The sequence below is a fragment of the Lachnoanaerobaculum gingivalis genome (assembly GCF_003862475.1).
GTDB classification, from domain to species: Bacteria; Bacillota; Clostridia; order Lachnospirales; family Lachnospiraceae; genus Lachnoanaerobaculum; species Lachnoanaerobaculum gingivalis.
On the sequence record NZ_RRCO01000001.1, the window covers coordinates 346028 to 576713 of the forward strand.

The 230686-nt window shown below is 35.1% G+C and carries 197 protein-coding genes, 1 tRNA gene and 12 pseudogenes (2 of these 210 cut by a window edge); 32 read left to right on the top strand and 178 right to left on the bottom strand.

The annotated features are described in order from the left end of the window. Positions 1 to 82, bottom strand: the beginning of a protein-coding gene (locus EHV10_RS01615; protein WP_128673122.1) for a TraX family protein. The gene continues 671 nt to the left of window position 1, outside the view; the window shows 82 of its 753 coding nt (coding positions 1–82); it begins with the start codon at positions 80 to 82; its stop codon lies off the left edge, out of view. 205 nt (positions 83 to 287) lie between these two features. Between EHV10_RS01615 and EHV10_RS01620 the strand changes: the two genes are divergently transcribed. The 3 genes from EHV10_RS01620 to EHV10_RS01630 all read left to right on the top strand — a co-directional run bounded on the left by EHV10_RS01620 (position 288) and on the right by EHV10_RS01630 (position 4123). Beyond that, the gene (locus EHV10_RS01620) at positions 288 to 623 is read left to right on the top strand and encodes a nitrous oxide-stimulated promoter family protein (RefSeq protein WP_128673123.1); all 336 of its coding nucleotides are present in this window, start codon (positions 288 to 290) and stop codon (positions 621 to 623) included. 69 nt (positions 624 to 692) lie between these two features. After that, a complete protein-coding gene (locus tag EHV10_RS01625; protein ID WP_128673124.1) occupies positions 693 to 2435 on the top strand; it encodes an ABC transporter ATP-binding protein/permease in 1743 nt (580 codons plus the stop codon). Continuing rightward, positions 2435 to 4123, top strand: a complete 1689-nt coding sequence (locus EHV10_RS01630; RefSeq protein WP_128673125.1) for an amino acid ABC transporter ATP-binding/permease protein — start codon at positions 2435 to 2437, stop codon at positions 4121 to 4123. The genes EHV10_RS01625 and EHV10_RS01630 overlap by 1 nt, the downstream gene beginning before the upstream one ends. 50 nt (positions 4124 to 4173) lie before the next feature. On the opposite strand, the gene EHV10_RS01635 is transcribed toward EHV10_RS01630, so the two are convergent. From EHV10_RS01635 to EHV10_RS01670, 8 genes are read right to left on the bottom strand one after another with little or no spacing between them, the layout of a single operon-like run. Continuing rightward, positions 4174 to 4602, bottom strand: a complete 429-nt coding sequence (locus tag EHV10_RS01635; protein WP_128673126.1) for a hypothetical protein — start codon at positions 4600 to 4602, stop codon at positions 4174 to 4176. Between the two features lie 29 nt (positions 4603 to 4631). Then, entirely contained in the window at positions 4632 to 5000 is a 369-nt protein-coding gene (crcB, locus tag EHV10_RS01640; protein ID WP_128673127.1) for a fluoride efflux transporter CrcB, read from the bottom strand. 27 nt (positions 5001 to 5027) lie between these two features. After that, positions 5028 to 5288: a hypothetical protein gene (locus EHV10_RS01645; protein WP_128673576.1), complete on the bottom strand. Its 261-nt coding sequence runs from the start codon at positions 5286 to 5288 to the stop codon at positions 5028 to 5030. A 57-nt stretch (positions 5289 to 5345) separates the two neighbouring features. Beyond that, positions 5346 to 5855 (bottom strand): HEPN domain-containing protein, encoded by a 510-nt coding sequence (locus EHV10_RS01650; protein WP_128673128.1) that lies wholly within the window; start codon positions 5853 to 5855, stop codon positions 5346 to 5348. A 35-nt stretch (positions 5856 to 5890) separates the two neighbouring features. Continuing rightward, complete coding sequence (locus EHV10_RS01655; protein ID WP_128673129.1) at positions 5891 to 6397, bottom strand: YfbM family protein; 507 nt, start codon at positions 6395 to 6397, stop codon at positions 5891 to 5893. Between the two features lie 28 nt (positions 6398 to 6425). After that, positions 6426 to 6839, bottom strand: a complete 414-nt coding sequence (locus tag EHV10_RS01660) for a hypothetical protein (RefSeq protein ID WP_128673130.1) — start codon at positions 6837 to 6839, stop codon at positions 6426 to 6428. Between the two features lie 42 nt (positions 6840 to 6881). Continuing rightward, positions 6882 to 7451, bottom strand: coding sequence for a hypothetical protein (locus tag EHV10_RS01665; RefSeq protein ID WP_128673131.1), 570 nt, complete (start codon positions 7449 to 7451; stop codon positions 6882 to 6884). Positions 7452 to 7495: 44 nt separating this feature from the next. Then, positions 7496 to 8143: a DUF4304 domain-containing protein gene (locus tag EHV10_RS01670; RefSeq protein ID WP_128673132.1), complete on the bottom strand. Its 648-nt coding sequence runs from the start codon at positions 8141 to 8143 to the stop codon at positions 7496 to 7498. Between the two features lie 20 nt (positions 8144 to 8163). Here EHV10_RS01670 and EHV10_RS01675 point away from each other — a divergent pair. Continuing rightward, positions 8164 to 8907: pseudogene (locus EHV10_RS01675) on the top strand (IS1380 family transposase); the annotation flags it as partial. A gap of 96 nt (positions 8908 to 9003) precedes the next feature. Here EHV10_RS01675 and EHV10_RS01680 read toward each other — a convergent pair. The 3 genes and pseudogenes from EHV10_RS01680 to EHV10_RS01690 form a co-directional block, all read right to left on the bottom strand. Continuing rightward, positions 9004 to 9888, bottom strand: a complete 885-nt coding sequence (locus tag EHV10_RS01680) for an ORF6N domain-containing protein (RefSeq protein ID WP_128673133.1) — start codon at positions 9886 to 9888, stop codon at positions 9004 to 9006. A 3-nt stretch (positions 9889 to 9891) separates the two neighbouring features. Beyond that, entirely contained in the window at positions 9892 to 10095 is a 204-nt protein-coding gene (locus EHV10_RS01685) for a helix-turn-helix domain-containing protein (protein ID WP_128673134.1), read from the bottom strand. A gap of 185 nt (positions 10096 to 10280) precedes the next feature. Continuing rightward, positions 10281 to 10540, bottom strand: a pseudogene (locus EHV10_RS01690) (plasmid mobilization relaxosome protein MobC); the annotation flags it as partial. 93 nt (positions 10541 to 10633) lie between these two features. On the opposite strand from EHV10_RS01690, the gene EHV10_RS14670 reads away from it, so the two are divergent. Both EHV10_RS14670 and EHV10_RS14675 read left to right on the top strand, forming a co-directional pair. Next, positions 10634 to 10867 (top strand): hypothetical protein, encoded by a 234-nt coding sequence (locus tag EHV10_RS14670; RefSeq protein WP_207667113.1) that lies wholly within the window; start codon positions 10634 to 10636, stop codon positions 10865 to 10867. 42 nt (positions 10868 to 10909) lie between these two features. Then, positions 10910 to 11089 (top strand): hypothetical protein, encoded by a 180-nt coding sequence (locus tag EHV10_RS14675; RefSeq protein WP_207667114.1) that lies wholly within the window; start codon positions 10910 to 10912, stop codon positions 11087 to 11089. A gap of 152 nt (positions 11090 to 11241) precedes the next feature. Here the strand turns inward: EHV10_RS14675 and guaA are convergent, their stop codons facing one another. Together guaA and EHV10_RS01705 are read right to left on the bottom strand one after the other, a co-directional pair. After that, entirely contained in the window at positions 11242 to 12795 is a 1554-nt protein-coding gene (gene guaA / locus EHV10_RS01700) for a glutamine-hydrolyzing GMP synthase (RefSeq protein WP_128673135.1), read from the bottom strand. Between the two features lie 98 nt (positions 12796 to 12893). Beyond that, the gene (locus tag EHV10_RS01705) at positions 12894 to 13907 is read right to left on the bottom strand and encodes a hypothetical protein (protein ID WP_128673136.1); all 1014 of its coding nucleotides are present in this window, start codon (positions 13905 to 13907) and stop codon (positions 12894 to 12896) included. Between the two features lie 318 nt (positions 13908 to 14225). On the opposite strand from EHV10_RS01705, the gene glmS reads away from it, so the two are divergent. Continuing rightward, the gene (gene glmS / locus EHV10_RS01710; protein WP_128673137.1) at positions 14226 to 16067 is read left to right on the top strand and encodes a glutamine--fructose-6-phosphate transaminase (isomerizing); all 1842 of its coding nucleotides are present in this window, start codon (positions 14226 to 14228) and stop codon (positions 16065 to 16067) included. Positions 16068 to 16138: 71 nt separating this feature from the next. On the opposite strand, the gene rpsI is transcribed toward glmS, so the two are convergent. The 7 genes from rpsI to EHV10_RS01745 form a co-directional block, all read right to left on the bottom strand. Further along, on the bottom strand, positions 16139 to 16531 hold the full coding sequence (gene rpsI, locus EHV10_RS01715; protein WP_007590784.1) for a 30S ribosomal protein S9: 393 nt from the start codon (positions 16529 to 16531) through the stop codon (positions 16139 to 16141). 23 nt (positions 16532 to 16554) lie between these two features. Further along, on the bottom strand, positions 16555 to 16989 hold the full coding sequence (rplM, locus tag EHV10_RS01720) for a 50S ribosomal protein L13 (protein ID WP_007590782.1): 435 nt from the start codon (positions 16987 to 16989) through the stop codon (positions 16555 to 16557). Between the two features lie 172 nt (positions 16990 to 17161). Next, positions 17162 to 17686, bottom strand: coding sequence for an adenine phosphoribosyltransferase (locus tag EHV10_RS01725; RefSeq protein WP_128673138.1), 525 nt, complete (start codon positions 17684 to 17686; stop codon positions 17162 to 17164). Between the two features lie 61 nt (positions 17687 to 17747). Continuing rightward, entirely contained in the window at positions 17748 to 18995 is a 1248-nt protein-coding gene (gene glyA, locus EHV10_RS01730; protein ID WP_128673139.1) for a serine hydroxymethyltransferase, read from the bottom strand. Between the two features lie 79 nt (positions 18996 to 19074). Further along, positions 19075 to 20796: a single-stranded-DNA-specific exonuclease RecJ gene (gene recJ, locus EHV10_RS01735; protein ID WP_128673140.1), complete on the bottom strand. Its 1722-nt coding sequence runs from the start codon at positions 20794 to 20796 to the stop codon at positions 19075 to 19077. Positions 20797 to 20827: 31 nt separating this feature from the next. Continuing rightward, positions 20828 to 21106, bottom strand: coding sequence for a barstar family protein (locus tag EHV10_RS01740; RefSeq protein ID WP_128673141.1), 279 nt, complete (start codon positions 21104 to 21106; stop codon positions 20828 to 20830). Positions 21107 to 21116: 10 nt separating this feature from the next. After that, positions 21117 to 21743, bottom strand: coding sequence for a ribonuclease domain-containing protein (locus EHV10_RS01745; RefSeq protein WP_128673142.1), 627 nt, complete (start codon positions 21741 to 21743; stop codon positions 21117 to 21119). Between the two features lie 144 nt (positions 21744 to 21887). Here EHV10_RS01745 and EHV10_RS01750 point away from each other — a divergent pair, with 144 nt between their 5' ends. Continuing rightward, a complete protein-coding gene (locus EHV10_RS01750; RefSeq protein ID WP_128673143.1) occupies positions 21888 to 22718 on the top strand; it encodes an MBL fold metallo-hydrolase in 831 nt (276 codons plus the stop codon). Between the two features lie 42 nt (positions 22719 to 22760). Here the strand turns inward: EHV10_RS01750 and brnQ are convergent, their stop codons facing one another. From brnQ to EHV10_RS01780, 6 genes are all read right to left on the bottom strand, one after another. Then, entirely contained in the window at positions 22761 to 24077 is a 1317-nt protein-coding gene (brnQ, locus tag EHV10_RS01755; protein WP_128673144.1) for a branched-chain amino acid transport system II carrier protein, read from the bottom strand. Beyond that, positions 24074 to 24526, bottom strand: a complete 453-nt coding sequence (locus EHV10_RS01760) for a YhcH/YjgK/YiaL family protein (RefSeq protein WP_128673145.1) — start codon at positions 24524 to 24526, stop codon at positions 24074 to 24076. The genes brnQ and EHV10_RS01760 overlap by 4 nt, the downstream gene beginning before the upstream one ends. 12 nt (positions 24527 to 24538) lie before the next feature. After that, positions 24539 to 25834 carry a DUF4026 domain-containing protein gene (locus EHV10_RS01765; RefSeq protein WP_128673146.1) on the bottom strand — a complete coding sequence of 432 codons (1296 nt, stop codon included), beginning with the start codon at positions 25832 to 25834 and terminating at the stop codon, positions 24539 to 24541. Beyond that, positions 25834 to 27342 (bottom strand): tetratricopeptide repeat protein, encoded by a 1509-nt coding sequence (locus EHV10_RS01770; protein WP_128673147.1) that lies wholly within the window; start codon positions 27340 to 27342, stop codon positions 25834 to 25836. The genes EHV10_RS01765 and EHV10_RS01770 overlap by 1 nt, the downstream gene beginning before the upstream one ends. A 213-nt stretch (positions 27343 to 27555) precedes the next feature. Then, the gene (locus EHV10_RS01775; RefSeq protein WP_128673148.1) at positions 27556 to 28947 is read right to left on the bottom strand and encodes a GntP family permease; all 1392 of its coding nucleotides are present in this window, start codon (positions 28945 to 28947) and stop codon (positions 27556 to 27558) included. A 228-nt stretch (positions 28948 to 29175) separates the two neighbouring features. Then, positions 29176 to 29616: an RbsD/FucU family protein gene (locus EHV10_RS01780; RefSeq protein WP_128673149.1), complete on the bottom strand. Its 441-nt coding sequence runs from the start codon at positions 29614 to 29616 to the stop codon at positions 29176 to 29178. A 303-nt stretch (positions 29617 to 29919) separates the two neighbouring features. On the opposite strand from EHV10_RS01780, the gene EHV10_RS01785 reads away from it, so the two are divergent. Continuing rightward, positions 29920 to 30786 (top strand): nitroreductase family protein, encoded by an 867-nt coding sequence (locus EHV10_RS01785; RefSeq protein ID WP_128673150.1) that lies wholly within the window; start codon positions 29920 to 29922, stop codon positions 30784 to 30786. A 51-nt stretch (positions 30787 to 30837) separates the two neighbouring features. Here EHV10_RS01785 and EHV10_RS01790 read toward each other — a convergent pair whose 3' ends face one another. The 6 genes and pseudogenes from EHV10_RS01790 to EHV10_RS01815 all read right to left on the bottom strand — a co-directional run. Beyond that, on the bottom strand, positions 30838 to 31281 hold the full coding sequence (locus EHV10_RS01790) for a Dps family protein (RefSeq protein WP_009663748.1): 444 nt from the start codon (positions 31279 to 31281) through the stop codon (positions 30838 to 30840). Positions 31282 to 31488: 207 nt separating this feature from the next. Beyond that, a complete protein-coding gene (gene uvrA / locus EHV10_RS01795) occupies positions 31489 to 34311 on the bottom strand; it encodes an excinuclease ABC subunit UvrA (RefSeq protein ID WP_167456716.1) in 2823 nt (940 codons plus the stop codon). 63 nt (positions 34312 to 34374) lie between these two features. Then, the gene (locus EHV10_RS01800) at positions 34375 to 34884 is read right to left on the bottom strand and encodes a shikimate kinase (RefSeq protein WP_128673152.1); all 510 of its coding nucleotides are present in this window, start codon (positions 34882 to 34884) and stop codon (positions 34375 to 34377) included. Between the two features lie 68 nt (positions 34885 to 34952). Continuing rightward, on the bottom strand, positions 34953 to 36041 hold the full coding sequence (locus EHV10_RS01805; RefSeq protein WP_128673153.1) for a phosphotransferase enzyme family protein: 1089 nt from the start codon (positions 36039 to 36041) through the stop codon (positions 34953 to 34955). Beyond that, on the bottom strand, positions 36038 to 38188 hold the full coding sequence (gene gnpA, locus EHV10_RS01810) for a 1,3-beta-galactosyl-N-acetylhexosamine phosphorylase (RefSeq protein WP_128673154.1): 2151 nt from the start codon (positions 38186 to 38188) through the stop codon (positions 36038 to 36040). Before gnpA ends, EHV10_RS01805 begins: the two co-directional genes overlap by 4 nt. A 217-nt stretch (positions 38189 to 38405) precedes the next feature. Further along, a pseudogene (locus EHV10_RS01815) lies at positions 38406 to 38567 on the bottom strand (sodium/glutamate symporter); the annotation flags it as partial. 193 nt (positions 38568 to 38760) lie between these two features. On the opposite strand from EHV10_RS01815, the gene EHV10_RS01820 reads away from it, so the two are divergent. Next, a complete protein-coding gene (locus tag EHV10_RS01820; RefSeq protein ID WP_128673155.1) occupies positions 38761 to 40518 on the top strand; it encodes an IS1634 family transposase in 1758 nt (585 codons plus the stop codon). A 164-nt stretch (positions 40519 to 40682) separates the two neighbouring features. Here EHV10_RS01820 and gltS read toward each other — a convergent pair whose 3' ends face one another. The 23 genes and pseudogenes from gltS to EHV10_RS01925 form a co-directional block, all read right to left on the bottom strand. Beyond that, complete coding sequence (gene gltS, locus EHV10_RS15600; protein ID WP_456298607.1) at positions 40683 to 41855, bottom strand: sodium/glutamate symporter; 1173 nt, start codon at positions 41853 to 41855, stop codon at positions 40683 to 40685. 126 nt (positions 41856 to 41981) lie between these two features. Beyond that, positions 41982 to 42830: pseudogene (locus EHV10_RS15605) on the bottom strand (TAXI family TRAP transporter solute-binding subunit); the annotation flags it as partial. A 223-nt stretch (positions 42831 to 43053) separates the two neighbouring features. Next, positions 43054 to 43770 (bottom strand): HEAT repeat domain-containing protein, encoded by a 717-nt coding sequence (locus EHV10_RS01830; protein WP_128673157.1) that lies wholly within the window; start codon positions 43768 to 43770, stop codon positions 43054 to 43056. Positions 43771 to 43907: 137 nt separating this feature from the next. Beyond that, positions 43908 to 44195, bottom strand: a complete 288-nt coding sequence (locus EHV10_RS01835; RefSeq protein ID WP_243116040.1) for a Fic family protein — start codon at positions 44193 to 44195, stop codon at positions 43908 to 43910. A 646-nt stretch (positions 44196 to 44841) separates the two neighbouring features. Then, a complete protein-coding gene (locus EHV10_RS01840; RefSeq protein WP_128673158.1) occupies positions 44842 to 45168 on the bottom strand; it encodes a hypothetical protein in 327 nt (108 codons plus the stop codon). An 81-nt stretch (positions 45169 to 45249) separates the two neighbouring features. Then, entirely contained in the window at positions 45250 to 45915 is a 666-nt protein-coding gene (locus EHV10_RS01845) for a CPBP family intramembrane glutamic endopeptidase (protein ID WP_128673159.1), read from the bottom strand. A gap of 76 nt (positions 45916 to 45991) precedes the next feature. Next, on the bottom strand, positions 45992 to 46132 hold the full coding sequence (locus EHV10_RS14680) for a hypothetical protein (RefSeq protein ID WP_207667115.1): 141 nt from the start codon (positions 46130 to 46132) through the stop codon (positions 45992 to 45994). Positions 46133 to 46318: 186 nt separating this feature from the next. Further along, on the bottom strand, positions 46319 to 46510 hold the full coding sequence (locus tag EHV10_RS15490) for a DUF4368 domain-containing protein (RefSeq protein WP_207667116.1): 192 nt from the start codon (positions 46508 to 46510) through the stop codon (positions 46319 to 46321). A gap of 4 nt (positions 46511 to 46514) precedes the next feature. Next, a pseudogene (locus EHV10_RS15495) lies at positions 46515 to 46877 on the bottom strand (recombinase family protein); the annotation flags it as partial. After that, positions 46878 to 47499 (bottom strand): annotated as a pseudogene (locus EHV10_RS15325) (radical SAM protein); the annotation flags it as partial. A 13-nt stretch (positions 47500 to 47512) separates the two neighbouring features. Further along, entirely contained in the window at positions 47513 to 48055 is a 543-nt protein-coding gene (locus EHV10_RS01860; RefSeq protein WP_128673160.1) for a ClbS/DfsB family four-helix bundle protein, read from the bottom strand. Between the two features lie 12 nt (positions 48056 to 48067). Beyond that, a complete protein-coding gene (locus EHV10_RS01865) occupies positions 48068 to 48682 on the bottom strand; it encodes a GyrI-like domain-containing protein (RefSeq protein ID WP_128673161.1) in 615 nt (204 codons plus the stop codon). Between the two features lie 63 nt (positions 48683 to 48745). After that, positions 48746 to 48859, bottom strand: a complete 114-nt coding sequence (locus EHV10_RS15500; protein ID WP_128673577.1) for a WCX domain-containing protein — start codon at positions 48857 to 48859, stop codon at positions 48746 to 48748. Further along, positions 48828 to 49166, bottom strand: a pseudogene (locus EHV10_RS01875) (helix-turn-helix transcriptional regulator); the annotation flags it as partial. The pseudogene EHV10_RS01875 and the gene EHV10_RS15500, both read right to left, overlap by 32 nt. 343 nt (positions 49167 to 49509) lie before the next feature. After that, positions 49510 to 51264 carry an IS1182 family transposase gene (locus tag EHV10_RS01880; RefSeq protein WP_128673162.1) on the bottom strand — a complete coding sequence of 585 codons (1755 nt, stop codon included), beginning with the start codon at positions 51262 to 51264 and terminating at the stop codon, positions 49510 to 49512. Between the two features lie 286 nt (positions 51265 to 51550). Then, positions 51551 to 51727, bottom strand: coding sequence for a hypothetical protein (locus EHV10_RS14690; RefSeq protein ID WP_207667117.1), 177 nt, complete (start codon positions 51725 to 51727; stop codon positions 51551 to 51553). 42 nt (positions 51728 to 51769) lie between these two features. Further along, a complete protein-coding gene (locus EHV10_RS01890) occupies positions 51770 to 52231 on the bottom strand; it encodes a flavodoxin (protein ID WP_128673163.1) in 462 nt (153 codons plus the stop codon). A gap of 36 nt (positions 52232 to 52267) precedes the next feature. Next, positions 52268 to 53110 carry an AraC family transcriptional regulator gene (locus EHV10_RS01895; RefSeq protein WP_128673164.1) on the bottom strand — a complete coding sequence of 281 codons (843 nt, stop codon included), beginning with the start codon at positions 53108 to 53110 and terminating at the stop codon, positions 52268 to 52270. A gap of 262 nt (positions 53111 to 53372) precedes the next feature. After that, positions 53373 to 54245, bottom strand: coding sequence for a ketopantoate reductase family protein (locus tag EHV10_RS01900; RefSeq protein ID WP_128673165.1), 873 nt, complete (start codon positions 54243 to 54245; stop codon positions 53373 to 53375). Between the two features lie 618 nt (positions 54246 to 54863). Beyond that, positions 54864 to 56531, bottom strand: a complete 1668-nt coding sequence (locus EHV10_RS01910; protein WP_330508385.1) for a recombinase family protein — start codon at positions 56529 to 56531, stop codon at positions 54864 to 54866. Between the two features lie 37 nt (positions 56532 to 56568). Beyond that, entirely contained in the window at positions 56569 to 56727 is a 159-nt protein-coding gene (locus tag EHV10_RS14610) for a hypothetical protein (RefSeq protein WP_009219925.1), read from the bottom strand. A 560-nt stretch (positions 56728 to 57287) separates the two neighbouring features. Further along, entirely contained in the window at positions 57288 to 57686 is a 399-nt protein-coding gene (locus EHV10_RS01915; protein ID WP_040457782.1) for a sigma-70 RNA polymerase sigma factor region 4 domain-containing protein, read from the bottom strand. Between the two features lie 794 nt (positions 57687 to 58480). After that, positions 58481 to 59098: pseudogene (locus tag EHV10_RS01925) on the bottom strand (transposase); the annotation flags it as partial. A 12-nt stretch (positions 59099 to 59110) separates the two neighbouring features. Between EHV10_RS01925 and EHV10_RS15330 the strand changes: the two are divergent. Continuing rightward, positions 59111 to 59356: pseudogene (locus tag EHV10_RS15330) on the top strand (IS1634 family transposase); the annotation flags it as partial. 158 nt (positions 59357 to 59514) lie between these two features. On the opposite strand, the gene EHV10_RS01935 reads toward EHV10_RS15330, so the two are convergent. From EHV10_RS01935 to EHV10_RS02020, 18 genes are all read right to left on the bottom strand, one after another. Further along, positions 59515 to 61257 carry an ABC transporter ATP-binding protein gene (locus EHV10_RS01935; protein ID WP_128673167.1) on the bottom strand — a complete coding sequence of 581 codons (1743 nt, stop codon included), beginning with the start codon at positions 61255 to 61257 and terminating at the stop codon, positions 59515 to 59517. Then, the gene (locus tag EHV10_RS01940; RefSeq protein WP_128673168.1) at positions 61254 to 62972 is read right to left on the bottom strand and encodes an ABC transporter ATP-binding protein; all 1719 of its coding nucleotides are present in this window, start codon (positions 62970 to 62972) and stop codon (positions 61254 to 61256) included. Before EHV10_RS01940 ends, EHV10_RS01935 begins: the two co-directional genes overlap by 4 nt. Further along, complete coding sequence (locus tag EHV10_RS01945; protein ID WP_128673580.1) at positions 62969 to 64390, bottom strand: ABC transporter ATP-binding protein; 1422 nt, start codon at positions 64388 to 64390, stop codon at positions 62969 to 62971. Before EHV10_RS01945 ends, EHV10_RS01940 begins: the two co-directional genes overlap by 4 nt. An 8-nt stretch (positions 64391 to 64398) precedes the next feature. After that, a complete protein-coding gene (locus EHV10_RS01950) occupies positions 64399 to 65067 on the bottom strand; it encodes an energy-coupling factor transporter transmembrane component T family protein (RefSeq protein WP_128673169.1) in 669 nt (222 codons plus the stop codon). Then, positions 65068 to 65676 (bottom strand): MptD family putative ECF transporter S component, encoded by a 609-nt coding sequence (locus EHV10_RS01955; RefSeq protein ID WP_128673170.1) that lies wholly within the window; start codon positions 65674 to 65676, stop codon positions 65068 to 65070. It abuts the gene before it with no gap. 19 nt (positions 65677 to 65695) lie between these two features. Next, positions 65696 to 66385, bottom strand: a complete 690-nt coding sequence (locus tag EHV10_RS01960) for an aspartate/glutamate racemase family protein (protein ID WP_128673171.1) — start codon at positions 66383 to 66385, stop codon at positions 65696 to 65698. Positions 66386 to 66404: 19 nt separating this feature from the next. After that, positions 66405 to 67139 (bottom strand): cyclase family protein, encoded by a 735-nt coding sequence (locus EHV10_RS01965; protein ID WP_128673172.1) that lies wholly within the window; start codon positions 67137 to 67139, stop codon positions 66405 to 66407. Positions 67140 to 67164: 25 nt separating this feature from the next. Then, complete coding sequence (locus EHV10_RS01970; RefSeq protein WP_128673173.1) at positions 67165 to 71481, bottom strand: amino acid adenylation domain-containing protein; 4317 nt, start codon at positions 71479 to 71481, stop codon at positions 67165 to 67167. Between the two features lies 1 nt (position 71482). Then, positions 71483 to 72208 carry a VOC family protein gene (locus tag EHV10_RS01975; RefSeq protein WP_128673174.1) on the bottom strand — a complete coding sequence of 242 codons (726 nt, stop codon included), beginning with the start codon at positions 72206 to 72208 and terminating at the stop codon, positions 71483 to 71485. Positions 72209 to 72210: 2 nt separating this feature from the next. Next, a complete protein-coding gene (locus EHV10_RS01980; RefSeq protein ID WP_128673175.1) occupies positions 72211 to 74334 on the bottom strand; it encodes a bifunctional Gfo/Idh/MocA family oxidoreductase/class I SAM-dependent methyltransferase in 2124 nt (707 codons plus the stop codon). Beyond that, positions 74334 to 78842, bottom strand: coding sequence for a non-ribosomal peptide synthetase (locus EHV10_RS01985; protein WP_128673176.1), 4509 nt, complete (start codon positions 78840 to 78842; stop codon positions 74334 to 74336). The genes EHV10_RS01980 and EHV10_RS01985 overlap by 1 nt, the downstream gene beginning before the upstream one ends. Positions 78843 to 78855: 13 nt before the next feature. Next, positions 78856 to 80439: a (2,3-dihydroxybenzoyl)adenylate synthase gene (locus tag EHV10_RS01990; protein ID WP_128673177.1), complete on the bottom strand. Its 1584-nt coding sequence runs from the start codon at positions 80437 to 80439 to the stop codon at positions 78856 to 78858. A gap of 8 nt (positions 80440 to 80447) precedes the next feature. Next, entirely contained in the window at positions 80448 to 81137 is a 690-nt protein-coding gene (locus tag EHV10_RS01995; RefSeq protein ID WP_128673178.1) for a 4'-phosphopantetheinyl transferase family protein, read from the bottom strand. After that, positions 81124 to 81876, bottom strand: a complete 753-nt coding sequence (locus EHV10_RS02000) for a thioesterase II family protein (protein WP_243116041.1) — start codon at positions 81874 to 81876, stop codon at positions 81124 to 81126. The genes EHV10_RS01995 and EHV10_RS02000 overlap by 14 nt, the downstream gene beginning before the upstream one ends. A gap of 80 nt (positions 81877 to 81956) precedes the next feature. Then, positions 81957 to 82961 (bottom strand): 3-deoxy-7-phosphoheptulonate synthase, encoded by a 1005-nt coding sequence (aroF, locus tag EHV10_RS02005; RefSeq protein ID WP_128673179.1) that lies wholly within the window; start codon positions 82959 to 82961, stop codon positions 81957 to 81959. Between the two features lie 16 nt (positions 82962 to 82977). Continuing rightward, positions 82978 to 83103 (bottom strand): type II 3-dehydroquinate dehydratase, encoded by a 126-nt coding sequence (locus EHV10_RS02010; protein WP_207667118.1) that lies wholly within the window; start codon positions 83101 to 83103, stop codon positions 82978 to 82980. Positions 83104 to 83193: 90 nt separating this feature from the next. Beyond that, a complete protein-coding gene (locus EHV10_RS02015) occupies positions 83194 to 84564 on the bottom strand; it encodes a salicylate synthase (RefSeq protein WP_128673181.1) in 1371 nt (456 codons plus the stop codon). 219 nt (positions 84565 to 84783) lie between these two features. After that, on the bottom strand, positions 84784 to 85146 hold the full coding sequence (locus EHV10_RS02020; RefSeq protein WP_128673182.1) for a metal-dependent transcriptional regulator: 363 nt from the start codon (positions 85144 to 85146) through the stop codon (positions 84784 to 84786). A gap of 417 nt (positions 85147 to 85563) precedes the next feature. Here EHV10_RS02020 and EHV10_RS02025 point away from each other — a divergent pair, with 417 nt between their 5' ends. Next, entirely contained in the window at positions 85564 to 85932 is a 369-nt protein-coding gene (locus EHV10_RS02025; RefSeq protein WP_128673183.1) for a plasmid mobilization protein, read from the top strand. Then, a complete protein-coding gene (locus tag EHV10_RS02030; protein WP_128673184.1) occupies positions 85932 to 87302 on the top strand; it encodes a relaxase/mobilization nuclease domain-containing protein in 1371 nt (456 codons plus the stop codon). The genes EHV10_RS02025 and EHV10_RS02030 overlap by 1 nt, the downstream gene beginning before the upstream one ends. Before the next feature lie 183 nt (positions 87303 to 87485). Here the strand turns inward: EHV10_RS02030 and EHV10_RS02035 are convergent, their stop codons facing one another. Beyond that, positions 87486 to 87962 carry a conjugal transfer protein gene (locus EHV10_RS02035; protein WP_128673185.1) on the bottom strand — a complete coding sequence of 159 codons (477 nt, stop codon included), beginning with the start codon at positions 87960 to 87962 and terminating at the stop codon, positions 87486 to 87488. 317 nt (positions 87963 to 88279) lie between these two features. Here EHV10_RS02035 and EHV10_RS02040 point away from each other — a divergent pair, with 317 nt between their 5' ends. Further along, positions 88280 to 90055: an IS1634 family transposase gene (locus EHV10_RS02040; RefSeq protein ID WP_034211103.1), complete on the top strand. Its 1776-nt coding sequence runs from the start codon at positions 88280 to 88282 to the stop codon at positions 90053 to 90055. A gap of 188 nt (positions 90056 to 90243) precedes the next feature. Here the strand turns inward: EHV10_RS02040 and EHV10_RS02045 are convergent, their stop codons facing one another. From EHV10_RS02045 to ppdK, 28 genes and pseudogenes are all read right to left on the bottom strand, one after another. Continuing rightward, positions 90244 to 91200, bottom strand: a complete 957-nt coding sequence (locus EHV10_RS02045; RefSeq protein ID WP_128673186.1) for a single-stranded DNA-binding protein — start codon at positions 91198 to 91200, stop codon at positions 90244 to 90246. Positions 91201 to 91312: 112 nt separating this feature from the next. Further along, the gene (locus EHV10_RS02050; RefSeq protein WP_408610083.1) at positions 91313 to 98416 is read right to left on the bottom strand and encodes a helicase-related protein; all 7104 of its coding nucleotides are present in this window, start codon (positions 98414 to 98416) and stop codon (positions 91313 to 91315) included. A 338-nt stretch (positions 98417 to 98754) separates the two neighbouring features. After that, entirely contained in the window at positions 98755 to 99213 is a 459-nt protein-coding gene (locus EHV10_RS15505; protein WP_408610084.1) for a TnpV protein, read from the bottom strand. Positions 99214 to 101064: 1851 nt separating this feature from the next. Beyond that, entirely contained in the window at positions 101065 to 101868 is an 804-nt protein-coding gene (locus EHV10_RS02055; protein ID WP_124953083.1) for a conjugal transfer protein, read from the bottom strand. 33 nt (positions 101869 to 101901) lie between these two features. Then, positions 101902 to 102261 carry a hypothetical protein gene (locus tag EHV10_RS02060; RefSeq protein ID WP_330508386.1) on the bottom strand — a complete coding sequence of 120 codons (360 nt, stop codon included), beginning with the start codon at positions 102259 to 102261 and terminating at the stop codon, positions 101902 to 101904. Next, positions 102198 to 102452: a hypothetical protein gene (locus EHV10_RS15180; RefSeq protein ID WP_330508387.1), complete on the bottom strand. Its 255-nt coding sequence runs from the start codon at positions 102450 to 102452 to the stop codon at positions 102198 to 102200. Before EHV10_RS15180 ends, EHV10_RS02060 begins: the two co-directional genes overlap by 64 nt. Positions 102453 to 102455: 3 nt before the next feature. Continuing rightward, a complete protein-coding gene (locus EHV10_RS02065) occupies positions 102456 to 104177 on the bottom strand; it encodes a DNA topoisomerase 3 (RefSeq protein WP_128673188.1) in 1722 nt (573 codons plus the stop codon). 143 nt (positions 104178 to 104320) lie between these two features. After that, complete coding sequence (locus EHV10_RS02070) at positions 104321 to 106825, bottom strand: DEAD/DEAH box helicase family protein (RefSeq protein WP_128673189.1); 2505 nt, start codon at positions 106823 to 106825, stop codon at positions 104321 to 104323. A 110-nt stretch (positions 106826 to 106935) separates the two neighbouring features. Beyond that, on the bottom strand, positions 106936 to 107586 hold the full coding sequence (locus EHV10_RS02075) for a hypothetical protein (protein WP_128673190.1): 651 nt from the start codon (positions 107584 to 107586) through the stop codon (positions 106936 to 106938). Positions 107587 to 107944: 358 nt separating this feature from the next. Continuing rightward, complete coding sequence (locus EHV10_RS02080) at positions 107945 to 108820, bottom strand: CD1107 family mobile element protein (RefSeq protein WP_128673191.1); 876 nt, start codon at positions 108818 to 108820, stop codon at positions 107945 to 107947. Beyond that, positions 108801 to 109097, bottom strand: coding sequence for a conjugal transfer protein (locus tag EHV10_RS02085; RefSeq protein ID WP_124953090.1), 297 nt, complete (start codon positions 109095 to 109097; stop codon positions 108801 to 108803). The genes EHV10_RS02080 and EHV10_RS02085 overlap by 20 nt, the downstream gene beginning before the upstream one ends. Positions 109098 to 109110: 13 nt before the next feature. Continuing rightward, positions 109111 to 111438 carry a C40 family peptidase gene (locus EHV10_RS02090; protein ID WP_128673192.1) on the bottom strand — a complete coding sequence of 776 codons (2328 nt, stop codon included), beginning with the start codon at positions 111436 to 111438 and terminating at the stop codon, positions 109111 to 109113. Positions 111439 to 111512: 74 nt separating this feature from the next. Continuing rightward, on the bottom strand, positions 111513 to 113939 hold the full coding sequence (locus EHV10_RS02095; protein WP_330508454.1) for a VirB4-like conjugal transfer ATPase, CD1110 family: 2427 nt from the start codon (positions 113937 to 113939) through the stop codon (positions 111513 to 111515). Between the two features lie 43 nt (positions 113940 to 113982). Further along, positions 113983 to 114372, bottom strand: coding sequence for a PrgI family protein (locus EHV10_RS02100; protein WP_128673194.1), 390 nt, complete (start codon positions 114370 to 114372; stop codon positions 113983 to 113985). Next, a complete protein-coding gene (locus tag EHV10_RS02105; RefSeq protein ID WP_128673195.1) occupies positions 114360 to 114653 on the bottom strand; it encodes a hypothetical protein in 294 nt (97 codons plus the stop codon). Before EHV10_RS02105 ends, EHV10_RS02100 begins: the two co-directional genes overlap by 13 nt. 88 nt (positions 114654 to 114741) lie before the next feature. After that, the gene (locus EHV10_RS02110; RefSeq protein WP_034215282.1) at positions 114742 to 115605 is read right to left on the bottom strand and encodes a VirB6/TrbL-like conjugal transfer protein, CD1112 family; all 864 of its coding nucleotides are present in this window, start codon (positions 115603 to 115605) and stop codon (positions 114742 to 114744) included. Position 115606: 1 nt separating this feature from the next. Then, positions 115607 to 115822 (bottom strand): Maff2 family mobile element protein, encoded by a 216-nt coding sequence (locus EHV10_RS02115; protein ID WP_005541812.1) that lies wholly within the window; start codon positions 115820 to 115822, stop codon positions 115607 to 115609. Next, positions 115822 to 116154, bottom strand: coding sequence for a single-stranded DNA-binding protein (locus EHV10_RS02120; RefSeq protein WP_128673196.1), 333 nt, complete (start codon positions 116152 to 116154; stop codon positions 115822 to 115824). Before EHV10_RS02120 ends, EHV10_RS02115 begins: the two co-directional genes overlap by 1 nt. A 185-nt stretch (positions 116155 to 116339) precedes the next feature. Next, on the bottom strand, positions 116340 to 116501 hold the full coding sequence (locus EHV10_RS14615) for a hypothetical protein (RefSeq protein WP_167456717.1): 162 nt from the start codon (positions 116499 to 116501) through the stop codon (positions 116340 to 116342). Positions 116502 to 116570: 69 nt separating this feature from the next. After that, positions 116571 to 118100 (bottom strand): annotated as a pseudogene (locus EHV10_RS02125) (VirD4-like conjugal transfer protein, CD1115 family); the annotation flags it as partial. Between the two features lie 284 nt (positions 118101 to 118384). Beyond that, positions 118385 to 118870 carry a PcfB family protein gene (locus EHV10_RS02130; RefSeq protein WP_128673198.1) on the bottom strand — a complete coding sequence of 162 codons (486 nt, stop codon included), beginning with the start codon at positions 118868 to 118870 and terminating at the stop codon, positions 118385 to 118387. Between the two features lie 88 nt (positions 118871 to 118958). After that, on the bottom strand, positions 118959 to 119762 hold the full coding sequence (locus EHV10_RS02135; protein ID WP_128673199.1) for a KilA-N domain-containing protein: 804 nt from the start codon (positions 119760 to 119762) through the stop codon (positions 118959 to 118961). Between the two features lie 221 nt (positions 119763 to 119983). Further along, a complete protein-coding gene (locus EHV10_RS02140; RefSeq protein WP_128673200.1) occupies positions 119984 to 121042 on the bottom strand; it encodes a DUF6017 domain-containing protein in 1059 nt (352 codons plus the stop codon). A 16-nt stretch (positions 121043 to 121058) separates the two neighbouring features. Next, a complete protein-coding gene (locus tag EHV10_RS02145) occupies positions 121059 to 121937 on the bottom strand; it encodes a ParB/RepB/Spo0J family partition protein (protein WP_128673201.1) in 879 nt (292 codons plus the stop codon). Beyond that, on the bottom strand, positions 121930 to 122712 hold the full coding sequence (locus EHV10_RS02150; RefSeq protein WP_128673202.1) for a ParA family protein: 783 nt from the start codon (positions 122710 to 122712) through the stop codon (positions 121930 to 121932). The genes EHV10_RS02145 and EHV10_RS02150 overlap by 8 nt, the downstream gene beginning before the upstream one ends. A 28-nt stretch (positions 122713 to 122740) precedes the next feature. After that, on the bottom strand, positions 122741 to 122920 hold the full coding sequence (locus EHV10_RS02155; RefSeq protein ID WP_128673203.1) for a hypothetical protein: 180 nt from the start codon (positions 122918 to 122920) through the stop codon (positions 122741 to 122743). 22 nt (positions 122921 to 122942) lie between these two features. Further along, positions 122943 to 123241, bottom strand: a pseudogene (locus EHV10_RS15335) (DUF6075 family protein). A 232-nt stretch (positions 123242 to 123473) separates the two neighbouring features. Then, entirely contained in the window at positions 123474 to 126107 is a 2634-nt protein-coding gene (ppdK, locus tag EHV10_RS02165; protein WP_128673204.1) for a pyruvate, phosphate dikinase, read from the bottom strand. A gap of 383 nt (positions 126108 to 126490) precedes the next feature. On the opposite strand from ppdK, the gene EHV10_RS02170 reads away from it, so the two are divergent. The 4 genes from EHV10_RS02170 (at position 126491) to EHV10_RS02185 (ending at position 130171) form a co-directional block, all read left to right on the top strand. Further along, the gene (locus EHV10_RS02170) at positions 126491 to 127702 is read left to right on the top strand and encodes an FprA family A-type flavoprotein (protein ID WP_128673205.1); all 1212 of its coding nucleotides are present in this window, start codon (positions 126491 to 126493) and stop codon (positions 127700 to 127702) included. 107 nt (positions 127703 to 127809) lie between these two features. Next, positions 127810 to 128511 (top strand): AzlC family ABC transporter permease, encoded by a 702-nt coding sequence (locus tag EHV10_RS02175; RefSeq protein WP_128673206.1) that lies wholly within the window; start codon positions 127810 to 127812, stop codon positions 128509 to 128511. Continuing rightward, positions 128504 to 128833, top strand: coding sequence for a branched-chain amino acid transporter permease (locus EHV10_RS02180; protein ID WP_128673207.1), 330 nt, complete (start codon positions 128504 to 128506; stop codon positions 128831 to 128833). Before EHV10_RS02175 ends, EHV10_RS02180 begins: the two co-directional genes overlap by 8 nt. Before the next feature lie 63 nt (positions 128834 to 128896). Then, positions 128897 to 130171: a glutamate-5-semialdehyde dehydrogenase gene (locus EHV10_RS02185; RefSeq protein WP_128673208.1), complete on the top strand. Its 1275-nt coding sequence runs from the start codon at positions 128897 to 128899 to the stop codon at positions 130169 to 130171. A gap of 31 nt (positions 130172 to 130202) precedes the next feature. Here the strand turns inward: EHV10_RS02185 and EHV10_RS02190 are convergent, their stop codons facing one another. The 4 genes from EHV10_RS02190 to EHV10_RS02205 all read right to left on the bottom strand — a co-directional run bounded on the left by EHV10_RS02190 (position 130203) and on the right by EHV10_RS02205 (position 133314). Next, positions 130203 to 131399: an N-acetylmuramoyl-L-alanine amidase family protein gene (locus EHV10_RS02190; RefSeq protein WP_128673209.1), complete on the bottom strand. Its 1197-nt coding sequence runs from the start codon at positions 131397 to 131399 to the stop codon at positions 130203 to 130205. Between the two features lie 121 nt (positions 131400 to 131520). Beyond that, a complete protein-coding gene (locus EHV10_RS02195; RefSeq protein ID WP_128673210.1) occupies positions 131521 to 132093 on the bottom strand; it encodes a DUF1836 domain-containing protein in 573 nt (190 codons plus the stop codon). A gap of 220 nt (positions 132094 to 132313) precedes the next feature. Further along, on the bottom strand, positions 132314 to 132562 hold the full coding sequence (locus EHV10_RS02200; RefSeq protein WP_128673211.1) for a hypothetical protein: 249 nt from the start codon (positions 132560 to 132562) through the stop codon (positions 132314 to 132316). Between the two features lie 26 nt (positions 132563 to 132588). After that, a complete protein-coding gene (locus EHV10_RS02205; RefSeq protein WP_128673212.1) occupies positions 132589 to 133314 on the bottom strand; it encodes a hypothetical protein in 726 nt (241 codons plus the stop codon). A gap of 344 nt (positions 133315 to 133658) precedes the next feature. Here EHV10_RS02205 and EHV10_RS02210 point away from each other — a divergent pair, with 344 nt between their 5' ends. Next, positions 133659 to 135521: an IS1634 family transposase gene (locus tag EHV10_RS02210; protein WP_128673213.1), complete on the top strand. Its 1863-nt coding sequence runs from the start codon at positions 133659 to 133661 to the stop codon at positions 135519 to 135521. A gap of 371 nt (positions 135522 to 135892) precedes the next feature. Here EHV10_RS02210 and EHV10_RS02215 read toward each other — a convergent pair whose 3' ends face one another. The 8 genes from EHV10_RS02215 to EHV10_RS02250 all read right to left on the bottom strand — a co-directional run bounded on the left by EHV10_RS02215 (position 135893) and on the right by EHV10_RS02250 (position 144597). Next, positions 135893 to 137095 (bottom strand): cofactor-independent phosphoglycerate mutase, encoded by a 1203-nt coding sequence (locus EHV10_RS02215; protein WP_128673214.1) that lies wholly within the window; start codon positions 137093 to 137095, stop codon positions 135893 to 135895. A 17-nt stretch (positions 137096 to 137112) separates the two neighbouring features. Beyond that, on the bottom strand, positions 137113 to 137868 hold the full coding sequence (locus EHV10_RS02220; RefSeq protein WP_128673215.1) for an amino acid ABC transporter ATP-binding protein: 756 nt from the start codon (positions 137866 to 137868) through the stop codon (positions 137113 to 137115). 6 nt (positions 137869 to 137874) lie between these two features. Next, positions 137875 to 138525 carry an amino acid ABC transporter permease gene (locus EHV10_RS02225; protein WP_128673216.1) on the bottom strand — a complete coding sequence of 217 codons (651 nt, stop codon included), beginning with the start codon at positions 138523 to 138525 and terminating at the stop codon, positions 137875 to 137877. A 155-nt stretch (positions 138526 to 138680) separates the two neighbouring features. Next, complete coding sequence (locus tag EHV10_RS02230) at positions 138681 to 139526, bottom strand: amino acid ABC transporter substrate-binding protein (RefSeq protein ID WP_128673217.1); 846 nt, start codon at positions 139524 to 139526, stop codon at positions 138681 to 138683. A 159-nt stretch (positions 139527 to 139685) separates the two neighbouring features. Next, positions 139686 to 140528 (bottom strand): amino acid ABC transporter substrate-binding protein, encoded by an 843-nt coding sequence (locus EHV10_RS02235; RefSeq protein ID WP_128673218.1) that lies wholly within the window; start codon positions 140526 to 140528, stop codon positions 139686 to 139688. A 271-nt stretch (positions 140529 to 140799) separates the two neighbouring features. Next, on the bottom strand, positions 140800 to 141714 hold the full coding sequence (locus EHV10_RS02240) for a mechanosensitive ion channel family protein (RefSeq protein ID WP_128673582.1): 915 nt from the start codon (positions 141712 to 141714) through the stop codon (positions 140800 to 140802). A gap of 41 nt (positions 141715 to 141755) precedes the next feature. Further along, entirely contained in the window at positions 141756 to 143999 is a 2244-nt protein-coding gene (glgB, locus tag EHV10_RS02245; protein ID WP_128673219.1) for a 1,4-alpha-glucan branching protein GlgB, read from the bottom strand. Positions 144000 to 144162: 163 nt separating this feature from the next. After that, the gene (locus tag EHV10_RS02250; protein ID WP_128673220.1) at positions 144163 to 144597 is read right to left on the bottom strand and encodes a hypothetical protein; all 435 of its coding nucleotides are present in this window, start codon (positions 144595 to 144597) and stop codon (positions 144163 to 144165) included. A gap of 201 nt (positions 144598 to 144798) precedes the next feature. Between EHV10_RS02250 and lepB the strand changes: the two genes are divergently transcribed. Further along, positions 144799 to 145338 carry a signal peptidase I gene (lepB, locus tag EHV10_RS02255; RefSeq protein ID WP_009662907.1) on the top strand — a complete coding sequence of 180 codons (540 nt, stop codon included), beginning with the start codon at positions 144799 to 144801 and terminating at the stop codon, positions 145336 to 145338. 62 nt (positions 145339 to 145400) lie between these two features. On the opposite strand, the gene EHV10_RS02260 is transcribed toward lepB, so the two are convergent. Genes EHV10_RS02260 through EHV10_RS02295 form a run of 8 tightly spaced genes read right to left on the bottom strand, consistent with a single transcriptional unit; the run spans position 145401 to position 153181 of the window. After that, entirely contained in the window at positions 145401 to 146765 is a 1365-nt protein-coding gene (locus EHV10_RS02260; RefSeq protein ID WP_128673221.1) for a PFL family protein, read from the bottom strand. Positions 146766 to 146773: 8 nt separating this feature from the next. Beyond that, positions 146774 to 147046 carry an ACT domain-containing protein gene (locus EHV10_RS02265; protein ID WP_167456718.1) on the bottom strand — a complete coding sequence of 91 codons (273 nt, stop codon included), beginning with the start codon at positions 147044 to 147046 and terminating at the stop codon, positions 146774 to 146776. A 20-nt stretch (positions 147047 to 147066) separates the two neighbouring features. Next, a complete protein-coding gene (locus tag EHV10_RS02270) occupies positions 147067 to 147861 on the bottom strand; it encodes an MBL fold metallo-hydrolase (RefSeq protein WP_128673223.1) in 795 nt (264 codons plus the stop codon). Positions 147862 to 147865: 4 nt separating this feature from the next. Further along, positions 147866 to 148426: a dephospho-CoA kinase gene (gene coaE, locus EHV10_RS02275; RefSeq protein WP_128673224.1), complete on the bottom strand. Its 561-nt coding sequence runs from the start codon at positions 148424 to 148426 to the stop codon at positions 147866 to 147868. Next, entirely contained in the window at positions 148426 to 151068 is a 2643-nt protein-coding gene (gene polA / locus EHV10_RS02280) for a DNA polymerase I (protein ID WP_128673225.1), read from the bottom strand. The genes coaE and polA overlap by 1 nt, the downstream gene beginning before the upstream one ends. Positions 151069 to 151078: 10 nt before the next feature. Continuing rightward, positions 151079 to 151414 (bottom strand): zf-HC2 domain-containing protein, encoded by a 336-nt coding sequence (locus tag EHV10_RS02285; protein ID WP_128673226.1) that lies wholly within the window; start codon positions 151412 to 151414, stop codon positions 151079 to 151081. A 1-nt stretch (position 151415) separates the two neighbouring features. Continuing rightward, on the bottom strand, positions 151416 to 151892 hold the full coding sequence (locus EHV10_RS02290; protein ID WP_128673227.1) for a methylglyoxal synthase: 477 nt from the start codon (positions 151890 to 151892) through the stop codon (positions 151416 to 151418). A gap of 14 nt (positions 151893 to 151906) precedes the next feature. Beyond that, positions 151907 to 153181: an SPFH domain-containing protein gene (locus EHV10_RS02295; protein WP_128673228.1), complete on the bottom strand. Its 1275-nt coding sequence runs from the start codon at positions 153179 to 153181 to the stop codon at positions 151907 to 151909. Positions 153182 to 153373: 192 nt separating this feature from the next. Between EHV10_RS02295 and EHV10_RS02300 the strand changes: the two genes are divergently transcribed. Both EHV10_RS02300 and EHV10_RS02305 read left to right on the top strand, forming a co-directional pair. Then, positions 153374 to 153742 (top strand): RidA family protein, encoded by a 369-nt coding sequence (locus tag EHV10_RS02300; RefSeq protein ID WP_007596054.1) that lies wholly within the window; start codon positions 153374 to 153376, stop codon positions 153740 to 153742. Between the two features lie 203 nt (positions 153743 to 153945). Then, positions 153946 to 154827, top strand: coding sequence for an SH3 domain-containing protein (locus tag EHV10_RS02305; RefSeq protein WP_128673229.1), 882 nt, complete (start codon positions 153946 to 153948; stop codon positions 154825 to 154827). A 72-nt stretch (positions 154828 to 154899) separates the two neighbouring features. Here the strand turns inward: EHV10_RS02305 and moaC are convergent, their stop codons facing one another. From moaC to ssnA, 11 genes are all read right to left on the bottom strand, one after another. Next, positions 154900 to 155364, bottom strand: a complete 465-nt coding sequence (moaC, locus tag EHV10_RS02310; RefSeq protein ID WP_128673230.1) for a cyclic pyranopterin monophosphate synthase MoaC — start codon at positions 155362 to 155364, stop codon at positions 154900 to 154902. A 12-nt stretch (positions 155365 to 155376) separates the two neighbouring features. Further along, positions 155377 to 156408 carry a sulfate/molybdate ABC transporter ATP-binding protein gene (locus EHV10_RS02315; RefSeq protein WP_128673231.1) on the bottom strand — a complete coding sequence of 344 codons (1032 nt, stop codon included), beginning with the start codon at positions 156406 to 156408 and terminating at the stop codon, positions 155377 to 155379. Position 156409: 1 nt separating this feature from the next. Beyond that, the gene (modB, locus tag EHV10_RS02320; protein ID WP_128673583.1) at positions 156410 to 157078 is read right to left on the bottom strand and encodes a molybdate ABC transporter permease subunit; all 669 of its coding nucleotides are present in this window, start codon (positions 157076 to 157078) and stop codon (positions 156410 to 156412) included. Beyond that, a complete protein-coding gene (gene modA / locus EHV10_RS02325; RefSeq protein ID WP_128673232.1) occupies positions 157071 to 157976 on the bottom strand; it encodes a molybdate ABC transporter substrate-binding protein in 906 nt (301 codons plus the stop codon). Before modA ends, modB begins: the two co-directional genes overlap by 8 nt. An 18-nt stretch (positions 157977 to 157994) precedes the next feature. Beyond that, positions 157995 to 158924, bottom strand: a complete 930-nt coding sequence (gene mog / locus EHV10_RS02330; protein WP_128673233.1) for a molybdopterin adenylyltransferase — start codon at positions 158922 to 158924, stop codon at positions 157995 to 157997. Further along, a complete protein-coding gene (moaA, locus tag EHV10_RS02335) occupies positions 158924 to 159895 on the bottom strand; it encodes a GTP 3',8-cyclase MoaA (RefSeq protein ID WP_128673234.1) in 972 nt (323 codons plus the stop codon). The genes mog and moaA overlap by 1 nt, the downstream gene beginning before the upstream one ends. Before the next feature lie 8 nt (positions 159896 to 159903). Further along, on the bottom strand, positions 159904 to 160932 hold the full coding sequence (locus EHV10_RS02340) for an XdhC family protein (protein WP_128673235.1): 1029 nt from the start codon (positions 160930 to 160932) through the stop codon (positions 159904 to 159906). 20 nt (positions 160933 to 160952) lie between these two features. Next, positions 160953 to 161984, bottom strand: coding sequence for a molybdopterin-binding protein (locus EHV10_RS02345; protein WP_128673236.1), 1032 nt, complete (start codon positions 161982 to 161984; stop codon positions 160953 to 160955). Between the two features lie 145 nt (positions 161985 to 162129). Then, entirely contained in the window at positions 162130 to 163521 is a 1392-nt protein-coding gene (hydA, locus tag EHV10_RS02350) for a dihydropyrimidinase (protein WP_128673237.1), read from the bottom strand. 79 nt (positions 163522 to 163600) lie between these two features. After that, positions 163601 to 166585, bottom strand: a complete 2985-nt coding sequence (gene ygfK, locus EHV10_RS02355) for a putative selenate reductase subunit YgfK (RefSeq protein ID WP_128673238.1) — start codon at positions 166583 to 166585, stop codon at positions 163601 to 163603. Then, positions 166585 to 167928, bottom strand: a complete 1344-nt coding sequence (gene ssnA, locus EHV10_RS02360; protein WP_128673239.1) for a putative aminohydrolase SsnA — start codon at positions 167926 to 167928, stop codon at positions 166585 to 166587. Before ssnA ends, ygfK begins: the two co-directional genes overlap by 1 nt. A gap of 236 nt (positions 167929 to 168164) precedes the next feature. Here ssnA and EHV10_RS02365 point away from each other — a divergent pair. The 3 genes from EHV10_RS02365 (at position 168165) to pckA (ending at position 170844) form a co-directional block, all read left to right on the top strand. Further along, positions 168165 to 168235 (top strand) — tRNA-Gly (locus EHV10_RS02365). Between the two features lie 96 nt (positions 168236 to 168331). After that, positions 168332 to 169009, top strand: coding sequence for an adaptor protein MecA (locus tag EHV10_RS02370; protein WP_128673240.1), 678 nt, complete (start codon positions 168332 to 168334; stop codon positions 169007 to 169009). Between the two features lie 227 nt (positions 169010 to 169236). Continuing rightward, positions 169237 to 170844 carry a phosphoenolpyruvate carboxykinase (ATP) gene (gene pckA / locus EHV10_RS02375; RefSeq protein WP_007596025.1) on the top strand — a complete coding sequence of 536 codons (1608 nt, stop codon included), beginning with the start codon at positions 169237 to 169239 and terminating at the stop codon, positions 170842 to 170844. 58 nt (positions 170845 to 170902) lie between these two features. Here the strand turns inward: pckA and EHV10_RS02380 are convergent, their stop codons facing one another. Genes EHV10_RS02380 through EHV10_RS02400 form a run of 5 tightly spaced genes read right to left on the bottom strand, consistent with a single transcriptional unit; the run spans position 170903 to position 176116 of the window. Continuing rightward, a complete protein-coding gene (locus EHV10_RS02380; protein ID WP_128673241.1) occupies positions 170903 to 171712 on the bottom strand; it encodes a sugar phosphate isomerase/epimerase family protein in 810 nt (269 codons plus the stop codon). A 23-nt stretch (positions 171713 to 171735) separates the two neighbouring features. Then, positions 171736 to 173505, bottom strand: coding sequence for a metal ABC transporter permease (locus EHV10_RS02385; RefSeq protein WP_128673242.1), 1770 nt, complete (start codon positions 173503 to 173505; stop codon positions 171736 to 171738). Next, positions 173502 to 174389, bottom strand: coding sequence for a metal ABC transporter permease (locus EHV10_RS02390; protein ID WP_128673243.1), 888 nt, complete (start codon positions 174387 to 174389; stop codon positions 173502 to 173504). The genes EHV10_RS02385 and EHV10_RS02390 overlap by 4 nt, the downstream gene beginning before the upstream one ends. Positions 174390 to 174392: 3 nt before the next feature. After that, positions 174393 to 175103, bottom strand: coding sequence for a metal ABC transporter ATP-binding protein (locus tag EHV10_RS02395; RefSeq protein ID WP_128673244.1), 711 nt, complete (start codon positions 175101 to 175103; stop codon positions 174393 to 174395). 17 nt (positions 175104 to 175120) lie between these two features. Next, positions 175121 to 176116 (bottom strand): metal ABC transporter solute-binding protein, Zn/Mn family, encoded by a 996-nt coding sequence (locus EHV10_RS02400; RefSeq protein ID WP_128673245.1) that lies wholly within the window; start codon positions 176114 to 176116, stop codon positions 175121 to 175123. 350 nt (positions 176117 to 176466) lie between these two features. Between EHV10_RS02400 and EHV10_RS02405 the strand changes: the two genes are divergently transcribed. Beyond that, the gene (locus EHV10_RS02405) at positions 176467 to 177510 is read left to right on the top strand and encodes a cell wall-binding protein (RefSeq protein WP_128673246.1); all 1044 of its coding nucleotides are present in this window, start codon (positions 176467 to 176469) and stop codon (positions 177508 to 177510) included. 268 nt (positions 177511 to 177778) lie between these two features. After that, complete coding sequence (locus EHV10_RS02415) at positions 177779 to 179104, top strand: IS1380 family transposase (RefSeq protein ID WP_128673247.1); 1326 nt, start codon at positions 177779 to 177781, stop codon at positions 179102 to 179104. A 390-nt stretch (positions 179105 to 179494) separates the two neighbouring features. On the opposite strand, the gene EHV10_RS02420 is transcribed toward EHV10_RS02415, so the two are convergent. The 26 genes from EHV10_RS02420 to EHV10_RS02545 form a co-directional block, all read right to left on the bottom strand. Next, positions 179495 to 180043 carry a GNAT family N-acetyltransferase gene (locus EHV10_RS02420; RefSeq protein ID WP_128673248.1) on the bottom strand — a complete coding sequence of 183 codons (549 nt, stop codon included), beginning with the start codon at positions 180041 to 180043 and terminating at the stop codon, positions 179495 to 179497. A 21-nt stretch (positions 180044 to 180064) separates the two neighbouring features. Further along, entirely contained in the window at positions 180065 to 180433 is a 369-nt protein-coding gene (locus tag EHV10_RS02425) for a TIGR02328 family protein (protein ID WP_128673249.1), read from the bottom strand. Then, entirely contained in the window at positions 180417 to 180821 is a 405-nt protein-coding gene (locus tag EHV10_RS02430) for a YbgA family protein (protein WP_128673250.1), read from the bottom strand. Before EHV10_RS02430 ends, EHV10_RS02425 begins: the two co-directional genes overlap by 17 nt. Positions 180822 to 180853: 32 nt before the next feature. After that, entirely contained in the window at positions 180854 to 182302 is a 1449-nt protein-coding gene (locus EHV10_RS02435; RefSeq protein WP_128673251.1) for a DUF92 domain-containing protein, read from the bottom strand. 14 nt (positions 182303 to 182316) lie between these two features. Further along, a complete protein-coding gene (locus EHV10_RS02440) occupies positions 182317 to 183312 on the bottom strand; it encodes a phytoene/squalene synthase family protein (protein ID WP_128673252.1) in 996 nt (331 codons plus the stop codon). After that, positions 183309 to 184817 carry a phytoene desaturase family protein gene (locus tag EHV10_RS02445; protein ID WP_128673253.1) on the bottom strand — a complete coding sequence of 503 codons (1509 nt, stop codon included), beginning with the start codon at positions 184815 to 184817 and terminating at the stop codon, positions 183309 to 183311. Before EHV10_RS02445 ends, EHV10_RS02440 begins: the two co-directional genes overlap by 4 nt. Before the next feature lie 271 nt (positions 184818 to 185088). Beyond that, a complete protein-coding gene (locus EHV10_RS02450) occupies positions 185089 to 185544 on the bottom strand; it encodes a GNAT family N-acetyltransferase (protein WP_128673254.1) in 456 nt (151 codons plus the stop codon). A 179-nt stretch (positions 185545 to 185723) separates the two neighbouring features. Beyond that, positions 185724 to 185987, bottom strand: a complete 264-nt coding sequence (locus EHV10_RS02455; protein WP_243116042.1) for a GNAT family N-acetyltransferase — start codon at positions 185985 to 185987, stop codon at positions 185724 to 185726. Positions 185988 to 186095: 108 nt separating this feature from the next. Next, positions 186096 to 186470: a hypothetical protein gene (locus EHV10_RS02460; RefSeq protein WP_128673255.1), complete on the bottom strand. Its 375-nt coding sequence runs from the start codon at positions 186468 to 186470 to the stop codon at positions 186096 to 186098. Positions 186471 to 186537: 67 nt separating this feature from the next. Next, positions 186538 to 186705 carry a hypothetical protein gene (locus EHV10_RS14485; RefSeq protein ID WP_158609899.1) on the bottom strand — a complete coding sequence of 56 codons (168 nt, stop codon included), beginning with the start codon at positions 186703 to 186705 and terminating at the stop codon, positions 186538 to 186540. 188 nt (positions 186706 to 186893) lie between these two features. Beyond that, positions 186894 to 187109, bottom strand: a complete 216-nt coding sequence (locus EHV10_RS02470) for a hypothetical protein (RefSeq protein ID WP_207667119.1) — start codon at positions 187107 to 187109, stop codon at positions 186894 to 186896. Between the two features lie 425 nt (positions 187110 to 187534). Further along, positions 187535 to 188185 carry a hypothetical protein gene (locus tag EHV10_RS02475; RefSeq protein ID WP_128673256.1) on the bottom strand — a complete coding sequence of 217 codons (651 nt, stop codon included), beginning with the start codon at positions 188183 to 188185 and terminating at the stop codon, positions 187535 to 187537. A gap of 169 nt (positions 188186 to 188354) precedes the next feature. After that, a complete protein-coding gene (locus EHV10_RS02480) occupies positions 188355 to 188858 on the bottom strand; it encodes a hypothetical protein (RefSeq protein WP_128673257.1) in 504 nt (167 codons plus the stop codon). Between the two features lie 292 nt (positions 188859 to 189150). Next, a complete protein-coding gene (locus tag EHV10_RS02485) occupies positions 189151 to 189714 on the bottom strand; it encodes a hemerythrin domain-containing protein (RefSeq protein WP_128673258.1) in 564 nt (187 codons plus the stop codon). A 1-nt stretch (position 189715) separates the two neighbouring features. Next, positions 189716 to 190324: a hypothetical protein gene (locus tag EHV10_RS02490; protein WP_128673259.1), complete on the bottom strand. Its 609-nt coding sequence runs from the start codon at positions 190322 to 190324 to the stop codon at positions 189716 to 189718. A gap of 223 nt (positions 190325 to 190547) precedes the next feature. Beyond that, complete coding sequence (gene pcp, locus EHV10_RS02495; RefSeq protein ID WP_128673260.1) at positions 190548 to 191195, bottom strand: pyroglutamyl-peptidase I; 648 nt, start codon at positions 191193 to 191195, stop codon at positions 190548 to 190550. Positions 191196 to 191214: 19 nt separating this feature from the next. Then, positions 191215 to 192177 (bottom strand): DUF979 domain-containing protein, encoded by a 963-nt coding sequence (locus EHV10_RS02500; protein ID WP_128673261.1) that lies wholly within the window; start codon positions 192175 to 192177, stop codon positions 191215 to 191217. Next, positions 192177 to 192851 (bottom strand): DUF969 domain-containing protein, encoded by a 675-nt coding sequence (locus EHV10_RS02505; protein WP_128673262.1) that lies wholly within the window; start codon positions 192849 to 192851, stop codon positions 192177 to 192179. Before EHV10_RS02505 ends, EHV10_RS02500 begins: the two co-directional genes overlap by 1 nt. 257 nt (positions 192852 to 193108) lie before the next feature. Then, positions 193109 to 194098, bottom strand: coding sequence for a M29 family metallopeptidase (locus EHV10_RS02510; RefSeq protein WP_128673263.1), 990 nt, complete (start codon positions 194096 to 194098; stop codon positions 193109 to 193111). A gap of 30 nt (positions 194099 to 194128) precedes the next feature. Then, complete coding sequence (locus EHV10_RS02515; protein ID WP_128673264.1) at positions 194129 to 195154, bottom strand: pectinesterase family protein; 1026 nt, start codon at positions 195152 to 195154, stop codon at positions 194129 to 194131. Next, on the bottom strand, positions 195151 to 196731 hold the full coding sequence (locus tag EHV10_RS02520; RefSeq protein WP_128673265.1) for a glycoside hydrolase family 28 protein: 1581 nt from the start codon (positions 196729 to 196731) through the stop codon (positions 195151 to 195153). The genes EHV10_RS02515 and EHV10_RS02520 overlap by 4 nt, the downstream gene beginning before the upstream one ends. Then, a complete protein-coding gene (locus tag EHV10_RS02525) occupies positions 196724 to 197875 on the bottom strand; it encodes a glycoside hydrolase family 88/105 protein (protein WP_128673266.1) in 1152 nt (383 codons plus the stop codon). Before EHV10_RS02525 ends, EHV10_RS02520 begins: the two co-directional genes overlap by 8 nt. A 1-nt stretch (position 197876) precedes the next feature. Continuing rightward, positions 197877 to 198734: a carbohydrate ABC transporter permease gene (locus tag EHV10_RS02530; protein ID WP_128673267.1), complete on the bottom strand. Its 858-nt coding sequence runs from the start codon at positions 198732 to 198734 to the stop codon at positions 197877 to 197879. Between the two features lie 2 nt (positions 198735 to 198736). After that, complete coding sequence (locus EHV10_RS02535; RefSeq protein ID WP_128673268.1) at positions 198737 to 199633, bottom strand: carbohydrate ABC transporter permease; 897 nt, start codon at positions 199631 to 199633, stop codon at positions 198737 to 198739. 74 nt (positions 199634 to 199707) lie between these two features. Beyond that, entirely contained in the window at positions 199708 to 201057 is a 1350-nt protein-coding gene (locus EHV10_RS02540) for an ABC transporter substrate-binding protein (protein WP_128673269.1), read from the bottom strand. Positions 201058 to 201071: 14 nt separating this feature from the next. Further along, positions 201072 to 202451 carry an MATE family efflux transporter gene (locus EHV10_RS02545; protein WP_128673270.1) on the bottom strand — a complete coding sequence of 460 codons (1380 nt, stop codon included), beginning with the start codon at positions 202449 to 202451 and terminating at the stop codon, positions 201072 to 201074. 152 nt (positions 202452 to 202603) lie between these two features. Here EHV10_RS02545 and EHV10_RS02550 point away from each other — a divergent pair, with 152 nt between their 5' ends. Both EHV10_RS02550 and EHV10_RS02555 read left to right on the top strand, forming a co-directional pair. Further along, positions 202604 to 203455, top strand: a complete 852-nt coding sequence (locus EHV10_RS02550) for an AraC family transcriptional regulator (protein WP_128673271.1) — start codon at positions 202604 to 202606, stop codon at positions 203453 to 203455. A gap of 115 nt (positions 203456 to 203570) precedes the next feature. Next, the gene (locus EHV10_RS02555) at positions 203571 to 205148 is read left to right on the top strand and encodes a vWA domain-containing protein (RefSeq protein ID WP_128673272.1); all 1578 of its coding nucleotides are present in this window, start codon (positions 203571 to 203573) and stop codon (positions 205146 to 205148) included. 65 nt (positions 205149 to 205213) lie between these two features. Here the strand turns inward: EHV10_RS02555 and EHV10_RS02560 are convergent, their stop codons facing one another. From EHV10_RS02560 to EHV10_RS02575, 4 genes are read right to left on the bottom strand one after another with little or no spacing between them, the layout of a single operon-like run. After that, a complete protein-coding gene (locus tag EHV10_RS02560) occupies positions 205214 to 206266 on the bottom strand; it encodes a uroporphyrinogen decarboxylase family protein (RefSeq protein WP_128673273.1) in 1053 nt (350 codons plus the stop codon). 16 nt (positions 206267 to 206282) lie between these two features. Further along, a complete protein-coding gene (locus EHV10_RS02565) occupies positions 206283 to 207809 on the bottom strand; it encodes an ASKHA domain-containing protein (protein ID WP_128673274.1) in 1527 nt (508 codons plus the stop codon). A gap of 2 nt (positions 207810 to 207811) precedes the next feature. Further along, on the bottom strand, positions 207812 to 208402 hold the full coding sequence (locus EHV10_RS02570) for a hypothetical protein (protein WP_128673275.1): 591 nt from the start codon (positions 208400 to 208402) through the stop codon (positions 207812 to 207814). A 4-nt stretch (positions 208403 to 208406) separates the two neighbouring features. Then, on the bottom strand, positions 208407 to 209054 hold the full coding sequence (locus tag EHV10_RS02575) for a corrinoid protein (protein WP_128673276.1): 648 nt from the start codon (positions 209052 to 209054) through the stop codon (positions 208407 to 208409). A 202-nt stretch (positions 209055 to 209256) separates the two neighbouring features. On the opposite strand from EHV10_RS02575, the gene EHV10_RS02580 reads away from it, so the two are divergent. Genes EHV10_RS02580 through EHV10_RS02590 form a run of 3 tightly spaced genes read left to right on the top strand, consistent with a single transcriptional unit; the run spans position 209257 to position 212252 of the window. Then, positions 209257 to 210528, top strand: coding sequence for an ABC transporter substrate-binding protein (locus EHV10_RS02580; RefSeq protein ID WP_128673277.1), 1272 nt, complete (start codon positions 209257 to 209259; stop codon positions 210526 to 210528). Beyond that, positions 210500 to 211414: a carbohydrate ABC transporter permease gene (locus EHV10_RS02585; protein ID WP_128673278.1), complete on the top strand. Its 915-nt coding sequence runs from the start codon at positions 210500 to 210502 to the stop codon at positions 211412 to 211414. The genes EHV10_RS02580 and EHV10_RS02585 overlap by 29 nt, the downstream gene beginning before the upstream one ends. 1 nt (position 211415) lies before the next feature. After that, positions 211416 to 212252 carry a carbohydrate ABC transporter permease gene (locus tag EHV10_RS02590; RefSeq protein ID WP_128673279.1) on the top strand — a complete coding sequence of 279 codons (837 nt, stop codon included), beginning with the start codon at positions 211416 to 211418 and terminating at the stop codon, positions 212250 to 212252. Positions 212253 to 212429: 177 nt separating this feature from the next. On the opposite strand, the gene EHV10_RS02595 is transcribed toward EHV10_RS02590, so the two are convergent. From EHV10_RS02595 to EHV10_RS02640, 9 genes and pseudogenes are all read right to left on the bottom strand, one after another. Further along, positions 212430 to 214184 (bottom strand): IS1182 family transposase, encoded by a 1755-nt coding sequence (locus EHV10_RS02595; RefSeq protein ID WP_128673280.1) that lies wholly within the window; start codon positions 214182 to 214184, stop codon positions 212430 to 212432. A 140-nt stretch (positions 214185 to 214324) separates the two neighbouring features. After that, entirely contained in the window at positions 214325 to 216034 is a 1710-nt protein-coding gene (locus tag EHV10_RS02600; RefSeq protein WP_128673281.1) for an alpha-amylase family protein, read from the bottom strand. 10 nt (positions 216035 to 216044) lie between these two features. After that, positions 216045 to 216968, bottom strand: coding sequence for a nucleoside/nucleotide kinase family protein (locus EHV10_RS02605; RefSeq protein ID WP_128673282.1), 924 nt, complete (start codon positions 216966 to 216968; stop codon positions 216045 to 216047). Positions 216969 to 217104: 136 nt separating this feature from the next. Then, on the bottom strand, positions 217105 to 217992 hold the full coding sequence (locus EHV10_RS02610; RefSeq protein WP_128673283.1) for an Rpn family recombination-promoting nuclease/putative transposase: 888 nt from the start codon (positions 217990 to 217992) through the stop codon (positions 217105 to 217107). Between the two features lie 126 nt (positions 217993 to 218118). Then, a complete protein-coding gene (gene ltrA, locus EHV10_RS02615) occupies positions 218119 to 219513 on the bottom strand; it encodes a group II intron reverse transcriptase/maturase (RefSeq protein WP_128673284.1) in 1395 nt (464 codons plus the stop codon). Positions 219514 to 220087: 574 nt separating this feature from the next. Then, positions 220088 to 221661: pseudogene (locus EHV10_RS02625) on the bottom strand (IS1182 family transposase). Between the two features lie 199 nt (positions 221662 to 221860). Next, on the bottom strand, positions 221861 to 225601 hold the full coding sequence (rpoC, locus tag EHV10_RS02630; protein ID WP_128673287.1) for a DNA-directed RNA polymerase subunit beta': 3741 nt from the start codon (positions 225599 to 225601) through the stop codon (positions 221861 to 221863). 101 nt (positions 225602 to 225702) lie between these two features. Beyond that, positions 225703 to 229608 carry a DNA-directed RNA polymerase subunit beta gene (gene rpoB, locus EHV10_RS02635; protein ID WP_128673288.1) on the bottom strand — a complete coding sequence of 1302 codons (3906 nt, stop codon included), beginning with the start codon at positions 229606 to 229608 and terminating at the stop codon, positions 225703 to 225705. Between the two features lie 321 nt (positions 229609 to 229929). After that, positions 229930 to 230686, bottom strand: partial view of a hemoblobin-interacting domain-containing protein gene (locus EHV10_RS02640; RefSeq protein ID WP_128673289.1) — the end only. Its footprint extends 3662 nt past the window's final position; 757 of the gene's 4419 nt are visible here — the last part of the coding sequence; its start codon lies beyond the right edge, outside the window; the stop codon is at positions 229930 to 229932.

A 230686-nucleotide genomic window follows, 5' to 3' on the forward strand; every position in this document is an offset into this window, starting at 1 on the left:
AATGATCTATTGTCATTGCCACAATAGCAATTAACTTTAAATCACTTGTATTTAAGCCTCTTTCTTTTATTTTTGAAAACATTTATATATTCCTTTCAAGATTTATCATGTTTTTATTCTATCATTTTAACTTTTTCATTTCCAGCCAAAATACAACTAATATTTTAGGTGCCCCTAACCTTTTATCATAGAAAAACACCTTAAATCATGCTATATTTATATATACATAATCTACGTTTATTATTGAATCTTTAATTTCATTTTTCTACATTGAAAGGATAAATTATATGAATTCAGAAAAAGCAGAAAAGAAAAGGCAGGATGAATTACAGGCCGTAACTCGGATGATAGAAATATACTGTCATGGGAAGCATGGCCATAATACCGCTCTATGTAAAGATTGTCAGAAGCTTATGGACTATGCACGCTCAAGAATTGAGCATTGCCCATTTATGGAAAGCAAAAGTTTTTGCAGTAATTGTAAGGTTCACTGTTATTCTCCTGATATGAAAGTAAAAATCAAAGAGGTAATGCGTTATTCAGGACCACGTATCATGTTTTACCACCCAATTATGTGTATAAAGCATGCTCTTACATCTTTAAAAGCTAAATTAAAAATATAGCCCTGAGTTAGGTATTCCAAATATGCTATATTTATTGATATTACTAAATAATATGGAGGTCTTTAATTTATGATCAAGATGAGACTTATTCGTCTTTTGAAAGGCTCCGGAAAGTATATCCTCTACCAAGTTCTTTGGCAATGGATATCTCTTATTATGCAAATAATCATTGCAATAAATATTACCGGACTTATTCAAGAAGTTTTCTTAGATACAGCCTTTGAATCTCATATTCCAAGAGTTGTTATTGTCGTAATTGTAGGTGTTTTGATAAGAGCAGTATGTGATAAACTCTACACTAAAGCAAGTTTTCATGCAGGTGCAAATGTAAAGAGAATCTTGCGCAACCGTATCTATGAAAAGGTACTTCACTTAGGTCCTGCCTATAGAGAACAGGTACATACCTCTGAAATAGTGCAAATGGCAGGTGAGGGGGTGGAACAGCTTGAAGTATATTTCAGCAGATATTTGAGTCAATTTTTCTACTCATTACTTGCTCCATTGACTCTATTCATAGTTGTAATGAGAATCAGTATGAAATCTGCCGTTATTCTTCTTGTAGCAGTACCTCTTATACCCATTGTTATAATGCTTGTAATGTTAGTAGCTAAAAAGCTGCTCAGTCGTTACTTTGACATATATTACAGTCTTGGTGACATCTTCCTTGAAAAGTTACAAGGTATGACAACTCTTAAGATATATCAGGCGGATAAAGCTGCTGCAGATGATATGGATAGAGAGTCGGAACAATTTAGAAAAATAACAATGAAAGTTTTGATGATGCAGCTTAACAGTACTTCTGTTATGGATATAGTGGCATATGGCGGTGCCGCTGTAGGAATTATCAGTGCACTTTCACAGTTTTACAAAGGTGAAGTTTCTCTTTATGGAATGCTTATGATCTTATTCCTTGCCGCTGAATTTTTCCTTCCAATGAGAATCTTAGGAAGTTTTTTTCATATAGGTATGAACGGAATGAAGGCAAGCGATCGTATATTTGCATTCCTCGATCTTCCTGAACAGCAAAGAGGAAATAAAGAAATAAGTGATAATGAAATTAAAATATCACTTGAAGATCTTTCTTTCTCATATGATTTAAGTAAGACCATATTAAATAAAATAAATATGACTATTGATCCAAAATCATTTGTTTCAATAGTAGGTGTATCAGGCTCAGGTAAATCTACCATAGCAGGCATACTTATGGGTAAAAATCCAAAGTACAGCGGAAGTCTGAAGATAAACAATGATGAGCATAATGAGCTCACAAGTGAAACCATACTTAGTCATTTTACTTTGGTAGGCCATAGCAGCTGGATATTTGCAGGTACTGTAAGAGATAATCTTTTGATGGGCAATCCGAATGCTACAGAAAAAGAAATGAATGATGTTCTTGAGAAAGTCAACCTTCTTGCCTTTATCAATTCTCAAGACGGACTTGATACAAAGCTTACTTCAAATGCAAGCAATCTCTCTGGAGGGCAAAAGCAAAGACTCTCACTTGCAAGGGCCCTTCTTCACAATACTCCGGTATATATATTTGATGAAGCTACTTCAAATGTTGATGCAGGCAGTGAAGAGATAATAATGAATGTAATACATAAGTTATCAAAAGCCAAAACCGTTATACTTATATCACATAGACTGGCAAATGTAGTTGACAGTGATAAGATATTTATGCTTAAAAACGGAAGTATCGTTGAATCAGGACCTCACTCTGAGCTAATGAACAATAAAGGTGCTTATGAGAAACTGTTTACAGAGCAGATGAATCTTGAGAATTTCTCAAAAAGAAAGGAGGTAGTAGGATAATGAAACAAACTACAAGAAGATCAGGACTTTCCATTATGAGAAGTCTTATCGTTTTGGTAAAGCCCTTAACAGGTGTTATGTTACTTGGAATTTTCCTTGGAATCCTTGGCTTTTTATGTGCTATCTTCCTTACCATAACAGGCGGATATGGTATTCTTTACGGACTTTATACTCTGTTAAATAAAGGATTTACTTCTGCTCCCGACATTTCAAAAACAATATTCATATCACTTATTGTAATAGCTGTTGCAAGGGGTATTCTTCACTATGGAGAGCAATACTGTAATCACTATATCGCATTCCGAATACTTGCAATAATAAGGCATAAGATTTTTGCTGTACTTAGAAAGCTATGTCCTGCCAAGCTTGAGGGAAAGGAAAAGGGAAATCTTATTACAATTATCACAAGCGATATCGAACTTTTAGAGGTGTTCTTTGCACATACCATATCACCTATAGCTATAGCTTTTATCACCTCTCTTATAATGGTGATATTTATATGGGCTCAGCACCATATTGCAGGTATCATTTCATTACTTGCATATATGACTGTAGGAATTGCTCTTCCACTTTGGAATGGAAGTCGCAGTGCAGATGCCGGAATGAAATTTAGAAATAATGTAGGCGAACTAAACAACTTTGTTATCAACAGTATGTATGGAGTAGACGAAATACTTCAGTACAATCAGGGTGAGGTGCGCTTAAATGAGATGGACTTAAAGTCTTTAGAACTGTCTGATAATCAAAGAAAGCTCAGCTTTTTCGAGGGTTCTCAAAGAGCTGCGACAAACCTTGTTATCCAGCTTTTCTCATGGTTAATGTTCTTTTGTATGCTGATGCTTTATAAGAATGAAAGCATAGGATTTTCACAGATGCTTATTGCAACATTGGCTATGATGAGTTCATTCGGACCTACTGTTGCACTGTCTTCTTTGTCAAACAATCTCAATCAGACTCTTGCCTGTGGTGAGCGTGTACTTTCATTGCTTGAGGAAGAACCGGTAGTTGAAGAAGTATCAGGTAAAGAAAATACTGTATTTGAAGGTGCAGATGTTGAGTGTGTAAACTTCTCATATGGAGATGAAACTATACTTGATAATGTTTCTCTTGATATAAAGAAGGGTCAAGTACTCGGAATACATGGTGTGAGCGGTTCCGGTAAATCTACACTATTGAAACTGCTCATGAGATTTTGGGATGTAAAAACAGGTGAAGTGCATATTTCAGGAAAGAATATTAAGAATGTTAACACCGAGGATCTTCGTGAAATGACAGGCTATGTTACTCAGGAAACTGTAATGTTCCAAGGAACTATTGCCGATAATATAAGAGTTGCAAAGCAAAATGCAAGTCTTGAAGAGATTCAAAATGCAGCTAAGAAAGCAAGTATACATGACTTTATAATAAGTCTTCCAAATGACTATGATACGTGTGTCGGCGAGCTGGGTGATTCGCTATCAGATGGTGAAAAGCAGCGTATAGGGCTTGCAAGAGCATTCTTACATGACGGTGACTTCCTGCTTTTGGATGAGCCTACCAGCAATCTGGATGTTTTAAATGAGGGCATTATATTAAAATCACTTTCAGAAGAAAGTGCCGGAAAGACCATTGTTCTGGTTTCACATAGAAAATCTACAATGTCACTTTCGGATAAAACCTATGAGATGGCTAACGGCAGATTCTCATAAACTAAATAAGCACATAGCAAAAGAATTTCTCAAAGCTATGTGCCTTTGTTTTATTTTCTTGACTTATAGAACTCCTTATACTTAGGATCGTCATTATCAAAGTATCTATAGCTTACCGCCTTTATCTTTACAAGTTTTCGCCATATTTCAAAGGCTTTATCAAGCTCACCGTTTTCATATGCATACTTTGCCTTCATATGTTCAAGCTCTTCATCAAATAAATGTAAGTTATCATTATTTTCCGTCATTCTCTCAAGCCATATTTTGGCATTCACCAAATCATTATTTTCTAGAGCTTTTTTAAAGAAGTTCTTTGCATATCCATAGCCCTGATTCCAGTTAGCTCCCGACTCAGGAAATGCATCCCAGCCTTTATCTGCAATTTCAAATCCCTCTTTTAAATTACCTTCGTTAATTTTAATTACCGCATCCTTACCGTATTCGATAACACTAGCATATCTTTCTTCATCTAAAAGCATATCTTATTCCTCTCGGCATTTTCTACTTTTTATAATTTTACCACTGTTGCCAGCTTCTCTCCGCATAATATGCCTAATATACAGCATGTAACACTTAGTACAATATATAATCCGCCTAATGTGTATTGCTTATTATCAAGCAAGTTAAACGCTTCCAGTGAAAATGTTGAAAATGTAGTGAATCCGCCACATACACCTGTCTTCCAAAACAGTACTGTATTACCTGATATATTGTCTTTGTTACTTGTAAACCCTACAATAAAACCGATTATTATTGCACCTGCTATATTTGTAATAAGTGTAAGTATTGGAAATCCTGTTTTAACCGGGATAAGACTTATAGCATATCTTGCCATTGCCCCAATCGCTCCACCAAGTGCTACAAATAAAAAGTTCATAATTCTCCTTTGTTCAAACTTAATTTATTATTCAAAAGACCCTCCACCTCTATATGTATTTACAATGCAGGTGAATTTTTTACCGCATTTCGGACATTTAATGATATGGTAAATAATATCATCAATCCAATGTCCGTCTTTCATATGTTCACCTAATTTACAGTTGCCTTCAACAATTATAAAACCTCTTTTTTCAACAAGATCCTTAATATACTCTATAGTATCTTCATATAGTTTGGGCGAAGAAAAGTCTTCTGTTTTTTTGATATCTGAACAATAATCACACATATTTATTACCATGCCTAACTATAAAACTGTTTTCTGTTATTTCCATCTCTTAGTTCACTATAAATCGGTATACCTCTCCAAATCCTTTAAATACAGCTTAAGTCCCTTAAGCATTTTTGCAAGCTCCACACAATCTATCTTGCCCATCTCTATTATAGCATACTTTTTCTTATTCTCATCAAAATCCGGATATCTGGTTTTATTGTGCAGTGCCGAGAATTTGATATCTTTTAGAACCTTTGTAAGCAGTTGTTCTCTTAGCCTGTCCTCCACCATAGCATCGCCTTTACCGTATATCTGGACCAATATCTCAATTGACTTATCAAGTGAATGCCCTATGGTCTTTTTTATCATTTCCTTATAATAAGAATTTGTCACATCCACAATCCTGGCAATTTTTGCTTTAATTTGCTTTTCCATAGCCTGCACATAAAAGTACACAGCCTGATTATAAAGTTCCCTGCTCTCAAGTATAACCGCAGATTTTTCATCCTGCATAGCCGCTTTAAGATACTCATGTGCCACTTCCAAAGAATCCTTCAAAAACTTTCGATTACCTAAATACATATATTCTCCTATTTCCGATCTCCCCTTCTATTATACTAGCAAATAATAATCACTACATTTCCGTTCACTTCAAGTATTTTCTTATAAAAATCTCTTAGTCTTTGGAAGTATGTCATTAATTCTTCTCTTATTTTATCAGCATCTTCTTCATAATCCCAGGTATTCGGGTATATATTTGCTTTTTTAAACCGGCTCATATTTAAGTTATCCAAGGCTTTCTCTATATCAAAATCTTCAAGTGCAAGTACTATATCCTTAACCTTCGACTTTTGTGTATAAGCTATATACTCCTCTGAGTTTTTAATAGAATTTACTCCAAAAACAGCCTCACTAAGAGGATTATTTTCCATAGCATCATCCTTACCCACTCCTGTCAGTACAAAGTGCATAGCATCCCACATCTTATCCATGCCAAATTGTATTTCTATATCATCATTACCATCTTTAACATCTTCAATATCCTCAACTGCTTCATTATAAAAGAGCTTCATTTCTTTTAAGTTTCTATTGCTTAAATATTGATAATTTGCTATTATTCCCATTTTCAATTCTCCAAAAAATATTTTAAAACTACAATTTACTATTACTGCAAAGTAAGCTTTCTATCATAAGCAAAACCATATTTTGTGGATTTATTTCAAACTCATTCGATACTATACGCTTATTAAAATACTTAACCGACTTATCATGATTAAGAAATTTATTTATGCAAAGATACTGCTCAATTTCATCAAGTATAAATGCACTTTGCTTTAAGTCCAAATCACTAAAGCCGTTTGCATAATGAACGCTTTTCATAATTTTTTTCAATTTTGTATTTGGATATTTTTCTTTGAGTGTATCTCTCAGTAAAATAACCGACTCTTCAAATGTTTGACTATCTAAATCATTGGCACTTACACCTGTAATAATATTTTCATTGCTTAAATGTTCAAACAGCTTAATCATTTGTTGTTTCAAATCCATAAGTTCATTTTCACTCATTAAAACCTCCCCCACCTCGGTAAGATTTATCTTTATTAATATTTACCCTTTTACAAATGACTGTTTTAATTCAGCCAGCTCTTTTAGCTTTCTGTCAAATACTGATTCACTCATACCTTTCCCGGTAGCAATCTCATAATAAATATTAAATTCAGGATGATTATTTTCTTTTACAACCGCCAAAAGCTCTGCAAAATATCCCCATGCATTATTATAACTTTTTGTTGAACTATAATCTTCTCTTTTTGGCATCCACTGCAGCTTTATAAAGAATTTATTCAGTATTTTGTTCCAGGTTCCTACATCGTCATCATAACAAAAGAACTTTGTTTCAAACAAACTGCCAAATCTCCTGTCCCAAAATTTTACATTGTCAGGCAAATACCAGGTATCACGAGGATTGCGGCATATCAATTCTATCGTTATCATTTCAAGTATTGCAGCCGGATCTCCATCGACACAGCTATAACTTCCCGGAACTGAAGTTTGTGCACCCTCCACTTTTAACTCTTCATAAGCTGTTTTGCTATCAAGTAATACTAAAGCAATTTTAGCCCTATCTCCAAAAGCTTTCCCTTCGCTTAATAATTTGTACTTGTTAAATTCGTTCATTTAGCCTCCTTATTCTTATCGGAAAAAGGTATCCTTAACCGTAATTATTTTTCAATCCTTAGTCCATTTAGATATGCAAACTGTATCAATCTGGCACCATTAAACTCATTACACACCTGAGAAATCTCTTCCTTAGGCATTTCTTTTAACTTATTATAAAAACTGATGTACTTATTCTTAAGCTTATCTTCTTTAAGTATCTTATTAAAATACTTTTCAGCCTTATCTTTTCCCCCAAAGTAATAGATATAGTACAGTAGGTTGTGGATAGCCGGCTTATCGTTCATAATTTTTTCAACATTGGTTTCTGTATCTTCAAAATCGTCAAATATAGGTATTATATGATCTCTGATAAGTCCGCTAATTTCTTCCACAGTATATTTATAGCTTGCACCCGACAACTGCCACCATTTAAATGGAGTTCTTCCTAGCAGAGATCCCATCTCACCACCAAATACAAAACCATTATTAATATTTGCTTTTTTCATGCCTTTTGAATATATGGCAATATGCGGTATGAATTCTACGCTACACTCATAGTTGTTTCTATTGGCTTGAAAGTGAATTTCATAGGTAAGGTCCTTATTTTTAGATGTTTTCTTTAGTGTCTGTCCTTTGCTTATTATCTTAAAATCAGTGAAATTTCCCGCTATTTCCTTCCAGGCTTTTTCACATAATTCTCTAGGTTTCATTTTTCAAATACTCCTTAGCTGATTCTTCAGATGAACTTACAAATGTTCCTGTGTTTAAAGCAGTGCTAAATAAAGGCACTTTAATCACAACCAACCATTTCAAGATTTCATAATTGAATGGATGAGGATTCGCTGAATCAGTTCCTTTCAATAAATCAAATTCTTCGAAAGAAAGTTTATAGTATTCAGATGCCGGAAGCTATCATTTTAGATTTGGACTCAACACTTCTTAATGCCTATGGCAAGCAGGAAGGCAAAGTATTTAACTTCCACTGTCAAAGTAACGGTTACCATCCACTTGTTTGCTATGATGAAATCACAGGAGTTTTGATTAAAATTCAGCTTCGCAACAGGACTCAGTATTCAAGCACAGGAGTTGTGGACTTTCTGCAGCCTATACTTGATGAATATCTTGAAGATTTTCCGGAAATTAAACTTATCCTTCGTGGAGATAGTGGCTTTGCAACACCCGATTTGTATAAACAGTGTGAAGAAAACGGTATCGGCTATGTAATTCGTTTGAAAGAAAATGCTATACTTCGTGATAAGGCATCATCTCTTGTAGATGAACTTGATGAAATTACAAAAACAGCAAAGTAGATTATGCTGTAGTTTATGGTGAATTAATGTATCAGGCAGGTCCTTGGCCTTATGAAAGACGTGTTGTCTGTAAAGTTGAAAAACCTGAAAACCAAATGACTTACATATATACATTCATTGTTACAAACATGGAGTCATCCCCTGAATATCTTATCAAGTTCTATTGAAAAATAGGCTTGATGGAAAACTTCATAAAGGAAAGTAAAACAGGTTTTGCACTCTCACTATATAAGATATTATCCTTAATCACTAAACTCCTCCTACTTAACTTTATTGATCAAATCCTGAACCAATTTTCCATCTTCAATCTTTGTTATCGCAAAACTCTTCTTGCCGGCGTCTTTTATAGATGCACCGATAAAGTATCCTTCTTTGTCATCAATAATCAAAAAACGATCATGAAAATCTTTGGTCGTTTTCACGCTCAAACTCGGGTACTGAGCATTAAACTTGTTCATGTCTTTTGTTGTTAAGTTTCCTTTTCCAGATGTTGCAATCAATACGTCAACTTCTGAATTCTTCTTACAAAGTATATTAAGCGTATTTACATCCACATAATTATCAATCAAGATCAGTTTGCTCTGTGCTTTTCCAATTAGATCTGCAATAAACCTGAAGGCATCATAGATTTGTCCGTCAAAAAAGATCTTTTGTTTTACCTCTGTATTGCTCGCAATGTAGTTGAATACTTCTTCAAGTTTCTTATCTGTTTCTAACTGTTTTAACTCCACTCTATCCAGCCTCGAAAAAAGTTGTTGATTTGAAAGCAGGAATTTTCTCATCTCCACAAAACTATTCATAATCCTTATGCTTACTTCTACTGCAATATCACTTTTAAGGACAGCGGAAAGCATAGCAATGCCTTGTTCCGTAAAAGCATATGGATTCGATGATGAATGTTTCATGGTAGTGAACCGGTCGCAATTTGCGACCAGTTCATTCTTTTCTTCTGTACTGAGTCTAAAGCAAAACTCTTCAGGAAATCTAGCCGAGTTTCTTTTGACTTGCTCATTCAATCTTTTGGTTTGAACCTGATATAAGTCAGCTAAGTCCCTATCAATCATTACCTGCTTCCCACGAATGGTGTAGATTAGATTTGTGATGCTTGTTTCCTCTATCGGTATCAAAGTGTTATCATCTTTCATGTGCTAATCCTCCACAAATTCCAAGATATCGCTTGGAGTAAGATTCATTGCTTTACATATTCTTTCTAAGTTTTTCATTGATATATATTCGTCTTTACCCATATTAGCTAAGGTGTTTGAAGTAATTCCTGTTAGCTTGATTAAGTCGGTTCTTTTCATATTCTTTTCTATTAAATGAATCCATAATTTTTTATAAGAAACACTCATAAAACACCTCCAAATTATTTTAATTATACCATATAAAATAGCGAAAACACAATCTGAAGTTACTTGAAAAAATAGGGACGATTTATAAAAAAACTTCCGTCTCATACCTCACAATTTTTTTACCTAAGTTAAATTTCATTTTTGTACGAAAAAGGAGATGTCTCTTCAGCACCTCCTGGTACTCTTTAATCCTCACTGACTTCCTTCGTCCTTTTTAGCAGCAGCGAGTGAATATCCCACAGCTCCTTCGAAAATTTCTCTATGAATTTCTTCATATCTTCAATATCATCTCGATAGATAATTCCCGTTTGATTCACTCTTTTGTCAATCTGATTCAGGCTATTCGTTACATTGGACAATAAGCCTTGCAAATCTCTGAAAGGTTCTAAATCCACTTCGTAAATCTCTTTTCCATCACACACTTGCAGATGAAATATAGGTGGTTTTAATACGACAGATAAGATATCTCTACAATCAACAATACCATGATTATAGTCGTGGTGCATTCAAAATTGGTACTGTTAATGGCGGATTATTAATGGCTTCAGCAGTATATTTAATCTCATCACTCTTTGGGATACTATTAAATCTTTCAGGTAACTATCTGATATCTATTTTATGTACAGTTTCCCTGGCATTATTCTTAGCTTTCAAGCTTGATGAATTCATTGCTAAAGTTTCTTGGCTTAATGAAAATATTGTTGCTACAGTGCTTATAATCGTTTCAATACTTTGTATTGTTAAGGATTTCTTTATTATCAAGCCTAAATAAGTTACCAATAATACCATCACAAATGATTCTATAAAAGCCGGTATGTCTTTATATGAAACCAACCCTAACAAAGCTATGCGAGATAGTATAAAATTCGACTCTCAATCAGTATTTAATCTTTCAAATATGCTTGAAGAGCAATGGGGCCGTAAACCCACTTATGAAGAAATTATGGACTATATAGACCATTTAGTTATTCCGGAAGATGAAGAATATCAATAATGTATTTAAGGATTATAGATACATGTACTATATTATTAAACTATCAATATATTAAAATATTTCGCTATCTTTCCTGTACTCATTTTGTACTCAAACCACATACAAAAACGCCACAAACCCTTGTATTTAAAGGATTTGTGGCGTTATTTTATTTATTCCAGCTCAATAGTTCCTGGTGGCTTGCTAGTGATATCATAGAGTACCCTGTTTACATGGTCTACCTCATTGATAATCCTGTTGGTCACCTTTTCAAGTACTTCCCATGGAAGTCTCGCAGCCTCTGCCGTCATAAAGTCTATTGTCTTTACTGCACGAAGTGCTATAGCATAGTCATAAGTTCTGTAATCTCCCATTACTCCTACGCTTCTCATATTTGTGAGAGCTGCAAAGTATTGATTGATTTCCTGTGAAAGTCCTGCTTTATCTATCTCCTCACGGTATATAGCATCGGCATCCTGAACTATCTTTACCTTTTCAGCTGTAACTTCACCGATAATTCTGATTCCAAGGCCCGGGCCCGGGAATGGCTGACGGAATACAAGATGCTTTGGAATACCAAGCTCAAGTCCCGCCTTTCTTACCTCATCCTTGAAAAGATCTCTAAGAGGCTCTATGATTTCCTTGAAATCAACATAGTCAGGGAGTCCTCCTACATTGTGATGTGACTTGATTACTACACTCTCACCACCAAGTCCCGACTCTACTACATCAGGATAAATAGTTCCCTGTACAAGGAAATCTACCTTACCGATTTTCTTAGCTTCTTCCTCAAATACTCTGATGAATTCTTCACCTATTATCTTACGCTTTTTTTCAGGCTCGCTTACACCTGCAAGTTTTGAGTAGAATCTGTCTGCCGCATTTACTCTGATAAAGTTCAGCTTATAGTTGCCGTTCGGTCCGAATACAGCCTCAACCTCATCACCTTCATTTTTTCTGAGAAGTCCATGGTCAACAAATACACAGGTAAGATTTTCACCTACCGCCTTGCTGAGCATTACTGCTGCAACTGATGAGTCAACACCACCTGAAAGTGCACAAAGCACCTTACCGTTGCCTACCTTTTCTTTAATTGCCTTTATACTGTTTTCTACAAAGGCATCCATCTTCCAGTTACATTCACATTTGCAGACATTTTTTATAAAGTTTCCAAGCATTACATGTCCATACTCTGAATGCAAAACTTCAGGGTGGAACTGTATTCCGTAGAGATTCTTTGCTGCATTCTCATATGAGGCTACAGGACAGTCATCACTATGTGATGTAATCTCAAATCCTTCACCAAGTTTACTTATATAGTCTGTATGGCTCATCCACACAATGCTTTCCTTCGGCACATTCTCAAACACTGCACTGTCAGCCTTATCCACTGTCAATTTGATTTTACCATACTCTCTTACACTTGCTCTTTCTACCTTTCCACCAAGTAGATGCTGCATAAGCTGTGCACCGTAGCATAGTCCAAGTACAGGAACTCCAAGTTCAAAAAGCTCTTTTGAATATGTGGCTGAATCAGGCAGATAGCAACTGTCCGGTCCTCCTGTAAGTATGATTCCCTTCGGATTTTTCTTCTTGATCTCTTCTAAGGGGGTTTTATATGAATAGATCTCACAATATACATTGTTCTCTCTTACTCTTCTTGCAACTAACTGGTTGTACTGGCCTCCAAAGTCCAAAACAATTATAAGTTCCTGCTTTAATTCCATCTGTATCTCCTATACTTGATAAATTAATTTGTACATACAATAATATATCCTAAATAGAAAAAAAACGCAAATATTCTATTGTTCTTAAACGTATAATTTTACTTTTCAGGTTTGTCCTTAGCAACGCTTGTTGAAACTATAAAATTTCTCATACTTTTATTTTCATCAATTCGTATATAAGCATAATACTCATTCCAGAATATAGAATCACTGTTGGTACGCCATGATATCCCATATACAGAGTCTGTAGGCTCCAATTCATTCGGTATTAGCCAAAGTTTCTTTTTAAAAATGTTTTTTACATTATCTGTATCAAAAGTATCTAACAGATTCAGATCTTCAAGTTTAATATCTATACCGGTATTTTTCACTGCACTCTCACAGTCTTCATCCATATAGAAATTCACGACCTTGGCATCCTTTATATCCACATCTTTATCAAGACTTCCATACAAATCTATTGCACCTATAAGTGTATCATCTTTTGCCAATAAATATGGTGCTCCCCTTAGAGTCTCTCCGGTACTTCTATATCCCTTCTCCACAGCAATATCCTGATTTCCGTCATACTTAGTGTAAGAACCGCTTGTCAGCATTTCACTGTACTCATATGTATTCTCGTCATTCATGATATATATGTCAAAGCCTTTATCTAAAAGGTCTTCAACACTTGTCTTACTAATTGTTACCTTCATACTTCCTACAGTAATTACAGGCGGCTTCACCGGTAAACCTATAAGAATATATCCGAAGCATAAAAAAACAAACAACAATGATAATACTGCAAGAGAAAATATAAAATTATATGTACGCCTTCTTGCATTAAAAAAAGCTCTCACAGGTATTGCTATGATCATTCCTCCAAGAGCAGCAGCCCCTGATCCCATAACGCTCATTAACTTCAACACTATCAGTACAGTGATAACTATACTTAGAATATAGAAAAATATCTCACCGATTTTCATTTTACTTGTATCGGTTTGATTATTTGCCGCTCCACGCATACCGTATACTGAACTTTTCTTCAGCATAGTTCTAATCCAAAGTGCTATAGCAGTAAAGCAAACACCTAAGAATACCATTAATCCTATAAATAATAATCTGGCGCTCATACTTACCCCTCCTATTTACGTATTTGCATATGATTATTCTACCATATTTTATATAAAATTTTTTAATTTTTGCAAAAAAGCATTCCAAATTTCTTTTTCATATGTTATCATAACACAAATTTTTCTTTACTGAGGAATAAGGGAAAATTAGCGCCAGGGCTTCGGGAATTCACCTAGCTGACGAGGTAAACAGTTATCGAAAGATTCGGCGGATGCTGTTTCGGAGTAGTGCATCGTAAGAGAAAGAAAAAAAGCGAAATCAAGATCGTAACAAAAGCTTTCTTCGCACAATAAACAATTAAATAGGAGAAAAATACGATGTGCGGTATTGTTGGTTTTGTAGGGCAGGGGAATACGAAGGATATTCTACTGTCCGGTCTTTCGCGTCTTGAATACAGAGGCTATGATTCTGCCGGAATAGCCCTATATTCTCATCCTTTTACTATAGTAAAATCTGTAGGTAAATTGGAGGAATTGAAAAAAAAGGTTGTTGCTTCCAAAGAATGTGAGTTTCCCTGCTCTATGGGAATCGGTCACACACGTTGGGCAACTCATGGTAAGGCTGATGAAAAGAATTCTCATCCACACTTATCTATGAATAAAGAAGTAGTACTGGTTCATAACGGTATTATTGAAAACTTTGCGGATTTAAAGAACTTTTTACAAGAAAAAGGGTACAATTTCTACTCGGAAACTGATACCGAGGTTGCTGTAAACCTGATTGAATATTTTTACTTGAAAGAAAAGAATATTTTAAAGACTCTCTTCTTAGTGCAAAAAGAGTTGAAAGGTTCTTACGCCTTTGCAATTATGTTCAAAGGTGATGCAAATACTCTTTATGCAATGAGAAAGGACAGTCCTTTGATTGTAGGAAAAGGGGACAATTCTTTTTATATTGCCTCTGATATTTCCGCATTTTTGGACTATACAAATGAAATATATGCCTTGGAAAACAAGGAGATTTTAACACTTTCTGAAAATGAAATACATATTTATAACAAAAATAAGGAAGAGGTAAAACGCTCTTACGGTATATCCGACCTTGATCAAAGCCGAATTCATAAAGGAGAATATCTGCATTTTATGGAGAAGGAAATCTTTGAGCAACCACAGGCTGTAAAAGATACTCTGCTTTATGCCTGCAATCAGGACAATGATGACTTTTCCTATGAAGCCTTCTCTATGAGTGAAAGTGATTTTCAAGATATTTCAAGAGTCAGAATAATTGCATGCGGATCTGCATACCATGTAGGCTATGTATTAAAGTCAGTTTGTGAAAGTCTGGCAAGAGTTCCGGTACAGGTGGAGCTTGCAAGTGAGTTTCGCTACAATCATCCGATTTTAGAAGATGGCGAACTGGTTATCAGCATAAGCCAGTCAGGAGAAACTGCGGATACTTTAGCTGCCCTAAAAGAAGCAAAGAAATTGGGGGCAAAAACTCTTTCCATTGTAAATGTCAAGGGATCTGCAATTGCAGTGGAATCCGACTTTGTCTTTTATACACAGGCAGGACCTGAAATCGCAGTCGCCACTACAAAGGCTTACAGCTGTCAGCTTGTTGCAGGTTATATTTTCTCCCTGCTTTTAGCTAAAGCAAAGGGGAAAATTAAAGATGAAGAAGCTTGTATCCTCAGAGATGAACTTTTCCTTCTACCCGGTAAGATTCAACAATGTCTTTCCCTAGATGATGAAATCCTACCTATGGCAAAGAATCTGAAGGACTCTGACAATATTTTCTTCCTTGGAAGAGGCCTTGACTGGGCCATCTCCATGGAAGGAGCTTTGAAGCTTAAGGAAATCAGCTATATTCACTGTGAAAGCTACAGCAGCGGTGAGCTGAAGCATGGTACAATAAGTCTGATAGAAAAAGACAGTCCTGTAATCGCTCTTTTTTCTCAGGAGGAACTCGCCGGAAAAAGTATTTCAAATATTCACGAGGTAAAAAGTCGTGGGGCAAAATGCTTTTCTCTCACAATGGAAAATATTTCTATAGATGAGGATGACTTTGTACAAAATCTTAGTGTACCAAGTACCAATCCTCTCTTTGCCGGAAGCCTTTTAGTAGTTCCACTGCAGTTTCTATCCTATCAGGTCAGCGTCTTAAAGGGCTTAGATCCAGATAAACCAAGAAATCTGGCAAAGTCTGTTACGGTAGAATAAATAAAATTAGTTTTATTAAGACACAAAAAACTCCGGAACATCGTTCCGGAGTGTAATATTGCAATATATAATTATCTCTTTGAGAACTGTGGTGCTCTTCTTGCTGATTTAAGACCGTATTTCTTACGCTCTTTCATTCTTGGATCTCTTGTAAGGAATCCTGCCTTCTTTAAAGTTGGTCTATACTCCTCATCTGCGTGAAGAAGTGCTCTTGAAATACCATGTCTGATAGCTCCGGCCTGGCCTGTGAAACCACCACCGCAAACATTTACAAGTACATCAAACTTATTTACATTGTCTGTAGCCACTAAAGGCTGACGAACAACAACCTTCAATGTCTCAAGACCAAAATACTCATCAATATCTCTTTTATTTATTGTTATCTTACCTGTTCCAGGTACAAGATATACTCTGGCGATAGAACTTTTTCTTCTACCTGTTCCGTAAAACTTATCGTTAGTCATACCATTCTCCTTCTTAAAGATTATTAGCCTTTAATTTCCAATACTACCGGCTTCTGTGCCTGATGTCCATGAGTCTCGCCTGCATAAACATGAAGCTTTCTGTACATATCTCTACCAAGTGGTCCCTTTGGAAGCATGCCCTTGATGGCAAGCTCTACTACTCTCTCAGGCTTCTTTGCAAGAAGTTCACGAAGAGTTGTCTCTCTCATACCGCCAACATACTCTGAATGGTTGTAATAAATCTTCTGATCTAACTTTTTACCTGTAACCTTTACCTCAGCAGCATTGATTACGATAACATAGTCTCCACAATCAACATGTGGTGTAAATTCCGGTTTGTTCTTTCCTCTTAATACACTTGCAACTTCTGAAGCAAGTCGTCCCAATGTAGCTCCCTTTGCATCGACAACATACCATTTTCTGTCGATCTTATCCGGATTAGCCATAAAAGTTTTCATTGACTGACCTCCATTAATCTTTTAACTTCGCTTTATATGGATAAATGCTCTCCGGGGCATTGGAATAAGCATTAATCTCTAATGTCACAATTAATAATTATACTTAATCGTAGCTTAAATGTCAATATCATTTATGTCATTTATTTTTATTTTTTTATTTTTTTTGGCTTTTTTATTTCCCCTCATACTTTATCAGGCTGGCAATATTGTATTTTGAAAGCTTTTCTCTTCCCTTAAGACCTTCAAGCTCCATTACAAATACAATCTTTACAATCTCGCCGCCAAGGCTTTCAACAAGCTTTGTGATGGCCTCAATTGTACCTCCTGTAGCGATTAAATCATCGATTATAACTACTTTGTCGCCCGGCTTTATAGCATCCTTATGAATTTCTATTGTAGCCTTGCCGTATTCCAGATCGTAATCCATACTTACGGTCTCACATGGAAGCTTGCCTTTTTTTCTTACAGGGATAAAAGCTTTATGCTCTGCATAAGCCACAGGTACACCGAAGATGAAGCCTCTTGATTCAGGTCCTAAGATAAGGTCATAATTAAGGCCTTTAAGTTCGGCTCTTAAGCCGTCTATACTGAGAACAAGTCCATCAGGGTCCTGTAATATAGTGGTAACATCTCTAAAGATGATTCCCGGCTCAGGAAAATCAGGTATACTTCTTACATAGTCCTTTAATTCTTTCATAATACACACCAAATCGGCCCAAAATATTTATTGGGCCGGCCTTTCTGAAATATTTACAATATTATTTATAGATAGGATACTTATCCATAAGCTTTGTAACTTCAGCTCTTATCGCGTCTGCCTTTGTATCAAACTCAAATGCGGCCATTTTGATAAGTCTTGCTATAGTCTTCATATCCTCTTCCACAAGTCCTCTGCTTGTTACGGCAGGAGTACCTATTCTTACTCCACTTGTTGTAAAAGGACTCTCAGGATCGTTTGGAACAGTATTCTTATTCAAAGTAATATATACTTCATCACATTTATTTTGAAGTTCCTTTCCGGTAACTCCTGTGCCTCTAAGGTCAAGCAACATCAAATGATTGTCTGTGCCTCCTGTAAGGATATTAAATCCCTCAGCTATCAAAGCATCCGCCAATGCCTTGGCATTCTTTACTATCTGCTCCTGATATGTCTTAAACTCAGGCTTTAAAGCCTCACCGAAGCATACTGCCTTTGATGCTATTACATGCTCAAGCGGACCGCCCTGTATTCCCGGGAATACAGCCTTATTAAAGTTGAACTTCTCAGCAGCTTCCTTGTTTGCCAAAATAAGTCCACCTCTCGGTCCTCTGAGTGTCTTATGTGTTGTTGTAGTTACAACATCCGCAATTCCGATAGGTGAAGGATGAAGTCCGGCAGCTACAAGTCCGGCAATGTGCGCCATATCAACCATCAGATATGCGCCCACCTTATCGGCAACTTCTCTGAATCTCTTAAAGTCGATAGTTCTTGCATATGCACTTGCACCTGCTATTATCATTTTAGGCTTACACTCAACGGCAATCCTTTCAAGCTCATCATAATCTATAAAGCCTTCATCATTTACACCGTACGGAACTATATTAAAGTATTTTCCTGAGAAATTTACTGCTGAACCATGTGTTAAATGTCCTCCATGGTTTAGATTCATTCCAAGAACCGTATCTCCTGCCTCAAGCATTGCAAGGAATACAGCCATATTTGCCTGTGCACCTGAATGAGGCTGAACATTTGCATAATCACAACCGAATAATTTCTTTGCTCTTTCGATTGCAATACTTTCTACAATATCTACATCTTCACAACCGCCGTAATATCTCTTTCCCGGATATCCTTCGGCATATTTATTTGTAAGGACTGTTCCCATTGCCATCATTACAGCTTCGGATACAATGTTTTCTGATGCAATAAGCTCAAGATTTCTTCTCTGTCTGTTTGCCTCTTTTTCTACTGCAACGCCAACCTCAGGGTCAAGTTCCTTTAAAAAGTTCATCACTTCATTAACCATATCTTTATCTCCTAACTACAACCATATTGCTGTTGTCTATGAAAGTATACAATAAATCAAATCTCTTTGCTATATGTTTTTACCTATAATTACTTATAACTATCTGCAGACTTTCTCTTCCGTTGTACTCATTAATATCCGGATAATATATAATATCTATCTCTTTTCTTTCCTTTATGTCTTCAAAGAACTCTTCACCGTCACCGAAATAGATTCCCTCCACTACAGTCCCGTCTGTGTCTTCCAAAAGCATCTTTACAACATTTTTGTTCTTTCCAAGTACCTTTTTTGAAAGTATCTTTATATCTTTTCTTGCAAACTTAGGTTTTTCATTCTTATTTCCAAAAGGCTCCAGTTTTTCAAGTTCTCTCACGAAATCAAGATTCAAATATGAAAACGGAAGCGCAATATCTATCCAAACCTTTTGCACAAAATCCTCTCCACAAAGTTTTGAATTCATATTAAGCCTGTTTCTAAACTCATCAAGCCTGTTTTTTTCAAGACTCATTCCGGCAGCCATATGATGTCCGCCAAATTTTACAAATACATCTTTGACTTCATACAGTGCTTCAAACATGTTGTAGCTTTCTATAGACCTGCCGGATCCCTTTATCATGTCTTCCTCACCGAAGGCTTCCGTAAGTATAATAGTCGGTTTTCCAAGAGCTTCTCTTACTCTTCCGGCTATTATTCCGGCTATTGATTCATGACAATCATCTAAATGTATTACAAGAATATCATCATCCTTATATTCATTTTCTGCAATCTCTATAGCTCTTTTTACATTCTTTAATGTAAGGTCTTTTCGCTCATCATTTAATTCCTTTAGATGCTCGGCATATTCATCAGCTTCTTCTTTACTTTCAGCCATAAACATATTAAGTGCAATAAGAGCATTTTCAAGCCTTCCTCCGGCATTTAGGCATGGTCCGAGTACAAATCCGATACTGTATGCACTGAGTTTTTTACCCTCCATACCTGTAGCCTTTATAAGAGCCTGAAGTCCAAGATTATTTGTATTCATCAGGCTTTTCAGCCCGTTTTTTACCAATATCCTGTTTTCATCAATTAAAGGCATTACATCTCCGACAGTAGCTATAGCCGCTACTTCCAAGAGATCTTTAAGTTCCGGATCATCATAAATCTTTTTTCCGTTGTTTCGCTTCTCATAAATATATTCCATAAGCTTATATGCCACCAGACCTCCGCATATACTCTTAAAAGGATATTCACAATCACTTCTTTTCGGATTTATTACTACATTTGCAACAGGTAAAAGATCCCTTTCATTCTCCTGATACACCTCATGATGATCGGTAATAATCACCTTAATTCCAAGTTTTCTTGCAAGCTCCATCTGAGAATGTGCAGCAATACCGTTATCACAGGTTATTATCATATCTACGCCATCACTTGCCGCATCTTTTATTATATTATCATTGATTCCGTAACCGTCCTTTATACGGTCCGGTATCCTCACATCTACATTTGCTCCGAAATATTTTAATGCTTTTACCAAAATATAAGACGAACATACTCCGTCTATATCATAGTCGCCTACTACTCTGATCTTCTTTCCGGCATTTATTTCTTCCGTTATGATATCATAAGCTTCATTTATACCGGTCAGGTATTTCGGATCATGCATCAGGCTCATATCATTTTGAAGGAATATAGGAAAATCTTCTTCCTTTATATCTCTGTTTATTATAATCCTTGCCAATACCGGTGAAATATTAAAACGGGCTGATATTTTTTCAAACTCAGCCCGCTTTGTATAAAGCATCCACTTTGACTCCATCTATTCTCCAATCTAAAATTTCAAAACGAACTTACAATTGCTTTTTCTTATTTACCTTTGTCTTTATTATAGCCAAATGCGTATTTGCGGTCACTGCATCACTGAACACTTCAAGCACGGCTCTTTGCATATCATTTTCAGCATCATATCTTATATCTATAGCTGTATCCGAGCTTATATCAGTCAAACAATCATAAAGTGCGTCAAGATTTCCCCCGTAATAATCAGGAAATTTCATTTTCTTTTTCAAATAATTATGTATCTCATTTTTATCGCTGAATTTATCTAATTTCAAAGTTATGTTATTCATTTAATTTTCCCTAATATATTTGTTCAAAAGTATTGTAGTGATCCTCTGTGTAGAATACCAATCCGTCATTTGAATAAACAAGCCTTTTGGCACCTCTGTATCCACCGTCATAATCAATATCACATTCAAAATATCTTCTTCCGTTTGCTCTTGGCAGTGCACCCTCATAATTTCCGAATGCACTTCCTCCTATGCTCATTCCCGGCAGTATATCTGAGAGATTTCCCTTTGAAGGATCCCATCCCATATCCTGTGCCTCTTTTTTTGTAATATAGTTTACCGGAAGTTTTCCATAAGTATGAATGTATAGTGCAACTTCTTCCTTGGAAGTATAATTTCCGTTTTCTTCTACCTGTACTTCTTTTTCCGTTGCGCTTTCTTGAAGCGTTTCTTCTTCAGACTCTGTAATCGTGGTAGTTTCTTCTTCGCTCGTCGAATATTTACTTTGATTTTTTCCGTCTTTGACGCTTTCCGTTTTGGAACTTTCTATCTTAGCGCTTTCTGTTTTCGCACTCTCTTTCTTTGCTTCCTGCCTTGTGCATGCACCCAGAGCAAACATTAAGCCAAGTATTATTATCGGAAGCCACCAAAGCAGTTTTTTCAGCAAACTTCCACCGTCTTTTTTCTTTTTTGTCATTTCTCTCTTACCTCACATTTTTATAATTATACGTAATGAGATAGGTCTTAGCAACCAAAAATTATATTAAGTTTGACCTCGGGTATTATGTTTTGTATAATAGTATTTGAAACAACTAAAAATAAATTTAAGGTATGGTTATTTATGAAAATACATATATTACAAACTGGAGAAGTGATGGTAGCTCCTTCTCTCGCATATAATGGAAATACCGGCTTCAATCCGCAGACACATGGTTTATTACTTAAAAGTGAAGCTAGAGTAAATATTCCGGTACTTTCATTCCTTATACAAACAGGTAACAAAAATATTCTGGTAGATACAGGTATAAGAAAGGATCTGGAATCGGAAGAGCCTCTCAGTCTTGATAAGCAATTAAAAGCTATAAAGGCGCCTCTAACCTTTGCTTCCACACATTTCCATTTAAAAAAAGATTCATCCCTTTTGTCAAGACTTGAGGAGATTAATATTTCACCACAGGATATTGACTATGTGCTTCTTACACATCTTGATTTTGAGAATGTCAGCGGTGTTGCAGATATTTCTTCTGAAACCAAAGTTCTTGTTTCAAGAGATGAAGCAAAAGCTGCTGTGAAAAACCCTTTAAGGTATTCAAGGAGCTGGTGGAAGGATGCAAACATTTCTGTTTTTGACTGGAACGGCAAGGAAGGTCCTTTTGAAAAGTCTTTGGATCTCTTAGGTGACGGATCCATTATACTTATGAAGCTTTACGGGCATTCTGCCGGAATGTTTGGAGTAAAGGTTACATCTGAAAACAACAAATTTACTTTATTATACTCCGATGCGGGATATGGAGAACTTGCATGGAAAGAGCTTGCTCCTCCTGCTGTCACAGTTGATAAAGAAGCAACCATGCGTTCCCTTGAATGGGTGAGAATGGAATCCCTTGATAAGAACTGTGCTTACAGTCTTGCATCACATGAAGCAACATCTATGAAAGTTTTAAGATTCTAAAAAAATGAGCTGTTATAAGGTCTCCCCTATAACAGCTTATTTTTATATTTCAAAGCTATCGCCCTTTATTTTATCTTTCATTAAAAGTGATAATACTATTCCAAGAACCGCAATATTCATCCAGAAAAATCCGGAATCTCCTCCTATGAACAGAGTCATAACAGAGTTTATTGACTTAACTTTTAAAACACTGCCCATTACTTCTATTCCGGAAAAAACAGTTGTTAAAATCACTGCAATTGCCATTCCGGACTTTGAAAGTCTTACAAATTTATTTAAGATAATTATTGCAACTATAACTATTGTAATAGGATATAAAATTCTAAGTACAGGCACCGATATCTTAATTATAGTATTCAGTCCGAAGTTTGACATAGCAAAGCCTATAAGAGTAAATATGTTCACATATGTTTTATATTTAAATTTTGGAAATGTTTCCACAAAATACTCGGAAACTACTACTATAAGACCTGCAGTAGTCGTAAAGCAGGTAAGTATAGTCATTGCACCCAAGAACACCTGTCCGAAGCTGCCAAAGAGCTCATATGAGCTTTTTGACAAAATATAAGTTCCTATATTTATGTCAGGATCTGCCAATACATCTGCAGGTATACTGAATTTATTTCCCAATGCTCCAAGACCTATATAAAGTGTACTGAAGAATATAGCTGTTACTATACCCACTACCGTCATTATCTTTATATATTCCTTCTTTGAAGAAAATCCGAAGGTCTTTATGCTTGAAGTGGCAATCAGACAAAAACTTACGGCAGCCAGCGCATCCAAAGTATTATATCCTTCCAAAAAACCCGTCTTAAGAGCCGACATTGCAGTACTCATTTCACCCTGATTTAGCACATGGAAATTCATATTTCCAATCACTATAAGAATAACTATAAGCATTGCAAACATAGGTGTAAGTATCTTGCCGACTCTATCCATCAGCTTTGACGGATTAATGGCTATAAGGTATGCAAACAAGAAATAAATTGCACTGAATATAAATAGCGGCAATCTTCCGTTGCCGGTCACAGGTGCAATTCCTATGGAAAATGAAGTTCCTGCAGTTCTCGGTATTGCAAAGAAAGGTCCTATGGCAAGATATAGCATTGTCAAATATGATGTAGCAAATTTAGGATCCACCTTTATGCTGATTTCATTTTTATATCCGCCTTTTACCATAGTTCCAAGAACCAAGGTAATTATTGCAATGCCTACACCTGATAATACAAAACCAAGTATTGCCGGATAGAAATTCTCTCCTGCTCTAAACCCGAGTTCTGCCGGAAAAATAAGATTTCCCGCTCCGAAAAATATACCGAAAAGCAAAAGCCCGATTAAAAAACCCTTTTTTATCATACTCTTACTTTTACAACCACCTTTTTGGCAGCTGCAGTAACAGTAAGTGCACATCCGGGCATATGTGCGTCTTCCGGTGCTACTACTATAAAGTCTCCCGGATAGAGTATAACATGTCCATATACCTCAGGTTTTTCATATAGTACTATATCATTTTCAGGTCTTGACTCACTTACAATTAAACCTTCTCTGTTACACACTCCGAAGAACTCAACACCCTCCACAAGACATTGAATATCAAAGAATTTATCATGTGCTTCAAATTTCTTTTCTTCAACGGGTAATGTATTGTACTCATGTACATTTGCAAACACATCATCACCCATTATTTCATACTTCCCCGGCTCCAAAGCCTTTAAATCATTGTTTCTTAACCAGTCATATGCGGCCAAAAACTTTTCATTTAAATAATTGTATTTTTCAGCAAGCTTTATGTTTGTAAAAAACATACCCCCACCCCCTTATAATAAATATGCAGTATTCGGATCTATACTCATTTCATCTGTATAAATAATCCAATCTGTTACATCATTGACGGTATATTCACCCTCATCGCCCTCTTTCATGGAGGCAACTCTATACGGGGCCTGTGTGAGCACCGCCTTAAATCCCTCCTCTGTAAACTCTATAAGTTCAAACCAGATGTGCTCAAGATTTTCATAATCAGGCTTTCCATCCTCACCGTCTGTAGGCAATCCGACCTTTATCAATGCTCTGTAGCTTGGATTCTCCAAAATTGCATTTCTCAAAAGTTCGTATCTGTCTCTTGCCATAAACTTCATATGATCAGTCTGCTCATTTGTATAATAATAGAGCGGATTTTCAATAAGTTTATCCTCTACCTCTGAAGGCTTTGTATATTTACCGTTATTTGCATCCTCCTCCGACAAAAACAGGAAAATAACCTGACTGTTTGTATTATGACTGTCAACTCTGTCTGCAGGACCTCCAAGTATATTTGAAGGATACTTTTCAATAGCAACATTCCAAGGAAGTGGTGCCACAACTATCTCATTTCCGTCTATAAACTCTCCTAGGAAAATGTAATCTTCTATAGCCTCATTTTGATACAGTACTCTGCAAGCAACGGTATTTAACAAATAATAAACATCATTTGCATTGTCCTGACTTACATCTAAAAGTTCAAACTCTGAAAAGCCTGTTCTGCAAATACCATGTGTATGAAGCCAAACTTTCTTTGTTTCATCATCAAATACCGCCTGTACTGTAAATAAACTTTCAGCATTAGGTGTAACACTTGACTCTGCCGCAAGCTTTACCCATCTTCCACTTAAAAGCCTCTCTGCACTTTCATCAACTACAGCGAGTGCATCAGGGAAAAACGCCATTATAAGCTTCAACTGCAAATGATATGAATCAAAATAATTTTTATTAAAATTCATATGAATAACAAATGAAGTGTCCTTTTCCTGTATTTCTAAAAAGTCTTCATCATGAATCTTTTGGTTCTGCAAAGAATACAAGCTTTCCAATGTGAATTCCTCAAAATAAAATCCTACACCATACTCTTCACCCTTGTATTCCAATGTAAGATTACCTGAACCGTCATCTCTTTCGTTAAACTCTGTAAGTTTTACACCTTCAATTGCTTCTATTCTTTCTCTTGCACCGTCAATATTCTCATCATCTACAAGATTTGAAAGTACATGCATATAGGAGTTCTCCTCCCATGCAGCCATAGGTTGTACCTGTGGTATCTCTACTTCATTTTGCTTTTTCTTAAAAAAATTAAACATTATTCCTCCACAAAAGTTATTATTTTTGATATTTTCCTAAAAGTTTTATAGCCTGCAAAAGGTATTTTGTTCTTTTCAAAGAAATCACATGCTGTATTCATTATAAGCATAAAACTTCCAAATATTAAAAAATCAAGATATCCGTATTTTTTGCCGGTTGCACCTTCAAGGAATGCGATATCATGTTCTCTGTTTTTTTCTCTCAACCTCTTCATGATATATTCAATAAGTTGATTCCTTAAGTTCATTATTTCAAACTCATATTCAAGCATATCATCTGAGTATTTTTTTTGGTCAATACTGAAGCAGAAAAATCCGGCCGCAACTCCGTTTCTGTATAACTCATCCATTATCGGCATTTTATCAAACAGATTTGAGGACATATACTCACTTATAAGAGAAGGTAAACAGGTGGTTCCTGTATATATATCCTCTCTTATCTCATCCTCTGCTACAGAAGGCAACTGATATCCCGAATACATTTTCAAATAATCTTTTGCCTTTATTCCAAGTCTTGCCCCCTTACTCTCAGCACATGCTCTAAGTCCTCTGTAGTCAACACATTCTTTTAAAAATTCTTCTCTGCTTTTAAACTTAAGCACTATTTCACATGTCTCATCATTTGGAGAATCAAAGTCCTCTATATCGGCAAAGTCGAATTCAAAGTCATTTGCCATCAAATCTATTTCACCGAATATATCAATAAAGAGCTTTTCAAACACCTCCAAAGGCATATCAAATTCATCCGCATATATCACTATCTGCCTGTCGTCACTGACAAAAAATCTAAGTCCTGTTATATCATACTCTCTGTCATTAAAAAAAGATGTACTCGGAATATCCGATTTCGGTGATATACCTATTTTTATATCAACAAGCTCTCTTAAGTCTTTCGGCATCCTATCCAGTATATATTGAAGCATGAAAATATCGGATTTATCATCACCTGCCTCAAGTTCCATTGCTCTATCCCCTATTATATGAGCATCGGTTTTTTGGGATATTTCCTTAATACCGTTTGCAATGACGGACAAAGCATTTGAATGAAAATCTTTATCAAGTTTATTGTACTTATTTATATCTTTACTTACATCTTCCCACATTGAACTTACTCTGTCTGACATTTTTATTCTTAAATCCGATTCCGACAGCATATCGGCACAGGAAGTCATCATTTCTATAGTATCACTGTCTCCCGGCTTTGAATCCAAAGCTTTTTTGAAGTAGTGTAGGGCAAGTCCGTCTTCATCCAAATAATAGTATGAATATGCCAACCTGAAATAATACTTATGATTTCCTCTGAAGTACTCCTCATGAGGCTTTAAAAGTTCAAGTGCCTGCGCAAACAACTTATATTCCCCCGGCTCTCCAAGGTTGTTATAAGCTCTTGCAAGTTCCGAATCCATCTCAGGTGTTCTGGCATTCTCAGGCAATATCTCAAGTGCATCAACCACACTCTCATACTCACCGTCATCATTCCAGGTTTTACATTGTTCAAGTAATTCCATGTTATTTTCCTATAAAATTTATATTTTATCTTACCGAACTTATATCGGTAAACTTAGGAATCCATCCTTAAAACGCCTTAAGCGCAATCAATATAAATATACCATATATAAAAATTACTGTCAGCAGATTTCATAATATAATATTTTTCAATAAAAATAAGGCACAAATCTTACAGAAATAAAATTTGTGCCTCTTAATAAAAGTCTGTTTAATTAATGTAAAAATAAGCTGAGAAGCATTATTTCAACAATACCTGCAATACCTAAAAGTAATGTACACACTGTCTGTGTCTTATATCCCTTTTCAGGTGACATTGCACCGAAGTTTGTAACAACCCAGAAATATGAGTCATTAGCATGTGAAACTGTCATTGCACCTGCACCGATTGCCATAGTTACAAGTGTAGCACTCATAGGACTTGCAAATCCAAGAGCCGGCAACAGTGGGGCAACAATACCTGCAGTAGTTGTAAGAGCTACTGTAGATGAACCCTGTGCACTCTTTAAAATAGCGGATAATAAGAACGGGAAAAGCATACCCATTGTGCTGAGAACCACTGCATGATCCTTTATAAAGTTAACCATATCAGATGATGCTATAACCTTACCAAGTACACCACCTGCCGCAGTCACGAACAATATAGGTCCTACAGTCTTTAATGTCTCATTTGTAATGCTGTAGAAGTCCTTCATCTTGCCTGCACCTTGAAGCTGTAATACGCCGAAAACTGTACCAACTGCAAGAGCTATAATAGGTGTTCCGAGGAACTTTAAAACATCCGCACCTGTACCGCTCATCTTCATCATTGCAACTATTGATGCAATAGCCATAAGTAATACAGGAACTAAAATAGGTGCTAAAGACAGCCATCCGCTTGGAAGCTTTCCATATTCTGCCACAAGCTCTTCATATGTCTTTGTAACTTCACCTGAGTCAGCCTCATCATCAGCCTTTACTCTCTTTCCGATGAATTTAGCATAGAATAAACCTGCTAAAAGAGGGAATATAGAACATACTGCACCCATACCCATTACAAGTAAGAGGTTATCACCGATACCGAGTGTAGAAGCTGCCGCTATAGGTCCCGGTGTAGGCGGTATAAATACATGTGAAATGTAAAGACCTGCAGAAAGTCCTACTGTCATAGCTACAGATGACTGAGCGGTTCTCTTTACTAAAGCTTTTCTAATAGGGTTTAAGATAACAAATCCTGAATCACAGAATACAGGAATTGAAACTACCCAACCCATAAGCTCTACTGCCAAAACAGGATTGTTTCTTCCAACCAGCTTTATAACCATATCTGCCAGTTTAAAAGCCGCACCTGTTTTCTCCAAAATTGTTCCGATCAGAGCACCAAGTATGATAACAATACCTATACTTGAAAAAGTACCTGCAAATCCTGCTCCGATAACACTTGCAAGACCTTGTATCTTTGTTCCGTCTTCCAATGTCTTATCTACAAGCGGTATTCCTGCTACAAGTCCCAAAATAAGTGATATACACATAATCGATATAAACGGATGTACACCAAACTTTGAGATGGCAACTATCATCACGATAACCGCCAAAATAAACACGAATATAAGTGGTAAACCTGTCATATAAATCCTCCTTGTCTAGACATATGGGTATAAAATCACTTAATAATTATTAATATTTATCCCCTACTCCACTTAATAATATTGTAAACTTATTATATCATAATATCTAATAAATGCAATTCTAACAACAAATTTTATATAAAGAATAATTTTTTAACAATTGTTTTCTAATAAAAACGCCAAGCAACAAGACTTGACGTTTTTATTAGTGATATCGGTATTTTATTTTCACATTACTCCCTTTTGGAGTATTATACAGCCATATGGCTGTCTTTCACTTGTACATACAGTGACAAATGCCCTTCCAGCTTTTTCATAAAACTTTGTTCTCTCAATAGTTCCTACAGCATCTTTATACCCATATTTTTTTGCCACAGCTTTTATATCTTCCCATACTTTATTATTGTCCATAACAACACCGGAATCAGCATCAGGAACCATATATTCAACAGGATGAACGGCATAGTCCGTATCTATAGGCAACAGCTGTAGTATCGCCTCCAACATCTCGGCTGCACTGTTGCCTTTTGCCTGTATACTTATCGCATTTGGACTTTTACTGTAAGGAGGGTAAAAATCATCTGCAATTACCATCAGATCTCCATGCCCCATATCTGCCATTGCTTTCAACAAATCAGATCCTATTCTTTCAGGAATACCCTTTAACATAATTTTTCTCCTTTTAAATTAATACGACTCTGTCCCATATAAATACGATAATATCATTTAATGTCTTTTTGTATATAGGCATATTCACTATTCTTTAGCATAATAATTATGCATATTGTATATTGCTTTAATTTACATATAATTTCAACCCTATATGTACTGCTTAATATTCATTCTTTCTTCCTTTAGTATTCCTCATATTTTTCAAATAAAACCATATATAAAATTGACCTTACAGGCTTTTTTTTGTATAATATATATAATTTAATCTTTTGGAATTTGTACTGTGGAGGGAATAAATGTATGAATTATTTAGAACTTATTGAAAAGAGAAATTCTATCAGAGATTTTCTCAAAAAGCCTGTTGAGCAAGCTAAATTAGATGAGATAACAGGATTTTTTAATTCAGCTCAAAAGCTTTTCGATGTAAATACAAAAGTGCTTATAGCCGCAAAAGAAGATACCGCTCAAAGACTTTCAGGTGTGGCAGGATATCGTGGAAATGCTTTTAATGCTCCTGCTTACCTTGTTATTTTATCTGAGAATAAAGATAATTATCTTGTAAATGCAGGATTTATGGCTGAACATATTATTTTAAAACTTGAAGAAATGGGATTGTCGTCATGTTTTTTGACTTGTGATGACAGTGAAATGGTAAAAAAGGTCTTACTTATCGAATCCGACATGGATATAGCCGCTATGGTTGCATTCGGATATGGTAAAAAAGAAAAGGATACTACAAAACTCAACATACACTCACCTTCTAATGTAAGTATCAGCAGCAAATCAGGGCATATTGCTCCAAAGATTGCAGTTACCGCTTTGGCATTTGATTCCGATTTTGATACTCCTTATAATTTTGATGATGAATATGCGGATCCTGTTATTGCCGATGCACTTTATGCAGCCAGCCTTTCACCAAGCTTTTTGAATCATCAAAATTATCGCTTCGTTATAAACGGAACTCATGTTTATTTATTTAATAAATTTGACGAAGTGGTTACAAAGAATGACAATCTGTTGGGACTCGGTGCCGCAATGCTCAATTTCCATATGATATTGTCATCAAAGTATTCGGGAATCGGAAACTGGAGCCTTGATGTTTCAAATATCAAACATGATTTTAAAAATCCAATTGACTATACTTTGGTAGCTGCTCTGGATATTTAAATTTTTAAAAGGCACAGCCGGTTTCGACTGTGCCTTGAGCTTTTTTAGTGTTTAGTTTTGTGCAAATGCCTTAAGCATCCACAATGTCTTCTCATATTCTTTTACATAGCCTGTAAAGATATCTGCGGTAACAACATCGCCTTCCTTATCAGCCAATTCCACGATTTCCTTTGAATCGTTTACCCAGTATTCAACATCAATAGTTAGTATGCGAATAGCCTCGTCAATGTTGATGGCTTTGTCGGGAAGTTCCTTTACCTTGCTAATTTCCAACGCTTCTTTTAAGTTAGCTATCGGTAGAGCATCCTTAGCAAGTATTCTCTCAGCTACCTCGTCGATAATATCGGCTGTCTGATCGTAATATTCCTCCAGTTTGGAATGAAGAGTGAAAAATCCGTGTCCCTTCAGATTCCAGTGCATATTATGTAGTTTGATGTACATAATCTCCTGATTTGCCAAATAAGCATTCATTTTTGCAAGCAATTCCTGTTTCATAAAATATTCCTTTCTGCAAAATAATACCATTTATGCAATCCATTTCTATCACCTCCAACTTTTCATAAGAAACTGTATTTAAACTTTTATAATTCTCATACAATCCCTTTTGAAATGATAGTCTCTATCAAGAGGCAATTCTATTCTATCATTTTATACTACAAAATCAACACTTCCTACAAATGTATACAGTATACTTGTATAACTTTAGTCTAAGTATCTCTTCACATATTTTCCTGTATATGACTTTTCTATATTTGCTATCTCCTCAGGTGTACCTGTGGCTACCACTTCGCCACCTCCTGCACCGCCTTCGGGACCTATATCTATTATATAATCGGCACATTTTATAACATCCAGATTATGCTCTATTACAAGCACCGTATTTCCACTGTCTGAGAGTCTTCTAAGTATCTCCACAAGCTTATGTACATCCGCAAAATGCAGTCCTGTCGTAGGCTCGTCCAGAATATAAATAGTCTTTCCTGTAGCCCTCTTTGAAAGCTCTGTTGCAAGCTTTATTCTCTGTGCCTCTCCACCGCTTAGCTCTGTAGACGGTTGACCAAGTTTGATATAAGAAAGACCTACATCATACAAAGTCTGTATTTTTCTTGCTATAGTAGGCACATTTTCAAAAAAGGTCAATGCTTCTTCCACAGTCATATCAAGCACGTCATATATGGATTTTCCCTTGTACTTTACTTCCAAAGTCTCTCTGTTGTATCTCTTTCCGCCACATACTTCACATGGTACATACACATCAGGTAGGAAATGCATCTCTATCTTTATAATGCCGTCACCTGAGCAGCTTTCACATCTTCCGCCCTTTACATTAAAGCTGAATCTGCCTTTCTTATAGCCTCTCATCTTGGCATCCTGAGTTGCTGCAAACAGATCTCTGATCATATCAAATACACCGGTATATGTAGCCGGATTTGATCTAGGAGTCCTTCCTATTGGTGACTGATCTATTGCTATTACCTTATCAAGCTGCTCTGTACCTTCTATAGATTTATATTTACCGGGAATAGTATGAGCACGGTTTAGCTTCTTAGCCAACGCCTTATATACTATCTCATTTACCAGTGATGACTTGCCCGATCCTGACACGCCTGTAACACAGGTCATCACTCCGGTAGGTATATCTACATTTATATTTTTCAGATTGTTTTGAGCTGCACCCTTGACTTTGAGCCATCCGGTAGGTGTTCTTCTGCTTTTTGGTACATCTATCTTTATCTCACCTGAAAGATACTTACCGGTAATGGAATTTGGATTTGCCATTATTTCCTTGGCAGTACCTGTAGCTACCACCTCACCGCCGTGACTTCCGGCTCCCGGTCCTATGTCCACTATATAGTCCGCTTCCATCATAGTGTCTTCATCATGCTCCACCACCAAAACTGAGTTTCCTAAATCTCTTAGATGTTTCAAAGTAGCAAGCAACTTGTCATTATCCCTTTGATGAAGTCCGATACTTGGCTCATCCAGTATGTATGCCACGCCTACAAGACCTGAGCCTATCTGAGTAGCAAGTCTTATTCTTTGGGCTTCACCACCGCTAAGTGTACCTGTAGCTCTGGTAAGGCTTAGATAGTCAAGACCTACATCTATAAGGAAAGTAACTCTAGCTCTGATTTCCTTTAAAATCAACGCACCTATAGCTTCCTGCATCTTTGTAAGCTCCAAAGAATCTATAAAGTTTCTAAAATCCGTAATAGACGCATCTGTAGCATCATAGATATTCTTTCCGCCAAGAGTCACTGCGAGAGCCTCTTTTTTAAGTCTTCTTCCGCCACATGACTTACATGGTGCAATTCTCATATACTGCTCATATTCTTCCTTGGCACTTTGAGAAAAGGTCTCTCTGTAACGCTTTTCCATGTTTTTTATAAGACCTTCAAATATAACAGGATATACTCCGCTTCCTCTCTGGCCTGTATAGGCTACATCCACCTGCTCTGTGGTACCGTAAATCAATATATCATGTATTTCCTTCGGATAATCCTCAAAAGGTGTATCCAGACTGAAGTTAAACTTTTCCGCCAAGGCTCTAAGCATAGCATTACTGAAGCTTTTTTTATCATTGCTGCTCTGCCAACCGAGCACTATTATAGCTCCCTGATTTATAGAAAGTGATTTATCCGGAATCATAAGATCTTCATCAAATTCCATAGTATATCCCAGTCCCGCACAGTCAGGGCAGGCTCCGAAGGGATTATTAAATGAAAATGTTCTCGGCTCCACCTCATCAATCGAAATACCGCAATCAGGACATGCAAAGTTTTGTGAAAACTTCATAGGCTCACCGTCTATCACATCAATGGTTGCATAGCCGCCTCCAAGATTTAGAGCGGCTTCCAATGAATCTGTAAGCCTTTTTTCTATATTTTCCTTTACTGAAAGTCTGTCTATTACAATATCAATGCTGTGCTTGATATTCTTTTCCAGTGTAATCTCCTCGCTGAGTTCATACATGTTTCCATCTATCATAGCACGTACATAGCCTGATTTTTTTGCACTTTCAAGTACCTTCTCATGTCTACCTTTTTTGCCCTTTACCACAGGTGCAAGTATCATAAACTTGGTCTTTTCTGGAAGAGTGAGCACTCTGTCGACCATCTGATCAATACTCTGTCTATGTATCTCCTTACCGCAACAAGGGCAATGAGGAATACCTATTCTTGCATACAAAAGTCTGAGGTAATCATAAATCTCCGTAACAGTACCTACTGTAGACCTCGGGTTTCTGTTTGTAGACTTTTGGTCTATTGAAATCGCAGGGGACAGCCCCTCTATACTTTCCACATCAGGCTTTTCCATCTGTCCAAGAAACATTCTGGCATATGAAGACATTGACTCCATATATCTTCTTTGTCCCTCGGCATATATGGTATCGAACGCCAAAGAGGACTTTCCGGAACCGGAAAGCCCTGTTAAAACAACCAATTCTCCTCTTGGTATGTCCACTGATATATTTTTTAAATTGTGCTCGTTGGCACCTCTTATTTTTATATACTTTGTATCCATTATTATCTCCATTATAATGTTCGAACAGTTCGAACATACTTTCGTAACAGTATATAATTTATTTTAATTTACGTCAATAATGGATATTATCTTTTTTACACAGTCCTCCACGCTGCCGTTATTCTCAACAGTATAGTCTGCATGCTTTTGATATTTTGAAATCCTCATATCATACATCTTTTTAAGTTCTTCCTTTGACTTATCTCTTGCAAGTGGTCTGTTCGTATCTGAGAGCAGGTCTTCATATATCCTGTTAAAATCCCTTACAAGACATATGATAATGCCTCCACTTTTTAAAACCTCACCGTTTCTGTCAAATGTAAGCATTCCTCCGCCTGTGGAAATAACTCCGGACGTCATTTTGGAAACCTTTTTAGCTATATCATGCTCCAAATCTCTAAAATGATTCTCACCATGTTTTTCAAATATAGTAGGTATATCCATTTCATAGGTCTCTATCAAGAACTCATCGGTATCTATATAATTGGTAGAAATCTCCTTAGCCAACGCTCTTCCTACAGTTGTCTTTCCGCTCGCCATAAAGCCGCATAGTATAATTTTTTTATTTAACATATATCAGTATCCGTTTCTATAAACAGCCACAAATGTTTTTGTTACACTTGTGGCTTCCAACTCATAAACTAAATATACTTTTCTACAATCTTTTTCATCTCTTCAATATGTTCTTCCATATCCGAAATAAGCTTTATTTGAGTTCTTGCACGGTCAAGATTATGATTTTCCCTTGCTATCTTAAAATACTTATCACCTGCAATATAATCTCCCAAAAATCTTATACCACATTCATAGGTCATTACTATGGCTCCCATATGCAAAATTTCAATCTCTCTTTTATTTAAACTCTTACCGCAAGCTTCCAAAAATCCCCTTGTAAAAGCTTCAAACAGCTCAATATCAAGACCTACCTTTGACAGATCCGGTTCATCCTCAAGCCCTTTATTTGCACCGAAACGAATGGAATCACCAAAGTCAAAAGCTGCAACTCCGGGCATTATAGTGTCAAGGTCTATTACACATAAAGCCTTCTTTGTATCTTTATCAAATAAAATATTGTTAAGCTTGGTATCATTATGTGTAACCTTCAAAGAGATTTCATTATTTGCAAGTGCTCTGTTAAATATATGGGTATATTCCTCTCTGTTTAAGAAAAAGTCTATCTCCTCTTTGACATCCTTTACTCTGCCCAAAGGATCTTCATTTATCTGTGCTTTAAATGTAACAAATCTGTCCTCTGTATTGTGGAAGTTTTTGATAACTTCACTAAGTTTATTTACCGGAAAGTCTGCCAAAAGATTTTGGAAATTTCCGAAAGCAAAGCCTGACTCATAAAACTCTTTAGCATTTGTAACCTGCTCATAGCATATAGTATCCGATATAAAATTATAGGCTCTCCAAATATCTCCTTTACTGTCTTCGTAAAAGCTTTGACCGTCTTTAGTCTTTATAAGATTTAGAGTCTCTCGGTCCGGATCTCCGCCGTTTTTTTCAATCTTATCTCTTAAAAATGAGGTTACCAATGCAATATTTTCCATAAGCTTCTTCGGCTCTTTAAATATTGATTTATTTATCTTTTGTAAAATAATCTTACCGATACCCTCATAATCCAGAAGATATGTATCATTTATATGACCGTTACCATACTCCGAGAACTCTTTTAGTTCGGCAAAATTATCATATTGCTGCAATACTTCTATTATACTTGATTTCATACTTTCCCCTCTATTTCAAACCATTTTATTTCATTAGGCTCAAGTTTAAGTTCAAATGAACTTCCATCTCCCTTATATATATTTGTAACCTGAGCTTCATAGGTATTGTTTACCACACAGAATTTATTATTTTCCACATATGCATTTACCTCTACATTCAAGTTGGTGCTGAACCATCTGTGAATACCCTCTTCATCATGTGAAGCCCAAAGTATCGCTCTATAAAGTAATCTGTTATTTTCAAGACTGTAAGGTAAACCGCTGATATAAACAGTTCTGCCCTTACCATTCTCCTTACATGCAAGCTGTACGGAGTCTCCATCTAAAGCAAGAATTTCTGTACCCTCAAGTGCATAAATGAAGTCCTTACCTTCACCAAAGTATATTTCATCACAGGATTCCTCTGTAATAAAATGTGATTTTACTTCTTTATAATACTTGCCTCTTGCCAAAGTAAAGCCGTTTTCAAGCTCTACTCCAAGCTGAGTTGCAAGCTGCAGCATTCTTCCCTGATAAGCATATCCGCTCGGTTCACCAACACCTATAAAGCCTCCGCCATTATATATGAAGTCCCTTATTGCTGTAAGTATTCTCTCATCACTCCAATACTGTCCACCGGTTTGTCCTGTGTTTGCATCACCGATATTCATTACTATATCAAATCTGTTTAAAATATCCTTATCCTTTAAAATATCTTCAAAGCTGATAAAGTCAATATCGAATGGAGAACCGCTAAGCGCCTCTATTACTCCTGCATATGAATAGTTCTTCTTGTAGTATATAGCATGGTGTACCATATGATTCCCCCATGCCTTATATCTTCCCCAACCGCTGAGCACGGCAATCTTCTTTATACAATGAGCCTTACAACCTTCTGCATTTGCATACAGTTCTCTAAACTCATCACATACCTGCTTTGTATAGTCAATAAACTCAGGAAAATCAAGTGTAAGCTTCAAATAACCGCCATAGCCTATTCTGTCTACAGGCTTTCTAAGTATTGCCCTTCTGGCTGTTATCCAGTTTCTCTTTGCCTCCCCAAGGGGATCACCTCCCTTATGGAATGTATCCGGGAAGAAATAAGGCAAAAGTCTGCCCTCTGTATATTTTACCCCTTCAATATCACTGATAAGTCTAAGTGTCTGTCCGTTTCCGACACTTCCAACCACTGCATCCAGACCTATATTTTTGAACTCTTCCATATACGGCTCCATACCGATCCAGTGATCACCCAAAAACATCATTGCTTCCTTACCGTATTCATGAACTATATCCACCATCTCTTTGGCAAGCTTTGCAACTTCTCTTCTTTGGAAATCCACGAATGCGAAATATTCCTTACATGGAACTCTGTAAGTATTGTTCATATATCCCTGGTCTATAATATATTCAGGTCTGAACTTAATACCGGTTTCCTTTTCAAATTGGTCTAAAATATATGGACTTACAGAAGCTGTATATCCATACCAATCCACATACTTTTGTCTTGCAAGTTCATCAAATATCAATGTGAACTGATGGAAGAATGTGGTAAATCTTATTACATCAACCTTAGGATGTTCCTCCAAAAACTTTCTGAGTCTCTTCATAGAGTAGACTTTTGTTTTTGGCTGACGTACATCGAAAGTTATCTGCTTTTCAAAATTTGTCCAACCGTTTGTCACCGCATTGTACATATGTACAGGATCCCAAATTATATAAGCCAAGAAGCTCACTGTATACTCATGATATTTCTTTGCATTTATAATTACTTCACCATTTTCATAACTCCAGTCACTCACAGGCTCTCCGATAGTCCTGTCCATGACTTCCCACCATCTTTTTATATCATCATAATCATTGACCTTCAAAAGATCCGGATGTAAGCCTTCCATCAATCTGATTCTAAGAGTATCCTCTGTTGCCGTATGGAAGTCAGTCATTATATACATCTGCTGCACTTCATCAGGATTTGCCTTTGCCCACTCATTATCCTTTCTGGTGGTATAATAAGTAGCATAGATCTTTGCATCCAGTTCCTCTATTTCCTTAGGCATATCTGTTCCGTCACAATCTCTGATGGCGTCAGCACCCCAAAGCTCCATTATTTCCTTTGTCTCTTCAATGATATCAACATCTGTAGGTATAGTTACCCTTCCTTTTAACATTTGTCCCCCTAGGTATTATTTTTATATATTTTCAGTCAAAAAGTCATTTACTCTCCAACAAATTTTCTTCTATTTCATACAGAACTTTTATTATTCCGCATAATATAGAATATAATATTTTATTACAAAAACTTCAACTAAAATCTTAATCAAAATATACTATTCCAATAAAAAACTCACCTCTTATAAGGTGAGCTTTTAAATAAGGTTAATTTTTTTAACCTAAAAAGTTTATAAAAAATGTTATTGTCAAGCTGTTTAGGAAATCCGCAAACATACTTCCGACTATCGGAACAAGTAAGAATGCCTTTACTGAAGGAAGATATTTTTCTGTAACAGCCTGCATATTTGCCATGGCATTAGGTGTTGCACCCATACCCGTCTTCCGTCGAAGTACTATGAAAGTTCCGACGTTTTAAATTCCTGATAAACTATTTGATTTTACACAATTCTTTTAAGTCCCTTATTTTAAAGGCTTTTCTGCCATAAAAAATATTTAAAAAAAGTTGAAAAATTTTTTTGAGTATGTTATAATCATAGTACTTCATAGTACTTTACTTTTAGAGGTGTTTATGGCTTATTTTTTGAGAAAAGAAAAGAAGAAAAAAGGTACTTATCTTCAGATGTATGAATCATTTTGGGATAAGGATAAAAAGCAACCAAGAACAAAAAATGTAAAATCTTTTGGTTATGTTGAGGATTTGATTTCAGGTGAGATTCCTGATCCTGTTAAATTTTACAGTGACTATGTAAAAGAGCAAAATGAGAATAGAACAAAGATTCTTTCTGAAGAATCCCGTCCTCGTGCATTTTCCACCCCTGTTGAACTTAATATAGGGCACTTCTTACTTTACTCATTAATTGATGAGCTTGATGTTAAAGAAACTATTGATATACTTGCTTCTCAAATGCGTTTTCAGTTCTCTGTATTTGACTTAATTACACAACTTATTTATGCAAGGGTTATATCTCCATGCTCTAAGTCAAAGACAGCCTCTCATGTCTTTCCATACCTTTATGGCAGCTCTACAATCTCTGAAGACCAGGTATATGACGGGTGTTCTTTCATAGGAGAGTCTTATAAAAAGTATATTGATTTATTTAATCACTCTTATGAAAAGTATTTTAAAAGGGATCTTAGCAGTGTATTTTTTGATTGCACTAATTATTACTTTGAAATTGATATCCCTAGTGATGACAAGCAAAAGGGACCTTCAAAAGAGAATAGGCACTCCCCGATAATAGGGCAAGCTTTACTTTTAGATGCCGATCTCGTACCTGTCTCCATGCAAATGTATCCCGGAAATGAATCGGAAAAGCCATATATTAGAAAAGTTATTGAAGAAATGAAGCAACGACACAACATATCAGGCAAGACTATTCAGGTGGCTGATAAAGGACTTAATTGTGCAAGAAATATTTATGCTGCAGTTAAAGAAGCTAATGACGGCTATATATTTTCAAAATCAATACATGGTAAGAATCTAAGCGAAAAGGAAAAGAAATGGGTTCTACTTGAGAATGATACAAATGTCTTTTCTAATTACACTGATGAAAGAGGTAATATATCTTTTCGTCTTAAATCATGTATTGACAGCTTTGACTACAGCTTTAAAGAGATTGATTCGGAAACAGGAAAAGAGAGTGTTACAAAGTTCTCTGTAAAAGAAAAGCGTATCGTCTCTTATAATCCTAACCTTGCAAAGAAACAAAGGCTTGAAATAATGAAAATGGTCGATAAAGCTTCAAAGTTTTCTACATACAAAAATATCGCTAAAGATGAACTTGGAGATTGTGCTAAATATTTAGACATCATAACTAAAGATAGCACAGGCAAGACAATAAAGCCTATAATAGACTTAAATAAATCTAAGATTGATGAAGATCTTAAATATGCAGGATATAACCTTTTAGTGACATCTGAGATAGACATGGAGCCATTACAGGTATATAAGACATACCATAGCCTATGGAAAATCGAAGAATCTTTTAGACTTACAAAATCATACCTGGATGCCAGGCCTGTTTATTTACAGAAAAAAGAAACAATCTACGGGCATTTTTTGATATGCTACCTTAGCTTGTTTCTTTTAAGAGTATTAGAAATCAAGTGCTTCAAGAATAAAATAAACTCTTATGACTTGATTAACTTTATGCGTGATTTTAGGGTGGTAAATAAAGGTGATAATACATATATCAATATATCAAGAGACCAGTCCGTTAACGAAAAGGTTAAAAAACTGGTTGGTTTTAGTAACCTTGATGCCCTCTATTTAACTAAAGCTGAAGTCGACAATTTCTTTCAAAACTGCATGCTCTTGGATACCTAGAGTACTAGGTTTTGAGAGAAACGACGGAAGTCAGGTATTATTCCGCATAATATAGAATATAATATTTTATTACAAAAACTTCAACTAAAATCTTAATCAAAATATACTATTCCAATAAAAAACTCACCTCTTATAAGGTGAGCTTTTAAATAAGGTTAATTTTTTTAACCTAAAAAGTTTATAAAAAATGTTATTGTCAAGCTGTTTAGGAAATCCGCAAACATACTTCCGACTATCGGAACAAGTAAGAATGCCTTTACTGAAGGAAGATATTTTTCTGTAACAGCCTGCATATTTGCCATGGCATTAGGTGTTGCACCCATACCGAAACCACATGTACCGGCTGCCAAAACAGCCGCATCATAATCACTTCCCATACATTTGAATGTAATAAATCTTGCAAAGATATACATAAGAGCTACTTGACCTGCCAATAGTATAAACAGAGGAAGAGCAAGTGCAGCCAACTGCCAGAGCTTTAATGTAATCATTGCCACTCCAAGGAAAAGCGAAAGACAGATACTTCCAAGGTCGTTTATTTCACCCATATGTATTCTGAAGCCGTCCGTATATTCACTGATATTTCTCATTACAGCCGCAACTATCATAGAACCTATATAAACCGGGAATGTCATACCCGTCTTTGAAAGTACAAAAGATACAATAGTTCCTATACCCATTGCCAATGTAAGCTGGTATACTGCCGGTGCATACATAGAAACCTCTCTTCTATGCTTTATTTCCTCTTCCACAAGCATACTGTCATCTTCATATACTGCAGTATCCATAAGGCTCTTCTTTTTTATAAGACTGTTTGCCAAAGGTCCGCCCATCAGTGAACCTGCTACAAGTCCGAAAGTAGCCGCCGCTGTAGCAAGGGTTGTTGCACCGTCAACATTCATATCCTCAAGCAAAGGACCGAAGGCTCCGGCAGTACCATGCCCTCCAATCATAGGTATGGAACCTGTACACATACCTATAAGTGGATTTATACCAAGAAGTTTTGAAAGGCCCACCGCTACAAAGTTTTGAGATATTATAAGTAACAATACCAATATAAGGAATATAAATGTACCCTTACCACCGCTCTTTAGCACCTTCATATTTGCCTGAAATCCTACAGATGTAAAGAACATAACCATGCATACATTTCTAAGAGTCTCATCAAAATTTATCTCAAGAATGCCAAGTGCATACAATGCACAGAATATAACGGCAAAAATCATACCACCTACCACAGGAGCAGGAATACAAAATGTTGTTAAAAACTTTATTCTTTCCTTTAAAAGTACTCCAATAAAGAGTGCAAGTACCGCAACCGCAACCGTCTGATACATATCCAGGTTCAAAGTTTTTCTTGAAACATTATCAGCCTTAACCTCAGCCTTCAACCCGGTTATTCCGTTTGCACTGTACCATTCACTTGCCGCTTTGTGGAAAGGTACCACAATACTGTTTAAAGTTGCTTCATCAAAAAAATTTACAGTATTACCTGATATCTTATTGAAGCTGTCTTGATGTGCTTTTATAAGATTTAATACAGTTTCAATATTTCTTGAACTCATATTGTTGTTTGCCACAAGCACAGCCATTACTCCAACTGTGGTAATATCCTTATTTATACCCTTATACGTACCTTTTTTAATTGTAGTAACGCTATATCCGTTATAGCTGTCCTGTAGAAATCTTATTGCTCTGTCATCCAATGAAAGAATATCAATAGGTACATTTGAATCGGCTAAATCCGAAATTGCCTTTGTAGGTGCCGACGCCGTTACAAAGAATGCATCTATCTCGCCGTTTTTTAAGGCATTTGCTGCATCTTCAAACGACAGATATCTCACATCAATATCATCTACAGTCATACCATAGGCTCTCAGGATATTCTTTGCATTTTTCAAAACACCTGAGCCCTCTTCACCTACCGAAACTCTAAGTCCTGCCAAATCCTCCACAGAATTCAATTTCAGCTTTTTATTTACGACTATTTGATAGCTCTCTGTATAAAGCCCTGCAACAGCCTTAGTTATTTTTAAAGGATTCCCCTCAAACTCACCTTTTCCGTTGTAGGCATCTGTAAGAGTATCATTTTGAACTATTGCCATACCGACGATATTGTTTTCAAGCAATCTGAGATTTGCCGCAGAACCGGCACTCATCTGTATGCTCATATCAATATCACTTTCCTGCTCGGCTACCTCCTTTAAGGCATTTCCATATGCAAAATATGTACCGCCTGTCCCGCCTGTTCCGATATGAATATTATTGTTTTCACTTTGCTTTGCACAGCCTGAAACCAACAGTGCAAACATCAATATAATAAATACAAAACTTAAATTCTTTCTTATACCTTTAATACGCTATACCTCCTTAACTGAATAATAAAAGGGTAGCAAATTATGCTCCCCTTTAAGTCTACGCCACCTTTTGACGTGAAGTATTATACAGAAAATCGGGCTGTTCGTCAAATTGATTTGAAAATATTTAATGACACATATCTACAAACATAAATATTAATCAAAGATATTTTTCTTCCTACTTATTCAAAAATCTTACCGCCGATTTTCTTGCCTTTTCTATTTTCTCAGCATCCACATCTTCTACAGCCGATGAGCTTATCCATTTCTTTCCAAATAAAATCTGAGCGGACTCTATCATAATACCGCAGGCATATAAATCGGTCTCCGATGCAATAGCAGAAGCAAAATATGCCTTCGTCTTTTCCTGAAGCAACTTTTTACCAACTCCATGAAACGACATTTGCATAAGGCTTGATGCTGACCATGCCCTGCAAAGACTGTCTTTATCCTCCGAAATTTTCTTTGTAAAAATATCGATTTCATTTGAAGATCCTATCCATCCAAGAGATATAATAATCTTTTGTCGAAGTATAGCATCTTTTGTCTCTATAAGTGAGGTCATAACCGGAATAAGCTTATTACAAAATTCTACGTAAAAATCTCTATGTCTTAGTTTTGAAAGAGTTTCTGCCATAAGGTATGCTATAAATACTTTTAAATTTTCATTATCTTCATTATCCAAAACTTCAAACAGAAACTCTAAACCTTTTTTATCATGTTTATAAAAACTGCCGGACAGATTTAAGTTAGTACCTTCATCTCGGTCTGTGCAGATTAATTGATAATGATATTCTATCTCTTCGCTTGCTCCCAAATCTGCAATAAATTTTATTCTTTCGCTGTCGGGGAAGTTTTGTTTTTTTAGTTCTTCATATCTTTTTTTAAAATCCATTATAGTACTCCATGCTATTATTATTTAGTATATCTTATTATAGAGCTTTTATGATATAATATTATCATGTAATTCCTTTAAAGCACGTTCCATCGTCCTTTGCAATATATCAGGATAGAATATCATAATATCTTTTTTTAAAGCGGATCTAATGACTTTTGAACAACAGATAATGCTCTTTCATGTAATGTCAATTTCTCATTTCCTATTAAGTTAAATCTGTCATCACATTCTTTATACGCTTTTAATAAAACTCCCAGCATATATCTTATAAATGGAATTTCATCATTTTCTCCTGTATGCCACTTTTCATTTGATCTTTGTAAATCTTCATAATAGGACTCTTTACTTTCTTCAATCAGCATCTCTATACTTATATATCTTCCAACAAAGTAACCTAACTTATAAAGTAAAAGTAATGTCAATACATCACCTCTTTTTCTCGCCATTATAGCATATTTGGCTATGAAAAAGAAATAATGGCGAGAAAAATATCGTCATCATTTGGATTTTGGCTTAGAAAAATATGATCGGCAAGATAATAAAATATACTCGATTTAAGATTTTCAGTCACTTCCCAATATTATAATAAAAGAATCAAAATAAATTCACTCTATTCACGATACATTTTTTAATATATTCAAACACAATACTCGGCGATCTGATAAAGTCCTCCTTTGGTTTTCTTATTTTTTCCTTACCGGAATCATAAACACGTATATAAGAATCATCATTATAAACTGATATGTAATCATCAATCTTTACGAATAATTCCTTAGCATTATCCTGAACTTTTAAATTATCTTGAATTCTACGTAATTCATATACTAATCTGTAATCTGCCTCTGACCTGATATTAAATAGTTCAAAAGTTGATTTGCTATTATGTAGTAGGAATGAATTGCTATATCTTGGACGGTACACCCAATCTCTCTCAATTTCTTCAGTATGATAATACTCATGTATCTTGCTATATGTGTACTTAGCTTGACGCTTACTTTTAAGCAATAAAAAAGGAAGCATCGGCCATTTGCTTTACCTTCCTCTTTTTATAACTCACTTTTAAAAAATTTATTTTTTTACTAAGCGAACTGAACAACTGTATATTAAAGACAGCAGTACTGTAATCAATATACGAATTATAATATGAGGCAATTGTAAATTTCCAACTATATAACCGGTAAAAATTACCAATGGAATCATTAACACTAAGGAAAGATATACAAGCCATGGTAAGTTCGTGACTGTAGCCGAAATCAACAAAATAGCTCCGATAAAATATAGCACGTGAATGCTTTGAAAACCTGTCTCTTTCATTTCCGCAATCACTGCAATAATAGTCAGAATTGCATACAATGCGATAAATGCTCTAGAAAAAATATTAAGTACAATTTTCAATTTTCTTCCTCCTTTTGAATAAAATTATAAGCAAAACTTTTATATCTTAACAATTCGATTGTAATTAAACTAAGTTATTTGTTATGATTTATATATAGGTAACATTATCATCATATATGAAATTGAATTATATCCTATATGAGCAAGGATACAAGAAAATATAGAATCAGTATAAAAATAAAGCAAACCTAAAATTATGCCACATATAAATGAAGGTACTATTTGAGCGATATTAAAATGAAGTATTGAAAAAAGTGTGGCAGATATAAGTAGGGCAACAATTTTCCCATAGTTTGTGGAAAGACCATCAAGCAAGAATCCTCTCATTAAAACTTCCTCAAAAATAGGTGCAAAGATACAAAAATCGAGAAAACTGACAATCGGCGATATCTTTATTAAACGTATAATTTGTTGATAGTTTTCTTTACTTGATGGAAATAAATCTTCAAATATGGGATCTAATCCCTTATCTAAAAGGAAATAAAATAATACAGAACACCCTAACGCTAATGTTATTCCTATAAAGGAAATATTTGAAAACAATTGTATTTTGAAATTTGTTTTTGTCATAAGTAAATTAAGAAATATCGCCATACATAGAACAACAGTGATTAAGTTTAAAACTCTACTTTGTTCAGGTGCAATCTTCCTCCATATTGAAATATCAAGAATTGTATACAGAACCATAAAACCAAACCAAATAAGTACCCAGAGAACGCCTTTTCCAATAGATATTCTATTACTCATATAATCACTTCTCCTAGTATCAAACAAAAATAAAATTCTGATTTCATATTCATTCACTATCCTTTTTGTCATACAATCAACTTACTCGCAAGTTGGCAATTCTTTCAATGGCGTAATTAGGAACTTTAGTAATAACTTCTTCTTTTTCATATTCGATTTTCAAATCCAGTCTAAGTACGCCCATTACATTAAACTGATGCTCTATTAAACAGTTCAATAGTTCCAATTGCTTTTAATGAAACCTTATCAATGATAACCCAACGAACGAACCATTTTGTCTGATATTTTATCACTATAAACTTCAAGTAAATCATCTACATCAGCTTTATCTACAAATCGAAGTGAAAATTAGTCCTCCCAGCTAATATATCTTACCTTAAATCTGTTATATATTATAACATTTTTAAGTCATTTTTTCTATATCAACTTTATGTGGAACTTGACAGTTACCTATAAAATTAAAGTACACATCAACTTGTTGTTTTCTGTATTTTCCTTGTCTTCCCCCTATTGCTTCATGGACTACTACTTTTTCTATATACTCATTTATCGTTGGTACTGTCAGTTCCTCAATAACGATATATTTTTCTATCATTTCTATAAATGTGTTTTACGACCTTTGCGCTCTCTTTATCGACAAGTAGCTCCTGTTTGTTCTTTGGTTTTCTAAAATAGCCGTATGTAACGCTTGGCGATACTCTTTTGCCCTCTTCCATTCTTGCTCTAAAGATGGATTGTATTTTTCTTGAGGTAATCTCTGCCAAACCTACTCATATCTTTAACTATCACAGTAGATACTTTGTTTTCTTCTACTGCTTTTATAATATTTTGAAATCCCTCCCTATCAAAGGTTGTTCCGCTTACTCCGTCATCGGTATAGTGATAGATATTTACAAGGCTATTTCTTCATAGCTTTCAAGCAGTTGATTTCGATTGGTAATGGAATTGCTTTTTCCTTGCATTTCATTATCATGAACGATACCGTTCTTCTCACAGAATTCATGAAACAAACTCATTAGCTTTTTATTGTTTATGTTGTTCGCTACATAATTGTTTTCATATTATCTGATGTATCTTTCTTTCAGCTTTGGAAATTTTTCATCCAACTGCAAATAATAATATTCTCTATTTCCCTCTCTGAGTGTAAGTCCCATTCCAAAGCATATTATTCCAAACACTTTTGCTTCCTTGCAATAATTTAAAATACCAATTATATTTTCCTCCGTATCGTTAATACATGGCAGTATCGGAGTTAGCAAAACAACTGTTGGTATTCCCTCATCACGCAATATTTTTAAAGCTTCAACCCTTTCTTTTGTTGTTGAAACATTAGGCTCTATTTTTTCACAAAGTTCTTCATCATAAGTTGTTAATGTCATTTGAATTATACATTTTTCGCTTTCGTTTTAGGCTCTCTTCCAAAAGACTGATTCCATTTTCTTTTACTTCTACATCTTCAAATTTATGATTCATCTGATAGCATTTACTTCTTGAGTAGCAATAAATACAGTCATAAGTGCAACCTCTAAACAAATTCATTCCATTTTTTGAAGAAAGTATTCCTTTTGCTTTTGTAAAATGCACTTTACTACCCCAATTATTTTGACTTACAGTTTTTCTGATGAGCCTTTAGCTTTTTCATTGCCCAATCATAATGACTTGCAGTCGCACTCACAAAATAGGAACCCAGCGTACTCCCTCCAACCCATTTATATACACCTTTTGAAAAAAGTTCTTCGTTTGTAAAGGTTTCAGCCAACTGTAAAACATCGCTATGGGATTTATGAAACATTTTAGTTGCATTTTCAAGAGAAGTATTTTGATGTTTTTTCCAAAACTCCACATTCATATCACCATAAGTTTTCCAGTTATATGGTTCAGGCAAAAATGGTTTTTCTTCGCCCTTTTGATTGGAATGTACCCAATTCAAAATAAGCTGATGCCATTCATAGAGATGTATTAAAACATCTCTTAGATTTTTATCTCTTTTCCAATGGGCTTCTTTTTTCTTTTCCTCTTTTGAAAAATCAAATGGTGTATTTAACTCTTCCTCAGTCATCTTTGAAATAAGTAAATCTAACTTTTCATAGTTTTCTTTAGCAGCAATCATTAAATCCTTTTTTGTCGTCGGTCTTGACATAACAAATTCCTCCTATTTCACTGAATATCTTAATATAGTTTTTTGTTTTTCTTCTGATGTCCTGTTTTTATTACTTAGGTATATTTCTTTATGAAAACCACCTATTCTTGTAAGATCAAGTTTTCTTGCAAATTCATTCATCAGTTCAAATGATTTTGGCTCATCATCATAACTTCCAACATGCAAAATATGGATAGATTTACCCTCTTCTATTTCTCTAAAACTTATCTCATCATACAATGCGTTGGGCTTTTTCTTTTTTATATTCTCAAGTGCCTTTGTGAATATCTCTTGTGTAATAAAATCAGGTTGCCTAATCATCAATGTGTATTCCAATTTGTTTTTATCAAGCTCTTCTTCATTTACTTTTTTCCAAAAGCCTTCTAATGGATATACCGTAAAATCTGTAATCTCGTTATCAGTTTTATTTTTCATTACATTTTTAAACAACATTTTAATGGCATAGGCAAGAGAATATAATGCGGATATTCTGTCTGAGAAATCCACTTCATTCGGATTTCCTCTACCTTTTAGCAAAATAAATTTTTGCTTTGGCACTTCTACAATGATAGGTGTTTGCTTTACACCATAAAGATCTTTTTCTTGTTTTCTCCATTCATATTTCATTATCCGGTCCTCCCTTTACATTTGGTTAATTTTATTATACAAGAATGTACTTGACACCATTTGTCAAGTTATATATTTTTCTGCCATTTTATTTATCATTTCTTTAATCTGCCTCCGTATCTCTTTCGGCTCTAATACTTCTGCCCCATCTCCGAAAGAAAAAATATAAGAGTGCAGAAAGTTTTGTCAGAACTTTATTTTCATATTGTTTTGTTGCATTATCCAAGCCTTGAATAGCTAACATAATTTGCTGTTTCTCATTTTCAGAAAGCAGTGATTTACTAAGAACAAAATCTTTGTCAATTTCTATTCCACCGCCCTTTCCCTGCAACGCATAGATAGGAATACCGGCACTGCTGATGGAGTCAATATCTCTATAAATTGTTCTGACCGATACTTCAAATTTATCTGCAAGTTCACTTGCTGTAACTTTTCCTTTTTCTAAAATATAATATAGTATCCTAAATAGCCTATTATCTTTCATTTTTTAATATCTCCTACATTTATTATACTACAATAACTTGACATCTATTGTCATCTTGTAAGATGTTTTTTCAAATCATGACAATACTACTCATATCTCTTATTTATATTTATAAAATTAATCAAATTCCACTTCTCACAAAGCTCTCTCATGTAATTTTTTCTAATAAAGGGGCTGTCGGGAAATACTGAATTTTAATCCCTACAGAACTAAATAGAAATATCCTGACAAATACAAGGCATTTTGGCTTTGTGACTTTGTCAGGATATTTTGTTTTTCTATTATACTGTCTATTTTTGGGCATAAAAACCCCTTGGCTGAAATTTTACTTTTGCATTTTTTACTATGCTGTTTTCTCCTGTGCTTTCCCTTCAAATTTCTTTAGTTTTGCGTAGAGAAAACGATGATATTTATTTATATTTCTTCCTATTGCAAAAAGCATAAATTCTTTATATACCTTATCTGAAGAACGATAGTTAAAGCGTCGGAAATCTTCATTTTCTTTAATATCTCCAAAATGACCTTCTGTTTGAATAGAGCGTGTCTGTCGTTTCAGAATACCTTTTTCACTCTGTATGTTAGCATGTGACTTCTCTCGAAGCTCTTCCCATACTTCATTGATCTTCATCACTTTGTTCTTATCAACATCTTTATCAGGATTATATTTGTATAAGCATTTAGACTTATGTTCACATCCACTACAGTCTGAACATCCATATACTTCATATGTTTGTGTATAACCATTCTGTTCTTTCTTTTCAGTGTTGATATGTCTCAGTTCACGACCGTCATGACAGATATAGACTTGTTCATCCTCAAATACCATTGTCTTCATGTTGTAGTATTTACCTATATCTTTACTGTATGCTCTTGTTTTTCTTTTCTCATGATCCTGCAGTTTTATATAACTGTCTATCTTATTTTCTTTTAGATATAAGAGATTTTTCTCACTACAATAACCGCTGTCTGCTGTCACTTCTTCAAGTACTTCTCCAAATGCTTCCTTATGCTTTTCAAGGACCGGAATTAATGTATTATAATCTGTACGATCATTACTTACATAACTATGTACAATAAAATAATTCTCTACTGCTATCTGTACATTGTATGCCGGCTTTAGCTGCCCATTCAGCATATGATCTTCCTTCATTCGCATAAAGGTTGCTTCCAAATCAGTTTTGGAATAGCTGTTTCTATCTTTCCCCATAATCTCAAAGCATTCTTTATAGTGCATTAATCGCTGTCCACAATGTTCAAGTTCTTCATAGAGTTGTTGAAGTTTTGGCTTTCTCTTGCCCTTTCCGTTAACAAATACAATACCTTCTCCGTCAGCAATAGTCATAAGATTTTTCTGAAGCTTAAGTATTTCAATAGGCGAGCAGTTATCAATCTCTATAATACGGTTATTGGATAACTTTTTATGTTTTGTAATCTTTCTTTTTCTGTTCTTTTCAATAATATCTCTAACTCTATCAATCCCGTCAATCACAAACATTTGTGCATTTCCAAGCTCGTACTTTTCGCCAAATCCATTATCTTTTATAAAAGAATTATAGCTTGAATAAAGCTTATCAATAGAATCTAGAAGACCTGCAAGATGATAATTAATGCTTCCACGCCATACAAAAGTATAACGATTAGCATTAGCTTCTATTTTCGTTCCATCAATAAACAATTCTTTTAATGTTACAAATCCTTCTTTTTGTAATCGTCTCATAAACTGATAGTTTAAGTCATCCAGGATATCTGAAGTAAGTTTCTTACTTTTAAAATCATAAAAAGCATCTCTTTTAGGCTTCCTCCCTTGAGTAAGCCAGATAAAAGCAATATCTCTTTCACATAAATCCACAATACGATCAATAGAGCGTATTCCTCGCATATTTGCATAAGTAATAACTGCATACATCATGATCGGGTTGTACCCTGTTCTTCCCTTGTCCGAACAATTGGCTAACAGTCCGGAAAAATCTAAATCCTCCATAACTTTTTTTAGGGTATAGACTGGATCGTCATTGGGTAAACTCAATTCATATAAGCTAAAGTTGATTTTCTGTTGACCTATTTCAAAAAAGTCGTTATAATAATTAACTGTGAGCATAGTTACATTATAACATGTAACGGAGAAAGATGGTTGTCGTTAGCCATCTTTTTTTATGTAAAAATTTAGGGAGGAGTGACTCATCATGAGTTACTCCTCCCTCTTTTATGGCTGTCATTTCCCGACAGCCCCCATATCTTCAGTATTTAGTTTTGCTCAATAGGAAAACGTAAGTTATTAAATTTCCTTTGCTTTTGCGTAGCGTTCTTTTCCCCACCAATTAGGCATCAATTATATTAAGAGCTGCCACCCTTTCTGCACATAGATTCAGTACTCCACTACAACTCTAAATGCAAAGTTCAACAAAGATTTCTCCATTCTCTGCTTCCGGAGCACATACCACATGGTAAGCATATACAAAGGGAGAAGTGTCTTCGGAATGATACTGCTCCTTTGCCTTTTCATACATTTTTTTCCAAAGCCCCTTCTGTTGCAGCAGTGTTGCCCTTTTTTCATCATACATATATAAAACCTGTACTTTGCTTTCCGCAATGCAAACCGGTATTTACACATTATTTTTCAACCATGTTTGTAGTTCATCAAAACTGTAATCGCCTTTTAATGCTATTCCATCTTTAATTATTGAATTTTTACATTCCTTTTTATAATCTTCAATCATTCTCCCAAAACCGCCTCCACCATGCGTACAAAACGGAATGATTGTCTTTCCGCTCAGATCAACCTTTCTTAAAAACGATAACACGGGTGGGGCAAAAGTCTTGAGCCAATTTGGAGAACCGATAAAAATCACTTCAACATTTTCAATATCTTCCACTCCTTGAATAAGAGTAGGACAGTATCCTTTTTCTATTTCTTCTCTTACTTCTTTTACAGCTGTATTATATGAAAATGAATAGGGCTTTTGTGGCTTCAGTTCTCTCAAATCTCCATCAGTAATCAAGGCAATATCTTCCGCTAATCTTCTTGTTATTCCCGAGTATGAATAATATACAATTAAATGATGCAAGAAATCACCTCCCTTTTTATAATTATATAATTTAAATCAAGCTTTTGTTATTGGAATCCAAAGTTCCATTTTGTAATCTTTGCTATACATATCACCCTTGTAATAATATTCAAAGTCAGGGCTTCCTGAATGTATATAACCATGTTCTGGAAAGAATACTTCCATAACATATTTCCATCCTTTATGTATACAATCAGGAACTTCTCCATTAAGCTCCACAATGGCGTACTCTGCTTCATTAACTTCCAAAACATATAGCCCCATGTTTTTTGCCCTATCTACATCTGTAATAATGTAGCCTGCAATATAATTGATAGTACCGGGACTTTCTACATCATAACAAACACCTACAGTTTGTCCTCTTCCCAGACTTGCAAGCTCATCATGGCTATATTTTTCGTATAGCTTATCCCAGACACTCGAACATAATGATGAATTAATGTTTTGTTCATTTACACCTGCGACTATAAATGCTTTTTTCTTTTGAATTGTAATATTCATGCTTCTTCCTCCTTTTACACTTAGTGCCAACTGCACTCGTGAAACTAATTTAAACGGTTTTCCATTTCTTACCTCGGAAGGAGTAAATCCATGAAAATTCTTGAATGCAGTCCCAAATGAATCAGATGATTCATATCCGAATTTGAATGCAATATCAATTATCTTTTTATCCGTATCTCTTAATATAATCGCAGCTTCCGTCAGTCTTCTACTCCTTAAATATTCTGAGAGTGTTGTTTCCGTTAGAATAGAAAACAAACGACTGAACATAGAGTAAGAATATCCCGATAACATATTTACTTTCTTTTCATCAATTCCATCATCAAGAACCGTTTCAAGGTAATCAATCGTATTGTTAAACGATTTTATGATATTCACTTCTTTTTTCTCCTATCTCTTGGTTTATCTTAGTATATAGGAATATGCATTTTCCCACCCTACAATATTCGTACAGAATTTATAGATTTAATTCGATTGAATTTTTTGTAAAAGCTTATCCTATATGTTTTCATGAAAGCTCGGATATCCTTATATGTATGTGCCATTGCTCCTGAAACTCTGAGCCCGGTTTATTGGACCAATGACATAAAAGTTCAATATTGTTTTTATTGATAAGGTGTTTTTTCCACTGTAAGATAAATCATCCCAACACATACCCATAAAACTCCCTATGCAGCCTTATCATCTCATCCCTTGCCTTCATCGAATGCCGGTACATAAATTTATCTCCGAAACTGCTTTCAAATAAAAATCTTAGCGCAAAAGCCAATATCTTGACAGGTACTGCTATAAAGACATTAAGTTTCCAAGGTGAAATCTCTCCCAAATCTTTTTTCAAAAAGATATAATTCCTTTTTAATCTTTTTGCGGTTCTATGCATTATATCTTTTTCAAGTCCTACATTTTTTGCACATCTTGCTTCATAATATGCATCTGCAATAGGTATTACCATTGCCAAATGACAAAGTTGCCATTTATGCATATCTCTTGTTTCCTGATAGGGGATTTTTGATTTTTTAAATATTTGGGCAAGATATTTGCTTCTTTTGGTCTTTACACCTGTGATTTCTCCAAATGTTGTTGACTGTATAAATCTTGGAGTAAGTGAAGCATCCAATATATCATCCGTGATGCTGCCCCCTGCTCCCGGAAATGCCGGAATTATCCTGCCCTTACCTGCTATTTTCTCAAGTTCTTTATAGTCAAAGAAGTTGTTTACCATAGTAACTATACATTTACTTTTATTTGTTCTTAGTTCCCTCAATGCTTTTTTTAGCTGATTGTTTCTGACTGTCAGAAAAATAAAATCATAAATATCAGTATATGAAAGCTTTGAACATAGCTTAACTCTCGCCTTTTTGATCCTTTTATTTTCTAAATATAGCAGCCCATTTTCTCTTAGCTTTTCCAATCTGTAACCTCTTGCATAGATACTGACATCATAGCCTGCATTGGAAAATAGTACCGCATATAATGAACCTATTACACCTGCCCCATATATTAATATTCTCATATTGCTTTGACGTCCTCTCCTCCATAAAATATCTGATTCATATGCCATATAATTACTGTTATTCATAGCTCTTTAATTTAAAAATATTTTACCACTAATCTTGCTTGAATAAAATCTAATAAATGGTAAACCAACGTTAGAATGAAATTGTTATAGATCTTGGACTTTCCAAAGGTAATAAGCCGGATATTATTAAAAGATTGCTATATACTTTGTCTTTATCTGTTTACCCTAAACAGTATATAAATATACTGCAAATTGAAATTAATAACATATTTTTATCTACATAAAAAGGGGATGTCGGGAAATAACAGCCGTAAAATGGGTGGCATAACTCAAAATGAATCATACCACCCTAAGTTTTCACACAAAAAAGATGGCTAACGGTAACCATCTTTCTCCGTTACATGTTATAATGTAACTATGCTTACAGTTACTTATTATAACGACTTTTTTTGAAATAGGGCAACAAAAATCAACTTTAGCTTCTATGAATATAAACCGTAGCTTCAAGGATTTAGTCCTAATCGAGAGATAAGAAAGGGGCCTCACACTAATCACTTAGTGCGACAGCCCCTAAAAATTATATTTCTATATATATTTATTACTTTCTCTCAGCTATAGCTGCCTGTGCTGCTGTGTCATATCAGAGGAAAGTTCTGTTTGGGTTACTGTATAATTGTTTGTTCTTCCGTCCACTTGCATCTTTAACTCGTCATCTGGAGTTAAATTCAATTTCCATATAAATCCATCTTGGCATACGATAATTTCCTTTATAAATGCATCAATAACTTCTTCCGGAATATGTCTCGTTGAAAAATTAAAATTCTGTTCTAAGCCATATTTAAGAATTTCAACTTTGTCCATATATATGTCATCTGATAAACCGGTTTCTCCACCTATTATTTCTAACTGCTTTTTCAGATGTTGCTGTTCTTTAAGAATTTGTTCACGCTTTTCGTCGTACCTGTCTTTTTCAATTTCTCCAGCCATTCGCATGTCTAAAAGATTGTTATACTTTCGATTCCATAGTTCCATTTTATCTTCTAAATCACGCTTACGATCTAACACCTCGTTATCATGTTCGTTTTCATAGCAATTGTCCAGCATTTCGTTCGCAATTGCAAGGACTCCTTCTCTATCATTCCAAAATTTTTGAAATATTATATCAGCCATAACTTCTAATTTCCATCTTGGAACCATTTTAGTTACACAAATCCCTTCAGTACTAAGTCCTTTTCTCTCACGAGTTTTAAATGATCCTGTCCTTATCTGGCTATAACATTGGTATGCATATTGAGGTCCTTCGGACGATTTGTGCCATGTAACACGATTGTAGGAACTACCACATTCACATTTCATTTTACGACACCAAACATCTTTGGAGATTTTTTTTCCTCTACAGCCTTTATTATGCACATACTCTGACTTGCTACTAAGTATTTGCTGAACTTTTTCAAACTGTTCTTTTGTAACAATTGGGGTATGTCTACCTTCAACAATGACTTTATCAACCTCACCAAAATTATTTATTTTTTTCTGTTCTAAAAAATCCGGAACAAATTGCTTACGATAAACTATTGTACCACAATAAAAGGAGTTCCTTAATATTCTGCTGATATTCCCAGGTTGCCATTTTGTAAGTCCTGTAGCTGTTAAATGTCCTTCTTTTTCCAGTACAAATTGAATTTTTCTAACACCATTTCCATCTAAGTATAAATCAAAAATTCTACGCACCGTTCTTGCTTGCAATTCATTAACCACATACTCTTTACCAATTCTGTCATACCCTAGTATATTACCGTTTCCATATAGAACACCATTTTTAAATGAAATCATTTGTCCTGCTTTTACTCTGACGGATGTTTTCTTACTTTCATTTTGTGCAAGTGTCGCCATAATTGTCAGTCTTAATTCACCATCTTCATCATTCATTGTCCATATGTTATCTTCTGTAAAATATACTTCTACACCTTCTCGCCTTAATATACGAGTTTGCTGTAGTGTATCAACTGTATTTCTTGCAAACCTAGATACCTCTCTTGTTACAATAAGATCAAATTTATTTTTTGATGCATCTTGCATCATTCTCATAAAATTTTTTCTCTTTTTAACAGAAGTACCTGTTATTCCTTCATCTATATAGCGATCATATAGTTCCCACTCAGGATGTTTTTCAAATAAATCATCATAATACTGAATTTGATTACCCAATGCAGAAATTTGAGCCTCATGCTCAGTCGATACTCTCGCATATATAGCCACTACTCTTTTCTTTACCATCATTTCATCTTTTTTGTACTCCTCGTTTTGTTATTTTATATTAACATAATTTACTCTCTTTGGCAATCAATACCTTTCCATACTTTTGTAAGATTTTTCGATAAACCTTTTCTGATATTTCTCTTTTTCTGTATAAATATCTCATCAATGCTAAAGCTATAATTGTATTAATCTGTAATTTTGTTATATCGCTTTTCATAAATCTCCTTGTATTTATATTATAAGTATGTTTACCCTGATTTTTAAAATTCAAATGTCTTTAAGTTTTCTGACATTAACAGGTGTCTTGGCAGACAACATAGGAATTTCACCTCCGCCTCTTTTCAAGATGAGCCGGCTTTCACTAAAGAAGTATCATTATCCCCATTTACATCATCGCAAATAGGCTGCCACGCCTATTTTTTGTCTTACAAATTTGTCGCTCACTTTCTTCTATCCTTTATATTTGCAAATATGTGTTTAAACCGAGGTTACCGGAGGGTACATGGTTATCCCCTCAAATCCTAATCTTCTCAGCAGAAAGGTCTTAGCGTTTGTTGACAGATGCTCCATAAATGGTTAATGTCCTGTTTTGGTCTATTTAGCTTTCAAGGTACAAGATTCTTATATTTTCAAAAATATATTCAATTTTCCAAAGGTAAAATTTCCCCCTCTATATATAAACCTTACGTTCAGATGCTTTTGTTTCCACTTTTTTTATTTTTTTTTTAAATATAGGGAACAAACTGCAAATCCGGTCTGTTCCCTACTCATTAGTCGCTATTTAAGCATCTCTCTTAGCTTTTTTAAAATCTTATTTCTAAAGCTAAAAATCTTCTTAGAAGATACCTGTTGCTCTTTTGCTAAATCACGGATGGTCATTTTTTTAAAATACAAAGAATCTATTACCTTTAGCTCTTCATCATTTAGCTTTCGCAGTGCCTGATATAGATCCTTGATTCTCATTTTAGTTTCAATGATTTTTTCAATATCCACATCTTCATCTACAACAGAATTCAAATCAATCTTGTAATCCTCATACCCGTAAACCTTATGTTTTTTATCTGATTTATTTAAATAAGCCTCATGATTGACTTGCTTCTTATATGCTTTATATATTTCATCGGATACATATATCTTTTCACCTTTTACATAGATATATTTTCTATCATCTGTCATTTGTGAAATCCTCCTTTTTATCCAAAATTTCAAATCCGATTTTTTGAACAAAAAAAGGAGGACTCCTGCATTTTGGCATGCGAAATCCTCTATGAAATATAAAATATGGTTTAGATATATGTAATTTAAACACCGGAATAAAACTTATAACAGCAAACTTCTTCTATCCTTAAATTAGACATATCCGATTTCCTTTTAGTGCTAAAATGTCCTAATATCAAAATAGTTCCATCAATATTTATCTATCCAAGCCCTATAATATAATTATACAATATTTAATTGATTTATGTGAATAGTCCCCGAAGATAGATCTAACTGTCCGGCTTATTTTCCCATTAAGCACGAAGTGAATTTCTCTTTATTTTTCCTTTGACTTATCTCCTTCTCATAACTTAACTTCACAGCACGCAACACTAATTTACAGTACCTATGAGACTTATGCATGACTGTCTTTTAATTTATGGAAGAGGATTGCCCCATTAGAGTTCACCTCCTTCAGTTCTTAGACAAATATATCCCATTTCACCTATATACCATCTAAACACATAAAAAATTTGAATATCTAAAAATCTTAATAAACAAAAACACCTAGAAAGTCCCCATACTTTCCAAGTGCTTTTCTAAACTTTGGTTCTTTGTCAAATGTTGGGGTGGGTTGATTTTTTCAACCCACTCTTTTTGTGATTTTTCATAGTTTTATATTACTAATATAAGGGATTTGCTATACATATAGTGATCTGATATTTTTTTGCACAACAAATAAACCTCGTCCCCAGTTCTTTTTAAGCCATTGCCATTAAAATTCTATTCCTAAAGTATTTAAAGTTTCGTACGCCATAAGATATTCTTTTAAGTACTTTTATCTTATTATTAAAGCCTTCTGTTGGTCAATTTGAGATATGTCTGTATTTAAGACCATTTAAGATATACGAATAGTTGTTTCTGAATGCTGTTATTGCCGCTTTAAATTCTTTAATACCGGAACTTTCTACCTCAAGTAGCCATTCTCTTAATAATTGTCTTTGCTTAGAATAAGAGTTCTCTTCAAGTATATTAACAAATAACTCTTTAATAAAATGTGCCTTTCGTAGATCTTCTGAGTATTCTAACATTAATTCAAGGGCAGATTTGCTATCATTAGGTAGTTTTGATTTTCTCTTAGTAATTAAGCTCTTACTACGTTTGTAATACTTCCTAAGGGGAGCAGCCATGTTCTTTTGAATTCTCTTTCTAACGTTTTCAAGAGCCCAGTATACTTGCCTTATGAAGTAATATCTATCAATAACGATCTTAGCATTAGGAAAATACACCTTAGCCATATCTATGAACGTTTTATTCATATCACAAGAGAAATATTTAACTTTCATGCGTCTAGACTTATTAAGTGATTTAAAATATTCAACCAGACAAGTACTTTTTCTTGATTTTTAGCCTTGATTATTTACAGATATCTTGAAAAATTTTTATACCACAAGTATACATGTGAAGAGATTCTAAAGACCTTAAAGGATTTTAATTTTGCATATGTGAAAGAGCAAGGTTTTATACCGTTATATAAAAGAACGGAGCTTACAGATAAGCTACATGAGATTTGTCATTTTAATACAGATTTTGAATTTATAACAAAGAGTCAAATGAGAACAATTAAAAAACAAAGTAAGGGAAAATAAAATACTATTTTTTTAGTTTCAAAACGAAATGTAAATACCCTCCAAAGCCAAACATGGGGTTTGAAGGGTGTTTTATATTTCAAAACTGTCAAAGACGGGATTATTTATAACAGAATATAAGGTATTATATTATAAGGCGCTTACACATCTACAAAAAATTATGCATTCATTTTAAACCCCCATTTTTCCGACATCATTTTTGCATTTACAAGATTTCTATAAAGTCCGCCTTTGTTCATTAACTCATCATGCGTGCCTCTTTGTTCAATTTTCCCTTTATTTAAAACCAATATCTGCTCTGCATTTCTAATTGTCTTTAATCTATGGGCAATCATAATAACTGTTTTATTTTCTGTCAGGCTCTCAATAGCAAGTCTTAGTTTATCTTCATTTTCAGGATCAATATTTGCTGTAGCTTCATCAAAAATTATAATAGGTGCATTTTTCAATATTGCTCTTGCAATAGATATTCTCTGTTTTTCTCCGCCTGAGAGACTTGCACCGCCTTCACCTACAATTGTTTTGTATCCATTTGGAAGTTTACTAATAAACTCATGACACTGTGCTTTCTTTGATGCAGCAATTACAGCTTCTAAATTCACATCTGGTTGTCCAAACTTAATATTATTTTCTATAGTATCTTCAAATAAATACACTTTTTGAAACACCATTGAAATATTTGACATTAAATCATTGATTGTGTAATTTTTAATACTTTTATTGCCAATTAGAATTTGACCTTCATCAACATCCCAAAATCTTGCAATCAAATTACAAATGCTAGTTTTTCCTGAACCACTAGGTCCGACTATGGCTGTCATTTCCTTTTCTTTAATCAAACAGTTAATGTCCTCTAATACTTTTTTACCATCATAAGAAAAATTGACATGCTTAATCTCAATATTATGATTTAACATAATAGAGCTAACATCTGCCTCATTCATATTTGGCATTTGAGTAACATATTCATATGAATCAATGGCATTTTCTGCAATTCGCAAAATAGCCATATTAGACCCTGCTCCAATTAATCCATCAAATATCGTAAAACTTGCTATCATTAGCATCACTGCATCTGTAATTATCAAATTACCAGAAATATTAAATCTAATACTTACAAATAGCATTGCAACTATTGTTAAACCTATTACAATTCTTTGAACCACAGTATAAGGAATAATCATCTTCTCAAGTGCCAATGTAGTCTTATAGCTATTATCTATTGCATCATTTAAATTTTCATTATTTTCTCCTCCTAAGTTATATGATTTGATAACTTGCATTCCTTGAATAGTAGATAGTACATTCTTAGTTAAACATGTTTGAATATTAGCCATATCCGCAGCATTTTTTCTTGAACGTTTTTCCATTAAAGACGTAACCATCAAAAAAACTGTCATACCTACTAATGCTGTTAGACCTATGTGGATATTAATTAGAAATATAACTAAAACAAACACACAAGTATTTAAAAAGCCGCCTAGAACATTGACAAGCAATACTGGAATCCAAGATTCAATTTGAGTGAGGTTTGTGGTTGCTAAACTAGTCAGTTTACCTAAACTAAAACTATTAAAAAATCCCATAGGAACTTTTTTTATTTTTTCACCCAATTCAATTCTTTTATCAGCTGCCATAAAATAGCCTGCATGAGTTTGTTTCATTTGAGAAATGTTTTGTGTTACAATTTTTCCCAATAAACTAATCATTAATATCACAAATGCTATGATAATATTTTTTGTTGAAATCTGGCTAATAAACAAGTATTCTAACATATAATAAATTGCCACAAATTGAAAAGAGTTAAATATAGCATGAAAAAATGCTGCAATTATAGACTTTTTTAAATTACCTTTTTCCTCCCCGGAGAAAAGCCAAATTTTTCTAAATACATTTATCATGCTCTCCCCTCCTTATTTGATGCTTTCCACATAGATTGATACATTTCAGAGTTCATAAGTAGTTCTTCATGGGTTCCACTATCTTCGATTCTTCCTTTATTAACAATAAATATTTTATCAACATCTTTAATAGTATTCAGTCTGTGAGCAATAATAATTAATGTCTTTCCTTTTACCAATTTTGAAATCGCTCTCTGAATAATAACTTCATTCTCAGGATCTATATATGATGTTGCCTCATCTAAAATAATGATAGGCGAATCTTTAAGCATGGCTCTAGCAATAGATATTCTCTGTTTTTCTCCGCCTGATAAATGTCCGCCACCTTCCCCAATAACAGTATCATATCCATTTGGAAGGTCTTTTATAAATTCATCACATCCTGCCTTAATTGCAATTTGCTCAACCTCACTATCTGTTGCATTGGGGTTTGCAATCCTAATATTGTCTTTTATAGAAAGATCAAAAAGAAAATTATCTTGTGATACATAGGATATTAACTGAGAAAGTTGGCTTAATGGGATTGTATTTATATTTATGTCCCCAATTTTAATACAACCACTTTCAACATTCCAAAATCCAGCTAAAAGCTTTGCTATGGTTGATTTTCCACTTCCGGATTCTCCCACTAGAGCATTGACTGTTCCTTCTTCAAATTTTAAATCCAAATGATTGATTATTTTCTTATCTTCGTCATATGAAAAGTTTACATCTTTGTATTCAATATCATAATGCTCAATTTTTTGATTGCTTATGCCTTGTTTTAAGGATTTTGAATTTAATACCTTTTCCACTTCACCTGATATAGTACTAATTCTAGCTAAATCATCTGTATAGTTTAGAGCTTTAAGCAAATTAGAAACTGTAGCAAAAGACAATACAACGATACTTATAAGTGTATCAATTTCTATACTTCCATTTTTATAAAAAATCATTCCAAACGGTATGACCGTTAATATTCCCATTGGTGACAGAAGTCTACCAACAGAAATTCTATTCATACATCTGCCCATCCAATCATAATAAAACTGTGCATTATCTCTAACAACATCACTATATTTTTTATAGGAAGATGTGCCTTGATTAAATGCTTTAATAACTTCTATCCCTCCGATATACTCTACCAAAGCATTGTTCATTTTTTGTCCTAACAAAACAGATTCTTTATAGCTTTTCATGTACTCTTTATTCATTACAGACTTCATGACGCCCATTCCAATAATAAATGGTAGTAGCGACAATATACCTAGACGCCAATCCAATATAAGCATATATACAATAAGCAACATTGGTCCGATTATATTTGCTGTCATTTCAGGTAATATATGAGATAATGTAGTTTCCATACTGTCAACTTTATCCACAATAATGTCTTTAAAGGTACCAGAGCTAACGCTTGTAATATCCCCTAAAGGCATTTCAAATAATTTCTCTGAAATTTCCTTTCTGATCTCTCTTAATGACCGAAAAGTCGCAGTATGAGAAATAGTTGTTGATATACCTGCCGATATTTCTTTTATTAAAAATAACCCAACTATTATCAATAATTGCTTCAAATAGAAGCTCCAATCTGAATTATTGCTAATTAACTCAGCAATAATTCTTGCAAGAAATATATACGATATTAGACTGGCTAATACACCTAAAATTGCGAACAGTATAGAAAAGGAAAATTGGCTTAAATTTATTCTTACATATTTTTTAATTATGCTCATATTATATTCCTCCCCTCTTTTACTTGCTCTCCTTCTTCTAAGTAAATAAATTTATTGCTAGTTGCTTCAGCTAAAAGCAAATCATGTGTAATAATGATGACTATTTTCCCTTTCTCAGCAAGGAGTTTTACCCACCTTATAATTGCACACAGCCCATCTCCATCCATTCCACTTGTCGGTTCATCTAATATATAAATATCAGCCTCTGAACAATAGGCAGCTGCCAATGTAACTCTCTGTTTTTCTCCACCTGACAAAGAAGCTGGATGCCTATCTTTTAGTTCCATTAACTTAAAAGTATTTAAACTTTCTATCAGTTTTTCTTTTACTTTTTCTGTTACTTTCTTACCAAATGCTATTTCACCTGAAACAGAATCTGAATACAATTGATAATCTGCATCTTGCATAACAAAATAACAAAATTTATTTCTTAAATTGCAATTTGATATCTTCCCTTTATATTTTATCGTTCCTGTTTTTTCCCTAAGAAGTCCGCTGATAACTCTACATAATGTAGTTTTTCCTGCACCATTATTACCTAACAGCGAAACAACTTCTCCTTTATATAATTTTAAATTTATGTTATCAATTCCTGAATTTGTCTTTTTATAGCGAAATGAAAGCGATCGAATGTCTAAAAGCGGCTCCTTATCATTTTCGATATCATTATTTGCTTTTTTTTCTACTGTTTTAGGTCTTAATCCAAGACTTAATAATTTTTCATCGCTAAGATTTTCAAATTCTTTTCTTGTCCAAATTTCATCTAACTTGCCTTTATTTATATATAAAAACCTATCCGCTACTTCCTTGAATGAGTCAAGCCTATGCTCACTTATGACAACAGATATTCCTTTGTCTTTAATTTTTTTTATTATTTCTATCAATACTTTAGACCCTTGAATGTCTAAATTAGATGTTGGTTCATCCAATATCAAAACTTTTGGTTGCAATATCAAAGAAGATGCAATTGCAACTTTTTGCTTTTGACCGCTAGATAGTTCATCAATATTTCTTGAAAGCAGATCTCTAATTCCAATAAATTCCGAAACTTCATAGAGCATTTCCTTTATTTTATTCGGTGAAGCTCCAATGTTTTCCGCTGCGAAACAAATCTCATCTTGAACTGTATTCATAAAAAATTGACTTCTTGGGTCTTGGAAAACAACACCAAATAACTTTGCACGCTCTTCTGATTCCAATCCAGCAGGAACTAGTTTATCCACTTCAACTTTTCCTTGTAAAATTCCCTCATAAAAAACAGGAGCTAAGCCACTCACTGTACGTAAAATCGTACTCTTTCCTGAACCCGACTTCCCACAAAGAATGGTACATTCTCCCGGTTTTATCAAAAAACTAATATCCTTTATGGATGAATCACCTTCCTTATAAGAAAAATATACTTTTTGAAATTCTATCATCACTATACCTACGCTCCAAAATATATTAATCCTATTACAGTTCCATACACTATAACTGCAAATACATCTTTTAGACCAAATCTCACATCATATATACATGTTCTATTCTTATCTGCATTTAAGCCTCTTAGCTCCGCCGTGGCACCAAGTTCATCTGATAATTTTATGCATCTAATTATAAGCGGAATTATAAAACATTCGTATGCCAAGAATGGATGTTTAACATAGTCTTGCCAGCCACTAAATATACCTCTAGCTTTCATGCCATTTCTAATAGCTACACTTTCTTTGCTCAAAACCGGAAAAAATCTTATCATAATACAAATCATCACTATGATAGGTTTAGGAATTTTTAATTTCTGCAAACTCGACATAAGTTCACTAGAATTACCCGAAACTATACATGTAACTACCATTATAATAGGAATACTTCGAGCTAGCATATTTAAAACAATATACATCAAGGCTATCTTACCCGCAAACAAACACGCCAATAGAATCATCATTATATATGTAATTGCGAATTTGATAGCCTTTTTATATTCTCTTATATATATTAAAAGAAGTGCGTTTAATACAACACTTAAATGTATTTGATTGTTTTTATAAAACAAAAACCAAAATACTGTTGATACTGCTAATAAGATAATATATGTTCTATTATCTAATTTTCTCATCTACACCAACTTTGCCTTTTCTATATGTTTTTTCATAAGCTTTTGTCCTACAATAAATCCTATAGCAGACAACACAATTGTTATCACTACAATCAATAAAAGCATGTCCCAAGAACCATAAAATCTAACCAATGTCTTTATGCCCTCTTCTGTATAACTATCTTTTAGGCTATTTAAATATTGTTCTTTAAAGAAAAACATAGGAATTGCACTACCAAGAGCATACAACGCCCAATATACCGAGTATGCGATACCATTTCTCTTTGGATTTCTATAAATGTCTTCTCCCATCATAATAATTTCGCATACAATACCTATTACAATCATTACCGGAAGAAACCATGGAGAACCCATTACAGTTATAAACAATCCACCAAAAATTCCAGTAATTAAATACGTTCCTCTTTTTGCAACCTTATTTGACATTACCACAAAAATAGGTGCGCATAGTAATCCCATAATTCCTACATAAAATAAGTAATCAAATGCAGGTGTTGTCAACATCATTGTGCATATTTTTGTAACAAGCATTATTACAATCATCGCTATGTTAAATATAGATAACGTAATAACATCTTTCATTTTTAACTTATCATTTATCATATTCATATCTTTTCTCCTTTTACATTTATTCTTCTATACTCTTTTTAGCAATTTCTTCAGCATGAATCTCTGTAGTATCAAAAACAGGTATATTAGTATCCTTTTGTTTTACTAATAAGCCTATCTCTGTACACCCCAAAATAACTCCCATATCATATGTACAATACTTATTTATTATTTTCAGATAAATATCTCTAGATGATTCTTTAATTATACCTCTACAAAGTTCTTTAAAAATTATATCGTGCACAATTTGTCTGTCTTCAATCTCAGGAATTATTATTTCTATATTATTTTCTAGATACTTTTCAATATTGAAACTTTCTTCCATTGTGAATCTCGTTCCCAATAGTAATGCTTTGGCAATACCTTTAGAATGCATTCTCTTTGATGTTGCATCTACGATATGAAAAATTGGAACATCAACACATTTTTTAATTTCTGGAATGCATTTATGCATTGTATTAGAACAAATAGCTATCATATCAACTCCAGCATCTTCTAATTGTTTTGCCGCATTAGACAATAAACGATTCGATATATCCCAATTCCCCTTCAAAATAGTAGATTCAATTTCATGAAAATTAATACTATGCAATATGCAGTCCACAGAATAATATCCACCTTTTTTTTCAGCAATGGTTTCATTTATTATTTTATAATATGGTAATGTACTTTCCCAACTTAAACCACCTATTAAACCGATTTTCTTCATACTAATCACCCCTATCTATTTATTTTGAATATATTGCAAAACATCTTACAGGAAATCCTGTTCCACCTTCTTGCTTCGGAAAAATACAAAAAATTGCACTTCCTCTAGCGGGAACCTTATCTAAATTTGCCAGTAATTCAATTTGATATATATCATTTTTCAAAACACAAACTTCCGCTTTAAATGGATATTGTTCTTTCTTTTGTGGCGGATCTGTGTCAAAAGTTTCATGCCCAATTCCTAATATTTTACGTTCTTTAATCAAAAACTCAACTGCTTTTATATCCCAACCAGGATAATGAGATTCACCATTTATATCCATATTAAGAAACTTTTCTTGATCTGGCCAGTTTTTATACCAGTCGCTCCTCATTGCCACAAATGAACCTTCTGGAATCTTACCATAATTAATTTCGTAATTATTAATATCTTCTACTTTCAAGGCATAATCAGGATTCTCAAGTACTTTTTGAGAACAATCTATCACACAAAGTGGTAAAACGCACTCCTTTAAATCTATTTTATCTAATGTCCTTCCACTTTCACTTGCATGGGCAGGAGCATCAATATGCGTTCCATACTGTCCTGGAAAAGTATATAAATGTGTTTTAACCGGATATTTATCAAAATCTAGAATGATTTTTTTCGATAACTGATTAAATCCTGGCCACCTTGGTGTCAGTTCACCAAATGAGTGAGTTAAATCAATCCATTCATTCTTTTTTAATTCTGCAATAATGTTTTCAATTTTCATCGCATTCACCTCTCAATATTTAAATTTACATTTCCTTTAATAGATCTATAATTTTTTTCGATAAAACTGCAGCATTATCTACATTTTCAGCACATGTAACATGATCACCAGGTATTTTAGAGACATTAACTTCTCCTAAACACAGTTTTTCCCAAAAATCTATTGTAAGCAAATCCTCGTCAGGTATAAAACTACTACTAGTATCAGCTAACAAGAAATTAATATCTCCCACATAGTAATTTGGCACGTATGTTGCTGCTTTTAAGCTATGTTTAAATGATTTGTATAATTCTAAATGCATTTCTATAGGTTGGGCGTTTCCAATAACCTCTTTTACTTTTTCAGAATAGAATTCAAATCTTTTCATTGTGCCTAAATCTTCTAATTTAGATAAAGCTTCTGATAACTTCGAATACTTTTTTTCTAAATATTTATAAGACATTTTAGGTATATGTTTATTAAATTTATTATATAAACTATACATAGCTTCAAATAATTCTTTACCTGATATTCCTTCAAATCCGAGGTTATCAAAATTTATTCCCAAACTCGGCAAAAATAATATTTCTGTCAATATATCATCGTCCAACTTATATTTCATGGGATGACTATCTATTAATACAATGGAACAAACTATATCTTCATGTTGCTTCAATTTTTTTGCTATTTCTACTGCAATTAAACCACTTATACAATAACCAATAATTTGAATCTTCTTTTTGCCTAGTTTTTCTATTTTTGGGGAGTATTCTTCAGCTAAACGTGAAATCAACTTTTCACTGTCTATTGAACAATATTTTTCACTATTTTTTATAGTGAATCCAACTATACTTGACATATTTTCCTTCTTCATATCCTCTAACACATATCTATAACAGTTTAATGTTCCAAAACCAGCATGCAAAAAAACTTGCAAATATTCATTATCTTTGTCTAAAATATAGTTCATCTGCCCAATGGAGTCATCCTCTTCAAAGCTCTGAATATTATCTTTTATGTTGAAAATTTTATATTTTTCAATAAACGACCTAAGATTATATATTTCAGGCTTATTTATTAATTCTCTCAATAACTTATCAAATTCAATATATTCATAGATCCCTAAGTCGTTAATATAGTCTCTTATATTACTAGCAATTTGTGCTATTATTAAAGAATCCGCACCTAAATTATATAAATTATCATTTGCAGTTATCTGTTTAGTTTTTAGATTTGATTTGCAAATCTCAACTAAAGCATTTGTTATCTTATCATCAATAAAACTTTTATCTTTTCCTTGTATTTCTTTTTCTAATATAGATAAATCCTTTTTTAGGGATTTATAATCTACTTTTCCATTACTTGTCAAAGGCATTTTAGCTTTTATAATTATAATCTTAGGAATCATGTATTCTGGTAAATATTGTCTTAAATATTCTTTTATTTCAAATTCACAAATTTCTTCAAATTTATCACTAACGATTAAACAAGATAAAACCCCATTATCATTCAATAATGCTACAGAAGATTTCACTAAATCAAATTTATTTAATACAACCTCTATTTCCCCAAGCTCAACACGAAATCCATTTATTTTAACCTGCCTATCTTTTCTACCTAAAAATTCAATTTCTCCTGAAGTTAAAATTTTAGCAATATCTCCAGTTTTATAAAGTCTCATCCCATTAACATAAATAAAAGAAGCAGAAGTTAATTCTTCATTATTTATATATCCTTTAGCTAAACCATCTCCTCCTATATATAGATCTCCTTCTACATTAACCGGACAATGTTCACCTCTATAATCCAATACATACATACTTTGATTAGATAATGTGACCCCGTATGGAATACTTCTTTCATATATATCATTTTCTTTGCATATATGATAATTGGACCATATAGAAGCTTCTGTAGCTCCACCCATAGCAACTATCGTGCTTTCATTTGAAATTTTTCTTATTTTATCTGGCAAATCTGTCGGTATCCAATCTCCCGAAAGAAGTATCTTTCTCAAATTCACCTTTTCTTCATTTTCGAGCATATAATTTACAAATAGTTGCATTATTGCTGGCACTGTGTTCCAAACAGAAACCTTGTTTTTCTTTATCAAATCACACCAGTATTCTGGATCTATTGAGTCACTATTAGGAATAATTAAAGTTGCGCCTAAACTCAAACTAGAAAAAATATCATATACAGATAAATCAAAACTTAGCTTTGAAATACCAATAAAAACATCATTTTCTGATATACTGAATTTATTATTTATATCCATTATAGTGTTCATGGCTGCTCTATGGCTAACTTCTACTCCTTTAGGTAACCCTGTTGATCCAGAAGTAAAAATTACATAAGCAGTATCGTCTAAATCATTTTCATCTATCATATTTTGATCTTCATCATGATTAATATCAGAATCTTCAAAAATACAAGCAAGGTTATAATTCTTCACATTAGTAACATTATCACTAATATTCATATTGAGAATAAAATCAACATCTGCCTGCCTTGCCATCTCTTCTTTTCTTTTGTCTGGCAAATCAATTTCAATTGGAACATATGAAGAACCACTTAATAACACTCCAACAACTGTTGCAATTTGAAAAACAGACTTTTTCATACATATTCCAATATTAGGTTTCCTTTTTGTCTTATTGTTCCCAACAAACTTTTTTATTTTATACGCATAAGATAACAACTTACTATATGTTAAAGTATTATTATCATCTACCAATGCTATTTTATCCATATTTTTTAAACAACTATCGTAAATAGCTCTATCAATTCTTTTTAATTCTAACTTTTCATTCACCTCATTTATAGAATTAATTACATTTATATGCCACTCAGGCAAACTGACGAACACATCTCTATCCCATGTTTCATCTTCTGATAACAAATGTAAATATCTTAAAAAGGAATCTTTAATATCATCAACAATCCTATTATCGAAAATGCCATTTCTTACATCAAAGAATACTCTTAAACAATCTTTATCATCCATACACTGACAATCAATAAACACCTGTGGAGTTTGACTTCTAATCTTATCATTCATTCTACCAACATAGTTGTAATTCAAATCTTTGGAAAATCCAATTCCACTGGTAAAAACATATGGCATAATTATATTATTTGTATTTCTACTACTCGATATCGCTCTAATTACTTCTATGCCAGAAAATGCACTATGCTCTAAATTTTCTATCAATGTTTCTTGTAATTCTTTTGCATAATTAAAAAAAGTCAGTCCATAGTCGTCCTTGCAGTCCAGTAAAGTAATCCCCGTAAAATCGCCTACTACTTTGTCAATATCGTATTTACTATACTCTCTATTCAACATAGTTAAGTTAAGTGTAAAATCTTTGTTGTTACTCCATTTTCTAAGGATTAATGAGTATACAGATAAGAGAACTGTAGTGGTAGTTACCCCTCTTGATTTAGCTATAGCTACAATTTTATGCCATACCTTGTTATTCAATGAAAATGAGTAGTGAGTAAAACCTAACTTTTCTGTGTTGCTGTTTAAATTGACTGGTAATTGTGGTGCATCTTGAAGATTTGGAATTTTATTAATCCAATATTCTTTGTCTCTAAAATATTTAAAACTTTTTTTCATCATAGAAGAGCTAAGTACATGATCTTTAAATTTCATATTTATCTCTTCTAGTGTATTATTGTGAAAATATATTTGCTCAAATTCAAAGATTAATCTCCAAATACTTCTCCAATCAGCAATCATTAAATCAAATGACAAGAATAAAATACTCTTGCACTTCATGTTAATAATTCCTATATCAAACAATGGGGCACTTTTTAAATCATAGTTTTTTTGATAATATTGTTCTCTTATATTGTCAACATTGTTTTCATCAACTTCATACTCTTGAATAATGTCGTATGGTATATATTTTGCGATAATTTGTTTATGATTTTTTCCGATATACATTCTAAGCATTTCGTGTCTTTTAAATAATGTATCCCAAGTTTTTCTAACCTTATCTAAATTTAACACGGAATCATACTCTATCTCCATATATAAATGACAACTTACTCCACCGTATTGAAAAACTTCTTCTCTACCTAACATATATGCCTGCTGTACATCTGTCAAATCAAAACAGTCATTGTCATCATCTCTTTTTAAAATCACTTTCTTTAAATTAAAATTATAATCTGAGCATGATAAAAAATCTATGATATCATTTTTGTTATCTTTCAAATATATCATATCATTATCATTTAATGCATCGGAACTAGTTTTATAATTTAATTTACCTTCATGAACAAATAATTCTATGTCAGATGCTCTTAGCTCTTTTATTTTCTCATACATCTGTTCCAATTCATTATTTTTCATATTAAATCACCTCCGCAGGAACGAATTTCACATCACAGAAACAACATTCTTTTTCTAGTCCATAAATTTCTATTTCTTTCATTGTTGTAGAATTCCCCTCCTCTATAATCACATTGTTTACGTCTTTCATTAAAATATTCATGTCTCTATACTCACTTTTTTTTGCACAAAGTCTTATATTTTTTATAAATTTTGCACCATTAGGGTGTGTATTTTTTTGAGGTTTTTGTGAAGGTTCATATTTTGAAACAATAAACGGCAAGTTTTCATTATAAGGAACAAAATAACTATAATTAGCTTTAACCCCTTCTTTATTCTTTCTTTTCCAGTGCATAGTTTTAGAAAAATCAATCTTACTTTCTTTCAAATTTTCCTTAATAAGCTCAATATCCACCATAATTTTGTTTTTATAATTTCTTATAATGGTTTTATTTTCATCAGAATCTTCTAGTGCGAAGTCAACAAATTTATTTTTTGTTGAAAACCATTTCCACCAACGCTTAGCCACAACTTTCCCATAAATTATATAAATTACAAAAAGCAATGGCATATATCTTCTTTTTATAGAAAACACTTCCAAAAAAGCATTCTCACCAAACCATATGAAAAAATTATTTTCTTTTCCCTTCATACCTCCCCATTCTATTTTAAATCCCATATTTTCTATTTCCTTAGCAGCGCTATGCAAATCACTCACACTGAAAGATATATGACTAATCTCTAACATATTTACTCCTTTCTTGATATAAATAATTTTTGTTTCAATTTATTCATCACATCATTTTCTTTTGGAAAAGCATCTATAACTTTATATCCAGCGTCATTCAATAAATTTAACCAATCATTTTCTCTAAAAAAAGTAATATTTTCCTTGTATCTATCATCATTAGGAATATTCATTATAAAAAGTTGAGATATTTGCAACTCTAATAAGTCATCCACCGGTTCAGCTATAAGTAATACTCCTCCTTTTTTCATTACTTTATTAATATAACTCAAGGTTTTCTTAGTATTTATTGCATTATTTATAGCACCAGCTATAATTACTATATCTATACTTTCTTTAGCTATCCCTTGTTCCATTAAATCATGATTCATATCAAGTATTTCATATCTAATATTATCAAAATTTTTTAGCTTTTCTTTTGCTGCATCTAAAAAATAATCAGATACATCCGTGAATACATATTCAGAATATTTTGTTCTTATATTTGATAAAACATTATAAGATGTGGCCCCCGTACCTGCACCTATTTCCAATATATTTGTTTTATAATCAGTAATTCCAGATATATATTGGCTAATTTTGTTGTTTAGATATTTACCCATTAGTGAATTATTATAGAAATTTTCAGCTAACTCAATGTTTCCTTCTGGAAAAAGTAAATATGTAGGGTTTATCTCTTCATTAAATATGTTATATAAATTGACAGCATGCGAATAATAGTATTCCAACATACTATTATCTATTAAAACACCACTCCATTGATCTCTAACGATGTCCCATTGTTTTTCAAAATCAAGTTCATTCAAAAACTCATTAATATAATACATGCTTTCATATGGTTTTATATATTTTTTTCTCTCAAAAATATAAACCCATCTGTTGATAATATATCTATATTTGTAATACCGAACATCTAAATTCTGAATACTAATGTATCTTTCGTTATTGATTATTCCAATCTTTTTAAACAATACTAATACGGACAATACACACGCTATATCCATATTCTCAATCATTTTATCAATATGTTCATTTGTTAATGTTTCTATCATTAAATTAAAATCATTTCCATTCAGTCTATTATTAAAAAGAATATTTCTTACTTGTCTTTCTCGATTAACAACACTAAATGAATTTTCCCTCGGATAACCTATCAGTTTAATTATTTCACTGACTATAATAAGTTGATCTAATTCTTTTTGCATAAAACCTTCAAAATTTTCACCCTTTAATACTATATCTCTAAATGATTTTAATTGTTCTGATATTGCATTTTTCCATTCTCTCCAAATTATATCGGAATAATTATTACCATTTCCAAAAATAATATTATTTTTCTTTATAAGATTTTCACTACTACTATCCCCATATTCAAAATTTTTATTCATATGAAATCTGGAATACCAATATATAGGTCCGCTTGGATCAGTCAAAACAATATCTCCACTTCCAAATCCAACCTTAAAATTATAAAACAAATAAAAATTATTATCAGTGTCTTTGTAATTAAACTCGTTATGAATACGTATATTGCAATATATTCCATCTATATTTACACCAATAGTAACAAAACCACCTGATCTCAACACATTAGAATCAAGTTCATAGTTTCTAACATCTAGCAGATCACATAAAATAGCAACTGTAGGGTGTAGCAATTGATAGCTACATTCTATATTTATATATCTAACATCTTCAATTTTAGAAAATTCTTTTATGAAATCAATATATTCCTTAGTTGAGTCAATATATCTATAAAAATTACTTACAGCAATATATCTTTTATTTTTTATTGCTAATTTAACCATTTCTAAATATTCTTTATAGTGAACAGGTTGTTCTACCATAACATGCATTCCATTTTCAATGAAATTAGAAACTATATTATTTCCATCACCACCTGAGCTTACAAATTTCAATACCACACACGCAATATCTGCATCAGGCACCTTATTATCACAAGAAAACAATGGTATTTTTCTCTTTTTCGCATAATTTTCTGTATACAAACTTTTATTCTTAGATACTATTCCTACTAGTTCAAAATCAGCTTTTAAATCCAGTATAGCTTCAATATACATTTTTCCAAATCTAGTCCCGCATGATATTATTCTCTTTTTTTCCACTATATTTCTCCGATTGTAAAATTTTTACATTTATTAGACTCTATAGCACCTAAAAGTTCTCCGATATTATCGGAATTAAATATGCTCGACATAGAAACATCAACAGAAAATACTTCCTTAATTTTCTTTGTCAATTTCAATGCTATTAGCGAATCTCCTCCCAATCCAAAAAAATTATCATTTAAATACACCTCTTCAATGTTTAAAATATCTTTCAACACTCCCACCAACATTAATTCACTCGGAGTAGACGCTGTTACACCTTTTCTGTTGTAATTAAATTTATCATTTATATAGGTTGAAATCTTATTTCGATCTATTTTTCCATTATTATTAACTGGAAAATAGTCGATCTCAATAAACCTATTTGGAATCATATACTTAGGCAAACTATTTGCCAATTCATATGCTATTTCACTTTCAGAAATATTATTATTTTTATTCCTTAGCACAAAAGATGTTTTTTCATCAAAGCTCTCAAACCTCTTTATTTCTTCAAAACAATAATTTTTGCAAGAAATCTTACTAATTATTTTTGAAAAACTATAAAATAACTCTCGTTCTTTTTTTCTTTCATCACAATATAAATCAAATTTATTTTCAAGAAAACCAACAGAAAAATATATTAATGGATTCGTTTTTGTCGGTTCAACTAAAATAAATAATCCATTCTTTAAGAGTACTTTCCCAATATTAGTAAGCATTAAATCAATATTATTTACTCTGTGTAAAGAATCTAATGCTATAACTAAATCAAACTTCTTTATTCCACACGATAAAGAGAATATAAAATCATTTAAATTCATTTTTTTGTACATAATATTGTTAATTTCTCTGTATTTTATTTTTTCCACAAATTCCATACTCTCATCAATATATGTGTAAGAATCAATATATTTCGCTATTTTATCATCAAAACAAATTCCAGAACTCCCTCTGCCTCCAATCTCCAATATATTAATTTTTCTTGATTTTTCTTTAAAAATTTTTTCTATATTCTCATAAATCGTATTTCTAATTTTTTCTTCTATTATAGAAGCATTAGATAAACCATAATTTATTTTTTTAGGGGTCAACTTAAAGTCATTATTAGCAATTAATTCAACCTTCTCCATTTTACCAGTTATAACGCTTATTACTGATTTGCACGAAGAATTTATATCATCAATAGATATTACTTTTTCTATCTCTATTAAATATCTTCTTTGAATATCGTGTATCGCCATACTTATCTTTTCAAAAAAATCAGATATTTTTTCATTTTCATTTAAAATTTTATATCTATACAATTGCTTTATCCAAATTTCAAGCAAGCAGGCATATTCTTTTTTTATATTTACATTTTTCGCAAATAATTTAATATTAAAATCTTCTATCAATTCTTTTTCAAATTTTAGCATCGCAAATACTTTAAGAATACATAAAATGCCAATATATTCGACAATCTTATTATCTACTTTTCTATCAATAAATATTTCATCTACATTATATTTTTCTATAGTTTTATTAGCTTTAGAACTTTCTTTCAATTTATACGCAACGATAATTTCATTGTCTTTTGCATACACTATAGCATTATCTATATATTCTAAATCATCTACACTAGATTCAATCTCCCCCAACTCTATTCTATAACCTTTTATTTTTATTTGGCTATCTTTTCTACCCATAAATTCAATAGTTCCATCATTCCATGTTCTACCATTATCCCCAGTTCTATACCACCTTATTCCATCTTGCTCAAAATACTTTTTATTCGTTAATTCTTTGTCACCATGATAGCATTTAGCAACACCCACTCCACCAATAAGAAGTTCGCCTTTAACATAATTAGGACAAATTCTACAAAACTCATCCACAACTCTATACACTTGATTTTTTAAAGGTCTACCATACGGAATAGAAATCCAATCTTTCGGTATTTCTCTCGGTACATTCAAATAGTTTGACCAAATAGACGCTTCCGTGGCTCCACCCATAGCGACAACAATAGAATTTATATTTTTACTACTAATATTATAAAATCTTTCCGGTAAATTTATAGCAATCCAATCCCCTGAGAGCATCACAATTCTAAAAGGTAATTTTCTATTTTTACCTTCAGCCATAGTAACAATCATATCAAACAAAATCGGCACAGAGTCCCATATTGTAACCTTATATTCATCGACTAAATTTAACCATTCATCAGGATTTCTGTAATTCTCCTTACTTGTTGTAACTATTGTTCCGCCGGCACGAAGTATTCCAAAAATATCATAGACCGATAAATCAAAGTCTATTGCAGATACCATAAGTATTGTATCCTTAGCATTTACTTTATATTTTTCATTTAAATCAATACAAGTATTGATAGCACTCGTATGCATAATCTCAACACCCTTAGGAACACCAGTTGTTCCGGATGTCATAATAATATACGCACTATCATAAGGACTAATCTCAATCGGTTGTTCTAATTTAGATTCATTTGCCATAGCCTCATCTAAATCAATAATCTTGACTTCACTTTTATTTAATCCACAATCTTTTATTGTTTTTTCATCACTTATAATATACTTTATTCCGATTTGATCATAAATTTTAGTTCTTCTGTCATTTGGTTGAGCAATACCTATTGATACATATGCTGCACCGGCAAATAAAACCCCAAAAATTGCATAGAGTTGTCTGCTGTCTCTTGGAAGTGTTATCCCTACATAATCTCCCTTTTTAACACCATTTTTATTTAAACAATCTGCAACTTTTAAAGAAATCTCATAAAGTTTATAATATGTTATCTGTTCTTTCGTCTCAGAATCTATGATCGCAACTTTATCTGGATTTAATTTTACATTTTTGATGAATCCATCGTACAATGTTTCATTTGGATATTGAATCGGCAAAATCTCTTCGACATCCTGTTTTCTAATAGATTTTTGCTTTTCCGGCAAAACATCTACTTTCTTTTCCCATTCTCCCTTCTGTGTTAAAGATATAATCAATTCATATAAAGAATCCATCATGTCATCTAACATTCCTGTCGGGAAGAGTTCATCCACACTATCCCAGCAAAGAATTAAATTATCATCTACAATATATGTTTGGAAATCAAGCCAAACTCCCGGTGTTTGTGAAATCATATAGGATATTTCACCTAAGTTTTCTCTTGAAATTCTAGTTTCTAACGGATAATCTATATTGCACGCAAAAACCACAGGTGCTATATTCACACTTGTACCTTGATTTTTTGATATGTTTCTTTGAACCTGAACTCCGCTATACGCACTGTGAGATACATTTTCCAAAAACGTCTTGTTTATTCTTCTTAAAGTATCCAAAAATCGTGAATCATCTGTTACCTCATGCTCTACTAATAAAATATTCGTAAAATCAGCCACCATATCTTTTAGATACTCATTTTCTAAATCTCTATTAAATAGCGGTATATTGATAAAAAACTTGCTCTGATTACACCATCTTTCAAGAACAAGTGCATAAGCAGTCAAAAGAACCATAGAGGGTGTACTTTGATACGATGCTGCTATATCTTTTATAGTTTCCCATTCTTCCTTTTTAATAATTCTCTTTCTTCTTTTAAATTTCGTTTCCTTAATTTGTTCCGGCTGTTTCCTTAATGGTAAATTCGGTCTTTCTATTTCAAAGGAATTTATTTTTTGTTCCCAAAACTCCTTATCTGCATCATTGATTAATTCGCTGATTCCGTTTTGCATATAATCCTTAAACGTATACTCATTCAAATTATCAAGTTCGACTCCTGAATAAATTTCAGCTAATTCTTTGATCATAATACTCATGCTCATTACATCGGACACAAGCAAATCCACATCAAAAAATATCCTTGACTTCCCATCTGAAAATTTTGCCAGTGCTACTCCTGCAACTTGACCTTGATTTACATTTAATTTTCTATGAGATTTCTGTTCTCTAATTTCTACTAATTTTAAATGTAATGTCTCTTCATCAAAATCAGCTAAATCAATAACTTCTATTTCTTCACTGTACGGCTTGTCCAATATCTCCTGATGCCCATCTTTCGTGAATTTTACTCTAAGCATAGGATGTCTGTATTGAAGCTTATTCCAAGCAGCTTTTAATCTATCAGCTTCAATGTTTTTTCCGTCTATTTCAAGATATGCATGGCAACCCACACCACCTAAAATCTGGTCATCTTCTCTTCCGATTAAATAAGAATACTGGACATCCGTTAAATCAAACTTAATTTCATCACTTTGGATAATTGATGACTCTATGTTCTTATCACTTTTCACTTTGGATTTATCAATAAGTTCAAACCACTTGGATAAAACAGGTTTCTCCATAAGCTTTGCAAATGAAATTTTTACCCCTGTTTTCTTTAATTTTCCAGACAGTTGCATAACTTGAATGGAGCTTAAGCCTTTTTCTACTAAATTTTCATTTTCTAAAATTTCCATTTTTGCAAATATATTTTCTAACCAATCTTTTACTAATAATTTAGCATTTTCCTTTATATTATTAAGTTCCATTGCAAATACTCCTCTAAAAATTTTCTTTTAATTTATTTCTATCTATTTTCCCCAAAGCTGTTAGTGGCCATACGTCTATATATTTAACAATATCCGGTAATTTGAAATCCGCCACATTGTTGGAAATTAAGAATTTTCTAACCTCTTCAAGCGTAAGTTTCTTATCACCATTTAATATAAATACGGCAATTGCTTCTCCATTCAAGTTATCTGGTACGCCTACAACTTGTACTGAGTTGATATTTTCATGAGTAAGCAAAATTTCTTCTAATTCAAGAGGTGTTATCTTTTCACCCGCTCTATTGATTATTTCTTTAATTCTTCCTACAATTTGATAATTTCCATTTTTTAGTTTTCTTGCTTTATCTCCTGTTTTAAAATAACAATCTTGTGTTATACATATTTCATTTACTTCGGGAAGGTTGTAATAGCCATAAATTGTATAAGCACCTCTGGTTATAAGCTCTCCATATTCTTCACCACCTACTTCCTCCCCTTGTTCATCCACAATTAGTATTTCATCATGCTCACTTATCGGTTTGCCTTGTGTTTGCCATCTTGTTTTGTCATCATCTTCTTTATTTGTTGTTAAAATAAGTCCTTCGGCTATTCCGAATATCTGTTGTAGTTTAACGTCAAAAATCCTCTCAATTTTTTCTGCCAACCAAGGTTCCAGGACCGAACCCCCGACTTGTACAATCTTTAAAGAGGAAAGATCATAATCTTCATATTGCAAATAATCCATACAAATATTGGCAATTGCAGGCACAAAGCCTGTTATTGTAACTTTTTCATCTTCTATTAAAGGTAAAATTTCATCAGGACTTGTTACATTACACAAAACCACTTTCCCACCTTTTGCAAAGGTTCCTACTATTCCGGGACAACCTAAAGGAAAATTATGTGCTATAGGCAAAGAGGCAAGATATACAGTTTCTTGATTTAAATCACATCGTTCTCCTGTTTTATTTGCAACATAGATATAATCACAATGTCTTCTTGGAATCAGTTTTGGTATCCCCGTTGTACCACCGGACAATAGCAATAATCCAATTCCTTTATAATCAACATCAGAATGTTTATATTGATTATTATTCTCAATAAGATTTGAAAATCTTTTATATTCTTGATTTTCTCCAAGAATATAAACCTCTAATTGTTTGTTTAATTCAGATTTTATATCACGAATCATGTCTACGTATGAAAATCCTAAATATTTATCCTTTGAAATATATGCTACCGCTTCAGATTTTTCTATAATACCTTTTAATTCATTTTTTCTATGTGCCGGTAAACTCATAATCGGAATAATTCCTGTTTTAAACATCGCAAAAGATATTACTATAAATTCATAACAATTTGGAAGTTGTAGTACAATCTTATCTCCTTTTTTAAAACCTGCTTTAAGTAGTCCATTGGCATATTGGTTAGAAAGTTCGTCAAGATCGTTATATGACAACCTCATATCTCCATCTACAATCGCTATTTTATCTTTATAAGTTTTAGCACAATTAGTAATAAACTCTCCCAATGTCATATGTTCCCAAACATTTTCATCATAAAATTTTTCCAATTTTTCTTTTATTTCTATATTCATACTTCCTCCTATATGCATATCGCTACAAAATATTTACCTGATGATAAATTTAACGTTATCAAATCTTTATTTGTTCTCTTTATCTTATCTTCAATTTTTATTATCTGATGATCATCCATATGAATGACTTCTATCTCTTTAGGACTTCTTATAAGACCGCAACCCTCATATTTTAAGTAAGCCTCTTTTGCTGTCCAATATTTATAAAACATGGATGCATCAAATCCTATATTATTAATTTCTCTGAATGTAAAGCAATTTTCAAGTATATCTTCAAACTCGAAATCATAATTTACTTTTTCAATGTCTATCCCAAGTTCTCTCTTTGAAAAACCAATCACTACATATCCATCTGTATGTGAAATGTTAAATTTAATCCCATTTTGGTTTTTAATATATGGCTTGTGATATTTATCCCTCAAAACAATTACATCTGCAAAAGGAATATCTAATATTGTTTCAAAGCTTTTATTTAAAATGCTTCTCGAAACTGCAAAATTCATCTTTGAAACCTCTGATTTATATGCATCAAGTTTTTCTATTTCCTCATACTTTAAAAAATTTTCTAAATCTTTTATCATAAATGCACTTGTATTAGTTGCCACTAACCCTATGTCAAAAAAATTAAGCGCCTCACTTATTGCAGTTAGATTTTTAAATTCTTTTATGTTTGAAATTTCCAATCTATATATCTTCATCTGAACCAACAAATTCTTTAATTGCCTTTATTACACTTTCAGAAGATGTATTTACAAACATATGCTTACCTTCGATATATTTGTAAGAAAAATCTTTCGTTGTGTAATCTTGCCATTTTAAAAGTTCTTCAAGTTTCATTTCTTCATCAATATCACCCATCAAACCAAGAATACTACTGTCCAGTTTCTTACCCTCTATATCTTGATAATCTTCATCAATAATAAAGTCAGCTCTCAAAGTCGGTAAAAATATACTGATTAAATCCTTGTTATCTAATATCTCATTAGGAGTTCCGTCATATCTTCTTAATCCCTCAATAAATCCTTCATCGTCTAAATGGTAAATGGGGTTTGGTTCTTTATAACAAGGCGCCCTACCTGCTGAAATAATTAAGCCCACAGGGGTTGGAAGTCCACTCTCTTTTAGTTTCAGTGATAGTTCATAAACTATTTTAGTTCCCATACTATGTCCGAAAAAATAATAGGGTAATTTGAAGTCAAAAACTATTTTCATATCTTCAAATATTTCTTCTACAAGTTCCTTTATGTTGCTAATTGCTTTTTCGGAAAACCTGTTTTCTCTTCCCGGATATTGAGCAAAATAAACTTTATTAGGCATAAATTGTTCTCCCCAATTTTTAAAAGAAGATACACCGCCTCCTGCATAAGGAAACATAAATATAACGCCTTTACTCTCATTAACTTCCAAATCATTCCCTGATACAAAATATCTATTCAAATTATCCCCTCCATTCACATTTTTTAATAATTAGCTTTACCTAACTCACAATAAAACATTTTGATAACTATTTTCAATATCTATCGAGGTGTTGTATTATCCATGACTTCATCAGTATAATACAACGTCCTTATTATATCCCTTAATATAGGAATGTTAATTGTTTGTTTCCCATCGCTCCATGCCGAATCCGGCTTAATATGTGCCTCAATTAATACTCCATCCGCTCCGGCAGCAACAGCAGTCTTTGATAATGTTTCTATTAACGATCTTTTCCCCGTAGCATGACTGGGATCAGCAATAATCGGTAAATGGGTCATCTCTTTTAAAAGAGCAATTGATGCAATATCCATTGTATTTCTCATGTAATTCTCATATGTTCTTATTCCTCTTTCACAAAGAATTACTTTTTCATTCCCTTCAAGCATGATATATTCCGCACTTAACAAAAATTCTTTTATCGTTGCACTTAGTCCTCTTTTTAATAGTACAGGTTTATCTATTCTTCCAAGTTCCTTGAGCAATGGATAATTGTACATATTTCTTGAACCGACCTGTAATATATCAACCTTATCTATCATATATTCTAGTTCTCTAACATCCATAATCTCTGTTATAACCGGTATGTCCATCTCATTTCCAATTTTACAAAGAATATCAATACCTACTCTTCCTAATCCTTGAAAGTCATATGGTGAAGTACGTGGCTTAAATGCTCCTCCTCTTAAAATATCAACTCCCGACTCTTTCATATCCAAAGCAATTTTTCTCAATATATCTTCTGATTCAATCGAACATGGACCGGATATGACTACCGATTTATTTCCACCTATTTCTAATTCTTTTATAGAAATTATGGTTTTATCTTTATGCTGTTTAGTTACTAAATATCCATTTTCTAAAGATAAATTTTCCGTTTCTAAAAAAGCTCTTTCATCACTTTCAATCTTTTCTTTTAAGCTATTATCAAATACATTTATAATATGATATTTTTTAACATCATATACATCATGTTCTATTCCTCTTGAAATTAAATAATTGCTACATTTTTTATGACAATCTTTATTGCTGAATACATAATGCATTTCACATCACCATCCTTTAGTTTGAAACAATCCACTTCATCGCCTCACTATATCCATCAAACCCTTTTCCTAAAATTGTCTTCTCTGCAAACTCAGATATAAAAGATTTTTTTCTATAAAATTCTCTCTTGGATATATCCATTAAATGAACCTCCACCATTCTTATCTTGTATATTATCTACAAGGGATATCTCATATTCTAAACTTGATGATAAATCAAATTTTCTCATTTTCAATCCTCTATATAAACAAGCCGATTTATAATACTCCCAACTTTCTCTTTTGTTTCTTCCAACTCTCTTTCCGGATTAGATAATTTCACAATTCCGGCACCAACTCTGACCCAAGTTTCTTTTTCATCCTGAAAAGCTGTTCTCAACACTAAAGCTACATCTAGTGTGCCATTTTGATCATAAGTCAATACCCCACCGCTATATAAGCCTCTTTCATCTTTCTCTAATCTGTCAATAGCTTCTATACACTCTTTTTTAGGAATTCCAGATGCAGTTACCGCCGGGAATAATGCCGTAAGAGCATGCCATTCATTAAATTCGTCTTTAATTTTCCCTCTTAATCTTGAGGCTAAATGTTGAACTGTCCCTCTTTCTAAAACATCCATAAACTGAATTACCGAAACACTATCCTTATCGCAAACTTTTTCTAGTTCCTCATATGCTAATTTTACTGAAACGGCATGTTCCGCAATTTCTTTTGGATCTTTCAAAAGTTCATCTTTTAATTTTTTATTAATCTCTTTATCTTCCGTCAACGCCCTTGTCCCGGCTAATGGAAAAGTATATACGGTTTTATCTCTATCAACCTCAACTACTGTTTCCGGACTAAATCCGACCACTTCTAAATCATCTATTTTCATACAATAAGATCTAGCTGGATTGTTATACTTCCTTCCTTCCAAGTAACTATCCATGAATGAAATTCTTTTTTCTAAATTTATCTTTCTGGATAAAATAACTTTTTCATATTTATTATTTTTAATTTCTTCTATTGCTTTTGATACAATATTTTTGTAGTAATTTTCATCTACAGATTTAATGAGTTCTAATTTTGATTTATCATTTTCCGTTATAATTTCTTTTAATTCTTTCAAATTTGATAAACAATCTTCAACCATAGAAACTATACACTCAAATTCTTCCATATATCTAATTAAAATTCTATTTTTTTCAATTCTAATATCTATATTAGGAATAAATAAGTCCATTAATTTTTCGTTAATTTTTTCATCTAAAAAAGAATTTTTAGCATAACTGAAATTTGCAATTCCATATGCTCTCCAGTCATTCATATGCACTTTTTTAAATATATTAAAAATATCATTGTTTAAAGCATTAACAATAAATTCTTCCATATTTTCATTTCTTACAACTTGAATTTTATCTGAAAAAAATGAAAATCCTATATACTTACCTAGCCCTAACGAAAGTTCATCTTTATGTTTGTTTTCATATATAATATATGAATCATTATGTTGTTTTAAAAAAGATTTTACAATATTAACCGCCATTATGTGCTTATCTAACTTTCTTTCTAATGTATCTATAATATATTCTTTATAGCTTTCTAATTTTTGAAAAAATAGCATATTGTTTCTTTCCCCCTTAATTCAATGATATATATTCCATTTTTATCGTGTTGTATCAGTATGTATTTTGTTCTTCTTATAGAACTCATCTTAAGTATACTGCTAAATAATAACAAATGTCAATATAATATCTCTTGAGTTTTAGGAAATTTTTATGAAAAAAATTTCAAAAAAAATTAGTCATGAATAGATTTCATATCTAATTCATAACTATTTGAATTATTTTTCTATATATTTTGTTAACTTTTCAAAACTGTCATCTGATAAAACATGCTCAATATCACAGGCTTCCTTTTCAGCTGTATCAGTATCAATACCAACTTTTAGTAAAAGTTTCTTTAAATACACATGCTTCTGATAAACTTTTTCTGCTATATGTAGCCCCTCATCTGTTAAGCGTACAATCTTATCTTCACCATATGTTAAATACCTCTTCTCAACAAGAATATGAATAGCTTTAGTAACCACCGACTTTGCCCGCTTCATCTTTTCCATTATGTCTTTATGTTTCACCTTTTCTTTTTCTAAATATAATATATAAATATTCTCTAAATAATTTTCTTCTAAATAATTTTTATGCATTCCTACCCTCTCACATTCCATCTAATTTCTTTTATGTTCACTTTATTATATCTATTCTTCTCATTTTTAGCAAGCACAGTAAGTGCATATGCACTTACGAAAAATTGTCTTAATCCTCGCTTTCGCATCGGACTCTTTCAGTCAATTTTTGCTTGTTGGGGAATATCCCCAAACCCCTGCATAAGTTACTTCTTTAATTTCATCACCTAAGTAGTTTTTGAAAAAGTTTTCACTTCTTTCATTGAAGCTTACTTTCAAAAATGTTATAATCTTCTTGTAACTTATATAACTATTTTATCTCTCTACAGGAGATTTCTGATTTGGAAATATACTATAAAGCAAAACCTGTAAATCAAGCTTAGCACTTGATTCTACAGGTTTTTTCTTTTGCTATTTTTAGGATTTGGAGGTTTTGACATGGCAAACAGAGTAAGAACTCATGGTATTTATTTAATGCTTTCAGATGATGAACTGAAGGTTTTGGAGAAAAAATATAGGCTCTCCGGTTGTAAAACTTTGCGTCAGTTTATTGTGAAATGTATCTTAGGCAAGGATATTTTTGTATTGGATATGACCGCTTTTAGGGAACTTTCCGCAAGTATAGGTAGAATAACCGGCAGCATAAATCAGATTGCAAAGCGGGTAAATTCTACTGCAGCTATCTATAAAGATGACATCCTTGATATACAAGAGCTGCTAAAAAAGCAGGGGAAAGATATTTATTCTCTGCGAAAGAAACTATATGACCTGGGAAATTTAGAAACTATAAATACGGAGGAGAGCTGATGGCTGTTACAAAGATTCATCCAATAGAAAAAACTTTGCACTTAGCCCTAAACTACATCATGAATGCTGATAAGACCGATGAAAAAATCCTTATTTCCTCTTTTAACTGCAATCCTAAGCTTGCTCATCTCGAGTTTGAGCAGACAAAAAGAGAATGTAATTCCAAGGCAAAAATATTGGCAAGGCATTTAATTCAATCTTTCGCTCCCGGAGAAACCACACCAGAGCAGGCACACAAAATAGGACTGGAACTATGCGAAAAAGTCTTTCAAGGAAAGTATGAGTATGTACTCACTACCCATATAGATAAGGGGCATCTTCATAATCATATTTTATTTAATAATGTAAGTTTTGTAACTGGTAAGGCGTATCAAAGCAACAAAAGAAGTTATCATCAAATCAGAACTGTCAGTGATGAGATTTGTAAAGAAAACGGTTTATCTGTCATTGATGAAAACTATAAAAAATTCAAGAACAGATATTCCACAAACGGTAAAAGCTATATTGAATATATGGAATTTAAGAAAGGCGGTTCTTGGAAAAACAGGCTTCACCTTGCTATTGACAAAGCAATTCTAAGGTCCGGTACTTACGAAGAGTTTTTAAAAGCAATGGAAGATTTAGGATATGAAATTAAGATTGGAAAGTATCTTTCATTCCGCCATAAAGACAAAAAAGATACAGGAAGATTTACAAGAACAAAGGCAAATGTGCTTGGAGAAGATTATACCAAAGAACGAATTAAAGAAAGAATTGAAGATCCGACCAAACAGCAGATTTATAATAAAGAACTGCTTTATGACAAAGTCTCTTATAAAAATCCGGATACTATTGTAAATATAAAGAACAATGAAAAGGTAAAAACCTCAAAAGGTTATGAAGTATGGGCAGGCAAGCACAACATGAAAACAATGGCTTCCTCCTTAAATGAAATGAGAAGATATGGCATAAACACCTATGAAGAACTGGAATTAAAATTAAAGAAGGCAGCTTCAGACAGGCAACAATTATTAGATCGGATAAAGCAAGCTGAAAAGGAAATGAAATCCATATATTCTGTGATAGAGAATAAAAACACCCTTTCTAAAAATCAGCTGATCCATGACATATATATTGAAGATAAGGAAAATAAAGCATTTTATGAAGAATACAAGCCACAGATTGTTGCCTATGAAATCGCCTTAAAAGAACTTGCAAAATCAGGATACCGTACATTAAGTATTTCGGAACTGTCAGATAAATACGCTGTTTTGGAACAGAAAAAAATTAACCTTATGGAAGAATATGCCTATCAAAACTTCATGCTCCACGATCTTCAACAAGCAAAGAAAAATACGGATATATACCTTAACAACCATCTGGAAAAATAAAAGAAGGAGATAGCTCCTACCTGATTTTTGGTAGAAAGCAACCTCCTTCTTTATAAGTAATAAAAATATATAGACTCAGGGACAGACATTTTCTTATAGGCTCAAATAGGCTAAGTCAAAACAGTATGATTACCCCGGTGCTAAATTTTTCTGCAAGCTCTGCTTTTTAATAATACTGTTTTCTTATACCTTGTCCATTTCTATAAGATAATCTTCTCTTCTTTTCCATACAACTAAAGAGATTATACCTATTATGATATAGTTTACCACCTGATTGGCTAAATCATTGTTTAAAAGGGGTAGAAAATAAGATTTTTCATTTGTAATAAATCCATGTACTAAAATACAATATACCGTCATTGAGCTGAAAAACGATATAGCTAAATTAAGGATCTTTCCAATCAATCCAAATTTATCATGAATAAGCTTAAATAAGACAGAATATAGCACTACTGCCACTATTGCCGCTAATATATCCCAAAAATATACGGCATATCCGGATGAAAACTTGACAGAAAAATAATGGTGAGTATAATACCAACTTGCTATAAATACCGCAAGTTTATCCATTGCAAATAAGCTTATTTTTACAAATGTCGTTCCTACAAACAGGATAACTCCCAAATATAATATAATTAAGGCTATAAAAATACCAATCATGTCATTTCGTCCTTTCTACTAAAAAATCCTATTTTTCTTATACTATAACGCCCCTCTCCTTTTTTAGCAAACCCTTATTTTAAGTTTAAAAGAGAATCAAAAAAACAGGGGAAAGCAGCTTATCAGGCTGCTAATCCACACACTTTTATCGTTCTACCCCTTTTTCACGGGAGTTTGACAGCTAACTACTCCCTCTATAAACCTCAAACCCTTATAAAGACTGGATTTCAGTCTTATTTTTTTGTCAATTTATTCGTTATTTTATGTAGCTATTTGTAGCTATTTATGGTATAATATGAGCATGGAGGTTGAATGCTATGAAACTTACTGTAAGTAAATCAAAAAACTCTGCTACATTTTATGTTCAGAAATCTATACGCAAATCCAATGGTTCTGTCACTACAGTTACTATTGAAAAACTTGGAAATCTTGATATGGTTAAGACTAGAGCTAATGGAAAAGACCCTTACATTTGGGCTCAGGAATATGTTGATGAACTTAATCGTAAGGAATATGAGGAACAAAAAGAAATTTTAATAAAATGTTCTCCTTCAAAGCTCCTGAAACCTGATGAAAAACATTTGTTTAACTGTGGATATCTATTTCTTCAGAGTATTTACTATTCACTTAAGCTGGATAAAATCTGTTCTAAAATTTCAAAGAAGTATAGCTTTGAATATGATTTGAACGATATTTTATCTCGACTAATTTTTACTCGTATCCTTTATCCATCTTCTAAGTTGGCATCAAATCGTTCTTCCAAAATGTTTATTGAGCAGCCGACCTTTAATTTACATGATATATATCGTTCACTTTCTGTTTTATCTAAAGAAAGTGACTTTATTCAATCTGAGCTTTATAAAAATAGCCAAAGAATACTTCCTCGCAGGAATGACATTCTTTACTATGATTGCACAAACTATTACTTTGAAATCGAGCAGGAAGACGAACTTAGGAAATATGGAAAATCAAAACAACATCAACCACTACCTATTGTCGGAATGGGAATGTTTATGGATCATGACGGTATTCCTCTTGCTTTTGATATTTTCCCCGGAAATAAGAATGAGCAGCCAACACTAAAGCCTCTGGAACAAAAGGTAATCGATGATTATGGTATTGATAGTATTATTATCTGTACAGACGCAGGTCTGTCCTCAAATGCCAATAGAAAGTTTAACGACAAAACTTTATTTGGTGAAAAAATAAGAAGTTTTATAACAACACAATCTATAAAACAACTCCCAAAATATTTAAAGGAGTTTGCTCTAGACCCTGAAGGCTGGTCACTACAAGGTGAAACAGGATTATTTAATCTGAATAACCTTGATGAACAGACAGACTATAATAAAGTCTTTTATAAGGAAAGGTGGATTAAAGAAGATTTATCAGATAAAAAAGTCAAAGAAGGTAATAAAGCTCTAGAGCAACATCTTATAGTATCATTCTCCTTAAAGTACAAAAAATATCATCAGAAAATCAGGCAAAGCCAGATTGACCGTGCTAATAAGCTTATTGAAAAAGGGGAATATAAAAGAAATCAAAAAAATCAAAATGATCCACGCCGTTTTATTGCTACCGAAGCAATGACATCTTCAGGAGAAGTCTGTGACAGAGAAATCCCTTATATAGATTCGAACCTCATAGCTGAAGAGGAAAAATATGACGGTTTCTATGCCGTTTGTACTAATTTGGAGACAACAAGTGCCGAAGAAATAGTTCGTATAAACAAGAAGAGATGGGAAATCGAAGAATGTTTCAGAATCATGAAAACCGAGTTCAGTGCACGCCCCATTTATCTTCAAAGAGAGGATCGCATAAAGGCACACTTCATAACTTGTTTTGCTTCATTGGTAGTCTTTAGGATACTTGAGAAAAAACTTGGTGAACAATATACATGCGATGAGATTATTAACGTATTACGCTCTATGATGATGTATCGTCCGGGAGAAAAGTTAGGATATCTACCCGCTTATACAAGAACAGCCTTAACAGATGCACTTCATGAAGTATTCGGATTTCGTACCGATTACGAAATTTTAACCGATTTGAGTATGAAAAAAGTCTTTCGGGAAAGCAAAAAAAGTAGGTAGTTCTAGCTACACTTTTGTGAATTAAAAAAGGTCTGAAACCCTTGATATATATGGCTTTCAGACCTTTTAGCTGTCAAAGACAGGACTATAACGCCCCTCTCCTTTTTTAGCAAACCCTTATTTTAAGTTTAAAAGAGAATCAAAAAAACAGGGGAAAGCAGCTTATCAGGCTGCTAATCCACACACTTTTATCGTTCTACCCCTTTTTCACTTTTCATATTCACTTGTTCTTTTAATCTGTCATCCGTTTTTTCCTTATAATCATTTAGTTTTTTGAGTGCTGAAGGCTTCTCTTTTGTATCTTGAGATTGTCCTCTGGCTTTTAACAGCTTGGCGGAATATACCTTAAAGTTTGTATATTGCTTTCCATTCTTTCCAATACTAAGCTTTTCTTTTCCTGAAAGTGAAACAAAATCCCCTTTTTTAAAGTCCTTTACTGCTTGAACCTGCTCATTATAAGCAAAGCAATTCATAAACTTTACATTCCCCATTCCGTCATTTTGAGCGATAGAAAAACTTGCAACTCTGAAATCCTGTCCCTCATTTGACCTTAGATCCTTTATTTCAACATCTGCGGTAAGATTGCCTTTGATATACTGCTTTCCTTGGTCATTATTATCTTTCAGACTTGTATTTTCCTGTGTTTGGTATTGCTCGTTTTCACTTATTTCTTCTTTGCTTTTTTCCTGAATGTCTGCATCTTTTTCTATCTCTTCCTGCTTTATATCTTTCGCTGTCTTGAGGTCTTCATCAATAAAGTCCATAAACCTTTCATCAATCAACCCCATATAAGAGTCATTCATATAGTTTTCATAAGCATTATCAAGTATATCTTCATTGTTTATATCTGTTTCCAGTGATATTATTCCCTTGATAAAATCACTATGATTGTATTCCGCCAAGAATGATAGCGTTTCTTTCATACTTTCAAAGCTGTTATTTTGCATATTTGAAATGCTTTTTAAATCATTTGCATATCTTCCGTTTACCCACTCAAACTTGCCGTTTTCTTTATTTTCTTTAATTCCTGATGCTATAACAAATTGTTCACCTGTAAATAATACTGCCTGATTTTTCTTTACATCTAATACCGTTGTATGTTCTCCCAGTGCCGTTTTAATAATATCCCCTTTTTTTAGGTTCATAAATTCCTCCATTTCTGTCTTTACACTTTATTTTTCTATTAAGATCAAGAAAAGAGTACACATAAAAGATACTCTCTTCACATATTTATATATGATATTTTTTATCCGTATCCTACCTTGCCTCCTCAAAGTATTCCAACTGATTTTCCCTTGCACCTGTTTGACTGATTTGTTCCTTATACCCGTTTAACTTCTCTACTACAGAGTTTCTTTCTCTTCTATCCAGATCTCCGATACTTTGTACCTTGCTATCTCTAAAGTCTGCATCGTACCTGTCCGCTACACCGTCCAAGTCCGTATCTTTTTCTAACGGATCATAGAAATTTCCCTCATCATCAATTTCAAGCCCCATCACCTCTTTTAACTTTTCTTCATCCACATAGATAAGCTCATTAAAATCCCAAATACCTATGTTTGCCTTTATCTGCACAAGCTCTCTTCTATCGCTTGCATCAAGAGGATCATAGGTGTACTGAAAGCTGTTAACTAAAGTATTATCAACATAAGTGTTTAATTTATAATTGATTAAATCAAGGCTTGTCTGTATTTCATGCTTTTCATCCGGCGTAGTCGTATAAGCAAGCCTTATATCGCTTAAATCAGGAAACAAAGTATAAAAATCCTCTACACTATGATTTTCCTCATACTCTTTATTTAAGAAATGAATTAATTCTTCTTTTACTTCTTCAAGTAATGAATTTTTTTCCTCTGTTACTGCTTCTTTTTGCCCCATGTCAAGTAGATTATTTACCTCTGCAAGTCTTAGTGTCTTTTCTTTTAGAAGTTCATCCTGTGGAAATTTCTTCCCGATTTCAAGTTTTGCGGTTTCTAGTTGACTTTCGGTATCTCTAAGCTTACCTATAGTTTGCTCCAGTCTCTCAGGTATTTTATCAAGGACATTATCCATTCTCGTTATATTTCCGATACCGTCCGTTCCAAATTCACCATAATGATTCTCTTCGCCTTTTAGATTAAATTTATACTGATTGGAAAAGCTGTCATAGTATACAAATAAATCAAAGTTTCTGTACTCTCCGATTTTTACTTCTTCCGACTTAAAATCATCCGTCTTTCTTATGCTTTTTATCTTGCTTATCAAAAATTCTCCGGCTTGTCTTTTATCCGTATATTTTTTGCCGTCAAGAATAAGAGAGGTGAATTTTGATACTGCTTCTTTATCCGACTTTTTCTCTATCTCCATTAAATTTTCTCCTACATTCTCCAAACTTGACTGAACATATACTGTCTTATCTGTATTTTCTTCTCTATATGGCTCTATACTTCCTATATCTTTTTTCAAGTTTTCTATTTTATTTTTTAAATTTTCTATTTCTTTAGGGTAAACCTTTACTACCTTATCCTCAAGTTTATACAGGTTTGATTTGAAGTTGGACTCAAGCATTTTTAGCTTGGATACCTCCACATCAAGATCCATCTTCTCACGAATTAAAGGATTACCTGTCGCAAGTGCCTTTATTTCAGCATAATTTAATGTAGCCTCATCCACATCCTCTGCAACTCTTACCGGTGTTTTACTTGTCATTATCTGCGAAATATACTTTTGTTTGTTCTCAAGTGTTTGGAAAAGATAAGCATCAAAGGTATTTTCAGTTACATATCTGAAGATATAAACATCCTTATTTTCATTTCCCTGTCTTACGATCCTTCCGGCTCTTTGAGAGAGATCCGCAGGTCTCCATGGTATATCAAGATCGTGAATGGCAATGAGTTTATCTTGTGCATTGGTTCCTGCTCCCATTTTCTGTGTAGAGCCTAAAAGCACACGAATTTCTCCTTTCCTTACCTTATCAAAGATAGCATCCTTTTCCCTGTTGTTATTTGCATTATGGATAAATTCAATTTCTTCTTTTGGAATTCCCAACATAATGAGTTTGTTCCTAATATCATCATAAATATTAAACTCGCTTGATGGTGTGGACATATCACAAAAGACAAGCTGTACCGATTTTTTATCTGTATATTTATCCCATATACTGAAGATATTTTTTACACAAGTATTCACCTTACTGTTCTCATCATCAGGAAGTAGGGGATTTATAAGCCTCTGATCAAGTGCCATCTTCTTTCCGTCATTTGTAATAAGCAGCATATTATCGACAGAGGAATCCACCTGTTTTGCTCGAACCTTATCCGCTCTTTCAGAAAAAGTTTCAAGTATTTGCTTTTGCTCCTCGCTAGGCTTTGTCTTTATATTCTCATAGTGTGCATTTGGAACAGGAAGATTTAATACATCCGCTGTTTTTATATCCATAAACTGCTTAACCATGTTCATCAGTTCCGGGAGATTATAAAACTTTGAAAATCTTGTCTTACTTCTATATCCGTTTCCTTCGGGATTAAGTTCTATTGCCGTAACTGTTTCTCCAAAGGTTGATGCCCAAGAGTCAAAGTGCTGAAGGTGCATTTTTTTAAGTTCGTCATACTGAAGATACCTTTGCATGGTGTAAAGTTCAGCCATACTGTTGCTAACAGGAGTTCCTGTTGCAAAAACAACTCCCTTACCGTCTGTTATCTCATCCATATATCTGCATTTCATAAGCATATCGGACGACTTTTGTGAATCTGTTGCACTGATTCCTGAAACATTTCTCATTTTTGAAAACAGGTACAGATTTTTATATGAATGGGCTTCATCCACAAAAAGCTTATCAATTCCCAGTTCCTCAAAAGTTACCACATCATCTTTTTTATAATCATCATTAAGTTTCTTTAACTTTGCCTCCAGACTTTTCTTTGTCTTTTCAAGCTGCTTTACACTAAATCTTTGATCCCTGTCTCTTTTATATTCTCCGATAAATTCCACAATCTCATCGATCTGACTTTTAAGTTCATACTCCTGTCTTTCCTTTGAAATCGGAATTTTCTCAAATTGACTATGACCTATAATAACCGCATCATAGTCTCCTGTTGCAATCCTACTGCAAAATCTTTTCCGCTTGTCCGGTGTAAAGTCCTTTTCTGTAGCACAAAGTATATTGGCTGCCGGATAAAGCTCGTTAAATTCACGCCCGAACTGTTCCACGATATGATTTGGAACTACAAACATGGCTTTTGAACTCATTCCAAGCCTTTTAGACTCCATCGCAATTCCTATCATCTCAAAGGTCTTACCTGCTCCTACTTCATGTGCAAGCAGTGTATTTCCTCCAAAAAGCCCTCTTGCTATTGCATCTTTTTGATGAGGTCTAAGCTTAATTTCAGGGTTTATCCCGTCAAAGGGCAAATGACTTCCGTCATACTCCCTCAATCGAATGGAATTAAATCTTTCATTATATTTTTTCACCAGCCGGTTTCTTCTGTCCACATCCTCAAAGATCCAATTTTTAAATTCTTCTTTTATAATTTCCTGTTTACTTCTTGCAAGCATGGTTTCTTTCTGATTTAAAACAGATGTTTTCTTTCCGTCCGAATCAATGATCTGGTCATATACTTTTGTATCTCTAAGATTTAGACTATCCTCTATAAGCTTATATGCACTCACTCTGCTTGTTCCATAGGTGAAATTAGCCAGGTCGTTATTTTTATCTGTGCTTTTTCCCTCTACCCTATACTCTCCCGTAAAATCATTATATTTAATATCTATATTCCATCTGTTTGATGCGGAGGTCTTTAACAGATTAAACATAAAGCTCTTATAGTCTTTTTCAGGTATCCATGTAGAACCCATCTTGACAGTTATATCACTTGCTTCAAGATTTTTTGGCATTACTTCTTCCAGTCTTTTTTTCTGATAATTAAGAGCGGATAATTCCTGTTTTAATACCGAAATTTTTTCTGTTATTTCCGATTTATATGATAATTCTTCCTGATTGGATCTTCTTGCTTCAAATCCCGATTGTAATTCATGAGGCTTATCTAACTCCTCTTCATTCCTTTTGACTTCATAATCTATATTTTTTATATATGCGTCTACTACTTCAATTTTCTCTCTGATATTACCTGATAAGTATTCATCTGCACTGACATATTCTCTTGAAAAATCCACTAAATCCAAAGCTGATGAAAAAGGCGTAATATCACTTGGTTCAAAACTGTCAAGATTTAAGAATATCTCTCCTTTTAGCCCTTCTATCAGCTCTTTTCTTATATTTCCTGTAAGCTCCTCCATATACTCAAAGTTTACATTTCCCTTTTGAGATATAGAAAGGATTAATGCCTCTGTTAAGCTATCCGTATGTTCAATTACCATAGCTTTTTTAATGGTTCTTTTTGTAAAAATATCGGACTTACCGATAAAGTTACCTTCTTTATTAAGGTTTTCCAAGGTGGACACTAAAGAGTAGTTGGCATCCTCCTGGAGTAGTCTTTTATTTGCCCTTGAATTAATAAGTCCGTATTTACCTGAAAAATCATCATAAAGCTTATTTAATCTCCCCTGTAAGGCTTTTATTTCCTCATCCGGATAATCTTCCTTTTGATAGGTAATTACTTCTCTTAACGCTTTTTCTATTTCAAGATATGCCCCTATCTTCTCCTCGTCAGCTTTATTTAAAAGTACCCTTTGCATAATCGAGTTTTCCCTAAAGTACACCTTATCTTCAATCACTACATAGGAATAATTTTTAACATTGTCATCAGCCGGAAGTATTTCTGTTTCAAGTTCCTCATTTGACTTCGCCTTTTCATAAGTGCCTTTGATATTTTTAATTGCATCCTCAAGCTGTTCTTTTATCGGTTTACTTTCATCTGCAATGCAAGAAAGAGTAGTGCCAAACCTCCCCGATATTTCCTGCATATTTCCAAGTACCATATGTGGATTATCTACAAAGTATTTATTATAGCTTAGTCCCTGCCTGTCCTTATCAAGCTTAACCCAGTCCTCATCTATCTTTAATAGCCTGTCTCTTTTCTTTAAGAAAATAATATCACTTGTAACCTCTGTACCGGCTTCACCTTTAAATGTATTATTCGGCAGTCTTATAGCTCCCAGAAACTCCGCACGCTCACTTATATATCTTCTTATATCCTCATTTCTTTTATCCATTGTGCCTGATGAAGTTATAAAAGCAATCACTCCTTTGCTACGCACCTTATCCAGTGTTTTAGCAAAAAAATAATCGTGAATAAGAAAGTTGTTTTTTTCATACTCACGATCGGATACCCTATAATCTCCAAAAGGTACATTTCCTACAGCTATGTCAAAAAGATTATTTGAAAAAGCAGTCTTTTCAAAGCCTTTTACCTGAATGTTTGAATTGGGATAAAGCTTTTTAGCAATCTGTCCGCTGGTACTGTCAAGTTCTATGCCGTAAAACTTTGAGTTTTGCATTGACAAAGGAAGATTTCCGATAAATCTTCCTATTCCCATACTTGGCTCTAAGATATTTCCACTCTCAAATCCCATATCGTATAAAGTCTTATAAATTGCATCTATTACTACCTTTGGAGTATAAAAGGCGGTAAGTGTACTCCCCTTAGCAGCTTCATACTCTGATGGTGATAGGTTTTCTTTTAAGAACATCCTTGCTTCCTGCCACTGACCTCCCCGCTCTTCATCAAAGACATCTGAAAGCCCACCCCAACCTACATACTTGCTTAAAATATCCTGTTCTTCTTTACTTGCATTTCTGTTTTCTTTATCAAGCTGCTTTAGTACTCTTATTGCTTCAACGTTATTTTTTAATCGCTCTGACGGTACTAAGACTTCATCTTCTCTTGTTATCCTATAATTGACTGGAGAAATATTTTTCACATATTCTCCGCTTGTATAGGTTTCTTCTTGTCTTGGTACTTCAATTAAAGCCTCTTTATTTAAGGCAAGTAAATCTTCTTTATTCAGATTCTCCTTTAATGATTTTTCTGCTGTGGAAAGTATCTCAAAGTCAAGTTCGTTTTCATTTCTGAATGCAATAATCTCACTTCCTGTAATAAAGCCGGTAAGATACCCTTCATTATCATCCAATTTTATTGTCTTATAGTTTCCATAATCCTCTATTTCCGAAATCAGGTATTCCTTTCCTTGATATCTTACCTGCATACCTTCTTTAAAAATCGGCTCATTTACATTTTCTTGTTCATTTGCCTTTTTAATCTGTTCATTTATATAACCTATAAGGAGTACATTTCTGTGGTTATCATCAAGTAAATATGAAAAATTTTGCAGCATCTTTTTGTAACTGTCATAAGATATTGCTACATTACTATTTAATAAATATCCGTTATACCTTAAAAGCTGCTTTAATTCTCGGTTTTTCATGTCTAAGACAAGTTCAGCTTCATACCCGGTTTTCCCGTCTATGCTGTTTCTTATATGCTCCGGTACTTTTAAGTTTCCTTCATCTACAGTCTTTTTAAGCAAAGTAAATTCTTCATTTTGTGGGTTGAATTGATATTCATCCTCTTTCTTTACTTCCTTAAAAGTCAGAGCAGATATAATCTCATTTTTAGCTCTAAGCTCTGATGCCTTTTTATTTTCTTCTTTTGATTTTGGCTGTTTTTGTACATCGGACACAATATCCTTATTTTCATATCGATCATTCTTTATTAAGTCTTTAATCCTTACTGCCACTTGACTCCAGCTAAGCATAACTTCCGGAGAGTTTCCCTTTTTAAGCCCGATTCCCTTAGCATCATGCCATTCACTGCTTTCCATATTTCCTGATAAAGCATGAGTTCTTCCACCTGTGCCGTACTCATTTTTTAAAAACTCCGCCTGTTCTGAAAGTGTATGATTTTCTCTAAAAAAGTCGGCAATCCGTTTTTCACCTCCTGAAATACCGCTTCCTCTTCTTAAATTTTCATCTATCTCATCTTCTGTGATAAATTCTTTTATCTTTGGTAGTTCAATAAGACCTGAACTAAATTCCTTCCTTGGTATCTCCAAATCATTCAGACTTTTTAAAATCTCTTCCACCTTGTGAAAATGAAATCTTAATATCCCCTTATTTTCCATATAGTCCTGTAAAAATATGCTATATTCTTCTCTAAGCTTATTTCTAAATTCAGGACTTCTAAGCTTTTCTGAAAGTTCTTCGGTTTCGTCAGGAAATCCGTTTTTTTCTGTTCGGTCAAGAACCTGTAGGTAAGCTTCTTTTACATCATCTGCAAAATCTCTTTTTAAGTACCACAATTTTTCTACAAGTTTTTTTCTTTCATAGTAAAAGGCTTCCGCCACCTCTACATTGGTTGCATATTCACCGCTTTCAATAAGTTCTCCTATACGTTTCGCTGCATTACTCCATGATAAAATCTGCATCGGATTTGTTTTTGATGAAATATCATTGGATAAGTAAACTCCTTCTTTATCATACCATGCACAAACCTTATTCCCGGCTACCTCATAACCGTTTCCACCTCTAAAGCTGCTTTGAAGGAAATCAGCTAATTCTTCTATACTTTTTCCCTTAGAATACTCAGCCAAAATCTTTAATCTTAGGTCTTCTTCATTTCCTCCATAAATTAAAACCGTATCTACTTCTTTTTGCTGTAAGGGCAAGTTAAATCGCACCTGACCGCCCTCATTCCCGGCAAAAGAAAAGGAAGTCTTTTCAACTTCCCTTTCAATATTTCTGATATTTAGTCGTGAATCACTTTCTATGCCCAGACTATCTGTTCCAATACCATCCTTGTAAGTGTCATATCGAGATTTTTCTTCAGTCCCATATATTTCAGAAAATCCTCCGACTTCAGTTCGTTTGTCAGCCCCCAGATTTGCATCATTTTCGGCTCTTCCTTCTCCAAAAACTCCTGTGCCTGTTCCTCTATATTTAGAAGATGCTCCATCAGTGTCTCTTTGTAATACATACTCTGATACTGATTCTCCCTGTTCTCCTTCAGGAATTTGAGCCTCTCCCTGCCAAATCTGTTCAGTCTGCTCTGATCTACTATCTTTGGCATCTTTATATTCGGTATCAAAACTTCCTCTCCATCTTCCATCTTCTCCAAACTGTATGTTCCCCCCTGTTTCTCGAACAGATTCTCTTTGACTATCGGGGTGTAGGTTTCTTCCTCCAAAAGATATTCCCTGTTCGCCAGTATTACTGTTTCTCTCATCAGCCAAGCCTCCTTTATTTTCTTCTATCTCATTATTTATTGCTCCGGTATTTTCACTGCTATCATTTACATTATAATGCTCCTTGTCGGTCTTTGTCTGCTCTTTTATCTCTATTTCTTTAAGTTTTTCTCTCTCACCTATCCTCCCTATTTCTCTTCCGATAGCTATAAGCATTTCTTTAGAAATTAAAGATATTTCTCCAAGAAGGCTGTCAATATCCTGTCCATGCTTAATACCTGATACGGTTTCCAGTTTGCCCTCATCAACAGGAATACCTATATCCATTCTTTGTGCAAGTGAAACCTTTATGGATTCTGTGATAAATTGCATCAGTTCTACTTTGGTATAACTTTTAAGTGTATCATCCGTCAGCATATCAAATATGGTATATAGTTTTTTCCTAACATATAAATCTATAAGTGCGGTTATCTTTTCTTCCTGTGAAAAAAGTAGCCTGCTGTTTCTTTCTTTAAAGCTGTCAATCAGTGAATCTACAGCTAAAGTATGCTTCTCAGGTTCATATTTCCACAGTTTTACTTCATTGATCTTATTTCCTATACTGACTGTTTGACTGACATCAAATACATACTTTACCTTTGGTATGCTTCTACTTAAATCAAGAATCGGTATTCCCTTTTCTCCTCTTTTTACACTTCTTCCAAGCTTTTTCCAAAAATCATACTCCGCACAGGCAGTTGCTCTCTTGTAGGTACTGTAAATACTTAACTGGTGCATATATGAGTATTTATAGTTATTTCCCATTGTCTTTAGAAAATCTTTGTAGGCACTTACATCCCTTCTGATTTCCTCTAAAGAGTGAGATAAAATATCACTGATTTTTTCAGTTGAATATCTTGGCATCTTTCCCTCCTTCTTATTTTCAGTCTCTTCTTGTTTTACATTATTTATAATATCGGCCTTTTCTTTATTCCAATCATAAAACTTTCTTATGCCGTTCATTGCCCTGTCTGCAATATAGTGTATATAGTCCGTACTTCCTCGCCTTTTATACCACTTATTTCTTTTAAGCCCGCTATTTTCCATAAGGCTGATTGACGCTTCCACATCTGAGGTGTAATAAAGCAACCTCCCAAGCATAAAAAAATCAGCCTCAGACCGGCTGTTAAAATAGTTTTGATAATTCCCGTTATATATTTGTCTTAGATCTTCTCCGCTATAGTTAAAGTATCTCCTATTAAAAAGTATGTTTAGAATATCATCTTGTGAAAATCTGTTTTTATCAGCCAAACTGCTTGGACTTAAATTAATCCTACCGACTTTGGATTCCCCATAATCTATCCTTGGCATATATGTTTTATAAAGTGGCAACAGCTCCTGATTGATATTTACTATTTTACTTCTGTCTTTATCCTTTAATATATTCCCGGTTATCGTAAAAAATCTGTCCCTGTCATAAATTTCAAGGTTTTTATATCGCTTCCTTTCTCCCGGTACTTTACCCTTTCCTATAAAATGCAGTCCTGTTTTTGACGGAGAGATTTCCGCATAGGTGGAAATCCCTCTTAGAAAATCTGCTGTCATGGAAGCGGCATTTAAGTCCATACTGTATTCCATTATCTCATCACTTACCTTATCTATATCAATTCCTATATACCCGTCCCCTAAGAAAAATCCCAAGCCGGTTCCTTGATTTTTACATAAAGTATCCATGCAATCATCAAAACTGTGCCAAGTTTTTCTATCATTTGACTTGGCAGGTTTTCCATTTGGCATAATAGGCATTTTTGTGTTTTTTCCGTCTCTTACAATGATTTTATAAAGGCACCATCTTTTCTCTTGCTTTAATTCATCAGGAATATTTTTATATTTGATAAGGTCGGCTTCTTTCATTATATTTCCATTCTCTTATCCTTTTTTACTGTCTTTTCTCCTTTCCCATTTTCTTCCTGCCTGATCTTTTGCTGATTTTCTTTAAGTGTTTTTAATACGGAAGGTTTTCTTTCCATACTTTTAGGCTTTTTCTCATTGCTTTTTTGAATGTTTGTACCTTGCCTTTCACCTCCATTTCTCACAGCTGTTTTTTCACTTGTCTTAATGTCTTTATTTTCATTATCCGATTGACTAATCTCTTCCTTATTTCCCTTATTTAACTTTTCCTCATCCTTTTGTATCTCTTTAGATAAGGTATCCAGTTTTTCAAGGCAGTTATTAAGCTTCTTTTGCTGCTCTTTTATGAAACTTTGCATTGAGTTTACAAGTCCCTTTACAATTCCTATTTTCATCTCAACAAACTTTTCCTGTGCCTTCGTAAGGTTATAGGTAAGCTGATGTTTCATACTGTCATAAAGGTGCTTAATACTTCCTACCGCCTTTTCCTGAAGATTAATAAGAGATTTCCCTACTGCCCTAATATCCTTGGCAATAAGGGAGCTAAGGCTTATATTATCCATTTCATTAAGTCTTTTGATCTCCGCCTTAAGACCTGTTATTTCATCTTTAAGTGCCTTTAACTCTTCAATATTTACATCAAAGTCATTATTTTTTAGCTCTTCTTTAAGCTCCCCGGCAATTTTAAGCTGTGTATCCGTATTATCTTCTAAAAAGTCGGCTGTTTTTGTATATTCTTTTTTGATCTCATTTATAACTTCCTTGGTCTGTTCTTCCTGTCTTTGAATGTTTTTATTATCGTTCATTTCGTCCTCCTTAAATTCTGTTCTTTATTGTTTTTATAAGATCCATTGTAGTTGCGTAATTCCTGTATAACCTACTTCCCATATAAACCATGCAAATGCAATGGCATTGCTTTTATACTTTTCAAACTCGGCATTTTTAGCACAGTTAAGTCTTTTGGAAAATACATATACCTTTTTTATAGGATATTTTTTAAATAACTCATATCTTTTTTGTCCCTCCAAAAATGCTAAGCGAAAAAGCATTGCTATTTTTACTTTCGGGGCAGATATTTCAAGGGCGTGTTTTAGAAATTTATCCGCACAAAAATAAGGCGGATTGGTTACTATGTCTAAGGTATTTTCCTTAATCGTAAAAAATCCACCTCTCTTTTGCTTCCATATCCTCTGTAACAAATATCCTCCGCTTTTACCCTGTATCCATGCTCTACCAGTACTTTTCCAATATGCCCCTGACCGCAGGCAGGCTCATATATTGTTTCTCTGAAATTTTCTCTTATTAAAAGCTCCTTTGTTGCTCTTTTATCTGTGGCATAAAAATCCAAGACCTCTCTGTCTTTACCAAGTTTCATCAATGTATCAAACATAGATTATCTTCCCTGATACTTGGCAATAGTTTCTTTTATCTCGGTTTCAACACACGATAAAAATGCTTCATTTGATGCTTTACCCAGTGCTATATCAGACAAGTTCATTTCCCACTTGGCTGTTGTTTTAGCTGACTTAAAGTTATCCTCCACTATCTCTATAAGAGCTTTTCCTTTTTTGGTTGCAATAAGATTTTTCTTATCTCTTTCTATGAAATCCTTGGAAATTAAATTTTCTATAATACCTGCTCTTGTTGCCGGTGTTCCAAGTCCCCTTCGCTCAACCTCAATTCCCTTTTGCAGTGCATCATTACCTGCAATCTCCATAGCCTTAAGAAGAGTATCCTCTGTAAAATGCTTTGGTGGTATCGTATATTTTTCTTTTATCTCTTTATCCTTGATTTTAAGTACATCTCCCACATTTATATCAGGTAATACAACATCTTCATTTTTCTTTGAACCGTACTGTTTAAGATATTTGGTAAAACCTTCATCTGTAATGACCTTACCGCTTACCTTAAATTCAAATATATCACCCTGACTTTCATATACCGCAACAATCTTTGTTATATTTTCAATTAAGGGATAGCCTGTACTTGCATGGAGTTTATTTAAGATAAGGTTATATATTTTTCTTTCACTTTCAGGAATTGTGGACATATCTTCCTCTAAAGAACTTACTGTAGGTATGATTGCATGGTGATCCGTTACCTTAGCTGAGTTAAAAATAACTTTAATTCTCTCCGTATCAAAGTCATTTTTACCAAGTATGTTATTTATCGTATTTATAATCATATCTTCCGAAAGATATCGGCTGTCCGTCCTGGGATATGTAATCATTTTCTTTTCATAAAGGCTTTGTGCATAGTCAAGTGTCTGTTTTGCACTGTATCCGAAGTACTTGTTACATTCTCTTTGAAGTGTTGTAAGATCAAACGGCAAGTCAGGTTTTGTAAGCTTTTCCTTTTTCTCCACATTTCTTACTGTGATTGTATTTCCTACCACATTTACTAAATCTTCTACAATTTCAAGGCTGTCTATTCTGTCTGTTGAAAGAGTAAAACCGGTAAAATAAAGCTCACCTATATAATATTTTTCTTTCTTAAAAGCTGTTATTTCATCATCTCTTTTTACTATCATGGCAAGCGTGGGTGTTTGTACTCTTCCAACAGAATAATTTTGATTGTAAATAAGGGAATACAGCCTGCTCATGTTCATGCCGACAAGCCAATCCGCCTTACTTCTGGCAAGAGCTGATTGGTATAGATCTTCATACTCTTTTCCCTCTTTTAGCTGCTTAAAGCCTTCTTTAATTGCCACATCTTCAATTGATGAGATCCAAAGTCTTTTGATATTCTTTTTACAACCTGCCTGCTCATACACAAGCCTAAAGATCAACTCTCCCTCACGCCCTGCATCACAGGCATTAATAACAGCCTCAATCTCTTTAGAGTTCATCAGCTTTTTAAGAGTGTTAAACTGCCCCCTAGTTGCCTTTAAAACCTCATACTTATACTCACCCGGAATAATCGGTAAATCCTCCAAGCTCCACTTGCCATACTTTTCATCATAAGCTGAAGGACTTGCCATCTGTATTAAATGTCCCACACACCAACTTACAATATATCCACCTCCTTCATAGTATCCGTCCTGTCTGCCGGTTGCACCGATTACCTTTGCAATACTCATTGCGACACTCGGCTTTTCACATATCACTAAATTCATTTATAAATCCTCCTTTTTTTGCATGAAAAAAGGCAATCCGAGTTTTTCCTTCTGATTGCCTTTTGGTTTTTGGTGTTTAATTGTTCAAAAATATAATTTTGGCTTAAATCTATTACGGTTTACTTTCATGTGATTTTACCCCTTTAACTCTTTCTCTCAAACTTAACTGTATACATATTAACAATATCATCTTTTCTAAGCTTATATATATGCAGCAATTCATTAATTTTATTTATATCATTGATATTCCCGTTATGACACAAAGTACTATAAAAATCACGTAGATTCTTTCTAAAAAATGTCAGTTCTTTCTCAGTCATAACTCTCATATTTTCATTTGGAGAAGCAACTATATCAACAAATTTAGATGGGTGAACAATTATTGGTATACATTCATTTGGGTATACATAATTCTCCTTAAACCAATGAACCGATCCTGATAATTGATTACAATAATCTTTCTTTATTGTTTGAGTAGTAGCCTCCGTCTTACATTCAATTACCAAATACTTACTTGAATCAATAGCCCATAAATTATCTGGTCCATATCCTCCAGTTTCTTTGTCTGGTCTCGAACATACAAAACCAAGAGATACCCCAACTTGATTTAGTGCTTCCTCAAATTTCTCATATTCACTCTCCATACATAAATTTGACAAAATTCCGTCTATATATACTAATAATTCATTTAACCCAAGCTTTCTTGCAGATATATTTGTGCTAATAGCTTGTGCTTGCGGAATTGTATTAATTGTTCTTTTATACTGTATACCTCTAATAGGTGAAAGAATAGCTGCACTTAAATTCTTTCCAACTGTTAATATTTCTTGAGCAAGAACAGGGTCTGTTTTATTTGTATATTCAGCCTGAATCTGACATAAATATCCTTTTGTTCTTTTGTCATCCTCTTTATCCTTAACCATTTTAATAGTTTCTGCAGCATCAATCCATTGCATATTTATGGATTTTTCAAAAGCTTTTCTTTGAGCAACTATCCTTTCATCTACCCTCGCCTCATTTGAATACTTAACCGTGGCTAAACTCTCCTTGCAAGTTTTTATCCATTCTGGATTTTTTTCTAAAGAATAATTTGCAAGTTCAAATATCTGATCAATTGTTGGCTTTGAACCTGTTTCACTCACTAATAAATCCCATAATTGTTTTGAAAGATCATATTGACATTTCGTAGCCGCACTAAAATAATCTATTCCCTTACCTCTTGATAACACATCTGAAAGTTCATCCCCCATAAGAACAACACAACATTCATCATCATTAAAACGCACTCCTCGTCCCATACCTTGTTCAATTCTTTGAACTTGCTCTCGTAGCAGAATAGTACTTTGAGGAGCTACACTTTGAATATATCTATCTTTAATACTATTTAAAGGCGGAAGTCCATCAATGACCAACATTCTACAAGCATCACCTGGCAAATCAATCCCATCATATCTATTAACAAAAATCACTTTTCCTAAATGAACACCGCTTTTTAATTTATTAACTACTTTATCTATATTATCTTTTGTCGCTGTTCGTTCCCTTTGTTCATCCCAAAATTCCGCTCTAGAAAAAGAAGGCACAAGTATCACTACATTATATTTTTTAGCTATTTCCTCAACTTTTTTCTTTATCTCAACTTCTGATATCTCGCTGTTTATATGCTTAGGAAAGATAACTAATCTATCTCCAATATCATTAGCATTTTCTGGTGTGATAATATTTTTCATATCCCCTATATCTAATCCAAGTGCAGAAATAAACACACTATCATCGGCTAGTGTTGCACTCATATATATACGTCTACTTGCATCTTCAAGACTAGATATATTATATAAATCAATTCCTTTAGGAGATATTTCAATCGTAGAAGCTGTAATTATACAATCACATGTATCCAAACTTCTCTCTAGCAATGGTAGTCCAAAGTATATTTCGCTATTATCCTTATTATTATATTTCTTTAATATTCTATAAACATTGTCTTGCTGTCTTTGCCATTCCCAATATGGAACCAGTATATTTTTTCGACAATCTTTCATTTCAACAACATCAATGTAACTCTTTGGATTATAATCTCTTAATGACGAACTAAATATAGCTATTAGTTCCCTATATGCATCCGTTCCAGCATTAATTCTTATCATAAATTGGTCAGTAATTTTATCCATACATGCATGAACATCATCAATAATAATACTTCCTATTGGATAATTCCCACACTCTCTCATCCCAAAATAACTATGACCATTTACAATAGTCTGAATAGAGGTAACAAGAATTGCTTTTGAGTTTGAATAGTTATAATCATCTTTGTCCGCTGTTACAAAAATTCCTAATCTCTTAGCTTCATCAATAACCTGCATAACCAAGTAATTATCAGGTACCACATATATAGCTGGTCCTTTTCCCTCGTTTAAACAACTCTGAAGCATAATTAACCCAACTACTGTTTTTCCACTACCCGTATTCATTTTCAAAATTACATTTTTTTCATTTCTAACATCAAACCATTTTTTCCATACCTCACTTTGAACATCCCGAGGATACCCGTACCCCATTGCTTTTGAAGGTAATGTCATAAAAATCTCTCTAGGCTCAATCGTTTTTGTCTTTGAACTAGAATTAAGTTTTGATAAAAGATTCATTGTATACTCCTTGAATTTTAAATTATAGTATATTTACAATTATTGTACCTCAAATACTAAGTATAGTATTTTTTTATTTACTTAAAATCTTTAGCTCTAGTTTCTTCTCTTCACATAAGCTTACAACACTCATTATACGACATCAAAATTTCGGAAATATTTTCTTTAGAACAGAGTATAACCTCTGTATCTACCTGAAGAAAATAGTATACAGCTTTACATTTATTGAAGAATTTTCTATCTACAGTAAATAACTTATCTGCTTTTGTTGCATATATTGCATGTGAAACATCATGAATTCCTGAAATCGTTGTATCCTCTTTTTTTTCTGCATTATAGCCATTTATATTTAGTATACGAAATAGTATCTCTATTATAAATTCTAATACCTTATGAGAATCCTTTATTTTAGAATACATCCCTGAGTATATCTTTAAATCTTCCGGTAAATCTTTATCTACACCGCACAATTTAAAAACCGAATTTTCATACCTGTTATTATGTTTTTTTATAATATCTTTCATATTAGTATTTAATTGACTTATTGCATTAACCATATCCTCATACTCCCAAATTTTGTCAAATTCAATATTAGAGATATTTTGATATTTTTTCTCTTTATCACAAAGTTCTTTGTAATGCTCTTTGTCTACTTTATACTTATGTTTACCATCAATCTCTATCCTTTGAGTTGTATCATATTTTACTATACGTTCATAGCAAATAAAAGGCGATTCTTTTTTAATTATTATACTTGTCATAGATGGCAAATACTCCATATCATTAGTAAATTTAGAAATTTGCGAAAGAATATTTTTTTTATTTTCTAAATAATTACTATCCCCTTTTTTTAATGCCTTATAAACTTCTTCAATATGGGCTGGGCTATAAAAAGTTCACAGACTTTTTTAATAAGTCTACTGCTGAAACTATTGATTTATCTATTAATGAGTAAATATAAATATTATGATCCAGATAAAAATCCATAATAAATCTCCTTTTAATTTGATGTTTCTTATAGATAATAGCTTATCTATGATTAGTAAATACTTTTATATTTGTATCTATAAATATCATACTATATATGAATAAAAAATGCACTATATTCTTTATCCTTTTCTACTCATCATCATCTTCCTCATAAGCATCTATTGCCATATCATCAACTTCTTCCTGCTCCGTTTCCTCTTGTATTTCTTCCGGTTCTTCTATATTATCCTCGCTTTCATAATCATCCTCAAGTTCATTATAGTCTTCATCCTCACTTTCTTCCTGTTTTTTCTTATAAATCTTAAAATAATATCCTGCTCCGGCAACTGCCATAACAAGCAATCCTAAAAATATATAAAGTCCTCCTCCTTTACCTTCTTCCTTCTTTTTAGGCTCTTCCTTTACCGGTTCTTCTTTTGTTACTTTTGTTGGTGGCGGTACCTCTTCTATCTTTTTTACTTCCTCTTTAGGTTTTTCTTTTGCTTCAACCATATTTAATAAATCATCTTCGCTTACTTCTGTAAGCAGCATGACATTTTGTCCTTCTTCATCATAATTAATGATTAGATGAAAGGTCTTTCCGGACTTTGTTTTAAATGTAATGAACTGTCTGGCATCGGCAAAATATTTACCACTTTCATCCCCCGTATTTTCTCCATGATAAATAGGATAGCTTTGATTAGCATTATTTACATTTTCTATAAGATCCGCCTTGGCACTGCCCTCTGCTGTAGGAATACCTTTATTTATACCATCACTTTGGCTACCTAACTGATTATCACTTGGAAGCTCTTTTGCATCCAGTTTATTCGGAAAGCGTACTTCCCTTTCTTCTTTATTATCTTTACTTGCTGTTTCCTTAATTGCCTCAGTTTCTATTTCACTTTCATTAACCTGTGCAAAAATATATGTAGGGTAAACATTCCCTATAATAAACATCACAAGTAGGCAAATAACTCCTACCAATCTTTTCACCCTGTTCTTTTTAGATTTCATTTCCTTCATTTGTATCCTCCATGATTTTTTCTCTGTTTTCCTCTACTCCTTTAGAATTTTCCGGCTCTTTCATTTTCTTTTCACTTTGCCTTTCCTTTTTGTAATTTCTCATCATTTCTAAAAACTCATCAAGTGAAATATCAATGCTTCTATATTCTTTTAGAACCTCGACTTGCTCCATTTCCTCCTGCTCTTCTTTAAGTATTTCCTGCCTCAGCCTAAGTTCTTCTATTTTTTCTTCTATTGCCTTTTGATTTTCGATATTCTTTTGATACTTTTTATTCAACTTCTTCCTCCTGTTATTTAACTCTACCGAAACCATAGAAATGTTCTATCCAGTAAGGTGTATTTATACTTACAAAACGAATAGGATTGCCTGCATGTATCATCATTCCGTCTCCTGCATAGATACCTACATGGGATATCGGACTATTGCTGTTATAAGTGTTTTTAAAGAAGATAATATCCCCCGCCTTTGCTTCACTTGGAGATACAGGATTACAATAAGTTTTATAAATCCCCCAAGCAGTGGTTCTTGGCATATTTTTAACTCCTGAATGCGTGAAACTCCAGCATACAAAGGACGAACAATCAAAGTTATTCGGTCCGTTTGCTCCAAACACATATTTTTTACCTATATGTTTCTCCGCTTCGTTAAACAATGCCTTAACCGTTACATCATCAAAGGCGATTCCCGGATTTGAAAAGTCGGAATTGTTTACAATCTCCGATAAATCCCCATTATCGCTCCCAAAAACAAGCTCCATATTGCCTTTACTTGAAAGCAGTGCTTCATAGTGGGCTAAATTGTTGGGATTGGAATTAAATACTTCTCTGATGATATCGTCCATTTCTCTTTTTTCTAAGTTTACAATAAGTTTTTTATATTCATAAGCTTCTTCATGGCTTTCTGTCTGCTCATTCCCTGCTTCATCAATATAGCTTGATGTAACGGTTTTGTATCTGATTTCAACTTCTTCATCATAGGTCAATGTATACATTTGATTAAACAGCTGTTGTATTTCTCCGGCTATTTCAGATACTTCCTTTACCACACCATATCGAGATGTAATATAGGATAGCAACTCATGGACATTATGACCGATTTTTTCTTTTCCGTTTATTATATATTCATCATATCCCGAATGAGTTTCTTCTACGCTTTCCATTTCTTCTTGCAGTCCCTGTTCTAAAGAAGAAAATTCCTGATTGATATTCCTTAAGGTCTCTTCTGAGGAAAGATAGGTTGTAGAAACAGTATCACTGATTGTTCCTGTTCCTATATTCATCACCATGCTTCCTGCCTGAAAGAGCATAAAAAATGTTCCTACCACCAAAAGTATTAGGAACATTATCTTTTTACTTCTTTCTTTTATAAATTCTGCAAACTTTTTGCTTCCCTTTGCTAAGGATTTTTTAAGCCCGTTCTTTATCCTTTCTTTGTATTTCTTTTGAAGTTGCTTTTTATACTGCCTCCTTTTAAAAAACTGTCTTAACCTTGAAGTGTTTTGATACTCGCTACTTTTCTTAAACTCTTCCATGTTTTTCTTAAAAAACAACTTTTTTCCCTGTTTTTCAATATCTTTTTCAAGCCTTACTACCCTTTTTTGTCTTTTTAATGCCCTACCTTTTCCATGATTGTGGGCTTTTCTTGCAAGATTTTCTATACCGTCTGTGGTCTTATGGGTAGCACTGACACCGGCATTGTCCTCTTGTCCACTTTCAAGATGCCTGTTTGCCGCTCCTACCACAACTACTGCACTTTTAGAAGATATGCCGTCTTTACCTTTATTTTTAAGCTGCTTTTCAAAGCTTTGCTTTTTATGCTGAAGCTTTAAAATCTTCTTTTCCTGCTTTCTAAATTTATCATTGGCTTTTTTTGAATATTCTTTAGGCTTAGGCTTTGAGTTATCCGGTCTTTCTCCTTTATTATCATTTTTTTCTTTTACTCCATCCTTTGTGTTTAGAGGATTTTTCTTATTCTTAGTCCTTGTAAATTCTTCATCTTCAAAGTTACTTTTAAAATACTTCTTTGAACGTTTCTTTAAGCTTAAATCTTCTTTGTCACGATTTTCTTTTAAGATTTTCTTATATCGTTTCCTATTTGCTTTTACTTTATTTTTAGACTTATCAGTTGGTATGGTTGTAGCATTTTCTTTATGCCTTTGCTCCTTGGCTGATACCTTTTGTAAAGCTTTATCATTCCTAAAGCCCATATCATACTGATTAGAAGCTATATTTTTATCCGTATCTTTAGATAAATCTTCATAGGTTTCTTTTTCTTTCTGATGAAATCTGCCTATCTGCTTTTGCCTGACCTTTTTATTCTTTTTTGGCTCAAGAAAAGATTTGCCCTGATTTATATTTCCCTTACCAGGTATCTCATAAGAATCACTGCCTTTATTTAAATCCTTATATTTATCCTCTATATCCGGATGATTTATAAATGTTTTCTTAGATGAGGATGTCTTTACTTCAGCCGGCATATCATCTTCAATAAGAACATCCTGATTTTGAACATCTTCTTTTTTATAACCTGTTTGATTTTCAGATGGAAAAGGCTTTATCTCTTGATTTAACGGTTTTTCTCTACTGTTTTTATACCTTACGTTCTTTTTCTCTCTCAATTTCTTTCACCTCACTAGTCTTTCTTGCAAACCCTATATATTCTGTATTTATCTTGGATTCTGCATACTGCTTCTCACTTTTTATCTTTTCCTGTCTCACTTAATTTTGTTGTAATCAGTGAGTACAGTTTTGTATTTTTAGGGAACTGGTCTATAAAGGGGACAATGGTATTTCCATAAAAGATTAAACCTTCTCCCTCATTACTGTTTGTTACATAGGAAAGCTGGTGCTTTGAAATATTAAGCTTCTTAGCCAGTGTATCTCTATCTGTTCCCGCCTGATTAAGCATTAAAATAAAGTCGGTATTATCAAAGATATTTTCAATCTCCGGACTTGCAAGAAGATCTTTGATATTCTGCGTTAGCCCCGTTGGCATACCTCCCCATTTTCTGAATCTTTTCCAAATCTCTATAGAATAGTTGGCTGTTTGCGGCTCTTTTAAAAGAAGGTGAAATTCATCAACGAAATATCTTGTTGCTTTTTTACTTGTCCTATTTATTGTTACTCTGTTCCAAACCTGATCTTGTATTATTAACATTCCTATTTTTTTAAGCTGTTTTCCAAGTTCTTTAATGTCATAGCAAACCACCCTGTTGTTTGTATCTACATTCGTTCTGTGATTAAATACATTAAGGCTTCCCTTTACATAAATCTCCATCTCTACCGCAAGTTTCTTTCCTATTTTCTCCTCCTGTTTTCTAAGAAGATTATATAAATCTTCCAGTATAGGCATATTTTCAGGTATCGGATTTTCAAAATAGGCTTTATAAAGAATTGGCAAGCACCTGTCAATAACTGAGATTTCTTCCGCACTTAGCTTTTTCTCTCCAACTACAAGTTCAAAAAGGGACAGTATAAAATCAGATTTTAATGACAACGGATTATCTTCATCCGCATAGTCGGTGTTGATATCAAGGGGATTTATATAGTCTTTTGAAATCGGTGATATTTTAATAACCTGCCCCTTTAGGGCATTAACAAGCGGAGAATATTCAGCCTCAGGATCTGCAATAATGATATCATCATCCGTAATCAAGAAAGCATTGGTAATCTCTCTCTTTGCCGCAAAAGATTTTCCGCTACCCGGTGTTCCAAGTATCAGCCCGTTCGGATTTTTAAGTTTCTTTCTGTCAGCCATGATAATATTTCGACTTAAAGCATTTAAACCGTAATACAAACTTTCACCCTTAATAAAGAGTTCCTCCGTTGTAAAGGGAATAAATACAGCCACCGAACTTGTGGTGAGTCCTCTTTCTATTTCCACCTCATTTATTCCAAGCGGAAGGCTTGCAACAAGCCCCTGTTCCTGCCTGTAGTTTAAGTTTTTAATGTTACAGTTGTGCCTGTTCGCAATGGATTTTAGTGTAAATACGGTATTTTCAAGCTTAGTTCTACTTTTACCTGTACTCATAATAAGGATCGTTACTAAAAACATCTTTTCATCATGATTTTGAAGTTCAGAAAGTAGGCTTTTTGCCTCCGCTCCATAAGTAACAAGATCACTTGGCAGGATATCTATATCATATCCTGCTCTGATTGCTTTTTTATTTTCCTCAAGTTTCATCTTATCAAGGTCGGTTATTTTTCTTTTTATATTTTTAATCGCTTCCATCCTGTCAACAGCTTTGATATGAAAGGTAACGATCATATTTTCTTCCACCTCTAAAAATTCTGAAAGCATTTCATCCTTTATATCCGATGCTAAAATCTGTAGAAAGTTTACCTCTGCAAATACTTCTCCCATCTTAAAATAGGTAGGCTTTGAAAAATTAAAGGAAGTCGGTACAATATATTCCTTTGTTGTAAGTCCGCTGTATTTCAAATCTTCAAAGTTAAAAATAAACCTGTCCTCAGGATTTAATATATCGTGAATGACTTTTAACCTTTCTTCTCCGTCAAGTACATAGCCCTTTACACCCATCTGCCTAAAGTTATTTAATATATCCGATTCTATTCTCTCTAATCTGCTTTTTGCCTGCTTTAAATCCTCAGCTTTTATGGTAAAGGTTAAATACATATTTTTTGACAGTCCGTTATTTCCCTTGCTACTTTGATTTAGGAGCATTTGTCTATATTCATTTCTTATCTCATTGAAATCATCCTCGGTTTCTTTGATATTAATAAGCTCTTTCCTTTCTTCATTCTCACCTATGCTGTTAATATAGTTAAACTCCACTTCCACACTTGAATCAAAGAAATTAAGAAAAGAAGAAAAGTCGGCAAATATCCCCTCCTGATCATCTTCTTCCATAAGTCTATAATTAATATCAAAAAAGCGAATAGTTTTATTGTATTTATCCTTTTCAACCTGACAGATCCCGTCCTTTAACATTCTTTTATAGGGAATTGTATCCTGTACGGTTTCCTTTTTCTTAGACTTTATCAGAAAAGGAAACCATCCCTTTTTTATGAATGATTTCCCGTCTTTTTTATTGCCTGTATTCTTCCTGCTTAACTTTTTTAACTCGGATAATTCCTTACTGTTTTTCCTAAGCTCCATTTCATCCCTTTGTATTCTTTGCTCCTGTTTTTTCTTCTTCTCCTTATTCAATTCTTCTCCTCCCATTACTCTTTAAGCCGGACTTATTTATAATTATTTTCTCTTTTATTTTGTCTTTCTTATCAGTGTTATAAATGCTTTCCATCTTATATATCCTTATCTTTTCAGCTTTATGAAACCTTACTATATATGCCAAATGCTTTTCAAATGGCAGATTATCTTTTTCATAAAGCGTTGCAAACAAAATCGGTAATACGACTATGCTCATCAGTATCATTGAAATATCCGTACTTAAAAAGTTTTTACATAACAGATAAACAGGAAAGCCTAATAGTCCTGCTATACTAAAGCCGATCAGCTGTCTTTTAGTAAGGTTAAGGGCTACCTTTGTTTTTACTTTGCTAAGATCCTTCGGTACTTTTACATATGCCATGCTCTTTTCTCCCTCTGTTCTTCACTATTTGAAAGTGCTTCTATATGTTCCCAAAGTGAGATGATTTCCTCTTTTACCTTCTCTAATTCTTCTACAAGTTCAAAATCAGCTTTATATAAGATATTTTTACCATCTTTTATTTTTACAAAGTCAAAATCTTTATCTAAAGGTACTGATGTATCCTGCCTTTTCCTGCTTACAATCTTTCCAAGCAAAACTCCTATAAAAAGTATTACTCCTGCTCCTGATATTATTCTCATTATTTTATTTAATATTTTCATTGCTACCTCCCGGTAATTATATTTTTACTTAAACCTGCTATTTTGATCTTCTTGTCTTTTACTTTTGCTCATTTTGAACAAAAGTCATCTAATGACTGTTAAGAATAGCCTTTGCTATACTTCCCGACTTCATCATCATTACTCCAAGTATCAATCCGTATGCCAGCACCTTTAAAATACTTACATGAATATCCGTAAAGTTTACGGTTTTTACAAGTACCGCATAGATCCCGAAAAAGATTAAAATAAACAGTCCTTGAAGTCCAAGTGCAAACAAACTTTTTATATAATTTGTTCCTATACTGCTCCATTCCTTATTTCCCATTGTGGCAAAAGGGATAGCGGCTACGGAACAGTAAATATAAATTTCAATCATTCTTCCGTATAAGATTACTGTAATCAAAACAGAAAGTATTGTTAAAGAGATTTTAACAAGTCCTGTCTCAAGTGAAATTCCGATGAGTGTTCCAACACTTTTTTCTTTTAGGGCATCAACCATAGCATCAAAATCTCCCGGTGCAATATTCGCACTGCTTCCCACAACCCCGGCTGCCTTTCCTACCATGTCCTGTGCAACATCAAAGACCGCCATGGAAAACTCAAAGGCGTGGGATACAAGCCATACAGCTACCCACATCTTTATGATGTATTTGAAAAACTCAAATGTATCCGTATCATGCATGGAATTTTTTTGCATTACCACTTGAATTAATTCAATACAACAGATTGCTGTAAGGATTATTACTGCTATGGGTAAAACGACATTCTCATTGATTGATTTTATGAAGGCAAATACCTCCGAGTTCCATGAACTCGGAGTTTTGCCAACCTCTCCGGCAACTGTTCCCACTTTCTCATTAATATCTAAAAGCATTGCCGAGAGATTATCCTTAATTACATCAATCATGATATTCTTGAAAAACTCATCTATTTTTCCAAATAAATCCAACATCTTAATTAAGTACAGTGGCAAGTAGCGGAATCAGTTTTAGCCCTATTAAAACTATTCCTCCCCCTGCCATAAGCTGCTTTATTCCCTGTGATTTCGCTCCGGGGTTGTCATTTCCATAACCTTCAAGCAGGTTTATGACTCCCCATGCTCCAAGTCCTGCCCCTATTGCTGTTACCAAAATCTTTAATACATCTACCGCCTGTGTAAAAAATGCCATTATTCTTCCTCCTCATTTTCTATTTCTTCTGTCTTATCTGCCTTGTTAAGATGTTTTACAATAAAGTTTCTATAACTTTTATCTTCCTTTTTAACCTCTTTAAAATAGCCGAAAACATGAATAAAATCCCCTTTTTCAAAGTCCTTTGTAAGTTCGACTTTTTCACCGTAAACATTACAATTTATATATTCCTTCTTTTTCTCCCCTACCTTTCCCATCTTTCTAAAGAGAGTAAAATTAGCAGCTTTAACTTCGCCGTCCTTACCCTTAATAACTTTTATCTCCACTTCATTAATCAGATTTCCATTGATGTTAAGCATTTCTTTTTGCATATAATTTCTCCATTTTCTATTTGATTTAATCAAAAAAAACCATAGTATTTTCAAGTTACCATGGACTTATTTATATTTTTTATTCCGACTTCTGCTCATTTTGAACTAAAGTCGGAGGGCTTCTTACCTTTGCTTTCACTTAACCATTTCTCCTTTTCTTCAACAAAAAAAGACTAAGATTTGATTTATCTTAATCCTTTACTTTGGCTGCTATATGCTTTATGAAATTCATTCTTCGTTTTTATATATTTAAGCTTTTGATTTAATATGTTTATTTTGTATTTTATCTGCCCCAACCTCTTCCCTGCTTTTTTAATTCTCATTTCTATCTTTTCCCATTCATCCATTTACTAATCCTTTCAAAAATTCGGTTTGATATTAACTTCTGCTCATTTTGAACTAAAGTTATTCCGAGTTTACCAATTAACCTCCACCACTTTTACCATCATTTCTTCTTTTAAGTTGACCTTATCTCTTCTTTTTAAATATTTTTCTATATCAAAGGCATTTTTCTTGTTGTAGTCTGAAAGCAGCTTATAATTTTTATGCTTTGTAATATCGAATTTATCTGAATAAAAAGGTCTTGCTCCCCTTATCTCCAGTATGCACTTCCCACCGTCCATCACTTTAAGTTCATCCCTGCTCATAAGTTCTTTTCCAAGTTTTTGATAGTTCAGTCCGAAAGATTTTTGATTTGACCTTGTTTCCGATGTGTTATACAGGTCTATGGTTTCTTTTCCTAAGTTCTCTGACAACTCCTTTATGGTTGTTCCTTCCTTTCCACCCAAAAATAATTCACTATCACAATTGCCTGTAATCGTATCGGCATTATCTTTATATATAGCTTTAAGTTGTGATTTTGCCTGAAGGATTATGCTTGCAGATATTTCTCTTGAACGAATGGTTGCTATTAACTTTTCAAACTTTGGAATCTGACCGATGTTACTGAACTCATCCAATAAACACCTTACATGAACTGGAAGTCTACCACCATAGACATCATCCGCCTTATCACAAAGTAGATTAAATAGCTGAGTATACATCATTGCCACTACAAAGTTAAATGTGTCATCGGTATCGGATATGATAATAAATAAGGCTGTTTTTTTATCTCCTATAGTATCTAAGCCCATCTCATCATACTCCATAAGGTTTTTAAGTTCCTCAATATCAAAGGGAGCAAGTCTTGCACCGCAAGAAATCAATATGCTCTTCGCAGTTTTTCCTGCAGCAAGCTTGTATTTACGGTATTGCTTTACCGCAAAGTGATTCGGTTTTTCTTTTTCCAGTGCATCAAAGATATAGTCAACTGCATTTTTAAAGTTTTCATCTTCTTCTCTTACCTCACTGGCATCAATAAAAGCAAGAAGTGTTTCAAAGTTTTGCTCTTCCTCCGGTGCTTCATAGTAAAGATATCCAATTAGTGCGGTGTAATAAAGGCGTTCTGCTTTCACCCAAAAATCCTCACTGGATTTTTCTCCTTCGCCTTTCGTATTAGCTATAATGGTTTGTACAAGCTTTAGAATATCTTTCTCACTTCTTAGATATGCAAATGGATTGTAGTGCATGGATTTTTTGAAATTTATAGTATTTAGCACTTTAATATCATATCCGTTTTTCTCAAGCATCTTTCCACACTCTACAAGAACAGTACCCTTAGGATCTGTTACAACATAGGATGAGTGCATTTGCATAAGATTGGGCTTTAAAAAAAATCTGGTCTTTCCGCTTCCTGAGCCTCCCACCACAAGTATATTTTTATTCCTTGCATATTTAGGATTTTTAGGTCTACCATTCATGGTAAGTCTTTCCGTATCAGTTAAAAGTATGTTGTTTTCAAACTTCTCATCTACATACGGCTCTATATCTTTTGAGTTCCCCCATCTTGCTGATCCATACTCTTTACCTTGCCTAAACTTCTTGGCATTTTTTCCTTTGGTATAGACAATTACTTTGATTAGGGCTGCTACTATTATTCCCACCATTATATCTATTAAATGAATACTTGGAATAAAACTTATTTTGCCAATTTCTAAAATCGCCTTAAAAATCTTATCCAAAATATCTCCACCTATATAACTTCTAACATGAGCTGATAGGATGTTTCCCGGATAAAATAAAAAGAGATAAGGTAAGTTTTGAATTACAAACTTTTTCTTATCTCTTATATGAAATATATTTTTTATATCTTTCAGTATTGCTTCTAATATCTTCGTATTTACCCCTCCTTCTACAAACTCTGTTCTTTAAGCTTTTCTTTGATTTTATCTTTCTTAGGTGCGTTTTTTACCTTTTCTTTGAATTGATTTAGGTTGACCATTACCGATTCTCTTTTTTTATTCTTTCCGGCAAATTTTTCTACTGCTTCCTTAAACGCCTGCTCCATAACCTTTTCATCCTTTGCATGAAAGAAGATGATATTATTTCCTGTAGTAAGATCTTTTTTTATACTGAATTTTACTCCGTTTTTATTTAGCTCTCTTTTTAAGCTCTCAAAATCAAGGTCATTTAGTTCTAAGGTTTCAACCTTACCTTTCTTCACCAACTCTTTTACGGTTGTAGGTTTCTTTTCTTCTATAAACTCCTTTAAACTTTTCCCTTTTTTGGCTGCCATATTTAACATTTTTTTCATAAGGTCTATTATCATTTTGGCAGATTTTATATTTCCACTTTTTACTATAGCAATAACTTGTCTGTTTACTTCTTCATTGATCAATAGTTTACCTCCCTTCATCTATTACAAGAAAAAAGGTAGTTAGATTTTACTCTAATTACCTCTTTACAGGATTCTTTTAAGATTCATTTTACTTCAGCTTTTTTACACTTTCAGCTTCAGATAATATTTTCATCTGCTCAATTGCAATAGAATTCAATTTTTCCAATCTGTCCGACTGTTTCATCCCTTCATTTATAAATACTGCATTTAGGTTTTCGAGATTAGAAAGGCAAACAAGTTGAGATATATCCGCATAATCTCTGATATTTCCCTTTAAATTTGGATTTTCATCTCTCCATTCCTTTGCAGTCATTCCAAACAAAGCCATATTCAAAATATCAGCCTCATTTGCATAAATAAAGTTGATTTTTTCCTTTGGCAGTTTTTCAGGTATAAGATTATTCTTTATAGCATCAGTATGAATCCTATAATTGATTTTTGCCAAATTTCTTTTTATATCCCAACCGAGCTTCTTTTGTTCTTCTTCTTTTAAGCGTTCAAATTCTTTTATTAAATACAGCTTAAAGTATGGGGATACCCAAGAAGCAAACTCAAAAGCAATATCTTTATGTGCGTAAGTTCCTCCGTATCTTCCTGCTTTTGCAACAATACCGATAGAATTGGTTTTTTCTACCCACTGTTTTACCGATAAAACAAAGCGATTCAGTCCGGCTTCATTTTTAATTCCCTCGAATTCGAGGGAATTAAAATCAGGATTATACATTTCCTCCCAAATACCTAAAAACTCTATTGTATTTTTATTTCTTAGCCACTTCTCGATTAAAGCTAAACCGTTTTCAATATTTCTTACCATATCAGTTAAAGAAATATAATCTTTATCATCTATGGCTATAATGCTGATTTCAGATCCTTCAACATTTATTTTAGACACAAAATCACCTCTCAATTCTTAAATAAATTATAACTATTATACCTTTTTCCCACTGCAACCATTATGTCGTCATACCTTATAATCTTCACTTACCTGCATCATTTTTTTCCTTCCCACTTCTGGACATTATGACCAGAAGTTATAAAAAAGCAGATACACAGTTTCTTTATATACCTTGTATTTTATTCTACACTACAATCAAAAGCAATAACAGCATTACCTTAAATAATATCCTTTTTACACCAGCCTCCTCCATACATATCGTGATTTACTTCCTGCTGATAAAAATGATTTATTGTAGTGGTTGCATTATAAAGTGCCGTAATCATATATGCCTTAATATTTGTGATTTTAGTGGCTGTATTCTTCATACATTCAATCACATATTCCAAATGACTGCCCTCCAGTTTCAAAAATCTTGATTTCACAAGCTCATATGGATATTCTTCTCCTGCTACCCTGATTGTTGGACGCCTCACACATACTACCTCACATATTACTTGAAACAGTTCATCATAGAGTTCTTTTTCTCCATAACTATCATATTTCATATGATGATTATAACTGATATTTTCTTTGATCAGTTCTATGCATTTCTGTACATCATCTATCACATCATTCTTCTCTGAATCGGATTGAGTGATAGGATTGATATAACTCTCCTCAATATAGTTTAAATCAGTTTTATTATATTTAGTATAATTAGGGTTCGATTCTCCAACTTCTTGAGTTTCGTTTTCCGAACTTCTAAAGGTTTGATTTTCTGACTTCTTAAGGTCTGTTTTTCCGACTTCTTGAAGTCCTGTTTTCTGACTTCTAGAAGTTTGATTTTCCGACTTCCTAAAGTCCGATTTTCCGACTTCAGTGATTTTATCAGTATTTACTGCCTCTTTTTTATCTATATTTCCTTCCGGCGAAGCAAAATTCTTGACATATATAATATCCGGTTTGCCCAATCCTCTACGAACTTTCTCTACCAAACCAATTCCCTTAGTATTGTCCAGCTCTGCAAGAACCTTAACTGCCTTTTCCTTTCCACATCCCAAATCTTCCATAATACTATTTATAGTATATATAATATATGCTCTGTTATTATCATCAAACCATTTATTTTTTATAGATAAGGACATACGATCAAGCATTAGTCCATATAAAAGTTTTGCATCACTTGATAATTTCTTAAATCGTTCATCCTTAATAAGCAAGCGAGGAACTCTATAGAATGAGAACTGCTCCGCTTCAATCCCGTAATAATAATTCAGTTGTAATATTTCACTCATTCTCGGCTCCTCCTTTCTACTGATTGTTCTTCCAGTTATCCAATAACTGATAAATAATGTTCTCTATTTCTTTCCTGCTATATGTTACAGGGAAATAACTGTTGATACGCTCTGCTTTTATAACAACCTTTCGTTCCACAGTTTTCTCTTTTTCAAGCAGCATACGAACCATCGGAAATGTAAGCTCCCCTTTTTTATCGCTTTCCTTGAGCATGGCACTCTGCAAAGTTGTAATAATAATATTTGTTTCCTTTATTACAGCCAAAACCCATTGCTGTGCATCCTCTGATAAAAATGATAAATCAACTGCCTGCATTATACCTATTTTCTTTGTATCCACCATATCAAGCAACTCATCTAACAAGCGTGAAATCCATATATATCTCTGAACAGTCTTTGCGCTCTCTCCTGCCGCTTCTCCAAGTTCTCCAAGTGTAAGTCCACCTGCTTTACTTCCCTGATGTTTCATTGCATCGTATTTCATTCTGTACGCTTTTGATTTCTCGCTTGGCAGAATATCTTCTCTTTGAATATTAGAATCTACCATGATAATTGTAGCTTCATCATCTGTATAATTGCGTATAAACATCGGAATTGTAGAGAGTCCAACCATTTCACATGCATATTTTCTACGATGTCCGGCGATGATTTCGTAACCGCCGCCTTTCATCGGTCTTGCAATACCCGGCATCAATATTCCATACTCTCTAATACTTCCAATCATTTCTTGCATCTTTTCATCATCCAATACCTTAAACGGATGTTCTTTGAACCCATGAAGCTCTGTTAATGCAATTTCCTGTACTTGCTCTATTCCTGACTGTGGCTGCTCAATCCCGAATAAATCATCAAAGCTGTTAAGCTTTACCTTTGTGGCACTTCCTGTCTTATTCATTGCAAAGCACCTCCTTTGTCAATGACTGATATGCACTTGCCACTTTACCATTCGGATCGTGCTTGTAGATGCTCACACCTTCCGCAGAAATTTCCGCTGCCCTTACCGACATTGGGATACTGTTTTCAAATATATGAACTCTGCTCCCATAATTTTCAATAAGCAGATTACTGATATCTTTTGCATAATTGGTACGGTTGTCAACCATTGTTAGCAAAATCCCCTCAATCTCAAGTTTCTGATTAATCTGACGCTTTACTTTCCCTATGGTTTTAATAAGTTGTTCCAAGCCTTTTATCGGTAAATATGCCGCCTGTACAGGAATTAAAATACTATCTGCACAAGTAAAAACATTTATTGTAATCATTCCAAGGGATGGCATACAGTCAATCAAAATATAATCATAATTTTCTCTCTGCAAGTCCATATAGGTTCTCAGTACGGTTTCTCTGCTCATCACATTAATAAGTGAAGTTTCCAAACCTGAAAGTTCTATATTTCCTGGTATAAAATCAATTCCTTCATCATGGCTTAAAATTCCATAATCTGATCTTATTTCCTCATCATTAATAATGTTTCCCATTATAGTTGCAAGTGTAATTTCCAATCTATCCGGCTCCCTAATTCCAAGACTTGCCGTAAGGCTTCCTTGTGCATCTGCATCTATCAACAGAACCTTCTTTCCTTGCCTTGCCAGCCCAATTCCCAAGTTACTTGTTGTTGTGGTTTTTCCAACTCCACCTTTTTGATTTGCAATAGCTATAACTCTACACATGATATCATTCTCCTATTTTTCTACCTTTTTAGTTGTCTTTTTTAAAATTTACTTTTTGTACTTGTGCATAAGCCCTGTAATATTTTTTTGTTCCTTTATTGCTGTAAAGCTCTGATACCTCCAGAACTTCTATTTTATTATTACTGCTTAATATTTTTTGAAACCATGCAATATCACTCTTTGTTCCCATAAATCTGATTTTCAGCATTAGTTTGCACCTCCAATAAAGCTTATATCTCACAATTATAATTAGCGTAGTCAGGATAGCGAATCTGTATTGCTTGCTTCATACTGCTACCGATTTGCCACCCTTCACACAAACACTCGGTTTTTATATCTCCGGTCTTAAAATCATAAATACTGTTAATATTTCTTCTCGTATCAGGGCTGATGCCTAGACAATAACAAAGTGCCTTATGATAGACATCTTGTTCCTTTACTTCTTCATAGTAGAATTTTCATGTGCCTCGTTATTAAATATAATAGACCGTTTACTATTATTTTCTGCACTTAACGCTGTGTTCTTCATATTGAACCTCCTTATAGATATAAAAAAGGAACAAACACTTATAAAAAGTGCTTATTCCCAAACATTAAACAAGGGAAAGCAATAAATGCTTTCCCTCGCAGAACTTTATATATAGACTTTTACTTCAATATCTTTAAATCTGTTTGCCTTTGTGTACTCAGGATGCTCAGCCATAAATGCCTGCACATCCGCTCGCCTCACCGTTAAGCTGCAAAAATAAATATATTGCTGCCTAATTCCTCTTTTCCGCAATTGCTGCCTGTGCTGCTGCAAGTCTTGCAATCGGCACTCTAAATGGTGAACATGACACATAGTCAAGACCGATCTTGTGGCAGAACTCAACTGATGAAGGATCTCCACCGTGCTCACCGCAGATACCTACGTGGAGCTCAGGTCTTGTCTGTTTTCCAAGCTCGATAGCCATCTTCATAAGTTTACCGACACCAACCTGGTCAAGCTTAGCAAACGGATCGTTCTCGAAGATCTTTCTGTCATAGTAAGCATTGAGGAACTTACCTGCATCATCTCTTGAGAAACCGAATGTCATCTGTGTAAGGTCGTTTGTACCGAAGCAGAAGAATTCAGCCTGCTTAGCAATCTCATCAGCTGTAAGACATGCCCTTGGGATCTCAATCATTGTACCAACTTCATACTTGATGTTTGAGCCTGCTGCCGCAATCTCCTCATCTGCTGTCTTAACGACGATATCCTTAACGTACTTAAGCTCCTTAGCGTCAGATGAAAGCGGAATCATGATCTCAGGCTTAAGGTTCCAATCAGGATGAGCCTTAGCTACATTGATAGCCGCTCTTATAACAGCCTTTGTCTGCATTACTGCAATCTCAGGATATGTTACTGCAAGACGAAGTCCTCTGTGTCCCATCATTGGGTTGAACTCGTGAAGTGAAGCGATGATAGCTTTAATCTGTGCTACGCTCTTGCCCTGAGTCTTTGCAAGCTTCTCGATCTCAGATTCCTCTGTAGGAACGAACTCATGAAGTGGCGGATCAAGGAATCTGATTGTAACAGGGTTACCCTCAAGTGCCTCGTAGAGCTTCTCGAAATCTCCCTGCTGTACAGGTAAAATCTTATCAAGAGCTTTCTCTCTCTCTTCTACTGTATCTGAACAGATCATCTCTCTGAATGCGTCAATTCTATCGCCCTCAAAGAACATATGCTCTGTACGGCAAAGTCCGATACCCTCTGCACCAAGCTCTCTGGCTTTTCTTGCATCCTCAGGTGTATCTGCATTTGTACGAACTTTAAGTCTTCTATACTTATCAGCCCATCCCATGATTCTTCCGAACTCACCTGCAATCTGAGCTTCCTGAGTTGGGATAGCACCGTCATAAACATTTCCTGTTGTACCGTCGAATGAGATAACATCTCCCTCGTGGAATGTCTTTCCGCCGAGCTCGAACTTCTTGTTCTCCTCATCCATAATGATCTCTGAAAGACCTGATACGCAGCAAGTACCCATACCACGAGCAACAACGGCTGCGTGTGATGTCATACCTCCACGAACTGTAAGGATACCCTGTGAAGCCTTCATACCCTCGATATCCTCAGGTGATGTCTCAAGTCTTACAAGAACAACCTTCTTACCTGCATCAGCCCATGTCTTAGCATCCTCGGCTGTAAATACGATCTGTCCGCTTGCAGCACCCGGTGAAGCGGCAAGACCCTTACCGATAGGTGTAGCCTTCTTAACAGCCTCTGTATCAAATGTCGGGTGAAGAAGTGTATCAAGGTTTCTAGGCTCGATCATTGATACAGCCTTAGCCTCGTCAATCATGCCCTCATCTACAAGGTCACATGCAATCTTAAGTGCAGCAAATGCTGTTCTCTTACCGTTTCTTGTCTGCAACATGTAAAGCTTTCTATCCTCGATAGTAAACTCCATATCCTGCATATCTCTGTAATGGTCTTCAAGCTTATGACAAATCTCAACGAACTCTTTATAAACGTCAGGCATTACTTCCTTCAACTGATCGATATGCTGTGGTGTACGAACACCTGCAACAACGTCCTCACCCTGAGCGTTCATAAGGAACTCACCCATGAGCTTCTTCTCACCTGTAGCAGGATCTCTTGTAAATGCAACACCTGTACCTGATGTATCACCCATGTTACCGAATGCCATCATCTGTACGTTAACTGCTGTACCCCATGAATATGGAATATCATTGTCACGACGATATACATTTGCACGTGGGTTATCCCATGAACGGAATACGGCCTTAACGGCAGCCATAAGCTGTTCCTTAGGATCTGAAGGGAAATCTGAACCGATTTTTGACTTATACTCAGCCTTGAACTGATTTGCAAGTTCCTTCAAATCTTCAGCTGTAAGGTCAACGTCCTGTGTAACTCCCTTTTTCTCTTTCATCTGGTCGATAAGAACCTCAAAATACTTCTTACCAACTTCCATAACTACGTCTGAGAACATCTGGATAAATCTTCTGTAGCAGTCATAAGCCCATCTTGGGTTACCTGACTTTGCAGCCAGAACCTCTACAACCTCTTCGTTAAGACCGAGGTTAAGAATTGTATCCATCATACCCGGCATAGATGCTCTTGCACCTGAACGAACTGAAACTAAGAGCGGATTTTCCTTATCACCGAATTTCTTTCCTGTGATTTCTTCCATCTTAGTAATATTCTCCATGATTTGACCCATGATCTCATCATTTATCTTCTCGCCATCCTCATAGTACTGAGTACATGCCTCTGTTGTGATTGTGAATCCCTGAGGTACAGGTAAACCGAGATTTGTCATCTCTGCAAGGTTTGCACCTTTACCACCCAAAAGATTTCTCATTGTTGCGTTACCTTCTGTAAAAAGATATACCCACTTATTTGCCATACGTAAAAACCTCCATATGTATTTTCCTGTATTTTCCGCTCTCCATTATACCATATTCATATAATATAGCAAAGCATAAAAAAGAAAATTATTTACCTTTTACATTGATCTTTTGATATTTTCTTACTAAAAAGATGATAATAGTAATTTTTAACAAAATCCTGTATACAATATTCCGCCCATTTTCGTCAAAATTTGTTTTCACAGACATCAAATCCATAAAGCTCACAGCAAAATAAAACTTTATAAAATTGTATTATATAAAAATCTTGCAAATATAAACTTTTGCATTATACTATTAGTTGTAAAACACTAAGAATAAGTTATTTAATTAATATAGTAGCTTCGGCTGCTTTATCTATGCAATTATATATGGAGGAATTATGCATCAGGAACAATGTATTAAGGACAATTTATATTATGTGGGAGGAAGTGACAGAAGGCAGAGACTTTTTGAAAATGTCTATCCTATTCCGAACGGAATGTCTTACAACTCATATGTTATATTGGATGAAAAAACTATACTCTTTGATTCTGTTGACAGATCTGTAGAGGGAGTATTCTTTGAAAACTTAAAAGCAACACTTGGTGACAGACCCCTTGACTACGTAGTAATAACACATATGGAGCCTGACCATGCGGCTACTTTGGGTGATCTTTTAAATATTCACCCGGAAATGATGATAGTAGGTAATGCAAAGATTAAGGCAATGATCGGTCAGTTCTTTGACTTCTCATTGGACCACAGATTCCTGGAAGTAAAAGAAGGCGACACATTAAGTACAGGCGAGCATACATTTAAATTTTATTTTGCTCCGATGGTTCACTGGCCTGAGGTAATGATGGTATATGATGAGAAATCAAAAGCGCTTTTCTCTTCAGATGCTTTCGGTTGCTTCGGAGCACTCTCAGGAAATATATTCGCAGATGAGTTGAATTATGAATGCGAGTGGTACCCGGAATCAAGAAGATATTATGCAAATATTGTAGGAAAGTTCGGATTACAGGTATTAAATATCTTAAAGAAGCTTGCCGATTTGGATATAGAGCTTATATGCTCACTTCACGGACCTATATACAGAACAAAAGAGGATATTATTGCATGTTTCAAGAAGTATCAGACATGGGGATCATATTCTCCTGAGGATGATGAGGTGGTTATTTTCTCCGGTTCCGTTTACGGAAATACCGAAGATTTTTCAACATTACTTGCCACTCTTGTAGCACAAAGAGGTATCAGAAATACAAAGGTACTTGATATTTCATCAATTGATGTATCTTACCTCCTTTCAGAAGCTTTCAGAGCTAAGGTACTTGTATTTGCTTCTTCTTCATACAATGGCGGACTTTTCACTCCTATGGAAAACTTCCTTATGGACCTTGTTGCACATAACTTCCAGAACAGAGATGTTTTCGTGGTTGAAAACGGTTCATGGGCTCTTACAGCAGGCAAGAGCATGCGTGAGATTATAGGTCAGTTAAAGAAGGTAAATATTGCCGAAGAAACAATCAGCATCAAATCTCTTCTTTCAAAGGATCAGTATGCCGATACAGTTGCAATGGCTGATAAGATTGTTGAGTGCTTAAATAAATAAGACATCTTTTAATGTATACCCGTATTGACATGGGTATACATTTTTTATTGATTTTTTTATACTCCGGTAGTAAACTTGTATCTTGATTTCATTTACAAGGAGTTTTTATGGTTTCTAAAAATAAGATAAAATCCGCTTTCTTTTCGGCGTTTCCAAATATCATCCCTATTTTAGCCGGATTTTTATTCTTAGGTATTGCTTATGGTATCTATATGAATCAATCCGGTTTTAAATTCTACTACCCTATGTTCATGAGCTTTATAATATTTGCAGGTTCTGTAGAATTTGCTACCGTTTCATGGTTACTTGGAAGCTTCGATCCTGTAAATATCTTTTTTCTTACACTTATGATAAATGCAAGACATTTATTTTATGGACTTTCGATGCTTGAAAAATACAATATTCCGGGATGGAAGAAACTTTATTTAATTTACGGCATGTGTGATGAATCATTTTCTATAAATACGACAGTAGATGTACCTAAGGATATTGACAAGGACTGGTTTATGTTCTTTGTAACCATGTTAAATCAGATATATTGGGTAGCAGGTGCTACTATAGGCGGAATATTCGGAAGCTTTATCCCCTTTGATACCAAGGGAATAGAGTTTGTTATGACTGCACTCTTTGTAGTTATATTCCTTGAAAATTGGCTTAAAGAAAAGTATCACAGCGCATCTGTTATCGGACTTTTTATTTCATTTATATGTCTGATGATTTTTAAAGGTACAAACTTTATTATTCCTTCAATGATTATAATAATTACCGTACTTACATTACTTAGAGGGAGGTTAGAAAAACATGAGTAAAATACAGCAGATTGTTATAATATTAATCGTCGCATTTGCCACAATGATAACCAGATTTTTACCTTTCATAGTTTTTCCGGCAAACAAAGAAACTCCTTCCTATATAAAGTATCTCGGCAAAGTTTTGCCGGCAGCCGTACTCGGGCTCTTAGTGGTATATTCACTTAAAGATGTATCAATATTTAATGAGTTCCACACTTTACCTGAAGCCATAAGCATTGCGGTTATTGTACTGTTACATTTTTGGAAAAGGCAGATGATACTTTCCATTTCAGCAGGTACAATACTTTATATGTTTCTTATACAATTTATTTTCAAATAAATTGCTTGCAATTATTTATGAATTAATATATCTTTATTATAGACTAAACATTTAAGGAGATTTATGAAAGAGATTGCAAAAAAGGTAAAATCGGACAGTTTTATTCTGATGGCAAGCAGCAATGAGATGAGAAATGACTGTCTTCAAAATATTATAAATAATTTGAACAAAAACAGAGAATATATACTCTCGGAAAATCAAAAGGATATTGAAAATGCAAAGGCTGAGAATATATCCTCTTCCATACTTTCAAGACTTTTGTTTGACGAACATAAGATGGATACTGTTATAGCAGGTATCAATGATCTTATAAAGATGGAAGATCCTATAGGAAAGATAACATTAAAAAGAGAGCTTGATGCCGGACTTATACTTACCAGAACCACAACTCCGATAGGTGTTATAGGAGTTATTTTTGAGGCAAGGCCTGATGCCCTTGTTCAGATTGCTTCTCTATGTATAAAAAGCGGAAATGCAGCCATACTTAAAGGCGGAAGCGAAGCCAAGCTTACAAATAGGGCACTTTTTGAAAGTATAAAAGAAGCTGTTTTAGAAGCAGGTCTTCCTGAGAATATACTTATACAGCTTGAAGCCAGAAGTGATGTCGGAGAACTGCTTGGATGTAGTGAATATGTGGACTTGCTTATACCGAGAGGTTCAAATTCATTTGTAAAGTATATTATGGACAATACAAGTATTCCTGTTATGGGGCATGCTGACGGTGTTTGTCATACATATGTGGATGAGGACTTTGACCTTGAAAAATCTGTAAGGATATTGATAGACGCAAAGACTCAGTACCCTTCCGCATGTAACACCACAGAGACATTACTGGTTCATGAAAGGTCTGTTTCAAAGCTTTTACCGAAACTGAATGAAGCGTTTAAAACAGCCGGTATTAAAGTATATGCCGATAAAGAGGTCTTATCATATTTTGATAATGCAGATGCAGCCAATGATGATTCTTTCCATACGGAATATCTTGAAAAGACTATCAATGTGAAATCTGTAAAGAGTATTGATGAAGCAATTAATCATATAAATACTTACGGTTCACATCATACAGATGCCATACTTACAAATATGGATGCCAATGCAGATTATTTTATGAGCAGAGTTGATTCCGCCAATGTATATAAGAACTGTTCTACAAGATTTGCCGACGGATTCAGATACGGTTTCGGAGCTGAGGTAGGTATCAGTACCGGAAAGCTTCATGCCAGAGGTCCTGTAGGACTTGAAGGGCTTTGTACTTACAAATATAAGCTCTACGGAAACGGCGATATTGTAGCGGATTATGCAAACGGAAATAAAGAATTCCATTTTAGAGAACTATAAAAGGAAGGGTAATCCCCTTCCTCTTTTATACTTATCTTACCCATGCGCCGTTTGCGCCGAGTCTGAATGAATCAACTGTAGTATTTGTAGCCATATATCCTGAGCCCGGATAGAAATAGTACCAGTTTCCGCTGATCTGTGTCCATCCCTCACACATAGCACCATTGCTGTCAAGGTAGTAATACTTTCCGTCACTGCTGTGAAGCCATGTATTGCTGAGCATCTTACCTCTTGGAACCTCAGCATTCATGTAATACCACTTACCGTTTGACTGCTGCCAGCCTGTTGTCATATATCCGTAGGAATTCATATAATAATACTCTCCTTCGACCTTCTGCCAACCTGTAAGCATTCTGCCTGCATCATCAAAGAGGTACCATTTATCGGCAATATATTCCCATCCGTTTGTCTTAAGACTTCCGTCAGGAAATCTGAAATACCATGTATCTCCCGATTTATTCCAACCTATGCCGCTTCCAACCTGGGTTGTTACATTGTTATTTCCTGTTGAGACATTTGAGGCATCCAGATAGAATTCATCTGAAGTAATCCACTCCGAATGTCTTCCATAGTCCTTATCTCCATGTGAAACCGTTCTGATTTTGAATTTATATGTACCCTTTTGAGTCATATCATTTCTGAAATTATAGTTGCTGCCCTTGTAGTTTTCAACCCTTGTAACCTGTGTACTTCCACGCATCAATATAAGCTCGTAGTATCCTGAAGTCTCTGAGGGTTCATCCCATTTGGCGATACCTATACCGCTGTCCTTCCACTCTACATCCTCAGGAGCTTCATAAGTTCCCTTTAAAGGATTCAGCTTAATATTTACCACCAAATCACCGTTTTTCTTGGATGAAGAAAGAAACTTTCCACCGTTCACAGATATATTGGAAGATGAATATGTTCCCTTAAATGAATAATCGCTGTTTGCTTCCAAAGTGATTTTCATCTTTACTTCATCACCTATGTTCAGACTGCTTCTTCCGCTTGTAATCTCAGCATCCGCTATATTGAATCTGTCGGATGTAGTATATACATTTATATCTCCACCTGAGCTACTTCCGTAATTTATACTTAGATTATCTGTACGATCTCCTATACTCAAATCCGAATTTACTTTTATCGTAACTGAGCTGATAGTTTTATTTGCAGCATAAGCAGGCTTTGATAAAAGTGAACATAATAAAATAGTTCCGAAAACAGCTATTTTTTTAGCCAACCTCATATATTCCTCCTTATATTTTTTATATCATATCATCCGATACAAATATATTTATAATATAAGTATATGTAATCTGAGTGTATATGTACAGTTAAAATTTTCTTACTTATTCATATCTTTTGGCTCAAATTTTATTCAGAATATATTCAATCAAATGTTGCTTAAAATATACTTCCAGTACAATATCTGATAAAAAGGTAAATAACTCAACATTTTCATCTTTTTTGTCAAAGCCATTCACTCTCTTTTTTGCATACTCGAGCCTTTTTTTCAAATCATCTACAATCTCGTTTTTCTTGTCATCCTCTATATGAACCAACATATCATACAGTTGTGAAAGGGACTCATCTCCCTTTTCAAAATCATTGTATATACTCAAATCACAGAGTCTTTTAATATCCGCAAAGGAAAGCACATTCTTGTAAAAATATATAAGTATAAGAAGCATCACATGATTCTTGGTATATTTTTTCTTATCGGAAGGCGGCAAAAGTTTGTTCTTCGTATAATTATTGATCATGGTTTTTGTAAGAAGCTTATCATCCTCCTCTCGTTTGAAACTCTCAAGCTTCTCATCAATAAAACTTGTCATCTGATCCATATACAAAGAAATATCCGGAATATCTTCCGATTTTATAATATCCAAGCCCTCAAAATGCTTTATCATATCATTGATAATATCTTTATTAGTTTTCATAACATCAGTATATAGTATTAAAAACCATATATCAAGTGAAATCAAAAGTGCTTTCAGAATATGAAATTCGTACGTAAATATTGTTTTATTCAAAAATTAACAGCATTATAAAAACAGAATATCCCGACAAAACCACAAGGCTGAAACACCTTGTATTTGTCAGGATATGTTTTCTTCTGTTCTGTAGTAAATAAAATTAAGTAACTACTACTAAAACATATTATATTTCTTTTAAGAGCAAAATACTTTTTGTCAATGCAACTAATGATATAATGAAGCTTACAATACTTAAACAAAATAATATCGGCTCACCTACAATAGAAACATCTGTTATATAATTCATATTGCTCATTATTAAAATTGTTAATGATCGCAAAAGGAAATTCATACTTAACAATATAACTGCACCCAAGAAAAATATTGCAAATATTACAAGTCCAAGCACTATCTTAAACTTATTTCTCTCCATACATACGCTCCATCTGTCGCCATAAATTACCTATCTCCAAGCCTCATATATACCGTTTCAGGACTTGTTGAATATACCGACTTACTCTCAACAACTATAGCTCTTTTATTAATTGGTCCTCTTGGAATATAATATTTTTGAGCTTTACCTGACACATATCTTATAAGCGGTCTAAATTCAAGCCACATTTTTTTATTTGGACCAACATTCATTGATATAGTCTCTGAAAATGAAGAGTTAGTTGACCAGCTACCACCAACAGAAAGTTTAAATGCATCATTAAACCCACCTGTCAATGCTGTATTAATAGTCCATGTGGTGCTTGATCTAACACTCGCTGAAAGATTCTGTCGTTGTGAAGTTCTATTTTCCAAATAGTTAGATATTCTCTTGGAAGTACCATATATTTTCCCACTACTTTCTTTTATAAATCTATATTTATAATGAAATGGACCATATGGTTCTATTTCAGGATCTACATCTATCTCAGGGAGTTCAAATGATTTATCAACCTTTTCCAGTTCACTAAACTCTTCCAAAATCTTATCAGATTGCTGCATGATTTGCGTATATACTTTCTTAGCATCATCACCAGAATAATAGTTAAGTTTACCACTACCATCTGGAATAGCCACCATAACAACTTCACCTAATTCCTCATCTACTTCGCTAGCATAAACACTTAATCCTGATACTTCATTTACAAATAACAAAGATAACAACAATAATAAAGCACAAATTATCTTTTTCATTCTATTACCTCTTTAATATTAAACATAAACACAGCTAAACGTTATAATAACAACCTTACTATTATATCTCCGTTTTTATACCTTTGAGGATTTATATATTGCATAGCCTCCCTCCTTTTAATATTATATTAAATTTTTTTATTAATTATTTAAAATGGTTTTCTCAACTCTTATTCTATTCATGTTAATATAATAGCACTTTTTCTTGTAAATGTAAACTATCGGGTCTTCAACAGTTTGTTACATGCAAACAGCCTCTAAAGCCTTATAAATAAAGGGTTTTCTGTGTCAAATTTCTTTTATTTTATTGTTGTATTTTGTTGTATTATATGATATAATGAAGTATGAAACTTTGGTATGACAAAAAATCGAAGGATCCTACTTATTTTATTCAAAGAGGAATCCGAAACGGAAAAAAGACTACTACTAAAAATGTGGTTCGCATAGGAAAACATTCCGAACTTCTAAAAACTACCGCTGACCCTCTGGCTTACGCTCTTGATGAGGTCAAAAGATATAATGAGGAGTTAAAAAACAATAAATCGGTAGCTTTAGATTTTAAGTTTGACTTTAATGAAAAAATCACCTATCAAGATGATTTAGTATCTAAGTCTAAACTTTTAAACATAGGATATTTTTTCCTTCAGCAAATTTACCATGATCTCAAGATTGGAGCCTTCTTCAAAAATATAATAAAAGATACTAGAATACAGTTTGACCCAAATCTGGTAAATAGATTCCTCACTTATTCTCGTATACTTAATCCTGACTCCAAGCTAGGTACTCATCAGAATCTTGTTAGCTTTTATGAGCAACCCACATTTGGTTACGAACACATTCTTCGTACACTTGACATTATGTATGATCATTATGATGAGTATATTTCTCATCTATATGATGCAAGTACGAAATTAATAAAGAGAGATACCTCGGTATGTTTTTTTGACTGCTCAAACTATTACTTTGAAATAGAATCAAATGACGAAGATTATATTGATCCTGTAACCGGTGAAGTGACTAAAGGTCTACGAAAATATGGTGTGAGTAAAGAACATAGACCAAATCCTATTGTACAAATGGGACTATTTATGGACAAAGACGGTATACCACTATCTATGTGCATTACTTCCGGTTCTGATAATGAGCAAACTACTGCTATTCCTTTAGAACAAAAGCTAATAACTATGTTTAAGGGCAAAAAGTTTATTTATTGTGCTGATGCCGGTCTTGGGTCTTTAAATATCAGAAATTTTAATTCTATGGGTGGCAGAGCTTTTATTGTTACTCAATCCATAAAGATGCTTTCTAATACGTTAAAAGAAGCTATTTTTAGTGATATTGATTATCGCCTATTATCTAATGATAAACCTGCAACTATTCAGCAAATGAAAGATTTTGATAGGTTTGATAAAGTTAATGCAGAACTGTACGATGATAGGATATACAAGATAATCCCTGCTGATAAGGCATTTGACCTTGGACTTTATGAAGAAAAGGCATGTAAGAATGGTACTATTAAGAAAGTTAAGTCAAAGGCCGTAGTTCCACAAAAAATCATTGTCTCATTCTCAAGAAAAATGATGGAATATCAAAGATTTATACGAAATCGCCAGATAGAAAGGGCTAAGAAGCTCCTTACTAAGCTGGACCCCGAAACCTATAAAAAAGGGGCAAATGATATAACTCGTTTTATAAAACGAACCACATCAACATCCTCCGGTGAAAAAGCTGTAGATACCTACGAACTTAACCAAGAAGCCATAAATGAAGAAGAAAAGTATGATGGATTCTATGCAGTGGCAACAAATCTTGAAGATTCAGCTAAGTATATCTTAGAAATTAGCTCAAACAGATACAAGATAGAAGATTGCTTTAGAATAATGAAAACCAATTTTTCAGCCAGACCTGTATTTCATCAAAATAGAGAGCGAATAGTAGCACACTTTATGGTCTGTTACACAGCTCTTTTAATATATAGGATTCTGGAAAAGAAGCTGGATATGTATGGAACGCATTTCACTGTAGAGAATGTTATAGAAACTTTGAATAACATGCAGGTAGCTAATTTAGAAGATGTATGCTATATGTCAACATATGATAATTCACAAGTACTAACGTCATTAAATGCTATCTTTAATCTTGAATTGGACAAGAAATACTATCAGCCAAAAGATTTAAATAAAAAAATAAAAAAGATTTCAACTTGAACTTTCCATACAACATTTTTTAGATACTTAAAAAAGTGGCTAAAGCCTTGTAAATACAGGGTTTCAAGCCACTTTTCTATTCCCAAACTGTTGAAGATGGGATATAATAGCACTTTTTCTTGTAAATGTAAACTATCTATTTATAACAAGCTTCATTTTGTATTGCACATAATTTTTATCATTTTATATCTAATGCACTGATATCCTATATATATAATGCAATCTTTTATATATTCAAAAAGAAACAATATAATGGTGTTTTTATATACCACCACAAATTGTTTCTTTGTAAAATCATTAGAAATCAAGTACTACGAAATTATTACTTGATTTCCCTAATTATAAATTTAAAATATTTCTTTATACACAACTTACAATTTATTATTAATAAACTTCTCTAAAAGTGTATATCCTTCCTCTATAAATATTCCGGATTCTTTTGCATTCTTTTCTGTATAGGTTATTGCAACATCTGCCTCATTATTTGATCTGTATATCTTAAAAGGAACAGGGTCTGAAGAATGAGTCTTGGTCTCAATAGGGGTAGGATGATCCGGCATTATGAGCATTGCAAAATCTTCATTTGCTTCTCTAAGTGCCTCACAAAGAGGTCCTACAACTCTTTCATCAATTCTTTCCACCGCTAAGATCTTACCTTCAGTATATCCATGATGTCCGCACTCATCCGGTCCTTCAAGATGAATATATAGGAAATCATTTCCGTCCTCAAGCAAGGTCTTTTTAGCAGCTGCAAGTTTTCCCTCATAATTGGTATCCACCGTACCTGTAGCACCTTCTACATCAATGCTCTCCATTCCCGCACTTATACCGATACCCTTTATAAGATCCACGGCTGAGATGACGGCACCCTTAAGTCCGTTTTTCTTCTCAAAGTTTTCTACATTAGGCTTGGTGCCCTCTCCCCAAAGCCATATGGAGTTTGCAGGATTCTTACCTTCCGACTTTCTCTTTAAATTCACAGGGTGATCCTTTAAAATACTATAGCTCCTTTCCATAAGAGATAAAATCTTATCATTTTTTGGTAAGTATTCACCTATTACTCTGTCGGATATATCATGTGGAGGTGTAAGATCAAGTCCGGTCTTTCCGTTGTCCCATATCAAACAATGTCTGTATGATATTCCGGGATAAAACTTGAATTCATCATCTCCAAGTTCTCTTTCCACCGCTTCAATAAGCTCCCTTGCCTCCTCGGTAGATATCTCACCTGCAGAATAGTCAAGCATTGTTCTTTTCTTCGGGTCCTCCTCATCTAATAGAGTAACAAGATTACATCTTATTGCAACATCTGTTTCTTTCATGTTTATGCCGATGCTTACAGCTTCAAGTGGTGATCTACCCGTATAGCACTTAAGAGGATCATATCCCATTACTGCAAGGTTTGCCACATCACTTCCCGGCTTTAGCTCATTCGGCACTGTTCTTGCCATACCGAGCACACCCTTAAGCCCGTCAATATGTGGCTTTTTAGCTACATCAAGTATTGTCTTATTGCCAAGTTCAGGAATATTTTTATCAGCCATTCCGTCTCCAAGTATAACTATGTATTTCATATTATCCACCTTTTTGTTTATTTGCTTAATGCACCTATAAAGTTCTTCATTCTTTCATTAGTTGATGCAAAGACTTCCTCAGGAGTTCCCGACTCAACTATTACTCCGTCAGACATAAATATTACCTTGTCGGATATTTCTTTAGCAAACGCCATCTCATGTGTAACAATGACCATGGCAATTTTTAAATCTGACAATGATTTTATTACTCTTAGAACTTCTCCTGTAAGCTCCGGATCAAGTGCAGATGTCGGCTCATCAAAGAAAAGTATCTTTGGATTTAGCGCCAATGCTCTGGCAATAGCTACTCTTTGAGACTGACCGCCTGAAAGCTGATAAGGATATGCTCCCGCTCTGTCCTCAAGCCCCATCTTCTTTAGTAAAGAAAAGGCTTCTTCTTTTACGCTCTCCTTATCCCTTTTTTGTACTCTTATCGGTGCATCACAGATATTTTGCAATACATTCATATGTGGGAAGAGATTGAAGTTTTGGAATACAAGACCGAAGTATTCAGAAATTTCTCTTAATTTACTCTGACTCTCATAAACCGCCTTACCGTCTACACTTTTACAAACCGTATTCTCGTTATAGCTAAGCTCTCCGTCATCCATATCTTCCAATAATGTAGCACAGCGCAAAAGTGTGGATTTGCCTGAACCTGACGGACCTATAATACTTAAAATTTCACCTTCTTTTACTTCCAGTGATATATCCTTTAAAATTTCCACACCTCCAAAGGATTTCTTTACTGATTTCATACTTAATAATGACATAATCACCTACTTGTAATATTCTAACTTCTTCTCTATTGCTTCCATTACAAACGCTACTATTAAATTAAATATATAATAGAACAATGCGGCGCACACAAAGGGCAACATACTTGTTGTACTGCTTGCGAGTGCCTTTGCCATTGTAAACATCTCGGCTACACTTATTGTAAAGGCCAAAGATGTATCCTTTACCAAAGTGATTACCTCATTTGTTATAGAAGGCAAAATTCTCTTTATTACCTGTGGCAGTATTATAACAAAGAAAGTCTGAGATTTACTGTATCCCAATATCTTTGCGGCTTCGTACTGTCCGCTTGGCATGGACTGAATTCCGCTTCTGTATATCTCTGCAAAATATGCCGCATAATTTACCACAAAACCGATTATTGTAGCAACTATCCTGTAATTTCCCGAAGTTGATACTCCGAAAATATAATAAGGTCCGAAGTATACAACCATCAGCTGTAACATAAGCGGTGTACCGCGCATTATTGAAATATATACTTTGCACAGATATGAAATAAACTTTATTTTACTCAATCTGCCGAAGGCAACCAACAATCCCAGCGGAAGTGAAAGTAAAAGTGTGATAAAAAATATCTGTATACTTACCAACATTCCGGGTACAAGCTTTAATGCAATATCAAGAATATTCATAAAATCTCCAATCAGTGTAAATATCTTACTATTATATCCTTTATTTTGCAATCCTACCATAAGTTATTTCTTAAAGCTTTGCAGGATTGCAAAATAAAAGTCTTATATCTATAAGAAAAAGAAAACGCCGGCAGCTATCTGTCGGCGTCTTAATTTTACTCTAAAGTGGTAACATCCTTACCAAACCATTTTTCTGAAATAGCTTTCATTGTTCCGTCCGCTTTCATATCTTCAAGTGCTTTTTGAACTTCATTTCTTAAAGTCTCATTTCCAAGCTTAAATCCGATACCGTATTCCTCACTTGAAAGCGGTGTATCAAGTACTGTAAATCCATTTCCGCCTCTCTTTGTAATCTGATAGTTTGCTACTACACTGTCCATTGCAATGGCATCCACACCACCCATCTCAAGATCCATAAAACCTGTATTATAATCCGCTACAGTCTGTAATTTATCGAAAGTATTTGCAAGTTCGGTATTTTCCTTCAATGCGGCCTCTGCTGATGAATCCGTCTGAACCTCCACAGTCTTTCCTGCAAGATCCTCTATCGATTCAATACTTGAATCTGATTTTACAACAAAAACCTGATCATTTTTCATATATGGCTTTGACCATGTGTATTTATCTTCTCTACCCTGAATACTAAAACCGTTCCAGATACAGTCAACATTTCCTGATGTAAGCTCCATATCCTTTGCATCCCATGATATAGGCTGATATTTGATCTCCTTGCCCATTCTCTTTGCAGCTTCAGCTGCAAGTTCAAGGTCAAATCCTGTAAACTCTCCGTCATCTCCTACAAAGCCCATCGGCGGGAAGTCCTGGTCAAATCCGACTGTAAAAGTAGTCTTATTCTCTGATGCCGCTGTAGTGGTCTTATCCGCCTTACTCTCCACTGCACTTGCATCGGCTGATGCTGATGTACTCTCTGCAGGCTTTGCTGACGAACAGCCTGCCAACATAATTGTTGCTAAGATTCCAAGTAAATAAATTTTTTTCATAAATACACCTCATAACTTTCTTTGACTTCTGTTTTCTCTTTATAGTTCATTATGGTAGCATACTAAAGTATATCTGTCAATACTTTATTTTACTACCATGTTAAAGTGCCATGTGTTAATTTTATGGTTCACGTAAATTATTGTTCACTACATATACCATCACTCTAATGTAGTAACATCCTTACCGAACCATTTCTCAGAAATAATCTTTAATGTACCGTCTGCCTTCATCTCTTCAAGTGCCGTCTGCACCTCATCTCTCAATATTGTATTTCCAAGTTTAAATCCTACCGCATATTCTTCACTTGAAAGCGGCTTATCCAAAACTTTGAAACCTTCTCCTCCTCTTTTTGTGATCTGATAATTTGCCACTACACTATTCATAGCCAAAGCATCCACACCGCCCATTTCAAGATCCATAAAACCTGTGTTAAAATCCGCCACAGTCTGTAATTTAGCGAATGTACTTGAAAGCTCTGTATTTTCTTTTAATACCGCTTCGGCTGATGAATCTATCTGAACCTCCACTGTCTTTCCTGCCAAATCCTCAAATGAATTGATACCGGAATCAGATCTTACTACAAATACCTGATCATTTTTCATATATGGCTTTGTCCATGTATATTTATCTTCTCTGTTTTTAGTACTGAAGCCGTTCCAAATACAGTCAATATTACCGGATGTAAGTTCCATATCTTTTGCATCCCAGGCTATAGGCTGATACTTTATTTCTTTGCCCAATCGCTTTGCCACATCTGCCGCAAGGTCTAAATCAAATCCGGTAAATTCCCCGTCGTCTCCGACAAACCCCATAGGTGGAAAATCCTGATCAAATCCTACAGTAAAAGTTATATCGGCATCTGTGCCTGCAATAGAAGTCTCATCTGTCAACTTGCTCTCTGCTGCACTTGTGTCTGCTGATGAACTTTCGGTAGTCTTTGCTGATGAACAGCCTGCCAACATAATTGTTGCTAAAACTCCAAGTAAATAAATTTTTTTCATAAATACACCTCATAACTTTCTTTACTGCTTTGCCTTTACACTTTCTTATGGTAGCATGCTAAAGCATTCTTGTCAACGCTTTATTTCTCTACTACATTAAAGCGTATGAATATTGTATACTTATATAAAAAGAGCCGCTATACCAATCAAATTCTATAATATATGTTGATCATCTGCTCAACTCATATTATAGACTTTTGTATAACAGCTCTTTTAAAAAATTTATTTATATATTCTTTTCTGCAAGCCTTAAGCTATCTTTCTGTTCATACTATGGCTTGTTGGAATTGTCATTTAAATGTACTTCCAACTGATTGTAAGGAATCTCTATTCCGTTTTTATCAAATTTAACCTTAATTTCTTCTATAAGGCCCCATCTGACGGTCCAATAATCATCAGTCTTACACCAGGCTCTTCCGCCAAGGATTACAGCAGATGATGCCAAATCACTAACATATGTCAAAATCTCTTTATTTTTTAATACCAGCCCGTTTTCATCAATGGCATCTGTTATAAGCTTCTTTGCCTTTCTGATATCGGAATCATATGACACACCTACTTGAATATCTATTCTCCTGGTATCATTTGCGGTAACATTTGTTATAACATCATTTGCAAGCGTACCGTTGGGTATGGATACTCTCTTATTATCGGGTGTCAGCAGTATTGTATATATTATTCCTATTGTATCTACAGTACCCTCAGCCTTCGGTGTAATTATGTAATCACCTCTGACAAAAGGCCTGCTGAAAAGTATTATAATTCCACCTGCAAAGTTGCTTAAGCTTCCCTGCCATGCAAGTCCTATTGCAACACCTGCAGAACCAATTATCGCTACCACACTGCCCTGATTTATGCCAAGTCTCTCGGCCAGTCCAAGTACTACCAAGGCGTACAGTAATACTTTCAGCGTAGACAGTAGAAACTTTCTTATCGTCAAATCAACATTTATCTTTTTCAAAAACTTTTCAAGCATTCGTGATAAAAATTTTATCACCTGTCCTGCTATAATAAATGTGATTATCACTATCACAATATTATAGGCGATTGCCAATAATGCCGGAGAAAGCTCTTTTAAAGTCTGCATCATAACACTAGGTTTAAGTTTTTCTATATCCTGCGCTACAGACTCGGCAACTTCACTTTCAGAAATACTTGGTAAACTTGAACTTATTCCACCGGTCATATAAATTCCGGTAAAGCTTTTTAATATACTATAAAAATCCACTATTTCGCCCACTTAAATACTATTGTAGCCATTGGAGGAACCTTTATCTTAAGTGAATTTTCTCTGCCGTCCACTTTTTTCTTAACAGATTTCTTCGCCCTCTTATTTCCGACTCCGCTTCCGCCATACTTCTTATCATCTGAATTGAAAATTTCGGTATATGTTCCCTTAAACGGAACACCGATTTCTCTTTCATAAACAACCGGTGTGAAATTACATACCACAACCAATGTATCTTCCTCATTCTCGGTCTTTCTGAGGAATACAACCGTACTCTCATCCTTTGATGTACAGTTTATCCATTCGAAGCCGTCAGGATTGTAATCAAGTTTATACAGTGCAGGATAATCCAGATAAAGTTTATTCAAGGCCTTTGAATACTTTTGCATCTTACTGTGAATATCATAATCAAGCAGGTTCCACTCAAGTGATACATTTTCATTCCACTCATTCATCTGACCGAATTCCTGTCCCATAAAGAGAAGTTTCTTTCCCGGATGAGTCATCATATATCCATATGCCGCTCTGAGATTTGCAAACTTTTCTTCCTGAGTTGCTCCCGGCATCTTTCCTGCAAGAGTCGCCTTACCGTGTACCACCTCGTCATGACTTAAAACAAGAATGAAGTTCTCACTGTAGTGATAGAAAATCGAGAATGTCAAAGCATTATAATCACCGCTTCTAAAATAAGGGTCAAGCTTCATAAACTCAAGGAAGTCATTCATCCAACCCATATTCCACTTATAGTCAAATCCAAGTCCGCCGTCGTTTAAATTACCGCTTACCTTAGGCCATGCTGTAGACTCCTCAGCAATCAAAAGGCTTGAAGGATTTTTCTTTTTGTAAATTGAATTCAGATGCTTTAAGAACTCTATAGCATCCAGATTTTCATTGCCGCCATATATATTTGCAACCCACTCTCCCGAGTTCTTACCGTAGTCAAGATAGAGCATTGAAGCTACAGCATCCATTCTTATACCGTCAACATGGTATTTATCAGCCCAGAAAAGTGCATTTGAGATAAGGAAGTTGCTTACCTGAGGCCTTGCATAATTATATATCAATGTACCCCAATGCGGATGTGCTCCCTGTCTTGGGTCTGCATGCTCATACAAATGACTTCCGTCAAAACATCCAAGGCCATGCAAATCTCTTGGGAAATGAGCAGGTACCCAATCAAGTATTACGCCTATTCCCTTCTTATGTAAATAGTTTATAAAGTACATGAAATCATCAGGTGTACCGTATCTGCTTGTAGGACTGTAATATCCTGTCACCTGATAACCCCAACTTGCATCAAGCGGATGCTCCATTACAGGCATAATCTCCACATGTGTATAATTCATCTTCTTTACATAAACAGAAAGCTTATGTGCTATTTCACGATAATTATAGAATACAGAGCCGTTTACTTCCTCACCGTTCTCATCATACTGCATTTCTTTTCTTATCCATGAGCCAAGATGTAATTCATAGATATTCATTGCTGCCGACTCATTCATCTTTGTAGACTGGATATTTTCTCTATCTTTCATCCAATCCTCATCACTCCATTCAAATCCTGAAATATCCGCAACTATACTTGCAGTATTCGGTCTAAGCTCGGAATAAAATGCATAAGGATCAGACTTTAGCATAGGCTCTCCCTTTTTTGTCTTTATTTCAAATTTATAAAGACTGCCTACACTTACTCCCGGTATAAATATTTCAAAAACTCCGAAATCACCAAGTCTCTCCATTTGATGTCTTCTGCCGTCCCAAAGGTTGAAATCACCTACAACAGATACTCTCATAGCTTCAGGTGCCCATACCGAGAAGTTTACACCCTCCACTCCTGAGATTGTCATAGGCTTTGCACCCATTTTTTCATATATTTCATAATTGATACCGGCATCAAATTTTGATAAATCTTCCTCAGAGTATATACTGTCAAAAGAATACGGATCTGATATCGTCTGTTCTACTTCATTATCATATTTAACTATAAATTTATATTTAAACTCCTGCTTTCTTCCCACAAAGCATGCAAAAAATCCGGCTTCATCCATACATTGCATTGCAACAGGATTTTTGTTTCCGTCAATCAACAATTCCATCTCTTTTGCACTTGGTATAAAAGCCTGAACCAAAAAGCCGCCATCCACTCTATGTGAACCGAGAATCTTCTTCGGTCTGTCACATTCTGAATAAGTGATCTCCTCTATTGCTGCCCAATCCATCAAATCATATAAATTCTTATCCATAGCCTAACCCTTCCTTCTAACATTATGAGTAACAGTTCAGATAATATATTGCCCGCTTATCCGCTCCATAACATTTACATAGATTATACTATTCTTTTGCAAAACATGAAAGTAAATGTTATAAACTACACCATTTAAATATGACTATTATTACTTATAATTTTTATACATCATTATCCTTTTTTACATCTATCTTATATCTCTCAAGTTCCGATTCCAAGACTTCAATTCTGTTAATATTTGATTTGTTTTTCTCAAAATGTAAAAACGCACTTTTCCCGCTTTTTAAATTTAATATCATCTCATAGATACGATATCCTTTTCTTCTATTACAGCCTATAGCAATGGATTTTATATCTTCCAACGCTATTTTCCTCTTACCAAGATAAAAAATATTGTAAATATAAAAATAGCCGTTTGATATATGATAAGGAGCAAAGAAATCTCCACCGCTCACAGCCACTATATAGGCTTTTCTAAAAATATAGAAAAGTGAAAATGCAATACATAAAAGATAGAAATATTTATATATATCGGATTCAAATATTATTGCAAAGCCTTTGCTTAAATAACTTAGAAATTCAACCATTGCTCTCATAAGACCTCCTAATCATTTATTATGTATACAAATATTATACCACAAAACAAAGCACAAGATGTTTAAAGTATTACAAAATATCTTTATTATTATTTTCATAATTATTTTATCATTTGGTTGTATTATAAATTCAATTATCGTAAAATAGTATGAGTTCAAATAAAGAAAAAATTGTGAGAGAAAATTAGATTGGAGAAGATGATGAATAACAATTCAGATTTTGACGTTGTAAAAGAAATTTTCAGTTGGATTTCTATAATAGTGGTAGCTGCTGTGATAGCGCTTGTTTTAAACCTTTTTATTATAGCAAATTCGAGAGTACCGTCTGCATCTATGGAAAATACTATAATGACAGGGGACAGAGTTGTCGGATTCAGACTCACTTATCTTTTCCAGGAACCGAAGCGCGGGGATATCATCATATTTAAATTCCCCGATGATGAGAGTCTATACTATGTAAAGAGAATTATCGGTGAGCCGGGGGATATTGTGGATATTAAGGACGGCAAAGTGTATTTGAACAATTCCGAAACTCCGCTTGAAGAAGATTATATAAAGGAACCTATGATACCTGAGGCCGATATGCATTTTGAAGTACCTGACGGAGCTTACTTTTGTTTAGGTGACAACAGAAACAATTCCGCAGACTCCAGAAGATGGGTACACCCCTATGTTTATAAAGAAAAAATAATTGCAAAGGTAATCTTCCGCTACTTCCCGGGATTTAAGATGTTGAAATAATATGTGAATTGAATTAAAAAAGCAGGCATATCATGATGTATGCCTGTTTTTTGATAGTAAATTTAGTTTTTAAAACTATGTATAGGTGCAGGTATTCTGCCGCCTCTGTTTACAAATTTCTCACATGAGAAGCCGTTTACAGGCATTATAGGAGCATAGCCTAAAAGTCCGCCAAACTCTACCACTTCTCCCTCGCCTTTTCCGATAACAGGTATAAGTCTTACTGCCGTAGTCTTTTGATTTATCATACCGATAGCGGCCTCATCCGCAATAATACCTGCTATTGTCTCTTCCGAAGTATCTCCGGGTATGGCAATCATATCAAGACCTACAGAGCATACGCAGGTCATTGCTTCAAGCTTTTCCAGAGTCAAAGCTCCGGCATTCACCGCATCTATCATACCCTGATCCTCCGATACAGGAATAAATGCACCTGAAAGTCCTCCTACATATGAAGAGGCCATAACACCGCCCTTTTTCACCTGATCGTTTAAAAGTGCAAGTGCTGCTGTAGTTCCCGGTGCACCTACTCTTTCAAGTCCGATTTCTTCAAGTATTTCAGCTACGGAATCTCCTACGGAAGGTGTCGGTGCCAATGAAAGATCTATTATTCCGAAAGGAATACCGAGTCTTTTTGACGCTTCTCTTGCCACAAGCTGTCCGACTCTTGTAATCTTAAATGCCGTCTTTTTTATAGTCTCACAAAGCACCTCAAAGTTTTCGCCTTCGGCTCTCTTTAAAGCCGCACGCACAACTCCCGGTCCGCTGACACCTACATTTATAATGGCATCGGCCTCTGTAACACCATGGAATGCACCTGCCATAAAAGGATTGTCATCAGGAGCATTGCAAAATACCACAAGCTTTGCACAACCGATAGAATCTCTGTCCGCTGTCATAATTGCGGTATCTTTTACTATTTTACCCATAAGCCTTACCGCATCCATATTAAGTCCGGTCTTTGTGGAGCCTAAGTTTACAGAACTGCAAATAAAGTCCGTCTCATTCATTGCCTGTGGTATTGACTCAATAAGAAGTCTGTCCGCCGCAGTTATTCCTTTTGAAACTATGGCTGAATATCCGCCTAAAAAGTTTACACCTAAGTCCTTTGCGGCCTTATCAAGCGTCTTTGCTATCTGTACAAAGTCTTCTTTTGTCTTGCAGGCGCTTCCACCCACCAAAGCGATAGGTGTAACCGATATTCTCTTGTTTACAATAGGTACACCGAAGTCCTTTGATATTTCATCACCTACTCTTACAAGGTCCTTTGCAGTACTTGTTATCTTATCATATATATTTTTACAAAGCTTATTTAGGTCCGTATCTATACAGTCAAGTAAGCCTATTCCAATAGTAATAGTTCTGACATCCAACAGATCCTTGTCGATCATGTCGTTAGTCTCTATTACTTCAAACATATTCAGCATAATTCCTCCTAGAGTCTGTGCATGGATTTAAAAATTTCTTCTTTTTGAGCTTTTATCTTTACTCCGATCTCATCCCCGAGGACATCCAGATCTTCAACAACTTTTGTAAATTTTACAGTGGCATTTTCCATATCTGTAATCATCATCATATTGAAATATCCGCTTACTATTGTTTGTGAGATGTCCAATATATTTATTTTATTGTCTGCAAGATATGTACATACTCTTGCTATAATACCTACTGTATCTTTGCCTACCACAGTTATTATAACCTTGTTCATAAAAATCTCCATTCCTAACACTACACATAGCAAATTTCAGATAATGCATCTCTTTTTGCCACTTCTATATCAAAATCTTCCGGATTATAAGGTCTCTCATCCGCAAAAATTTCATATCTTACACTTTCAAGAGCCAGCTCAGGAAGATTGTTCTTATCTGAAAGATGTCCCAAAAAGATTTTCTTGATATTTTCATTTAAAATCTCACATATAAGCTTTCCCGAATTTTCATTTGAAAGATGTCCTCTTTCACTTAATATCCTTCTCTTAAGCTCATAGGGATATGGACCTGTTTCAAGCATTCTGATATCATGATTTGCTTCAATAAGTAATGCATCCAGATTTGAAAGATTATCTACAATATCCTTTGTATATCTTCCAAGGTCTGTAGCTACCGCAATTTTTTTATTTCCGCATTCCACCCTGTATCCGAAGGGCTCATTTGCATCATGGTCTATATCAAATGCCAAGACTTCCAAATCTCCAAGACTTGTATATTTTTTTGATTGTATTATATGAAAATAATCTTTAATTTTAGAGTATTTATCTCTTTCTTTTAAATATCTGAGCGTGCCCTCTGATGCATATACAGGAATTTCATTTTTTCTTACAAAGACTTCCAAACCTGATATATGGTCGCTATGTTCATGTGTCAAAAATATTCCCGAAATATCTTTTCCGCAAAGCCCCAATTCATTCAGCCTTGTCTCTATTTTTTTATTTGAAATACCGGCATCCACCAGAATATGAGTATTCTCACTGCCAATGTAAGTGGAATTCCCGTCGCTTCCGCTTGCCAAGCTAACCAGTCTCAAAGTATCACCTCAAAGCCTCTCTTATGTTTTTCTCCAATTCAGACCGGGATCCGTTATTTTGTATAATTTTATCCGCAATAGACTCAAACTCCGACTCTTTTGGCTGCTTTGCAATTATCTGCCCAATTCGCTCTTTCTCAAGCCCTCTTGATAACATCAATCTCCCTATTCTGATCTCATGATCTGTATGCAGATACCAGATCTCATCATAGATATCTTTATTGTCAGGCATAAGTGCCTGCTCCACCACATTCAATCTGTTCTCTAAAAGTCGGTTTTTGATTTCTTTATATACCAACGGATGTATTATACTGTTTACCAGTCTTAATTTTTCTTTATCATAGTAAAGTATATCACCTAATTTTTTTCTATCAATGTTTTTTTTATCATCCAGTATAATATCCCCAAAAACAGACCTAAGGGCAGTGTAACCTGCCCTGTCTTTTTCATATAAAAAATGTGCCACTTTATCGGCTTCTATGATATTTGCAAAATGTTCTTCTCTAAGTATTTTCAAGGCTTCACTTTTCCCGGAGCCTATTCCTCCCAAAAGCAAAATATTCATTATTTTGCCTCCAACCAGGTTTTTCCTATATGAGCATCCACTTCAAGCGGAACTTTAAGGCTTACCGCCTCTTTCATAGCCTTTTCTACAAGTTCTGAAACTTTTGCCGCCTCATCTTCTTTTACTTCCACCAAAAGCTCATCATGGATTTGCAATACAATTCTTGCATCAAATCCGCTCTTTTCAAGTGCCTCATCCACTTTCAGCATGGATATTTTCATAATATCTGCGGCACTTCCCTGTATAGGCGAATTCATTGCAACTCTGTCACCGAAAGATCTGGTCATAAAGTTTGAACTCTTTATCTCAGGTATCGGTCTGATTCTGCCAAACATTGTCTTTACATAGCCTTTTTCTTTGGCATCCGCCACCTGTTTATCCAAAAACTTCTTTACACCGCCATAGATTTTAAAATAATTGTTTATATAATCCAGCGCTTCTTTTCTTGATATGCTTAAGTCTTCCGAAAGTCCGAATGCGGAGATACCGTATACCACTCCGAAGTTTACAGCCTTGGCATTTCTTCTAAGCTCCGGTGTCACCTCATCAAGCGGCACATGGAAAACCTGTGCTGCCGTAGCCGCATGAATATCAGCTGCAGAGCGATAGCTCTCTATAAGTTTTTCATCACCTGAAAGTGAAGCCAAAACTCTAAGCTCTATCTGAGAATAGTCGGCATCCACAAATACATAGCCTTCTTTCGGTACAAAGATATCTCTTATCTTACTTCCCATCTCAGTTCTTACAGGAATATTTTGCAGGTTTGGATCCGTGGATGAGATACGTCCTGTTGCAGTAATTGTCTGATTGAAGGTACCATGTATCCTGCCGTCTTCTCTTATATATCCCGCAAGTCCCGTAGCATAGGTCGAATTAAGCTTTGTAAGCTGACGGTATTCAAGTATATCTCTTATTATCTCATGCTCAGGCGCAAGCTTTTCAAGTACATCCGCCGCAGTAGAGTAACCTGTCTTTGTCTTTTTTCCTCCTGAAAGCTTGAGCTTTTCAAAAAGTATCTCTCCAAGCTGTTTTGGAGAATTTATATTAAAGCTTTCTCCGGCTTTTCTTGTTATGCTTTCTTCAAGCTTTGCTATTTTTTCAAGCAGTGTATCTGCATATTTTTTCAGTCTTTCTTCATCCACCCTGACTCCGGTGTTTTCCATCTTCGCAAGTGAATATATCAAAGGCATTTCTACATTTTCATAAAGCTCTGTGAGTTCCAAATCTTTAAGTTTTGCCAAGATATTTTCTTCTGAATGAAGTGCCACATAGCTTTCTGTAGCAAAATAATTTATTGCCTTCTCATCGTTAAATCTCAAGACTTCATCGAGCTTAGCCTTGCCTATCATCTCACTCTTTGAAGAGCAGGCACTTTCCATATAATCTCTTGCAATATCCTCTACAAAATAGCTGTCCTTTAAAGGATTGATAAGATATGCCGCCACTGAAATATCATAGAAGTTCTTTGCCGCCTTCATATCTTTTACAAGTTTTATAAGAGGCTTTAATGAAAGTATATACTTTCTTGCATCCAAACGTATGATCTCCTCAAGTATGTCCGAAATATTTTCCATATCCTTTATGATATAGGATTTATTTTCCAAGGTAACGGATATGGCATAAAGCGAATTTTCATGATAACTCTTTACAGCCGTTTCTTCCAAGCATACGGAAATGCCGAATTCTTTTGCTTCTTTCAGCTTAGTGTAAAGGCTCTCCCATGCATCCTGTTTATCAATTACACTTGTATCAAGTTCAATACTTGCTTCTGTCTCTACATTTTCATATCTTTTTAGGAAGGATTTAAACTCAAGTTTGTTTATCCATTCAAGACTCTCTTTGGTATAGAGATTTCCCACTTCCATATCTGAAATATCAGTTTCTATTGGGGCATCGGTTACTATAGTAACAAGCATCTTTGAAAATTTTGCATCCTCTATATGCTCGCTTAATGCTTTTGATGCTCTTGGCGGCTTTAATTCATCCACATGCTCAATCGCATTTTCTATAGAATGATATTCCTGTATGATTTTGGTAGCCGTTTTTTCTCCTATGGAAGGAACTCCCGGCACATTATCGGAGGTATCTCCCATCAGCGCCTTTACATCTATAAACTCCTTCGGTGTAACTCCGTATTCATCCATTACATCCTCAGGAAGGTAATCATGAATTGTTGTAACACCCTTTGAAGTCTTTGGAATCCTTATCTTTATATGTTTATCGGACAGCTGCAAAAGATCTCTGTCACCTGATATTACACTTACAAAAACTTCATCGCTTTGATATCTCTTTGCAATGGTTCCTATAATATCATCAGCCTCATACCCTTCTTTTGTAAGGATGGGTATATTCATGGATGAAAGAACATCCTTTATAAGCGGAACCTGCTCTCTGAGTTCATCAGGCATTGACTTTCTTGTGCCTTTGTATTCCGCATATTCCTTATGTCTAAACGTCGGGGCAGACAAGTCAAAAGCGACTGCTATATAATCAGCCGCCTCCTCGTCCAAAATCTTGAACATGATATTCAAAAAACCGTAAATCGCATTGGTATGTAAGCCCTGTGAGTTTGAAAGCTCAGGAACTCCGTAAAATGCTCTGTTTAAAATACTATGTCCGTCTATCAGAACTAATTTTTTCATATATCTCCTACTAAAAGAACCAAATTCGTAATTGCATCATGGCAATAATAAACACTCCGAAAAACATCAGTGTATTTATGGAATACTTAAGCACCCTACCGATAAATAATATAAAAATCTTCTGGTATGCCTCTCTTATATGGCTGTTTAGAGCTGCAGTCAGATTGTAATCAATATCTTCACTGTCCGACTTATCAAGGCCCACTTCAACAATATAATAGATTTCCAGCTCATCCATACATGCTTTGCAACTCCTTACATGTTGCAAAAAATCTCTTGTTTCCTCCATTGAAAGCTCATCATGTATAAAGGGTATAATGAGCTTTCTGGCTTCTCTGCAAGTCATTTTATGACATTTCCTTAACCCTTTGTGAAATGTTCTCTTTAAAGTTTATAACATCATGGTCGTATTCGGTATCCATAAGTGATGATGTTATTATAAAGTCCGCACTGGATTTGTTTATAGCCATAGGTACATCATATACCTGAACTATACGAAGCAGTGCCTTCACATCAGGGTCATGAGGTGCCGCAGTGAGCGGATCTGTAAAGAATATAACAAAGTCAATCTTTCCTTCCACTATTCTTGCACCTATCTGCTGGTCTCCGCCAAGAGGACCTGAATTGTATCCCTTTACGGTAAGACCTGTTTTTTCGGTTATAAGTCTGGCTGTAGTACCTGTTCCGTATAATTTATGTTTTGCCAAAATATCCTTATGTTCTTCACACCAGTTTATAATATCAGGCTTTTTGCCGTCATGTGCAATCAATGCAATATTTTTCTCTTTTGGTATAGTAAGTGTTACTTTATCTATATTATTCATAATGTCTCCATTCTTTAGAACGGTTTTCCACACTCCGGACAGAATTTCGGCGGATTACTCGGGTCATTTGGAGTATATCCGCAAGCCGAGCAATGAATTGGAGCCGCTACAGGCTTCGGCTCTCCGCATTCGGAGCAAAACTTTCCTGTATTGTTTCCGTGACCGTGACTGCAGGTCCATGTACCACTCGCCTGCTGAGTACCGCCCTGTTGAGATGCTACGTTTTGCTGCATAGTATTTGCCTGTCCGGCCTGATTCATCTGCTGTCTTGCCTGCTCATTTGCAGCCATCTGATAGAGTTCATTTGCATTCATTCCGCCCGTCTGAGCTGCCATATTCATGCCTGCAAATCCCATCATAGCACCGGCTGAATTTTTTGCCGCATCTCTCATAGCGTCAGCCTGTGCCGCGTTAAGGTTCGCAGCCGCCATAGATGCTTTCTGGAATACAGCTGTTCTTTGTAGCTGCTTTATGAGATCCTCATCTTCCGGTGGAATAGATATTCCGCTTATTGCAAATGAAACGATTTCAATTCCCAGTCTGTCACCCCATTCACTTGACATTATACTGTTAAGTTCATCTGAAAGTTCCTTTGTGTGATTTGGAATATCACTGTATCTGGATCCTATTCCTGAAAGTCTTCCGAATGCCGGCTGAAGTGAATCCAAAAGATCTGCAGTCATCTGCTGTAAAATCGGTCCTTCAAGCCTATAATCACCGTCTACATTTCCTGATACATTTTGATAAAAAAGCAGAGGGTCTACAACTTTAAAAGAGTAACTGCCATGACATCTGACTTTTGAATCAATATCAAGTCCGATATTTGAATCAACTATTCTATACGGTATCGGTGAAGTTGTTCCGAATTTAAATCCGGGTATCTCCTTTGTATTTACATAGTAAACTCTGGTATCTCCTGTAGCGCCTCCACCAAATACCAGTCTGTTCTTGAACTGTTCCCATGTTCTTTTAACTGTCTCTTTCAGATTACCTGCAAAAATCGTAGGTTCTTCAGTGTTACTGTAAACATATTTTCCGGTTTCCGCACAGACATCCTTTATTCTTCCGTTTTCAACAACTATCATACACTGGCCGTCTGCCACTGCAATAATAGAACCGTCAGTGATAACATTATTTGTAGATTTATTATTTGAACCTCTCTGGTCCACTCTTTTTTTACCCTTTGTTACAATTATATCCCCTTCCAGCGAATCCGCATAGAAATAGTCTCTCCATGAATCCGCCAGTACACCACCTGCCGCACCGGTTATAGCTGATATAAGTCCCATAGATTCTAACCTCCTGTTACGCTTAATCTTTAAAGCAATAATACTGTAATTATATCAATTTTTTACAATCAATACCAGTAAATCAATTCTTAAATATTTATAATCAAATAAAATTCACATACAACATTAAAAAGAGGGTGTACAAATCTAAAAATTAGTATAAAATATAAGAAAAAGAAAAAGGAGATTCACATGAAAGTAATCGATACAAAAAATGCACCGGGCGCTATAGGACCATATTCACAGGGATTTATCACAAACGGACTTGTTTTCACATCAGGACAGATTCCTGTAAACCCTGCTAACGGTGAGGTTCCTGAGGGAATCACAGCACAGACAGAGCAGAGCTGCAAGAATGTAGCCGCTATCTTGGAGGCTGCAGGTTCAGGAATGGACAAAGTTGTAAAGACAACATGTTTCCTTGCAGATATCGCTGATTTCGCTGCATTCAATGAAGTATATGCAAAGTATTTCACATCAAAGCCTGCAAGAAGCTGTTTCGCTGTAAGAGACCTTCCAAAGGGAGTTCTTTGCGAAATCGAGTGCATCGCTGAGGCATAAAATAAAATATTTTAATTATAAATCGGCTCTTTCTTGTGAAGAGTCGATTTTTTTATAAATTTTACCTCCTTTTTTGCGAATAATTCTCACTAAATATTGTCTTTTATACAGCTTATATTGTATAATAAAGCTAGGTTTCTGTGAGCTTTGTATTTGAACTTTTATTCACAGATATATAATCGATTTTATAGGAGGTTTACCTGATGGCAAACTCAACCAACAATACTGCATGGCAGCAGATTCAAAACGGAGTTTATGATACCCAAAAGCTTTTGGCGGCTCAAGAGTATAACTTGTCAATGATTAAGGCAAAACAGACTTTGGAAATCATAATAAAGCAGCTCAGCGGTCGTGATGATGACGATGAGCAGAGTATTACCGATATTATAGATTCTTTATATACAAGTAATGTTATTTCATATGACTCATTTGAACATTATCATAAAATTCGTTCCATCGGAAATAAAGCGATACTTGAAAATAATAATGAGGAATTTAATGCAACTTTTGCGTGTCAATTACTCTCGGAGGAAGTACAGACATTTATAAATGAGTACGCTCCAAGAAAAACTCGTGTATCACCTGTTGTTACACCTATCAGAAATGATAATTCTCAAAAGAGAACAAGCGGCACAAGTACTGAAGGTACTCAAAGAAAGAGAGTTGTAAAAAAATCTTCAAAGAACAAGAAAAAGCCTACAGTTAATACTGCAGACTTGACCAAGGTAATCATAGGATTTGTAATACTTATTGTTTTGATTTTATTGTTCAGATCACTTGTTCCTTCAAAGAAGAAGACCAATGCAACAAATACAACAACTACTACAGCCGTTTCATCAGACAGTACCGATACTTCGGAAACAAGTGCGGAGACTGCACCTGAGACTGCTGCAAGTGTTAAATATGTTACAACAGCAAAGTTACATGTTCGTTCTTCACCAAGTCTTGACGGTGACATACTTGCAACTTTAAATGTAGGTGTAAGTGTGGATTATGCAGGAGAACATGATGCAACCTGGTCCATTATCAATTATAACGGCGGACAGGCTTATGTAGCTACAGCTTATATTAAGCCGGCACAGTAAAACATTTATACTTAAATATAATATTTTAAAATGAGGGTGCGACTTAAAACTAAGTTACACCCTCACTCTTTATTAAAAATAAAAATCTCCGCTTTTTCCTCCGGTTTTCTCTAAAAGATGAATATCGCTTATAAGCATTCTCTTATCAATGGCTTTGCACATATCATATACTGTAAGCAGTGCAATATTTACTCCCATCAATGCTTCCATCTCCACACCTGTCTGTCCTGTAGTCTTTGCTTTTGAAAACACTACTATATCATTCCCTTCTATTTCAAAGGTTATCTTTGAACTTGTGAGATTTATATTATGGCACATGGGAATAAGCTCAGATGTTCTTTTTTGCCCCATAATGCCTGCCACCTGAGCTACCGTAAGTACATCACCCTTTTTTATCTTTTTACCCGTCACGGCTTGCATGGCTTCATCACAAAGAGTAATTCTTCCTGTTGCAATCGCAACTCTGTTTGTAATATCTTTCTCTGAAACATCTACCATTACCGCATTTTTGTTATCATCAAAATGTGTAAATTCCATATATTCTCCGTTCTATTTCAACAATAATATATTTTCTTCATCTATTTGCAGGAATTTCGGCAATCCCCTGCTGTCAATCTTTTCTTTTATATCCTTTTGCACAAGCCAGGTAATGTCTGAGCTTCCTTTTGTATATAGATAATAATTATCCTCAAAGGGCAGCTTTGCCCTACTCTTTAACTTAAACTCTATCAGATTGGTACCGGTCTCTTCCCATACAGGCACGAACTCATGAGCTCTGATTCCTATAGCATTTATATCCTTTGGCAGCTCTTTTGAAAAGTGAAATTTTATTCCCCAATCTATAGCCTCTATAGTATTATCTGAAATATATCTTATATCAGAAATATTTTTACACCCTGTAAGTATTGCCGTTAATTTTGTCTCAGGGTATTTAAATATTTTCTTTGTATTTCCAATATTTGAAATCTTACCTGCATCGATTACCATAGTACTGTCACAAAACCTGTATACCTCATCTCTTGAATGTGAAACGAATATTGCACTGCCTTCAAAGTCTTTTAGAATCTGTGCTATTTCTTCCTGTATATGATCTCTAAGATAAATATCAAGTGCAGAAAATGCCTCATCAAACAGTAATGCTTTCGGCTTTCTGATAAGTATCCTTGCCATTGCAACTCTTGCCGCCTGACCTCCGCTTATCTTATTCGGTTTTGAATCCTTTATCTTTGTGAGTTCAAACTTCTCAAGAAACTTGTCTACATCAGCTCTCTCAGGCTTACCAAGACCTATAACTATATTTTCATACACTGTAAGATTTGGAAAAAGTGCATAGTTTTGAAAGCAATATCCTATGTTTCTATCCTTAGGTTTTATATCTATTTTTTTCTCCGAATCAAAAAGTATCTTATCATCAAGCTTTATATAACCCTTGTCGGGCTTTTCAATACCGGCAAGCATTTTTAAAATCATACTTTTTCCGGCTCCTGACCCCCCAAGTATTCCTATTCTGTTGCTTTCAATCTTACATTCTATATCCAAAGTGAAATTATTAAGTTTCTTTTTTATATTTAATTCAAGCATACTACCTCTGTATATACTCCATCAAAAGCATTATTAAAAAGGCGATAAACAGCACAATACCTACCCATATTCCGGCTTCAAGATAGCTCTGATTTTGTACAAGATAAGCTATCTGCTGTGATATTGTGGAAGTTTTCCCGGATATATTGCCGGCAAGCATGGATGTCGCACCATACTCTCCTATCGCTCTTGCAAAGCTTAAAATTGCACCTGAAAAAAGTGACGGTGATGTTATAGGACATACCACTTTAAAGAAAATCTGAAACTCCGACAGCCCCAAGGTTCTGCCTGCATATATAAGATTCTTATCCAGTTGTAAAAAGGCCGACTTGGCATTCTTATACATTAGCGGAAAAGCTATAATAAATGCCGCAAGCACGCAACCTATAAAGCTTTGCACTATCTTTATCTGAAAATTATTGTATAAAAAAATACCTACCGGTCTTCTTCGGCTAAATATAAGAAGCAGAAAAAATCCCACTACAGTAGGCGGAAGTACCATCGGCAGTGTAAGTATGCTGTCAAATACCGCCATTATCCTTTTGTTCATATATAGACTGACATAGGCAAGTCCCACACCCAGAAAAAAACATATTATTGTAGAAAGAAGCCCTATTTTTAGGGTTATAAAAAAAGGGCTCCAGTCTAAATGTGCTAAAACATTACTCATATAAATATTTTTCAAATACCTTCTTTGCATCATCTGACTTCAAGTAATCATAGAACTTGTCAGCTTCCGCACTTATCTTCTCATCAGCTTCGTCATTATTTACTCTTGCTATAGGATATGTGATTTTTCCGCTGAGACTCTCATCTACTTTTTCAATAATCTTAACATCATCTTTTCCATAAGTATCTGTAACATATACAAATCCTACTTCACCAAATCCCTCTACAACAGATAAAAGTGTCTTTGTAACGTTTGAGTTTTCAATTACTTCAAGTCCAAGCTTGTCCTGAAGCTCGGCACCGGTGCTTTCCTTGCTTATACCAAGGTCAGGATAAGCCTTTGAAAGCGCCTCTCTTGCATATGCACCGGCAGGAACACTTGACTCACCGATTGATATTGACTTGGCATCCTTTATATTTGCAATACCTGTAACCTTTGTGTCTGAATCCTTAGGAGCTACTATACAAAGCTTATTGTGAAGCAGATCCACATCAGTTCCTTCTTTGATAAATCCACCTTCTTTTAACTTCTCCATCTGCTTCTTACCTGCACTAAAGAAGATATCACATGCAAATCCTTCCTCAATCTGGGTCTGAAGTTTACCTGATGAATCTGTATTTAAAGCAATCTTTACATCCGGATTAGCCTTATTGTATTCAGCAATGATTTCTTCCATTGCACCCTTAAGTGATGCTGCCGCAAATACATTGATTGCTGATGCATCTGCTGTGTTCTCAGCTTTTGTTGTTTCTTCACTCGCCTTAGTTTCTTCTGCTTTTGACTCTGCAGTTGTTGTGGTTTCAGACGCTGTGGTTTCTGTGGCCTTTTGTCCGCCACATCCTACTAATGTCAATGCGGCTACCACGCCCAAAACTTTACAAATGTTTTTTAATCTCATATTTTCTCCCTTTTATCTTTAATTTGTCTCTCTACCGCTTAATATTCCAAGTCCGTGCTTTAGCGGTGTCATTATATAATCAATGTTCTCTTTGCAGGCTTTCGGACTTCCCGGTAAATTTATTATCAGAGTGTTTCCTCTTATTCCGGCAGTTTGACGGCTTAACATAGCCTTTGGTGTAATAGTAAGAGAATAGGCTCTAAGCGCCTCTCCTATACCCGGAACTTCTCTTTCCACAACCTGCTTGGTTGCTTCAGGAGTAACATCTCTTTTTGAAAATCCGGTTCCGCCTGTGGTAAATACCAGATCCGCCTGTCTTTGATCACTGAAATACAACAGCTTTTTAGCTATTTGCCCCTTTTCATCCGGAACTATTACATAATCTATGACTTCCATTCCGGCAGCTTCCACCAGTTCCTTTATCATAGGACCTGATTTATCCTCATATTCTCCCTTTGAAGCTCTGTCAGAAATGGTAATTATACCCACTCTGTACGGACCTTCTTCTTTTTCAATAACTTTTATTTTCTCTCCTTTTTGTACAACTCCCCCTTTTAATACTTCTGCAAATATGCCTTCTCTTGGCATAATACAGTCCCCCATTTTTTTATATATATTGCAATGGCTGTGACATTCCTTGCCTATCTGTGTAACTTTTAGTTTTGCCTCTCCTATTTCAAGGACAGTTCCCACAGGCAAACTTCTAAGGTCTACGCCACCCACAATTATATTCTCACCGAATGCTCCGAAATCTACTTCGGCGCCTTTTTTTCTGAAAGCATCTATTTTTTCAAATGCCAATAAACTTACCTGTCTATGCCATTTGCCTGCATGTGCATCTCCCTCGATGCCCCAGTCTTCTTTTAATACAATTTTTTCTACTTCTGTTTTCTCAGTGCCTTTTTTCTCACTGATACATACCGCTAAAACTTCTATATTATTTTCCATTACCCACCTATTTCTACCATATCTTTCATTTCACTGATCTTTGACAAGTCTTCAAAAGCATGAGCTTCGGGCTTTCCTGCTATACATTCTCTGATTTTTTCTTTTAATATACTGTGCTTTTTTTCAGATCCGATTTCAGTATTTTTTAAAATATCCTTTACATCAATATTTGATTCATAACAAAGACATGGTTTTAGTTTTCCTGTAGATGTAAATCTGATTCTGTTACAATTGTCGCAAAATTTTCCGTGAATTGCACTGATAAATCCTATAGAACCGTTAAATCCTTCAAGCTTTATATACTTTGCAGGACCGTTGCCGTGCTTTTTATTATCCTCTGCGACATTGTATCTTTCTTTTATTCTTTCAAGGATCTCGATATTACTTACTCCTGTCGATTCCTTGCCATGCCCTATTGGCATCATCTCTATAAATCTGATATTTAATTTGTCATTCCTTGCAAGCTCTATAATATCAAAGAGCTCATCATCATTTACACCCTTTTGTATTACTGTATTTATCTTCGTGCTTATTCCTGCATTTATAGCTTCTTTTATACCTGACATTACATCATTTAATGCATCAACACCGGTAATTTGTTTAAATTTCTCTCTATTAAGAGTATCCAGACTTATATTTACACTTGAAAGTCCCGCTTTCTTTAAATCTTTAGCGAGTTTTTCAAGGTAAAAACCGTTTGTTGTCATTGTAATATCTTTTATATTTTCAAGCTTGTAAAGCTTTTTTATAAAATCAACTATACCGTCTCTTATAAGAGGCTCACCACCTGTAATCTTATACTTTGTAATACCGCATTCGCTTGCCGCAAATGCCACTTCATATATTTCATCCAGGCTTAGAGTCTCTTCCACTTTTTTTGTTTCAGGCATACAGTATGTGCATCTGAAATTGCATCTGTTGGTAACTGAGATTCTCATATAGTCAATTTTTCTATTGTAACAATCTCTCATATTTAATCTTAAACAAGTTCAAGAAGTACTTCTATTCTTCCGCCGCAAACCATACCTTCAATGCTCGCTTCATCATCTGTAAGATCCACATTTAATAAATATGGTTGCATATCATCATCTTTTTTAAGTATATCTTCTACCTTGACCATAATGTCATGTTCAGCCTTTCCTCCGCCGATAGTTCCGACAAAGCTGCCATCTTTTAAAAACAATGCCTTTGCTCCGACACCTCTTGGCGCAGAACCTTTTTTTCCTACTATAGTAGCCATGACCATTCTTTCAGCACTGCTCTCTATTTTCTCAAGCATTCCGTCTATATAGCCGACATTCTTATTCTTTGCATTTTTTACAGATATTATCTCGGCAAAAATTGAAATAGCTATCTCTACAGGAGTCTCTGAATTTATATCAAGTCCTATCGGACTATAGATTTCATCTATCTTCTTTTCATCATAGCCCTCACTTCTGATGGCATCAAGTACAAAGCCTACTCTTCTCTTTGCACCCATAAGTCCTACATAGGCATATGGTTTCTTAAGAATTTCTCTGATACATTCTTTATCCCACTGATGCCCTCTTGTCACTACTACAAAATATGTATCATAGTCGGATTCAAATTTTGAAAGTGCTGATGAAAAATCCTCACAACAAACTCTGTCAGCCCCTGCATTCTTTGCTTTGGCTGCAAATTCTTCTCTATCCTCTACAACTACCATCTCAAAGCCAAGCATCTGACCTATCTTAATCATAGCAATACTTGTGTGACCGGCACCGCAGATTACAATCTTGCTTGTATTACATATATGCTCTACATATACTCTGTTACCGGCTATCTCTACCATACCGGATTTATTTATTTCCTTTATCTGTTCAAGATTTTCCTTGAAAAAGCTTGTATCCTTACTTATCCATACAAGCTCTCCCTCTCTTATCACAGCCTTGCTGCCATAATCTTTATCACCTAATGATGTAAATACAAATGTTCTTAATCCTTTTTTCTTTGACTCAGCTATAACTTTGTATAATTCCTTCTCCATATACTCGCTCCTTTAAAAATTTATGACACACCAAATGAACAATTCGGGAATATACATACCGGACAATGCATGCAGTATCCGCCTACTCCTAGGCAGTCAATATCAGACTTTTCCACCTTTTCCCCTGCCATAATTCTTGGCAATACAATATCAAATATTGTTTTCTTCTCATACATTACACAGCCGGGTAGCCCCATAAATGTAATATTTTCATTTTCACCGCCGTAAGCCAGCATAAACATGGCACCCGGAAGTACAGGTGCACCGTAAGTAATAACTCTGCTTGCATTCTGTCCTATAGCATAAGGTGTCTTATCGTCAGGATCCACACTCATTCCGCCTGTACAAAGAACAATATCCACTCCTGCCGCCATAACCTTTTTGATGCACTCTATTTCCATTTCCACATCATCACTGCTTATCTCATGTGCTATAACTTCGGCACCATATTCTTTCATTTTGTTTATAACCACAGGTGTAAAGGTATCCTTTATTCTTCCGTAGTAAACTTCATTACCTGTAGTTACTATTCCGACTTTCATTTGTTTATATGGTAAAAGTTCAAAGAGAGGCTTATCTCCCACAATTTCCTTTGCCTTTTCCATTTTTTCTTTTTCTATAATAAGCGGTATAACTCTCATACCTGCAAGATGCTGACCGGCTTTCACAGGGAAGTTATCATGTATACTCGCAATCATCATCTCACCAAGTGAATTAAGCTTGTTGATTCTTTCCTTATCTATCTTTAAAAGTCCGTCACATTCTGCAATCAACTCGACCTTACCTTCTTTTATATCCGGATCTCTTGTAAGATGTTCATTCTTACACATATCATAAAGCATCAGTGCCGCATCATTTTCATGCAGCATATTTTCATTTACTTCCCAGATATAGATATGATCCTTACCAACTGAAAGCAGTACTTCCACATCTTCTTCTCTAATAATATGTCCTTTTCTGAATACAGGACCTTTTTTCTCACCTTTTATAATCTGTGTTATATCATGACAGAGCATATGCCCTACGGCATCTTTTGTATCAATAAGTCGCATATTTCCCCTTCTATATTCCGTAACGGTTTGAGCCAATCCGCCACACCAATTTTTATCTACATTAAAGCATTATACTATAAAATCAATAAAAGCGCCATGATTTATTTAAATACAGAATAAATCATGGCGTCTAAAAACTATGTTATTATAAAAATTTCTGATACGGCTTTCTTTCTAAGAACTTACCTTCAGGAGTATCTTTGATTTTGTTATTGTCAACCACTTCACTACCTCTTAAGAATACCTTATCTATATGTCCGCTCAAAACCTTACCCTCAAGCGGTGCATAGTCACATTTTGAAACCTGAGTAGCGGCAGTAATCTTAGTCTGTGCATCAGGATCTAATATGACGATATCGGCATCAAAGCCTTCCTCTATGAATCCCTTTCTGTCATAAAGTCCGTAGAGTTTTGCAGGGTTCTCACAAAGTACTTCACACATCTTTTCTACACTGATTCTACCCGCGGCAACACCTTCGGAGTACATCACAATACCTCTTGTCTCTACACCCGGCATACCTCCCGGAATCTTTCTGAAATCTTCCATTCCAAGTTTCTTTTGCTCAGATGTGAAAGAACAGTGATCTGTTGCTACAGTTTGAATTTCTCCGTCTGCAATAGCCTTCCAAAGCTCATCAATATCGGACTGTTCTCTAAGTGGTGGTGCTATAACATACTTAGCTCCTTCAAATCCCGGCAACTCGTACAGACTGTTGGTCATAGTAAGATACTGTGGACAGGTCTCCGCATATACCTTCTGTCCTCTTTCTCTTGCCGCCCTTATCTCATCAAGTCCTTCCTTACAGGTCAGATGGACATCAATTATATCGCTCCCCGCAACCTCTGCAAGGTGAAGTATTCTGTTAATAGCCTCAGCCTCGGCTGCAGCCGGTCTGGTCTTATAATGAGATGAAACCTTACTCTGTAATCCTGCTTCCACAAATTCCTGCTGAAGCGCAAATATAAGTCCGGCATTCTCACAGTGTACTCCGGTAATGGCTCCTACTTCCTTAAGCCTTTGTAGTACTTCAAAAGCCTCATTGTCATGCAGAAGAATGTCATATGTCAGATAAATTTTAAAAGTGGTAACTCCTCTGTCCATCATATCCTGACACTGACGTTTTGCCTCCTCATTCCAGTCACTGATTGACATATGTATTCCATAGTCACAGAATACTCCGTCTTTAGCCTTATTAAGCCAATTGTCCATGCCTTCGTTAAGAGTTTCTCCCTTATATTGGGTGCCGAAATCGATAATAGTTGTAGTTCCACCGCTTATCGCAGCTCTTGTTCCTGAATAGAAGTCATCACATGTAACTGTACCTGCAACATGCAAGTCAAAATGTGTATGTGCATCAATAAATCCGGGGAATATAAGCTTACCGGAAGCATCTATAACCTTTGTATCTTCATCAAGCTTAGCTACTTCACCGTTTTTAAATACTTTGCTTATTTTCTCATTTTCAATAAGTATGTCTGCAACAAAGCTTTCTTTGGAATTTACTATTTTTCCACCCTTAATAAAAACTCTCTTCATATTATCTCCTTACATAGCAAAATATGCCACTTTTTAGGGTGGCATATCTTAACTATATCATATTTTATCTCAGTCTATATTATAGGAGCAAATACTCATATTCATTATAGATAGTGTCGATAAGTTCAGCATATCTATAATTGAGCTTGTCATTGCTCTCACCTATTCTATATACAAGATTTTGTCCGTCAATTCTTACCTTAACATCCTTGCTTCCCTTAACGATTACAAAACCGTCATTCTCTGAATCAAGCATATCTGCTTCGCTTGCGAATAATGTAAGCTTATCCTTATATGGTGCAGAAGCGTATGGACAGAATGTCTCACAGTTACCGCACTCATTGCACATATAATCCACATGAACTATCTGATGGCTACCCTTTACATTAACATATACATTAGCTCTGTTTGGACAAACCTCTGTACAATTCTCACAAATATAGTCACAAGCTAAACATCTGTTGTCAGCCTTCTTCTCCTCTACCTCTTCAAGGATTCCTCTGTATGAGTATACCTTCTCGTCAGTAGTATCGGAAATCTTAAGCTCACCGATTGCATGATTTACAATAGCCTCGCAAACCTTCTTACTGTCGGCAATAGCCTTTACGATAACAGATGCACCCTTTGCACCGTCACCTGCCGCATATACTCCCTTAACATTTGTCTCGAAAGTAACAGGATCGAGTATAGGAAGGTTCTTTTTGTCAATCTCGATACCGTTGCTTGTGTAGAAATCACCTCTTACACTCTCACCGATTGATGCGATAAGTGTATCACATGGCAATTCAACAAGCTCATCTGTTTCCTTAACACCTCTTCTACCGCTTGCATCAGGCTCACCAAGTACATTCTTTGCACATATAAGTTTTCCGTTCTTGAATGATTTTGGAGATACAAGTGTAACAAACTCTACGCCGTCCTCAATTGCCTCGTGAAGTTCTTCCTCATCAGCAGGCATATATCTTGCATTTCTTCTGTATGCAAGGTATACATTCTTAACGCCCGGAACTCTCTTGGCAGCTCTTGCAACGTCCATAGCGGTGTTTCCACCACCTACAACGATAACATTCTCACCAAGATCCATCTTTCCTTCAGTCTTTTTGAAGTCCTCTAAGAAGTGAAGTGCATTGATTGCCTTTCCTTCTTCAAGCTCAAGCGGAAGCTCCTTATGTGCACCGATTGCAAGAATAACCTTATCAAAGCCTTCAGCCTTAAGTGCATTTATATCATCAATTCTCTTGTTTGTAACAAACTTTGCTCCGTAAGCCTTTGCAAGCTCTACGTCTCTTTGGATATCGTCAGCAGGAATTCTGAATCCCGGAATGATGTTTGCAACAACACCACCCATAGTATCTCTCTCATCAAATACAGTAACATCCACACCTTCTCTTGCAAGGAAGAATGCAGCTGCGATACCTGCAGGACCGCCACCTACTACAGCAACCTTTAAGTTCTTCTTATCAGCGCTCTTTAAAGTAGGTACAACCTTTTCAAATGCGTTCTGTGCAGCAATAAGCTTATTTCTTCTAATCTGCACATCAGTCTCATAGTGATTTCTTGTACAAGCACTCTGACATGTATGTGTACAGATATGACCTGTCATGAACGGAAGCGGGTTCTTCTCTAATATAACATTGAGAGCATCCTCATACTTTCCTTCATTAACAAGGATTCCGTAAGCTGTAATATCCTGATTGATAGGACATCTGTTTACACAAGGTGCCATATAGCAATCAAGGTAAGGAACCTTCTTATCAGCCTTTCTGTTTGGAAGCGGCTTAACAGGCTTAACGTGATGCTTATCACTTCTAACGTCTGAAACAAGCTTCTCAAGAGCCTCTACATCAATTCCTGACCAAGCCTTGATTTCAGGCTTTTCAAGTTTCTCTGACATCTCAATAAATCTCTGATATCCTCCCGGTTTTAAGATAGTGGTTGCCACTGTTACAGGCCAGATTCCACTACCTACAACCTTATCTATATTGAAGTAATCACAACCACCCGAGTAAGCGATTCTCAGCTTACCGTTAAAGCTTCTTGAAAGATTTCTGGCAACTAAGAGTGATAACGGGTACAATGACTTTCCTGACATATACATTTCCTGTGATGGAAGCTCATTATTCTTAACATCAACAGGGAATGTGTTGGTGATCTTAACACCGAACTCCAAGCCCTTTGAAGAAGCAAGTGCCATAAGTCTTTCTAACATAGGAACCGCATCTGAATACTGTAAATCCTCTTTAAAGTGAAGATCTGTAAACGCAATATAGTCATATCCCATGCTGTCAAGCATCTCTCTTGCAACTTCATATCCGAGAAGTGTAGGGTTACATTTTACGAATGTATTTAATCCCTTTTCTGTAATAAGATATGATGCAATAGCCTCGATCTCCTGTGGAGGACATCCGTGCAATGTGGATACTGTTACGGAATTTACAATATCAGGAGTAATAGCATCAAGATCAGCCTTTGTAAACTTCTTGAATTTGCTTAAATTCTTCTCAAGGTATTCCTTACACTCTTTGTATATAGGTGTTTCTGAAGCATCCATCATTCCGTTGATGAAATTATCAACCTTAGGAAGCTTAATACCTGCAAGGTCATAACCTACGGAGATATTGAACTGGAAGCCGTCGCTGCCGCCAAGATCCCATTCTTTTGAGATAACCTTAAGTGCAAACCAACCCTTGATGTACTCATCAAAAGCCTCCTGAACTGTAAGCTCTGTAGACCACTCACAGTTGTAGCACTCATCCTCAGCTGTAATACATGGCTTAGCAACGCAAGCTGCAAGCTCTCTACCGTCCATCTTCTGAACTGTCTTAAGCTCGAAGAATCTTGCACCTGCATAATATCCTGCGATAATATTCTGTGCAAGCTGTGTATGAGGACCTGCTGCAGGACCTATCTGTGTCTCCAATTTTCTTCCGAAAATAGTGTAAAATTTATTCTTATCAGCCTTATAAGCTTTCTTTACTCCGTAACAGGAGCCTTCTTTTTCCATCTCCTCAAGGAGTCTTTCCATGATCCTATTAAAAGGAATCGGTGTCATTATATCGCCCATTATGCATTTCCCCTTCCATTGATCTTATTTGCAAGTCTCATAGCGCCTTCTCTTACCTTAGCAAGTACTTCCTTTTCATCAATGTGAAGAAGTTCTCTATCTTTCATCAAGATATTTCCGTTTGCAATTGTAGTTCTGACATCTTTTCCGCATACTCCGAACAACAGATGACTGTTGATATTTGAAGCGGTCATAGGTGTATTCGGTGTATAATCAACAACGATAACATCCGCTGCTGCGCCCGGCTTTAATACTCCAAGCGGCTTCTTAAAGTATCTGTTTGCAATATTTGCATTGTACTCAAAAAGCATCTTCGGAACTTCGCCCCAAGCCGCATTAGGATCGCATAAATGGTGCTTATGAAGCACATTTGCAACTTTCCATGACTCTAAAACGTCATGTGTATAGCCGTCACTTCCGAGTCCGCATACAATTCCTCTGTGAACAAGTTCCATTGTTGGAGGGCATCCGCAGGCGTTACCCATGTTTGACTCAGGGTTATGTACTACACAAGTGTTTGTATCTCTGATAAGATCCATTTCATGTGGGTTAATATAAATACAGTGTGCAAGCAATGACTTATCGCCAAGAACCTTCCAGTCATATAATCTGTCAACAATTCTTTGGTTGTGTACTTTCAAGCATGAATGCAAATCTTCGATACCTTCTGCCACGTGGATATGACATCCTATATCTTCAGGCTTTCTTGACATAGCATATTCCATTGACTTGTCAGAAATTGTGAAGCTTGCATGCATTCCCATCATACCTGCAATCATGTCTGAATCGTCTTTTTTTGCATGATTTGCAAAATCGACATTTTCCTTAACGGCAGCCTTCATCTTGTCTTCACCATCACGATCTGATATCTCATAGCAAAGACAGCTTCTAACTCCTGTCTCTCTCGCAGCCTTTTCAATAGCAAAAAGGCTTCCCTCGATCTCACCGAAGCTTGCATGATGATCAAAAATAGTTGTAACACCATTCTTGATACAATCAATGTAAGTGGTCATAGCAGAAAGATATGTGAGCTCGTTATCTAAATTTCTGTCAATAGTCCACCATAAGCCGTCCAGGATCTCTAAGAATCCGTTTGGGTTGTAACCATTGATGCTCATGCCTCTTGCCATTGCAGAATAAATATGCTCGTGTGTGTTGATGAATGCCGGCATTATGAGCCCGCCCTTTGCATCCACGAAAGTTGCATCCGCATATTTTTCCTTCAAATCACGGTAGTTTCCAACCTCTAAAACTGTGTTGCCATCCAGTACTACAGACCCATCTTCAATCAATGGCTGTTCCTGATTTCCAGTAACTACCCTTCCATTACCAATTAGTAGCATTGTAAATCTCCTCTCTGAATTATGCAGTTTTAATTACAAAAACCTAATAATGTAGCTTGTATTTTAACATTTTTCTATAAGCTTTTCAATACTTATCTAATTATATTTTATTATTTATAAAATATTTTAAGGTAAACAGGAATGTATTAAAAAATATACACAAAATTTATATTTATTCTATTTTTTTCACTTGACATTCATCTCTCGTTTTGATATCATGACAAAGTAAATTTTTTGCAGGTGTGGTTCAATGGTAGAACATCAGCCTTCCAAGCTGAATACGTGGGTTCGATTCCCATCACCTGCTTTTTTTGTGCTTTTCTTTAGGCACTTACTCTATTTACATATTTGTAAAACATAAGTACAATATATTTGTACAATTCCAATAGAAAGGGGTGATACCTTGAGAATTGAAAGGATTAGTACCAACCAGATAAGATGTACACTGTCAAATGTGGATTTGGAAAACAGAAATTTAAATGTAGTTGAATTGGCCTACGGCAGTGACAATGCCAAGGCATTGTTTCAGGAAATGCTAAGCAAAGCCTCTTATGAGGTAGGATTTGATGCGGATGACTCTCCTCTGATGATAGAGGCGGTTCCGCTTTCAAATGAAAGCATTATTATATATGTAACAAAAGTTGACGATCCGGATGAGCTTGATACGCGTTTTGCAAAGTTCTCTCCTACAATGGCTGATGATGTGTTTGCCTCTTTTGATATGAAGTTTAATAATCTTCTTGAGGGTGCGCTTGATTTTGATGACGATAAAGCTGACGAATCTCAAAAAGAGCCGTATTTAAGGGCCTATTCATTTGAAACTTTAGATGAGCTTATAGAGGCTGCCAAGGCTGTTAAAACCTATTCGGGAGAAAACACTCTATATAAGGATGAAGTAAATAAAAGATTCATTCTTGTTCTTAAAAAGAATGAGAATAAAAAGGATTTTGCCTCAGCCGCAAATATTCTTTCCGAATACGGTGTGAAGCTTTCCGCTACCACGTTCAGTGAAGACTACTATAAAGAACATTTTAAGGTAATGGTCAAGGAAAATGCCATTTCACAGATAGCAAAAATATAATATTTTGATTATTTTAAAGCGCTGACTTATTCAGTGCTTTTTTGTTTCGTATTTTTTTTAACAAAGTTCAAAATATTATTGCTTTTTTCCAAATTGTTATGTATATTTTAATAAGGTTATTGTGCCTCAAAGAGTACATAACTTTATATTTTGTATCAAGGGGAAAATACCTTTTCACCCGTATTTCATGATAACAAAATAAATGAATTATAGAAAAGAGGATTATTATGGCAAATATTGATTTAACTCAGTATGGCATCACAGGCACTACAGAGATAGTACACAATCCATCTTATGATGAATTATTTGCAGCCGAGACAGATTCTGCATTATCAGGCTATGAAAAGGGACAGGTTAGTGAGCTTGGTGCCGTTAACGTATTAACAGGTATCTATACAGGTCGTTCTCCTAAAGATAAATTTATAGTTATGGATGAGAATTCAAAAGATACAGTTTGGTGGACATCAGCAGATTATGCAAATGACAACCATCCGCTTTCAGAGGATTCTTGGAAAGTCTTAAAGGACCTTGCAAAGAACGAGCTTTCAAATAAGAAGCTTTATGTAGTAGATGCTTTCTGTGGTGCAAACAAGGACACAAGAATGTCAGTTCGTTTCATTGTTGAAGTTGCTTGGCAGGCACATTTCGTTACAAATATGTTTATTCAGCCAACTGCAGAGGAACTTGAGAACTTCAAGCCTGACTTCGTAGTTTACAATGCTTCAAAAGCAAAGGTAGCCAACTACAAGGAGCTTGGTCTTAATTCAGAAACAGCTGTTGCTTTCAATATCACAAGCCGCGAGCAGGTTATCCTTAACACATGGTACGGCGGCGAGATGAAGAAGGGTATGTTCTCAATGATGAACTACTATCTTCCACTTAAGGGAATTGCTTCAATGCACTGTTCAGCTAATACAGATATGAACGGTGAGAATACAGCTATCTTCTTCGGCCTTTCAGGAACAGGTAAGACAACTCTTTCAACAGATCCTAAGAGACTTCTTATCGGTGATGATGAGCACGGTTGGGATGACAACGGTGTATTCAACTATGAGGGCGGATGCTATGCTAAGGTTATCAACCTTGACAAGGAGTCTGAGCCTGATATCTACAATGCTATCAGAAGAGATGCTCTTTTAGAGAACGTTACTCTTGATGAAAACGGTAAAATCGACTTTAATGACGGAAGCAAGACAGAGAACACAAGAGTTTCTTATCCTATCGACCATATCGAGAATATAGTTAAGCCTATATCACATGGTCCTGCTGCAGAGAATGTAATATTCCTTTCAGCAGATGCATTCGGAGTACTTCCTCCTGTATCAATCCTTACACCTGAGCAGACACAGTACTACTTCCTCAGCGGATTTACAGCTAAGCTTGCAGGTACAGAGCGTGGTATTACAGAGCCTACACCTACATTCTCAGCTTGCTTCGGACAGGCATTCCTTGAGCTTCATCCTACAAAGTATGCTGAAGAGCTTGTAAAGAGAATGGAAAAGAACGGTTCAAAGGCATATCTTGTAAATACAGGATGGAACGGAACAGGAAAGAGAATCTCTATCAAGGATACTCGCGGTATCATCGACGGAATCCTTAGCGGTGCTATCAAGAATGCTCCTACAAAGAAGATTCCTTACTTTGATTTCGAGGTTCCAACAGAGCTTGAAGGTGTGGATACAAAGATTCTTGATCCTAGAGATACATATGCAAATGTTGCTGATTGGGAAATCAAGGCAAAGGATCTTGCTTCAAGATTTGCAAAGAACTTTAAGAAGTATGAGACAAACGAGGCAGGTAAGGCTTTAGTAGCTGCCGGCCCAAAGGTAGACTGATACTTTAAAAGATTTATAAATTTCAAGAGGCTGTAGCAAATGCTATAGCCCCTTTTTCTTATCTGAAAAGATTTTTCATAAATGCAAGATCTTCCTTTGCATATTCAGCTCTTTCTTCTTCTCTTATTACGCTAATATCCGGTTTTTCTTTTTTAAGCCAGTCTTTAATAATATCATATCTCATGATACCTTCACCCAGCTTACACGCCACATGTCTACCTTTAGCGGGGAAAGCTCCGTCTTTTAAATGAATAATTTTTGTTTCCTTTCCGAATGCATCTATACATTCTTTCCAAAGAGCTTCCTGTGAATCTACCCTTTCCTTTGTAAGTACATTCAAAGGATCAAATATTATCTTTAATCTATCACTATTCAATGTATTCAGCATTTTAGCCGTATATTCTGCACTATAAAGCGTATGTAATGCCACAGGTTCCATTGCCACATAGGCATCATATTTATCGGCTTCATTTAAAATACCATCAAGTCTTTTTAGCAGTTTCGGAAAAAGCCTCACCTTATTTTCCATATCCACTTCTCCATAAGAACTTTCGCTTCCTACATACAATGCTTTAAAAGGTTTACTTATTTTAAGTGCCGCAATAAACTCATACCTATGCTTTTTCCATATATCTTCATCATCTGTAGTAAAATCAATATAACTTCCCAACACACTGATTTCTATTCCGCAAAATGCATCTACTATATATTCAATATCTTCCTGTTTCACATCAATATTTCCGTTCATTCCCGGCAAAGACTTCTTTACAGCCAAATGAACAGCTTCAAACCCTACTTCTCTAATTTTTTCTGCAAGAATTTTCGCATCATATTTCCCAAAGTCATGAGCTCTTACACCAAATTTCAAGTTTCCATCCTCCAAATATAAGATCAAATAATTTCAACCATCATCCTTACTGCAGCTTTTCCCGCAATATGCTTATCTTCACTTGCAGAGCTTACAAGTATTGAATTATCAAAATCATCAATATCCTTTACTGCAAATTCATCTCCTAAAGCAATCTTTTTTTCTTCCAGATATTCAATCAAATCTCTGTCATCTTCAACTTTATGAAGACGACATGAAATACCTTTTGATACCTCCGAGAGCTTTTTTAATTTATCGGTATCAGGATGATTTTCGTATATTTCATTTCCATGCGGACAGTGCATAGGTTTTTTTAAAAATTCATTTAATCTGTCTTTTAATACATTTGAAGTGACATACTCCAAGGCTTTTGCATCCTCATGGACATTCTGCCATGAGTAACCCAAATATTCCACCAAAAACAATTCCCACAATCTATGCTTGGTAAGCAATGTTCTGGCTCTTATTTTACCTGTTTCAGTCAAAAGAATCGACTTATTCTCAGTATATACTTCACCTTCTTCTACCAGTTTTTTTAACATCTCACTTACAGATGCAGCTTTTATCCCCAAAATCTCTGCGATCTTTTTATTTGTTGCAGTTTCATTTTTCTCAAAAAGCTCATAAATTGCTGAAATATAATCATCTCTACCGGTGTCTATCTTAGCCATATTATTTTCCCTTACTCTGAGTCCGTAATGTTTTCTTATATCATCACTTAATTTTTTACCCGTTTCAGTCAGGGAATATACACCTCTTTCTTTTGCACGATAAACATATCCTTTTTTTATCAACTTGTCCAAAACATATTTGAGCTTTCTGTCGGACCAGGCAATATGCTCTCTGATTGTACTGTATCCCAATTCACCGAGGGCATTTTTCTTTCCTGTATGATTATCTATGTGTAAAATCAAAAGTTCTCTACTGAAACGATTTTTGTTTTTAATATATCTTATCATCTTAGTAATGATTCCACCCGGATATACTGCAATGGTTATCATAAATGTTAAGCCCGAAACCAAAGCACACATTCCCGACATGGACACATTAAATTTTACAGCAAGAAAATAACCAATGCAAGAATTAACTACTGCATATACAGCCGCCAATAATACAGTTATTTTCAGGTCCTTTGAAATCAAATATGCACTTGCAGCCGGTGAAATAAAAAAGGATATTGCAAGTATCGCACCCACCGACTCAAACGCCGAAACTGCAGTAAATGAAACCAAAGCCATAAAAACATAATAAAGACCTGCACCTGCAATACCGGCCACTCCGGCATATACAGGATCAAATGAACTTATTTTCAGTTTTCTAAAAAATACCGCTATAAATACTGTATTTATCAAAAGTACAAAACTCATCTGTACCAATGCCTTTGGTAGACTGATACCAAGGAAATTTATTCTATGAAGCGGAGCCAGTATAATTTCTCCAATCAAAACCACCTCTGTGTCCAGATGTACATTTCTTGCATATCTTGTAATAAGTATAACGGCTATCGAAAAAAACAGCGGGAAAATTATACCTACAGAAGCATCTTCACTCACTCTTTTACTTTTTATCAGTAACTCTATACAAACAGTAGTTAAAACACCGAAAAGACTTGCTCCTATTATTAAGAAAACACTCCCTATATCTTTAGTAACAAAATATCCTATAACTATTCCAAGAAGTACGGAATGTGAGATTGCATCGGAAACCATTGAAAGTCTTCTTAACACTAAAAACACTCCCAAAACAGCACAGGCAAGTGAGGTTATTATAAGAATATACAAAGATTCAATCATTTCCCTACCCTCATCTTCCTAATATTTAAAAGCATTCTCACAATACCCCTCGGTGCAAACAATACAGAAAAGAGTGCAATAACAGACATAATAAGTATAATGCTTGGTCCTGTAGAAAATCCCTTCACCGCACTGCTTATAAAAGTACCCAAAAAGGCCGATACGGCTCCTGTTACCGCCGCAATCACTAATACTTTCTCATAGCTTTTACTCCATTGCAAACCTGTAACCGCAGGAGTTATAAGCATGCTGCTTATAAGAATGGCACCCACCGCCTTTAGACCTGCCGCAATCAAAATCATTGTTATTATCATTATAAGAAGAGAGGTAAGTCTTGAATTTATTCCTATTGTATACGCATAAACCATATCAAAGACATATACCTTTATCTCTTTGTAAAAGAGTATAAATAAGGCAAGAGATATGACAGATACAGCGAGTATTATATAAACATCCTCCCTCAGTATATATGCAGCCTGTCCGAATATATAGCTAGCAAGTCCCGACTGTGAAGCTCCCTGATATTTCGGATTACCCTGTATATAACTTTTTAATACCATACCCATACCAAACATTGCAGATAAAATGACCGCCATTGCGGTGTCCGCTTCTATCTTTGAGCCTTCCGAAATAATCTGTATCAGTATAAAAGCGACTATACCTGCCACTATTGCACCGAGCATTAAAATAATAGAACTTTTTCTCCCGGATATCATAAATGCCAGAATTATTCCGGGAAGTGATGCATGACCTACAGCATCACCTATCAGACTTTGCCCCTTTAAGATACTTATCGTTCCGACTATACCTGTTGCCATGGCAAGCAGCATTGTTCCTATCGCAACCACAATAAACGAATACTGTGTAATAATACTTATATTCATAGCCTACTCCCCATATGTCGCATCTATATTCTCTTTCACAAAAGTTTCCTCGGTCCTTCCGCTTGCTATAAGTTGCTTATTAACCATAATTACATGATCGAAATATTCGCATAGGGTGTTTAAATCATGGTGTACCGCTATAATGGTCTTCCCTTCTTTTTTAAACTCTCTCATTGTTTCTATAATTATATTCTCGGTTTTCTTATCAACTCCTGCCAGCGGTTCATCCATAAAGTAAATTAGGGCATTCTGAGCAATTGCCCTTGCTATGAATACCCTTTGTTTTTGTCCCCCTGAAAGTTCTGAAATCTGCCTGGATGCAAAATCTTCCATTTTCATTTTTTTCAATGCTTCCAAAGCTTTTTCTTTTTCAGAAGCATTTACTCTTTTAAACAAACCAATCCCCGCATATCTTCCCATTGTCACCACATCAATAACTGTAGTAGGGAAATTCCAGTTTACCGTGGTGGTCTGAGGTATATAAGCAATCTGCTTATATACCTCCTTGTAAGACTTACCCATAATACTTACTTTACCTGAGATAGGCTTCATAAGTCCGAGTATCCCCTTCATTAAGGTGGATTTACCGGCACCGTTTGGTCCTATAATTGCGGTAATACTTCCCTCATATATATCAAGATCCATATCCCATATTACAGGAATATCCGTATATGCCATTGTAAAGTCTTCCAAATGTATCAATACTTTTTCCATATCAAACCTCAAAGGTACTATTTTAAATTATCGGTAATCAGTTTTACATTGTGCTTATACATATCAATATATGTATCGCCGTCTTCACCCTTTGGTGCCAAAGAATCAGAGAACAACTCATTTCCTTCACCGCTTACTATCTTTACATCTGCTCCCTTTGCGGCTGCACCTTCTCTAAGCTTTTCCATACGTGCGGGATCTGTTGTGGATTCTGCAAATATTGCCTTTATTTTATGATCTACAATAAAATCTATAGTTTCTTGTATGTCCTGATTTGCCACCTCAGATTCTGTACTTACACCTTGAGGTGCTTTCACTTCTATATCATATGCTCTTGAGAAATAGTTAAATGCATCATGAGGTGTGATCAAATATCTGCTCTCCTTAGGTATTGAAGAAATATTCTCCTTTACATACTCATCAAGCTTTGTAAGTTCCTCCAGATACTTTGTTTTATTTTCTTCATACTGATCCTTATATTCAGGATTCAAATTTTCAAGTGACTCACCGGCAGCTTCTACAGCCATCTTATAAAGTCCTATATCAAACCAGAAATGCGGATCTGTAATAACTTGACCGTCTTCATCCATTGTTCCTATACGATCTTTCGGAAAATTCCTGCTCACAGCCTCGCCTTTAGCTTCAAGTGCATCCACCATTTTACCTTCAAAATGAAGTCCATGATAAAGTGTAAGATCTGAAGAACTAAGTTTTGTATAGTCCTCAGGCTTTGCAACATATAAATGCGGATCCTCTCCGGCAGGTATTATAAGCTCCACATTAACGGTATCACCGGCAAGTTGCTCTACCATGTCCTGTAAAAATGAAGTGGTAACAACCACATTCTTCTTATTCATGGTATCACTACTTGCTTTTGATGTTTCCTCAATTGATTTTGCCTCTGTATTTTGTGCAGTAGTCTGAGTGTCTGAAGTTTTCCCTCCCGCACATGCACAAAGTGATAAAGCCAATCCTGCGGCTGCAATAAGTGTACTCAAATTTCTTTTAAACATATTACCCCTCCTAATAAATTAGGTTATTTTATTTATATAATTAGGCTTACCTAACTATATTTTTATTTATACCTTATTTTATTTAAGAAATCAAGTACAATGCGGAGTATTTTATAAATTAAATTTTTCACGTGAATACAGATAATTACAATAAAATGTCTTTCCGTAAATAATATTCCGTTATTCTTTAAAATTTATTCTGTTATTTTCGCTGAAATTCAAAATTAGTTACAATATAGTAAGATAAACTTAAGTCTAAAGGACTATATTTTCTACTAAAAATACTTTAGAATATAGTCATAACATTAAAAGATTTATTTCGCAGGATAACCTGCAGAATGGAGGAACATATGATAAGAAACCATATTAAAAAAGTGGCTTCAGTTGTTTTAACGGCTTCCATGATTCTTGGAATGACCGGTGTGGCTTTTGCCAAAAACACAAAGACAGTTGTACAGAATGTAAAGATCAATATCAGTTACGATCTTGCACCGGGTATGAATTCCGGAAACATTGATGTAGACAGTGACAGCCCGGGAGTTGACGATGTAAAAGTCTCTTCTATTACAAACACCGACTTCGGTAAGAAACCAAAGGTTACTATCAAGGTAAAGCCTGATGAGGACTATACATTTAAGGGAACTCCTTCAGGTAATATTACACTTAATGATGCTACCGGTAAGGGTGCTACAATCTCTAAAGTTTCTACAACAAGCGGAAACATGTCAATCACAGTAACTCTTCCAAAGACAAGCGCAGGCGAGAGCGGTGCATTGGAAGTAAACGATATTTCATGGGGTGATAATGACAGTCCTGTAGTTACATGGGAAAGCGCAAATTACGCAAAGCAGTATGAAGTAAAGCTTTACCGTAACAATTCAATCAAGGACAATATCACAACATCAGGAACAAGCTATGACTTCCGCAGCAAGATCCGTGAGTACGGTAAGGGAAGCTATACTGTGAAGATTCGTGCAGCTGCAAGCAACGGTACTAAGGGTAACTGGACAGAGTCCGATGAGTTTGATGTAGACGAAGATATTTTAGCAAGCCTTGGCGGACAGACAAGTTCAAATGGCGGAAACGGTACAGGACCTAACGGTTCAAGTGCGGGTAATACAGGTGCTTGGTTAAAGGATAATGTAGGCTGGTGGTATATCAATGCCGACAGAACATACACTACAAACAACTGGCAGCAGATAAACGGCAACTGGTACTATTTCGATAACAGAGGTTATATGATGACCGGTTGGCTTAAGAGCCCATATTCAGGTAAGTGGTACTGGCTCAGCACAGAAGGTGGAAGCAACCTTGGTAAGATGCTTACAAACCAGTGGGTTGATAACAATCGCTACTATGTAGACGGCAGCGGTGTTTGGACACAGAGCAGATAAAAATTTAGAGGATGTCGCATGCGATATCCTCTTTTCCTGATATTTTATATCTGTCGGTAATTTCTTTTCATTACAAAATTTAATCCAAAAATCTTTTACTTTATCCTAGATTATTCATTGGTAACTCCATGAAAGTGGCTGAAAGCCACATAATTACTATATTTTAACAAAATATTGCTTTCACTTATTAAGTGAAGAAAAAAAGAGCGTCCATTTGTGGTAAAATTAAGGTGCTTAAACTCAAAAAAAATACACAAAGGAGCCCTTTATGAGTATTGTAAACACCTTATCACTTGAAAGCAATAGAAAAATTAAAATTAATTTCGATGGAGGAGATTTATCCTCTGATGCAGGCTTACTTCTTATAAAAGAATTCGTAAGTAAACTTGGAATTGATAAACTTTTCAGACAATCATTTAAGACCAATGATTCTGCATTATTCCGTTATCACACTGATAAAGAAAACCTTCTTCAGATGATATATATGATCATTGCAGGGTATTTTGAAGATGATGCTTCAGATGAACTTACAAATGATCCTGTGTTTAAAGCAGTGCTGAATAAAGACACTTTAGCATCACAACCAACCATTTCAAGATTTCATAATCGAATGGATGAGGATTCACTGAATCAGTTCCTTTCAATAAATCAAATTCTTCGAAAGAAAGTTTATAGCATTCAGATGCCTGAAGCTATCATTTTAGATTTGGACTCAACACTTCTTAATGCCTATGGCAAACAGGAAGGCAGAGCATTTAACTTCCACTATCAAAGTAACGGTTACCATCCACTTGTTTGCTATGATGGACTCACAGGAGATTTGATTAAAATTCAGCTTCGAGACGGGACTAAGTATTCAAGCACAGGAGTTGTAGAATTTCTTCAGCCTATCCTTGATGAATATCTTGAAGATTTTCCGGAAATTAAACTTCTCCTTCGTGGAGATAGTGGCTTTGCAACACCCAGTTTATATAAACAGTGTGAAGAAAATGGTACCGGCTATGTAATTCGTTTGAAAGAAAATGCTGTTCTTCGTGATAGGGCATCATATCTTATAGATGAACTTGATGAAATCACAAAAAACAACAAAGTAGATTATGCTGTAGTTTATGGTGAATTCATGTATCAGGCAGGTCCTTGGCCTTATGAAAGACGTGTTGTCTGTAAAGTTGAAAAACCTGAAAACCAAATGACTTACATGTATACATTCATTGTTACAAACATGGAGTCATCCCCTGAATATCTTATCAAGTTCTATTGCAAAAGAGGCTTGATGGAAAACTTCATAAAGGAAAGCAAAACAGGTTTTGACTTTGCTTCTGTAAGCAGTCATACAAGAGTTGTAAATGCCAACAGGCTTCAAATACATGCACTTGCTTATAACATATTTAATTGGTTTAGACGATTGGCGTTATCTGCAAATATGAGAAAACAACGCATTGATACTGTACGTCTAAAACTGCTAAAGATTGCAGCAAAAGTAATCCGTTCAGCAAGGTATATAACATTCAAGCTGTGTAGCAGTTGCCCATATAAGGATGAGTTCTATAAGACCCTATCCAATATCAGTAATCTATGTATACAGTTTGAATAACAACTAATAATGAACCTTGACAGCTTGATAACTACTTGTAAACTCTACCTAGGGGAAGTCTACCCATTTTTTAGGTGTATTAAGTCAGTTATAGCGTCATGGGTTAAGTTTAAAGATTTATAGCACGGTAATTAACTTAAATATTATGCCGTGAATAATTCAGGTTTATCATTCATTCAAATTATCTCCAAAAATTATAAATTCATATTCTCTTACAATTAACCCTGCCTCAAATTCAAAAACATCACATGAGTGTTCTCCTAAGTTATTCTTTAAAACTGTAACAATCAAAGATAAATCCTTGCTTTAATTTCCCCCTCTTATTACGCCTGAAAAATAAGCATTACTATGTCAATCTAAGCTGTCACTTATCTATAGAACAAAATATTTTTAATCTAATTCTAATAACATAGATATAAGTTCCTGCCATCCGGTATAACGAGAACAAAATCCTCTCGGGTTACGACCACTTTCCTTAAATCCAAATTTTTTATAAAGTGCAATCGCATTTTTATTTTCAGCAACCACTTCAAGTTCCAATTGCCTATAGCCGGCAGTTTTTGCACATTCAATACATGCCTTTGTTAAAGCAGTGCCTATACCTTTTCCATAATATGCTTTTTCAATACTTATCCCGAACTCTGCACGATGCTTTACCTTGTCTTTTGAGCCAACCGCAGAAATTCCGGCTAAACCGATAATTCTATCATCAACAAGTGCACAAATCTGTATCTCACAGAGGCTGTTTTCTTTATCGTCAAGGAATTCCTCTTTTTCTTCAACACTAAAATTTATTTCATCCGGATAAGAAAGTAGGAAGTCTGTTTCCTCACGGATATTCTTTGTATTCTCAAGCACACTTTTAGCATCGTCAATTGTAGCATTTCTTATAATACAAAGCATATTGTTTGTAATTCTTATTTTTTTATAATATTTCAACTCATCATCTCCTCTAAACAACTATACTTTTAAATGTATACCTTTCTTTTCTAAATTTTCTATACATTCAGCCAGATATTCACTATTATGCTCTTTGTAAATCGGGCTGCCTGTAATTTCCTCTTCAAGATTATCATACTTTTCTGCTGTTTTTCCTCTATAATTTTTATCCTTCCATTCCGCAGCAACATTATATCCTCTTTTCTCCATCTCCTCCATAACCAACAAATGATATACAAATAAATGATATGGGGAATATGAAAACACATAGTCCACCGTTTTATGTTTCTTTTTCCATCCGTTGCCTCTCAGAGCACAACATTCCCTATGTTGTCCAAGCAGCTGATTTTTGGGCAATAAGTGGATAAGTTCTTCATGCCATAGTCTCATATTGTTCTCCTGTTAAGAAAGTTGATTTTTCTAAATATTCATTGGGGTATTTCTTTAGTAAAACGTTAAGGTAATCAATTACAGCTTCCCTGTTATTTTTCCCTTCCATATATTCATTTAATATATCAAATAATTCTTCTTTTTCCATTGTGCTTGCTTCTTTTTTGAAATATCCCCATATATGAAGAACGGCATTACTAAAATCTTTTTTACTCTCCTTCATATCTATTGCTTCCTGTATTTTTTTATTTACCCATAAAACATCCGGTTCTTTTTCCCTCAAATACGCCCTTATCTCCAGATATGCTTTATGCGATTTGCTTAGTACATAATATTTATTTTTTGCCCACAACTCTTCGCATTCTTTTCTTATATCTTTGTATCTCATATACACGCCTCTTTTAAAAAATATATAAACACTTAAGTAATTTTCCAAATCAAATTTACGATATAGCCTACTACAACGATAATAAATAAACTGATTAGGTTTACTGTATTATTAGACATCCATGAAAAACCCTTAATCGGTTTTTGATTATCATAGACTTTTTTGTCACTAATAATACCTTCTTTAGTCAAATATTTTCGTTGAAACAAAGCTCCCAAAATGCTGTCAATCAAAGTTCCTAGAAAAGCTGTAAGAGTAACAAATGCAACTCCTTGATATCCGAACTGTGGAAAAGCAAGCCAAGCCGACAAAAACCCTCCTGTAAGTCCTGCAAAAAATCCTCCCCAGCTGACTCCACCTGAAACTCCTCGTTGAATATTTTTTCCGGTAATGATGCTAAAAACCTTTCCCTTACCGAGCACACCGATTTCTGAAGAAAATGTGTCAGCATTTGCTGCTGCAAAAACCACAAAACTCAGTAGCGAAAACTCAATATTCTCCGGTGAAAAATATTTGCAAAATACAAGTATACAAGCAGGTAAAGAGTTGCATACAACCTGCTTCCATGTTCTGGCACCTCCGGTTTCTTGAAATCGATCCGCTTCCAACTTTCGTTTATTCTTAATTTTGCTTACAATGCTTCCAAGAAAATAAAAAGTATAAAGACTCATAGCAATCCACACACCACCCAACAGATAAAGAGTTATCGCCGTCAAAATTGCAGCTATAACCCCATCAGGAGTCAAGAGCCTAAACTTAAGGCTCAACAAAAGAACGCCGGCAGAAAATATGAAGTAGACAAAAAAGAAAATATCTCCATAATAAAATGCCAAGGTCGCAAAAAGTGCCGAACCAAGAGGCAAAGTCAAATTGTCTGAGCCTTTAGTTCCCGCAGCTTCAATAAATGCAGACAAAAATCCGTTACAAAAACCAATTATGTAAACCGTTCCAATTCCTATCCGCACAATATTCTTGGGATCTCCAACAGTTAAAATAGTTATAATTGTAACTGCAATTGCCACAATAAAAACTGTCACACTTCCGGCTAAAGTTTTCGGTGAAAAAAAATACGGTTTTCTTCCCCTGAATTTTTTTCCGACTAATGCAGCCAAACCATCTCCATAAGCCATAATCAAAATTCCGATTATCGGAAAGATATTCCAGCCGGTAGCAAAACGAACCGCCACCGCAACACAAAGGCTGATTGAATAGTATACCGTTCCCCAACTGTCATCCTGTCTTTCCATAGAAGGAATCAATTTATACTTTCGGCTCCATATATTAATAATGATAAACACAGCCGGAACGAATATTGCCGCTTTGACATCGGTAAAAAAAACAGAAATAAAAATCCAATTCCCTACCATAATATGAATGAATTTACGGCTGAGTTCTCCTTGATTCTTCTTAAAAATAATTGTCGAAAAACCGATTACCGAAAAAATATATAAAAAAGAGAGTCCTATTAACAAAATATTCATAGATTTTCCTTATCCTAACCGTCAGTTAAACTTTCATTTTCCGTATATACTTCATTACAATTGAAGTTCCCACTCTTCGCTTTTTCAACTCGGTCAGAAACTCTTTTTAGCAAATCTCTCTTTCTCTTTACGCTCGTGTAACATCTTTTAGTAAAACAGTTGTAATTATTTCTTCTCACCTCTTCTAAAATCGCCTGATAATATACAGCCGCAGCCGTTACCGGAAAAATTGCGTCCGGACTGAACATATACAAGTGCTTATAAAATTTATCATAGTAATGCTTGGACAGCAAAGCCATCTCTTCCCAAAGATTAACTATATTATCTGCCGGCTTAAAATCAGACTTAACAAATAAATGCTTTATTGTCAAAGCATTTGGTAAAACAGATAGTTCTTCCAAATCTTTTCTTGTAACGCTATATTTTTTCATAAAAGTTTGCGGGATATAGATTCTGTTTCTGTTTCTAAGGTCCTCTCCTATATCTCTGAGAATATTGGTAATCTGCATAGCAATACCCAAAGATTCACAAATAGATTCATACTCTCCATCTGCTTTCTCACCTCTAAGCATCGGTGCCAACATCAGTCCTACCGTACCTGCGACTTTTTTGCAATACAAAATTAAATCTTCTTTATCCTCAATGATTTTAAAATTAATATCACTTCGCTGTCCGTCAATTTGCTCAAGCAATGCTTCAAGCGGAATTTCACGAATTCTGACGGCATTCTCAAACGCAAGCCACCAATTATATTTTTTATACTGTTCTTCCTGTCTTCCTCCCTCATACAAGGACTTCACTTCTTCTTCCAACACATTTAAGAGTTGAAGCTTAATCACCTTACTACGAGATTTTGTGTCCGCTAAATCATCGGCATATCGACAAAAAGCATATACCGCCGATATATCCAAAAACTTTGCTCGCTCAACTTTACCAAAAGCTGCATAGAAACTTGAAGCATGTTTTCTCATAATTGATTCCGCTACCTGATATGATGATTCTATATTCATGAGAAATCCGCTCCTTCCACATCAAGGCGGAGTTCCTGTGCACATATTTTTCCACTCTGCATGACAATCGGTACACCTGCTCCCGGGTGAGTGCTGCTGCCTGTAAAATACAAACCTTCGCAGGAAAGACATTTTGCCTGAGATCTCAAATGATTGCTTTGCATCAAAGTAGGTTGCAATCCGAAAGTTGCACCTCGGTAGGCATTGAACGAATTCATAAAATCTCGTGGTGTAAAATATCTCTCCGAGGAAATTTTATCTCTCAAATTTTTCAGTGCAGGTAACTTCTCCAAAGTTGAAATTGCCTGCTCTCTATAATAATTTACAGTCTCATCATCCCATTCATACTGTGATGCCACAACATCCGATACCGGAATAAGAAGGTAAAAAGAAGACTTGCCCTCAGGTGCCATCGACGGATCCGCATTTGAAGGAATGTGAAGATATACCGATGGCTCTTTAATCTTACTTCCGTCAAAGATACTTTCCAGATTTGAATCCAAATCATTTGCGATTACAAAGGTATGTGCAGCAAGCTCGGGATAAACTCCTTCAACTCCCCAATAGAACACAAGACAGGAACAGGAATAATCCATGGCATCTATCTTAGCCGAATCATACTTACCCTTGCAGGCATCATCACGAATCAGATGTTTCATCGCATAGGGGAAATCGGCATTACAAATCACATAATCAGACAGAATTTCTTTTCCTGAAACTGAAATCCCCTTCACTTTTTTATTTTTTGTAATAATTTCTTCTACAGGCATATCGTAATGAATCACTCCTCCAAGTTCTTCAAACAGTTTTGCCATTTGAGTAGCCATCGTAAACATTCCGCCCTTAATAAACCAAACTCCGTAAAGCAACTCAATCATCGGTATGATGTTATATAAAGAAGGTCCTTTCTTTGGAGAAACCCCTATATAGAGTGTTTGGAAACTAAGCATCTGTTGAAGATCTTTATCAGGTATGAACTTTGACATCATTTGGTCAGCACTGTCAAAAGTTTTCAATTTCAGGGCATTCCAAAGAACCTTCGGATTATAAAAATCACGCCTGTGCCTAAAAGGTCTTGTGATAAAATGCTCCAAGGCAATCTGATAACGCTTGTAAATCGAACTGAGATAATCATAGAATCCCCTCGAATTGACAAAGCCCTTATTCTCAAAAATATTATGCAGTTCTTCCAAATCGTTGGAAAGTGAATAGAATCTTAAAGGCGACGAATTAAAATAGACATGATACATCGGATTCAATTTGGACATAGGAATATAGTCGTCCGGATTGCGTCCTGCGATTTCAAAAATCTCTCGATAGATTGACGGCATCATCACCAAGGTCGGTCCCACATCAAAAGAATGCCCTTCGAATTCCAATCGATGCATCTTTCCACCGGGGACAGTATTTTTCTCATAAATCTCAACCTGATACCCAACATTTTGAAGACGAATTGCTGCCGAAAGTCCGCCTATTCCGGCTCCTATAACCAATACTCTTTTCATGATCCTCCTCTCATAGTGGTTTTATCCACCTCAAAAAATCACTACGAGAATCATCGGCTCGTGTCTCCCATATGGGACAATGAATCGCAGTAGTAAAATATTAATAATTTTTATATATTAAATATCTAATCCGGTTATTATAGTAAAATTATTTTTAAATGTCAATAAAGGTACTTACCGGTTCCAATCTAAATTCTTCTTTCCATTTTCCAAAATAAAAAGAAATATCGGCTATCTGCTTCTACTTCCTTTTGGTACGATAAACTCGGATTTATCTGTGTTTTTTCATAATATATCTCAGTTTTGGAGTTTCAATCACTTCATCAACCACAAATCCAAGCTTATCATAAAGCTTCTTTGCATTTTTATTAAAATCAAAAACAGTTAAAGAAATGCTTCTAATATTTTTATCTTTAAAAATAAAATCTATAAATTCTTTCAATGCCTCAGTTCCAAAACCCAATCCTGTTTTTTGAGGATTTAATACAAATCTACCTATATGAATATTATCTTCTTCTATTCGCACCTCTTGTATCATTCCGATGAACTCTTCTTCATTGAAAATAGAAAATTTATTTTCCAATTTTTCAATTTTTTCATAGGTCAATGGATATGAAACCTGTGTACCCATCCATTGCTCCTGAAACACAGAACCCTGCTCATTGGACCAACTACATAAAAGTTCAATATTATTTTTATTGATTCCTTTCTCAATTTTAATTCCCATCTTCAATTCCCTCAAATTCTTCATTTAACCGGACTATACTTGTTCCTGTTATGATTTTCTTTTAATTATAAACGCATTATCTGCTTTTTCAAAATCTATTTTAGGATAATAATCCATAGCGGAATTTGCTGCAAGCAGTATTAGCGATACTTTTTCTCCTATATGCTCTCTCACCTTTTCTATGAGTTTTTTCCAACACCTTGTTTTTGATACTCTTTTTTCACTGCTAAATCTGAAAGATAACAGCAGTAGCTGAAGTCTGTAACACATCTTGCAAGCCCTATAAGTTCTCCATTATTATAAGCAAAGTAGATAAGATTTGCATTTTCAAACATAGACCTTATACGCTCTTTTTCTTTTGTAGGTCTTATTATACCCGAGCTTTCAAATACTTCAATTATTTTTTCTACATCAAAGTTTCTTGCATTCTCATAAGTTATCATATTTTACCTCTTTCTTTAAAACACAGTCATAATTTAATTCTTGGCTTATATTCTAACAACTCTAAACCACATTATTTTAAAAATTATAGATTATCCTCATTTTACATACTACATCTGAAATGCCGTTATCCAAAAGCATATCCCGGCTATAAGCGAAATAGGAGTCATAACATATTTTTCTTTCCTACTTTTTGAAATCATATTCATAATAGTATTAAGAGATAGGTAAGCAGCAAAAAAGAAACAAATATATTTAGTAACCTTAAAAGGCAACAATAAGGAAATAAAGCCTCCGGCTTGCAAAATAATTATCATTGCAAAAATTTGGATAGCCACTGAAACGACTGCAACAACTCTAAGTTTCTTTGGCAAGATTTTATATTGTCCACCCATTGTAAATTCGCCCAAAGGCAAACCGCAGGCAACAAGAACTGTCATAATTGCTATAGCTCCAAATAATACCGCCCCCAATATTGAAAACATAAATAAATACTCTCCCTTCATGAAATAAAAAAGTTCAATTACAAACCCGGTATTTATCCAATAATTTTTATATTACCTTTAATTCATCCAACTTTATTATATTACAGCCTTTTTTAGTATAGTATTCTATCATTTCAGGAATCTTTGCTTTATTATAGCTTGTTATTCCATCAGCAATGATATGGACGGTGTATCCTGATTTTGCTGTATTTTTGTAAACCCTTCCTTTCTCCATTATGATTTTCTTTTAATTATAAATGCATTGTCCGCTTTTTTCAAAATTTATTTTAGGATAATAATTCATAGCAGAATTTACTGAAAGTAGTATTAGCAATACTTTTTCTCCTATATTTTAATAGAGCTAACAATTTTCTACCATTTTAAATGTTTAAATAATTTGTCCGAAATTAAAGAAGGCATATTTCAACCTTCTTTTTTCACAAGCAGGTCTGCTAAACATTTCTCACCACTAGGAATATTTGACAACCTTTTATACTCAAAAATTGCATTAATCAAATCATCAACATTTGAAAAATAATCGGTAATAAACTCGGTAGACTTTACTTTTGAAAATTTAAGTATATTTTTACAAAATTCACTGGGTTTAGTCTTGCTTTTTACTTTACTGTTTTCCTTCATCCATTAACTTATTAACAATAGCAATTTCGGCACTTCCTTCACATATACAACCGATAATGAACCTTGACAGCTTGATAACTACTTGTAAACTCTACCTAGGGGAAGTCTGCCCATTTTTAGATGTATCAAGTCAGTTATAGCGTCATGGATTAAGTTTAAAGATTTATAGCACAGTAATTAACTTAAATATTGTACCGTGAATAATGCAGGCTAATGCTTTTTAATTGTATTTCATCGAATAATAAATAGAAAAAGGACAACTTACAGGGTAAAATAAAAGTTATCAAACAATAAATTACCTGCTAAGAAGTCCTTTATGAGTTGTGGATTCAAATATGTTTTTTTGCATGGCTTATATCAGCCGTAAAATATGATTATAAGTGACAATAAAATTCAAATAAATATACTACTTAATAAAGAGAATTTTATTTATCTATATACATATCATTAATTACCGGTGCTCCAAGCGGTAATGAGGTGTCACTTGGCCAATAAGCAACATTCAAATCAAACCCTGCTTTTACATGCTGTCCGTTATATGCCTTGATATCCGGTAAATAATTTAACGAAAGTACCTTAACAGTTCGAGAATAAGAGCCTCCGTCTATAGTCTTACATGTAAGTGTTTGTGGCCTATCCAATATAAATAATATAAAATCTTTTTCTCTGTCTATAGAAGAATTCGGATTAGGATCATTAATTCCCTGTACCGCAAGAACTTCCTTATATTTCAATACACGTATAGTACCGTTCAGTAAGGTGTATCTTGTATCGGCAACATCTACTTTCTTGGTTTGCACTATATTATTTTCAATCCATGCACCCGAAGCATTAACACGGTAATTATCAGGAGTTATTGTATTTATCATACAGTACCCGAATTTATCAAAATAATAACACTCTGCCGTACCGTCTGAATTACCGTCTATCCATTGCCATGAGTTGGAAGGCCATGTTCCGTTGCCTTGGTCATACCACCAACCCTTACTATCCTGTATCCAAGTCCCTGCATAAGCATTTATTGTGAAAAATATTGCAAATATCGGTAATAATAATAACACTTTAATATTTCTCATAAGCACTTCCTTTCTATAGAAATGTTGTTCTATATTAATAAACCATATAACTACTTACTAAGATTACGAATTCATATTTCTTAAATCAAGGCTCTTTCTTATTATTTATTTCTTACAATTGTACTATAATCCAAAGACTTTGTTTATAACATTTAGCATATACTTATCCTTAACCCTGCCTTGTTTTAATACCGGCTAATTGCTTAAGATCATTGCAAAAACTTTCTGCTTCTTTTTTACTCTTTGAGTATATTATAGCCTTGGTATTATTCCTTTGATATATTGAAATCTTGCTATGTCTTAAAAATAATAAAATCAATACAGGGCAGACAAAAAACAGAGGATTAAAAAATCCGATTATCACTGTAACAACTACCCAAAATGTATTGTATCCGTTTAATACAGTTGAAACGGATACAGCACTTACGTCTTGTAACAGTATCTCCGGCACTTTATTAAACTTCTTTGGTATAGTTGAGATATAAATCCTATCCTCTCCTATACAAACCTCACTTCTTATTTTTGAATTGGTCAAACTAAGTATGTTGCTTCCGCTCGCAGAGTAAAAACGGTAATTTTTCCCAATCAATAATTCTTTATTAAATACAGCCTGTGATTTATCATGCGATAAATTATTATGTGTTTCCAAGTTCGACTGATGATCCTGTTTCATTTTAACCCTCCGCTTGTTTTTATGATATATCTAAACCCAAATTATTCACAATAAATAAAAATCACAATACAGCACCCCTATCCTTGAGTTTTATTGAAAAATAAGTTTTTTTATCAAAGACTTTCTTTTAAGGGCAGATTTATCAACTTAAAAGGAAAATAACCTTTATTAGGAGCATCCCGGAATCTGAAGAAAGAAATATTAATTTTTCTATTGCTACTCATGGTTAACATATTTACAATACTTATAAAGAATTCCTTTGCAGGTTATTTATTGTTTGGACATTTTTATTTTACCATGCAGGATATTTTCTTCTGAATCCCTCAAACCACTCAAGGTATTTGGCTACATTTGCTTTATTCTCAGGATCATTGTCAAATTCCTTTGTTTCCACATCCACTCTCTCCTTATCCTCAGCAGAAAGTGCTCTCTCGGCAAATGTATATACTACCTCATCTTCTTTTCCTATATGTCTGTTTAAAAGTGTAGCATAGCCTGATGCATTTGTTATAATATCAAGCTTATTTGCTGTGGAAGGATCCTTCTCATATCTGTCGGCAGCTTCCAAAAGCTCATTCATATGAAGTCTTCCAAGGTCATGCTCTACAAGCATACCGTTTCTGATAAGTTTATCCGCTACCGGTCCCAGCTTTTCAAGCATTATTTTAAAAAGTATCTTCTCTTCCTTACCATGATGAAGATGATCGGCATAGGTCTTACCGAAAGCCACACATTCCCTTACAAGATTTGCATCAACATCTTCACCCTCTATAATAGAGCAGCACATAGATTTCATGCTCTTACAAAACTCTACAATATTTTTATGTTCATCTACTAAAATTTCTATTCCGTACATATTACTCCCTTACCAACTTATATGAGCCATTTCCCAGGGCATAATATGCCAAACCGCTACCGGCAAATACCCCCTCTATCATGGCATTCCTTATTTCATAAAACAATGCTTCATTTGCACCTACTTCATCCCAGTACTGCTTGTGAATATCTACAGTTTCCTGCCACATAAGCTCATCACTGTCTTCATTCACAACCATATTTACTCCGTCACATGGCATACCGCTGACAAATGTATTCTCATAGTATTCAAATCCGTCAGCAGGAGAAACACCTGCCGCTATTGCATTTTTTACACCGAAAGCTCTTGATATATCACAAATAAAATTTATAGCCTCTGCATCGCCCTCTGTAAGTGTCTTTACTACATATGCAAGTCTTCTCTCCACTATAGCGATCTTATCCTGAAGCCAGCCGTGGATATTTGTAGGATCTATAATATTTCCAAGGTCTCCTTCCGGAAGTGAACCGTATCCGGCATCTATATTCGCTAAAGGAGCCACATTCAAATTCTTCTCTTTTGCCCCTTCTATAATAGCATTTGTCAAATCATTTTGTATTTTTATTTTTCTGAATAACCAATGATGTATTGGTCCCAGTATTGCACTCATATTTTTTCTCCTTTATATAAAAAAAGTTTAAATCCTCATTACTTCTACAGTATAGTATTTTAACAAATGTTTTTCTGTAACAATTGTTAATGCTGATAAAATTATTTTACTATTTTTTATTTCAAAATATTTTACTCTTGCTCTTTCCTAAATATAAACAGCGACAATTCCACTGCTTATAATAAAAAACCTGTCTTGGAATACCAAAACAGGTTATAATCAATTAAAACTCTTTACCGCCGTTTACATTTATATCAGCTTCAAAATTCTTATCAATAGCGGCTATAGCCGCTTCAAGACCTCTCTTTATATCTTCAAGAGCCATATATGGAGCCACAGGTGTTCTTCTTGCCACCTGTGCAGGTATAAACGGAACATGTGTAAATCCACCCTTTATATGAGGATATTTCTTTGCTAATGTATAGAGAACACCATACATCAAATGATTACATACAAAAGTTCCTGCTGTATTTGATACAGCTGCCGGAAGGTTTGCTTCTCTGATTGCCTCTACCATGGCCTTTATAGGAAGTGTTGTAAAGTAAGCATTCTCTCCGTCTTCAAAAATCTTTATATCTATAGGTTGATTGCCTTCATTGTCCTTTATTCTGGCATCATCTATATTGATTGCAACTCTCTCAGGTGTTATCTCAAATCTTCCACCTGCCTGTCCTATACAAAGAACTACATCCGGTTTTTCTTCCTCAATAGCCTTTGCTACCGTATCTATTGACTTTCTAAAGACAGTAGGTACTTCCAACTTTACGATATCAAATCTTCCTATTTTATCAGCTACAAGCTTCACCGCCTCAAGAGCAGGATTTATAGCATCACCACCGAACGGATCAAAAGCTGTCAATAATAGTTTCATATCTTATCCTTTCAAATACTTATCTAAAAGCACATATATACATCAATACAATGTGAGTAAATAACATAGCAATTGCAAACGGCAACTGCATCTTTATTATTCCATACTTGTTCTTGGTCTCAAGAAGTGCAGCAGGCATAATGTTGAAATTTGCAGCCATAGGTGTCATCAAAGTACCGCAATATCCTGCTGTAAGTCCCATAGCACCTACTACTAAAGGATTTGCACCCTGATTGATAAGGAATGGAATGCCTATACCGACTGTAATAACAGAGAATGCCGCAAAGCCGTTTCCCATGATTGCTGTAAAAAGTGCCATTGCAAGACAGTAGATAATAACAGCAATAATTCTGTTGTTGTCAGGTATAATTGTTTCAATACCCTTTGCTATAACATCACCGACTCCAGCTGCTGTAAAAAGTGCACCGAGAGCAGCCAAAACCTGTGGCAAAAGTCCTACAGGACCTACATTGTCCATAAGTCTTGTACCGTCTTTTACAGCATATTCCTTCTTAGCACCTGTTACGAAGAACACAACTATCAAAGCTATCAGAGCAGACAATCCTACAGCATTGTTCGCACCGAGCTTTTTCCATACCGTAGCTATAATCCATGCACTGAGCGCAAGAACTAAAGGAGCAATAAATATCTTATTTCCGAGTCTATCCGCATTCGCTCTTGTTTCTGCGGCTGTAGGCACATCACTGGCGCTCTGTCCAACCTTACCTATAGCTGTAAGTGTTGCCATAAGAATTACACAAATACCTGTCACAAACTTAGGCGCATATGGACCTGCTATAAATGTAAAAGCCACAATAAACCAGAAAGCTGCTGTAGTATTTCTCTTGGCAAACTGCTTATCTCTAAGCGCCTTAAGTCCAACCAATATAAAAACAATACCGATACATATAAAGAAAATCTCCGCAACAACCTTTGGAAGGCCCCAGGTTCCTATCTCAGAAAGTTTTAAAACGCTATCCATTATTTACCTCCCATTGATTTCTCAAGCTTTTTATCATAAAGCAAGAAATAAACAGTTCCTATCACTACAGATGCTATAGCTATAGGAATAGACCACATAGCTACACCCAGTACATCTACATTAATTCCCTGCTCTGTAAGTGTAGATACTATAAGAAGTGTTCCCGACGCACCAAGGAAACAGTTCTGACCGAAGAAGTTTCCGAAGTTCTCAACTCCGGCACAAAGTCCCTTAATATCGTCCTCGGTAGCTTCGTCAATGTCTTTATACTTTGCTACTGAAGCGCCTCTTGCCATAGGATGGATAAGAGGTCTAATAAACTGAATATGGCCACCTATACGTAAAGAAGTTGCCGCTGCAAACACACGAATTGCAAGATACAATGATAAAATTCTTCCCGTGGTCGCATTTGCAATTTTCTTTATCAAGTCTACCGCCTTATCCTTAAGACCGTATCTCTCGCAAATACCTATTACAGGTAATGCAAGTACAAAAAGGGTGGATATTCTTTGAGAAATAAATGCATTTCCCAGTACTGTAAGGATCTCCATAGGTTTCATCCCGGATACAAGGCCTGTAATAATACCTGCCACTACTACTGTAGCCAATGTGTCCAGCTTAAGAGCAAGACCGACAATCACGACCAGTACACCAATTAATTTAATAATTTCCATAAGCTTCTCACTTTCTAAAAGTTATTTCGCCTCATTTAAAACTGTATAAATTTATGGACAAATATACAGTTCTTTACGATTATCATAGAGTATTTACTTTTAAAATGCAATATTTAATTACAATATTCTTATAAATATATTTATTATTCATTTAATATGGTGCAATCTCACTTTTTAATCAAATAAATATGCGCTATATATATGGTTCCTCTAATTATTATTGGCAGTATTTTATAAAGATACTGCTTTATTTTGCTTCAAAATACAAGTTCTCCTTCATTCATAAGTATAATGTCATCCGCTATTATATCGGGCTTATGAGTTACAATATCAAAATGCCCCCTTGCTTCATGATTACCTCCAAGGGCTATATTTCTTCCAAATCCTATATGAAATGTTTTATATGTGGACTCATCTTCAATATAACATATACCTTCACATTTTGACTTTGTATTTAATCCTATTCCGAGTTCTGCTGCACAGTATATTTCTTTATCTCCAAAACTTTCCATATATTTTTTAAGTCTGAGAGCATCTTCTTTTCCGTTAATCTCAACCAAATAACCGTTTTCAAATACCAATTCTATAGGGCTTTTTATAGCTCCAAGATATCCAAGCGAACCGTCGGCTATTACAACTCCGTTTGTCATTGTCTCTATAATTGGTACATACACTTCAAAGCTTGAAGAAGCCACTTTTCCTTTTTTTGTACAACTTCCTGCAAATATACCTGCCCTCCTTCCGGCAATACCAAAAGCCACATTTGTGCCTTTCTTTGTTTTAACTACAACTCTGTCAGCTTTTGTGATTTTTTCAGCTAAAGGCTTACCCATGCTTTTTGCTACCTTAGGACTCATTCTGATAAATTCTCTCTCAAATATAGAGCTGTTATCATTTGTATGCATTGGGAAAGAAAGAAATCTTGAACCTTTTTTTAAGGCATAATCCACCGCCTCTGTGGTAATAAAGGAATAATGTGTGGCGCCTATTATCACATCGGAATAATACATTGTGCCCTTCATTTTTTCTATCACTTCACCTGACTGTATACCGTCTGATGAAAGTATGGTTATCTTCGGAACAACACCGCATTCAAAAGCCGCCAGTTCAAAAATATCGGCTTCTTTAATATGGTTTTCATCGGTTATAAAATGCAATACCTCATTTTCCTTAGCTTCTATCCAGTTTTGTATAATACATCTCGCACCTGCAAGAGCCTTTTCATCATTTTTGATAATGACAGCCACAAAAATACCCCCTGATATATTTTCAAATCACTAAAACAGTTCTTTACCCCTGTCTGTAATAAAAATCTTTCCATTACAAATATTTTCATACTCAAAAAAGGCCACTTCCTCAGGGGTAACTTTATTCATTTCCGTAAAACCCTCTTTACATATTGAGTTTTCTTCAATATCACATTTATAGAACAATACGGCACCGCTTGCTCTCCACGGTCTTGCCAGATATCCCGCTATACTTTTGTATTTCTTATCTTTATTCTTTTCTATCCTGCATTTATAAAATGTAAATATCCCCTTCGGTGCGCATATTATTCCTGGAGATGCCTCCTCTCCCGTATATCCAAGCCATATCAGATTACACTTTATAAAATCAGCTCTTGCATCTTCTTCACCGAAAATATAGTCGATATTGCCATAGATATTACAGTAAATAAATCTTTGTTTACCATGTCCTGCATATAATGTGTCCTGGCTTGATTTAAAATTACAGTTTACAAATAGAGAATTATCAGCTTCACAGACCAATGCAGCCGCTCTCTCTTTATTATGATACTCTCCTACTTTAATTTCAAGGGATAATCTGTCTTCATTGGTTTCACATTTGCTCTGTCCGTATTCTTCACTGCTTATTCTTTCAATTCCGTCTGATATTTCACTCTCGGTCATGTACAGATTAAAAGAGTTTTCAAAATTTATATTCTCAGCTCTGAAATTATATGCAGATTTTTCAACTATAACAGTTGCACCCCATCTTTTTGCAAAATGCTTGCCGGCTATTTTATTTTCTTCAAAATAACCCGACTCTCCTATACTTTTATATTTATAGCCTATTCCATAATAAAAGCTTATTGTAGGACTTACACCCTCTTTCGCCTTTAATGTAATATCAGGTTTTGTAATAATCACCTGCTCAAAGTATTTTTCATCTGTAAGTATTATCTCTGTCCTCTTATTTTCCGTTTTTATAAAATTAAGAGAGTGCATACACTCTCTTAAGCTGCTGTAATCACCGTCTTTTTTTCCGACTTTGATTGTTATTTTATTATCTTCTGTTTTCAATTGAATTTCACCTCTATACATTCACAATCCTCAATATTTTCCATAAAAGGATTGCTGTCTTTACTGCCTGTAATCTCTATATTTTTTAATATAAGCTTTTTTATATTCTTGGCAAATATTCCCCTTTTACACATAGCAGGAAAATTGTCCATCATTATCGGAACAACAGGCTTGATATTCTCATTCTTATCAAAGCTTAAAGTGATATTTTCAAGCTTGATTTCCTCAATAGGCATCTCCGGCAACCCATAGAGACATGCAAATATATTTTTTACATTCTCACATCTGATATCCCTTGCTTCTATTTTTCCGATTTTCGGAGTCTTTTCATTGACTTCCATTTTATCCTGATTTTGTACATAATCGGAATGTCCGTCAGGATCGCAGAAGTAGAACATATTGGCAGTAAAAGGCATGCACACATCTTTCATAATAATATTCTCAAAATAAATATTATCAAGGACAGATTTCTCTCCTCTGCCTCTTCTGGTCTTTATTCTAAGCCCTCTGTCCGTACCTTCAAAAATACATTTTTCCACTCTTACATCATATACTCCTGCCGCAACCTCGGAACCTATAGTCACACTCCCGTGACCTTTTCTGAATATTGAGTTTCTGATAACTATATTCTTTGCAGGCTTATAATGCCTTAGTGCCATATAGTATTTTCCGCTCTTTATTGCAACACAATCGTCTCCCACAGAAATATCCGCACCAAGTATAAGGACATTTTCACAACTTTCAGGATCAAGCCCGTCAGTATTAGGGGAATTGTCAGGATTCATAATTGTATTGTTTAAAAACAAAAGATTGTCGCTGTAATATGGATGAACAGTCCACGAAGGTGAATTCATTATACAAAGTCCCTGCATGGCTATGTTTTTGCAATTATGTAAAAATACCATATTCGGTCTCCATGCTATATTCTTCTTCTTTGCATCCTTCCACCAGTCAAGCATACCTGCATTGCCGTCCAGTATACCCTCACCATATATCAGTACATTCTCCACACTTATTCCTGTAATAAGTGCGGCAAAACAGTCCAGCGGATTGCCCTCCCATGATCCGATATTGTACTCATTCTTTTCATCACTTGACTGTGTCATACCCGGTAGAATCGGATACTTTTTTCTGTCTTTTTCACCGATAAGTATGGCATCCTTATCTATCCAAATATCTATATTGCTCTTTAAAAATACAGGGGTGCATAAATATTTTCCCTTAGGAATATAAACGGTACCGTCCTTAGGACAGGCATTTATTGCAGCCTGTATACATACCGAATCCGTCTTTACTCCGTCACCTGCAGCTCCGAAATCTTTTATATTTAAAAGCACATACTCATATTGAGTATAAAAGTTTTTTTTATAGGAATCCTCATTCTCGCAAGTGATATATATATTATAATCACTGTCCGGAAGAAGATTAAAAATTGATATAACATTTTTATTTGTTGAGATTTTCTTTTCACCGTTTATAAAAACATCATATATCTTTTCATTTTCATAAGGAGTATCACTACAGACTTCAATTGTTACACTCCTCTTAAACACCTTTACAATTTCAAAGTCAATCATATGCCATACCCAACCTTATTATTTCAGTATATGCCATAAGAAGCGGTGCCACTCCCTTTGCCTCATTTTTTACAACCGGTTCCGAGTAATAATACTCTGCGCTTCCGTCCCTGTTTTCCTTGCCTCCAAGTCCGGCTACAAGGCAAATTCCTCCAATTGAGAGCTCTTCTCCCTCAACACATAGATACCTGTCCAGAATACCGTCAAATATCTTTTTTCCGATATCTTCAAATCTTTTCGGTAAAAGCTTATTTCTTACGGCTTTCAAAAAAGCATATGAAATAAGTGCACTTCCCGATGTCTCAAGGTAATTGTCTTTATCATCTTTCCTGTCTACCAGCTGATAAAACATTCCGCTCTCATCCTGAAACTTAAGCAAATCGTTTGCAAGATTATAAAGCATCTCCTGTAATCTTCTAAATTCATAGTATAATGACTCATCTATGACAAGTGCCGTATCCACAAGGCTTAATATAAACCATCCTATTGACCTCAACCAAAAATTTTTGCTTAAGCCGGTTTTCTTATCACACCAAAGCGACTGCCTTGACTCGTCATAGCCGTGATAATACAGACCTGTATTTGTATCTTTCATTATTCTTTCCACATTTTCAAACTGTGAAAAACTGTCAATACAAAACCTCATCCTGTTATATTTGGTTTCATACTCCATATAAAACGGCTGCGCCATATAAAGTCCGTCAAGCCAGACCTGATAGGGATAGATTTTCTTATGCCAGAAATTACCTTCATCAGTCCTCGGCATTGTTTTTAGTTGGGAGTACACCGTATCCATAGCTTTTCTATACTTTTCCTTACCTGTAAGTTCAAAAAGCTTAAAAAGGTTTTTGCCCGGTCTTATATTGTCAATATTGTATTCTTTTATATCATAAGTATTTATACTTCCGTCCTCATTTACAAATGCAAATACAAATTTATCACAAAAATTCAGATACTTTTTATCTTTCTTTATTTCATAAAGTTCAAGATATGCACTTATCATGCAGGCGTCAATATAATTCCACTTATTTTTGCATCCGCTTCTGATACGCTCTATATTCCACATCGGTGAAGAGGCATCCGAGTTTTCCAATAAAAAATCAATATATTTATCAAGTAATATATATTTTTCTTTTTTTACCATATCAACCCTTTACTCCACCTGCAGATATTCCCTCTACAAACTGATTCTGTGCTATAAAGAATATAATTACTGAAGGTAAAATTGAAATAAGTGATGTTGAAAGTATCCTGTTCCATGCAAATCCTGCATCCGAGTCCATTGCAAGCTTTACAAATATAGTTGCAGGATATTTTGCAGGATTGTTTACATACAAAAGCGGTCCAAGGAAGTCATTACTTGCCCACATAAATTTAAAAAGTGCACATGAAACAAGTGCAGGCTTTAACATAGGTACTATTACCTTAATCAAAGTCTGTATTTCATTACATCCGTCAATCTTTGCCGCTTCTTCAAGCTCCTTAGGTATATTTCTTAAAAACTGAATAAGCATGAATACAAAATATGTCTCTGTAGCAAACATCGAAGGAACAATAAGCGGTAGATAAAGCTTTGAGCCTACCCATCCGAAAATATTATACATAATATACTGCGGTACATTCAAAACTACCTGTGGCAGGAAAAGTGTTGACATCAATATTGCAAATAAAACACTTCTTCCGAAGAATTTAAATCTTCCGAAACCATATGCCGTTAAAGTAGATGAAACTATTGTAAATATTACGGCAGGTATAACATATGAATAGGTATTTAACATTGCCTTCCATATATTTATATCACCGCCATAGTTTTTCATTGCATTTAAATATCCCTCAAATGTAGCCTTTTTCGGAAGAATATTAAGCCCTGAGAATATCTCATTATTCGGCTTAAATGTAGCTCCGATCATCCATAAAAGCGGATATATCATAAATAAACCCACTGCTATCAGAACAGTATATCTTATAACCAATTGTATATTTCTTTTTGTTTTTAAGCTCATTTTTATTTCTCCTCATCCGCATAGTAAACCCAATGTTTTTGTGAATAGAATGCTACTGCTGTCAAAACAAGTAAAATAACGAATAACACCCAGGCTTGAGCACTTGCCTTACCCATCTGATAGTTTTTAAATGCATTATTGTATATCAAAAGTGACATCAATGTAGTTGAACCTCTTGGACCTCCCTGAGTTATGATATAAGGTCCGTTAAACTCCTGGAATGCCTGTACAAGCTGAGTTATAAGATTATAAAATATTACAGGTGTAATAAGCGGTACCGTAACCGAGAAAAACTGCTTCCACTTTCCCGCTCCGTCAATTGATGCAGCCTCATAAAGTTCTGCCGGAACTCCCTTAAGTGCCGCAAGAAATATCACCATTGCCGAACCGAACTGCCACATTCTAAGCAGTGATATGGAAAACAATGCCCAGTTCGGATCAGAGAAAAAGCTTGGAGCATGAAGTCCTACCATAGCAAATGCTGTCTGAATAAGACCTCCATCTTTAAAAAGTGCCTTCCAAAGTACTGAAATAGCCACAGAGCCTCCAAGTATTGACGGAATATAGTATGCAGTTCTAAAAAAGTTTACTCCCTTTATCTTGAAGTTTAGTATATATGCGATAAACAGTGCGGCTACAAGCTTTAGCGGTACCGTTATGAATGCATACTTAAAAGTTACAATCAAAGCCTTAAGCTCGTTTTTATTTGTAAATACATCAACATAATTTTCTACAGTATACTTTGATATTCCCTTAAACAGGTGAAAATCTGTAAAGCTGAAATAAAGTGATGATGCGAAAGGATACAGCTTAAAAACGCAGAATCCTATAAGCCATGGTAATATAAAAAGAAAACCTATATTATTTTTCAAAACCTTTTTAAATGTCTTATTTTTCAAAACAATTCTCCTTATAAAAGGGGGCTGTAAAAATACGGCCCCCTCTGTCAGATTAAAATATTTATTTTGCAAACTTAGTTGCTTACATTACTGAATCCGTCAAAGAGCATCTTTGCGCCGTCCTCGGCACTGTAATCTCCATAGCTTACTCCACCGAATACTTCTGTATAAAGTCCACTTGATCCCTTAAGTGATGAATCGTCAAATTTAGGACTCATGCTGAACTCTGCAGCTTCAAGCACCTTTTTGTGTGCATCACCTGTCATAGGATTTATTTTATCCGCCTTTGTAAGCTGCTCAAGCGCCACCTTGGAAGCCGGTATTCCTCTTTCTGTGCCGATTATCTCTATGCCTTCAGGATCGTTTACAAGGAAGTTAAGTAACATTGCAGCTTCCTTCGGATGCTGTGATTTTGCAGATATTGCATAAAGCATTGATATCTTTGTAAACACGCCTGTGTCGCTTCCGTCGGCAAGGTCCTTAAATTCTTCACCTACAACAAGTTCTCTTGCATCTCCCAGTGCCTTCTTAAACTTGCTTGCCGAGCTGTCCCACTCTAAAATACCTGCATATTTTCCACTGATAAACTTCTCGTTTACATCAAAGCTTGCGGCACCGTCACCGTCTACAGTTTTTATTGACGGAATAACATGATCCGCCTCAAGTGACTGTATAAACTCTATACCGTCCTTTATCTGATCTTGTGTGAAGTTGAACTTTCCTTCATCACTAAAGATTGCTTCCTTATATTTTGCCTGAAGATAGAATGTCATAAAGATTGCTCTGTCATACTGTCCCATTGCAAGAGGATAATAGTCATCTCCAAGTTTCTCTTTGAAAGTAGCGCCTGCCGCTCTAAGCTCTGCAAGAGACTTAGGTGTATCAATACCTGCCTCATCAAATGTGGTCTTATCCCAATAGAAAATTCTTCCCGTCTCAGCTATAGGCACACCTGCAAGTCCGCCCTTTGAGTCCTTTGATCTGTCAAGAAGTGCACTGTCATACTGAGTAAGATCGATAACATCAGACACAGTGTTTAAATCAAGGAATGTATCACCGTTTGCATCATAGTTGCTGATCCAGTCCATATTTATCTGTGAAAGATCTGCAGCCGTACCTGACTGGAACTCCAGCGCTCTTGCAGTCTCCCAATCTGTCCATGCTCCGAAATTTACTTCAACCTTGATATCAGGATACTTCGCCATAAAAGCATCTACAGCCTTTTTTGTTGCCTCATGTCTGGAATCTCCGCCCCACCAGTTAAATGTAAGTGTAACAGGTCCTGAAGTTGTGTCTTCACTCTTTGCTGTTGTACTCTCTTTACTTTGTGCTTCCTTTGAAACATCCTTACCTGCATTTCCTGTACATGCTGTTAATGAACCGGCCAACAAAACAGCCATTGCCAAACTCAACTTTTTCATCATAATCTTCTCCTCTTTTATAATAAATATTTATTTTTATAATTTTTTATTACAAAGCAAATCACTACCACAGACATTACTGTTATAGAAACATTGCTTACCATCATTACTATACCTATACTTGCATCTTTTAAATTTGTGAAATTTTGAAGAAAGTACAGTACCGGTATTCTGAATACAAAGACTCTTGATATATTCAAAATCATCGTTATCTTTGTCCTTCCCAAACCGTACAGTAATGACATTACTGCAGCATTGACTCCCAGGAATAACGAGCCTATGGCTTCGTATCTGTAAACTTCTCTGATCATTTTTGCAAAATTGATATCTCCTCCTGCAAAAATATTACTTAAGAAATCTAATCCCAATAAAGTTAATATACAAATTATAAATCCCATTACGGTATTTACAAATGCAGTATTATAAAATGCGCTTAATACCCTCCTATATTTGCCTGCACCGAAGTTTTGGCTTATTATTGCACTGCTGCCGTCTTGAAATCCGTTCTGCGGTGATGTTGTAATTCCTCCCAGAGTATTTGATACTCCCAAAGCTCCAACCATCAAAGCTCCGTATACGGTACTCATACTGTTTATAAGGGTCTTTCCCAAAGAAAAAAATATCTTCTCCGCAACAACAGGAATTGACAGCAGATACATATCATTTACAACATTTTTTCTAAAGCTGACAAACTTTAAATCAAATGAGAAAATACTTTTCTTTTCAAGACTGTTATATATTGCAAATATAAGCAACATACTCTGAGATAACAAGGTGGCAATTGCAATCATATGCAATCCGCCATTGAATATATATACAAATATTGCTGTAAGTATAAGTTTTGATACCAATACCAGCATATTAAGCCATAATATTCTTGATGTATTCCCCCTTGACCTCTCCACTGCAATATAAATATTATTTATAAAACTGACAGCCATGGTCAAAATTTCAATACTGAAATATGATGCACCGGCTTTTATAAGTATATCCGGTGTTGCCGCCAGTTTTAAAAAGGGTATTGTCAGCGGAATGAATACAGCCAACATCAAAACCGCAAATACGGCAGCTGTCAAATAAACAGTACTTACTCTTTTTTTGACCATATCATAGTCGCCCTCTCCAAATGCACTTGAAATTTTTATTCCTGCACTTACTGAAAGACCTCCCGATATGGCAGACAATAAAGCTATAAGCTGTGACAGATATGCTACCGCAGACACCGATTCGGCATTTATATGGGCTGCCATTATTGTGTCAAATATTTTGAACAACTGACTGAGTCCCTGATATATCGCCAGCGGCATACCTGTATAAATAACCAATGCAAGCATATCACCATTTAAACTTCTCTCTCTAAATGCTTCATCCCTGCTACATTTGATACTTTCACTCATACTTTTGCCTTTCATTTAACTAATTTATACAACAGCTCAAGCCAAAAAACTAACTAAAAATAGTGCAAAACAGAGTAAAGTACTGTTTTTTTGTTATTTTAAGTTTAAGTACTGTGTTATAATGTTTTTAAATACTGATTTAAGGAGGTTTTATGAGAGTATCTAATTCCGATATTGACAGAATTTATGTGAACATCGCCACCAGAAATAACAGCTATAAATTTAATATGCCTGACAATCACTTTCATATGTATTATGAATTATATTATTGCAAGGCTTCAAAATGTACTTTTTTTATAGATAATCAAATGCTTGAGATGAATGCCGGAGATTTTTTGCTTATTCCGCCAAGAGAAATGCATTATACCAAATATACTTCGGACACTCCATGTGTGAGAATAAATATTTACTTTAAATACAGCGACCTTGTCGACAATATTTATATGAACAACGACACTTTTAAAAACTATTTTTCAAGTAAAGAGGTATTTCATGTTCCTGCCGCCTATCAAGGTAAAATAAATGAGCATCTTCAAAATATACTCACTGAGGATAAACTTGATGATGAACACAGCTCAAAAACTCTTAGACTTCTTTTGAAAGAATTATTCCTTTACTGTATCAGACTTTGCTCTTTTAATCGTTACACACCGGCTATTATAAATACCACTGACGAGCATATGCTGACCTTGGCAAAGTATATCACGGACAATTATGATAAACCTTTAACTCTGAATGATATTGCAGATAGGGCAGGTCTAAGTTATACCTACTTCAGTAAAAAATTTAAAAATACTACAGGAATGAGATTTAAAGAATATCTAAACTATATACGATTAAAACAGGCCGCCACCAAGCTTGCCACCACAAAACTTACTGTAACCGATATAGCAATCAGTTGTGGATTCAATGACAGCAACTACTTTAAGGACGCCTTTAAAAAAACCTACGGTCTTTCTCCCAGACATTACAGAAAATCAAGCGAAGCACAGATAAATGAATAAACTATGTCTAAAATTTTAATAAATACTTACACTCTTCTACATTTATTATATTGTATTTAATGTTACTATTACTATAACACTTTACACTTGATTGTTTTATTAGGAGGATGAGTATATGAAAAATAAATCAAGTTTTTGTAAGGTAAGTACAGGTATGTTGATATTTGCCCTCAGCACCCCTGCCTTACTTGTCGGATGTTCAGGCCCACAGCCTAAAACAGAAGGTGCGGTTTATGATACCGGAAAGGTGGCTGAATATGCCACTCCTTATGTAAGTTATGATGAAAATTATAATACTGAGGAATACAATGCTATCGATGAGACCTCTTTCAAGGCCGTAGCCACTTCACCGCTTTCCACATTTGCGGCTGATGTGGATACCGCTTCCTATGCAAATATCAGAAGATTTGTAAATTCCGGCGAGTTGCCTCCGGCTGATGCGGTAAGAATTGAGGAAATGTTAAATTATTTCCACTATGACTATCCACAGCCAAAGGATGGTGAGCCTTTCTCGGTAACTACCGAAATTTCCGCATGTCCGTGGAATCCCGATACCAAGCTTATGATGGTAGGTATGCAGGCAAAACAGGTGGATGAACTTGAAAAGAAACCATCAAACCTTGTATTTCTTATTGATGTATCAGGCTCTATGGATGAACCTGACAAATTACCTCTTGTTAAAAATGCATTCTTGCTTCTGTGTGAGCAGTTAAAGGAAAATGATACAATTTCCATAGTTACATATGCAGGAAGCGATCGGGTTGTACTTGAAGGTGCAAAGGGTTCCGACTCAAAAGAAATAATGGCTGCTATAGAAGATTTGGAAGCAGGCGGAAGTACTGCAGGGTCTGAAGGTATCAAGACTGCTTATAAGATCGCAAAAAAATACTTTAAAGCTGACGGAAATAACAGAGTTATACTTGCTACCGACGGTGATTTAAATGTCGGAATCACAAGTGAAGGTGAACTTACAAGGCTTATAAAGAAAGAAAAAGAAAGCGGTGTATTCCTTTCCGTCCTGGGATTCGGTACTGAGAATATAAAGGACAATAAGATGGAGGCACTGGCTGACAATGGAAACGGAAATTATTCTTATATTGATTCAAGATTTGAAGCAAAGAAAGTACTCTCACAAGAGCTTGGTGCAAACTTCTTTACTGTAGCAAAGGATGTAAAGTTCCAGTTGGAATTCAACCCTAAATTTATAAAGGGATACAGACTGATAGGCTACGAAAATCGTATCATGGATGATGAAGACTTTAAGGATGATAAAAAAGATGGCGGTGAAATAGGCTCAGGCCACAGAGTAACCGTGTTATATGAAATAGTTGACAATGATTCACCTATGGAAATAGGTTCAGACCTTAAATATCAAACCACTGCCGCCAACGATTCAAACGATCTTTTAAATATTGCAGTAAGATATAAGGAGCCTGATTCCGAAACGAGTAAAGAATTAAACTACCCTGTCAGCACTGAAGCTATAAAGGAAGAGATGTCTGATAATATGAAGTTTGCTGCTGCAGTGGCACAGACCGGCATGTTGCTTCGTGATTCGGAGTTTAAAGGCAAATCAAGCTATGACAGTGTTGTGTCATTGCTTGATTCAATTCCGGATATCAAAAATGATACAAGTAAGTTGGAATTTTTATTACTTGTAAAAAAGATAGCTACCTTGGCAAAAGAACAATAATATATAATATGATTTTTAAAGCTTCGCAGAATTTTTATACTCTGCGAAGCTTATTGACTTATGTCCTATATAAAGCTATACTTCCTCCCCGCATTCAAAAACATATCTATCTTTTCATCAGTTGTTGCAAGGGGGAGGTTACATCCCGGAGTGAGCACAAATCCTTTTTTACATTTCTTTCCGGCAAGAATACATCTTTTTACTTCATCTTCTATATTTTCCTGTGTTCCATTGCAGATTGTATAAACCGGTGCCACATTTCCTGCAACCATCTTTGAATCTGCAAAAAACTCACAAGTTTCATCTATATCCATCTCATTGTCCACACTAAAGAGGCCTATATCCAGATTTTTTACATACTTCCACACCTTTTTTGTATTACCGCAAACATGATAGCTTGGTGCTCTGCCTGATTTTTCCATGATATAAGAACTGATTTCCAAAGTATATGGATATGCGAAATCCTTATACATTTTGGGGCTTATCATAGTACAGGAGGCTATAGGATCCGCCATTGAAAAGCCTATATCAAGTACATTGAAAATATCCACGACCTTTTTTACATTATCTGTTATATATCTCAAAAAATCATGCACCTTATCAGGTGATTTTATCATAGCTTTTAAAAGTTTATCTGTTCCCAGTACAAATCCTGCTAATGTTATAGGTCCTGATACCGAAGCTCCTACTCCACAAAATCCGTCAGCAACTTCTCTAAGCCTTGCAGTAGCATTATAATACATCTTCAAACTTCCGCTATCAAGTGTAATATCCTTTAGCTTATTGACCTCATCAATACTGTTTATGGGATGACTCTCAACATATATCAGTCCCTGCTCAGGGTAATGCGGCACTACTCCCATTGCCTCTGCAATGCCGTAGGCATTCGGACCCACACCCATTCCGTCCAAACCGAATCGGTTCATGGCTGCAATGTCTCCCATTACAAGGCTGTCCTCATTTCTCCAATACTCTCTGGTGTTTTTTCCAATAAGCCTTGCCTTTATCTCACCCAAAAAAGGATCCATCATTATTCTGTCATAATCTTTATTTTCAGCTATTGCTTTTGCCCTTTCCAAAGGTGTCATTTTATCCTTGGGATGAATCTTAAGTTCCATATATTTTCTCCTGTTATCAATCAAATCTCAAAGCCTTTGCAAATATTTTTTCATAGTCTTCAAGCTTTGAAAGCTCAAAATACTCAGTCTCCACAGATATTTCAGTCATATACTCTATGGCATTTTTATCAAGAAGAGCCATATAAGCTCCTCTCAAAGAGGTATTTCCAAGGTATTCCACCTTACCATCAAATTCCCTTGGCATAAGGCCGACCCCAAAGAAAGAGTCCATACTTATATACTTACCAAACTGCCCGGCTATACACACTCTTGTTATATCACCGGTTTCAATACCGGCTTTTTTTATAAGAGCCCTTATGCCTGAGAGTATAGCTCCCTTGGCAAGCTGTACCTGCCTTATATCCCTAGCTGTAAAGTACAGATTATCATTTATTTTTATAAAAGGCTTACCGGAATCGTCCGCTTTAATAAAGCTCTGATTACTATCAAGACATTTTTTATCTATAGCTCCCATTTTATTTATAAAGCCTGCCTTTAAAAGCTCTCTCACAATAGAGAGTACACCGCTGCCGCATATTCCTGTCGGCTCTGTATTTCCAATAGTAGTATAAGAAATACCGGCTTCATCAATGTGAAAATCATCTATAGCACCGATTCCGGCTCTGATACCGCATGAAATATTCATGCCTTCAAGAGCCGGTCCTATAGCACATGAGGTGGCCAGGAGCCTCTTATCTGTTTTTAGAAGCATTTCTCCATTTGTTCCGATATCTATAAAAAGTATATTTTCAGCTCTATTATCATCACAAATACCGCTTGCATATACTCCGGATACTATATCTGAACCCAGAAATCCTGATATATGCGGTAATGTTATAAGTTTAGCACCAAGGTCTATTCCTATATCTTTTGCAGATACTTTCTTTCCTTCCTTGAATTTTGGTAAAAAAGGAAATTTGCCCAAACTTTCCACACTCTCTCCAAGCAGAATATGACACATTGTGGTATTTGCAGATACTACAAGCTCTACAATCTCACTCCTACATATTTTACTTTCATCAATCAGCTTATTTATAAGTATATTCAAAGTATCAACAATACTTTTTTGTAAAGCCGAAAGTCCTCCGAAATTTTCCAAAGTAAATGCAATTCTACTCATCACATCAAAGCCGAATTTGACCTGTGAGTTTACATCGGCAACTTTTAAAATAATCCCTGCACTCTTTAGATCTATAAGCTCCATAGCTACTGTAGTAGTTCCTATATCTATAGCAATACCGTACTTATCTCGTATATTTGTATGATTGATTTTAGGTGTAAAACTATCGGTAAGTACTATATTTTCAGGCTTTTCAGTATGCTCAATCTCTTTTAATATAAGCTCTTTATCAACTTCATCTACAGAGTGCATACAGGCAAGTCTATATCCGGATTTTATATTATCTTCTCCCAAAAGTTTTCTCTCACTCTCCAAAGCGTCTGTATTTTCAAGCTTTATCCTGCATTTTCCGCATACTCCCAGACCATTGCATGCAGCATCTATATGGATATTTTTTTCTCTTAAAAATTCCAATAACTTCATATTTAATCCAATCTGAGGGCTTTGATCTTATCGATCTTACCACGAAAATGTATACATCTAAAGGCCGTTATACTCTCTTCATGATTTGATAATAAAGCCTCTACTAAAGAGTTGTAACTACACTCAAGCTTTATCTCTTTAAACTTGGTATTTTCATCTGATTTTAATAAAACACTCAGCCTTGGGCATAAATGAAGTATACAATCATTAGACTCACATAAGTTCTTTAATTTATATATAAGCTCCGGCAAAATAGTATCAATATATACTTTCGTGCCCTTTTTACCCAGAAATTCAACGCTTGATAGCGGATCCGCCAGACTTATTATTTTATATCCCTTTGATATGGCTGTGTCCACTCTTTCAAGTAATTTTTCTTCTATATCTTTAATCTTCTCATCCATAACTGCTTTGGCTTCATTCGATAATCCGTCATATTTTATTAAGTACTTATATATAGTATTAAGCTCTCCGGCATTATCAAAGATCTGCAATACACCGTCAATCTCATATACATTCTCTTTATATAACTTATTATAAACATAATCTGTCGGATATTTATCATTATCCTGACAAAATAATAAATCTCTCATTATCTTAGGCCTGATTACAAAGCTTTTTTGCTACACTTACGGCTTCTATCGCATTATCCGAATATGCATCGGCACCTATCTGCATTGCAAAATTATGGGTGATCGGACCTCCTCCCACCATAACTTTTACATTGTCACGATATCCGCTTTCTACAAGTCCCTCTATAACCCTTTGCATTCCATACATTGTTGTCGACATTAAGGAAGACATACATACAAGTCCTGCCTGATGTTTAATTGCAGCCTTTACAAAATCTTTTACAGGAACATCTCTTCCAAGATCTATCATCTCAAAGCCGGCGGTTTCAAGCATTATCTTTACAAGATTTTTACCAATGTCATGTGTATCACCTTCTATTACACCGATTACGACCTTTATCTTCTTATCAACATTTCCTTCTATTCTGTCCTTTAATACATCAATGCCTGCATACATCGCATCGGCACAAAGTAATAATTCCGCTATATAATATTCCTCTTCATCATAAAGCTTGCCGGCTTCCTCCATTCCTACAGTCAAACCGTCAAGTATACCCTCTTTTGCCGAATAACCTGCCTCAAGATATTCCTTTGCAATATCAACAATCGCCTCATCTTCCATATCTCTTACATAATCAGCCATCAGCCTCAACATATCTTTTTTACTTCTCATACTATATCTACTTAAAGCCTCCAAAATCTTCTCTTCAATGCTTACTATCTTAATACAAAAACATATTAAGCTATTATATATCTTTTGAATAAAAAGTATACTTTTATCGTTTTTTTGAATATATATAGATGTTTATATATATATTTGATATAATTCTTAAGCATTTAACTTCAAAAGAAAGGGTATTAATTTACAAAAAACTATGAAAAAAATCTTATCATTCAGTCTTGCCGGCATGATGCTTGCAAGCACAATTTTAGCAGGATGTTCTACAACCGCAAAAACAGAAAGCACAGAGGCAAACAAGGAAGTTGCAGAATCTACAACAGCAGGTACATCATCAGAGCATACTGTGATCAAGTTATTGGTTCCGGGCTATGACGGAGGATATTTAAAAGAAGAGCTTGATAACGGTATAGCAGGATTTGAGAAAGCAAATGATGGTGTAGAAGTAGAAATAGTATCCGTAGGTTGGGATGAGCTCAACTCAAAGATAGTTTCACTTTATCAGGCAGGTGATGCACCTGATATCATGCTTACAGGTTCAAGAACATTAAAGCAGCTTGCAACTCTCGGTATAGCTGAGGATTTAAGTTCTTATATAACAGACGATTTTAAGGCAAACAGAGTTGAGTCTGTCTTGGCAACAGGAAGCGTTGATGGAAAGCAATATGGTATTCCTATGGCATTCTCATCAAGAGCTTTATATTACAGAAGCGATCTGATAAAAACACCTCCAAAAAACTGGGATGAACTTTTAGAGGCTGCTAAAGAAGTTCACAGTAGTAATCCAGATGTATACGGATTTGCAATTCCTACAGATATCACAAGCGGAACTGATGAGCTTTTAAACTTTATATATCAAAACGGTGGTGCTTTGGTAGATGATAAGGGTGAGATTACATTTGATACCGAGGCAAATGTGGGTACTTTAGAATATCTTAAGCAGTTCAATGATGAAAAGCTTGTTCCGGATGTTGTAAGCACTGCAAGAGGTGACCAAGCTACATTATTTGCAAATGGTAATCTTGCAATGTTCGTATCAGGTCCATGGGAGAAGGAAACACTTGATAAGTCCGCCGATACGGCACCTTACAAGGTGGCGGTACTTCCTGAAGGTAAGCAAAAGGCAGAGACTTTGGTAACAGACTCATATGTTATTTCAAGTATCAGCAAGAACAAAGATCTCGCATGGAAATTTGTAGAATTTATGGGACAGCCTGAATATCAAAGACCTGTATCAGAAGCTTTTGGTTGGTTCCCTATATTAAAAGAAGAGTTTGAGGATGAAAGATTCAAGACTGAGTTTATGCAGGCATTTGCCGCAAGCATAGAGTACGGTATCAGTGAGCCACAAGTAGAGGATTGGGACAGCTTCAACAAAGCATTCCTTACTGCTGTACAAAAAGCTCTTACAGGTGAGATGGGTGCAAAAGAGGCATTAGATGAGGCACAGTCTGAAGTCGCAAAATAAAGTCTCTTCAAATAGAGCCGATTTCAAAAAAAGATTTCAACCTTATATATTGCTGCTGCCTCTTTTCGTAGTAGTGGCATTATTATTCGGATACCCGATATATCGCATTATATCGGGGTCTTTTTTTAAAATTGCAATCATCAACGGTGAAATGAACTTTGTCGGTCTTGAAAATTTCAAGAAAGTTTTCAGTGCGAAATTCTTTCTTCCTACTCTCTCACTCACTTTAAGATATGCTGTAGTTACCGTTTTTCTTAAATTGTCTTTGGGATTTATCATGGCATTATTTATGAACAGCGATATGTATTTTTCAAAGTTTCTAAAATTTATGTCACTACTGCCATGGGCAATGCAGCAAGTGGCTGTAGCTGTTATATGGAAGTGGATACTGGATGGAAATTACGGCTATCTGAATTTCTATCTTCAAAAACTTGGATTGATACATGAAAATATAAGCTTTCTTTCAAATCCCGGTATGGCATTTTTGTCCGCTTCATTTGTGGATACCTGGCTTGGACTTCCAATGGTCTCTATGATATTTATGGCAGGACTTTCAAATATAAATTCTTCACTTTATGAGAGTGCAAAGATAGATGGTGCAGGTGTTATAAGCAGGTTCATTCATATCACCTGTCCATGCATAAAGAGGGTATTTCTGGTTACATTAACTTTGGTAAGTATATGGACATTCAACTCCTTCAATGTAATCTTTGTACTTACCGGCGGTGGACCTATGAGGAGTACTGAAACTCTAATGCTGAAAATATATGAGCAGGCATTCTCAAAGTTTAATCTGGGAGCAGCATATGCACTCTCCTCTGTAGTAGTAGTAATACTCTTTATCTTTACAATGCTTTATTATAAGCTGGAAGTGGAGGATGATTGATATGATTTTAAAAAGAAAAATATTTAAAATTATAAGAACATTTTTTTACTCCATGTTTGTTTTTATATTTATCAGTCCTATATTTATTATGTTAAATACCTCTTTGAAAAAATATGAGGATATAACAAAATGGCCTCCTACATGGTTTAAAGCTCCACTTGAATGGGTGAATTATAAGACAGTTTTAACAGGTGAAAAAAGTATTCTGCCTGCACTTTTAACAAGCTTCTATGTTTCCATAGCTTCGGCAATCATTTGTCTTTTAATCGGAATATTAGCTGCATATGCTGTTGCAAGGTATAAATTTAAACTTAGAAAAACAGTGCTTTTGATTATTATTCTGACTCAGATGTTTTCAGAGGTAATACTTGCCTCACCTATATATATTGTATTTAAGAACCTTGGACTGCTTGATACCAAACTTGCACTTATTATCGCAAATGTGGCTGTATGCCTGCCTATGAGTCTCTGGCTTTTGTACTCATATATAAAGGATATACCTGTAACTCTTGAAGAAGCCTCATGGATGGACGGAGCTACAAGGCTTGAAGGCGTAAGATTTATTCTTGCCCCTTTGATACTTCCGGGGTTACTTACAACAGGGATTTTTGCCTTTATCAGAGCGTATGGTGATCTGCTTTTTGCAAGAACATTTATACTGTCACCTGAAAACAGAACTGTAGCTATGGCACTTACAGACTATCAGTCACTTTATAAGACCACATGGGAAACTCAGATGGCTGCAAGTGTCATCACAATGATTCCAACACTTATAATATTTATTTTCATTCAAAAATTTCTTATAAAAGGGCTGCTTGGCGACAGCATTAAGGGTTAAAAAAGGAGCTGTCGGGAAATACTGAATTTTAATCCCTACAGAACTAAATAGAAATATCCTGACAAGTACAAGGCATTTTGGCTTTGTGACTTTGTCAGGATATTTTGTTTTTCTATTATGCTGTCTATTTTTGGGCACAAAACCCCCTTGGCTGAGATTTTGCTTTTGCATTTTTTACTATGCGGTTTTCTCCTGTATTTTTCCTTCAAATTTCTTTAGTTTTGCGTAGAGAAAACGATGATATTTGTTTATATTTCTTCCTATTGCAAAAAGCATAAATTCTTTATATACCTTATCTGAAGAACGATAATTGAAGCGTCGGAAATCTTCATTCTCTTTAATATCTCCAAAATGACCTTCTGTTTGAATAGAGCGTGTCTGTCGTTTCAGAATACCTTTTTCACTCTGTATATTGGCATGTGACTTCTCTCGAAGCTCTTCCCATACTTCATTGATCTTCATCACTTTGTTCTTATCAATATCTTTATCAGGGTTATATTTGTATAAACATTTAGACTTATGTTCACATCCACTACAGTCTGAACATCCATATACTTCATATGTTTGTGTATAACCATTCTGTTTTTTCTTTTCTGTGTTGATATGTCTCAGTTCACGACCGTCATGACAGATATAGACTTGCTCATCCTCAAATACCATTGTCTTCATGTTGTAGTATTTACCTATATCTTTACTGTATGCTCTTGTTTTTCTTTTCTCATGATCCTGCAGTTTTATATAACTGTCTATCTTATTTTCTTTTAGATATAAGAGATTTTTCTCACTACAATAACCGCTGTCTGCCGTCACTTCTTCAAGTACTTCTCCAAATGCTTCCTTATGCTTTTCAAGGACCGGAATTAATGTATTATAATCTGTACGATCATTAATTACATAACTATGTACAATAAAATAATTCTCTACTGCTATCTGTACATTGTATGCCGGCTTTAGCTGCCCGTTCAACATATGATCTTCATTCATTCGCATAAAGGTTGCTTCCAAATCAGTTTTGGAATAGCTGTTTCTATCTTTCCCCATAATTTCAAAGCATTCTTTATAGCTCATTAATCGCTGTCCACAGTGTTCAAGCTCTTCATAGAGTTGTTGAAGTTTTGGCTTTCTTTTACCCTTTCCGTTAACAAATACAATACCTTCTCCGTCAGCAATTGTCATAAGATTTTTCTGAAGCTTAAGTATTTCAATAGGCGAGCAGTTATCAATCTCTATAATACGGTTATTGGATAACTTTTTATGTTTTGTAATCTTTCTTTTTCTGTTCTTTTCAATAATATCTCTAACTCTATCAATCCCGTCAATCACAAACATTTGTGCATTTCCAAGCTCGTACTTTTCGCCAAATCCGTTATCTTTTATAAAAGAATTATAGCTTGAATAAAGCTTATCAATAGAATCTAGAAGACCTGCAAGATGATAATTAATGCTTCCACGCCATACAAAAGTATAACGATTAGCATTAGCTTCTATTTTCGTTCCATCAATAAACAATTCTTTTAATGTTACAAATCCTTCTTTTTGTAATCGTCTCATAAACTGATAGTTTAAGTCATCCAGGATATCTGAAGTAAGTTTCTTACTTTTAAATTCATAAAAAGCATCTCTTTTAGGCTTCCTCCCTTGAGTAAGCCAGATAAAAGCGATATCTCTTTCACATAAATCCACAATACGATCAATAGAGCGTATTCCACGCATATTTGCATAAGTAATAACTGCATACATCATGATCGGATTGTACCCTGTTCTTCCCTTATCCGAACAATTGGCTAACAGTCCGGAAAAATCTAAATCCTCCATAACTTTTTTTAGGGTATATACTGGATCGTCATTGGGCAAACTCAATTCATATAAGCTAAAGTTGATTTTCTGTTGACCTATTTCAAAAAAGTCATTATAATAATTAACTGTGAGCATAGTTACATTATAACATGTAACGGAGAAAGATGGTTATCGTTAGCCATCTTTTTTTATGTAAAAACTTAGGGAGGAGCGACTCATTTTGAGTTACTCCTCCCTAAGTTATGACTGCCATTTCCCGACAGCCTCTTTTTATGTTATTTATATTGATAAATTTTTTCACCGTTTTTTTCTGCAAAAATCTCAAAATTAAAGTCTGACAGATCGGCTTTTAGTACCGCTCTTTCCTCTTTATTCTTCCATTCCATAGAAAGCTTACTTCCATCACATTTCATACTAAATTCACTCTCATTAGAAAATACAGGGAATGTATGGCGAAATCTAAGCATTTCAAGTTGCTTTTGTACTATTTCGGTTTGTAAGCCTGCCTCCATCTCTTTAGCAGTCAGGTTTGTGCGGTTAATTTCCTTATGTCCTCCGGCTCCTGCTCTTTTTACCGCTTCGTGATCATTCTTTCCTGCAAAAAGATCTAAATACCACACTTGTGGCTTTCCCGGCATAAAGATTTGAATAGCTCTTGCAAGAAGCATTCTCTTATCCTCTTCACCCAGTGCACTGTAGTAAGTTGCATTTACTTGATAATATACATTCTTTTGACCATGCAAATCCTTTACATATCCACCTCTTTTGACCACAGTATCTATAACAGACTGAATTCTTTCCTCACTGATAAGTCCCTTTAAATCAAGTAGAGGTATTCCGTCATGACAGCCAAGCATATTTACTACCTGTATCTTCTTTTCCACAAGTTCATCAGCCCATTTTTTTAAGACTTCGCCTGATTGCTGTTCAAATGCATCTATAATAAGTCCCGGAAGAAAGAAATCATAAGTCATATATCCCTTATTTGCAATCTTCTCATAGATTTTTTCCTCATAGCTTGCGTGAATCTCAGGTAACAGTCTCACATTGTATTTATCAGCCAATTCTCTCACCTTTGTAAGTACATCCCAAGTGGCAGGCTCATTTAAGAAATTCTTCTCTCCTACTTCCTTTGGAGCATAGGCAAAAGCATCCAGTCTTACTATCTTTGCACCATAATCTGCCAATGTCTTTAAAGTATTGTCATAAAACTCCCAAACAAGAGGAGATTTGATATTCAGATCCATCTGTCCGAGATATTTTCTCTCAGACTCAAGTCTTTCACAAAGTGCTTCCTTTTGTTTATCGCTAAGTTTATCTGTATAGATATTTGTCTCTTTTAAAATCTCTGCAGGTGATCTGCCTTCTGTAAGTCCTGTATTTAACAGCTTTGCAAGTCCGTCTGCAATACTGTACTGTGCTCCTGTAATATTTCTGATATCTACAGCATCTAAAGAAGGATATCTTACTTCCTGATAAAAGGTATTCCAATAAGGAACTTCCTTTCCGTCAGGAAATCTAACCATCAGTATAGGCAGACCCGGTTTTCTAAAAAACATATCCTTTATAAGCTCAGGTTTTGGCTGTATATAGCCTTCCTCTGTCATTTCTCCACATCCGGCCCAAAATTTATTCCAATCAATGAAAAAATCTCTGTACTTTGACTTCTCACCGTTTTTTATAATGTCCTGAAACTGCTCAGACAATACTGATGCATGATTTAGTATAAAATCAAGCTTTAAATCAACTCCAAGTTCATCAAGCTTTTCCAAATCCTCTCTTTTGGCAAGCATTTCATTTAAAGAGTAGTCAATAACCGAAAATCCTCTGTCAAGATCTGTATGAAAAAGACTTGGGAGTATATAAAATGATGAAAAAACATCCTTCAGTTCTTTTTTACTGAGGAAATTTGCAATTTCCCCAAGGTTTCCACCAAGACTGTCAGGATAGGCATTTAGCATAGGTCCGTTATCGTTTCTTTTCATATTCACCTCACTACATTCCCATAGACTTGCAATACTCAGGGTAAGTTAATCTCTCACCATTCTTAGCAATTATTATTTTTGCCTTATGTGCCTGATTCTTCAGCATTTCCTGCTCGATCTCAAGTACCATTGTAGTAAACGGACTGTCTATTTCACCGTCACGATTTCTTAATAGCCTGTATTCCAAAGTTTCCTGTGGTGTGCTGTGTAAAAGTATCGGAATATCCACTCCCTTATAATAATCACTGTTTCCATGCGTCCATTCAATCATAAGAACACCCACGTCTTTGAAATCGATCTCATCATACCAAAGCTCTGTGTTGGTTCTTCCCATTCTCTTTAACCATATTTTATCCGCACCGGACTTAAACTTATTTAAAATATCTTCGAGCTCTTTAAATGCAAGCTCATTTTCGGTTCCAAGATAACCTTCAAGTGCCTTATGTCCACCATTTATATATGATTCATACCATGGATATTTTTTGATATTTTCAAGATTGGCATCCTCACCTTCTACCTGTAATGCATGAATTATATCAAAGCGTTCTTTGGTGTACTCTCCGTCCTTTAGCATTTCCTTAAGAGCACCTTCTCTAAAGAGATGTAATCTCTCTGCATCATTGTACTCTGGAATCCTATGAGGATAATTATCTCCTGAAAGTGTGTAGCTTCCAAGTCCTATTTCCTTTAGATAATATGACAGTACTGCAGCTATTCCGGATTTTCCCACTCCTGAGCCTCCGCATACAGCCACTACTATCTTCTGGCTACCATTTTCTTTCTTTAATTTTTCAATCTCTTCAAGCAAATCAGGAAATATCCTGTTTGCTCTGTCAATATGATACTCACTTATAACTACCTTATCTCCCGGCATATCACCCTGTGGAATCTGCTCAGGAAGTACCGGCGGCTTCCAATTTTTAAATTCTTTCATAAGCATTCACCTCATATAATAAGTTGTGCCTATTTATAGGATTTTCATCAATATATCCAAAAAACAAGCACTCCATATGAAAACTGTTTCATATGGAGTGTAACATAATATCGGGCTATTTTCTATGTATTTATTTTTACATATTTGCATACTTTTTGAATTCTGTATCACTCATACCGGCTCTTTTTGCCGCATCCGAAATACTTAAAATTCCATCCTTTACCAAAGAAATAAGGACATTTACAGTTCCTTCTTTAATTCCTTCTTCTCTTCCTTTTGCTATTCCCTTTTCTATTCCCCTTGCTTCTACTCTGTCAAGTACCTCACACATAGTTACATGCTCCTTTCCTTTCACTTCGTTTATAGTCTCTTCAAATCTGTAATCATTAGTCATAGCAGACATCAGCATCAACAGTTCATCCACATGCTCAATTACTGTATCATCGGCTACATAATTTTTATTAACTCTCATCTGGTAAAGGTAGTCAGCCAGTATCCAAAAGTCACTCTCAAACATATCTATCTTTCCTCTGTCAAGATATGCTATTTCAAAGAGATTCATTTTAAAGTCATTCACATATGGTTTGATCATTTCATCTATCTCCAACAGTTCAAATAAGCTCTTTGGCTGATTCCATCTACTATTATACCCGAAATATAGCACTAATGTAATCACAGGATAAATTACTTCTTTACTGTTCTCTTTTTTGGCCTGTCTGACATACTCCGCTCCATCATATCCAAAGACCCTCAGCGGCATTCTCTTTTCCGGTTTTATCTGATTTTCCAATTCGAACATTGATAATTTTATCTTGCTGTTATGCCAATATTTTGCTATATCTCTATACTGTGTCCTTATCCTGCCATCCATCTTTAAAATACTTCCGGGCGGTACATCTGTCAAGCTGTCTTCCGTCACCACTCTTTCTCCATTAAATAATAACACATTTATAATATCTGCGAATACATCATTATACCTTTCAAGTGTCTTTTGTGTAATATCTTTTTCTTTGTTGCCCTTCATACGACCTCCGTTAATGCGACTGATTTGATTTAATAGAAATGAATATAGAAATAAATCGAGTAGGAGGCGGTGACTAACCGCCGTCCTCTCACAGCACTGTACGTACGGTTCTCGTATACAGCGCTTTCAATAGTTGACGTGCACAGACTGGTATGCTGTGGCTAAATCATAGAAGCCACTGTTTATCAGTCTTTCTTTTGTCATTGCCATATTAATAGCAACTGTATTTGTTGTAAACCAATAGCCACGTCTGCTATTTGCCGCTTTCCATGCTAGGTCTTTTGGAACTCCCATTACCTTAAGATTTCGGTATCTGGTTCTCACACGCTTCCATTGCTTCCATATACACATACGTATTCTGTGATAGAGCCATCCATTAATATCGTTCATGTTATTCTTCATGCTTGCAATTCCATAGTAGTTAAGCCATCCTCTTGCATACACCTTGATTCTTTCAAGACTCGGCTTGATTGACTGACAGCACTTACGGGAAGAAAGCTCTTTCAGTTTTAACTTAAACTTCTCCCAAGACTTTGCATGAACTCGGACATATATGCCACCTCCGTTCCTTCCCAATGCAAAGCCAAGGAATTTAAAATTTCGGATTGCAAATACGCTTACAATACGGCTTTTCTCTTTGTTCACTGTGAGTTTCAGCTTATCCTCAAGATACCTCGTACTGCTCTCTAATAGTCTCTCCGATGCCCTTTTGCTTTTCGCAAGAAGCACTATGTCATCTGCATATCTTATGCATGGGACACCTCGTTTCAAGAACTCCCAGTCGAACTCATTGAGGTAGATATTCGCAAGCAAAGGGGATATATTCCCTCCTTGTGGCGACCCTTCCTCTGTTTCGATAACCACTCCATTTTCCATTACACCACTTTTCAGATACCTCTTGATAAGTTGCACCACACGTTCATCTTTTACGTTTTCCCTCAGAAGGTTGATAAGAATCTCGTGGTTGATTGTATCGAAATACTTCGATAAGTCTAGAACTACCGCATATGTGTAGCCCTGTTCAGCGTACTCCTTAACCTTAAGTATTGCTCCTTTTGCGTCTCTGTTTGGACGGTAGCCGTAACTGCCGTCTGTAAAAAGTGGTTCATAGATTGGAACTAACTGCTGTGTTATCGCCTGTTGAAGTGTACGGTCTATCACTGTTGGTATGCCAAGCTTTCGCACACCACCATCTGGTTTAGGAATCTCAACTCGTCTTACTGGAGACGGAGTATACTTTCCATGATAGATACGGTTAGTTAACTCCTGTTGATGTTCCTGAAGGTAAGGAAGTGCCTCTTTGATGGTCATTCCATCGATTCCAGGTGCTCCCTTGTTTGCCTTCACTCTCTTATACGCTCTGTTAAAGTTGTCTTTATTCAGTATCGCCTCTAAGAGCTTCGGCTGTGCACTGTCTCTTTCTTTCCATATCAGATTGAATGACCTACGCGCTTTTGCATACCCTTTATGTTCCGCACTATCTCTCTGTAAACAGCCACTGCTTTTAGTGTTTTCTGCCATGTCTAGTCATTCCTCCTTTCTCAGTCATACTTTAGACTCCTACTGATTCGGTCCTTTGCCTCTCGACTACTATGACCTCTGCTGACTTCTGTGTGTTCAGCATTGCTTTGGACAATGGTTACCTCTTTCGAGGCATATCACACAGACCTCCCTAGGTACCACACGTTTCTTCCTCTCCATATATCTGCCTCATTTATCATGCATGATTCCGTGTAGTTATTGGACTTTGGCTTGTATTGCAGTCTTATCCTCATGCATAACCTCATATGAGATTTCTGTTCGTCAGACCGGAGATTTGCCCATGAGTTAGTATCTTCCTCATATCCAGCTTCCTTCAGATTCGAGGTCACCCTCGACACCCTTGCCTTCGACTATATCCTTCCCACTACCGGGCGGATTCGGGACTTTAACCCGTTAGAAACGTGCGCCGCTAGGCGCACAATAAAAGGGGATGTGAAAAAACTCGATTGAGTTTTTTCGCATCTCCCTTTTTGTATTTAATGTGTATAAATGACTGTAATCATACGCAAAAAAAGCGCAGTTCCCCTACCCCATAGAAGTTCTTTTTTTGAATCTATGCGGCACTTCTGTTTCTCATCTTTTTTTCTGATATTTATATAAATTATGGCCTATCGCCACGAGTAAAACTTCCAGTTTGACTGAATGAATACCTCTTCGGACAATTCTCTTGTACCAACGGTCGTTTTTCATAATTCCGAAAGTGCCTTCTGCTTGTATCGAACGGTTCATTCGTAATAACGCACCATGGATACTTTCTAGGTTTTCGATTACTTCCTGATGCATAGAAGTTAGTTCCTGATTGATTCGAACAGTTCGATTCTTATCTGTCTTCTTACATTTCTTTGCATATGGACATCCACTGCAGTCTTCGCATTCATACAGTTCTTCTTTGCGTCCGTACTGATTTCCTCTCACATTTTTTCTGTATAAAAAATGGAATGATTTATCATTAGGACATCTCATGGATCCTTGCTCATCAATTCTGAAGTTAACTGCACGAAATGGATCTTCATGATATTTCTTATCCTTAGTTTCCTTTTTAAACATTGGAAATTTCATATACTTTTCAATTCCGTTCTGTTCACAGAAAATATAATTGTTGTATGAGCCATATCCGGCATCTGCCACAGGATATTTGGGGTAGAATCCATAAGTTTGTTTGAAGTGCTCCATCAAAGGAACGAAACAATCCATATCCGAACGATACTGGTTCACGTCAACAACTGCAATATATTCATCTGCTACACCAATCTGTACATTATATGCCGGCAGAAGCTGATCATTGCCCATGTAATCCGTTTTGATACGCATAAAGGTAGCTGAGTTATCTGTTTTAGAATAACTGTTTCGGTTAGGACCACAGATTTCAATTTTTTGTATGTATTCTTGAAGTTTCTGACAGAAAGTAGTCAAGTGTTCATAATGACGCTGTTCTTTGGATTTACGCTTCCCGCTTCCGTAAACAAATGTACTTGTATCCAGATCCCATAAAAGTACCAGCTGCTCAACGATTTCATTCAGATAATCCGGTACATACTCTGTGTTTGTTGTAATCTGCACCCCACTCCATGCGATTTCTGCATTAATTTCTTCAATCTCCGTAGTGATTTTTTCGTAAAGCTTGTAACGGAACTTTTCGGTAGCCTTCTTCCATACCCAGGTATACTTGTTTGCATTTGCTTCAAACTTGGAGCCATCGATGTAGATATGTTGCAGATCCACATGCTCCTCGTTAAAGATAGCACGATTGATGTCGTTAAAAATGTTTTCAACCTTATCTTGAAGTATTTCATTGATGAAATATCCAAAGGTTCTGTATGACGGAGTCCGGTGATCCATGAGATACATGAACCTGATATTAACTTTGCAGTTGTCTTCCAGTTCTCTCAGAGAGCAGTAACCGCTAGTCATAAATCCGAAAAGTACTGTTTTTAACATGTTGGCAGGATTATATCTGAATCGCCCGGTTGTGTACTCTGGAATATCGGTCAGATACTTGTTTAAATCTATTCCTCCCATCAATCTGTCAAATGTTAAAACAGGATCCAGCAGATCCAAACAATCTGAAAGAAACAGTGGTAAATATCCTTGTTTTGAATTACAATAATTATTGTGTAAAGTTTTCATTGCAAGTTAATTTTACCACAAAAATAGGACCTTTCGCATGAACGAATGGTCCTATTTCTTTTATGGACTTATTTCACAGCCCCTTTATTTTATGATGAATATAAATATTTTTCAATAGTAATATTCTTAAATATCCTTACCGAAATTGAAATATAACAACCAAAAAGAGACCGCCACACAGGCAGTCTCCCTTTTATCTTTATTCTTCATCGCTCTTAGCATCTGCTTCTTCATTATCAGAACTCTCTTCAACTTCTGAAAGCTCTTCAGCATTTTCCCTCTCAAGAGCCTTTTCCTCAGACTCAAGTGCTTCCTTTGCATCAGCTATCAGCTCTTCTTTGATATCAAGAAGTGCAGGATCGTCTTCACTTAAGATAATCTCATCATCATCTCCGATGAATTCGTCTGTATTCAGAGTTACACTTCTGTATCTCTTCATACCTGTACCTGCAGGTATCAGCTTACCTATAAGTACATTCTCCTTAAGTCCGATAAGGTGGTCCACCTTACCGTTGATAGCGGCTTCTGTAAGAACCTTTGTAGTCTCCTGGAATGATGCCGCTGAAAGGAATGAATCTGTAGCAAGAGATGCCTTTGTAATACCAAGCATTACCTGCTTACCTTCTGCAGGAGTCTTTCCTTCTGCGATAAGCTTTTCATTCATATCATTGTAATCCAGAACATCCATTGAATTTCCGGGAAGTACATCTGCATCATTGTTTTCTTCTATTCTTACCTTCTTAAGCATCTGACGAACGATAACCTCTATATGCTTATCGTTGATCTCAACACCCTGAAGTCTGTAAACTCTTTGAACTTCACGAAGCATATAGTCCTGAACCGCACGAACACCTTTTATCTTAAGGATATCATGTGGGTTTACACTACCTTCTGTAAGCTCGTCACCGGCCTCCAAAACGTCTCCGTTTAGAACCTTTATTCTTGAGCCGTATGGAATCAAATATGTCTTTGACTCACCTGTTTCATTGTTTGTTACAATGATCTCACGCTTTTTCTTGGTATCCTTAAGTTCTACAACACCGCCGAACTCTGTGATGATTGCAAGACCCTTAGGCTTTCTTGCCTCGAAAAGCTCCTCGACTCTGGGAAGACCCTGTGTGATATCTCCACCGGCAACACCTCCGGTATGGAAAGTACGCATAGTAAGCTGTGTACCCGGCTCACCGATCGACTGAGCGGCAATAATACCTACAGCCTCACCTACCTGTACAGCCTGTCCTGTAGCCATGTTTGCACCATAGCATTTAGCACAGATACCTGTATGTGATTTACATGAAAGTATCGTCCTTATCTTTACGCTGTCTCGGTTAAGCTTTTCAAGCACCTTCATTACGGCAGCGGCTCTCTTTGGAGTACACATATGATTTGCCTTAACTACGACTTCTCCTGTATCGGGATCTGTTATAGTCTCCGCAATATATCTACCTGTAATTCTCTCCTCAAGACTCTCAATAACTTCCTTACCGTCTGAAAAAGCTTTGATTTCCATAAACGGAATTTCCTTGCCTTCACAACAGTCTGTTTCACGAACTATCAAATCCTGTGAAACGTCTACAAGTCTTCTTGTAAGGTATCCTGAATCGGCTGTACGAAGAGCCGTATCTGAAAGTCCTTTTCTCGCACCGTGAGCTGAGATAAAGTACTCCAAAACGTCAAGACCCTCTCTGAAGTTTGACTTTATAGGAAGCTCGATAGTATGTCCTGTTGTATCAGCCATAAGACCACGCATACCTGCAAGCTGCTTTATCTGCTTATCTGAACCTCTCGCTCCGGAGTCGGCCATCATAAAGATATTGTTGTATGCATCAAGTCCGTCAAGCAGGTCTCTTGTAAGCTGCTTATCCGTCATATCCCAAGTCTTTATAACTTCTTTGTATCTCTCTTCTTCAGTAATAAATCCACGGGCATAGTTCTTTGCAATTCTGTCAACTGTAGCCTGCGCATTCTTTATGAGTTCAGGCTTACTCTCAGGTACTGTCATATCTGAAATAGAAACAGTCATAGATGCAATAGTTGAGAACTTGTATCCGATTGCCTTTATATCGTCCAGTACTTCCGCTGTTCTTGAAAGTCCGTGTACATTGATAACCTTCTCAAGGATCTGCTTACACTGCTTTTTCTTTACAAGGAAATCAATCTCCGGCTTTAACTCATTGCCCGGAATACTTCTGTCTACAAATCCGAGGTCCTGAGGTATTATTTCATTAAATAAAAGTCTACCCACTGTTGATTCAACAGTACCTGATAAAACTTCTCCGTTTTCAAGCTTTTTACTTATTCTGACCTTTATCTTCGAATGCAATGTAACAATCTTGTTGTCATATGCAAGAATCGCCTCATTTACACTCTTAAAGAACTTACCTTCTCCCTTTGCTCCCGGTCTTTCCTGTGTCAGATAATAGATTCCCAGAACCATATCCTGTGAAGGAACGGCAACAGGTCCACCGTCTGAAGGCTTAAGAAGGTTATTCGGTGAAAGCAAAAGGAATCTACACTCCGCCTGTGCCTCAACTGAAAGCGGCAAATGTACAGCCATCTGGTCACCGTCAAAGTCCGCATTGAACGCTGTACATACAAGCGGATGAAGCTTGATAGCCTTACCCTCTACAAGTACAGGCTCAAATGCCTGAATACCGAGTCTATGAAGTGTAGGCGCTCTGTTAAGCATTACAGGATGCTCTTTGATAACTTCCTCAAGGATATCCCATACATCATTTTGCATTCTTTCTACCATCTTTTTGGCAGATTTTATATTATGAGCTGTTCCCTTTTCTACAAGCTCTTTCATTACGAAAGGCTTAAAGAGCTCTATAGCCATCTCCTTTGGAAGACCGCACTGATAGATCTTAAGCTCAGGTCCTACTACGATAACAGATCTTCCGGAATAGTCAACACGCTTTCCGAGAAGGTTCTGACGGAAACGTCCCTGCTTACCCTTTAGCATATCTGAAAGCGATTTAAGCGCTCTGTTTCCCGGACCTGTAACAGGTCTTCCTCTTCTACCGTTATCTATAAGAGCATCTACAGCTTCCTGTAGCATTCTCTTCTCGTTTCTGATAATGATATCAGGAGCACCGAGCTCTAAAAGTCTTGCCAAACGGTTGTTTCTGTTTATAATTCTTCTGTAAAGATCGTTCAAATCACTGGTAGCGAATCTACCACCGTCAAGCTGTACCATAGGTCTGATATCAGGCGGTATAACAGGTACATTTGTGAGTATCATCCACTCAGGCTTGTTTCCCGAACTTCTGAAAGCCTCTACAACATCAAGTCTTTTGATAATCTTTGCTCTCTTTTGTCCTGTAGCATCTACCAATGCTTCTTTTAATTCTACCGACTCTTTTTCAAGATCTATATTACTTAATATTTCTAAAATGCTCTCTGCACCCATACCGGCTCTAAAAGAACCGTATCCATAGGTTTCGATTGCATCTCTATACTCTCTTTCTGAAAGCACCTGCTTATAGTTGAGGGCAGTGTCTCCACCGTCCAATACTATATATGATGCAAAGTATAATACTTTCTCCAAGATACGAGGTGCAATATCCATGATAAGACCCATTCTTGAAGGAATTCCTTTAAAGTACCAGATATGAGATACAGGCGCGGCCAGTTTGATATGACCCATACGCTCTCTACGTACACTGGACTTTGTTACCTCTACACCACATCTGTCACAGACAGTGCCTTTGTAGCGGATTTTCTTATATTTACCACAGTGACATTCCCAGTCCTTACTTGGTCCGAATATTCTTTCACAGAAAAGACCGTCTCTCTCAGGCTTTAATGTCCTATAGTTGATAGTCTCAGGTTTTGTAACCTCACCGTGAGACCACTGCAGTATTTTTTCAGGAGAAGCCAAACCAATCTTAATTGCATCAAAAGAAATTGGCTGATAAGCATCATTGTTTTCAGGCATAAAATTTGCTCCCTTCTATATAAAACGATAAATCGACTTCATTGATTTTTGCAGATGCCAAGTAGGGCATCTGCTGTATAAGTATTCACTCCACTTTCAGATTATTCTTCGAAATTATCTGTGTCATCAAATGAATCTTCGTCATAGGAGGAATCATCCCCCGAATCTATATCACCATCATAGTCAGCATCGGCACTATCCTGTAACTCACTTGCATCATCCGAAACGGATACAAACTCGCCGTCCTTTACTTCCTGCTCACTATAACCTGCAGACTTGAAATCTTCTCTTCCATGGTGTCTGCTCTCACCCTCTATAATAGAGTGAATGCTGAGATCTGCATATTCCGTATTCTCTTTAAGTTCCACTTCTCTTCCGTCTTCACCAAGTACACTAATATCAAGTCCCAAAGACTGAAGCTCTTTTAAAAGTACCTTGAATGACTCAGGTATACCTGCATCAGGTATGTTCTCTCCCTTGATAACAGCCTCGTATGTCTTCACACGGCCGGTAACATCATCGGATTTTACTGTAAGGATCTCCTGCAATGTATATGATGCACCATAAGCCTCAAGAGCCCAAACCTCCATCTCTCCGAATCTCTGTCCACCGAACTGTGCTTTACCGCCAAGTGGCTGCTGAGTAACAAGCGAGTATGGTCCTGTAGATCTTGCATGAATCTTATCGTCTACCATATGGTGGAGCTTCAAATAATGCATGTGGCCTATTGTAACAGGGCTGTCAAAGTACTCTCCTGTTCTACCGTCACGAAGTCTTACCTTACCGTCTCTTGAAAGAGGAACACCTTCCCAAAGTTTTCTGTTCTCAAGATGTGAACCGAGGTATTCTACAACTCCCGGGTCAAGTACATCCTTATATTTATTCTCAAAGTCATCCCAATCACCGTTTACATAGTCATTTGCAACTTCAAGCATATCCATAATGTCATTCTCGTTTGCACCGTCAAAGACAGGAGTAGCCACATTAAAGCCAAGTGCCTTTGCTGCAAGTGAGAGGTGAATCTCAAGTACCTGCCCGATGTTCATACGTGAAGGCACACCCAGAGGGTTAAGTACGATATCAAGCGGTCTGCCGTTTGGAAGGAAAGGCATATCTTCTACAGGTAATACTCTGGAAACAACACCCTTATTACCGTGACGACCGGCCATCTTATCACCGACAGAGATCTTTCTCTTTTGTGCTATATAAATTCTTACATTCTGTGTAACTCCCGGAGCCAATTCATCTCCGGCTTCTCTTGTAAATACTTTCGCATCGACAACAACACCGTATGCACCATGTGGTACCTTAAGTGAAGTATCTCTTACCTCTCTTGCCTTCTCACCGAAGATTGCACGAAGAAGTCTTTCTTCCGCTGTAAGCTCTGTTTCTCCCTTTGGAGTGACCTTTCCTACAAGTATATCACCGGCTCTTACTTCCGCACCGATTCTGATAATACCTCTCTCATCAAGATCTTTAAGAGCATCATCACCGACTCCCGGTACATCTCTTGTAATCTCTTCAGGTCCAAGTTTAGTCTCTCTTGCCGCACATTCGTATTCCTCGATATGAATGGATGTATATACATCATATTCTACAAGTCTCTCACTAAGGAGTACGGCATCCTCATAATTGTATCCTTCCCATGTCATGAAACCGATAAGTGGATTCTTTCCAAGGGCTATCTCTCCATTATATGTAGAAGCACCGTCTGCAATAACCTCACCGGCATTTACATGGTTGCCCTTAAATACTATCGGCTTTTGATTATATGAGTTTGACTGGTTACTTCTTGCAAACTTAATAAGCTTGTAAGTATCAAGTACCGCATCATCATCTCTTTTAATAACAATCTTATCTGATGAACACTCAATTACCGTTCCGGAATTCTTGGCAACAACGCAAACACCTGAGTCTACTGCAGCCTTGGTCTCCATACCTGTACCGACTACAGGTGCGTCGGTAATCATAAGAGGCACTGCCTGTCTCTGCATGTTTGAACCCATCAGCGCACGGTTAGCATCGTCGTTCTCAAGGAAAGGAATCATGCTTGTAGCCACTGAGAATACCATTCTCGGTGATACGTCCATCAAATCTATATTTTTCTTCTTAAACTCTGAAGTCTCATCACGGTAACGTCCTGAAACATTGTTGTTTACAAAATGTCCTTCGGCATCAAGCGGTTCATTCGCCTGCGCAACTGTGAAATTATCCTCTTCATCGGCTGTAAGATATACTACTTCTTCTGTAACTCTTGGGTTTTCAGGGTCCTGTGACTTATCCACAACACGATAAGGCGCCTCTACAAATCCGTACTCATTTACTCTTGCAAAACTTGCAAGTGAGTTGATAAGTCCGATATTAGGTCCTTCAGGTGTCTCGATAGGGCACATTCTTCCATAGTGAGTATAGTGAACGTCTCGAACCTCAAATCCGGCTCTTTCTCTTGAAAGACCTCCCGGTCCCAAAGCTGAAAGTCTTCTCTTATGTGTAAGCTCTGAAAGTGGGTTGTTTTGATCCATGAACTGGCTCAGCTGTGAACTTCCGAAGAACTCCTTAACTGCAGCAGTTACAGGCTTAATGTTTATAAGTGATTGAGGTGTAATAGATTCAATGTCCTGAGTGGTCATTCTCTCTCTTACAACTCTCTCCATTCTTGTAAGACCGATACGGTACTGGTTCTGTAACAGCTCTCCTACCGCTCTTATTCTTCTGTTTCCTAAGTGGTCGATATCATCCTTGCTTCCGATATGCTCTTCTATATGCATATTGTAGTTTACAGTAGCAAAAATATCTTCCTTTGTGATGTGCTTTGGAATAAGCTCATTGATATTCTTCTCAATAGCTTTTATAAGCTCCTCACCCTCGTTTTCCTCCATCAATTTCTGAAGCACAGGATAATATACCTGTTCTGTAACTCCGATAGATTTAGGGTCTGTAAGCTCAGGTACATAGCTTTCGATATCCACCATCATATTTGAGAGAACTTTTACTTCACGTTCTGCTCCTTTTATCCATACGGCAGGAATAGCCGCATTCTGTATTGCTGTTGCAGTCTGAGCATCAACTACAGTATCCGCCTGTGCCAATACTTCACCTGTATTCTCATCCACCACATCTCTTGCGAGAGTATGTCCCTTTATTCTGTTCTTGAAATGGAGTTTTTTGTTGAATTTGTATCTTCCCACCTTTGCCAAATCATATCTTCTGGCATCGAAGAACATTGCTTTAAGCAAACCTTCAGCACTGTCTACTGAAAGCGGCTCGCCCGGTCTGATCTTCTTGTATAATTCGAGCAAACCGTCCTGGTAATTTTCAGACGGATCTTTTGCAAAACTCGCCATAATCTTCGGCTCCTCGCCGAACATATCTATAATCTGAGTATTTGTTCCAAGACCGAAAGCACGCAAAAGTACTGTAATAGGAACTTTTCTTGTTCTGTCCACTCTTGCATAAAAGATATCGTTAGAATCTGTTTCGTATTCAAGCCATGCACCTCTATTTGGTATGACCTGGCACATAAATAGCTCTTTACCTATTTTATCGTGATCGATTGTATAATAAATACCCGGTGAACGAACCAACTGGCTTACTATAACTCTCTCCGCACCGTTTATTACAAATGATCCGGTATCTGTCATCAGTGGTAAATCTCCTAAAAAGATCTCATGCTCGTTTATCTCATCCTTATCCTTATTGGTAAGTCTGATTTTCACCTTTAACGGAGCTGCGTATGTTGTATCTCTATCCTTACACTCTTCTATGGAATATTTAACTTCATCTCTTGCCAATTTAAAATTGACAAAATCGAGGCTAAAATGTCCCGCAAAATCTTCTATAGGAAATATATCCCTAAAAACTTCTTTTAGGCCTGCATCCAGGAACCATTGATATGAGTCTTTTTGTATCTCTATCAGGTTTGGCATTTCCAGAACTTCTTTTTGTGTTTGGAAACTCATCCTCATGCTCTTTCCGGAAGTTATCGGATGCATCTTGCTTCTATCCATTGACGTTTCACCCCTGTATATTTTTTATTCTATGAATTTAGATTTTTCTATGTTATAATTAGAGCAATCTATTCAATTTGTTTAGCCGTTAGGCAAGTTACATTGGACATTTTCACGTCCAAACACCTCTAAAAGGGCACAAAAATCCCTACAATAGTGCAACTTTCATCTTACAAAAATAAAGTCAATATGTCAATACGGAACATATGTTCATTTATTTTCAATTTTCTACATATCAAAAATACCCCCTTATAAAGTGATAAGTACTTTTACTAATCTACCCTAAAAGGAGGCATATCCAATCAAATATAATATTTAATTTTATCGTATTACTGCATTTGAAGATGTAGCCGTTTCCACTGCACTCAAATCTCTTCTTGTTCTTCTGTTTCCTGAAGCAGATGCATTTTCAGCTATCTCTACATTAAATCTGATAGTATCAAAATTCTCAGAACTTATTACCACTTCATTACTTGCCTGATTAAATCCGTTAAGTGAAAGGTCTATAAACTGAGTATACCCGTAAGCCATATTTGATGAAAGCTTATATGTATTGGCATTTGCAATATTAATTCCCTTATTGTAAGTAACACCGTTTACAGTTACGGTTGCATTGCCTGACTTTATCAACTCTGTGAACTTTTTAAGCACCACTTTATTTGTATCATCAAATATTAATCTTACAAAACTATCATAGCCTGTCTTAATCTCTGAACCTGTAACAGCCGGTGTAGCTATCTGTGAAGATGTAGTATAAACTAAATCATCCATACCTTCTCCCTTAAATACAAGCTTGTCTGCAAATCCCTTTATCTTTCTTGATTTTATGTAGATCACATTATTACTGTCTACGGAAAAGAAATCTCTGCCAAGAATAGATATTGTACCTTCTTCAACCTTTACACCGTTTACTTCTACAGCATTAAGTTTCTCTATAAACTCATTAATCTTTGCCGCATCTCCCTTTAGTGTAACAGCATAAACATCAGCATTATTATACTTTACAGATTCTACCTTCTCTATCTCCACAGGATTTACCACAGGAGCAGGTGTAGGTACTACCGGCGCTACAGCATCC

Excerpts from the sequence above, each read along its gene's own strand:
- EHV10_RS01620 (WP_128673123.1), top strand. The coding sequence starts at position 288 with ATGAATTCAGAAAAAGCAGAAAAGAAAAGGCAGGATGAATTACAGGCC.
- EHV10_RS01625 (WP_128673124.1), top strand. The coding sequence starts at position 693 with ATGATCAAGATGAGACTTATTCGTCTTTTGAAAGGCTCCGGAAAGTAT.
- EHV10_RS01630 (WP_128673125.1), top strand. The coding sequence starts at position 2,435 with ATGAAACAAACTACAAGAAGATCAGGACTTTCCATTATGAGAAGTCTT.
- EHV10_RS01635 (WP_128673126.1), bottom strand. The coding sequence starts at position 4,602 with ATGCTTTTAGATGAAGAAAGATATGCTAGTGTTATCGAATACGGTAAG.
- crcB (WP_128673127.1), bottom strand. The coding sequence starts at position 5,000 with ATGAACTTTTTATTTGTAGCACTTGGTGGAGCGATTGGGGCAATGGCA.
- EHV10_RS01645 (WP_128673576.1), bottom strand. The coding sequence starts at position 5,288 with ATGTGTGATTATTGTTCAGATATCAAAAAAACAGAAGACTTTTCTTCG.
- EHV10_RS01650 (WP_128673128.1), bottom strand. The coding sequence starts at position 5,855 with ATGTATTTAGGTAATCGAAAGTTTTTGAAGGATTCTTTGGAAGTGGCA.
- EHV10_RS01655 (WP_128673129.1), bottom strand. The coding sequence starts at position 6,397 with ATGGGAATAATAGCAAATTATCAATATTTAAGCAATAGAAACTTAAAA.
- EHV10_RS01660 (WP_128673130.1), bottom strand. The coding sequence starts at position 6,839 with ATGAGTGAAAATGAACTTATGGATTTGAAACAACAAATGATTAAGCTG.
- EHV10_RS01665 (WP_128673131.1), bottom strand. The coding sequence starts at position 7,451 with ATGAACGAATTTAACAAGTACAAATTATTAAGCGAAGGGAAAGCTTTT.
- EHV10_RS01670 (WP_128673132.1), bottom strand. The coding sequence starts at position 8,143 with ATGAAACCTAGAGAATTATGTGAAAAAGCCTGGAAGGAAATAGCGGGA.
- EHV10_RS01680 (WP_128673133.1), bottom strand. The coding sequence starts at position 9,888 with ATGAAAGATGATAACACTTTGATACCGATAGAGGAAACAAGCATCACA.
- EHV10_RS01685 (WP_128673134.1), bottom strand. The coding sequence starts at position 10,095 with ATGAGTGTTTCTTATAAAAAATTATGGATTCATTTAATAGAAAAGAAT.
- EHV10_RS14670 (WP_207667113.1), top strand. The coding sequence starts at position 10,634 with ATGGCTTCAGCAGTATATTTAATCTCATCACTCTTTGGGATACTATTA.
- EHV10_RS14675 (WP_207667114.1), top strand. The coding sequence starts at position 10,910 with ATGTCTTTATATGAAACCAACCCTAACAAAGCTATGCGAGATAGTATA.
- guaA (WP_128673135.1), bottom strand. The coding sequence starts at position 12,795 with ATGGAATTAAAGCAGGAACTTATAATTGTTTTGGACTTTGGAGGCCAG.
- EHV10_RS01705 (WP_128673136.1), bottom strand. The coding sequence starts at position 13,907 with ATGAGCGCCAGATTATTATTTATAGGATTAATGGTATTCTTAGGTGTT.
- glmS (WP_128673137.1), top strand. The coding sequence starts at position 14,226 with ATGTGCGGTATTGTTGGTTTTGTAGGGCAGGGGAATACGAAGGATATT.
- rpsI (WP_007590784.1), bottom strand. The coding sequence starts at position 16,531 with ATGACTAACGATAAGTTTTACGGAACAGGTAGAAGAAAAAGTTCTATC.
- rplM (WP_007590782.1), bottom strand. The coding sequence starts at position 16,989 with ATGAAAACTTTTATGGCTAATCCGGATAAGATCGACAGAAAATGGTAT.
- EHV10_RS01725 (WP_128673138.1), bottom strand. The coding sequence starts at position 17,686 with ATGAAAGAATTAAAGGACTATGTAAGAAGTATACCTGATTTTCCTGAG.
- glyA (WP_128673139.1), bottom strand. The coding sequence starts at position 18,995 with ATGGTTAATGAAGTGATGAACTTTTTAAAGGAACTTGACCCTGAGGTT.
- recJ (WP_128673140.1), bottom strand. The coding sequence starts at position 20,796 with ATGGAGTCAAAGTGGATGCTTTATACAAAGCGGGCTGAGTTTGAAAAA.
- EHV10_RS01740 (WP_128673141.1), bottom strand. The coding sequence starts at position 21,106 with ATGAATAACATAACTTTGAAATTAGATAAATTCAGCGATAAAAATGAG.
- EHV10_RS01745 (WP_128673142.1), bottom strand. The coding sequence starts at position 21,743 with ATGACAAAAAAGAAAAAAGACGGTGGAAGTTTGCTGAAAAAACTGCTT.
- EHV10_RS01750 (WP_128673143.1), top strand. The coding sequence starts at position 21,888 with ATGAAAATACATATATTACAAACTGGAGAAGTGATGGTAGCTCCTTCT.
- brnQ (WP_128673144.1), bottom strand. The coding sequence starts at position 24,077 with ATGATAAAAAAGGGTTTTTTAATCGGGCTTTTGCTTTTCGGTATATTT.
- EHV10_RS01760 (WP_128673145.1), bottom strand. The coding sequence starts at position 24,526 with ATGTTTTTTACAAACATAAAGCTTGCTGAAAAATACAATTATTTAAAT.
- EHV10_RS01765 (WP_128673146.1), bottom strand. The coding sequence starts at position 25,834 with ATGTTTAATTTTTTTAAGAAAAAGCAAAATGAAGTAGAGATACCACAG.
- EHV10_RS01770 (WP_128673147.1), bottom strand. The coding sequence starts at position 27,342 with ATGGAATTACTTGAACAATGTAAAACCTGGAATGATGACGGTGAGTAT.
- EHV10_RS01775 (WP_128673148.1), bottom strand. The coding sequence starts at position 28,947 with ATGACAGGTTTACCACTTATATTCGTGTTTATTTTGGCGGTTATCGTG.
- EHV10_RS01780 (WP_128673149.1), bottom strand. The coding sequence starts at position 29,616 with ATGTTAAAGGGTATTCCTGAAAGAATAGGATCTGATTTGTTGAAAGCA.
- EHV10_RS01785 (WP_128673150.1), top strand. The coding sequence starts at position 29,920 with ATGAATTATTTAGAACTTATTGAAAAGAGAAATTCTATCAGAGATTTT.
- EHV10_RS01790 (WP_009663748.1), bottom strand. The coding sequence starts at position 31,281 with ATGAAACAGGAATTGCTTGCAAAAATGAATGCTTATTTGGCAAATCAG.
- uvrA (WP_167456716.1), bottom strand. The coding sequence starts at position 34,311 with ATGGATACAAAGTATATAAAAATAAGAGGTGCCAACGAGCACAATTTA.
- EHV10_RS01800 (WP_128673152.1), bottom strand. The coding sequence starts at position 34,884 with ATGTTAAATAAAAAAATTATACTATGCGGCTTTATGGCGAGCGGAAAG.
- EHV10_RS01805 (WP_128673153.1), bottom strand. The coding sequence starts at position 36,041 with ATGAAATCAAGTATAATAGAAGTATTGCAGCAATATGATAATTTTGCC.
- gnpA (WP_128673154.1), bottom strand. The coding sequence starts at position 38,188 with ATGTTAAAAGGAAGGGTAACTATACCTACAGATGTTGATATCATTGAA.
- EHV10_RS01820 (WP_128673155.1), top strand. The coding sequence starts at position 38,761 with ATGGCTTATTTTTTGAGAAAAGAAAAGAAGAAAAAAGGTACTTATCTT.
- gltS (WP_456298607.1), bottom strand. The coding sequence starts at position 41,855 with ATGTATCAGACGGTTGCGGTTGCGGTACTTGCACTCTTTATTGGAGTA.
- EHV10_RS01830 (WP_128673157.1), bottom strand. The coding sequence starts at position 43,770 with ATGGATTTTAAAAAAAGATATGAAGAACTAAAAAAACAAAACTTCCCC.
- EHV10_RS01845 (WP_128673159.1), bottom strand. The coding sequence starts at position 45,915 with ATGAGTAATAGAATATCTATTGGAAAAGGCGTTCTCTGGGTACTTATT.
- EHV10_RS15490 (WP_207667116.1), bottom strand. The coding sequence starts at position 46,510 with ATGATAGAAAAATATATCGTTATTGAGGAACTGACAGTACCAACGATA.
- EHV10_RS01860 (WP_128673160.1), bottom strand. The coding sequence starts at position 48,055 with ATGTCAAGACCGACGACAAAAAAGGATTTAATGATTGCTGCTAAAGAA.
- EHV10_RS01865 (WP_128673161.1), bottom strand. The coding sequence starts at position 48,682 with ATGAAATATGAATGGAGAAAACAAGAAAAAGATCTTTATGGTGTAAAG.
- EHV10_RS01880 (WP_128673162.1), bottom strand. The coding sequence starts at position 51,264 with ATGCTCACAGTTAATTATTATAACGACTTTTTTGAAATAGGTCAACAG.
- EHV10_RS14690 (WP_207667117.1), bottom strand. The coding sequence starts at position 51,727 with ATGTATGATGAAAAAAGGGCAACACTGCTGCAACAGAAGGGGCTTTGG.
- EHV10_RS01900 (WP_128673165.1), bottom strand. The coding sequence starts at position 54,245 with ATGAGAATATTAATATATGGGGCAGGTGTAATAGGTTCATTATATGCG.
- EHV10_RS01910 (WP_330508385.1), bottom strand. The coding sequence starts at position 56,531 with ATGATGGTAAAGAAAAGAGTAGTGGCTATATATGCGAGAGTATCGACT.
- EHV10_RS14610 (WP_009219925.1), bottom strand. The coding sequence starts at position 56,727 with ATGAAAAGCGATATAACAAAATTACAGATTAATACAATTATAGCTTTA.
- EHV10_RS01915 (WP_040457782.1), bottom strand. The coding sequence starts at position 57,686 with ATGACAGATGATAGAAAATATATCTATGTAAAAGGTGAAAAGATATAT.
- EHV10_RS01935 (WP_128673167.1), bottom strand. The coding sequence starts at position 61,257 with ATGATAAATGTATTTAGAAAAATTTGGCTTTTCTCCGGGGAGGAAAAA.
- EHV10_RS01940 (WP_128673168.1), bottom strand. The coding sequence starts at position 62,972 with ATGAGCATAATTAAAAAATATGTAAGAATAAATTTAAGCCAATTTTCC.
- EHV10_RS01945 (WP_128673580.1), bottom strand. The coding sequence starts at position 64,390 with ATGATAGAATTTCAAAAAGTATATTTTTCTTATAAGGAAGGTGATTCA.
- EHV10_RS01950 (WP_128673169.1), bottom strand. The coding sequence starts at position 65,067 with ATGAGAAAATTAGATAATAGAACATATATTATCTTATTAGCAGTATCA.
- EHV10_RS01955 (WP_128673170.1), bottom strand. The coding sequence starts at position 65,676 with ATGAATATGATAAATGATAAGTTAAAAATGAAAGATGTTATTACGTTA.
- EHV10_RS01960 (WP_128673171.1), bottom strand. The coding sequence starts at position 66,385 with ATGAAGAAAATCGGTTTAATAGGTGGTTTAAGTTGGGAAAGTACATTA.
- EHV10_RS01965 (WP_128673172.1), bottom strand. The coding sequence starts at position 67,139 with ATGAAAATTGAAAACATTATTGCAGAATTAAAAAAGAATGAATGGATT.
- EHV10_RS01970 (WP_128673173.1), bottom strand. The coding sequence starts at position 71,481 with ATGAAAAATAATGAATTGGAACAGATGTATGAGAAAATAAAAGAGCTA.
- EHV10_RS01975 (WP_128673174.1), bottom strand. The coding sequence starts at position 72,208 with ATGTTAGAGATTAGTCATATATCTTTCAGTGTGAGTGATTTGCATAGC.
- EHV10_RS01985 (WP_128673176.1), bottom strand. The coding sequence starts at position 78,842 with ATGGAACTTAATAATATAAAGGAAAATGCTAAATTATTAGTAAAAGAT.
- EHV10_RS01990 (WP_128673177.1), bottom strand. The coding sequence starts at position 80,439 with ATGAATATAGAAATAAAAGAAAAATTGGAAAAATTTTATGATGAAAAT.
- EHV10_RS01995 (WP_128673178.1), bottom strand. The coding sequence starts at position 81,137 with ATGAAGATATATAGATTGGAAATTTCAAACATAAAAGAATTTAAAAAT.
- aroF (WP_128673179.1), bottom strand. The coding sequence starts at position 82,961 with ATGCATTATGTATTCAGCAATAAAGATTGTCATAAAAAATGTAGCAAT.
- EHV10_RS02010 (WP_207667118.1), bottom strand. The coding sequence starts at position 83,103 with ATGGATATATCCAAGAGAGAATTTTATAGAAAAAAATCTTTTATATCT.
- EHV10_RS02015 (WP_128673181.1), bottom strand. The coding sequence starts at position 84,564 with ATGCTATTTTTTCAAAAATTAGAAAGCTATAAAGAATATATTATAGAT.
- EHV10_RS02020 (WP_128673182.1), bottom strand. The coding sequence starts at position 85,146 with ATGCATAAAAATTATTTAGAAGAAAATTATTTAGAGAATATTTATATA.
- EHV10_RS02025 (WP_128673183.1), top strand. The coding sequence starts at position 85,564 with ATGGCAAACAGAGTAAGAACTCATGGTATTTATTTAATGCTTTCAGAT.
- EHV10_RS02030 (WP_128673184.1), top strand. The coding sequence starts at position 85,932 with ATGGCTGTTACAAAGATTCATCCAATAGAAAAAACTTTGCACTTAGCC.
- EHV10_RS02035 (WP_128673185.1), bottom strand. The coding sequence starts at position 87,962 with ATGATTGGTATTTTTATAGCCTTAATTATATTATATTTGGGAGTTATC.
- EHV10_RS02040 (WP_034211103.1), top strand. The coding sequence starts at position 88,280 with ATGAAACTTACTGTAAGTAAATCAAAAAACTCTGCTACATTTTATGTT.
- EHV10_RS02045 (WP_128673186.1), bottom strand. The coding sequence starts at position 91,200 with ATGAACCTAAAAAAAGGGGATATTATTAAAACGGCACTGGGAGAACAT.
- EHV10_RS02050 (WP_408610083.1), bottom strand. The coding sequence starts at position 98,416 with ATGCAGATTTTATCATGGAGTAATGCAGCGAAACGTATAGGAGAACTT.
- EHV10_RS15505 (WP_408610084.1), bottom strand. The coding sequence starts at position 99,213 with ATGAGAGAAACAGTAATACTGGCGAACAGGGAATATCTTTTGGAGGAA.
- EHV10_RS02055 (WP_124953083.1), bottom strand. The coding sequence starts at position 101,868 with ATGAACGATAATAAAAACATTCAAAGACAGGAAGAACAGACCAAGGAA.
- EHV10_RS15180 (WP_330508387.1), bottom strand. The coding sequence starts at position 102,452 with ATGTTTGATACATTGATGAAACTTGGTAAAGACAGAGAGGTCTTGGAT.
- EHV10_RS02065 (WP_128673188.1), bottom strand. The coding sequence starts at position 104,177 with ATGAATTTAGTGATATGTGAAAAGCCGAGTGTCGCAATGAGTATTGCA.
- EHV10_RS02070 (WP_128673189.1), bottom strand. The coding sequence starts at position 106,825 with ATGAATCTTTTATCAAAACTTAATTCTAGTTCAAAGACAAAAACGATT.
- EHV10_RS02075 (WP_128673190.1), bottom strand. The coding sequence starts at position 107,586 with ATGACAAGTATAATAATTAAAAAAGAATCGCCTTTTATTTGCTATGAA.
- EHV10_RS02080 (WP_128673191.1), bottom strand. The coding sequence starts at position 108,820 with ATGAAGGAAATGAAATCTAAAAAGAACAGGGTGAAAAGATTGGTAGGA.
- EHV10_RS02095 (WP_330508454.1), bottom strand. The coding sequence starts at position 113,939 with ATGGAGCTTAGGAAAAACAGTAAGGAATTATCCGAGTTAAAAAAGTTA.
- EHV10_RS02100 (WP_128673194.1), bottom strand. The coding sequence starts at position 114,372 with ATGGCATATGTAAAAGTACCGAAGGATCTTAGCAAAGTAAAAACAAAG.
- EHV10_RS02105 (WP_128673195.1), bottom strand. The coding sequence starts at position 114,653 with ATGAAAATATTAAATAAAATAATGAGAATAATATCAGGAGCAGGAGTA.
- EHV10_RS02110 (WP_034215282.1), bottom strand. The coding sequence starts at position 115,605 with ATGTTGGATTTATTTGGAAAAATAGATGAGTTTTTCAAGAATATCATG.
- EHV10_RS02115 (WP_005541812.1), bottom strand. The coding sequence starts at position 115,822 with ATGGCATTTTTTACACAGGCGGTAGATGTATTAAAGATTTTGGTAACA.
- EHV10_RS02120 (WP_128673196.1), bottom strand. The coding sequence starts at position 116,154 with ATGCAAAAAGAAATGCTTAACATCAATGGAAATCTGATTAATGAAGTG.
- EHV10_RS14615 (WP_167456717.1), bottom strand. The coding sequence starts at position 116,501 with ATGGATGAATGGGAAAAGATAGAAATGAGAATTAAAAAAGCAGGGAAG.
- EHV10_RS02140 (WP_128673200.1), bottom strand. The coding sequence starts at position 121,042 with ATGAGTGAAATATTACAACTGAATTATTATTACGGGATTGAAGCGGAG.
- EHV10_RS02145 (WP_128673201.1), bottom strand. The coding sequence starts at position 121,937 with ATGAATAAGACAGGAAGTGCCACAAAGGTAAAGCTTAACAGCTTTGAT.
- EHV10_RS02150 (WP_128673202.1), bottom strand. The coding sequence starts at position 122,712 with ATGTGTAGAGTTATAGCTATTGCAAATCAAAAAGGTGGAGTTGGAAAA.
- EHV10_RS02155 (WP_128673203.1), bottom strand. The coding sequence starts at position 122,920 with ATGCTGAAAATCAGATTTATGGGAACAAAGAGTGATATTGCATGGTTT.
- ppdK (WP_128673204.1), bottom strand. The coding sequence starts at position 126,107 with ATGGCAAATAAGTGGGTATATCTTTTTACAGAAGGTAACGCAACAATG.
- EHV10_RS02170 (WP_128673205.1), top strand. The coding sequence starts at position 126,491 with ATGCATCAGGAACAATGTATTAAGGACAATTTATATTATGTGGGAGGA.
- EHV10_RS02175 (WP_128673206.1), top strand. The coding sequence starts at position 127,810 with ATGGTTTCTAAAAATAAGATAAAATCCGCTTTCTTTTCGGCGTTTCCA.
- EHV10_RS02180 (WP_128673207.1), top strand. The coding sequence starts at position 128,504 with ATGAGTAAAATACAGCAGATTGTTATAATATTAATCGTCGCATTTGCC.
- EHV10_RS02185 (WP_128673208.1), top strand. The coding sequence starts at position 128,897 with ATGAAAGAGATTGCAAAAAAGGTAAAATCGGACAGTTTTATTCTGATG.
- EHV10_RS02190 (WP_128673209.1), bottom strand. The coding sequence starts at position 131,399 with ATGAGGTTGGCTAAAAAAATAGCTGTTTTCGGAACTATTTTATTATGT.
- EHV10_RS02195 (WP_128673210.1), bottom strand. The coding sequence starts at position 132,093 with ATGAAAACTAATAAAGATATTATCAATGATATGATAAAGCATTTTGAG.
- EHV10_RS02200 (WP_128673211.1), bottom strand. The coding sequence starts at position 132,562 with ATGGAGAGAAATAAGTTTAAGATAGTGCTTGGACTTGTAATATTTGCA.
- EHV10_RS02205 (WP_128673212.1), bottom strand. The coding sequence starts at position 133,314 with ATGAAAAAGATAATTTGTGCTTTATTATTGTTGTTATCTTTGTTATTT.
- EHV10_RS02210 (WP_128673213.1), top strand. The coding sequence starts at position 133,659 with ATGAAACTTTGGTATGACAAAAAATCGAAGGATCCTACTTATTTTATT.
- EHV10_RS02215 (WP_128673214.1), bottom strand. The coding sequence starts at position 137,095 with ATGAAATACATAGTTATACTTGGAGACGGAATGGCTGATAAAAATATT.
- EHV10_RS02220 (WP_128673215.1), bottom strand. The coding sequence starts at position 137,868 with ATGTCATTATTAAGTATGAAATCAGTAAAGAAATCCTTTGGAGGTGTG.
- EHV10_RS02225 (WP_128673216.1), bottom strand. The coding sequence starts at position 138,525 with ATGAATATTCTTGATATTGCATTAAAGCTTGTACCCGGAATGTTGGTA.
- EHV10_RS02230 (WP_128673217.1), bottom strand. The coding sequence starts at position 139,526 with ATGAAAAAAATTTATTTACTTGGAATCTTAGCAACAATTATGTTGGCA.
- EHV10_RS02235 (WP_128673218.1), bottom strand. The coding sequence starts at position 140,528 with ATGAAAAAAATTTATTTACTTGGAGTTTTAGCAACAATTATGTTGGCA.
- EHV10_RS02240 (WP_128673582.1), bottom strand. The coding sequence starts at position 141,714 with ATGACCGGTGGAATAAGTTCAAGTTTACCAAGTATTTCTGAAAGTGAA.
- glgB (WP_128673219.1), bottom strand. The coding sequence starts at position 143,999 with ATGGATAAGAATTTATATGATTTGATGGATTGGGCAGCAATAGAGGAG.
- EHV10_RS02250 (WP_128673220.1), bottom strand. The coding sequence starts at position 144,597 with ATGAGAGCAATGGTTGAATTTCTAAGTTATTTAAGCAAAGGCTTTGCA.
- lepB (WP_009662907.1), top strand. The coding sequence starts at position 144,799 with ATGAATAACAATTCAGATTTTGACGTTGTAAAAGAAATTTTCAGTTGG.
- EHV10_RS02260 (WP_128673221.1), bottom strand. The coding sequence starts at position 146,765 with ATGCTGAATATGTTTGAAGTAATAGAGACTAACGACATGATCGACAAG.
- EHV10_RS02265 (WP_167456718.1), bottom strand. The coding sequence starts at position 147,046 with ATGAACAAGGTTATAATAACTGTGGTAGGCAAAGATACAGTAGGTATT.
- coaE (WP_128673224.1), bottom strand. The coding sequence starts at position 148,426 with ATGAATATTTTGCTTTTGGGAGGAATAGGCTCCGGGAAAAGTGAAGCC.
- polA (WP_128673225.1), bottom strand. The coding sequence starts at position 151,068 with ATGAAAAAATTAGTTCTGATAGACGGACATAGTATTTTAAACAGAGCA.
- EHV10_RS02285 (WP_128673226.1), bottom strand. The coding sequence starts at position 151,414 with ATGACTTGCAGAGAAGCCAGAAAGCTCATTATACCCTTTATACATGAT.
- EHV10_RS02290 (WP_128673227.1), bottom strand. The coding sequence starts at position 151,892 with ATGAATAATATAGATAAAGTAACACTTACTATACCAAAAGAGAAAAAT.
- EHV10_RS02295 (WP_128673228.1), bottom strand. The coding sequence starts at position 153,181 with ATGGGACTTATATCAGCTATAACCGGTGCGGCAGGTGGTGTACTGGCG.
- EHV10_RS02300 (WP_007596054.1), top strand. The coding sequence starts at position 153,374 with ATGAAAGTAATCGATACAAAAAATGCACCGGGCGCTATAGGACCATAT.
- EHV10_RS02305 (WP_128673229.1), top strand. The coding sequence starts at position 153,946 with ATGGCAAACTCAACCAACAATACTGCATGGCAGCAGATTCAAAACGGA.
- moaC (WP_128673230.1), bottom strand. The coding sequence starts at position 155,364 with ATGGAATTTACACATTTTGATGATAACAAAAATGCGGTAATGGTAGAT.
- EHV10_RS02315 (WP_128673231.1), bottom strand. The coding sequence starts at position 156,408 with ATGCTTGAATTAAATATAAAAAAGAAACTTAATAATTTCACTTTGGAT.
- modB (WP_128673583.1), bottom strand. The coding sequence starts at position 157,078 with ATGAGTAATGTTTTAGCACATTTAGACTGGAGCCCTTTTTTTATAACC.
- modA (WP_128673232.1), bottom strand. The coding sequence starts at position 157,976 with ATGAGATTAAAAAACATTTGTAAAGTTTTGGGCGTGGTAGCCGCATTG.
- mog (WP_128673233.1), bottom strand. The coding sequence starts at position 158,924 with ATGGAAAATAATATAGAAGTTTTAGCGGTATGTATCAGTGAGAAAAAA.
- moaA (WP_128673234.1), bottom strand. The coding sequence starts at position 159,895 with ATGAGAGATTGTTACAATAGAAAAATTGACTATATGAGAATCTCAGTT.
- EHV10_RS02340 (WP_128673235.1), bottom strand. The coding sequence starts at position 160,932 with ATGGAGAAGGAATTATACAAAGTTATAGCTGAGTCAAAGAAAAAAGGA.
- EHV10_RS02345 (WP_128673236.1), bottom strand. The coding sequence starts at position 161,984 with ATGCGACTTATTGATACAAAAGATGCCGTAGGGCATATGCTCTGTCAT.
- hydA (WP_128673237.1), bottom strand. The coding sequence starts at position 163,521 with ATGAAGAGAGTTTTTATTAAGGGTGGAAAAATAGTAAATTCCAAAGAA.
- ygfK (WP_128673238.1), bottom strand. The coding sequence starts at position 166,585 with ATGGGCGATATAATGACACCGATTCCTTTTAATAGGATCATGGAAAGA.
- ssnA (WP_128673239.1), bottom strand. The coding sequence starts at position 167,928 with ATGCTACTAATTGGTAATGGAAGGGTAGTTACTGGAAATCAGGAACAG.
- pckA (WP_007596025.1), top strand. The coding sequence starts at position 169,237 with ATGGCAAATATTGATTTAACTCAGTATGGCATCACAGGCACTACAGAG.
- EHV10_RS02385 (WP_128673242.1), bottom strand. The coding sequence starts at position 173,505 with ATGATTGAATCTTTGTATATTCTTATAATAACCTCACTTGCCTGTGCT.
- EHV10_RS02390 (WP_128673243.1), bottom strand. The coding sequence starts at position 174,389 with ATGAATATAAGTATTATTACACAGTATTCGTTTATTGTGGTTGCGATA.
- EHV10_RS02395 (WP_128673244.1), bottom strand. The coding sequence starts at position 175,103 with ATGGAAAAAGTATTGATACATTTGGAAGACTTTACAATGGCATATACG.
- EHV10_RS02400 (WP_128673245.1), bottom strand. The coding sequence starts at position 176,116 with ATGTTTAAAAGAAATTTGAGTACACTTATTGCAGCCGCAGGATTGGCT.
- EHV10_RS02405 (WP_128673246.1), top strand. The coding sequence starts at position 176,467 with ATGATAAGAAACCATATTAAAAAAGTGGCTTCAGTTGTTTTAACGGCT.
- EHV10_RS02415 (WP_128673247.1), top strand. The coding sequence starts at position 177,779 with ATGAGTATTGTAAACACCTTATCACTTGAAAGCAATAGAAAAATTAAA.
- EHV10_RS02425 (WP_128673249.1), bottom strand. The coding sequence starts at position 180,433 with ATGAGACTATGGCATGAAGAACTTATCCACTTATTGCCCAAAAATCAG.
- EHV10_RS02430 (WP_128673250.1), bottom strand. The coding sequence starts at position 180,821 with ATGAGATACAAAGATATAAGAAAAGAATGCGAAGAGTTGTGGGCAAAA.
- EHV10_RS02435 (WP_128673251.1), bottom strand. The coding sequence starts at position 182,302 with ATGAATATTTTGTTAATAGGACTCTCTTTTTTATATATTTTTTCGGTA.
- EHV10_RS02440 (WP_128673252.1), bottom strand. The coding sequence starts at position 183,312 with ATGAATATAGAATCATCATATCAGGTAGCGGAATCAATTATGAGAAAA.
- EHV10_RS02445 (WP_128673253.1), bottom strand. The coding sequence starts at position 184,817 with ATGAAAAGAGTATTGGTTATAGGAGCCGGAATAGGCGGACTTTCGGCA.
- EHV10_RS02450 (WP_128673254.1), bottom strand. The coding sequence starts at position 185,544 with ATGGGAATTAAAATTGAGAAAGGAATCAATAAAAATAATATTGAACTT.
- EHV10_RS02455 (WP_243116042.1), bottom strand. The coding sequence starts at position 185,987 with ATGATAACTTATGAGAATGCAAGAAACTTTGATGTAGAAAAAATAATT.
- EHV10_RS02460 (WP_128673255.1), bottom strand. The coding sequence starts at position 186,470 with ATGTTTTCAATATTGGGGGCGGTATTATTTGGAGCTATAGCAATTATG.
- EHV10_RS14485 (WP_158609899.1), bottom strand. The coding sequence starts at position 186,705 with ATGGAGAAAGGAAGGGTTTACAAAAATACAGCAAAATCAGGATACACC.
- EHV10_RS02470 (WP_207667119.1), bottom strand. The coding sequence starts at position 187,109 with ATGAAGGAAAACAGTAAAGTAAAAAGCAAGACTAAACCCAGTGAATTT.
- EHV10_RS02475 (WP_128673256.1), bottom strand. The coding sequence starts at position 188,185 with ATGAGAAATATTAAAGTGTTATTATTATTACCGATATTTGCAATATTT.
- EHV10_RS02480 (WP_128673257.1), bottom strand. The coding sequence starts at position 188,858 with ATGAAACAGGATCATCAGTCGAACTTGGAAACACATAATAATTTATCG.
- EHV10_RS02485 (WP_128673258.1), bottom strand. The coding sequence starts at position 189,714 with ATGTACGGAATAGAAATTTTAGTAGATGAACATAAAAATATTGTAGAG.
- EHV10_RS02490 (WP_128673259.1), bottom strand. The coding sequence starts at position 190,324 with ATGAGTGCAATACTGGGACCAATACATCATTGGTTATTCAGAAAAATA.
- pcp (WP_128673260.1), bottom strand. The coding sequence starts at position 191,195 with ATGAAACTATTATTGACAGCTTTTGATCCGTTCGGTGGTGATGCTATA.
- EHV10_RS02500 (WP_128673261.1), bottom strand. The coding sequence starts at position 192,177 with ATGGATAGCGTTTTAAAACTTTCTGAGATAGGAACCTGGGGCCTTCCA.
- EHV10_RS02505 (WP_128673262.1), bottom strand. The coding sequence starts at position 192,851 with ATGGAAATTATTAAATTAATTGGTGTACTGGTCGTGATTGTCGGTCTT.
- EHV10_RS02520 (WP_128673265.1), bottom strand. The coding sequence starts at position 196,731 with ATGATTGACTTTGAAATTGTAAAGGTGTTTAAGAGGAGTGTAACAATT.
- EHV10_RS02525 (WP_128673266.1), bottom strand. The coding sequence starts at position 197,875 with ATGGTAAAAAAAGAAAAATATATATTACTTGATAAATATATTGATTTT.
- EHV10_RS02530 (WP_128673267.1), bottom strand. The coding sequence starts at position 198,734 with ATGAGCTTAAAAACAAAAAGAAATATACAATTGGTTATAAGATATACT.
- EHV10_RS02540 (WP_128673269.1), bottom strand. The coding sequence starts at position 201,057 with ATGATGAAAAAGTTGAGTTTGGCAATGGCTGTTTTGTTGGCCGGTTCA.
- EHV10_RS02545 (WP_128673270.1), bottom strand. The coding sequence starts at position 202,451 with ATGAGTGAAAGTATCAAATGTAGCAGGGATGAAGCATTTAGAGAGAGA.
- EHV10_RS02550 (WP_128673271.1), top strand. The coding sequence starts at position 202,604 with ATGAGAGTATCTAATTCCGATATTGACAGAATTTATGTGAACATCGCC.
- EHV10_RS02555 (WP_128673272.1), top strand. The coding sequence starts at position 203,571 with ATGAAAAATAAATCAAGTTTTTGTAAGGTAAGTACAGGTATGTTGATA.
- EHV10_RS02560 (WP_128673273.1), bottom strand. The coding sequence starts at position 206,266 with ATGGAACTTAAGATTCATCCCAAGGATAAAATGACACCTTTGGAAAGG.
- EHV10_RS02565 (WP_128673274.1), bottom strand. The coding sequence starts at position 207,809 with ATGAAGTTATTGGAATTTTTAAGAGAAAAAAATATCCATATAGATGCT.
- EHV10_RS02570 (WP_128673275.1), bottom strand. The coding sequence starts at position 208,402 with ATGAGAGATTTATTATTTTGTCAGGATAATGATAAATATCCGACAGAT.
- EHV10_RS02575 (WP_128673276.1), bottom strand. The coding sequence starts at position 209,054 with ATGAGAAGTAAAAAAGATATGTTGAGGCTGATGGCTGATTATGTAAGA.
- EHV10_RS02580 (WP_128673277.1), top strand. The coding sequence starts at position 209,257 with ATGAAAAAAATCTTATCATTCAGTCTTGCCGGCATGATGCTTGCAAGC.
- EHV10_RS02585 (WP_128673278.1), top strand. The coding sequence starts at position 210,500 with ATGAGGCACAGTCTGAAGTCGCAAAATAAAGTCTCTTCAAATAGAGCC.
- EHV10_RS02590 (WP_128673279.1), top strand. The coding sequence starts at position 211,416 with ATGATTTTAAAAAGAAAAATATTTAAAATTATAAGAACATTTTTTTAC.
- EHV10_RS02595 (WP_128673280.1), bottom strand. The coding sequence starts at position 214,184 with ATGCTCACAGTTAATTATTATAATGACTTTTTTGAAATAGGTCAACAG.
- EHV10_RS02600 (WP_128673281.1), bottom strand. The coding sequence starts at position 216,034 with ATGAAAAGAAACGATAACGGACCTATGCTAAATGCCTATCCTGACAGT.
- EHV10_RS02605 (WP_128673282.1), bottom strand. The coding sequence starts at position 216,968 with ATGAAAGAATTTAAAAATTGGAAGCCGCCGGTACTTCCTGAGCAGATT.
- EHV10_RS02610 (WP_128673283.1), bottom strand. The coding sequence starts at position 217,992 with ATGAAGGGCAACAAAGAAAAAGATATTACACAAAAGACACTTGAAAGG.
- ltrA (WP_128673284.1), bottom strand. The coding sequence starts at position 219,513 with ATGGCAGAAAACACTAAAAGCAGTGGCTGTTTACAGAGAGATAGTGCG.
- rpoC (WP_128673287.1), bottom strand. The coding sequence starts at position 225,601 with ATGCCTGAAAACAATGATGCTTATCAGCCAATTTCTTTTGATGCAATT.
- rpoB (WP_128673288.1), bottom strand. The coding sequence starts at position 229,608 with ATGGATAGAAGCAAGATGCATCCGATAACTTCCGGAAAGAGCATGAGG.